Raw genomic sequence first — 164,119 nt, 5'->3', positions numbered from 1 at the left:
CTGGGCGGCCATGGACCAGACGGTGCCCTTCGGCGGCGTCAAGCAGTCGGGCAACGGCCGCGACAAGTCCCACCACTCCCTGGAGGAGTATTCCGACCTCAAGAGCGTGTGGATGTCGCTCGCCCCCTGAGCCCGCCACGACCGGGATCGCGCCACGCGGTCCCGGCCGGCCTGTCGCCCGGCGCCCCCTCATGTGAACTAACCGTCCAACGATTGTGGGTCAGTTCACATGGGCGCCGGGCGTCGTTGGGGGCCCGTCAGGCGGCGTCTTCGGCGGCGGCGGGCGGGATGTTGAGGTTCACGCGGAACAGGTTGTCCGGGTCATAGCGGCGTTTCACCGCCTGCAGGCGCTCGTAGTTGACGCCATAGGCGCTGGCGATGCGATCGCCCTCGTCCTCGGTCAGGAAGTTGACGTAGCCGCCGCCCGTGGCGAAGGGGGCGAGCGCGCGGAAGACGTCGCGTGCCCAGTCGCGGCAGCGATCATCCTCGGCGGCGTCCTGCCAGCGGGCGTGCACGTTCATCACATAGTGGGCATTGCGGCCGGCATAGGCGGTAGCGGTCGGGTCGACCCGTGACATGGCGCCTCCCAGCTGGGCCAGGAAGATCTCGCACTCCGTCCCCGGCAGCATCTCGGCCGCGGTGATCGCCTCTTCCAGGGCCGCGTCGCTGAGGTCCTGGAAGTCATGGGACTTCCAGTAGTTGCGGGCCCCCGGGGCGAGCAGGGGGTCGAAGGCCGCCTGGAAGCCGGCGTATGGCTGGGTGCCCAGCATCTGGCCGACCGGTTCGCCGAACGCCAGCACCGGGGCCACGTCGCGCTCGGCGTGGGCCGGGTCGCCGCAATGCATCAGGGCGAACACCACCACCCGTTGCCCGTGTACGGCCTCGGGGAGGAAGGGCAGGGGCGGGGCATCGCGAAGGATCGCCCACACGCTGAGCTCGTCGGGCGCCTGGTGGGTGAAGTCGCGCCAGGCCTGCAACACCTGGCGGGCCTGGTCAAAGGGGTAGACCACCAGCCCGGCATGGACCTCCGGGCCCACCGGGTGAAGGCGGAACTCGAAGGATGTCACCACCCCGAAGTTGCCGCCGCCGCCGCGCAGGGCCCAGAACAGCTCGGGCTCGTCCTCGGCCGAGACGCGGTGCCGCTGGCCGTCGGCGGTGATCACGTCGGCCGAGAGCAGGTTGTCGGCGGTCATGCCGAACTTGCGGGTCAGCCAGCCGAAGCCACCGCCCAGGGTGAGGCCGGCCACGCCGGTGGTGGAGTTGACGCCCAGGGGGGTCGCCAGGCCGAAGGCCTGGGTCTCGGCATCGACGTCGCCGAGCAGGGCGCCGGGCGCCACCCGGGCGGTGCCTTGCCGGGGATCCACGTGGACCGAGCGCATGGCCGAGAGGTCGATCACCAGTCCGCCCTCGGCGATGGCGTTGCCGGCGATATGGTGGCCACCGCCCCGCACGCTCAACCACATGCGTCGGGTGCTGGCGAAGTCGATGGCCTGCACGATGTCCTGGTTGCCCTGGCAGCAGGCGATCAATGCCGGGTGACGGTCGACCATGCCGTTCCAGACGTGTCGCAGCGGCGGGTAATCCTCGTCGGCCGGGGTGATCAGGCGCCCCCTGAGGCTGGCCGCGAAGTCGTCGACGGCCTCGGCCGGCAGGGCGGCCTGGTCGCCATCCAGGGTGCGATAGGTGAGCGCTGTCATGGTGGTGTCCCTCATCTGCCTCGGGATCACCGGAGGTGCGCGGCTCCGGCATGAGCCCGTTGGATCGTTTCGGTGCCTTGCCTGCTTAGTCTGGATGGTGGCAGCCTGCACAGCGGCTCAATTTCCCTAGGGGAAAAGTAGCGACGGGTGTGTCATGAGGGCTCCCCCGGCGGCGGTCACCTTCTCGATCAGGGCTTCCTTCTGGGCGTCGCTGCGCCCCTCGAGCAGTTGGATGTTGACGATCGGCATGTGCCGCTCCTTCATATGGAAATATTTTTTGAAATATTCCCGGGGTGGGCGTCGGTGGTCAAAGAGCGCGCGGTCGGAGTTTCTTGTACAAAAGCTATGCAGTTGTTGTACGATGAAGACCTTGCCGACACCGGAGAAACGTCATGCTGAGCTGGCTGAAACGCGATCCCGCCAAGCGCCTGCAGCGAGACTATGAGCGCAAGCTGGAACAGGCCATGGAAGCCGCCCGCAACGGCGACATGCGCGCCAACGCCTCCCTGACCGAGGAGGCGGAGGCCCTGCGCGAAGCGATCGACAGGCAGAAGGGAGTCTGAGCCGGGGGCGGGATGGCCACCGGGCCGGCAGCGGCCCGCCAACCCGGTGACGCCCCGTCAGTCGCGGCCGGGGCCGCCGCCGTTGCCGCCAGGCCCACCGTTGCCACCGGGGCCGTTGCCATTGCCACCGCCGGGGCCGCCGCTATTGCCGCCACCGGGGCCATCGCCTCCGGCGTCCGCGTCCCGGCCGCCGATGCCGCGCCCCCCGAGGTCGCTGCGGTCCTCGGTCGCCGCCCGGGCCTCGCTGCGCTGGTCGTCGCTGGCGATGTCGCTGACCGCAGCGCCATCGACGCCGCCGTTCTCGACCGCCTGCTGGGCGGTGCCGAGACCAAAGTCGGCGGCCTCGGGGGCAGTCTCCCTCACGCCTTCCAGGGTGATCGAGGGTTCGCTCTCCTCGACGACGATGACGTCAGGATCATCGAGGTCGACATCATCGACCGGGTCGTCGTCGGGTTCCTCCACATCGTCGACCACGACGACATCGACGTCGTCCGGGTCGTCCACCGGGTCCTGCGCCAGGGCGGCCGGCGCCAGCAGGGCCAGCATCAGGACCAGCAGGACGCGTTGGGGCATATCCATGGGCTCCCTCCTCGTGAAGATCGACAGGCTGTCACGGCCCGCTCGCCCCCCGGCGGGAGCGGTGGCCGCCATGGTGTCAGCATGGGCGTCGGGCAGGCATCCGGCAACGTGTCCGCCGGGGGCGACACCTCCTGCCGGCTTGGTGTCGGGAAGCGGCGACAGTGTCGAGGGGGCTCAAAAGGTCCTGGCCGGGGTGGCGCAGCTGACCAGCCGGCAGGAGGCGTCGCCCACGTTGCGGAAGCGGTGCGGCACGTTGGTGTCGAAGTAGTAGGCCTCGCCGGCCTGCAGCACCCGGGTTTCGGCGCCGATGGTGATCTCGATCTCGCCCTCCAGCACCACGCCGGCTTCCTCACCCTGGTGAGCGATCATCTCGCGGCCGGTGTCGGCGCCGGCGGGATAGGTCTCGATCATGAAGTTGAGGGCACGGCTCGCGCGGTTACCGCCGACCAGCTTGTAGATGACGTCCCCGGTGCCCACATCGGCCAGTTCGTCGGCCGAGTAGAACACCTGGTCGCGGCTCTCCAGGTCCATGGTGAAGAAGTCGCCGACGCTCATGGGAATGGCATCGAGGATCTTCTTCAGCGAGCTGACCGAGGGGGAGACCTTGCCCTGCTCGATCAGCGACAGGCTGGAATGGGTCACCCCGCAGCGCTTGGCCAGCTCGCGCTGGGAAATGCCCCTCAGGTTACGCAGTGCACGCAGGCGCGCGCCGACATCGTCTGCCATGGGTCGTCCTCTGAAATCGAGGGGGCGGGTGCATGGCGCACCCGCTCCCGGTGCTCAGCACAGGGCGTCGAGCTTTTCCTTGAGCAGGGCGTTGACCTGCTGGGGATTCGCGGTCCCCCGCGAGGCCTTCATCACCTGGCCGACGAAGTAGCCGATCATCTTGCCACGCTTGTCGGGTTCGGCATCGCGATACTGGGCCACCTGGGCGGGGCTGTCGGCGATGACCTGATCGATCATTGCCTCGATGGCCCCGGTGTCGGTGACCTGCTTGAGGCCCTTGGCCTCGATGATGGCATCGGCGGAGTCACCCTCGTGATGCCACAGGGCCTGGAAGACCTGCTTGGCCGCCTTGCCATTGATGGTCTCGTCCTTCACCCGGGCGACCAGCTCGCCCAGCTGGACGGCCGAGACGGGGCTGTCGTCGATGGCCAGTCCCTCCCGGTTGAGGGCGCCGGAGAGCTCGCCCTGGACCCAGTTGGCGGCCAGCTTGGCATCGCCGCAGACGTCCTTGACTCCCTCGAAGTACTCGGCCATGGCACGGCTCGCCGAGAGCACGCCGGCGTCGTAGGCGGACAGCCCGAGCTCGCCCTCGAAGCGGGCGCGCTTCTCGGCGGGGAGCTCCGGCAGGTTGTCGCGCAGGTGATCGACGTAGGCCTGGTCGAGTACCACCGGCAGCAGGTCGGGGCAGGGGAAGTACCGGTAGTCGTTGGCCTCCTCCTTGGTCCGCATGCTGCGGGTCTCGTCGGCCTCGGGATCGTAGAGGCGGGTCTCCTGGACCACCTCGCCGCCATCCTCGATCAGCTCGATCTGGCGCTCGACCTCGAAGGCGATGGCGCGCTCGACGAAACGGAAGGAGTTGACGTTCTTGATCTCGGCGCGGGTGCCGAAGGCCTCCTGGCCGGCGGGGCGTACCGAGACGTTGACGTCGCAGCGCATCGAGCCCTCGGCCATGTTGCCGTCGCTGATGCCGAGATAGGTCACGATCGAGTGGATCGCCTTGAGGTAGGCCGCCGCCTCCTTGGCGCTACGCATGTCCGGCTCGGAGACGATCTCCAGCAGCGGCGTGCCGGCGCGGTTGAGGTCGATGCCGGTCATGCCGTGGAAGTCCTCGTGGAGCGACTTGCCGGCGTCCTCCTCCAGGTGCGCGTGGTGCACGCGGATGCGCTTGGTGCTGCCGTCCTCCAGGGTGATCTCCACTTCGCCGGGCCCGACGATGGGCTGGTACATCTGGCTGGTCTGGTAGCCCTTGGGCAGGTCCGGGTAGAAGTAGTTCTTGCGGTCGAATACCGAGACCTCGGGGATCTCCGCGTGGATGCCCAGGCCGAACTGCACGGCCATGGCCACCGCGGCCTCGTTGAGCACCGGCAGCACCCCGGGCAGCCCCAGGTCCACGGCGCAGGCCTGGGTGTTGGGCTCGGCGCCGAAGGCGGTGGAGGCGCCGGAGAAGATCTTGGAACGGGTGGCGAGCTGGACGTGGACTTCCAGGCCGATCACGGTTTCCCATTGCATCAGGCGGACTCCTCGGCGAGAGCGGGACGGCGCAGGTGCCAGTCGGTGGCCTGCTGGAACTGGTGGGCGACGTTGAGCAGTCGAGCCTCGGCGAAGTGGGTGCCGAGGATCTGCAGGCCCACCGGGCGGCCGCCGGCGAAGCCGGCCGGCACGCTGATGCCGGGGATGCCGGCCAGGTTGACGGCGATGGTGTAGATGTCCTGCAGGTACATCGACACCGGATCCTTGTTGGCGCCCAGGTCGAAGGCCGGCGTCGGCGAGGCCGGGCCCATCAGCACGTCGACCTCCTCGAAGGCATCCAGGAAGTCCTGGCGGATCAGCCGGCGGACCTGCTGAGCCTTCTTGTAGTAGGCATCGAAGAAGCCCTCGGAGAGGGTGTGGGTGCCGATCAGGATGCGCCGCTTGACCTCTTCGCCGAAGCCCTCGGCGCGGGAGCGCTTGTAGAGGTCGATCAGGTCGGCGGGCGCCTCGCAGCGATGGCCGAAGCGCACGCCATCGAAGCGCGACAGGTTGGAGGAGGCCTCTGCCGGGGCGATCACGTAGTAGGCCGGGATGGCGTAGTGGGTGTGCGGCAGGCTGACCTCGCGCACCGTGGCGCCCAGCGACTCGTAGACCTTGATCGCCTCGCGCACCGCGCCTTCCACCTCGGGGGACAGGCCGTCGCCGAAGTATTCCCGGGGCAGGCCGATCTTGAGCCCGGACAGCGGCGCGTCGAGGTCGGCGGCATAGTCCGGCACGCCGCGGGCCACCGAGGTGGAGTCGCGCAGGTCGTGGCCGGCGATGGCGCCGAGCAGCTGGGCACAGTCGGCGGCCGAGCGCGCCATGGGCCCCGCCTGGTCGAGGCTCGAGGCATAGGCGATCATGCCGTACCGGGACACTCGGCCATAGGTGGGCTTGAGGCCGGTGATGCCGCAGAAGGCGGCGGGCTGGCGGATGGAGCCGCCGGTGTCGGTGCCCATGGCCGCCGGCACCAGGCCCGCGGCGACCGCGGCGGCGCTGCCCCCGGAGGAGCCGCCGGGCACCGCGGCGAGGTCCCAGGGGTTCTTCACCGGACCATAGAAGCTGTTCTCGTTGGACGAGCCCATGGCGAACTCGTCCATGTTGGTCTTGCCGAGGCTGACGATGCCGGCAGCCGCGAGCTTCTCCACCACGCTGGCGTCATAGGGAGCGGTGAAGGTGTCGAGCATCCGCGAGCCGCAGCTGGTCTTCACCCCGCGGGTGCAGAAGATGTCCTTCAGGGCCAGCGGCAGGCCGGTGAGCGGGCCGGCCTCGCCCTTGCCGCGGGCCGCATCGGCGCGGTCCGCGGCCTCGAGGGCCTGCTCGCCGGTGACGGTGATAAAGCTGTTGAGCGACCCGTCGAGGCGCTCGATGCGTGCCAGCAGGCTCTGGGTGAGCTCGCGGCTGGAGTACTCGCCGGCGGCCAGGCCGGCGGCGAGCTCGGTCAGTGTCTTGTCGTGCATGGGCCCGTGGCTCCGTGAAGACTTGCCGTTGACGTAGGAGGGCGAGGAGGTCATTCGACGACCCGCGGCACCAGGTAGAGGCCGTTTTCCACCGCCGGCGCGCAGCGCTGGAAGGTGTCGCGCTGGTCGGTCTCGGTGACCTCGTCGGCGCGCAGGCGCTGGGTGGCGTCGAGGGGGTGGGCCAGCGGGGCGACGCCCTCGGTGTCGAGCCCCTGCAGCTGGTCGACCATCTCCAGGATGCGCCCCAGGTCGTCGAGGTAGTGGGCGGCCTCACTCTCGTCCAGGCCGAGTCGGGCCAGGTGGGCGGCCCTGAGAACGTCTGCGTGTTCAAGCGCCATGATCGGGTGTCCTCGAAGGGGGTGGCGAAAAGACCGCAAAAGGTACCACATTCGCGCCCGCGCTGGCAGGCCCGCTGCATCCCGCCGACGGGCGTTTCGCTTGCCGCTCGGGGGGTGCAGTGATACCGTTTGCCCCCGCACAGGGTTCCCGGTCTGCACTAGGTAACGACTTCATGTTCAAACGTTTGAGGGGGCTGTTCTCCAGCGATCTATCGATCGACCTGGGGACCGCCAATACGCTGATCTACGTCCGCGGGCGCGGCATCGTGCTCGACGAACCGTCGGTCGTGGCGATCCGTCAGTCCGGCAACATGCGCAGCGTGGCTGCCGTGGGTGCCGACGCCAAGCGCATGCTGGGGCGCACGCCCGGCAACATCACCGCCATTCGGCCGATGAAGGACGGTGTCATCGCCGACTTCACCGTTACCGAGCAGATGCTCCAGTACTTCATCCGCAAGGTCCATCAGAGCACCTTCCTGACGCCGAGCCCGCGGGTGCTGGTGTGCGTGCCCTGCATGTCGACCCAGGTGGAGCGCCGGGCCATCAAGGAGTCGGCCGAGGGCGCCGGCGCCCGTGAAGTGTTCCTGATCGAGGAGCCCATGGCCGCGGCCATCGGCGCCGGCCTGCCGGTCGAGGAGGCCCAGGGCTCCATGGTCGTCGACATCGGCGGCGGCACCAGCGAGATTGCCATCATCTCGCTCAACGGCGTGGTCTACTCGGAATCCATTCGCGTCGGCGGCGACCGTTTCGACGAGGCGATCATCGCCTACGTGCGTCGCCACTATGGCAGCCTGATCGGCGAGTCCACCGCCGAGCGCATCAAGGAAGAGATCGGCTGCGCCTACCCCGGCGGCGAGCTGCGCGAGATCGACGTGCGCGGCCGCAACCTCGCCGAGGGCATCCCGCGCAGCTTCACCCTGAATTCCCACGAGATCCTCGACGCCCTGCAGGAGACCCTGGGCTCCATCGTCGCCGCGGTGAAGAGTGCCCTGGAGCAGTCGCCGCCCGAGCTGGCGTCCGACATCGCCGAACGTGGCCTGGTGCTGACCGGCGGCGGCGCCCTGCTGCGCGACCTGGACAAGCTGATCGCCGAGGAGACCGGCCTGCCGGTGGTGGTCGCCGAGGACCCGCTGACCTGCGTGGCACGCGGCGGCGGCAAGGCCCTGGAGATGATCGACCAGCATACCTTCGAACTGCTGTCCAGCGACTGATCGACGACCAGGGATTGCGCAGGGGGGGACACTATCAAGCCGCTGTTCTCGCACGGATCGGTGCCGGGCTATCGCATGCTGTTGTGTGCGGTCCTTGCCGCTGCACTGATGTTCGTCGACCTGCGCTTCACGCGCATGGAGCCGGTGCGGGCCCAGCTCTCCACCCTGGTGGCGCCGATCCAGTGGGTCGTCAGCCTGCCCAGCGACGTGCTCAACTGGGGAGCCCTGGCGCTGTCGGACCAGCGGGCGCTGGTGGAGGAGAACCGGCGCCTGCGGGAGCAGATCCTGACCCTGTCCCACCGGGTGCAGCGCATGGCCAGTCTCACCGCCGAGAACGTGCGCCTGCGCGAGCTGCTTGACGCCACCCGGGAGCACGACATTCCCTTCATCACCGCCGAGCTGCTCTCGCTGGACCCGGATCCCTTCACCCATCGCATGGTGATTGATCGCGGTCGCCGCGACGGCGTCTTCGTCGGCCAGCCGGTGATGGATGCCTCGGGGCTGGTGGGGCAGGTCACGGCCGTGTCGGCCTATTCCAGCCGGGTGCTGCTGGTGGCCGACGCCAGCCATGCGTTGCCGATCCAGGTCAATCGCAACGGCCTGCGCTTCATCATCCAGGGGACCGGCCAGTACGAGGCGTTGAGCGTGCTGCATGTGCCCGATACCGCCGATATCCGCGAGGGGGACCTGCTGGTGACCTCGGGACTGGCGGGGCGTTTCCCCTCCGGCTATCCGGTCGCCCGGGTCACCCAGGTGGTCCACGACCCCGGCGAGCCCTTCGCGCGGGTCGACGCGCGCCCCGTGGCCCAGCTGCAGCGCTCGCGCCACTTCCTGTTGCTGTTTCCCCCGGAGCCCCCCGAGGCTCCCGGACGGGGCGGCTGGACGGTGCGGCTCGACCCCGTCGCCATCCGCGCCGCGCTGGGAGCCGCCGGTCCTCTCGAGGAGGTGCCCTGATGGCCGCCCCGTCTCCCGCCAGTCTGCCGTGGATCTGGCTGACGCTGCTGCTGGCGCTGTGCCTGCAGGTGATGCCCCTGGCCGATGGCTGGCAGATCTGGCGGCCCGACTGGCTGGGACTGATGCTGATCTACTGGTGCATGAAGGCGCCACAGCGGGTCGGGGTCTTCCATGGCTTCGTGCTGGGGATCCTGCTCGACCTGATCGAGGGAGCGCCGCTGGGCCAGAACGCCCTGCTGCTGTCGCTGCTGGCCTTCCTCTGCGCCCTGGTCTATCCCCGCTTCCGGGCCTATTCCCTGCTCCAGCAGGCGGTGCTGATCCTGGTGTTGCTCGGCACGGTACAGCTCGTCGAGCAATGGCTGCGGACTCTGCTCGGGCCCTTCTCGATCCACCTTTCCTTCCTCTTGCCCTCGCTGATCGGGGCGGTGCTCTGGCCCTGGCTGACCACGCTGTTTCGGGTCTTCCGCCGCCGCCCCGCCGGCGATTGACCCTGGAGACGCCATGCCTGCCGCTTCCCCGCTGATCTGTCTGGCCTCGGCCTCGCCGAGGCGTCGCGAGTTGCTGGCGTCCATCGGCGTGCCCGTCGAGGTGCGCCCGGTGGGTATCGACGAGACGCCGCTGCCCGGCGAGGCCGCCGAGGCCTATGTGCTGCGCCTGGCCGAGGAGAAGGCCCGGGCGGGAGCCGCCCTGGGCGCCTTGCCGACCCTGGGGGCCGACACTGCCGTGGTCTGCGACGAGACCATCTTCGGCAAGCCCCGCGACCGTGACGAGGCGGCGCGCATGCTCCGCGCCTTGTCGGGTCGCTCCCACGAGGTGCTGACGGCCGTGGCGTTGACCGGCCCGGCGGGGCGGCTCTCGACCTGCGTGGCCACGCGAGTGGCGATGCGCGAGATCGCCGAGGAGGAGATCGCCGCCTACTGGGCCACCGGCGAGCCCGCCGACAAGGCCGGCGGCTATGCCATCCAGGGGCGAGGCGCGGTGTTCGTCGCGCGTCTGGAGGGCAGTCACTCGGCGGTGGTCGGGTTGCCGCTGTTCGAGACGGCCGAGCTGCTGTCGCGCCAGGGCGTGCCGCTGTGGAACCGGTCGCGGCCGTCGCCGGCTATGTCATAATGGCCCGAGTTTCCTCTGGACAAGGATTTCCGCATGAGCGGTGAAGTACTCATCAACCTGACGCCGATGGAGACCCGCGTCGCCGTGGTGGAGAACGGCGTGCTGCAGGAGGCCTTCATCGAGCGGGCCCGCCGGCGGGGCATCGTCGGCAATATCTACAAGGGGCGGGTCGTCCGCGTCCTGCCGGGCATGCAGGCCGCCTTCGTCGACATCGGCCTCGACCGCGCGGCCTTCATCCATGCCCATGAGGTGATGCCGCCGGGCACCCCCGCCGACGAGCAGGTCTCGATCGCTCAGCTGCTCCACGAGGGCCAGGCCCTGGTCATCCAGGTCACCAAGGACCCGATCGGCTCCAAGGGCGCCCGCCTGACCACCCACCTCTCGGTGCCGTCCCGTTACCTGGTCTACATGCCCGACTCGCCTCACCACGGCGTCTCCCAGCGCATCGAGGACGACGGCGAGCGCGAGCGGCTGCGGGAGCTGGTCGAGGCGGCCACCGCGGAGCAGAGTCTCGAGGTCACCGGAGGCTTCATCGTGCGGACTGCCGCCGAGGGCGTCACTCTGGAGGAGCTGGCCGGCGACATGCACTTCCTGCTGCGGCTTTGGCGCAAGGTCAGCGAGCGCAAGGTTACCGCCCCGGCACCCAGCGTCATCTATGATGATCTGCCGCTGTTCATGCGCACCCTGCGCGACGTGATGCGCGACGATATCGAGAAGGTGCGCATCGACTCCCGGGAGAACCACGTCAAGCTGCTGGAATTCGCCGAGGAGTTCATGCCCTCGGCGGTGGAGCGCATCGAGCACTATGCCGGCGAGCGCCCGATCTTCGACCTGTTCAGCGTCGAGGACGAAATCCAGAAGGCGCTGGGCCGCAAGGTGCAGCTGAAGTCGGGGGGCTATCTGGTCATCGATCCCACCGAGGCGATGACCACCATCGACGTCAACACCGGCGGCTATGTGGGGCATCGCAACCTCGAGGAGACGATCTTCAAGACCAACCTCGAGGCCGCCACCGCCATCGCCCGCCAGCTGCGGCTGCGCAACCTGGGGGGCATCATCATCATCGACTTCATCGACATGGAAGATCCGGAGCACCAGCGTCAGGTACTGCGGGTGCTGGAGAAGTCGCTGGAACGCGACCATGCCAAGACCAAGTGCACCGGCGTCACCGAGCTCGGCCTGGTCCAGGTGACCCGCAAGCGCACCCGGGAGAGCCTGGAGCAGACACTATGCGAGGCCTGCCCCTCCTGCCACGGTCGCGGCACGCTCAAGACCCCCGAGTCGGTGTGCTACGAGATCTTCCGCGAGATCCTGCGCGAGGAGCGCGCCTACAGCGCCGAGACCTATACGGTGCTGGCCTCGCAGTCGGTGGTCGACCGGCTGCTCGACGAGGAGTCGGCGGCGGTGGCGGACCTGGAGGAGTTCATCGGCAAGACCATTCGTTTCCAGGTGGAGTCCCACTATTCCCAGGAGCAGTACGACATCGTGCTGATGTGAGCCATGTCGCCGACCCGTCTGGTCATTCGCTGGTCGCTGACGCTGCTGGCCCTGCTACTGACGCTGGCGGCGATGCTGGTGCTCGTGGTGCAACTGCTGCTCGGCCAGACCGATCGGCTGACGCCGCGTCTCGAGGCCCTGCTCGCCAGCCGCTTCGAGGCGGCGGTCGTGCTGGGCGGCATCGAGGGCGACCTGGCCGGCCTGGACCCCCGGCTCCAGGTGGCCGACCTGGATATCAAGGCCCGCCCGGACCTGGGCGACCTGCCGCTGCTGGAGATGGAGTCCGCGCACCTGCGCCTGGACACCGCGGCGAGCCTGCGCCAGGGCATGCCGGTGGTGGCGGACGCGCGCCTCAGCGGGATCACCCTGCACCTCTACCAGGCCGCGGACCGGAGCTGGCAGTGGCCGGCACCGGCCGAACTGCCCCCCGAACTGATTCCCGAGAGCGAGTTCGATCTCTCGCGCCTGGACTTCTGGGTCGGCGTGCTGCTGCGGCAGCGTGCCTGGGTCGAGGATGTCCGGGTGGTGCTGCATGGGCGCAAGGGCGAGGCGGTCCTCGAGGCGCCCCGGCTGCTGATGGTCGGCGACGCGCGCAGCGCCCATCTGGAAGGCGAGGTCCACCGCCGTGATCGCCCGGGGCAGGCCTTCCAGGTGGTGATGGAAGTGGTGCCGGGAGACCAGGGACTGGATGACTTCGGCGCCGCCCTGCAGGCGGACATGCCGCTGGCCAGCCTGATCGGGCTGTCCTCGCTGCTGGGCTACGAGGACCTGGTGAGTGTCGACGAGGCCGAAGGTCAGGCACGCCTCTGGGGGCGCTGGACCCGCGGTCGCCTTGCCGACGTTCGCCTGGAGGTCGAGGCCTCGCGCCTGGTGCTGAACCAGCAGGCGCCGCCGCCCGAGGCGGGCGCCGAGCGCGGGATCGTGCTCGAGGAAACGGTGCTGCAGGGGCAGTGGCTGCGCGACGAGGCCGGTGAGGGCTGGCAGGCCTGGCTGGAGGGCGACGCCCGCAATGCCACCGGCAGCGTCGACCCGACGGCCGGCCCCCCCGTGCCCCGCTACTGGCACCTGCAGAGCCGGCCGGACGGCTGGTGGCTCAATGCCAGCGCCTTCGACCTGGGGGCGCTGGCCGCCTGGCGGGAGCGGCTGCCGTTGCCCGAGGGGCTGTCCCGTGCCGTCGCCAGCCTTGCCCCCCGGGGCCGGGTGACGGCGCTCGGCCTGGGCCGGCGCGATGACCAGTGGCGGGCCCGGGTGAGTGCCACCGATGTCGCCGTCGATCCCTGGCAACAGGCCCCGGGGGGCGGGCCGCTGGATATCTGGGTGGAGGCCGACGGTACCCGCGGGCGGGTGCGCTTCGTCGACAGCGCCGACGCCGAGCTGGTGTTCCCCGAGATCTTCACCGCGCCGCTGGCCCTCGAGCATGCCAGCGGCCGGGTCGACTGGGTGTACGACGGGCCCCGCAGCTTCGTCAGCGGCCGTCAGCTGGCGGTCGGCTGGCAGGGGGCCGAGATCGAGGGCGGCTTCGGTCTGTCCATCGGCGGTCCGGGGCGCGGGGGCTTCGGCCTGCAGCTGGACTTCCACGACGTGGACGCCGTGTCGCGGCCCCTCACGGACTGGCTGCCCATGCCGCTGCTGCGCGAGCGGGTCGACTCCGAGCTCGCCGAGTGGCTGGCCGGAGGGCTGGCCGGTCGGGTCCCGGAGGGAGCGCTGCGCCTGCATGTGCCCGTGTCGCGATCCCCCCAGGCCGTGGCCGCCAGGATCGCCCCGGCGCTACGCCTGGCGCTCGAGGTTCGCGACGGTCACCTGCCCTTCGCTCCCGGCTGGCCGGCCGTGGACGCCGTCGACGGTCGCCTCGAGCTGGAGGGGGAGCGTCTCACGGCCCGAGTGACGCGTGCCGAGAGCCTGGGGGTCCAGGCCCGGGATGCCGTGGTGCGGATGGCCGACGAGACCCTCGAGGTCGAGTCCCCGTTGACCGCCGATGTCCCGGCATTGATCCGCTACCTCGCCGCGATGCCCGTCGACGGCACCTCGATGGCCGCCGACTGGCAAGGCGATGGCCAGGTGACCGGTCGCCTGGCCCTGGCCCTGCCGCTGGCCGAGGCCGAGGCTTTGTCACTGGACATCAGCGGCGAGGCGACGCTGCCGCGCCTGGTGCATGCGCCCACTGGCCTGGTCATCGAGTCCCTGGAGGGGCCTCTGGCCTGGCATCAGCAAGGCGAGACCGGGGGCCTCGAGGGACGGCTCGCCGGGCGCCTGCTGGGCGGCCCCCTGGAGGCCGACATCGACACCGGCGGCGAGGGCATCGCGATGTCCGGGACCGCCGACGTCGCGACGTTGCTCGACCTGGGCGCGCCGGCCGGGGTGAAGCAGGTCGTTTCGGGGCGGCTGCCCTGGCAGGCACGCCTGGCGCTCGGCGAGGGCCCGCCGAGCCTGACACTGGAGAGCGCCCTCAAGGGCACCGCCATCGCCCTGCCGGCCCCGCTTGGCAAGGCGGCCGACGAGATCCGGCCGCTGCGGCTGTCCGCCGAGCTGGGCGAGACGCTGCGCGTATCCGGGCGTCTCGGGGCGCAACTCGGGCTGCGCTGGCGGGAGCAGGGCGGTGGCCAGGGCCAGGTGTGGCTGGGCGGGGGCGGGCCCACGGCCTGGCCGGTCGAGCCGGGCTGGTCGGTGCAGGCCTACCTGCCGCGGCTGGCGCTCGGCGACTGGGTGCGGCAGCTCTCGCCCCTGGCCGGGGACCTCGGGGCGCCGGGCGGCGGCCAGGGCCTGGCCCGGGTGACCCTGGACACCGACTGCCTGAGTGTCCAGGCACGCTGTCTCGGCTCGCTGATCATTGATGGCCGGCCGGTCTCCGGGGGCTGGGACCTGGCCCTCGACGGCACCCTGCTGGCCGGCCAGGTCGCCTATCGCGAGCGCCAGGCCATCCCGCTGGATGTGTCCTTGAGCAGCCTGTCGCTGGATGGCTGGCTGCCCGGCGAGGCCACGGGCAGCGGCGAGCTCCTCGACGAGCTCGAGACGGCGCCGGAGCCGGTGCCCATGCCGGCGTGGCTCGGCGAGCTGCCGTCGGGGCGCCTGCGGGTGGCCGACATCCACTGGCGGGCCCGGCGCCTCGGCCCCTTCACCGCCTACTGGCGGGCCTCCCCCGAGCAGCTGGTGGTGGACCCGGTGGGCCTGACCCTGGGGCAGATCTCGGCCCACGGCAACCTGACCTGGGAGGCCACCGGCCACGGGGCCAGCCTGACCCGCGCGCGGCTGGCCCTGGATGGGCGCGACCTGGGTTCCGCCCTGGAGGCCCTCGGCCAGCCGGTGGCGGTACGCAGCGAGGAGACCCGGGTCGACAGCCAGCTGGCCTGGCCCGGGGCTCCCTGGCAGTTCGCCCTGGCCCGGTCGCGGGGCAGCCTCGAGGTCGAGCTGCGCGACGGACGCTTCGTCAACCTCGAGTCGCCCTCCGCCCGGGTGATCGGCCTGCTCAACGTCGACAACCTGCTGCGTCGCCTGACCCTGGACTTCTCCGACATTACCGGCCGGGGCACCGCCTTCGATCGTGTCAGCGGGGCGGCTACCCTGTATGGTGGCGTGCTGGAGACTCGCGGGCCGGTGACCATCGACGGGCCGGCGACCCGCTTCACCCTCGAGGGCAGCGTCGACCTGGCCCGACGGGAACTCGATCAGCGGCTTGGCGTCACAGTCCCGGTGAGCAACAACCTGCCATTGGCGGCAGTGATCGCCGGCGCCCCTGTGGTGGGCGGCGCGCTGTTCATCGCCGACAAGATCTTCGGCGATGCCATCGACCGGGTGACACGAATTCACTATCGCGTGCAGGGGCCCTGGACCTCGCCGCGCATCTCACTGGAAAGTGCCGAATGACATCACAGACCCACTCCCTGCTCGACCAGGCCGCCGAGGTGCTGCTGGCTCCCGGTGGGCTCGACCTCGCGGCCATGGACGCCGGCCTTGGCCATGCCCTGGGGCCCGGCATCGACTACGCCGATCTCTACTTCCAGCGCAGCTGGCACGAGGGCTGGGTGCTGGAGGACGGCGAGGTCAAGGAGGCCAGCTACAACATCGACGGCGGCGTCGGGGTGCGGGCCATGGCCGGCGAGAAGACCGGCTTCGCCTATTCCAACCAGATCACCGCCGATGCCCTGGCCGAGACCGGGCGCACCGCTGCCGGCATCGTCCGCAGCGGCGCCCGGCTGGCGGCGGCCCCGCAGGTGCTGGCCGGCCCTGCGAGTCGCTATGCCGGCATCGACCCGCTATCCGGGCTGTCCGCCGACGACAAGATCGCCATGCTCAAGCTGGCCGACCGGGTGGCCCGCTCGGCGGACCCGGCGGTGAGCCAGGTCAGCGCCTCCCTGACCGGGGTCTACGAGGTGGTGCTGGTGCGGGCCAGCGACGGTACCCTGGCCGCGGACATCCGCCCACTGGTGCGCCTCAACGTCAGCGTCATCGCGGTGCGCGACGGCCGCCGGGAGCGCGGCAGCGCCGGCGGCGGCGGCCGCTATCCCATGGCGCGGCTGCGTGACGAGAACGTCGCCGAGCGCTATGCCCGGGAGGCGGTGCGCCAGGCCCTGGTCAACCTCGACGCCGTGGACGCCCCGGCCGGCCAGATGCCGGTGGTGCTGGGGGCCGGCTGGCCGGGCATCCTGCTCCACGAGGCCGTGGGCCACGGCCTGGAAGGGGACTTCAACCGCAAGGGCAGCTCGGCCTTCGCCGGTCGCATGGGCCAGCGGGTGGCGGCGCCCGGTGTCACCGTGGTCGATGACGCGACCCTGGCCGACCGTCGCGGCTCGATGACCGTCGACGACGAGGGCACGCCGGGGCAGTGCACGACCCTGATCGAGGACGGCATCCTCACCGGCTACATGCAGGACAAGCTCAACGCCCGGCTGATGGGCATGGCGCCCACCGGCAATGCCCGTCGCGAGTCCTTCGCCCACCTGCCCATGCCGCGCATGACCAACACCTACATGCGGGCCGGCAATGACGATCCCGCCGATATCATCAAGAGCGTCTCGCGGGGGCTCTATGCGGTCAGCTTCGGTGGCGGCCAGGTGGACATCACCTCGGGCAAGTTCGTGTTCTCGGCGAGCGAGGCCTACCTGATCGAGGACGGCCGGATCACTGCGCCGGTGAAGGGGGCGACCCTGATCGGCAATGGTCCCGAGGCCATGGGGCGGGTCTCGATGATCGGCCACGACCTGGAGCTGGATACCGGGATCGGCGTGTGCGGCAAGGAAGGCCAGGGCGTGCCGGTGGGCGTGGGCCAGCCGACGCTGAAGCTGGACGAGCTGACCGTGGGCGGCACGCAATCCTGAGGGGAAGCCGCTGCGCTCGACGAGGCGGTGTTGGCGGCGAACTCGCCATGCTCATTTAGAAGCGACTAAACTCCGCTGGCTCGTTCGCCGCCGCCTTGCCTCGTCTTCGCTCGCTGGCTTCTCGAGCCATGGGAAGACAGGAGACGAGGTTCAGAGGTTGGCCGTGTCGCGGATCAGCCGGAACAGCCGGCGGGCATTGGTGGGCGGCTTGCCCTGCTCGCGCTCGCGGCGGGCGTTGCGGATCAGCTGGCGCAGCGCCTGGCGGTCGACGTCGGGGAACTCGGCGATGAAGGTCTCGACGGCGTCGTCGTCCTCGTCGATCAGCCGGTCGCGCCACTTCTCCAGGCGGTGGAAAGCGTGGTCGCGGCGCAGCTGCTCCTGGTCGATCTCGTCGAACACCGCCTGGATGCCGGCGAGGTCCTCGCGGCGCATCAGCTTGCCGACGTACTGCATGTGGCGCCGGCGGGCCTCCCGGGCGCGAATCCGCCCGGTCTCCTCGATGGCCGCCAGCAGGTCGTCGGAGAGGGGGAAGCGGGCCCGCTCGGCCTCGCTCATGGCGATCAATCGCTCGCCGAGGGCCTGCAGCGCGTGCATCTCGCGCTTGAGCTGGGACTTGCTGGGCCGCTCATCGGCCGGGGAAAGATCATCCTGGGTCATGCTGCGTCCTGGGTCGTGAAGATCGGGTCGGGGCTACCGGCCCAGTATACCAGCCCGTCGCGTCGGGCTGGACGAATGCCATATTCTGGAGCATCGGCCCGCGGGCCGGTCGAGTAAGGAGAGAGACCATGACACAGGCTTTCGATGCCGCCGCCCAGCAGTCGCTGCTGGAAACCCGCGCCGAGGCGGCCCTGGCGCTGGCACGCCGGTTGGGCGCCGACGCCTGCGAGGTGGGGGCCAGCGTCGACCAGGGGGTCGGCGTCAACGTGCGCGAGGGCGAGGTGGAGACCGTCGAGCTGTCCCGGGACCAGGGCATCGCGGTGACCGTCTACGTGGGAAGCCGCAAGGGCAGTGCCTCGTCCACGGACGCCGGTGAGGCCTCGATCCGCGACGTGGTGGAAAAGGCCCTGGCCATCGCTCGCCACACCGGCGAGGACTCGGCCGCGGGGCTGGCCGATGCCGCGCTGATGGCCGAACACCTGCCGGACCTCGACGTCCACCACCCCTGGCCGTTGACCACCGAGCAGGCCATCGACCTGGCCCTGGCCTGCGAGGGGGCCGGCCGCCGCATGGCCGGGATCAAGAGTTCCGACGGCGCCGGCCTCTCCAGCGGCGAGGGCGTGCGCGTCTACGCCAACAGTCACGGCTTCCTGGGCAGCCAGCGCGGCAGCCGCCATTCGCTGTCCTGCATGCTGATCGCCGAGGACGAGGGGGGCATGCAGCGCGACTACGACTACACCAGCGCGCGCGATCCGCGCACCCTGCTGGCCCCGGAAATGGTGGGCGAGAGCGCAGCGCGGCGGACCCTGCGACGGCTGGGGGCGCGCCGCCCGGCCACCGGTCGCCTGCCGGTACTCTTCGATCCGACCCTGGCCGCGGGCCTGGTCGGTCACCTGATGGGGGCGATCGCCGGCGGGGCCCTCTACCGCCAGTCCTCCTTCCTCTGCGAGCGGCTCGGCGCGAGTCTCTTCCCGGAGTGGTTCTCGCTGTACGAGCGGCCCATGGAGGTCGGCGCCATGGCCAGCAGCCCCTTCGACAACGACGGCGTCCAGACCCGCGACAATGTCTTCATCGAGCGCGGCCGGCTGGCCAGCTACATGCTCTCCGCCTACAGTGCCCGGCGCCTGGGCATGGCGACCACCGGCAACGCCGGCGGGGCCCGCAACCTGCGCATCGACGCGCCGCTCGCCTCTCGGGATGCCCTGCTCGAGCGGATGGGGCGTGGTGTACTGGTCACCGAGCTGATGGGCCAGGGGGTCAACGGCGTCACCGGCGACTACTCGCGGGGCGCGGCGGGCTTCTGGGTCGAGGACGGCGAGATCCAGTACCCGGTGGAGGAGTTCACCATCGCCGGCAATCTGGAGGCGATGTTCAAGGGGCTGGTCGGCGTCGGCGAGGATATCGACACCCGCGGCAGCATCCATTCCGGCAGCTGGCTGATCGACGAAATGACGGTCGCGGGCGCGTAGCGCCCGAGACGCGGCTCCGCCGCTTGAAGAGGGAAGAGCGGCGCTTCGCGCCTGGAAGCTTGAAGAAAAACCGCCCCCGTGGCTTGCCACGGGGGCGGTTCCATTTATGTTGCCTTCCAGCTTCCAGCTTCCAGCTTCCAGCTTCCAGCTTCCAGCTTCCAGCTGTCAGGCCTCTTCTTCGAAACGGGCATGGAAGAGCGCCTCGAGGGCGTCCAGCACCGCTTCGCCATCCTCGCCCTCGGCCTCCAGGGTGAGCTCGCTGCCGCAGGGCGCGGCCAGCATCAAGAGGGCCATGATGTTGGCCGCATCGGCCTGCTGCTCCCCATGGTAGACGGTGACCCGCGAGGCATAGGGCTGACAGCACTGCACCAGGCGGGTCGCCGCGCGGGCGTGCAGGCCGCGCTTGTTGGTCAGGGTGAGCTTGCGTCTCGGCACGTCTCAACGGTCCTCGTCGGTGTCGGGGGCGGGCAGGTTGCGCTGGAGGCCGAGCTCGCGGTGGCGGAGCCGGACCCCGGGGTAGGCTGCGGCCAGGCGGTGGGCCAGCCGTTCGGCGAGGTACACCGAACGGTGCTGGCCGCCGGTGCAGCCAATGGCGACGGTGAGGTAGCTGCGCTGGCTGGCCTGGTAGCGAGGCAGCCAGCGCTCGACCCAGGCCAGGATATCCGCGGCCATCTCGGCGACCATCGGATAGCTGTCGAGAAAGGCGATCACGCTGTCGTCGCGGCCGGTGGCGTCACGCAGCTGGGGATCCCAGTAGGGGTTGGGCAGGCAGCGGGCGTCGAAGACGATATCGGCATCCAGGGGCACACCGCGCTTGAAGCCGAAGGACTCCACGGTGAGGGTCAGCCCCTCGCGGCGATGACCGGCCACCTGGTCGGTGATGCGGCCCCGGAGATCGTGCACCGAGAGCCGCGAGGTATCGATCACCAGGTCGGCGAGGTCGCGGATTTCCGCCAGGGCGGCCTCCTCGCAGTCGATGGCCTCCGCCAGGGTCATCTGGCTGTCACGGGTCAGCGGATGGCGGCGGCGGGTCGCCGAGTAGCGCTCCAGCAGGATGCGGGCGTCGGTGGTCAGATAGACCACCTGACAGTGGATGTTGCGGGCCCGAACATCCTCGAGCAGCGCGGGGAAGCGCTTCAGGGCGTGGGGCAGGTTGCGGGCATCGATGCTCACGGCGATGGAACTGCGCAACGACTGACCGCTGCGCAGTTCGTCTACCAGGGGGCCCAGCAGCATGGCCGGGAGATTGTCGATGGCGTAGTAGCCGAGGTCCTCCAGGGCCTGCAGCGCGATCGACTTGCCCGAGCCGGAGCGGCCACTGATGATCACGAGCTGCATGAGAGATCTCCTGGTCGGGACCGGCTGGTCCGGGGCTAGCCGTTGTGGTCGGCCGGTGCCTGTCGTCGGATGGCCTCGGTAAGGCGTTCGTGAAGCTCCTGCTGGCTCTCGGCATGGCGCAGGGCGCTGCGAGTTTCGGTATCGTTCATCACCCCGGCCACCTGGCCGAGCAGCGCGAGGTGGGCGTCGTCGGCCTCCTCGGGCACCAGCAGCACGAACACCAGGTCGACGGGATCACCGTCAACGGCATCGAAGTCCACTGGCTCGGCGAGCTTGAGGAAGCCGGCGATGGGCGCCTTGCAATGAGGGTTGCGGGCATGCGGGATGGCGACCCCGTGACCGATGCCGGTGCTGCCGAGGCGCTCGCGGCCGATCAGCCGGCTGAAGACCTCCTGGCTGTCGAGACTCGGGGTATTCTGGGCGATGAAGGTGCTGAAGAATTCCAGCACCCGCTTCTTGCTCCCCCCGGGCACCGCGAAGAGCGTGCGCTCGGGGGGCAGGATGGTTTCCAGTGACATGGGGCGGCTCAACGGACGCCGGCAGCGCCCTGAGCGCGAGCCTGGGTCTTTTCCTTGTGCTTGACCAGCTGGCGGTCCAGCTTGTCGGCGAGGGCATCGATGGCGGCGTACATGTCGCCGTCCATGGCTTCGGCATGAAGGTCGGCACCGGCGGCATGCAGGGTGCAAGCGGCCTGCTGGCGTTCTTTCTCGACGGAGAGCGTGACCTGCACGGTGGTGATGTTGTCGTAATGGCGTTCCAGGCGCGTGAGCTTTTCCTGAACATAGTCACGCAGGGGGTCGGTCAGTTCCACGTGGTGGCCGGTGAGGTTGACTTGCATGACACGCTCCTTGCTCCTTGAGTGGTGCCTCGATTGTAACCCTTTTTGGTGTCGTGCAAACCCCCCGTCGGCGGCCCGCGGCAGGCTGCCCTCCACCTGGCCTCGCCGGGTCAGGCGAGGCGCTTGCGCTGGCTCGACGAGGGGATGTGCATGGCCTCGCGGTACTTGGCCACGGTACGCCTGGCCACCTCGATGCCTTCCTCGGCGAGCAGGTCGACGAGCCGGCTGTCCGACAGCGGCTTGCGTGGTGGTTCCTCCTGGATCAGCTTGCGGATGCGGGCGCGGATCGCGGTGCTGGAATGGGCGTCGTCACCACCGCCCACCTGGCTGGAGAAGAAGAACTTGAGCTCGAACACGCCCCGCGGGGTGTGGATGAACTTCTGGGTGGTGACCCGGGAGATGGTGGATTCGTGCATCTCCACGGCCTGGGCGATATCGGCGAGGATCAGTGGCTTCATGGCCTCCTCGCCGCGCTCCAGGAAGTCCAGCTGGCGGGCCATCACCTCGCGGCCGACGCGCAGCAGGGTGTCGTTGCGGCTGGTCAGGCTCTTGAGCAGCCAGCGTGCCTCCTGGAGGTGGTCCTTGAGGAACTGGTTGTCCTGGCTCTTGTCGGCGCGCTTGATCAGGGCCGCATAGTCGGGCTGGATGCGCAGTCGCGGCAGCGCCTCCGGATTGAGTTCGATCCGCCAGCCCTGCTCACTGTGGCGGGCGATCAGGTCGGGGATCACGTAGTCGCTGTCGCCGGCGGCGAAGGCACTGCCCGGGCGCGGATCGAGACCCCGTATCAGGGCGATCACCTCGTCGAGCACGGCATCGTCGAGCCCCAGCCGGCGCTTGAGCAGGCGTTGGTCGTTGCCGGCCAGGGCCTCGAGGAACTGGCGAACCAGGCGCCGGGCCTGGGGCAGCAGAGGGGTGTCCTGGGGCAGGGCGGCGAGCTGCAGCAGCAGGCACTCGCGAAGGTCCCGGGCGAAGACCCCGGTGGGCTCGAACTGCTGCAGACGCAGCAGCACGCCCTCCACCTCGCGGGTGGCCAGGCCCTCCAGGCCCTGGGTGCGCAGCCCGTCGCGCAGCTCGTCGAGGGACTGCTCCAGGTAGCCGTCGCCATTCACGGCATCGATCAGGCTCTCGGCGATGCGCGTCTCGCGCTCGTCCAGGCCGCTCATGGCCAGCTGCCAGGCCAGGTGGCCCTGCAGGCTCTGGCCGGCAGCCTGGCGCTCGAAGTCCGGGGCTTCGCCGCCGCTGCCCGAGCCTGCGTCCTGGAAGGTGTCGGTCCAGTCGCTGTCCACGGCCAGCTCGTCGGGAATATCGCTGGCCCAGTCGTCGTCCGCGGCCTCGCTGACGGCCTGCTCGCCGAATTCATCCTCCATCTCCAGCATCGGGTTGGCCTCCAGGGCCTGCTGGATCTCCTGGCGCAGGTCCAGGGTGGAGAGCTGCAGCAGGGCGATGGCCTGCTGCAGCTGGGGGGGCATGGTCAGCTGGGTGCCGACGCGGAGTTGCAGGGAAGCCTTCATGGCCATGGGGCGGATCCGTTCGACTGGCGATGAAGCCCTCACCCTAGTGTGCCGGAGGGAGGCATGCAAGCCCTCAAGCTAGCAATTAGCGTGCCAACGGCAATTGGCGTGCCTGTCGCCGCACGGCGACCTTATATCAGTAACTTACCAATAAAGACCGAGTCACAGGCGGAAGTCCTGGCCGAGGTAGACGTCGCGGACCTTCTGGTTGGCGAGGATCGCTTCGGCATCGCCCTCGGCGATGATCTGGCCGTCGCCGACGATGTAGGCGCCATCGCAGATGTCGAGGGTCTCGCGCACGTTGTGGTCGGTGATCAGCACGCCGATCTCGCGGGCCTTCAGCTGGCGAATGATGCCCTTGATCTCGCCTACCGAGATCGGGTCGACCCCGGCGAAGGGCTCGTCGAGCAGGATGAAGTCGGGTTCGGTGGCCAGGGCGCGGGCGATCTCCACCCGCCGGCGCTCGCCGCCGGACAAGCTCATGCCCGGGTTGTCGCGAATATGGGTGACATGGAAGTCCTCCAGCAGCTGCTCCAGGCGGGCCTGGCGGCCGGCCCGGTCGAGGTCCCGGCGGGTCTCGAGGATGGCCATGATGTTGTCGGCCACGGAGAGTTTGCGGAAGATCGACGCCTCCTGGGGCAGGTAGCCGATGCCGGCCCGGGCGCGCTCGTGCATGGCGGTGCCGGAGAGGTCGCGATCGTCGATGGCCACCGAGCCCGCATCGGCCCGCACCAGGCCGACGATCATGTAGAAGGAGGTGGTCTTGCCGGCGCCATTGGGGCCGAGCAGACCGACGATGCGCCCCTGCTCGATCTCCAGGCTGATGTCATGGACGACGCGGCGACGCTTGTAGCTCTTGGCGAGGTGGCGGGCGCTGAGGGTCTTCATGGGGCGTCCTGCTGTTCCGGCTCCAGGGTCATGCGTACCCGCTGGCGGTCCTCGACCCCCTCGGCCGCGGAGCGAGCCTGGACCACACGGCGGTCGAGGAAGTATTCCAGGTAGCCGCCGTCGAAGGTATCGCCCCCCTGGTGCAGCTCGGCCTGGTCGATCAGCTCGATGCGGCGCTCGGCCACGTGGTAGACCACGGTGCGTCCCCAGCCGCGAACCAACGGCTCGTCGGGGGCCGGTTTCTGCTCGATGTAGGCCCGCTCCCCGATGGCGGTAGCCTGGGTCAGCTGGCCGGCCGTGTTGCGACGGATCTCGACGCGCTCGCCGGTCAGCTGCATGCTGCCCTGGGTGATCATCACGGCGCCGCGGTAGACGGCGGTGCCGGCACGGTCGTCGAGGTCGAGGCGATCCGCCTCGACCTGAATGGGGGCGCTGGCATCGCCCTCCAGGGCCAGCACCGGGCCGCTGGCCAGGGGCAGGGCGGCGAGGCTCAGGGCCAGCAGGGGCGCGAGGGGCGGTCGCATCATGGCTCGGGGTCCTCCGGGGTGGTCGGCGGGTGATGGCCGCGCACATTGTCGGTCAGCCGGGCCCGATTGTCATGGAGCCAGGCATCGAACCGCTCGCCCCGCATCTGCTGGGGGGGCTGGCGCAGCAGGGCTGGCGTCTCGCTCCAGGCGTGCCCGGTGTCGGCGTCGTAGTGAAGGGTCTCGGTTTCCAGGTGCCAGCGCTCCCGGGGCGCCGTGAGCCGGGCGTCCCCCTCCAGCAACAGGGGATTGCCGCCGGCGCCCAGGCGCCCGCGGTCGGCGCTGGCCAGCCAGCGCCGACCGCTGTCGTCGCGCAGCCGAACCTCGGGGGTCGTGAGGCGGGTGACGTCATCGTCGGGGGTATGCACCAGGCGCGGCGTCTCCAGGCGCTGGTGGGGGCGGCCCTGGGCATCGAAGCGGGTCAGCCGTGCGTCCTCGAGGAAGTAGTCCGGCTCGCCGGCGGCATCTCGGGGCACCGCGCCCGGCGGAGAGGCGTCGCGCTGGTCGAGCAGCGCCAGGCCGCCGCCCAGGGCGAGCAGCAGCAGCAACAGCCAGGTCCGGAAACCGGGGCGCGGCAGGCGCATGGGCTCAGGCCTTGCCGTGCAGGTAGGTGTCGAGGACGGCGTCCCAGTGCCCCTGGGCCTGCAGCAGGGTGTCGCAGATCTCGCGTACCGCGCCATGACCGCCCTCGCGCTCGGTCACCCAGTCGGCGTGCTGGCGGATATAGCTTGGTGCACCGGGCACGCTGATGCCGACGCCGGCCTGGCGGATGGCGGCCACATCGGGCATGTCGTCGCCGCAGTAGGCGACCTGCTCGAGGCCGATGCCCAGGCGGGTACACAGCTGGCGCAGTGTCGGCAGCTTCTTCTCGATGCCCTGGTAGAGGTGCTGGATGCCCAGGGCCGCGGCGCGGCGGCTGACCATGGGCGAGTCGCGCCCGGTGATCAGAGCGACCTCGATGCCGGCGCGGTGCAGCAGCTTGATGCCATGGCCGTCCAGGGTATGGAAGGCCTTGGTCTCGCCGCCGTCGGACTGGAAGTAGAGGCGACCATCGGTCAGCACACCGTCCACGTCCATGGCCAGCAGGCGGATGCGCCGCAGGCGGTCGACGAGGCCGGGGTCCATCAGGGGGGCGTCGAGGGTCATGGGGTCTCCTTGGGGGTCAGATCACGCCACTGGCGAGCAGGTCATGCATGTGCAGGGCGCCGACCGGGCGTCCCTCGTCGTCCACCACGGCCAGGGCCGTGATGCGGTTGTCGTCCATGATGCGTACCGCCTCGGCGGCCAACATGTCGGGGGCCACGCGCTTGCCGGGCACGGTCATCACCGCATCCACCGCGAGCCCGGTCAGGTCGCTGTGCTGGTCGAGCGTGCGGCGCAGGTCGCCGTCGGTGTAGACACCGGCCAGCCGGCCGTTGTCGTCCACCACGCAGGTGAAGCCCAGGCCCTGGCGGGTGATCTCCAGCAGCGCATCGCGCAGCGGACTGCCGAGGGTCACCCGGGGCAGGCGGCTGCCCTGGTGCATCAGGTCAGAGACCCTGAGCAGCAGCCGCTTGCCGAGGCTGCCGCCGGGGTGAGAAAGGGCGAAGTCCTCGGCCGTGAAGCCCCGACACTCGAGCAGCGCCACGGCCAGGGCATCCCCCAGCGCCAGTGAGGCGGTGGTCGAGGAGGTGGGCGCCAGGTCCAGCGGGCAGGCCTCACGCTCGACCCCGGCGTCGAGGTGGGCGTCGGCATGCCGGGCCAGGGTCGAGTCGGGCCGGCCGGTCATGCTGATCAGCGGCGTGCCCAGGCGCTTGAGCAGTGGCAGCAGGGCGGTGACCTCGGCGGTCTCGCCGGAGTTGGACAGCGCCAGGACCACGTCGCCCGGGGTGATCATGCCCAGGTCGCCATGGCTGGCCTCGCCGGGATGCACGAAGAAGGCCGGCGTACCGGTGCTCGCCAGGGTGGCAGCGATCTTGCCGGCGATGTGACCGGACTTGCCCATGCCGGTGACCACCACCCGGCCGCGACAGGCCAGGATCAGTTCACAGGCCCGCTCGAAGTCGCCATCCAGCCGCTCGATGAGGGCGGCGATGGCCTGCTGTTCCAGGGTCAGGGTGCGTACGGCGCTGTTGCGCAGGCCGCCGGCGGGGAGGGAAGTGTCGTCAGTCATGGCGGTGATTGTTGCCCGTTGCAGGTAGAGTCTCAAGGGGTCAGGTGGCGACAAGCGTCTGTGCGCCACCCAGCCACGCCAGGTAGGCGAGGTAGGTGAGGGTCAGCAGGGCGCCCGGCAGGCGGGTGACCCGGCCGCGCCGCTGCCATAGCAGCAGCATGCCGAGTGCCAGGGTCAGCAGTAGCATCACCGGGTAGTCGCGGCCGGCGGCGGCCGGGTCGGTGATGCCCGGCTGCAGCAGGGCCGGCACCGGCAGCACCGCCAGCATGTTGAAGAGGTTCGAGCCGATGACGTTACCGATGGCCAGGTCGTGGTGACGCTTGAGGGCGCTGGCCACGCAGGCGGCGAGCTCGGGCAGGCTGGTGCCGATGGCTACCACGGTGAGGCCGATGACCAGTTCGCTGATGCCGAGCCCCCGGGCCAGTTCGCTGGCGCCCCATACCAGGGCGCGGGAGCTGGCCACCATGATCGCCAGGGTGGCTACCAGCCACAGCAGGGCGCGCGCCAGGCGCATGTCGGGGATCTCGCCCTCGCCGTCGGCGGGATCCGGGGCATCGGCGCGGAACAGCCACCACAGGCTGAACACCAGCAGCACCACCAGCAGCAGGCCATCCCACCGGTCGAGGTGGCCGTTGGCCAGGGCGTAGCCGGCCAGGCCCGTGGCGCCGAGCAGCAGCGGCAGTTCCTTGCGCACAATGGAGAAGTGCACCGGGATCGGCACGACCAGGGCGGTGATGCCCAGCACCAGGCCGATATTGGCGATGTTGGAGCCCAGGGCGTTGCCGGTGGCCAGGTCCGGCACGCCGTCCAGCGACGCCATGATCGAGACCACGATCTCCGGCGCCGAGGTGCCGATGGAGACGATGGTCATGCCCACCAGCAGGGTGCTCATGCCGGCGCGCCAGGCGGTGGCGGCGGCGGCACCGACGAAACGGTCGGCGCTCCACAGCAGGCCGAGGAAGCCGAGAAGCACGGTGAGAGAGGGAACCAGCATGGAGGGAGGGGGCGTCCGGTGGCTGAAAGGGGCGCCCATTGAACCTGTTGCGTCCGGTCGGCGCAAGCCGCGGCACTGCGGCGCTGGCGCCCCGGGACCCCGTTAAGATACGATGTTCGATAATTTTACAGGGAAGGCTAGTGGATGACCGATTCCCCTCTCGTCGAAGTGGAGGGCCTGCGCTTCTCCCGCGGAGAAACGGAAATCTTTCGCGGCATCGACATGGCCGTGCCCAGGGGCAAGATCACGGCGATCATGGGCCCCAGCGGCACCGGCAAGACCACCCTGCTCAAGCTGATCGGCGGCCAGTTGACCCCCGACGCCGGGCGGGTGCGCATCGATGGCCAGGAGGTGCACGCCCTGTCGCGCAAGGCGCTGTTCGGGCTGCGGCGGCGCATGGGCATGCTGTTCCAGAGCGGAGCCCTGTTCTCGGATCTCGACGTCTTCGAGAACGTGGCTTTTCCCCTGCGTGTCCACACCGACCTGCCCGAAACGATGATCCGTGACCTGGTGCTGATGAAGCTCCAGGCGGTCGGGCTGCGGGGGGCCCGTGAGCTGATGCCTTCCGAGCTGTCCGGGGGCATGGCGCGCCGCGTGGCGCTGGCCCGCGCCATCGCCCTGGATCCCGAGTTGATCCTCTACGACGAGCCCTTCGTCGGCCAGGATCCCATCTCCATGGGGGTGCTGGTCCAGCTGATCCGGCGTCTCAACGATGCCCTGGGGCTGACCGCCGTGGTGGTCTCCCACGACATCAAGGAGACCCTGTCCATCGCCGATTATGTGTACGTCATCTCCGATGGCGAGGTCATGGCTCATGGCACCCCGCAGAGCCTCGACGTGGACCGCGACCCGCGGGTCAGCCAGTTCATCCACGGCGAGCCCGACGGCCCGGTGCCCTTCCATTACCCGGCCATGGACTTCCATGCCGACCTGCTGGGCACGGGAGGGCCGCGATGATCGAGCGTATCCGCCATCTCGGTCGGCTGGGTTGCGAAGTCCTCGAGGGCCTCGGCCGGGCCGCGATCTTCCTGGGGCTGTCGGTCGCCGGCCTGCCCTCGGCCGAGGGCATCCGGCTGTGGCTGCGCCAGATGCACTTCGTCGGGGTGATGTCGCTGGCCATTATCCTGGTCTCGGGGCTGTTCATCGGCATGGTGCTGGCGCTGCAGGGCTACACCATCCTGGTGGATTTCGGCGCCGAGGATGCCCTTGGCCAGATGGTCGCCCTGTCGCTGCTGCGCGAGCTGGCGCCGGTGGTGGCCGCACTGCTGTTCGCGGGCCGGGCGGGGTCGGCCCTGACCGCCGAGATCGGCCTGATGAAGGCCACCGAGCAGCTCACCAGCATGGAGATGATCGGCGTCGATCCCCTGCGGCGTGTCGTGGCGCCCCGGCTGTGGGCCGGCTTCGTGGCCCTGCCGTTGCTGACCATCGGCTTCAGCGTGATCGGTATCTGGGGCGGGCAGCTCGTGGGGGTGCAGTGGCTGGGCGTGTTCGAGGGTTCCTACTGGGGCAACATGCAGGCCAGCGTCGACTTCCTCGACGACGTCGCCAATGGCTTGATCAAGAGCCTGGTGTTTGCCCTGGTGGTGACCTGGATCGCGGTGTATCAGGGCTATGCCCTGATCCCCACCTCGGAAGGCATCTCGCGGGCCACCACCCGCACGGTGGTCTATGCCTCCCTGGCGGTGCTGGGGCTGGATTTCGTGCTGACCGCGCTGATGTTCGGGGAGCTGTCCTGATGGCGGGCGGCTGTCGAGGCCCGAGGCTCGCCACCATGGCGCATCGTCCCGGCGGGGCGGGGGCGTCCGGTGCGTTGCGACTTTTTGGAGACATGGAATGAAACGCAGCAAGACGATGGAGCTGGGAGTCGGCCTGTTCATGCTGGCCGGAATCCTCGGCCTGATATTCCTCGGCCTGCGCGTCAGCGGCCTGAGCCTGGAGGCACCCGGTGACAGCTTTCGTCTGGAGGCCAGTTTTGCCAATGTCGGCGGCCTCAAGCCGCGGGCCCGGGTGACCATGGCCGGGGTCACCGTGGGTCGTGTCGAGACCATCGAGCTCGACACCGAGTGGTATGACGCCCGGGTGGTCATGGAGCTCGATGCCGAGCTCGAGGGTGCGCTGCCCGAGGACAGCACGGCAGCGATTCTCACCTCGGGGCTGCTCGGCGAGCAGTACGTGGGCCTCTCCGTCGGCGGCGCCCCCGAAACGCTGGACGACGGGGATCGCATCCGCGACACCCAGTCGGCCCTGGTGCTGGAAGAACTCATCCAGCAGTTCGTGTCCAATATGGTCAAGGAGTGATGACGATGACCCTCCCATCCCCGTTCGCCCGGTGTCGTACCGGGCTCCTTGTCCTGGTGCTGATGCTGGCCGCGCTGCCGGCGCTGGCCCAGGAGGCGACCTCGCCGGAACAGTTGATCCGTGACAGCGTCAATCAGCTGATGTCGCGCATCGAGGGGCGCGAGAGCTATTTCGCCGAGCACACCGAGGAGCTCGAGGCCATCGTCGACGACAGCCTCGCCGACATCGCCGACTTCCGCTACATCGGGGCCAGCGTGATGGGGCGCTACTTCCGTAACGCCACCCCCGAGCAGCGCTCGCGCTTCGTCGAGACCTTCCGCCAGACCCTCATCGACACCTACGCCAAGGGCCTGGTGACCTTCGACTACCGCGAGGTACGGGTCCTCGACAATCAGGACGCCAGCCGCTATGAGGACCAGGCCAGCGTGGCCATGGAGGTCGTCGCCAACGATGGCGCCGTCTACCCGGTCAGCTACACCCTGCGCCTGGACGACGATCAGTGGCAGGTCGTCAACGTGATCGTCAATGGCATCAACCTCGGCCTGACATTCCGCAACCAGTTCGACGAGGCCATGCGCGCCCAGAACCGCGATTATGATGCCGTGATCCAGGGCTGGGCCCCGGAGCTGGAAGTCGAGGAGCTGGAGCAGGGCGGCCAGGGATGAACGTGCTGCTCGAGAATGGCGACAACCGTCTCGAGGCCAGCGCGACCAGCCTGGCGGTGACCGGTCAGGTGGACTTCGATGGGGCGGCGGCCCTGGCTGCGGCCGGTCGCGCCTGGCTCGCCGACCGGCCCCGGGGCGCGTCGGTGACCTTCGACCTGTGCGGTGTCGACCGGGTCAGCAGTGCGGCGATCAGCGTGCTGCTCGAATGGACCCGACAGGTTCGGGCCCGGGGGCTCGAGCTCGAGGTGGTACGCCTGTCACGCCCCCTGGCGCGACTCACCCAGGTGGCCGGGCTCGACACCCTGTTGCCCGTGGAGGCGCCCGCCGATACTGCCGAGGTGTGAGGGGGCTTATGCTCTCTTGCCTCTCCCCCTTGGCCACGCGCCCGTCGCCAAGCGCGCCGCTTTTCTTTACCATGGCGTCTCCAGTTGTCCCGCCAGCGGCGGCAGCCGTCGTCTGGCGCATTCACCGGTCCAACACACAAGCGAGGGTTCGATGCATCCCAGTGAGGTCAAGGCGCTGCTCGAGAGCCGACTCGACGGCTGCGAATTTCATATCCAGGGCGAGGGCTGTGACTTCCAGGTGGTCGCCGTGGGCGAGGTGTTCGAAGGGCTGTCCCGGGTCAAGCGGCAGCAGCTGATTTACGGCGCCCTGTCCGGGGAGATCGCCTCCGGCGCCCTGCATGCCGTGACCATCCGTACCTATACCCCCGAGCAGTGGCAGTCCGCCGCCGAGAACAAGGGGGCCTGAGGCTCTAGCCACCATGGACAAGCTGATCATTACCGGCAGCGGCCCCGTCGACGGCGAGGTCTGGGCCAGCGGCGCCAAGAACGCCGCCCTGCCCATCCTCTGCGCCACCCTGCTGGCCGACGAGCCGGTGACCATCGGGAACCTGCCGCACCTGCAGGACATCACCACCACCCTCGAGCTGCTCGGGCATATGGGGGTGGAGCCGGTGATGGGCGAGCGCATGAGCATCCAGCTCGATGGCTCCCAGGTGAGCGACTGTCACGCGCCCTACGAGCTGGTCAAGAAGATGCGGGCCTCCATCCTGGTGCTGGGCCCGCTGCTGGCGCATTTCGGCCATGCCGACGTCTCCCTGCCCGGCGGCTGTGCCATCGGCTCCCGTCCGGTCGATCTGCATATTCGCGGCCTCGAGGCCATGGGGGCGGAGATCCGTGTCGAGGGTGGCTATATCCGCGCCCGTGTCGATGGGCGGCTCAGGGGCGCCACCATCTTCTTCGACACCGTCACCGTCACCGGCACCGAGAACCTGCTGATGGCTGCGGTGCTGGCCGAGGGCACCACGGTGCTCGAGAACGCCGCCCGGGAGCCGGAGGTGGTCGACCTGGCCGAGTGCCTGATCAAGATGGGCGCCAGGGTCCGTGGCCATGGCAGCGACACCATCGTCGTCGAGGGCGTCGAGCGGCTGCACGGCGCCGAGCACGATGTCATGCCCGACCGCATCGAGACCGGCACCTTCCTGGTGGCCGCCGCCCTGTCCCGTGGGCGGGTCCGGGTGCGCAACACCCGCGCCGACATCCTCGAGGCGGTGCTCGCCAAGCTGGAGGAGGCCGGGGCCACCGTGACCACCGGCGACGGCTGGATCGCGCTCGACATGCAGGGCCGGCGGCCGAGGGCGGTCAACGTGCGCACCGCCCCCTATCCGGCCTTTCCCACCGACATGCAGGCCCAGTTCGTGGCGCTGAACGCGGTCGCCGAGGGGACCGCCCGGGTGGTCGAGACGATCTTCGAGAACCGCTTCATGCATGTCCAGGAGCTCAACCGCATGGGGGCGAGCATTGCCCTGGAGGGCAATACCGCCGTCGTCACCGGCGTCGAGAGCCTCTCCGGTGCCCCGGTGATGGCCACCGACCTGCGGGCCTCGGCCTCGCTGGTGATCGCGGCGATGATGGCCGAGGGCGAGACCCTGGTCGACCGCATCTACCACATCGACCGTGGCTACGAGTGCATCGAGGAAAAGCTGCAGCTGCTGGGTGCCAAGATACGGCGTATTCCGGGCTGAGCCGACAACAGGCGAGACCATGAGCAAGCAACTGATTCTGGCCCTCTCCAAGGGCCGTATTCTCGACGAGACCCTGCCGCTGCTGGCCGAGGCGGGCATCACGCCCGCCGAGGACCTGGGTGCCAGCCGCAAGCTGCTGTTCGACACCAACCTGCCGGACGTCAAGCTGGTGGTCATCCGCGCCACGGATGTGCCCACCTATGTTCAGCTCGGCGCCGCCGACGTCGGCGTGGCCGGCAAGGACGTGCTGCTGGAGCATGGCGCGGAGGGGCTCTACGAGCCGCTGGACCTGGAGATCGCCCGCTGCAAGCTGATGACCGCGGGCATCACCGGCGCCGAGCCGGCCCGGGCGCGGCGCCGGGTGGCCACCAAGTTCGTCAACGTGGCCAAGCGCTACTATGCCGAGCAGGGCATCCAGGCCGAAGTGATCAAGCTCTACGGCGCCATGGAGCTGGCCCCGTTGATGAACCTGGCCGACGAGATCGTCGATATCGTCGACACCGGCAACACCCTGCGGGCCAACGGCATGGAGCCCCGCGAGTTGATCGCCCCGATCAGTACCCGGCTGGTGGTCAACAAGGCTGCGATGACCATGAAGCACGCGCGCCTCAAGCCGCTCCTGCATCGCCTGCGCGAGGCCGTGGAAGGCCGCCGCAGCGAGGCCACCGCCTAGCGGCGGGCGGGCCCGCCCCGATTCCATCCCTTGCGAGAGGATCCTATGGCCATGACTGACTCTTCCGGCGTCGAGCTCGCCAGGCTGTCCACCGCGGACGCTGACTTCACCGCCCGCCTCGATGCCCTGCTGGCCTGGGAGGGCGTCTCCAGCGGCGAGGTGCAGGGACGCGTCGACGAGATCCTGACGGCGGTGAAGGCTCGCGGCGACGCCGCCCTGGTCGAGTACAGCAACCGCTTCGACCGCCTCGCGGTGGCGAGCATGGCGGAGCTGACCCTGGGGCCGGCGCGCCTGCGCGAGGCCTTCGAGGGCCTGCCCGAGGCCCAGCGCCAGGCGCTGTCCACCGCCGCCGAGCGGGTGCGCCGCTACCACGAGCACCAGAAGCCCGAGTCCTGGCAGTACACCGAGGCCGACGGCACCGTGCTCGGCCAGCAGGTCACGCCCCTGGACCGGGCCGGCATCTATGTGCCCGGCGGCAAGGCCGCCTATCCGTCCTCGGTGCTGATGAACGCGCTGCCGGCCCACGTGGCCGGGGTGCGCGAGATCGTCATGGTCGTGCCGACCCCCGATGGCGTACTCAACGAGCTGGTGCTGGCCGCCGCCCACCTGGCCGGCGTCGATCATGTCTTCACCATCGGCGGGGCCCAGGCGGTGGCCGCCCTGGCCTACGGTACCGAGACGGTGCCGCGGGTCGACAAGATCGTCGGGCCCGGCAACATCTATGTGGCCACCGCCAAGCGGGCAGTGTTCGGCCAGGTGGGGATCGACATGATCGCCGGTCCCTCGGAGATCCTGGTGGTATCCGACGGCGGCACCGATCCCGACTGGCTGGCCATGGACCTGTTCTCCCAGGCCGAGCATGACGAGGACGCCCAGTCGATCCTGGTGAGCTGGGACGCCGACCACCTGGAGGCCGTCGCCGAGGCGATGGCCCGGGCGCTGCCGACCATGGAGCGCGAGGGCATCATTCATGCTTCGCTGGCTGCACGCGGCGCACTGATTCACTGTCGCGACCGTGGCGAGGCGGTCGAGCTGCTCAACCGCATCGCTCCCGAGCACCTGGAGCTCTCGGTAGCGGATCCCGAGGCCTGGCTGCCCGAGGTGCGCCATGCCGGCGCCGTCTTCATGGGACGCTATACCGCCGAGGCCCTGGGCGACTACTGTGCCGGTCCCAACCATGTGCTGCCGACCTCCGGCACGGCCCGCTTCTCCTCGCCGCTCGGCGTCTACGACTTCCAGAAGCGTTCCTCGCTGATCCAGTGCTCGGCCGAGGGTGCCTCCGCCTTGGGGGGCACTGCCTCGGTGCTGGCCCGGGGCGAGTCGTTGACCGCCCATGCGCGCAGCGCGGAGTACCGCATCCGCGACTGAGCGTCGTGTCGCGATGCCATGACCACGGCCCCGTCAGCGACGGGGCCGTGGTCGTTGTGGGCGGGGGGTCAGGGCGTCTCGGCAGGGGCTGGGGCGGGCCGCCGCGGGGTGGGGCGCTCGGCGACCTCCAGGGTCACCCGCATGGTCTCGCCGCCGCGCACCACCGTCACCGGCAGCTGGCTGCCCGGCGTCACCGCGGCGATCTCGCTCATGGTCTGGCGGGGATCGAGAATCGGCTGGCCGTTCACCTCGAGCAGCACATCCCCGGCCTGCAGGCCCGCCTGGTCGGCGGGGCCTTCCGGCACCACCCCGGCGATGATCACCCCGGTGGGGGCCTCGAGGCCGAAGGAGGCGGCGAGTTCGGGGTTGAGCTCCTGGGCCTCGATGCCCAGCCAGCCGCGGATCACCCGTCCCTGGGTCACCAGTTCCTCGAGGATGTTGCGGGCCAGGTTGGTGGGGATGGCGAAGCCGATGCCCTGGGAACCGCCGGAGCGGGAGAAGATGGCGGTGTTGATGCCGACCATGGCGCCCTCGGGGTTGATCAGGGCGCCGCCGGAGTTGCCCGGGTTGATCGCCGCATCGGTCTGGATGAAGTCCTCGTAGGCATTGAGCCCCAGGTGGCTGCGGCCGGTGGCACTGATGATGCCCATGGTCACGGTCTGGCCCACGCCGAACGGGTTGCCGATGGCCAGGGAGACATCGCCCACCGCCACCTGGGTGGAGTCGGTGAGCTCGATGACCGGCAGGTCATCCAGGTCGATGCGCAGCACCGCCAGGTCGCTCTCCGGGTCGGTGCCGATCACCTCGGCGAGGGTCTCGCGTCCGTCGCGCAGGGCCACCTGGATCTGGTCGGCGCCGCTGATCACGTGATGGTTGGTCAGGACATAGCCGTCCTCGCTGACGATGACCCCGGAGCCGAGGCTCGACAGCATCCGCTGTCGGCGGGGCATGTCGTCGCCATAGAACTGGCGGAAGAAGGGGTCCGACATCAGCGGGTGCCCCTCCCGCTCGACGACCCGCGACGAATAGATGTTGACCACCGCCGGGGCGGCCCGCTCCACGGCCTCGGCATAGCTCACCGGCCCCTGGTCCCGGGTCATCGGGGCAGCCTCGCGCAACTCGGGGGAGGGTCGCGATACCGGTTCCGGGGGCCGGGCCTGCTGCTCGGGGGCCGGGGGCGGCGGCTGGACGGCCCGGCGCCCCAGCAGCTGCGGAAAGGCATTGAGCAGCACGATGGCCACCAGCAGGCCGATCAGAGCGGGCCAGAGGTAGGGGAGGGCGCGTCGCATGCGGCGGTGTTCCTTGTCGGTGGTGCGTGGTCGCGGGGCGGGAGGGCGCCGGGTAGAATGAGCGAATTGTAACATTGCATCCCCGAGCACGCCCGGAGGCGACATGACGACTTGCGACGAACTGCTGGCGGCCTGTGACCGGCTGCTGGTCCCCGAACGCTTCAAGGATTACACCGTCAACGGCCTGCAGGTCGGCGGTCGCGAGCGCATCGGTCGGGTGATGACCGGTGTCACCGCCTGCCAGGCCCTGCTCGACGAGGCGGTGGCCTGGCAGGCCGACCTGCTGCTGGTCCATCATGGCTACTTCTGGAAGAACGAACCGGTCAACATCACCGGCATGAAGCGGCGCCGGCTGACCACCCTGCTGACCCATGACATCGGCCTGCTGGCCTACCATCTGCCGCTGGATGCCCACGCGACCCTGGGCAACAATGCCGCCCTGGCGCGTCGGCTGGACTTCGAGGTCCAGGGCTGTGCCGACGGCGAGCTGGGCGAGGGGCTGGTCTGGCTGGGCGCGCCATCGGCGCCGATGGGCGCCGGCGAACTGGCTGCTCACGTCGGTGCGCGCCTGGAGCGTGCGCCACTGCTGGTGGAGGCCCCGGGCGTCGGCGAGGTGCGGCGCGTCGCCTGGTGCACCGGGGGCGCCCAGGACATGATCATCCCGGCTGCCGAGGCGGGGGCCGACGCCTTCATTTCCGGCGAGATCTCCGAACGGACCACCCACCTGGCCCGCGAGATGGGGATTCATTACCTTGCCGCGGGGCACCATGCCACCGAGCGTTACGGGGTCCAGGCGCTGGGGAGCTGGCTCGCCGAGACCTTCGCGGTCGAGCATCGCTTCGTGGATATCGACAACCCGGCCTGAGGTCGGCACGCAACGGCGCCTCGTCGGCGCCGTCGGCATTCAGTAGCGGGGCGGCTGGGGGGCGCTGTCCTCCCCGGGTTTCAGGCCGAAGTCCTCGGAGAGGGTGCCGCGATTGCCGTCGGCGTAGTCGCGGGGGGCCGCCGGGGTGTCCTCGCCGCCCTCCGCCTGTGCTGGCGCGGTGGGCGAGAAGTCCGGCTTGCGTGGCGGGTTGGCGCCCAGGGTCGCGCTGGCTTCCGCCATCTCCCGATGTAGCGCCTGGCCGTCGCGGTTCAGCGCCTCGGCGAGCGCGCCGACGCGCTCCAGGTGCTCGCCGAGGCCTTCGCGCAGCTCGGCGAGCTGGCGGTCGCGTTCGGCGAGGCGCTGGCGGAGCCGCTGGACGTTGCCGGCGCCGGCGTTGAGCAGGTGATAGCCCAAGGCGCCGATGCCCACGCCGGCCAGCAGGCAGGCGATGGCCAGCACCCAGTTGATATTGCTTTCTTCCACGTCTGTCTCCCTGAGCTGTCGGTCGGCCCGGCCGTCGGTCCGGTGCCGGTGGCCGGGCGGGGCCGGCGGCCCATTATAGGGCCGAGGCCGTCGGCGCGGTCAACGGCCGGCCGGCGATGCCAAGCGGCCTCACGGTGCGTATAATGCCGGTTCCGATGGAAGCCGAGGACAGGTCGCCAGGTATGCCGAAGACCGAACGCCACAGGATGCCGAATGCCCCAGACGAGCGCCGGCCGGCCCCGCCGCTGGCGCGCTACCGTGCCGACCTCGAGCGCGATGACTTCCACTATGACCCGGCTCAGGAGCGGGCCGTGGAGCATCTTCAGCGACTCTACGATGAGCTGGTGGCCAGACCTCGCGAGCCGCGAGCCGCGAGTCCTGGCAAGGGGCTGAAATCGCGGGTCGCCGGCCTGTTCGGTCGGCGCGAGGTGCCGACCGAGCCGGCGATGCCGCCGGTGGCCGGGCTCTACTTCTGGGGTGGCGTGGGGCGCGGCAAGACCTATCTGGTCGACACCTTCTTCGAGGCACTGCCCTTTGCCGAGAAGATGCGCACCCACTTCCACCGCTTCATGCAGCGGGTGCACAACGAGCTCGAGCACTACAAGGGGGAGCGCAATCCTCTGACGCTGGTCGCCGACAAGTTCGCCGACGAGGCTCGGGTGATCTGCTTCGACGAGTTCTTCGTCAAGGACATCACCGACGCGATGATCCTGGCCAACCTCCTCGAGGCGCTCTTCGCCCGCGGCGTGGTGCTGGTGGCGACCTCCAACATCGTGCCCGGCGAACTCTACAAGGACGGCCTGCAGCGGGCCCGCTTCCTGCCCGCCATCGACCTGCTCGAGCGTCACTGCGAGGTGGTCAATGTGGATTCGGGCATCGACTACCGGCTGCGCGCCCTGGAGCGCGCCGAGATCTTCCACTCGCCCCTGGACGCCGAGGCCGAGGCGGAACTGGCGCGCAGCTTCCGCGAGATTGCCGGCAGCGAGGGCGAGGCAGGGGCGCCCATCGAGATCAACCGCCGGGTGCTGCATACCCGTCGGCTCCACGACGATGTGGTGTGGTTCGACTTCACCGAGCTCTGCGACGGGCCGCGCAGCCAGAACGACTACATCGAGCTGGCCCGCGAGTATCACAGTGTGCTGGTCTCCAATGTGACCCGCATGAGCGGCGCCACCGACGACCAGGCACGGCGCTTCATCAACATGGTCGACGAGTTTTATGACCGCGGCGTCAAGCTGCTGATGTCTGCCGAGGCGCCGGCCGAGGCGCTGTACCAGGACGGCCGGCTGGCGTTCGAGTTCCAGCGGACCCTGTCGCGCCTGCAGGAGATGCAGTCCCACGAGTATCTGGCCCTGCCGCACAAGCCTTGACCCGGCCAGCGCGGCCGGCCGGGCCAGCAGCTTGAAGAGCGGCGCTTTGCGCCTGGAAGCTGGAAGAAAACCCTTGACCCCGCAGTCATCGGGTTCCAGCTTCCAGCTGGTGCGCCGGCATTGCCTTGCCGGTGGCGGGTCGTGTAGAATGCGCGCTCGCTCGACCGTTGTCGCCCCCGTGGCGGCAACCAAGAAGAATAGGGATGGTCCCCACCGGCTTGCCGGCGGCAGGACCCAACACATCGATTTGGTGATTCACCCATGAAGACGTTCACTGCCAAACCGCAGTCCGTCCAGCGCGACTGGTACGTCGTCGACGCTGCGGACAAGACGCTCGGCCGTCTGGCCACCGAGATCGCTCGCCGCCTGCGTGGCAAGCACAAGCCGGAATACACCCCGCATGTCGACACCGGCGACTACATCGTCGTGATCAACGCCGAGAAGGTGAAGGTTACCGGCAACAAGGCCAGCGCCAAGAACTACTATCGCCACACCGGCTACCCGGGTGGTCTGCGTTCCATGAACTTCGAGAAGATGATCGCTCACGCCCCCGAGCGCGTCATCGAGTCCGCGGTCAAGGGCATGCTCCCGAAGGGCCCGCTGGGTCGTGCCATGTACTCCAAGCTCAAGGTCTACGCCGGCACCGAGCATCCGCACGCCGCCCAGCAGCCGCAAGAACTGAACATCTGAGGGAGTCTTCGCCATGACACAGCAGTATTACGGTACCGGGCGCCGCAAGACCTCTACCGCGCGCGTCTTCCTGAAGCCGGGCACCGGCAAGATCACCGTCAACAGCCGTGATCTCAACGAGTATTTCGGTCGCGTCACCGGTCGCATGGTGGTCCGTCAGCCCCTCGAGCTGACCGAGACCCTCGGCCAGTTCGACGTCTACGTCACCGTCAAGGGTGGCGGCGGCAGCGCCCAGGCCGGCGCCATCCGTCACGGCATCACTCGTGCTTTGATGGAGTACAACGAGGACTTCCGCAAGCCGCTGCGTGAAGCCGGGTACGTCACCCGTGACGCCCGTGAGGTCGAGCGCAAGAAGATCGGCCTGCGCAAGGCGCGCCGTCGCCCGCAGTTCTCCAAGCGTTAAGACGGACGTCTATACGACGAAAAAACGCCCGGGTCCCAGACCTGGGCGTTTTTTTGTTCTGGGTCAATTATTTGCCGCCAAGTTTCGCCCCCAGGCGAGGGGGTTGTCCTTGTGCGGGACGATCCGTTTTTTTACCATATAACGCATTTCAAAATCCGTGGTCGCGGGCCATGCGGAGCTCGTGATGGAACAGCGGGTAAGCTGATGGGAGAAACCTGAAGATGGCAGATAACGGCGTGAACAAAGGGCGGCGCCGTTTCCTCGTGGGCGCGACCACCGTCGTAGGTGCGGCGGGCGCTGTCGGGGTAGCGGTTCCCTTTGTGGCTTCCTGGCAGCCCAGTGCCAGGGCAAGGGCGGCGGGCGCACCCGTCAAGGCGGACGTGTCCAAGCTCGAACCCGGGCAGCGCATGACCGTCGAGTGGCGCGGACGTCCCATCTGGATCCTCAATCGTACGCCGGACATGATCGAGCGCACCGAGGCGCTCGGCGCCGACCGGCTGCTCGATCCTGAATCCGAGAAGCCGCAGCAGCCGAGCTACGCCAACGGCCCCCTGCGTTCCATCAAGCCCGAGATCGGCGTGATCATCGGCATTTGTACCCATCTGGGCTGCTCGCCGCTGTTCAAGCCGGAGCCCAATGCCGAGGGGGTCGGGGTCGACGACTGGCCGGGCGGCTTCTTCTGCCCCTGCCACGGGTCGCGATTCGACCTGGCGGGCCGCGTGTTCGTCAATGTTCCGGCTCCGCTGAACCTCGAAGTTCCCCCGTATTTCTTCGAGAGCGACGACGTCATCGTCGTCGGCGAAGATGAGGAGACTGCCTGATGGGTAATCCGAACAAGGCCAAGGCGGAGCGCGGTTTCATGCGCTGGGTCGATGACCGTTTCCCCGCCACCCAGATGTGGCAGGAGCACCTGTCCAAGTACTACGCGCCGAAGAACTTCAACTTCTGGTATTTCTTCGGCTCGCTGGCCCTGCTGATGCTGGTCAACCAGATCCTCACCGGCGTCTGGCTGACCATGAGCTTCAATCCCTCCGCGGAAGGCGCCTTCGCCTCGGTGGAGTACATCATGCGTGACGTGGAGTGGGGGTGGTTGATCCGCTACATGCACTCCACCGGGGCCTCGGCCTTCTTCCTGGTCGTCTACCTGCACATGTTCCGTGGCCTGCTCTACGGCTCCTACAAGGCGCCCCGCGAGCTGGTGTGGATCTTCGGCATGGCCATCTACCTGGCGTTGATGGCCGAGGCCTTCATGGGCTACCTGCTGCCGTGGGGCCAGATGTCCTACTGGGGCGCCCAGGTGATCATCTCGCTGTTCTCCGCCATTCCGGCCATCGGCCCGGACCTGGCCCAGTGGGTGCGCGGCGACTTCCTGATCTCCGGCATTACCCTGAACCGCTTCTTCGCCCTGCACGTCGTCGCATTGCCGATCGTGATCCTGGCGCTGGTGGTGCTGCACATCATCGCCCTGCACGAGGTTGGCTCCAACAACCCCGATGGCATCGACATCAAGAAGAAGAAGGACGAGACCGGCAAGCCGCTGGACGGCATCCCGTTCCATCCCTACTACACGGTCAAGGACATCGTCGGCGTCGCCGTCTTCCTGTTCGTGTTCGCGGTGGTGATCTTCTACTTCCCCGAGGGCGGCGGCTACTTCATCGAGAAGCCCAACTTCGAGCCCGCCAACCCGCTGAAGACGCCGGATCACATCGCCCCGGTATGGTACTTCACGCCCTTCTACGCGATGCTGCGCGCGATCACCTTCACGCTGTTCGGCCTCGACGCCAAGTTCCTGGGCGTCATCGTGATGGGGGCGGCGATTGCCATCCTCTTCGTGCTGCCCTGGCTCGATCGTAGCCCGGTGCGCTCCATGCGCTACAAGGGCTGGATCTCCAAGGTGATGCTGGTCCTGTTCGCCATCAGCTTCGTCATCCTGGGCGTGCTGGGCGTGCTGCCGGCCACCGAGGCGCGCACCGTCGTTGCCCAGGTGTGCACCGCCATCTATTTCGCCTTCTTCCTGCTGATGCCGTTCTACACCCGGCTGGAGAAGACCAAACCCGTTCCGGAAAGGGTGACTGGCTAATGAAAAAGCAACTGTTCGCACTGCTCTTCGCGCTGGTGCCGATGGTCGGGTTCGCCGCCGGCGGCGGTGGCGTGCACCTGCAGGAGATGAACCCGGATCTCCATGACAAGGCGTCGCTGCAGAACGGGATGAAGCTCTTCGTCAACTACTGCATGGGCTGTCACTCCCTCGAGCATCAGCGCTTCTCGCGGGCCGCCGAGGACCTGGGGATCCCCCAGGACCTGGTCGAGGACAACCTGATCTTCGCCGAGGAACTCGGCTTCAATGACCAGATGCACAACGCCATGCGCGGCGGGGATGGCGAGAACTGGTTCGGCGCGGCGCCGCCCGACCTGACCCTCGAGGCCCGCCTGCGCGGTACCGACTGGGTCTACTCCTACCTGCTCAGCTTCTACAAGGACCCGTCGCGGCCCACTGGCGTGAACAACAAGGTCTTCCCGCTGGTGGCCATGCCCAACGTGCTGGAGCCGCTGCAGGGGGTGCAGGAGAAGGTCTGCGCGGCCTCCGACCAGCCGATCGAGGGGGCCGAGCTTGACCCGCTGACCGGCAAGTACCAGTCCTGCGAGACCCTTCAGGTCACCCAGCCGGGGCAAATGGAGCCCGAGGAGTTCGAGGATGCGGTCTATGACCTGACCAACTTCCTCGCCTACGTCGGCGAGCCCTCCAAGCTCCAGGCCCAGGCGCTGGGCCCCAAGGTGCTGATCTTCATCTTTATCTTCGGGGTCATCGCCTACCTGCTCAAGCGCGAATACTGGCGCGATATCCACTGATCCGTCCTCGACGGAGAGTGCGGGGGCGCATGGCTCGAGCCATGCGCCCCCTATGGTCTGTGCCCGGTCACGGGCAAGCTTGCGGCGCCCCCGGGAGGGGGGTGTCGTGTTATCATCTCGGCACGAATTGATGCGAGGATTGTTTCATGGGTGTAGTGGCCAAGCGGTCGTCGATGATCTTCTACTCCGGGGGCGATGATCATTACAGTCATCGGGTGCGTATCGTGCTCGCCGAGAAGGGCGTGGCCGTAGACATCGTCGAGGTCACCGAGGAGAGCCACCCCGAGGAGCTCGCCGATCTCAACCCCTACAACAGCGTGCCCACGCTGCTGGATCGCGACCTGGTGCTCTACGAGTCCAAGGTAATGATGGAGTACCTGGACGAGCGGTTCCCGCATCCCCCGCTATTGCCGGTGTACCCCGTGGCCCGTGCCCAGAGCCGGCTGTGGATGCATCGCATCGAGCGTGAGTGGTGCCCGCTGGTCGAGCAGATCCAGCAGGGGCCCAAGAAGGAAGCCGACAAGGCGCGCAAGGAGCTCCGCGAGAGCCTGATCGGCATCTCGCCGATCTTCGAAGACATGCCGTTCTTCATGAGCGATGAGTTCACCCTGGTCGATTGCTGCCTGGCGCCGATCCTGTGGCGCCTGCCGGTGCTGGGCATCGAGTTGCCCGAGAAGCAGGTCAAGCCGCTGATGGGCTACATGGAGCGGGTCTTCGATCGCGAGGGCTTCAAGGCCGCGCTGAGCGAGGGCGAGCGCGAGATGCGCCCCTGATCATCCCTTAATGCCAAGCCCCGGTCTCGCCGGGGCGCCAACCCAGGAGGGCCAACCAATGCAGTCGAGCCGTCCCTATATCGCTCGGGCCCTGTACCAGTGGTTGCTGGACAACGAGCTGACGCCCTATATCGTGGTCGACGCCGAGCAAGAGGGCGTCGAAGTGCCGCGGCAGTTCGTGCAGAACGGCCAGATCGTACTCAACCTCGGCGTGACCGCCGTGCGCGACCTGTCCATGGAGAACGAGGCCGTCGTCTTCTCCGCCCGTTTCGGCGGGCAGCCGATGCAGGTGATGGTGCCCATGGAAGCGCTGATCGCGATCTATGCTCGCGAGAACGGCGTGGGCATGGTCTTCGGCCACGAGCCGGTCATGCCGGCTGCGGCCGAGTCCGACGAGTCCGACGAGTCCGAGGCGCCGGCCGGTCCGTCGCTGTCCGGCGTCGAGAGCCCCGGCGGCGATGCCGAGGAGGGCGAGCGCAGTGAGGCGTCCCGGAAGGGGCGTCCCTCTCTGCGCGTCGTCAAGTGACATCCGCAGCCGGGTGATCGGCGTGTCCGGTGCCTTGCACCTCGCGCCAAGGGAAACGGCAGGCCATTCGGCCTGCCGTTTGCTTTACGTCGCGAGCGCGGTCGGCCCGGGATCAGTCCAGGTAGTCGAAGACCTTGACGATGCGCTGCATGCCGCCGGCGTTGGATACCGCCGAGACGATGCGCTCGGCCTCCGCGCGACTGACGATGCCCATCAGGTAGACGCTGGCGTTTTCCGTCACGATGTGCAGCCGGCTGGCGTCGATGGCCTCGTTGGTGGCCAGCGCGGTACGCACCTTGGCGGTGATCCAGGTGTCGCTGAGCCGCTGGCCAGCGGGCAGGTTGGCGGCGACGGTCAGTTCGTTGTGGACCCGGCGCACGTTGCGTACCTGGCCCGCCACCTGTTCGGCCATGTTCTTGAGCTCCTGGCTGGGCACCTGGCCGGTCAGCAGCACCACGCCATTGAAGCTGTCGACGTTGATGCGGGCATCGCTGAGTCGCGCATCGGTGCGGCCGAGGTTGTGGCCGATCTTGGTCTCGATGCTCTGGTCCTCGACCCGGGTGCCCAGGGTGCGCTCGCCGTAGTTCTCCTGGATGGTGCCGGGGGTCGTGGCCGCGGTCATCGAGGTGCAGCCGGTCAGGGCCAGCAGCAGGCCGAGGGACAGGGTGAACAGCAGGGACTTGTAGGTCATGAAATCACTCGCTTGCGCCGAAGAGTTGTTCGTCGATCAGGTCACACAGGCAGTGGATCACCAGCAGGTGAACCTCCTGGATGCGGGCGGTGGAGGTCGCCGGGACGCGGATCTCGCAGTCATCCTGGCCCAGTAGCGAGGCCATGTTGCCGCCGTCGCGGCCGGTCAGCGCGACCACCGTCATCTCGCGGTCATGGGCGGCCTGGATGGCCTGGATGACATTGCCCGAGTTGCCGCTGGTGGAAATCGCCAGCAGGACGTCGCCGGGCTGGCCCAGGGCGCGTACCTGCTTCGAATAGACCTCGTTGTAGCTGTAGTCGTTGGCAATGGAGGTCAGCGTCGAGGTGTCGGTGGTCAGTGCCAGGGCGGGCAGGCTGGGACGTTCGCGCTCGAAGCGATTGAGCAGCTCGGACGAGAAGTGCTGGCTGTCGCCGGCGCTGCCGCCGTTGCCGCAGGCCAGGATCTTCCCCTCGTTGACCAGGCTCTGCACCATCATCTGGCTGGCCACCTCGATGAAGGGCGGCAGCACCTCGCTGGCGTAGGTCTTGGTATCGATGCTGGCGTTGAAGTGTCCGAGAATGCGGGTCTGGAAATCCATCTTGGCTTCCTGGTCCTTGGGCGGTCAGAACGCTTCGAAGGCGCCCGCCACCCACTCGAACTCGAGGCGGGGCGGCGTGCCGGTGACGGCCAGCACATCGAAGCGGCAGGCACATGATAGCCGGTTGCGCTGGAGATAAAAACGCGCCGCCCGGATCAGGCGGCGCTGCTTGGCCGGCGTGATGGTCTCGAGGGGATGGCCATGGCGGCTGTCGGTGCGGTGGCGTACCTCGACAAAGACCAGGGTCTCGCCATCGCGCATCACCAGGTCGAGTTCGCCACCGTGGGCGTGCTGGTTGCGGGCCTCGAGGATGAGGCCACGAGCGGCCAGCCAGTCGGCGGCGAGGCGCTCGACCTGCGCCCCGCGGGCGTGGGCGTCAACGGGGCTCTTCATCGTCCAGCAACCGCGAGCCGAGCACCGGCTGGGGAACGCCGTCGACGAAGCGGGCCCAGGGCAGGCTGCGATGGATGCGGCCGTCCTCCCCCGCACTCAGCGTGCCGGTGGCGCCAAACAGCTCGCTGCCCGGGATCGCCTGGAATTGCGGCAGACGGCGGGCCAGCTCGTAGGCATCGACGCCCATGGCCATCAGCCGGAACATGGTCGGATCGGACTCCTCGCGCAGCTGACGGTAGCTCGCCAGGAAGGGCAGGGCGTCCTCCCCGCCCACGGCGGCATCGGGGATCTGCCAGGGAATGTCGACGAACATCACGCCATTGAGGTCCTGGTCCAGGCGCGGCTGCGGGCGTCCCTCGTAGAGATGGGAAGTGGCGTACACCGGCAGGCCCTGCTCGTAGGCATAGTAATCGATGGTCGGCGGGACCTGGCGGGCGTAGTCGGGCAGGGCGAGCAGGAAGAGCAGGTCGGCCCGGTTCTCGCCCAGGGCGCGGCGGGTGCTCTCGGTGGCCGGAATGCCCGGGTTGTAGCGTACGGCGTTGGCGATGTCGCCGTCGCGGTCCTGCCAGGCGGTCGCGAAGGCCTCGCCGACCCGCCGGCCCCAGGCGTTGTCCGGCACCAGCAGCGAGGCCGTTCGATGCCCGTCGAGGCGGGCGCGGGCCGCCACCTGGCGGGCCTCGTCCTCGGCGGAGAGGCCGTACTGGAAGAGCCCTTCGGCGCCGTTGCGCTCGGCCTCGCCATAGTTGAGCGCGAGCGTCGGCATCGGTACCCGGTCGCGGCGCTCGAGGGCGCTGACGGCTTCCTTGTCCAGCGGCCCGACCACCACCTGGGCGCCCCGGTTCCGAGCCTCCTGGTAGAGGGCGTCGAGGCCCCCCTGGGCGGAGTCGAGGAAGGTCAGCTGGGTGCCGCTGGCGCCGCTGTTCACGGCATTCAGGTGGTGGGCGCGCAGGCCTTCCTCGATGGCGTCGGCGACGCCGGCCAGGGGGCCGGACTCGGGCAGGAAGACCGCGATATGGCGGACCTCCTGTCCGCGCAGTTCACGCAGGGCCAGGATGTCCGCGGGCAGGCGGCGGGCGGCCGGGTGCTCCGGGTGGCGGTTGCGCCAGACATCGAGACGCGTGAAGAGACGCTCGATATCGCCGCTGCTGGTGCGCACCAGGTCGGCTAGGTCGAGCCAGGCGAGGGTCGCCTCGTCGGCGCCGTCGCGCAGCTCGGCGATGCTGCCGGGGGCGAGTCGCGAGAGCTGCTCCCAGATGGGGTCGTTGAGGTCCCGGCGGTCGGTGTCGGCCTGGAGGCGCATCAGCACTCCCGCCGCCGCCTGGGGTTCGTCGACCTGGCCGAGGGCGCGGCCCTGGCGCTCGCGTAGCCGGTTGGCTGCCTCGCGGGGCAGCTCGACCTCGTCGAGGAGCTGGGTGGCCTGGATCACCGCCCAGGGGTCGTCCTCGGTCTCGCCGAGGTCGGACAGCAACAGGGCCCAGCGGCGGCGGGCCTCGGTCGGCAGGCGCGCGTCGTCGATCTCCTTGGCGACGTCCAGCGCCTGGGGGCGACGTCCCTGGCGTGCTAGGATGTCCGCCGCCTCGAGCCGGGACAGGGCGGCCTGCTCGGGGGCCTGCTGTTCGGCCTGCTGGAGCAGCTGGTCCGGGTCGCCGACGGGCGCACGCTGGGTGATGCCGGGCTGCAGGCCGCAGCCGGCGAGAAGCAGCGCCATAAGCGCAGCGGCCAGGGGGCCGCGTGACGAGATCTTCATGAATCCTTCCTTGTCCTCATGTCCGGAATGCATCCCAGGGAGCCGAAATGTCAGACGCCGATGAAGGGATATTGTACGTGGTCGCCACGCCGATTGGGAATCTGGATGACCTGAGCCCCCGGGCCGCCCGGGTGCTGGCCGAGGTTGCCCTGGTGGCCGCCGAGGACACCCGCCACACGGCCCGGCTGCTGCGCCACCTGGGCATCGCGCCGGCCATGCTGTCGCTGCATGAGCACAACGAGGCCGCCCGGGTCGACCAGCTCGATGCCCGGCTGGTGGCCGGGGAGGCCGTCGCCCTGGTCAGCGATGCCGGCACCCCGCTGATCAGCGACCCCGGCTTCGTGCTGGTGCGCGAGCTGCGCGCCCGGGGGCGGCGGATCGTGCCGGTGCCCGGGGCCTGCGCCCTGGTGGCGGCGCTGTCCGCAGCCGGGCTGCCCACGGACCGCTTCCTGTTCAGCGGCTTCCTGCCCGCCAAGGGCGGGGCGCGCCGGGCCCGCCTCGAGGCCCTGGCCGAGCGTGACGAGACCCTGGTGTTCTACGAGTCCCCGCACCGCATCCGCGACACCCTCTCCGATCTGGCCGCCACCCTGGGGGCGCGTCGGGTAGTGCTGGCCCGGGAGCTGACCAAGACCTTCGAGACCTTTCTGGAGGGCAGTGCCGAGGCCTTGCTGGAGCGCCTGGCCGAAGACCCGGACCAGGCCCGTGGCGAGTTCGTGATCATGGTGGCCGGGGCCGCACCGCGGGAGGCCGGCGAGGCCGCGGCCATCGAGGCCGACGCGCTGCTCGCGGCCCTGCTGGCCGAGGGCGTCGGGGTCAAGCAGGCCGCCGCGGTGGCGGCACGTACCCTGGGCGGCGCCAAGAAGGCCTGGTATGCCCGGGCCCAGGCGCTCAAGGACGGGGATTGAGAGGGGGTCGAGGCGCTGGTATGCTTGCCGCGGGAGTTGGCCAGACAGTCGCCGCTGCCTCGATTCTCGGATCGGGCAGGGGAGGAAAGTCCGGGCTCCACAGGGCAGAGTGCCAGGTAACGCCTGGGCGGCGTGAGCCGACGGAAAGTGCAGCAGAGAGCAGACCGCCTACGTCTCCCCCGGGAGGCCGGTAAGGGTGAAAGGGTGCGGTAAGAGCGCACCGCGCGCCTGGCAACAGTGCGTGGCACGGTAAACCCCACTCGGAGCAAGACCAAATAGGAACCCCATGGCGTGGCCCGCGTTGGGTTCGGGTAGGTTGCTTGAGGACGACGGTGACGTCGTCCCTAGAGGAATGACTGTCCTCGACAGAACCCGGCTTATCGGCCGACTCCCCCATCTTTGTTTCGCCGTCGCGCACGGTCCCTGCCAGCCGCCAACGAGAAGTGCATGCCGTCATCCGCTCCCGAACACCCCGCCCGCGGTTTTCGCCATGCCAGCGTGCTCCTCGACGGCGCGGTCGATGCCCTGGTCCATGAGCCGACCGGCGCCTACCTCGACGGCACCTTCGGGCGCGGCGGTCACTCCCGGGCGATCCTCGAGCGCCTGGCGCCGGAGGGGCGCCTGCTGGCCATCGATCGCGATCCTCAGGCCATCGCCGAGGCGGCGGCCATCGCTGATCCCCGCTTCGCCATCGAGCGCGGCGATTTCGCCCGCCTGGGAGACTTCGCCCGCCAGCATGACCTCCACGGCCGGCTCGCCGGCATCCTGCTCGATGTCGGGGTGTCCTCGCCCCAGCTGGATGACCCGGAGCGCGGGTTCAGCTTCCTGCGCGATGGTCCCCTCGACATGCGCATGGACCCGACCCGAGGCGAGAGCGCTGCGGACTGGCTCGCCCGGGCCGACGAGGGCGAGATCGCCCGGGTCTTCAAGACCTACGGCGAGGAGCGCTTCGCCCGCCGGCTGGCACGGGCCATCGTCACGCGCCGCGGCGAGCGGCCCTTCACCCGCACCGCGGACCTCGCCGAGGTGATCAAGGCCGCCCATCCCGCCTGGGAGAAGGGCAAGCACCCGGCGACCCGGGCCTTCCAGGCGTTGCGTATCCAGGTCAACGGCGAGCTGGACCAGCTCGACGCCGCCCTGACAGCGGCCCTGGAGGCCCTGGCCCCGGGGGGGCACCTGGTGGTGATCAGCTTCCATTCCCTGGAGGATCGCCGCGTCAAGCGCTTCATCCGCGACCATGTGCGTGGCGATACCCACCTGCCACGTGGCGTGCCCCTGCGCGATGACCAGATCCAGCGCCGCCTCGAGGCCCTGGGCAAGGCGCGCCGTCCCGGCGCGGCGGAGGTCGAGGCCAATCCCCGCGCCCGTAGCGCGGTGATGCGCGCGGCGCGCAAACGCTACTGAGGCTCGCCATGGCTCAGGGACGACACGCCTCCGCCTTCGCCTGGCCGCTGCGCCTGCGTCCCAGCCTGGCGCTGATCGGCAACGGCGTGCTGCTGCTTGCGTGCCTGGGCTCGGCGCTGACGGTGATTGCCACCAGCCACCTGACCCGCGACCAGTACGCACGCCTCCAGCACCTCGAACGCGAGCACCAGCAGCTGCAGACCGAATGGGGGCAGCTGTTGCTCGAGGAGGGTGCCTGGTCGTCCCCGGCGCGCATCGAGCGCCTGGCCACCCAGCGCCTGGAGATGCGCCTGCCGGAGATCGACGAAGTGGAGGTGATCCGGCCATGAGCCAGTCCCCGCGCCCGGCCGTGTCACCGCGCAAGCCGCCGCCCATGGCGCCCATGGGCAAGGCCCGCTACCGGGTGATGATGACCCTGGTGCTGGTCGGCCTGGCCCTGCTGGCCGGGCGCATCGTCGACCTGCATGTCTTCGACCGTTCCTTCCTGCAGGGCCAGGGCGATGCCCGGACCCTGCGCGTCGACGCGATCCCGGCCCACCGGGGCATGATCACCGACCGCCATGGCGATCCCCTGGCCATCTCCACGCCGGTGGTAACCCTCTGGGCCAACCCCCAGGACCTGCCCGAGGACGGCATTCAGCGCCTGCAGCTGGCTCGCGCCCTGGGGCAGGACCTGGACGCCCTCAACGCACGCATCGAGCGCTATCGGGATCGCGAGTTCATGTACCTGCGGCGGCGCATGACGCCCGAGGCCGCCCAGCGCGTGCTCGACCTGCGCGTGCCCGGTGTCCACAAGCGCGAGGAATACAAGCGCTACTATCCGACCGGCGAGGTGATCGCCCAGCTGATCGGCGTGACCAACGTCGATGACCAGGGCCAGGAGGGCCTCGAGCTGGCCTATCAGCCCTACCTGGCCGGTGTGCCCGGCCGGCGACGCGTGGTCAAGGACCGCCGGGGCCGGCTGGTCCGCGACCTCGAAGTGCTCCGCGAGGCCGAGCCCGGCGGTGACCTGACGCTCGCCATCGACCAGCGGCTCCAGTACATGGCCTACCGCGAGCTCAAGGCGGCAGTGGACGAGAACGACGCCGACGGCGGCGTGCTGGTGATGATGGATGCCAAGACCGGCGAGGTGCTGGCCATGGCCAACCAGCCATCCTACAACCCCAACAACCGTGCCGGCATCGACCCCCAGGGCCTGCGCAACCGGGCCATCGTCGATGTCTTCGAGCCCGGGTCGGTGATGAAGCCCCTGGCGATGTCGGCCCTGCTGGAGACCGGCCAGTTTCCGCCCGACACCGTGGTCGACACCTCGCCGGGCTGGATGCGTATCGACCGCTTCACCATCAAGGACGTCTCCAACAATGGCGAGCTGAGCCTGGCCGGGATCCTGCGCAAGTCGTCCAACATCGGCATGGCCAAGCTGACCCTGCAGCTCGACGACCCGGTGGTCCCGGAGCGCTACCGGGCGCTGGGCTTCGACCAGGCCCCCGGGACCGGTTTCCCGGGGGAGGCCACCGGCAGCCTGCCGGCGCCGGTGCGCTGGTCCAGCAGCCAGTGGGCGGCGCTCTCCTACGGCTATGGCCTGTCGGTCTCGGCCCTGCAGCTGGCCAGTGCCTACACGGCGATCGCCAACCACGGCGAGCGGCTGCCGCCCTCCCTGCTGCGCCTGGCCCAGCCGCCCCGCGGCGAGCCAGTGATCCGGCCCGACGTCGCCGACCGCGTGCTCGGCATGATGGATGAGGTGGTGGCTCCCGGCACCGGCGCCCGGCGGGGCCTGGTGCCCGGCTACAGCGTGGCGGGCAAGACCGGGACGGTGCGCAAGACCGGCGGCAGCGGCTATCAGGAGGACGCCTACCGTTCGCTGTTCGTCGGCATCGCCCCGGTCTCCGATCCCCGCCTGATCGCCGTGGTGATGATCGACCACCCCCGCGGCGACGCCTACTACGGCGGCGCGATCGCGGCCCCGGTGTTCTCCCGGGTGGCCGGCAACGCCCTGCGGATCCTCGATGTGCCGCCCGACCGGGTGGCCGGTGACCGGGAGCCGGTCGACGATGCCACCTGATTCCTTCCTTTCTTCCCGTGACGAGAGACGCCCATGGATCTGACTGCCTCCCGCCTGATCGCCGAGCTGGCCCGGTTCTGGCCGGACCACCGGGCGGTGCTGGCCGACCTCGAGCTGCCTGCGCGGCTGTCGCTGTGCCTGGATAGCCGGGCACTGGCCCCGGGCGATGTCTTCCTGGCAGTACCGGGGGTGACGGCCGACGGCCGTGACTTCGTGCCCGCCGCCCTGGCGGCGGGGGCCGCCCTGGTGCTGGCCCATGACGACGGTGCCGCCCGCGGCGCGGCGGCCGGCGATCCCCGGGTGCTGTGGCTGCCGCACCTGCGCCAGCGACTCGGCGAGCTTGGCGGGGCCCTCTTCGCCGTCCCCGAGGCCCTGGAGCTGATCGGCGTCACCGGCACCAACGGCAAGAGTTCGGTGACTCACTATATCGCCGCCCTTAGCCGGGCCCTGGGCCGCGATGCCGGCATGGTCGGCACCCTCGGCCACGGTCGCCCGGGGGCGCTGCACCAGGGGGCGCTGACCACGCCGGGTCCCCTGGCGCTGCAGGCCGCCCTCGGCGAGCTGGCCGGCGAGGGCGTCACGCGGGTAGCCATGGAGGTGTCGTCCCATGCGCTGGAGCAGGGGCGCCTCGACGGCTGCCGTCTGCAGGCCGCGGTCTTCACCAACCTGACCCGCGACCATCTCGACTATCACGGCAGCATGACCGCCTACGCCGCGGCCAAGGCGCGGCTCTTCCGCCGCCCGGAGCTGGAGCTGGCGGTGGTCAACGCCGACGATCCCCTGGCACGGCTGATGCTGGCCGGCCTGTCCGGGGGCGTGCGCGTCCTGGCGGTGGGCGAGGACGAGGCCGTCACCCTGCGAGTGGTGGATACCGATCCCTACCCCGGCGGGCAGCGGGCCATCGTGGCCACCCCCGATGGCGAGCGGGTGCTCGAGCTGCCGCTGATGGGGCGCTTCAACCTCACCAATGTCCTGCTGGCCATGGCCACCCTCTATGGTCTCGGTGCCGACCTCGAGGCGCTCTTCGCCGCCGCCGCCGAGCTGGGCCCGGTACCCGGCCGCATGCAGGCCGTACCCACCGAGGCGGGGCCCGTGGTGGTCATCGATTATGCCCATTCGCCCGACGCCCTGGAGAACGCCCTGGCGGCGCTGCGCGCCCACCTGCCCGGCAGCGGGCGCCTATGGTGCCTGTTCGGCTGTGGCGGGGATCGCGACAGCGGCAAGCGGCCGCTGATGGCCGCCGCCGCCGAGCGCCATGCCGACCGCCTGGTGGTCACCGACGACAATCCCCGCGGTGAGTCGCCGGCGGCGATTCGCGAACAGATCCTCGACGGCCTCTCGGCCGAGGCGCGCCATGCCGCCTGGACGCGCGACGGGCGCGCGGCGGCGATCCGCGAGACGATTCGCGAGGCCGCCGACGAGGACGTCATCCTGATCGCCGGCAAGGGGCACGAGACCTATCAGGAGATCGCCGGCGTGCGCCATGCCTTCTCGGACCTCGCCGAGGCCGAGGCCGCCCTGGCGACCCGTGCGGCGAAGGGGACCCCATGAGCGGCGTCGGCCTGGACTCGCTGGGCGAGGTGGCGCGGGCGCTCGGCCTGGCACCGCCCGCGGAGGATGCCCCGGTGAGCGAGATCGTCACCGATACCCGCCGCCTGGTCCCGGGGGCACTGTTCGTGGCCCTGCGCGGCGCGCGTTTCGACGCCCATGACTTCCTCGCCCAGGCCCGCGAAGCCGGCGCCGTGGCGGCGCTGGTCGAGCGGCGCGTCGACGACACCCTGCCGCAGCTCGAGGTGGCCGACACGCGGCTGGCACTGGGCCTGCTGGGGCGTGCGCGGCGCCGTGCCTGGGGCGGTCCCCTGGTGGCCGTCACCGGTAACAGCGGCAAGACCACGGTCAAGCAGATGCTGGCCACGCTGCTCGCCCGCCGCGGCGAGACCCTGGCCACCCGCGGCAACCTGAACAATGACATCGGCGCACCCCTGACGCTGCTCGAGCTGTCGTTACGCCATCGCCAGGCGGTGGTCGAGCTCGGCGCCAACCACCTCGGCGAGATCGCCTGGACGACCGGCCTCGCCGAGCCCCGTGTGGCAGTGATCACCAACGTCACCGGGGCCCATGTCGGCGAGTTCGGCGGGCCGGGGCAGATCGCGCAGGCCAAGGGCGAGATCCTGCTGTCGCTGCCTGGCGACGGGGTGGCAGTGCTCAACCGGGACGACCGCTACTTTGCCACCTGGGCGAGTCTCGCCGCGCCCCGGGAGGTGCTGGACTTCGGCTTCGCCCGGGAGGCGCGTCTGCGCGCCGAGACACTGGCCTGCGATGCCCTCGGGCGCTATGCTTTCACGCTGTCCTTGGACGGCCGCGAACTCGGCCGGGTCCAGCTGGCCCTGCTGGGGCGCCACAACGTGGCCAACGCCCTGGCCGCTGCCGGCGCGGCGCTGGCCATGGGACTGGACGAGGCGGATGTCCTGGCCGGGCTCGCGGCCGTGGCCCCGATGCCGGGGCGGCTCAGCGCCGTGGCGGGAATCCGGGCGTCGCGCCTGCTTGACGACACCTACAACGCCAACCCCGGGGCGGTAAAGGCCGCCCTCGACCTGCTGGTCACCCTGCCGGGGCCGCGCTGGTGCCTGCTGGGAGCCATGGGAGAGCTGGGCGAAGCCTCTGACCGGCTGCATGCCGAGGTCGGGCGTTACGCAAGAGAACAGGGAATCGACTTCCTCGGCACCCTCGGCGAGGCGGCGCGGCCTGCCAGCCACGCCTTCGGCGACGCGGGGTGCCATTTCGACGATCGGGAGGCGCTGACGCGCCACGTCCTCCACCATCTGCCGCCGGGGGCCAGCGTGCTGGTCAAGGGGTCGCGCAGTGTCGGCATGGAAACCGTGGTGGCCGCACTGCGCTCGGATGCATCAAGGTAACGCACTACAATGCTGCTTTTTCTGGCTGAACTGCTGGCGCAATTCCAGAGCGCCTTCAACGTCTTCAATTATCTGACCCTGCGCATGATCCTGGGGACCCTGACCGCCCTGGTGCTGTGCCTGTGGCTGGGACCGGTGGTCATCCGCCGGCTGGTGGAACGCCAGATTGGCCAGGCCGTGCGCGACGATGGTCCCCAGTCGCACCTCTCCAAGGCGGGGACCCCGACCATGGGCGGGGCCATGATCCTGATGGCCATCGCCGTCAGCACCCTGCTGTGGGGGGACCTGACCAACCACTACGTCTGGGTGGTGCTGGCCGTGACCCTGGGCTTCGGTGCCATCGGCTGGGTCGACGACTATCGCAAGGTGGTGGAGAAGAATCCCCGGGGGCTGCCCGCCCGCTGGAAGTACTTCTGGCAGTCAGTGATCGGCCTGGCGGCCGCCGGCATCCTCTATGCCACCGCGGCGTCGCCGGTGGAGACCAGCCTGATCGTGCCGCTGTTCAAGGAGTTCGTGCTGCCGCTGGGGGTGTTCTACATCGTGCTCACTTACCTGGTGATCGTCGGCAGCTCCAACGCCGTGAACCTCACCGACGGTCTCGATGGCCTGGCCATCATGCCCACCGTGCTGGTGGCCATGGGCCTGGCGGTGTTCGCCTACGCCAGCGGCAACGTGGTGTTTGCCGAGTACCTGCAGATCCCGATGATCCCGGGCGCCGGCGAACTGGCCGTGTTCTGTGCGACGATCGCCGGGGCCGGGCTCGGCTTCCTGTGGTTCAACACCTATCCGGCCCAGGTCTTCATGGGCGACGTGGGGGCCCTGGCGCTGGGGGCCGCCCTCGGGGTGGTGGCGGTGATCGTGCGCCAGGAGATCGTGCTGTTCATCATGGGCGGCATCTTCGTCATGGAGACCGTCTCGGTGATCCTGCAGGTGGGCTCCTACAAGCTTACCGGGCGTCGCATCTTCCGCATGGCCCCGCTGCATCACCACTACGAGCTCAAGGGCTGGCCGGAACCGCGGGTCATCGTGCGCTTCTGGATCATCACCGTGGTACTGGTGCTGCTGGGACTCGCCACTCTCAAGATCCGTTGACGCTCCCCCAGGAGCCCGACATTCGCCGTCCACGCGAGGAGCCGCTGATGGTCAAGGTGCCCAAGGGAATGACGCTGGTGGTCGGGCTCGGCGTGTCCGGCCGGGCCATCTGTCGTCACCTGCAGCGCTGTCGGCGCCCCTTCATGGTCGCCGACACCCGGGCCGAGCCGCCCGGCCTCGAGGCCTTCCGCGCCGCTCATCCGGGGGTCGAGGTGCATTGCGGGCCGCTTACCGAGCTCGACATGGACGCGGCGCGGGAGGTGGTGGTGAGCCCGGGGGTCGATCCCCGTGCGCCGGGCCTTGACGCCCTGGCCGGCCGCCGCGGGATGCAGGGCGAGCCCCTGGTGGTGGGCGAGATGGCGCTCTTCGTGCGGGCCTGCCGGGCTCCCATCGCCGCCATTACCGGGGCCAACGCCAAGTCCACGGTGACCACCCTGCTCGGCGAGATGGCGGCCGAGGCGGGGGTGCGCGTGGCGGTGGGCGGCAACCTGGGCACGCCGGCCCTGGACCTGCTTGCCGAGCGGCCCGACAGCGAACTCTTCGTCCTCGAGCTGTCGAGCTTCCAGCTCGAGACCACGCCTTGTCTCGGTGCCGAGACCGCCGCCTTCCTCAACCTCTCCGAGGACCACCTCGACCGCCACGGCGACCTGGCCGGCTACCGCGCCGCCAAGCTGGGGATCTTTCGCGGGGCGCGCCATGGGGTGGTCAACGCCGAGGATCCCGCCACTTGGCCGGCCGCGCCGTTGCCGGCGCTGGACCGCTTCTCCACGCGTCCGCCCGAGGCGGGGGAATGGGGCATCGGCGAGCATGATGAGGGCTTGGGCCCCCGGCCCTGGCTGCTGCATGGCGCCTCACCGCTGATGCCCGCCGAGGCGGTGCGCCTGCCCGGGCGGCACAACCAGGCCAATGCCCTGGCGGCCCTGGCCATGGGGCATCACCTGGGGCTTCCGCTGCCGGCCATGCGCCGGGTGCTGGAACGCTTCCCGGGCCTGCCCCATCGCGGCGAGCTGGTGGCCGAGATCGGCGGTGTGCGCTGGATCAACGACTCCAAGGGCACCAACGTGGGGGCCACCCTCGCTGCCATCGCCGGCCTGGGCTCGACCCTGGCGGGGCGCCTGATCCTGCTGGCCGGCGGGGTCGGCAAGGGGGCCGATTTCACCCCCCTGGCCGCGCCGCTGGCCCGCCATGGTCGCGAGGCGATCCTCTTCGGCCGGGATGCCGAGCGCCTGGCGACCGCGCTGGGCGATGCCGTGCCGCTGCGGCGGGTAACGGACCTGGCGGCGGCCATGGCCCGGGCCGCGGAGATCGCCGAGCCGGGGGACTGCGTGCTGCTGTCGCCGGCCTGTGCCAGCCTCGACCAGTTCCGCGACTATCAGGCGCGGGGCGAGGCATTCCGCCAGGCCGTCGAGCGGCGCCGTGGGGAGAGGGCATCATGAGCCGGCTGTCGCGCCTGAGGCAGCGCCTGTCCACCGCCGAACAGCCCTTCGATGGCTGGCTGCTGCTCGCGGCGCTGGCGCTGTTGCTGATCGGCTGGGTGATGGTCACCTCGGCCTCCACCGAGGTCGCCTCCAGCCTCACCGGCAATGCCTGGTACTTCAGCCTGCGCCACGGCACCTTCCTGCTGGTATCGTTGGCCCTGGCGGCCCTGGCGTTGCGGGTGCCCCTGGGCTGGTGGAAGGCCAACGGGCCCTTTCTGTTGCTGGTGGGCATGGTGCTGCTGGCTCTGGTGCTGGTGGTTGGCCGCGAGGTCAACGGCAGCCGGCGCTGGCTGTCGCTGCCCGGCGTGCCCTTCAACCTGCAGGCCTCGGAAGTCGCCAAGCTATGCCTGATCACTTACCTGGCCGGCTACCTCGAGCGCTTCCTGCCCCAGGTGCGCCGGGAGTGGGGCGCCTTCCTCCGGCCGCTGGCAGTGATGGCGGTCATGGGCGGGCTGTTGATCCTGGAGCCCGACTACGGGGCGGTGGTGGTGATGACCGGCTGCGTGATGGGCATGCTGCTGATGGCGGGGGCGCCCTGGGGGCGCTTTCTGTTGCTGATGCTGCTGGTGGCGGCCCTTGGCACGGTCGCCGCCATCGCCGAGCCCTATCGCATGGCGCGCCTGACCAGCTTCGCCGACCCCTGGGCCGATCAGTTCGCCAGCGGCTACCAGCTAACCCAGGCCCTGATCGCCTTCGGCCGGGGGCACTGGCTGGGCATGGGGCTCGGCAACAGCGTGCAAAAGCTGTTCTACCTGCCCGAGGCCCATACCGACTTCGTCTTCGCCGTGCTGGCCGAGGAGCTGGGCCTGGTTGGCGCCGTCGCCGTGGTGGGGCTGTTCGCCCTGCTGGTCTGGCGGGCCATGGCAGTGGGGCGGCGCGCCGAGCTGGCCAAGCTGCCGTTTGCCGCCTATGTCAGCTACGGTATCGCCCTGGTGATCGGCGCCCAGGCCTTCATCAACATCGCCGTCAGCACCGGCATGCTGCCCACCAAGGGGCTGACGCTGCCGCTGCTCAGCTATGGCGGCTCGAGCCTGGTGATCAGCTGCGTGATGATGGCGATCCTGCTGCGGGCCGATATCGAGACCCGCCAGGCGGTGCGTCGTGCCCGGCCCACGGCCCCCCGGGCGGCCCCGTCAGGCAAGACACAAGGAAGCGGATCATGAGTCGATGCAAGGGCCGCCGCGCCCTGATCATGGCCGGTGGCACCGGCGGCCACGTCATCCCCGCCCTGTCCCTGGCCCGTGGGCTGACAGCCGCCGGGGTCGAGGTCGAGTGGCTGGGCAGCCCCCAGGGCATCGAGAATCGCCTGGTGCCGGCCGCCGGCATCCCCCTGCACCATATCGCGGTGAGCGGCCTGCGCGGCAACGGCCTGGCCGGCTGGTTGCTGGCGCCCTGGCGGCTGGCCCGCGCCGTGGCGCAGGCCGCTCGGGTGATCCGTGACGTCGATCCGCAGCTGGTGGTGGGGCTGGGCGGCTTCGCCAGCGGCCCGGGTGGCCTGGCCGCCTGGCTCAAGCGACGCCCGCTGGTGATCCACGAGCAGAACGCCGTGGCCGGCCTCACCAACCGCGCCCTGGCCCGCCTGGCGCGTCGCGTCTATGCGGCGTTTCCCCAGGCCTTCCCGGGCCGGGCCGAGGTGGTCGGCAACCCGGTGCGCGGCGACATCGCCGCCCTGGGCGAGTCACCGCGGCCGGCCGCCGCCATGCGCGAGCGCCCCCTGCGCCTGCTGGTGGTGGGGGGCTCCCTCGGGGCCCTGGCCCTCAACCAGCGCCTGCCCGAGGCCCTGGCGCGACTGCCGGCAGCGAGCCGTCCCGAGGTGCGCCACCAGGCCGGCCGCGACAAGGACGCGGCGACCCGTGAGGCCTACGCGCAGCAAGGCGTCGCAGCGGATGTCACCGCCTTTATCGACGACATGGCGGCGGCCTACGACTGGGCCGACCTGGTGGTCTGCCGAGCCGGAGCGTTGACCGTGGCCGAGCTGGCGGCGGCGGCCAAGCCGGCGCTCTTCGTCCCCTTCCCGCATGCGGTGGACGACCACCAGACCGCCAACGCCGCGGCCCTGGTGGGGGAGGGCGCCGCCGACCTGATACCGCAGAACGAGATGACCGCAGCGGCGCTGGCCGATCGCCTGACGCCGCTGCTCGACCCCGAAGCCCTTGCCACCATGGCGGCGCAGGCACGACGCTGTGCGCACCTCGATGCCGTCGAGCGCCTGGTGGCCGGATGCATGGAGACAGCTTTTGAGTGACGAGACCCTCGGGCCGGTTCCCGGCCAAGCCACGCCCCCGCGTCCCGGCCTCGGGCTGGGCATGCGCCGGATCCGGCGCATTCACTTCGTCGGCATCGGCGGAGCCGGCATGTGCGGCATCGCCGAGGTGTTGGCCAACCAGGGCTACAGCGTCAGCGGCAGCGACCTGAAGGCCTCGCCGGTGGTGGCCCGGCTGGAGAAGTGCGGCATCGCTGTGGCCATCGGCCATGCACAGGAGAACGCCCGCGACGCCGACGTGGTGGTGGTCTCCACCGCGGTGGACGAGACCAACCCCGAGATCCGCTGGGCCCACGAGCATCGCCTGCCGGTGGTGCGTCGCGCCGAGATGCTCGCCGAGCTGATGCGCTTCCGCCACGGCATCGCCGTGGCCGGCACCCATGGCAAGACCACCACCACCAGCCTGACCGCCACCCTGCTCGGTGAGGGCGGCCTGGATCCCACCTTCGTGATCGGTGGCCGGCTGACCAGTGCCGGCACCAATGCCCGCCTGGGAGAGGGGGATTACCTGGTGGCGGAGGCCGACGAGTCGGATGCCTCCTTCCTGCACCTGCAGCCGATGGTAGCCATCGTCACCAATATCGATGCCGACCACATGGCCACCTACGGCGGTGACTTCGAGCGCCTCAAGGGCACCTTCATCGAGTTCCTGCACAACCTGCCGTTCTACGGCCTGGCGGTGCTGTGCATCGATGACGCCAATGTTCGCGGGCTGATCGAGCGGGTCAACCGCCAGTTTGTCACCTATGGCTTCAGCGCCGATGCCGACTATCGGCTCGAGGACTTCGTCCAGGAGGCCGGTGAGGTGCGCTTCACTGTCCGGCGTCCCGACGGTCTGGCGCCGTTGGCGGTGCGTCTGGCGATGCCGGGGCGTCACAACGCCCTCAATGCCCTGGCCGCCATCGCCGTGGCCAGTGATGCCGGGGTCGACGACGCGGCCATCCTGCGCGGCCTGGCCGGCTTTGCCGGGGTCGGCCGCCGCTTCCAGGTGCATGGCCATTTCCCGGCTCCCGCCGAGGCGGGGGAGGTCATGCTGGTCGACGACTACGGCCACCATCCCCGGGAAGTCGAGATGGTGATCAAGGCCGTACGTGACGGCTGGCCCGAGCGCCGCCTGGTGATGGTCTACCAGCCCCATCGCTACTCGCGTACCCGCGACCTCTACGAGGACTTCGTGCGGGTGCTGGCGGGGGTCGACACCCTGCTGCTGCTGGATGTCTACAGCGCCGGCGAGGCCCCGCTGCCCGGCGCCGACGGCCGGACCCTGGCCGGCTCGATCCGCCAGCGTGGCGAGGTCGACCCGATCTTCGTGCAGGACAAGGCCGAGTTGCCGGGGCTGCTGGCCAAGGTGCTGCGTCCCGGTGATATCCTGATCACTCAGGGTGCCGGCGATGTGGGAGGGATCGCCCAGCGACTGGCCGATGCTCGACTGGATCTCGACGAGGTGGCGCTATGACGGCGGACAGGACCGGCCATGGCCGGGTGGTGGTGCTCTACGGCGGCGAGTCCGCCGAGCGGGACGTCTCGCTGAAGAGTGGGGCGGCGGTCATCGCCGCGCTGGAACGTGGCGGGGTGGCTCCCATCGGTTTCGATCCGGCCGAGCAGGGCGGCCTGGCCGGCCTGGAAGCCCTCAGGCCGGACCGGGTCTTTATCGCCCTGCATGGCCGGGGCGGCGAGGACGGGACCCTCCAGGGGGCGCTGGAGCTGCTGGGCATCCCCTATACCGGCAGCGGCGTGCTGGCCTCGGCGCTGGGCATGGACAAGCAACGCACCAAGCTGGTGTGGCAGGCGCTGGGCCTGCCGACGCCGGAAAGCGTGATGCTCGGTCCGGATGCCGACTGGGCGTCGGTCGTGGAGCGGCTCGGCCTGCCGTTGATCGTCAAGCCGGTCCACGAGGGCTCGACGCTGGGCATCACCATCGTCGACAGTCCAGAGGCCCTGGAGGCGGCCTACCGCGATGCCGTGCGCTTCGATGCCCGGGTGATGGCCGAGCGTTTCATCCGCGGCGAGGAGTACACGGTGTCGTTGCTCGGTGACAGGGTGCTGCCGGCGATTCGCGTGGAGGTGCCCAGTGGCTTCTACGATTACGAGGCCAAGTACCTCTCCGACGAGACCCTCTACCACCTGCCCTGTGGACTGGCCGAGGCCGAGGAGCAATGCCTGGCATCGCTGTGCCGGGAGGCCTTCGAGGCCATCGGCTGCAGCGGCTGGGGGCGGGTCGATGTGATGCGCGACGCCCAGGGGCGTTTCTGGCTGCTCGAGGTCAACACCGTGCCGGGCATGACCGACCATAGCCTGGTCCCCCAGGCGGCGGCCCATGCCGGCATCGATTTCGATGCGCTGGTGATGCGCATCCTCGACACCGCCGGGCGAGACTAGGCCATGGCGCGTCGCGGAACCCTGCTCGGTGTGCTGCTGCTGGCGCTGCTGGTCGGCGCCGGTGGCCGTGCCCTGTGGTTGTGGTTGGATCGCCCGATCGAGCGGGTATCGATTCGCGGCGAGTTGCATCATGCCGGGGCCGACTACCTGCGCAGCCGGCTCGCGCCCCTCGTCCGGGGCCGGACCTGGCTGTCGGTGGACCTGGGCGAGTTGCGCGAGCGGGCCCGGGATATCGGCTGGTTGAGCGAGGTCCGCATCCGCCGCGAGTGGCCCGATGCACTGGTGTTCGAGCTGGTCGAGCAGGTGCCCGTGGCACGCTGGAACGACGATCGGCTGCTCAACCCGGCCGGCGAGCCCTTCGACTATGCGCCCCTCGCGGTGCCCGACGAGCTGCCCATGCTCTCGGGGCCGGCGGACAGCGGCGCCGAGGTGTTGGCCTATCACGACGCCCTGTCGGCGCTGCTCGCGCCCCAGGGGCTGTTCCTGCGCCAGGTGCGCCTCGAGGCTCGCGGCGCCTGGCGGTTCCAGCTGGAGGGCGGGCTCTGGGTGATGCTCGGGCGCAATCATCGGGACGAGCGGCTGGCGCGTTTCCTGGCGGCCTGGGAGCGTGAGCTCGGCGAGACGGCGTCGCATATCCGCTACATTGATCTACGTTACCCCAATGGCGTGGCCGTGGCCTGGCATGGACAAACCGAGCCGGTGGACGATGTCACCAGTGGTCAGGGATGAACGGCACTTCATGGTGAATTGCCCGGCGCCCGGGGCACCGAGGTGTTCCTTTCGGAAGAAAATCGCCGTATCGTGACGGATGTTTCTTCCCATGGGCTGGTGGATCACGGTGAGTTGTTCCTATAATTGGCCCAGGTTTTTTTCGTTTCAAACATGCATTTCCCCTAGCGGGTCAGGCTCGAGGAGATTTCCCGGCTCATGTCAGGTCCATCCAATGCGTCCAATATGGTAGTCGGGCTGGATATCGGAACGTCCAAGGTCGTGGCGATCGTGGGGCAACCCACCGACGATGGTGGTATTGAAATTGCCGGAATCGGCTCTCATCCCTCCCGCGGGATGAAGAAAGGCGTGGTAATCAATATCGAGTCCACAGTGCAATCGATCCAGCGCGCCGTGGAGGAAGCGGAACTCATGGCCGGCTGCGATATCCACTCCGTCTATGTGGGCATCGCCGGCAGCCATATCAGCTCGATGAACTCCGATGGTGTGGTCGCCATCAAGGAGCGCGAGGTCGCCCCTTCCGATATCGACCGTGTCATCGACTCTGCCCGTGCGCGGGCCATCTCCGAGGGGCAGCGGGTCCTGCACGTGCTGCCCCAGGAGTTCGCCATCGATACCCAGGGCGGCATCCGCGAGCCGCTGGGCATGTCCGGGGTGCGCCTGGAGGCCAGGGTCCACCTGGTGACGGCCGCCCTCAATGCCGTGCAGAACATCGAGAAGTGCGTGCGGCGCTGTGGCCTGGAGGTGGATGCGATCATCCTCGAGCAGCTGGCTTCCAGCCATGCCGTACTCACCGAGGACGAGCGGGAGCTGGGTGTCTGCATGGTCGACATCGGCGGCGGTACCACCGATATCGCGGTTTTCACCGAGGGCGCCATTCGCCACACCGCGGTGATTCCCATCGCCGGTGACCAGGTCACCAACGACATCGCCATGGCGCTGCGTACGCCCACGCAGCACGCCGAGGAGATCAAGGTCAAGTATGCCTGTGCGCTGACCCAACTCGCCGCCAGCGACGAGATGATCAAGGTGCCGAGCGTCGGTGACCGGCCGGCCCGGGACCTGTCCCGCCAGTCCCTTGCCGAGGTGGTCGAGCCCCGCTACGAGGAACTCTTCACCCTGGTACGTGACGAGTTGCGTCGCAGTGGCTACGAGGATCTAGTCGCTGCAGGTGTTGTCCTCACGGGGGGCACGTCGCGCATGGAAGGGGTAGTCGAGTTGGCCGAGGAGATCTTCCACATGCCGGTGCGAATCGCCTGCCCACAGAGCGTGCGAGGACTCGCCGATGTGGTGCGCAACCCGATTTATTCGACGGGAGTCGGTTTGCTACATTACGCTCTACAGGAGGCCCGTCAGGGGCATGGCCATCAAGGCTCTCAGGGGCAGGGTAGCAGCATCTCGGCGCAACCGAGGCGTGGTGACGTCTCCCGGCGCGGACCAGAGGAAGGGATTCCGGCGCTGGTAAGGCTTAAAGGCTGGTTCAAAGGAAATTTCTGACAGGGCCGCGCACGCGGTCCAGGAGACGGGGCTAATGTTCGAACTTGTAGATAGCGCACCCTCTAGCAGTGCGGTCATCAAGGTCATCGGTGTCGGTGGTGGCGGCGGGAATGCCGTCAATCACATGGTCGAGAGCAGCATCGAAGGCGTGGAATTCATCTGTGCCAACACCGATGCCCAGGCGCTGAAGCGGGTGGCGGCCAAGACCGTTCTCCAGCTCGGCAGCGAGATTACCAAGGGGCTTGGCGCCGGTGCCAACCCCGATGTGGGACGCCAGGCGGCCATGGAGGACCGCGAGCGTATCGCCGAACTGCTCGGCGGTGCCGACATGGTGTTCATCACCGCCGGCATGGGCGGCGGCACAGGCACCGGCGGTGCCCCGGTGGTCGCCCAGGTTGCCAAGGAGCTCGGCATCCTGACCGTGGCGGTGGTCACGCGTCCCTTCCCCTTCGAGGGGCCCAAGCGGATGCGCGCCGCCGAGGAGGGCATGAAGGAGCTCTCCGAACATGTCGACTCCCTGATCACCATCCCCAACGAGAAGCTGCTGTCGGTGCTCGGCAAGAGCGCCAGCCTGCTGACGGCCTTCAGCGCCGCCAACGACGTGCTGCTGGGTGCCGTCCAAGGCATCGCCGAGCTGATCACCAGCCCCGGCATCATCAACGTCGACTTCGCCGACGTGCGCACCGTGATGTCCGAGATGGGCATGGCGATGATGGGGACCGGTGGTGCCACCGGCGAGAACCGTGCCCGCGAGGCCGCCGAGAAGGCGATTCGCAGCCCGCTGCTCGAGGACATCGACCTGCACGGCGCCCGTGGCATCCTGGTCAACATCACGGCCGGCCCGGACCTGTCCATCGGCGAGTTCAACGATGTGGGGGCCACGGTGCAGGAGTTTGCCTCCCAGGACGCCACCATCGTCGTCGGTACCTCCATCGACATGGAGATGACCGACGAACTGCGCGTCACCGTGGTGGCGGCCGGTCTCGAGGGGCAGCGTCAGGCCAAGGCGGCCAGCCAGACCGCGCGCCGTGCCGATGCCGCCGGCGGGGAGTACCGCCAGCGCCAGCCGGCCGCCGCCCGGCCGCAGGCCTCGGTCAACCGCGCCGCCGCGGCCGCGCCCAAGGCGGAATCCCAGGACGCTCCGCGTCCCCAGGCGGAGTCGCGCAGGTCCCAGGACCTGGACGACTACCTGGATATTCCGGCGTTTCTGCGGCGTCAGGCCGATTGAGTGGCGCTATCGCCAGCATAGGCAGCCTTAGGAGATGGAAGTTTTGTTGAAACACCCGTTCGGTGTTATAGTGAACGGTGTTTGATAACCAACGACTGCCTGGCGACTGCCCATGATCAGACAACGCACCCTCAAGAACGTCATTCGCGCCACCGGCGTCGGCCTGCACTCCGGCAAGAAGGTCTACCTGACCTTGCGGCCGGCCCCGGTCGACACCGGCATCATCTTCGTGCGCACCGACCTGGACCCCGAGGTGCAGATCCCGGCCCGCGCCGCGAATGTCGCCGACACCACCCTGTGCACGGCCCTGTCCCAGGATGGCGTCAAGGTGGCCACCGTCGAGCACCTGATGTCGGCGCTGGCCGGCCTGGGCATCGACAACGCCTATGTGGACGTGAGCGCCCCCGAGGTGCCGATCATGGATGGCAGTGCCGGGCCTTTCGTGTTCCTGATCCAGTCCGCGGGCATCGCCGAGCAGAGCGCCGCCAAGAAGTTCATCCGCATCAAGCGCGAGGTGATGGTGCGCGAGGACGACAAGGAGGCCATCTTCCTGCCCCATCAGGGCTTCAAGGTGTCCTTTTCCATCGACTTCGACCACCCTGTGTTCGAGGATCAGAAGCAGACCGCGGTGGTCGATTTCTCCACCACTTCCTTCGTCAAGGAAGTGTCCCGTGCCCGCACCTTCGGCTTCATGCGCGATCTCGAGCATCTGCGCTCGAACAACCTGGCCCTCGGCGGCAGTCTCGACAACGCCATCGTGGTCGATGACTATCGCATCGTGAACGAAGGTGGCCTGCGCTACGACGACGAGTTCGTCAAGCACAAGGTGCTGGACGCCATCGGCGATCTCTACCAGCTGGGCTACAGTCTGATCGGCGAGTTCCGCGGCGTGAAGTCGGGGCATGCCCTCAACAATCAGCTGTGCCGTGCGCTGATGGAACAGCCGGAATGCTGGGAAATCGTCACCTTCGAGGACGACGCCCAGAAGGCGCCCATCTCCTACGCCGCCCCGGCCATGGCCTGATTCGCCACTCCCCGTCCGTCACTGCAGTCGTCGACCGCCGCACCTCCACGAGGTGCGGCGGTTGTGGTTGTGCTTCGGGGTCAGGTTTCGGCGTGGGAGGCGAGGCGCTCCAGGGCTCGCCTGAGCCGGGGGTCTTCCACGTCCGCGGCGCAGCTGGACAGCTCGTCGGCAGCCCTGGCGGGCAGTCGGCGAGTCTGGCGAAGCGGTGCCTTGGGAGGGCGGACCGGTCGCACCTTGAAGTCGAAACCGTTCACGGCCTCGAAACCGGGGAGTTCGTGGAGCAGCGACAGCAGGCGAGCCTGCTCGTAGCGCAGGCGGGTCAGCCACACCGCCCGGTCGGTAATGATCGTCAGGCGTCCGTCGTGGAAGCCCCCGACGAAGAGGTGGTCCGCGAGTTCGGTGGGCAGGTGGTCGCGCAGGTGTTGCTGGGCCCGCTCGATGAGTCGGGCCATGCGCATCAGCGTCCCCAGCTCCCCACGGCCTTCCAGTAGCCGGGACATGGGCTGTGCTCGGAACCGCTTAACCTTTATACTCATCAGCTTGATTCTCGGGGACGAACCCCTGACATTGGCCGTCGGCCGCCGGCGCCGGCGACCCCTGATCGCAAGCCTAGCACACGCAAGGGAGTCCCTCGACAGCATGGCCAGCCTCACCGCGGACATTCGCGCCACGGAGCGTCGCCCGATCGAGCGCCGCCCGACCCGTTGGTGGTTGGCGGGCCTGCTGGTCGGTTGCCTGTTGCCGGCCGGTCTCGCCCAGCTGGAGGCGTCGCGCCCCGTCGAGCGTGTCATCCAGATCTGCATCCTGGCCCCCGCGCTGATTCGGGCCAGTTCGCGCCTGCAGGCCCGGCGTCGGGCCCGCCGCCGCTGGCCGGGACCCCGGCGCTGCAGCATGCCGGTCCGCCCGGCCCGGCCCGCCATTGGCCGGTGCCCGTTGCGGCGGGCCGTGGCCGCCCACGATGTCCTGACACGACGTGGCCCGCCATCCGCTCGTCGAGGTTGAACGACGAGAGGCCGGGGATTCCCCGGCAGGATGCCACACGCAAATTCGGGACCCTTCATGATCAATAACCTGTTGCGCAAGGTCGTCGGCTCCAAGAACGACCGCGAAGTCAAACGCATGGGCCGCGCCGTGGGACGGATCACCGCCCTGGAAGCCGATTTCGAGAGCCTCGACGATGCGGCCCTCAAGGCCCGCACGGCGGCCTTTCGTGAACGTCTCGAGGGCGGCGAGTCCCTGGATGCCCTGCTGCCGGAGGCCTTCGCCACGGTGCGCGAGGCCGGCAAGCGGGTCATGGGCATGCGCCATTTCGATGTGCAGATGATCGGCGGCATTACCCTCCACGACGGGCGCATCGCCGAGATGAAGACCGGCGAGGGCAAGACCCTGGTGGCGACGCTGGCGGTCTACCTCAACGCCCTGCCGGCCAAGGGTGTGCATGTGGTCACGGTCAACGATTACCTGGCCTGCCGTGACGCCGAGTGGATGCGCCCCCTCTACGAATTCCTCGGCCTCTCGGTGGGCACCATCTATGCCGGCCAGACCCCCGAGGAGAAGCGGGCGGCCTACGGCTGCGACATCACCTACGGTACCAACAACGAGTTCGGCTTCGACTACCTGCGCGACAACATGGCCTTCTCCCTCGAGGACAAGGTCCAGCGCGGGCTGCACTTCGCCATCGTCGACGAGGTGGACTCCATCCTCATCGACGAGGCGCGCACGCCGCTGATCATCTCCGGGGCCGTGGACGAGAACACCGAGCTCTACCGGGTCATCGACCGCCTGGCGGTGAACCTGAGCCAGTGCACCGACGAGGAGGACCCGGAGAGCGGTGACTTCACCCTCGACGAAAAGCAGAAGCAGGTGGAGCTCACCGAGGGTGGCCATCACAGGGTCGAGGAGCTGCTGCGTGCCGAGGGGCAACTCGGCGAAGAGGACTCCCTCTATGCGGCCCAGAACCTCAATCTGCTGCAGCACATGCACTCGGCGCTGCGCGCCCGGCACCTCTACCATCGTGACGTGGACTACATCGTCAACGACGGCCAGGTGGTGATCGTCGACGAGCATACCGGCCGTACCATGCCCGGCCGTCGCTGGTCCGAGGGGCTGCACCAGGCGGTGGAGGCCAAGGAAGGGGTGACCGTCCAGCGCGAGAGCCAGACGCTGGCCTCGACGACCTTCCAGAACTACTTCCGTCTCTACGACAAGCTGTCCGGGATGACCGGCACGGCGGATACCGAGGCCTTCGAGTTCCGCCAGATCTACGGCCTCGACGTGGTGGTCATCCCCACCAACAAGCCGCTGATCCGTGCCGATCTCAACGACCTCGTCTACCTCACCGCCGAGGAGAAGTTCGAGGCCATCATCGAGGACGTCAAGACGCAGACCGAGGCCGGGCGTCCCGTGCTGGTGGGTACGGCCTCCATCGAGACGTCCGAGTACCTGGCCAATCTGATGAAGCGCGCCGGTCTGAGCTTCAACGTGCTCAATGCCAAGCAGCACCAGAGCGAGGCCGAAATCATTGCCCAGGCCGGGCAGCCCGGGGCCATCACCATCGCCACCAACATGGCCGGCCGCGGCACCGACATCGTGCTGGGCGGCAACTGGGAGGCCGAGGCCGCCAAGCTCGAGGCCCCCAGCGAGGCCCAGGTCGAACGGCTCAAGGCCGAGTGGCAGGAGCGCCATAGCGCCGTGCTCGAGGCCGGCGGCCTGCACGTGGTCGGTTCCGAGCGCCACGAGTCGCGGCGCATCGACAATCAGTTGCGTGGCCGCGCCGGCCGCCAGGGCGACCCGGGGTCGACCCGCTTCTTCCTGTCCCTGGAAGACAACCTGATGCGCCTGTTCGGCTCCGACCGGGTGCAGCGCCTGATGCAGGCGCTGGGGCTCGAGCGTGGCGAGGCCATCGAGCACAAGATGGTTTCCAATGCCGTGGAGCGGGCCCAGAAGAAGGTCGAGGGCCGCAACTTCGATATCCGCAAGCAGCTGCTCGAGTACGATGACGTGGCCAACGACCAGCGCCGGGTGATCTACGAGCAGCGCAACGAGATCCTCGCCGCCGAGGATGTCTCCGAGAACGTCGCGGGCATCCGCGCCGAGGTGCTCGACGAGGCGATCAGCGAGTTCGTGCCGCCCCAGAGCCTGCCCGAGCAGTGGGACCTGGCTGGCCTGGAGGCCCATCTCAAGACCGAGTTCAACCTCGAGGCGCCGGTGGTGGAGTGGTCCGAACAGGACGAGCGCTTCCACGAGGAGCAGCTGCGCGAGCGCCTGCAGGAGATGCATCGCCGGGTCTACGAGGAGAAGGCCGAGGTCGCCGGCCCCGAGCTGATGCGTCGCTTCGAGAAGCAGGTCATGCTGCAGGTGCTGGATACCCGCTGGAAGGAACACCTGCAGTCCATGGACCATCTGCGTCGCGGCATCCACCTGCGCGGCTATGCCCAGAAGAACCCCAAGCAGGAATACAAGCGCGAGTCCTTCGAGCTGTTCCAGATGCTGCTTACCAACATCAAGGCCGACGTGACCCGTATCCTCAGCCATGTGAAGGTCCGTCGCCCCGAGGAGGTCGAGGCCCTGGAGCGCCAGCGCCGCGAGTCGCTGGAACGCGAGAAGGCCGCGGCCGCCAGCCGCCACGATGCGCCGGAGGCCGCTGCCGAGGAGGCTGGTCAGCAGCCGGCGGCGGCCGCCCCGGCCCCGGGCAGCGACGGCCGGCCCCTGCGCCGTGAGGGGCCCAAGGTGGGGCGCAACGATCCGTGCCCCTGTGGCTCGGGCAAGAAGTTCAAGCAGTGCTGCGGCAAGCTCAGTTAACCGGCTGCGAGCAGAGGCGAGGTGCGAGGAGCAAGGGGTAGGGTGGCGGAGAATACCGGCGCCGAGGTGACAGGGGAGTCTCTGTTCGAACCTCGAACCTCGAACCTCGTACCGCAACGCGATTCGATACAGGAGACCAGCGATGGCTGTGGGTCAAGCAAGCTTTCCGGACATGCCGAGGATCGAGGGGCTGCGCCTGGGCACGGCCCGTGCCGGCATCAAGACCGCCGAACGCCGGGACCTGGTGGTGATCGAGGTGCCCGAGGGAGCCGTCGTAGCGGGCAGCTTCACCCGCAACGCCTTCTGTGCGGCTCCGGTGACGGTGGCCCGGGAGCACCTGGCCGCCTGCACCGCCCGTGGCCAGCCCCCCCGCTACCTGGTGATCAATACCGGCAATGCCAATGCCGGCACCGGCGAGACCGGCCTGCGCGATGCCCGGGCCACCTGCGCCGAGCTGGCGCGCCTGGCCGGGGTGCCGGCGAACGCGGTGCTGCCGTTCTCCACCGGGGTGATCGGCGAGGCCCTGCCCATGGAGCGGCTTCTCGGCGGGCTGCCCGAGGCGCTGCGGTCCCTGGACGAGGGGGGCGCCGGCTGGGCCGCGGCCGGTGAGGGCATCCTCACCACCGATACCCGACCCAAGGGGGCCAGCGTAACCGTGCCGCTGGGCGACGAGACGGTGACCATCAACGGCATCAGCAAGGGGTCGGGCATGATCAAGCCCAACATGGCCACCATGCTGGCCTTCGTGGCCACCGATGCGGCCATCGAGCCTCGGGTGCTGGAGGCCTTGCTGCAGGAAACCGTGGAGCGTTCCTTCAACTGCATCACGGTGGACGGTGATACCTCCACCAACGATGCCTGCATGCTGATCAGTACCGGGCGCGGGGCCGCGGTGGCCGACGAGGAACGCCTGGCGGTGTTCCGCAACGCCCTGCAGCGGGTGATGACCGAGCTGGCCCAGGCCATCGTCCGCGATGGCGAAGGCGCCACCAAGTTCGTCAGCCTGCAGGTGGAGGGGGCGGTGACCCGCCAGGAGGCGCTGGACGTGGCCTTCACCGTGGCGCACTCGCCGCTGGTCAAGACCGCCCTGGCCGCCAGCGATGCCAACTGGGGGCGCATCCTCGCCGCCGTGGGCCGCGCGCCGCTGGAAGGCTTCGACGTGTCCCGGGTGACCATCGATCTTGGCGACGTGCGCCTGGTCGAGCAGGGCGGCAGGGCCGCCGGCTATACCGAGGAAGCCGGCAGCGAGGTGATGGCCCGGGAAGAGATCGCCATTCGCATCGGCCTGGGACGCGGCGAGGAGAGCGCCACCGTGTGGACCACGGACCTGACCCGGGACTATGTCGCCATCAATGCCGACTATCGCAGCTGACCCCGCCAGGGGGCGGCACCAGGCCGGTCGGAGTCAGTAGAGAACCCCCCGCACCGCCGAGTGCGTGGACAAGTTGGAAAGGTGAATGAACGCAATGGTGAAGAGAAGGGTGCACGTGGCGGCTGCCGCCATCATCAGTGCCGACGGTCGTGAGGTGCTGCTCGCCCGGCGTCCGTCCAACGTGGATCACGGCGGCCTGTGGGAATTCCCCGGCGGCAAGCTGGCACCCTACGAGACCGGGCTCGAGGCCCTGAAGCGTGAACTCCACGAGGAACTGGGCGTGGAGATCCGGCGCGCCCAGCCGCTCATCCGCATCCATCACGAGTACTCCGACAAGCACATCCTGCTCGATGTCTGGCAAGTGCACGACTTCGCCGGCGAGCCTTTCGGCCGCGAGGGGCAGGCGGTGCGCTGGGTGCCCATGGAGGAGCTGGTCAACTACCCGTTCCCGGCGGCCAACCTGCCGATCCTGCGGGCAGTGATGCTCCCCACCGAGTACCTGATCACCGGCGAGGAGGGCGAGGAGGGCGGCTTTCAGGCCCGCCTGGAGCGGGCCCTGACCGAGGATGGCGTCCGCCTGGTGCAGCTGCGTGCCAAGGACCTGGACCGGGGCGATTTCCTGGCGCGTGCCGAACAGGCCCTGGCGCTGTGCCGTCGCCACGAAGCGCGGCTGATACTGAACGGCGAGCCGGAGCTGCTGGACGGCCTGGATGCCGACGGCATCCACCTGACCAGCGAGCGGCTGATGAGCCTCGATCGGCGTCCCGTGCCCGAGGGCAAGTGGCTGTCCGCTTCCACCCACGACCGCGCCCAGCTGATCCAGGCCCAGCGCATCGGCTGCGACTTCGTCACCCTCTCGCCGCTGCGCACCACGCCCTCGCACCCGGAAGTGGCGCCGATCGGCTGGCACGACTTCCAGCAGCTGGTCGAGCATGCCGGGATGCCGGTCTTCGCGCTGGGCGGCATGACTCGCTTCGACGCCAACCATGCGCGGGCCGTGGGCGCCCAGGGGATCGCCTCGATCCGCGATTTCTGGAAGTAGCCGAGTAAGCTGGAAGCCGTAAGAAAACCCTCCGAGGTGTGGCCTCGGAGGGTTTGCTGTTTCTGGGGATGATCCTGGGTTCGAGGTTCGAGGTTCGAGGTTCGAGGTTCGAGGTTCGCACCTCCCTCCTCGCCCCTAGTCCCGGTAGCGCCGGGTCAGGTCGCCATAGGCATCGATGCGACGATCCCTGAGGTAGGGCCAGATGCGCCGCACGTCCTCGCCACGGTCCATGTCCAGGGTCACCAGCAGGCGCTCGGCCTCGTCGCCGGCGTGGGCCAGCATCTCGCCCTGGGGGCCGCAGATGAAGCTGCCGCCCCAGAAGTCGATGCCGGGGCTGACCCCGGAATGGTCGGGCTCGTGGCCGACCCGGTTGGCCACCACCACCGGCAGGCCGTTGGCCACCGCATGGCTGCGCTGGATCAGCGTCCAGGCCTCCTTCTGGCGGGCCTTCTCGTCATCGTCATCGGGCGGGTGCCAGCCGATGGCGGTGGGGTAGAGCAGCAGCTCGGCGCCGGCCATGGCCATCAGCCGCGCGGCCTCCGGGTACCACTGGTCCCAGCAGACCAGCACGCCCAGCCGGCCCACCGAGGTGTCGATGGGCTCGAAGCCCTGGCCCCGGGCGGCGTCGTGGTCGCCGGGCGTGAAGTAGAACTTCTCATAGAAGCCCGGGTCGTCGGGGATATGCATCTTGCGGTAGTGGCCGACCCGGCCCCGCTCGCGATCGTAGACCACGGCGGTGTTGTGGTAGACGCCGGCGGCGCGACGCTCGAACAGCGAGCCCATCAGCACGATGCCGAGCTCCGCCGCCAGCCCCGCCAGGTGGCGTCCGGTGGGGCCGTCCAGGGGTTCGGCCAGGTCGAAGAGCTCGACGGCCTCGTGCTGGCAGAAGTAGTGGGTGGCGTGCAGCTCCTGCAGCACCACCAGCTCGGCGCCGGCGGCGGCGAGCTCGCGAATGCCGGCCTCGCTCTCGGCCAGGCTCCGGGCCTTGTCGGGCCAGGCCGACTGCTGGACCAGACCGACCTTGAGGGTGCGGGTCATGGGCTTTCTCCTTCGGCGGGAACGGGGGCCGGGGCCAGGGTGCCCCGGGGCAGCTGCATGGTCAGGCAGTGCAGGCTGCCGTGCTGGCGGATGACGGTCGAGCAGTCGATGGGCACGATGTCACGGTCCGGAAAGGCGCCGGCCAGGGCGTCGAGGGCCCGGCGGTCGGCGGGGTCGCCGTAGACCGGCACCAGCACGGCAGCGTTGATGATCAGGAAGTTGGCGTAAGTGGCCGGCAGCCGGTGGCCATCCTCGGGGTCGCGGCAGGCGGCCGGCCAGGGCAACGCGACCAGCCGGTAGGGCGCGCCGTCGGCGCGGCGCAGGGCCCTCAGCTCGGCCTCCATGGCGGCCAGCGCCGGGTAGTGGGGGTCGGCCGGGTCGTCGCAGTGCACGTAGGCGATGGTGGACGGGTCGCAGAAGCGGGCCAGGGTGTCCACATGGCTGTCGGTGTCGTCACCCTCCAGGTAGCCGTGGCGCAGCCACAGCACCCGGGAGACGCCGAGGTCGGCGGCGAGTCGGGCCTCGATCGCGGCGCGGTCGAGGCCGGGGTTGCGATTGTCGTTGAGCAGGCAGGCCTCGGTGGTGAGCAGGGTGCCCTCGCCATCGGTGTCGATGGCCCCGCCTTCCAGCACCAGGTCGCGGGAGACCAGCGGGCAGGCGAAGGCGCCGGCCTCGGCCAGGCGGCGGGTCAGGCTGTCGTCGCGCGCGGCGGCGAACTTGCCGCCCCAGCCGGTGAAGACATAGTCCAGCAGCCGGAGCGCGCCGTCCTGCATCACGGTGAGCGGGCCATGGTCCCGGGCCCAGGTATCGTCGGCCTCGGCGACCACCAGCCGCAGGCGCCCGGCGGGCAAGCCGCGTCGGGCGAACCGCTCGGCCAGGCGGGCGCGGGTCGCCGCATCGGGCACGGCGACCAGCACCGCCTGGTAGCGGCCGATGGCCATGACCAGGCTCTCGAGGGTGGCCTCGATGCACGCCAGCAGGGGGGCCCAGTCGCTGTCGGGGCCGGGCCAGGTGAGTTGCACGGCGTCCTGGGGGGCCCATTCGGGCAGCAGGCGTTTGGCCATCGGCAGGGTCTCGTCGCGTGTCATGAAAGCCGCGAATTTAGGCCGGCGGGACGGATGATGCAAGGATCACGCAAATCCCTCCCGACGGCGATGCAGTGCCTGGCAAAAAACCGTACCATGAGCGCCCGCCGACAAGGAACGATCATATGCTGGACCGTCTGCCTTTCCTGATCGGGTTGCGCTACGTGCGCGCCAAGCGTCGCAACCACTTCATCTCCTTCATCTCCCTGACCTCGATGCTGGGACTGACCCTGGGCGTGGCCGTGCTGATCCTGGTGCTGTCCGTGATGAACGGCTTCGACCGCGAGCTGCGCACCCGGGTGCTGGGCATGGTCCCCCATACCCGCATCGAGGTGCCGTCCGGCCTGACCGACTGGCAACCCCTGGCCGAGCGGCTGACCCAGCGCGAGCACGTCATCGGCGCCGCGCCCTATATCCAGCAGCAAGGCATGTTCTCGGTGGGCGGTCGCAACCAGGGGGCGATGGTCAACGGCATCGAGCCCGAGTGGGAGAGCCGGGTGTCGATCGTCGACGAGCACATGCAGCGAGGCAGCCTCGATGACCTGGCGCCCGGGGAGTGGAACGTCGTGCTCGGCTCGCTGCTGGCACGCCAGCTCGGGGTCGGCGTGGGCGACCGCGTGACCCTGCTGGTGCCCGAGGCCTCGATCACCCCCGCCGGGGTCTTTCCCCGCCTCAAGCGCTTTACCGTGAGCGGCATCTTCAGCGTCGGCGCGGACCTGGATGCGAGCCTGGCCTACGCCAACATCGAGGACATGCAGACCCTGGCGCGCATGGGTGACGCCGTGGGTGGCCTGCGCCTCGAGCTGGACGACCTCTTCCAGGCCGGTGGCGTGACCCGGGCGATCATCGACGACCTGGGGCCGGGGTACCGCGGCCTGGACTGGACCTACACCCGGGGCAACCTCTTCCAGGCCATCCAGATGGAGAAGCGCATGATCGCGCTGCTGCTCACCGTGATCATCGCCGTGGCGGCCTTCAATATCGTCTCGACCCTGGTGATGGTGGTCACCGACAAGCACGCCGACATCGCCATCCTGCGCACCATCGGCGCCACGCCTCGCTCGATCATGGGGATCTTCATGGTCCAGGGGCTGGCCATCGGCGTGATCGGCATCCTGGTAGGCGTGGGCCTCGGGGTGCTGCTGGCGCTGACCATCGCCGACATCATCGGCTTCCTCGAGTCCACGCTGGGCATCAGCTTCCTCGACGCCGGGGTCTACTTCATCAGCGAGCTGCCGTCCCAGCTGCTGTGGTCGGATGTGGGCAACATCATCGCCGCGGCCTTCGTGCTGACCTTCCTGTCGACCCTCTACCCGGCCTGGCGTGCGGCCCGGGTCCAGCCCGCCGAGGTGCTGCGCTATGAATGATACCGCCATGACCCCGACCCTCGATCGCCAGCCGCTGCAGGGTGAGGTGATGCTGGAGTGTCGCGGGCTGACCCGCATCTACCGGGAAGGGCCCCGGGACCTCACCGTGCTCGACGAGCTCGAGCTGAGCGTGCGGGCCGGCGAACGCGTGGCCGTGGTCGGCAGTTCGGGCTCCGGCAAGACCACCCTGCTCAATCTGCTGGGGGGGCTCGACCGGCCCAGCCATGGCGAGGTGCGCATCGCCGACCAGTCGCTGCTGGCCATGGGCGATGCCGACCTGGGACGCTTCCGCAATCGCCATATCGGCTTCGTCTACCAGTTTCACCACCTGCTCGCGGAATTCACCGCCCTGGAGAATGCCGCCCTGCCGCTGATCGTGCGCGGGCAGCGCAAGAAGACCGCCGAAGCCCGGGCCCTGGAACTGCTGGCCCGGGTGGGCATGGAAGGGCGGGCCGATCACAAGCCCGGCGAACTCTCCGGCGGCGAGCGCCAGCGGGTGGCCATCGCCCGGGCGCTGGTCACCGACCCCAGCCTGGTGCTGATGGACGAGCCCACCGGCAACCTCGACCAGACCACGGCCGCCAGCATCCTGGCGTTGATGGACGAGCTGGCCGACAGTGCCGCCTGTGCCTTCGTCATCGTCACCCACGACCCTGCCCTGGCGGCTCACCAGGACCGCGTATTGCGCCTGGACGGCGGTCGTCTCTCTCCCCAGTCCGCCCAGGGCTGATCCTTCCCCCCGCTGCCGGCGGGCCCGGCGCTCAGGCGCGCTCGCCGGCCTGGCAGCGGCGGCGACGCAGGGCGCGTCGTTTCCAGCTGCGCGCCACCTGCCAGCGCCAGATCAGCCGGATCACCAAGCTGCCTGCGAGACCCGCCAGCACTGCGGCCATCAGCGACCCCAGCGCCAGGGCCGGGAGGATGTCGAGCATCTGCTCGGCGATCCAGTGAGTGGACAGGCGCTCGGGGACCTCGCGCACGGGAAGGTCCAGCAGCCAGGCGCCGAGGCGGTAATTGCCATAGAAAATCAGGGGCATGGTCAGGGGGTTGGTGATCCACACCAGGCCCACCGAGAGCGGCAGGTTGCAGCGCAGCCCCCAGGCGCCCAGGGCGGCCACCGCCATCTGGAAGGGGATCGGCAGCAGGGCGCTGAACAGGCCCACGAAGAAGGCATTGGCCACGCTTCGCCGGGAGAGCATCCATAGCGAGGGGTTGCCGATCAGGTGCCGGAGAAAGCGCAGGGAGCGCTGGCGCCTGAGGGTCTCGGGGTGGGGCAGGTAGCGCTGCAGGACTCGGCGCGGCATGGGATCGGGCTCGCGGCTTCGATACCCGCGCTATTATCCATACAAGCCGACTGCCTCGCCATGCCGTGCGTCAACGAGGACGTGCCATGGTGCCGATCAGGGACGATGCCATGCGATGCGGACTGGCCATGCCCCTGGCCCTCGCCGCCCTGGGGGGCGTGTTCACGGGCCACCTGGCCGCGACGGTGCTGCTTCAGGCGCTGGGCCTGTTGCTACTGGGACTGGCGGCCGCCCGGCGCGGCCGGGAGGCGCTGCTGGTGCTGGTCATGCTGGCGGTGGCCGTCCAGCTCCTGGAGGTACGTGGCGGCGAGCTGCCCCCCGGGCTGAGCCGCCAGGACCTGCGGCTCGAGGGGCGCCTGCTGGCTGCCACGCGGGAGGGACGCCTTTGGCGCCTGGACCTGGCGGTCAGTGACTGCCGGCCCCTGGCGGCCGACTTGCCGAGCTGCAGCGGACTGTCGCGAGTCCGGCTCAGTGCCTTCGCGGGAACCATTCCGCCGGCTCGCGCTTTCCGGGCCGGAGCGACCTGGCAGTTGGGCGTGCGCCTGCGACCGCCCAGCGGCTTTGCCAATCCCGGCGCCTTCGATTATCGGGCCTGGCTGTGGCGCGAAGGCATCCAGGCGACCGGCTATGTGCGCCGCGCCCCCTCGCCTCGACGACTCTTGCCGGCCTCACCCTCCTGGCGGCAGCGGGCGCTGGTCTGGCTCGACGGCCGCGACCTGCCGCCGCGCCCGGCCCGCTGGCTGGCGGCCCTCACGCTGGGTGCCAGCCAGCGCCTGGCGGCGGCGGACTGGGAGCTGCTCAATGCCAGTGGCACCACCCACCTGATGGTGATCTCGGGGCTCCACGTGGGGCTCGTGGCGGGCTTCGCGTTGTGGCTGAGCCGTGCCCTGGCGTGGTGCCTGACGCCGGCGAGCTGGCGCATGGCCGTATGGCCCTGGTGGATCGCCGCGGCCATGGCGGTGGGCTATGCCGCACTCGCCGGGCTCGAGCCCCCCGCGCTGCGCGCCATGATCATGACCCTGGTGGGACTCTGGGTGGCCAGCGGGCGCCATGCGCCGGGCCCCTGGCAGGCCTGGTGGCTGGCGCTCGGCCTGGTGGTGGTGGCCGATCCGCTGTCGGCCTGGCGACCGGGACTCTGGTTGTCGTTCGTGGCGGTGGCACTGCTGATTATCGCCTGGCAGGGGCGAGCGCGCCCCCGCGGCTGGCGAGGCTGGGTATGGGCCCTGGGGCGCACCCAGCTGCTGCTGGCGCCGTTGATGGCGGCGGCGGTGCTGCTGGCCTTCGGTCGCCTCGCCCCGGCCGGCCCCCTGGTCAACCTGTTCGCCGTGCCGCTGGTCGGCAGCCTGATGGTGCCGCTGGGCCTCGCCGGCTGGCTGCTGGCCTGGGTGCCGCTCCTGGGCGACGCCTGCTGGTGGCTGTTCGCTAAGCTGGCGTCGGGCCTGGCCGTGGTCCTGTCCCGGATCGTGGAACTCCTGCCCCTGTGGCATCCGCCGGCCGCCTGGGGCCTGCCCCTGGCCCTCGGCCTGGGACTGCTCAGCCTGCTGTGGGCCCTGCCCGGCCTGGAGCGTCGCCTGCGCCTGGTCGGCAGCGGCCTGCTGGCGACCCTGCCGCTGTGGCTGGCGGCGCCGGTTCCGGCGCCCGGCACGCTGTGGGTGCGCGTCCACGATGTCGGCCAGGGCCAGCTGGTGAGCCTGCGCACCACCGGCTATCGGGCGCTGGTCGACACTGGGCCGCGCTTCGGCTCGGGCTTCATGCCGCTGACCTCGCTGTGGCCGTCGGGCCAGCACTTCGACGACGTCATTATCGGCCATGCCGACCGGGACCATGCCGGCGGCCTCCCCGGCCTGGTCGCTAACCACCGGGTCGACCGCTACCTGGCGCCCCCGGGCGGCTCCCTGCCGGTGGCCACGACGCCCTGCATCGCGGGGCGCCGTTGGCGACGCGACGGCGTAGAGTTCCGGGTGCTGTGGCCGCCCGAGAAGGTCGCGGGCCTGTCGGACAACGACCGCTCCTGCGTACTGCTGGTCACGGCCGGCGCCCACCGCCTGCTGGTCACCGGCGATGCCGGGCGACGGGTGGAGCGCAGCCTGCTGCCCGGCCTGGACGGCCCCGTGACGGTGCTGGTGGCTGGCCACCACGGCAGCCGCACCAGCTCCGGGGCCGGTTTCGTGCGTCGGGTATCGCCACGCCAGGTGATCTTCAGCGCCGCCCGGGACAACCCCTTCGGCCATCCCGACCCGGAGGTGGTCCGCCGTTTCCGCCGGGCGGGCAGCTGCCTGTGGAGCACGGCCCGGGACGGGGCGGTGACCCTGCGCCTGGGCCACCGGGAGGGGGTGATGGTGGGGGCCGAGAGGCCACCGGCCGGGCGGCACGGCGGTGTCGGAGGCGGCTGCCTTGCGGTAGAATCGCCCCCATCGATACCGGGTATTCGCCGGTGAGGGCGCGAGGGAGGTGACCGCCATATGAACATGATGGAGGCCCTGATCGCCGGGGGCTGGCTGATGGTGCCGTTGCTGGGGTGTTCGGTCGTGGCGATGGTGATCGTCATCGAGCGACTGTGGACCCTGAGGGCCGCGCGCATCGCTCCACAGGGGCTCGGCCAGGAGGTCTGCGCGCTGGTCGACCGGGGGCAGGTGAACCTCTACTGGCTGGAGAGCCATTCGCCCCTCGGCGGCGTGCTGGCGGCCGGCCTGCGCAATGCCCGCTTGGGACACGAGCAGGTGAGGGCGCGCTTCCAGGAGTCGGCCACTGCGGTGGTGCACGACATGGAGCGCTTCCTGAGCCCGCTCGGCACCATCGCCTCGATCACCCCCCTGATCGGCCTGCTGGGCACGGTGGTGGGCATGATCGAGGTGTTCGCGGTGATCGTCGCCAGCGACGGCGTCGAGCGGACCGCCGACCTGGCCGGCGGCATCTCCCAGGCCCTGGTGACCACCGCCGCCGGCCTGACCGTGGCGATTCCCGCCTTGATGTTCCATCGCTATTTCCAGCGCCGTGTGGAGGATATCACCGTGCGGATCGAGGAGCAGGCCGGGCAGGTGGTGGAGTTCCTGGCGCATTACCCGGGGGACCTGACCCTGGCGGAGCGCCACGAGCCCCAGGAGGACGAGCGGCAGGAAGCCGACGGACGCCGTGCGCCGCGGGTGAAGCCCTCATGAGGGTCCCTCGCACGCGACGCGAGCCGGTGGAGGTGAACCTCACCCCGTTGATCGACGTGGTCTTCCTGCTGCTGATCTTCTTCATGGTCTCGACCACCTTCGAGACCCGCCAGGCCCTGGAGCTCGAGTTGCCCAAGAGCGAGACCGGGGTGGCCGCGGAGGTCTCGCCGGTCACCGTGGTGGTCACCGCCAGCGGCGACTACCGGCTGGGCGAGCGGGACCTGGCGCCTGACGAGCTGGCTCAGGTGCTGGCCGGCGAGGCCGAGCGCGCCCGGGAGCAGGGCTTGGTGGTGGAAGCCGATGGCCGTGCCGCCCATGCCGCGGTGGTGCACGTCCTCGACCGAGCCGGTGCCCTGGGCATTCGACAGGTCCGCATTGCCACCGCCGAGGCGACACCCACTGAAGCGGAGACACCGTGATCGAACACTCCGGCTGGACCCTCTACAAGCGCCTGCTGGGCTACGTCAGGCCCCACTGGAAGGCGTTCGCCCTGGCCATCCTCGGCTACGTCATCTATGCCGCCTCGAGCACGGCTCTGGCCGAGATGATGAAGCGCCTGATTGACGGCATCCAGAACCCCGACGCCAGCTTCCGGATGATGCTGCCGCTGTTCGTGGTCGGCATGTTCGCCGCCCGGGGCCTGGGCACCTTCCTCGGTACCTACTTCATGAGCAACGTGGCCCGCAACCTGGTCCACGCCCTGCGCTGCGATGTCTTCAACCACATGCTGCACCTGCCGGGGCGCTTCTTCGACGCACATTCGTCGGGACACCTGATTTCCCGGGTCACCTATCACGTCGAGCAGGTCACCGGCGCGGCGACCAAGGCCATCACCATCCTCCTGCGCGAGGGGCTCTTCGTGATCGGCCTGGTCGCCTACCTGCTGTGGACCAACTGGATGCTGACGCTGCTGTTCCTGGCGGTCACCCCGCTGATCGGGGGGGTGGTCAGCTATGCCAGCAAGCGTTTCCGGCGGATCTCCCGGCGCATCCAGCGCTCCATGGGCGAGGTGACCCATGTGGCCTCCGAGGCGCTGTCCGGCTACCGGGTGGTGCGTACCCACGGCGCCGAGGCCTTCGAGAAGGCCCGCTTCGCCCGGGCCAGCGAGATCAATCGTCGCCAGAGCATGAAAGAGGCCCTGACCAAGGCCACCAGCACGCCGGTGATCCAGCTGCTGGTGGCGTTGTCGCTGGCGGTGCTGGTGTGGCTGGCCATGTCGCCCGCACTGATGGCGGACATGACTCCCGGGGAGTTCGTCGCCTTCATCACTGCGGCATCGCTGATGGCCAAGCCGGTCCGCCAGCTCACCGAGATCAACGCCACCATCCAGAAGGGCATCGCCGCCGCCGGCGAACTCTTCGGTCTGCTGGAGCAGCCGCCGGAGGAGGATCGGGGCACCGTGGAACCGGGGCGCCTCGAGGGACGGGTGCGCTTCGAGGGTGTGCGCTTCGCCTACGGCGAGGACCAGCCGGAAGTGCTCAAGGGCATCGACCTCGAGGTGGCACCCGGCGAGATGGTCGCCATCGTCGGCCGCTCCGGCAGCGGCAAGTCGACCCTGATGGGCCTGCTGCCGCGGTTCTACCGGCCGACCGCCGGCCGTATCCTGATCGATGGCGTGTCCCTCGAGGACTATCGCCTGCTGCCGCTGCGCCGGCAGATCGCCCTGGTGTCCCAGCAGGTGACCCTGTTCAATGCCAGCATCGCCGCCAACATCGCCTATGGAGTGGACGACGCCTCGCCGGGAGCCATCGAGGCCGCGGCACGGGCCGCCCACGCCCACGAGTTCATCGAACGGCTGCCCAATGGCTACGACACCGTGGTGGGCGAGAACGGCGTGATGCTCTCCGGCGGCCAGCGGCAGCGACTGGCCATCGCCCGGGCGATTTTCAAGGACGCGCCGCTGCTGGTCCTCGACGAGGCCACCTCGGCCCTGGATACCGAGTCCGAGCGGCATATCCAGGCGGCCCTCGAGCAAGTCTGCCGGGACCGCACCACCTTCGTCATCGCGCACCGGCTCTCCACCATCGAGCGCGCCGACCGCATCCTGGTGATGGAGCAGGGCGAGATCGTCGAGCAGGGCCCCCATGCCGAGCTGCTGGCCCGTGACGGCGCCTATGCGGCCCTGCACCGCCTGCAGTTCCAGGATCCCCAGCCGGCATGAGCGTGGGAATCGGCGAGCGCTGGCTCCGGGCAGCCTATGCCGGTGCGCCCTGGCTACGGACCCTGCGGCCGCTGGAGGCGCTCTATCGCCTCGCCGTGGCCCGTCGGGCCCGGGCCTACGCCGAGGGCCGCCGCGACGTCTGGCGGGCCCCGGTGCCGGTGGTGGTGGTCGGCAACATCACCCTCGGCGGCACCGGCAAGTCGCCGCTGGTGGCCTGGCTGGCCCGCCACCTGCAGGAGCGGGGCTGGTCGCCCGGCATCCTGTCGCGGGGCTATGGCGGTCGCTCGGCGCACTACCCGCTGTGCCTGACCGACGAGACCCCGGCCGCGGCCAGTGGCGACGAGCCGCGCATGCTGGCCGACCAGACCGGCGTGCCGGTTGTGGTGGACCCGGATCGTCCCCGGGGGGCGCGGCGGTTGCTGGAGAAGGGCTGCGATATGCTGCTCAGTGACGATGGCCTGCAGCATATCGGTCTGGGGCGCGACCTGGAGATCCTGGTGGTGGATGGCCATTGGGGGCTGGGCAACGGCCGCTGCCTGCCGGCCGGGCCGCTCCGCGAGCCGGCGGGGCGCCTCGCCTCGGTGGATGCGGTGGTGATCAACGGCGAACTGCGTCGCCCGCTGCCCACTGCCGGGCATGCCATGACCCTGGAGCCGACCGCCTGGCGGCCGCTGGCCGGCGGCGCGCGGCGCCCGGTTTCGCCGCCGCCGTTTGACGGCGAGGTGCATGCCGTGGCCGGTATCGGCCGTCCGGCGCGCTTCTTCGCCACCCTGCGCGAGTTGGGGCTCGAGGTGCATCCCCATCCCTTCGGCGACCACCATCGCTTCACGGCCGCTGACCTGGCATTCGGCGATGACCTGCCGGTGGTGATGACGGCCAAGGACGCGGTCAAGTGCCGCGACCTGGCCGGTCCCGGAATCTGGGTCCTCGAGGTCGAGGCAGCCCCCGAGCCGGGCTTCGTCGACTGGCTCGACATGCGCCTGGCGGCGCTATGAACATTCGGGCGCACGTCGTACCGGCGGCGCCGACTCTGATCACGGAGGCGTGACACATGGACAAGGAACTGCTGGCGATGCTGGTCTGCCCGTTGTGCAAGGGCAAGCTGAAATACAATCGCGAGGCCCAGGAGCTGATCTGTCGCTTCGACGGTCTGGCCTACCCGGTGCGTGACGGTATCCCGGTCATGCTGCCGGAAGAGGCCCGGGCGCTGGACGTGGACGAGAAACTGCCGCCGTCGGCCGGCCGCGACGGCGAGGCCTGAGGAGGACTCATGCAGGATTTCATCGTCGTGATCCCGGCGCGCTTCGCCTCCACGCGCCTGCCCGGCAAGCCGCTGCTCGAGATCGCCGGGGAGCCGATGGTCGCCCATGTCTGGCGCCAGGCCCAGGCCAGTGCTGCCGCTCGGGTGGTGGTGGCCACCGACGACGAGCGCATCCGTGAGGCGGTGGTCGAGGTTGGTGCCGAGGTGGTGATGACCCGCGACGACCATCCGTCGGGGACCGATCGCCTGGCCGAGGTGGCCGAGCGGCTGGGGCTGGCGGACGAGGCGGTACTGGTCAACGTGCAGGGTGATGAGCCTCTGCTGCCGCCGGCCTTGATCGACCAGGTGGCGAGTCGGCTGTTCGAGGATCCCGGCGCCTCGATCGCCACCCTGGCCGAGCCCATCAGCGATGTCGAGACGCTTTTCAACCCCAATGCGGTGAAGGTGGTCCGCGCCTTGTCGGGACGCGCACTCTACTTCTCCCGGGCACCCATCCCCTGGGACCGTGATGCCTTCGCCGCCCGGCCCGAGCTGCTCGAGACCGATGCCTGGCTGCGCCATATCGGCCTCTATGCCTATCGCGCGGGCTTTCTCGCCGAGTATCGGGACTGGTCGCCGTCGCCCCTGGAGCAGCTCGAGCAGCTCGAGCAGCTGCGCGCCCTGCACCATGGCCATGCCATCCAGGTCGCCCTGGCGAGCCAGCCGCATCCGGCGGGCGTCGATACCAAGGAGGACCTGGAGCGGGTCCGCGAGGCGGTCCGGGCCGCCGGGGGAGGTCGGTGATGCGCGTGCTTTTCGTCTGCCTCGGCAACATCTGCCGGTCGCCCACCGCCGAGGGCATGTTCCGTCGCCACCTCGCCGAGGCGGGCCTCTCCGCGCGCGTCGAGGTCGACTCCTGCGGCATCGGTCCCTGGCACGTAGGCAAGGCGCCGGACTCCCGCGCCCAGCTGGCGGCCGCCGAGCGCGGCCTCGACCTCTCCACCCAGCGAGCCCGCCAGCTGGAGGCGGCCGACTTTGCCCGCTTCGACTACCTGCTGGCCATGGACCAGGACAACCTTGGTGAACTCCGGGCCCGGCGGCCGGCGGATTGTGGCGCCCATATCGGCCTCTTCCTGGACTTCGCCGGCCTGCTGGGCCGGGCGGTCCCCGACCCCTACTATGGTGGCGACCAGGGCTTCGAGGAGGTGCTCGACCTGGTGGAGGCGGCGTCCCTGGGCCTGGTGGAGGCGGTGCGCCGGCGCCTGGAGGCGGACTCTTGAGCCTCGCGCTGCAGCGCGAGGTCGATCTCGCCGGGGCCAACACCCTGGGGTTGCCCTGTATCGCCGAGCGCGTCGCGGCGCCGCGGACCCTGCCCCAGCTGCGGGAGGCGCTGGACCTGGCCAAGGCCCGGGACTGGCCAACCCTGCTGCTCGGCGGCGGCAGCAACCTGATCCTCCCCGAGCGCCTCCCAGGCCTGGTGCTGCGCCCCGCCATGGCCGACTGGTGGCTCGAGGATGACGGCGCCGGGGGGGGCAGGGTGCATGCCGGGGCCGGCGTGGTCTGGCACGAGCTGGTCATGGCCCTGGCCAGGCGCGGCCTCTGGGGCCTCGAGAACCTGGCGCTGATTCCCGGGCATTGCGGCGCAGCGCCGATCCAGAACATCGGCGCCTATGGCGTGGAGCTGTGCGACGTGCTCGAGGCCGTGCACCTGGTGCACCTGGACGATGGCCGCGAGGCCGTCCTGGGCCCCGAGGACTGTGCCTTCGGTTATCGTGACAGCGTCTTCAAGCAGGCCCTGGCGGGGCGGGTGGTGATCACCCGGCTGATCATGCGCCTCTCGCACCGGGCGGCCCCCCGCCTGGCATACGGCGATCTGGCGAGTCGGGTCGGGGCCGCGCCGACGCCCCTCGAGGTGGCCGAGGCGGTCTGCGCCGTGCGCCGCGACAAGCTGCCCGACCCCGCCTCGCTGGGCAACGCCGGCAGCTTCTTCAAGAACCCAGTGGTGTCGTCGGCCGAGGCCGAGCGCCTGCTGCAGGCCCACCCCGACCTGCCGCACTTTCCCCAGCCGAGAGGCCGGGTCAAGCTCGCCGCCGGCTGGCTGATCGACCGCTGCGGGCTCAAGGGCTGGCGCCGCGGGCACTTCGGGGTCCACGATCGTCAGGCGCTGGTCCTGGTCCATCACGGCGGGGGGAGTGCCGAGGAACTGCTGCGCTTCGCCGACGCCGTGGCCGCGGAGGTGCGGGCGCGCTTCGGCATCGCGCTCGAGCGCGAGCCGCGCCTGGCCGAGGCTCGCGCCGGCTAGCCAGGCGCGGCTCGACGCGACAGCGCTCCCTGTAACGACAAACGCCCGTGGCCTTGGCCACGGGCGCTTGTCATCGCCGGACAGGGCCGCGATCAGCCCTTGTTGCCCTCCTGGCGTTTCGCCTCCTGCTCGCGCCGGCGGATCTCCCGCGGGTCATTATGGGCACGGCGGCGACGGCGACGCTCGGCCGGCTTTTCCTCGCTCTTGGCCGCTGCCTCTTGCGACTCGGCCTTGGCTTCTGCCTTGGGCTCAGGCTTGGCCTCTACCTTGGCTTCTGGCTCAGGCTTGGCCTTGGGCTGTTCCGGCTTGGCCTCGGCCTTGGGCTCCGGCTTGGGCTGTTCCGGCTTGGCCTCGGCCTTGGGCTCCGGCTTGGGCTGTTCCGGCTTGGCCTCGGCCTTGGGCTCCGGCTTGGGCTGTTCCGGCTTTGCCTCGACCTTGGCTTCTGCCTTGGGCTCAGGCTTGGCCTCTACCTTGGCTTCTGGCTCAGGCTTGGCCTTGGGCTGTTCCGGCTTGGCCTCTACCTTCGCCTCCGGCTTGGCCTCCGGCTTGGGCTCAGGCTTGGCCTTGGGCTGTTCCGGCTTGGCCTCTACCTTGGCCTCCGGCTTGGCCTCGGCCTTGGGCTCCGGCTTGGGCTGTTCCGGCTTTGCCTCGGCCTTGGGCTCCGGCTTGGCCTCGACCTTGGCTTCCGGCTTGGCCTCGGCCTTGGCCTCGACCTTGGCGTCCGGCTTGGCCTCGGGCTTGGCTTCCGGCTTTGCCTCGACCTTGGCGTCCGGCTTGGCTTCCGCCTTGGGCTCGGGCTTGGCTTCTGCCTTGGGCTCGGGCTTGGCTTCTGCCTTGGGCTCGGGCTTGGCTTCTGCCTTGGGCTCGGCCTGCTGCCCGGTCTTCGCCGGGGCCTCGGCCTCGCCGGTGGCGGCCTGGTCAGCCTCGGCCTGCAGGCGCTGTTGCTCGGCTTCGGCCTGGGGGTTCAGCGCATGCTGGCGGCTCCGCCGACGCGGGTTGTTGCGCGTGCGCCTGGGCTTGGCATCGGCGCTGGCGGCTTCTGTCGGTGCCTCGGCCTTCTGGGGGGCCGAAGTGGCCGCGGTGTCGGCCTTGGCGCGTTCCCCGGCGGTGTCCTGGGGCTTGCGGGCCTCCTGGGGCTTGCCCCGGCCATCCTGGCCCTTGCGGGCCTCCTGGGACTTGCGGGCGTCCTGGGGCTTGCGGCTGTCATCCTGACGACGACCGCGACCGCCGCGGTTGCCGCGGCCCTGGCTCTCCGCCTGCTCCGGCTTTTCCTCGGCGACCTGACGCCCCTTGGGCGACCGGCTGTCGTCGCGGCCACCTTCGCCGCGCTCGGGGCGCTGGCCACGGCGCTGCCGCTGGCGGCCATTGCCGCCGGGGGCCTTGTCGTCACGCTCCCGGGCGCCGCCGGCGGGGCGGGAATCCCGGGCCTTGCGCTCCTCGCCCTGGCGCGGCGTGGCCGGCTGGGCCGCCGCCGACCCACTGGGCTCCTCGCCGCCGAGCAGGCGGGTGAAGCCCTTCACCAGACGGCCCAGTACCCCTTCCCGGCTGGCCGGGGCAGGTTGGGGCGCCGGGGCTGGCCTGGCGGCCGCGGCCGGTTTCTCGTCGGCCCCCTTGGCGGGGGGCTCCTGCTGCAGCGAGGCGGGTGCCGGTTCGTGGTGAACCACGGTCTTGACCGCCGCCTCGTCCCGCTTGACCGGCTTGCCGAAGGCCGCCTCGGGCTCCTTGCCGATCTCGGTCTCGGTGGGCAGTTCGAAGCTGGACGCACCTGTCGTGCCTTCCTCGTCGACATGGTCGTCACGCAGGCGCTGCACGTCGAAATGGGGGGTGTCCATGTCCGGGTTGGGAAGCAGCACCACGCGCACGCCCTGGCGGCGTTCGATCTCGGCCAGCACGGCGCGCTTCTCGTTGAGCAGGTAGGTGGCCACCGGCACCGGCAGGATGGCGCGGATCTGGGCGCTGCGCTCCTTCATGGCCTCCTCCTCGATGAGGCGCATGACCGACAGCGAGAGGGAGCGCACGTCGCGGATGGTACCCTGGCCGTCGCAGCGGGGGCAGACCACGCCGCTGGTCTCGCCGAGCGACGGGCGCAGGCGCTGGCGGGACATCTCCATCAGGCCGAAGCGCGAGATGCGGCCGATCTGCACCCGGGCGCGGTCGAGCTTGAGGGCGTCGCGCATGCGGTTCTCGACCTCGCGCTGGTTGCGCGCCGGGCTCATGTCGATGAAGTCGATGACCACCAGGCCGCCGATGTCGCGCAGGCGCAGCTGGCGAGCGATCTCGTCGGCGGCCTCGCTGTTGGTCTGCAGGGCCGTCTCCTCGATATCACTGCCGCGGGTCGCCCGGGCGGAGTTGATGTCGATGGAGACCAGTGCCTCGGTGTGGTCGATGACGATGGAGCCGCCAGAGGGCAGCTTGACCTCGCGCTCGTAGGCGGTCTCGATCTGGGACTCGATCTGGAAACGCGAGAACAGCGGCACCTCGTCGGCGTAGCGCTTGATCTTCTGCTGGTAGGAGGGCATCACCTGGCGGATGAAGGCCAGGGCTTCCTGGTGCACCTGCTCGCTGTCGATCAGCACCTCGCCGATGTCCTGGCGCAGGTAGTCGCGCATGGCGCGGATGATGACGTTGGATTCCCGATAGATCAGGAAGGGGGCGGGGCGCTTGCCGGCCTCCTCGGTGACCGACTCCCACACCTGCACCAGGTAGTCGAGGTCCCACTGCAGCTCCTCGGTGGAACGGCCGATGCCGGCGGTGCGCACGATCAGGCCCATCTTGTCGGGCACGGTCAGCTGGCTCATGGCTTCCTTGAGCTGGCTGCGCTCCTCGCCCTCGATGCGCCGGGAGATGCCGCCGGCCCGGGCGTTGTTCGGCATCAGCACCAGGAAGCGGCCGGCCAGGCTGATGAAGGTGGTCAGGGCCGCCCCCTTGTTGCCACGCTCCTCCTTGTCGACCTGGACGATGACTTCCTGGCCTTCCTTGAGCACTTCCTTGATGCTGGGGCGGCCCGAGGGCTCCTTGACGAAGTACTCGCGTGAGATTTCCTTGAGGGGGAGGAAGCCGTGGCGCTCGGCGCCGAAATCGACGAAGGCGGCTTCGAGGGAGGGCTCCACGCGGGTGATCTTGCCGCGATAGATGTTGGCTTTCTTCTGCTCCCGGGCACCGGATTCGATGTCCAGGTCGTAGAGGCGTTGTCCATCGACCAGGGCGACGCGCAGCTCTTCGGGCTGGGTCGCGTTGATGAGCATCCGTTTCATGTCGTCTCGCAAAATGGACGCGCCGGTGGGCGCCCAGGGAGCCTCTCTCACCTGATACCGACCGGTGGCGAGGCCCGGTTTCCGGCCAATGTCGTGCGATCCCGATTATTCGATAGCGTGCTATTCGTCTCGGGGACCACCAAACTTGTCTCGAAATCCAGGCCTCTCACGGCAATCGGTCAAGCCCGAGAGGCTTCCGTGCATCGGCGAAGGCGAACCGCTGGGTGCTGCGTGCTTGTGCTCAGCGCATGTCGCGGATGCGTATCTGCGCCCGGCCGTGTCGAGGCTCCGGAGGAGGCCGCCCGGCACGGCGTGATCATGTTGAGTACGGGGCGGAGGCAGGACGTGTCTCGGCGGGTCTTCGCCCATCCGGCCCTGCGGTCACCGCCAACACCTGGCAGTCATCGATTCGCCAACGCCGGCCTCCGGCACGATGTTGTACGTATCCCGTGACGCCGCCCGTTCATCGGGGCGGGGCGGGCGTGGCGTTGTATCGCTTGCTTGTCGGCGGCGGGACCTCGAGTCGTTGAGTGTCGTCGCGGCCTGATCTTTTCGCCCCGGCCTGCGTGTCTGTCGTGCAGGCGCTCGAACGGGCCAGAGTCGGCCCACTGGAGCGAGCTGGCAATATAACAGTAAAGGGGGTAGCCAGCAATTGGGCGGCAGGATGGCGTGTACTGCGATAGAATGCGGCTTTTACGCAGGTTGCCAGTGGAGTGTCGGCATGGCCGAGGGCCGCGAAGTACAGTGGGTGGAAGTGACCGAGGGCCAAGTAGGTCAGCGGGTCGACAACTTCCTGATAACGCGCATGAAGGGAGCGCCCCGGGCGCTGATCTATCGTGTCGTGCGCAAGGGCGAAGTGCGCGTGAACAAGAAGCGCGTCAAGGCTGACACCCGCCTCGCGCTGGGCGACGTGGTGCGCATTCCGCCGCTCAAGCTGGCCCCTCGGGAAGCGGTGCGCGAAGTCAGCGACAATTTGCGCAACCTGCTGGCCGGCAGCGTGCTGCTGGAAGGCCGTGACTGGCTGGTGATCAACAAGCCATCGGGGCTCGCCGTGCACGGCGGCAGCGGGGTCAAGATCGGCCTGATCGAGGCCCTGCGCCAGGTTCGCGAGGACCTGGACTTTCTCGAGCTGGTCCATCGACTCGATCGCGATACCTCGGGCTGCCTGTTGCTGGCGAAGTCGCGCCCCGCTCTGCTGACCCTGAACACTGCGCTCAAGGGGCACGAGATGACCAAGCAGTACCTGGCGCTGGTGGCCGGGCGCTGGCCGGCGCGGCGTGACTTCGTCAGCGCGCGGCTGGATCGCTTCGACGCCGGCAACGGTGAGCGGCGGGTGCGGGTGGAGCCGGCCGGCAAGGTGGCCCGTACCCGCTTCGCCGTGCGCGAGGCCTTCGCCGGCGCGACCTTGGTCGAGGCGGAGCCGATCACCGGCCGTACCCACCAGATCCGGGTGCATGCCGCCCATGCCGGCCACCCCCTGCTCGGCGACGACAAGTACGGCAGCCGGGAAGGTGGGCGTCTCGCCGCCCGGCTGGGGCTGTCGCGGCTCTTCCTGCATGCCGCCGCGCTGACCTTTCCCGAACCCACCAGCGGCAAGCCCGTGAAGATTCGCGCCCCCCTGGGTGAGGAACTCGATGCGGTGCTCGCTCGCGCCCGCCAGACTCGCTGAGGGAGTGCCCATGCGCTATCGACTGATGATCTTCGACTGGGACGGCACCCTGATGGATTCGGTGGCTCGCATCGTCACCTGCATGCAGGCCGCGGGCCGTGATATCGGCTGGGGGGAGTTCGGCGAGGACAGCGTGCGAGACATCATCGGCCTGGGCCTCCCGGAGGCCATCGAGCGGCTCTGCCCGGGCATCGACCCCGAGCGTGCCGAGGCCTTGCGGCGGCGTTATGCCTACCACTTCGTCGAGGGCGATGTCACCCCGACACCTTTCTATCCCGGGGTCGCCGAGGGACTGGCCCGGCTGCGTGCCCATGACGCGTCCCGCCTGGCGGTGGCGACCGGCAAGAGCCGCCGCGGGCTGGACCGGATCTTCCGTGAGAGCGATTGCGGCCACTGGTTCCATGCCAGCCGCACCGCCGACGAGACCCGCTCCAAGCCTCATCCCCGGATGCTGGAAGAGCTGCTGGAGGAGCTCGGCGTGGCGGTGGAGGAGGCGGTAATGATCGGCGACACCGAATATGACCTGGAGATGGCCCGGGCCCTGGGCATGGATCGTGTGGCCGTGACCTATGGCGTTCACGCGCCGCAGCGCCTGGCGGCGAGCCGGCCGGTGTTCACCGCCGAGGCCTTTCCCGAACTCATCGACTGGCTGCACGCCTGAACGGCGGCAGGGAGGCAAGCATTTCATGGCCGACGACCGACGTGACGACAAGTGGACTCAGGGGCCCGAGCTCACCGCCGAGCAGGCTCGCCAGGCCGGGGATGCTCAGCCGGCGCCGGGCGAGGCGGCGGAGGATGCCGAGACACTGCGCGAGCGCCGACGCCTCGCCCAGCAGGCGATGCTCGATCGCTGGATCGAGGGGGTGCTCACCGAGCAGCGGCGTTCGCGGCGCTGGAAGCTGTTCTTTCGCTTCTTCTTCGCCCTGCTGATCCTGTCCTCGCTGGCCACTACCTTCTATGGGCTCTTCCTGGTGCCGGGGCCGGTGGGGGCGGAGGGCCCGCACCTGGGGGTGGTGCGCGTGGAGGGTGTCATCGACCGCGAGTCTCCGGCCAGCGCCGAGCGGATCCTCGACGGGGTCGAGCGGGCCTGGAAGGCTCCCGGGGCCGAGGCCGTGGTACTGCACATCGACAGTCCCGGCGGCAGTCCGGTCCAGTCCCAGCGCATCTATGACGAGCTGATGCGTCTTCGCGCCTCGGGCGACAAACCGATCATTGCGGTGATCGAGGATATCGGCGCCAGTGGCGCCTACTATATCGCCGCCGCGGCGGACGAGATCATCGCCGCCCCGGCCAGCCTGGTCGGTTCCATTGGGGTGATCCACGCCGGCTTCGGCTTCGGGGAGGCCATCGACCGGCTCGGCGTGGAGCGACGGGTCTTCACGGCCGGCGACAACAAGGCCTTCCTCGATCCCTTCTCGGACATCTCGGCCGACCAGCGGGCATTCTGGCAGGAGGTGCTCGCCACCACCCATCGGCAGTTCATCGAGGACGTCAAGGCTGGCCGGGGGCAGCGGCTGGCCGATGACGAGCGGCTATTCAGCGGCCTGATCTGGACCGGCGAGCAGGCTCGCACGCTGGGGCTGGTGGATGACCTCGATAGCCTCGACGGCATCGCCCGGGCCCGCCTGGGGACGCCGCGGGTCAAGGACTACACTCCGCGGCTCGACCCCCTCGAGCGGCTGTCACGGCGTTTCGGGCGCGTCGTCGCCGAGTGGGTCGGGGTGCCACGGGCCGATTCGCCGCTGCGTTATCAGCTCGCCCCCTAGGGGGCTTGAAGATCGTCCGCTTCGCGGACGCAAGCTCGAAGCTGGAAGAACTCCCTTGGCCCGGTTCTGGATGTGGCATGCTGCCTTCCAGCTTCCAGCTTCCAGCTTCCAGCTTCCAGCTTCCAGCTTCCAGCTTCCAGCTTACCGCTCGCCCAGAGGGTCGAGCCCGGCCTCGCGCAGCAGCGCACAGAGCCGGATCAGCGGCAGGCCGACCAGGGTGTTGGGGTCGTCCCCCTCGAGTCGCTCGAACAGGCTGATGCCGAGCCCTTCCATATGGAAGCTGCCGGCGGCGTCCAGGGGGCGCTCCCGGGCCACGTAGCGGGCGATCTCGTCGTCGCCGAGGCGACGGAAGACCACGTCGTAGCGCTCGTGGCAGACCCGGTGGCTGGCGTGACGCGTGTCGATCAGCGCCAGCCCGGTCAAGAAGCTGACCCGGCGCCCCGAGAAGCGGGCCAGCTGGGTGCGGGCGGCGGCCTCGTCGGCGGGCTTGCCGAGCGTCTCGCCGTCGAAGACCGCCACCTGGTCGGAGCCGATGATCAGGTGGTCCGGCCAGCTGTCGGCCAGTCGCTCGGCCTTGGCCAGGGACAGGCGATGCACCAGGGCCTGGGGGGATTCCCCGGGGCGCGACGTCTCGTCGATGTCGGGGCTGTCCCAGGCATAGGGAATCGCCAGCCGGTCGAGCAGCTGGCGGCGGAAGCGGGAGCTCGAAGCGAGCACCAGGCGTGGCATGGGAGGTCCTCCTGGGGATGGTCGAACGCTGCTGTGGCGAGGGCGCAACCCTGCGCCCCGCGGGCATTGTAACCTCGAATCAAGGTGGCTTTGACAGGGGCAGGGGGAGTGCCTATCATTGCGCGCCTATGTTGACCTCACGACTCCCTGGCAGGGTCGAGCCTTACAAGCTCGCCGCGCATGCCGAACATCTCGAAGGCCTGGTTGCGCTGGCCGACCTGCCGCGGCTCGCCGAGGAGGTCGGGGCGCAGCAGGGTGATGCCCGGGTATGGCTGGACTTCACCATCGATGCCCAGGGGCGTCGAGTGATCAGCGGTCATCTCGAGGCCGAGCTGCAGCTGCCCTGTCGCCGCTGCCTCTCGCCCATGGCTCAGGATGTCGCCAGCGACTTCCTGTTGGGCATGGTCACCAGCGATGCCTTGGCGGCCGATCTGCCGAGCACCCACGAGCCGGTGCTGGTGGAACACGACCAGCTGAACCTGCTGGGAGTGGTGGAGGATGAGCTCATCCTCAGCCTGCCCCAGGTGGTTTACCACGACGAGGCCGATTGCGCGGTCTCGCGCGACCAGCTGAGCAGTGGGGCGGGCTCCGACGCGTCGGACGCGCCCTCCAAGAGTCCCTTCGATGTGCTCAAGCACCTCAAGGGCAAAACCTGATACTCATCGATTCACTCTGGAGTGATTTCTCATGGCAGTTCAACAGAACCGCAAGACCCGTTCCAAGCGTGGCATGCGTCGCAGCCACGACGCCCTGACCGGCCCGGCGCTGTCCCAGGACAAGGAGACTGGCACCACTCACCTGCGTCACCATGTCTCTCCGGACGGCTTCTATCGCGGTCGCAAGGTCGTCGACGCCTGAGGCGACGGCGCCCCCTTTGCCGTGACGCCTGCCGCTGATATGCGGATAGCCGTGGATGCCATGGGCGGGGATCTGGGTCCCCGCGCCACCGTGGTAGGTGCTGCCAGTGCCGTCATGGCCGACCCCGATCTCGAGATCCGGCTGTTCGGCCCTGCCCGCCAGCTGGACGAGGAGATCTCCCGGCTGCCGCGGCCACTGGCCGCGGCGTCGTCGCATCTGTGGATCGAGGATGCCCCAGCCGTGGTGCGCGAGGACCAGCGTCCCGCCCAGGCCCTGCGCCATGGCCGAGACACCAGCATGGCTGCCATGCTCGACTGCCTCGCCGCAGGCGGGGCCGAGGCCGGGGTCAGCGCCGGCAATACCGGTGCCCTCATGGCCCTGGCCCGGCGCGCGCTGGGGACGGTCGGCGGCGTGCCGCGTCCGGCGATCAGCACGGCCATCCCGACCCGCGAGGAGGGGCGTTGCTATCTGCTCGACCTCGGCGCCAACGTCGACGTCGAAGCGGCCCGTCTGGTCGACTTCGCCCTGATGGGCGAGGTCATGGCGCGTCATGTCGACGGCCTCGCCCGACCGCGGGTTGCCCTGCTCAACGTCGGGGTGGAGGGCACCAAGGGGACCGCCAGCGTGCAGCGCGCGGACGAGGTGCTGCGGCGGCTCCCCGGCATGCATTACGTCGGCTTCATCGAGGGTGACGGTATCTTCTCCGGCGAGGTCGACGTCGTGGTCTGCGACGGCTTCGTCGGCAACGCCGTGCTCAAGGCCAGCGAGGGGCTGGCGCGGATGCTGGTGCGTCGGGTGCAGGCGACCTTCGAGGCCCACTGGTCCAGCCGGCTGGTCGGCCTGCTGGCCAGGCCCGCCCTGGCGCGCCTGCGCCGGGAGCTGGACCCGGTGCGCTATAACGGCGCCAGCCTGCTGGGGCTGGCGGGTATCGTCGTCAAGAGCCACGGCAGTGCCGATGCGGCAGGGTTCCACTTTGCGGTGGCGCGAGCGGTGCAGGAGGTACGCCATGGCCTGCCGGACCGGCTCGCCATGGAGCTCGACCACCGGCGGTCCGCCGTCGACTCGGCCGTCGTCGATGACCGAGTCGACAGCGGATCCAGGATCATTGCCCCGAGCGTCACGGACGTGGCCGGGGACGATGCAAGCCAACAAGAGTAAAGGTGATCGACATGACACAACCCCTTGCCCTCATCTTCCCCGGGCAGGGCTCCCAGCAGGTCGGCATGCTGCGCGAGCTGGCGGAACGCTACAGCGTGGTGGGCGCGACCTTCGAGGAGGCCGCCGATGCGCTGGGCTATGACCTCTGGCAGGTGGTCCAGGAAGGTCCCGCCGAGTCGCTCAATGCCACGGCCTGTACCCAGCCGGCGTTGCTGACGGCCAGCGTGGCGATATGGCGCGTCTGGCAGGAGCTCGAGGGGCCGCGCCCCGGGGCCATGGCCGGGCACAGTCTGGGCGAATATAGCGCCATGGTCTGTGCTGGTGCCTTGACCTTCGCCGACGGGGTACGGCTGGTCAAGCTGCGCGGCGAGGCGATGCAGGCGGCCGTGCCCATGGGCGAGGGCGCCATGGCCGCCATCCTCGGCCTCGACGATGCCGCCGTGGAGCAGGCCTGCGCCCAGGCCGCCCAAGGCGACGTGGTGGCCGCGGTCAACTACAATGCCCCCGGGCAGGTGGTCATCGCCGGCAGCAAGGCTGCCGTGGAGCGCGCCATCGGCGCCTGCCAGGAGGCCGGGGCCAAGCGCGCCATGCCGCTGCCGGTGTCGGTGCCATCCCATTGCGATCTGATGCGCCCGGCGGCCGAACGCCTGGCCGAGGCCATGGACCGTATCGAGCTGCGCGCGCCACGCTACACCGTGTTTCAGAATGTCGACGCCGAGGCTCATGCCGACGTCGAGACGCTGCGCACGCGCCTGATCGAGCAGCTCTACCAGCCGGTGCGCTGGACCTCGTGCATCGAGGCGATGTCTGCCCAGGGGGCCGAGGTATTCATCGAGTGTGGGCCGGGCAAGGTGCTCACCGGGCTCAACAAGCGTATTGCCCGGGGCAGCCGGGGGCTGGCGGTCAACGACCCCGACAGCCTCTCGGCGGCTCTGGAGCTGGCCCGTGAAGCGGCCGGCCAGTCACCGTCGGCCAACGGCTGACCCATCTCCTGGACGAGAACGGAAGAGATCATGACAACCGAGCGTAGAGTCGCCCTGATCACCGGGGCCAGTCGCGGCATCGGCCGCGCCATCGCCCATGAGCTGGGGCGCCAGGGGCGCATCGTGATCGGCACGGCCACCAGCGATGCCGGCGCCGAGCGCATCGATGCCGACCTCAAGGCCCAGGGAATCGAGGGAGCGGGGCGCCGCCTGGACGTCACCGACCAGGCCAGCGTGGACGCGCTGGTCAAGGCCATCGGCGAGGAGTTCGGTGCGCCGACCATCGTGGTCAACAATGCCGGTATCACCCGCGACAACCTGCTCATGCGCATGAAGGAAGACGAGTGGGATGCGGTCATGGACGCCAACCTGAAATCGGTCTACCGGGTCAGCAAGGCCTGCCTGCGGGGCATGACCAGGGCCCGTTTCGGCCGGGTCGTGTCGATCAGCTCGGTGGTGGCGACCATGGGTAACCTGGGCCAGACCAACTACGCGGCGGCCAAGGCCGGCATGGAAGGCTTCACTCGGGCGCTGGCCCGCGAGGTGGCGTCCCGCGCCATCACCGTCAATGCGGTGGCGCCGGGGTTCATCGCCACCGACATGACCGAGTCCCTGCCGGAGGATCAGCGCCAGGCCCTGCTCGGCCAGATCCCGCTGTCGCGGCTTGGTCAGCCCGAGGAGATCGCCGCTGCCGTGGGCTTCCTGACGAGCGAGGCAGCCGGCTATATCACCGGCGAAACACTGCACGTCAATGGCGGCATGAACATGCGGTAATGCCGCGTCATGCGGCGGTTGCGTCGACCCTGAGCGGTCTATAAACTACCCCGCAGCTTATGGCTTGCGGATTTGAAACGGCTGGTCATCAGAACGGCTAACGTGAACGACTGGAGTACGTCATAATGAGCACCATCGAAGAGCGCGTGAAGAAGGTTGTGGCCGAGCGCCTGAACGTCAAGGAAGAAGACATCCAGAACTCTTCTTCATTCACCGAAGACCTCGGCGCCGATTCCCTGGATACCGTCGAGCTGGTGATGGCGCTCGAGGAGGAATTCGACACCGAAATTCCCGACGAGGAAGCCGAGAAGATCACCACCGTTCAGGAAGCCATCGACTACGTCAACACCCACCAGTAAGGGTGCCTGACACCGCTTGCTGAGGTGTATCCGGGGCAGCGAGCCCCGGTGAGAGCCGTCCTGCCGCGCAGGGCGGCTCTCGTGCTATGGGGCTGTCCTTCGTCGGTCACAGCGAGGGTAGACTCGGGTATAATGCGCGCAACGAAGGCCCTGAGAGGGTCGTGTCACTACGGATGTCTGGAGGAAAGCTGATGGCTCGTAGAAGGGTTGTAGTGACCGGGCTGGGCCTGGTCACGCCAGTGGGGAACACCGTCGATGAGTGCTGGGGCAACATTCTGGCCGGCAAGAGCGGTATCGCCCCCATCGAGCACTTCGATGCCAGTGGCTTCAATACCCGTTTCGGTGGCTCGGTGAAGGATTTCGACATCAGCCCCTACCTGAACCCCAAGGATGCCAGGAAGATGGACCTGTTCATCCAATACGGGGTAGCGGCCGGTGCCCAGGCCATCAGCGATGCCGGCATCGAGTGCACCCAGGACAACGCCCATCGCATCGGCGTGGCCATCGGTTCCGGCATCGGTGGCCTGCCGATGATCGAGCACAACCACAATGCCCTGCAGAAGGGCGGCGCGCGGCGCATCTCGCCGTTCTTCGTGCCGGGCTCGATCATCAACATGATCTCGGGCAACCTGGCCATCCAGCATGGCTTTTGCGGGCCCAACATCGCCATCACCACGGCCTGCACCACGGGCACCCACAATATCGGCTACAGCGCCCGGACCATCGCCTACGGTGACGCCGACGTCATGGTCTGCGGTGGCGCCGAGATGGCCACCACCCCGCTGGGTCTGGGCGGCTTCTCCGCGGCGCGGGCGCTGTCCACGCGCAACGACGATCCCGCGGCGGCCAGCCGTCCCTGGGACCGTGACCGCGACGGCTTCGTGCTCTCCGACGGGGCCGGCGTGATGGTCCTGGAGGAACTCGAGCACGCCCGGGCGCGGGGCGCGACCATCTACGCCGAGCTCACCGGCTTCGGCATGAGTGACGACGCCTACCACATGACCGCACCGCCGGAAGACGGCCGGGGCGCCGCCATGTCCATGAGCAATGCCATCCGCGATGCCGGTCTCGATCCGTCGGCCGTGGACTACATCAATGCCCACGGCACTTCCACGCCGGCCGGCGACCTCGCCGAGAGCCGCGCGGTCGAGCGGGTCCTGGGCGACGCTGCCCGGGACGTGGCGGTGAGTTCCACCAAGTCGATGATCGGCCACCTGCTGGGGGCGGCCGGGGCCGTCGAGGCGGTCTTCAGCGTGCTGGCCATCCGTGACCAGGTGGCGCCGCCGACCATCAACCTCGACAACCCCCAGGAAGGCTGCGTGCTGGACTACGTGCCCCACACCGCCCGGGAGATGAAGATCGACGTCAGCCTGTCGAACTCCTTCGGCTTCGGTGGCACCAACGGCACCCTGGTCTTCTCCAGGGTGTGAGCGGGACGCCGGCACAGCCCGTGCCCGGCGAGGGCGTCCCCCTCGACGACCGGGGACTGGCCTACGGTGACGGCCTCTTCGAGACCGTGCTGGTGCGCGACGGCGTGCCGCTGCTGTGGGAGCAGCACCTTGCCCGGCTGGCGCGGGGCGGCGAGGCGCTGGGCATTCCCTTGCCGGCCCGGGCGACCCTCGAGGCCCTGCCGGCCCGCGCCGGCGAGGGCCTTGCCGTGCTCAAGCTGGTATTGACCCGCGGCAGCGGCGGGCGGGGCTACCTGCCCCCCGAGGCGCCGACGCCCCGTCTGCGCTGGCAGGCTGCACCCTTCTCGCCCTCGTTGTCCCGCTGGCGGGGCGTGGCGATCCGCCACTGCCATCTCTCCCTGGCGATCCAGCCGCGCCTCGCGGGCCTGAAGCATCTCAATCGCCTGGAAAACGTGCTGGCCCGGGCCGAGTGGTCCGATCCCCGGATCGCCGAGGGGCTGCTCTGCGATGCCGAGGGAAGACTGGTGGAGGCCACCTGCATGAACCTCTTCTGGTGGCGCGAGGGGCGCTGGGAAACCCCCCGCCTGCACCGCTGCGGGGTGGCCGGGACCCTGCGCGAGGCGCTGCTGACCCGCCTGGACATCCGCGAGGTGGACGCTTCCCCCGAGGTGCTGGCGAGCAGCGAGGCCGTGTGCCTGGGCAACTCCGTACAGGGGGTCTGGCCGCTGACCCGCCTCGAGGATGCCGAGGGGCGCCCGCTGGCCCGCTGGTCGCCGGGCGTCCGCCACCGGGCCTTCCAGGCCGAGGCCCACGGGCTGCTGGGCTACCCGCGCCATGCGGGCGATTCAACCGAGTGAACGAGGACAACGCATGCCCCGTGTGATCAAGCTCCTGCCGCTGCTGGTGATCCTGCTGGCACTGGCCCTGGGCGGGGGATACCGCTACTGGGAGACCCGGCTCGAGGCTCCGCTGGACATCGCCTCGCCGACCCTCTACGAGGTGCCGGCCGGGGCGGGCTTCCACCGGGTGATCGCCGATCTCGCTGCGCAAGGCATCATCGCCGACGACTGGGCCTATCGCCTGCTGATCCGGCTCGAGCCCGGGGCGGTGCCCGACCTGCATCCGGGGGAGTACCGCCTGACCCCGGGGATGACCGGCCGGGAGATGCTCGGGCTGCTGGACCGCCACGAGGTGGTCACTTACCCGTTGACGGTGCCCGAGGGCTGGACCTTCGCTCAGATGCGCGCGGCACTCGACGAGGCGGTGAAGCTCGAGCACCGCACCCGCGGGCTGAGCGACGCCGAGGTGATGGCGATGCTGGGCCGCGAGGGCAAGCACCCCGAGGGGCGCTTCTTCCCGGATACCTATCGTTACCGCAAGGGCGTCAGTGACCTCGAGATCCTGGACCAGGCGATGAGGCGCATGGACGCCATGCTCGAGGAGGCCTGGGCCGGGCGCGACGAGGGGTTGCCCATCGAGACCCCCTATGAGGCGTTGATCCTGGCATCCCTGGTGGAGCGCGAGACCGGGGTGCCCGAGGAGCGCCGGCGCATCGCCGGAGTCTTCGTGCGGCGTCTCGAGCGAGGCATGCGGCTGCAGACCGATCCCACCGTGATCTACGGCATGGGGGACGACTACGACGGCAATATCACTCGCGCCGACCTGCGGGCGGCCACGCCCTACAACACCTACGTGATCGACGGCCTGCCCCCCACGCCCATCGCCCTGCCGGGGCGGGCCGCCCTGGAGGCGGCCGTGTCGCCGGCCGAGGGCAAGGCGCTCTACTTCGTGGCCCGGGGCGACGGCTCCCACCACTTCTCCCGCTCGCTGCGCGAGCACAACAACGCCGTCAATCGCTACATTCGAAATCGTTAAGACATTCATCCAGCATCGGGAAGCCAGCATGTCGAGCCGCGGACGTTTCATCACCCTGGAAGGGGGCGAAGGGGTGGGCAAGTCCACCAACCTGGCCTGGGTCGCCGACCATCTGATGGATCGCGGCCTCGAGGTAGTACGCACTCGGGAGCCGGGCGGCACGCCCCGGGCCGAGGCCATCCGCCAGCTGCTGCTCGACCCCGCCGATGACGAGCCGCTGGACGTTGACGCCGAGCTGCTGCTGGTATTCGCCGCCCGGGCCCAGCACCTGGCCCGGGTAGTGTGCCCGGCGCTGGCCCGCGGCGCCTGGGTGGTCTGCGACCGTTTCACCGATGCCACCTTCGCCTACCAGGGAGGTGGCCGGGGCATCCCGGCCAGGCGCATCGCCGAACTCGAGTCCTTCGTCCAGCAGGGACTCCAGCCGGACCTGACGCTGTTGCTGGACATGCCCATGGAGGCCGCCCAGCGGCGCCTGGAGGGCCGTCTCGGCCGCGACGGCGGCGCCCGGGATCGTTTCGAGCGCGAACGGGGCGAGTTCTTCCAAGCCGTGCGCCGGGCCTACCTGGCGCGGGCCGCCGAGGATCCCCATCGCATCGCCGTGGTCGATGCCGACCGCCCCCTGGGGCAGGTGCAGGCCGAGCTGTCACGGCTACTCGATAACTGCCTGGAGAGCTGGCGATGAGCGAGGCGCGCCCGCTGCCCTGGCTGGCGCCACGCTGGCGCAAGCTGGTGCGCCTGGCCGATGCCGGGCGCCTGCCCCATGCCCTGCTGTTCTCGGGTCCCCATGGCGTCGGCAAGCCCTCGCTGGCCGAGGCACTGATCGCCCGCACCCTGTGTGCCGCGCCCGGCGAGTTCGCCTGCGGCCGCTGCCATGCCTGCCAGATGCTGGCCTCCGGCTACCATCCCGACCTGCTGCGGGTCGCCCCGGAGGAGGGCAAGCGGCAGATCCGCATCGCCCCGATCCGCGAGGTCAACGGCTTCGTCGCCCAGACCGCCCAGCAGGGCGGCTATCGGGTGATTGTCATCAGCCCTGCGGAGGCCATGAACGTGGCCGCCTCCAACGCCCTGCTGAAGAGCCTGGAGGAGCCCGGCGGGCGGACCCTCTTCCTGCTGCTCTCGGATATTCCCTCGCACCTGCTGCCGACCATCCGCTCTCGCTGCCAGCACTGGAGCCTGGCGCCCCCCGCCGAGGCCGACTGCCTGGACTGGCTTGCCGAACGCCTCGGCGGCGAGGAGGAGGCGCGCTTCTGGCTCCAGGCCGCCGGCGGTCTGCCGCTGCGTGCACTGGAGCTCGCCGAGCCGGATGCCCGGGGGCTGCGCCAGCAGCTGCACGAGACCTTCGACGCCCTGGTCCGTGGGGCCGAGCCGGTGGCCGAGGCCGCCCGCCTGGATCGCCAGTCCATCGATGCGATCCTGTGGTACGGTATCGCCTGGCTCGAGGACCTGATTCGCCTGGGCCTGTCCGGGGCTGCCGAGGAGTTGCGCAATCCCGACCTGCTGCCGCTGTATCGCCAGGCGGTCAAGAATGGCCGGGTCCGCGACTGGTTCCGGCTCTTGGACTATGCTCGCGAACAACGACGCCTGCTGGCCGAGGGCGGCAACCCCAACCCTCAGCTGGTTCTCGAGGCTTGGCTGGTCCGCTGGTCCGCGTTGCTGCGTTCTTGACGAAGGAGGCCACATGGCCGCACAGAAAGCCCTGTCCCTGACCATCCAGGATATCCCGACCCTGCTCTCGGCCTATATGCCGGCACTGGAGCGTGGTGGCATCTTCGTGCCCACCCGGGAGCGCTACGAGCTCGGCCAGGAGGTCTTCCTGCTGCTGACCCTGCCCGACGAGACCGAGCGGGTCCCGGTGACCGGCCGCGTCGTGTGGGTCTCTCCGGAGGGCGTCTCGGGTCGCCGGGTGCCGGGCATCGGTATCCATTTCAGTGCCGAGGACCAGGGCGTGCGCGACCATATCGAGAACCTGCTGGCCGGCCAGCTGGACAAGGGCACCGCGACCTACACCCTCTGAAGAGGGAAGAGGGAAGAGGGAAGAGGGAAGAGGGAAGAGGGAAGAGGGAAGGAGACAGGCTGTATGCTTGTCTTCCCTCTTACTAGCGGCGTAGCCGCGTTCTTCCCTCTGTCTTCTTGTATCGTGATCCAACCCACAGCCGAAGATTCGCATGTTCATCGATTCCCATTGCCATCTCGATCGCCTCGATCCCCGCACCCATGGCGGCGATGTCGCCGCAGCCCTGGACGCCGCCCGGGCCCGCGACGTGCGCCAGTTCCTGGCTATCGCCGTTACCCTGGAGGAGGTGCCGGGGCTCGCCGACCTGGCCCGAGGTCACGACGACGTGGTGATCTCGGCCGGGGTCCACCCCCTCCATCAGGTCCCCGAGGAGCCCAGCGTGGCGGCCATCAAGGACTGCGCCGAGCGCTTCGGGGCGGTGGCCATCGGTGAGACCGGCCTCGACTACCACTACACGGGCGTGTCCCGGGAGGTCCAGCACGAGCGCTTCCGCCGTCACCTGATCGCGGCCACCGAACTCGAGCTGCCGGTGATCATCCATACCCGGGAGGCTCGGGAGGATACCCTGGCACTGATCCGCAAGCATGTGGATCCCCGCGTGGGAGGGGTGCTGCACTGCTTCACCGAGGACCTGGACATGGCCCGCGAAGCGGTCGCCCACGGCTTCTACATCTCGCTGTCGGGCATCGTCACCTTCCGCAACGCCAGCGCGATCCGTGCACTGGCCCGGCGCCTGCCGCTGGATCGCCTGCTGATCGAGACCGACAGCCCCTACCTGGCTCCGGTGCCGCACCGTGGCAAGCCCAATGAGCCGGCCTGGGTGGTCGAGGTGGCCGAGTGCATCGCCGCCGAACGGGCCATCAGCGTCGAGGAGGTGGCCATGCAGACCACCGCCAACTTCTACCACCTGTTCCGGGCCGCCGCCCCGGAGGCGCCGGCCGAGATCCGCGAGACCCTGGCCAAGGCCGGCCTGGTGGGCTAGCGGCGTGCGTCACACGCGAGGAGGGCAGCATGAACCTGGAGACCCTGCTGGCCGGCATCGAGCCGGAGGGCGAGATTCCCCCGCTGGAGCGCTGGGCGCCCGAGGGGGTCGGCGAGATGGACCTCCTGATTGCCGCTGACGGGCGCTGGATCCACGAGGGCGGCGTGATCAGCCGGCCACGCCTGGTGCGCCTGCTCTCCACCATCCTGCGCCGCGAAGCCGATGGTGACTACTACCTGGTGACTCCCGTGGAGAAGCAGCGCATTCGCGTCGAGGATCATCCGTTCGTCATCGTCGATGCCGAACCGGACACTCACGGCGACTGGTGGCTCACCACCAATGTCGGCGACAGGCTGCGCCTCGACGAGGCCCGTTGCCTGACCGTCACGACCACGCCGCGTGGCGAAGCGGTGCCCGAGGTGCCGGTCCGCTTCGGTCTCGCCGCGCGCCTGGGACGCAACGTCTTCTACCGCCTGGCCGACCTCGCCGAACGGCGCGGCGAGACGCTCGGGCTGACCAGCGGCGGCGCCTGGCAACCGCTGGGGCGGCTGGATGACGCGGCGTCATGAGGCTGACGCCGGAACAGCGGGCCGTGGTCGGCCATCGGGGCGGCCATGCCCGGGTGGCGGCCGTGGCCGGGGCGGGCAAGACCACCACCATGGTGTCCCGGGTCCTGGACCTGCTCGAGCAGGGCGTGTCACCGAGCCGGATCCTGGTGCTGATGTTCAACCGCTCCGCCCGGGAGGACTTCCAGGCCCGGCTGACGACCATGGCCCCGGCCGGCCAGCCGCTGCCGGACGTGCGTACCTTCCACTCCCTCGGGCATCGCCTGTCCGGGAGCCTGACCCGTTGGGGGGCGCTCGCCCCGCGGCAGCTGCTGACCGCCGACTGGCAGTTGGAGCGCCTGCTGCGTCATGCCACCCAGCGGGCCCTGCAGGACCTGCCCGAGCCCGGCGAGGCGGCACTGGAGGCCGAGAAGCTGGAGGCCCTGGCCCACTTCTGCGGGCTGGTAAAGGCGGAGATGGCGAGTCCCGCCGAGCTCTACGCCCGGCTCGACTTCGGCGAGGATACCGAGCACTTCGTCGCCGCCTTCGAGCACGCCGAGATCCTGCTGGCCGAGCAGGGCCTGATGACCTACTCGGATCTGCTGTACCGGCCGCTGCTGGCGCTGGAGGCCGATCCGGCGCTGCGGGGCCGGGTCCAGGGCTTCCTGGACCACGTCATCATCGACGAGTACCAGGACATCAACCAGGCCCAGCAGCGCCTGCTGGCCGTGCTCGCCGGCGGGCAGGCGGCGGTGATGGCGGTGGGCGACGCCAACCAGTGCATCTACGAGTGGCGTGGGGCGCATCCCGACACCATGCTCGAGAACTTCACCGCCACCTTCGGCGAGGCGCGGGACTATCCATTGTCCACCACCTTCCGCCACGGTCATGCCCTGGCGCTGGCCGCCAACCACGCCATCGCCGCCAACCGGCGGCGCCCCGACCAGCTCTGCCTGGCAGCGCCCGACAACCCGGCCACCCGGCTGGCGGTGGGGCAGGGGACCCAGGGGCTGCTTGGCGAGCTCGCCGACTGGCAGCGCCAGGGCCGGCAACTCGACGAGGCCTGCCTGCTGGTACGCAGCTGGGCCCTGTCGGTGCCACTGCAGCTGGCCCTGCTTCGCGAGGGGGTGCCCTTCCGGCTTTCCCGGGAGGACCGCTTCGTGTTTCGCCTGCCTCTGGTGGAGGCCCTGGCGGGTTACCTGATGCTGGCACTGGATGCCGGCCTGCTGCAGGATCCCGGCCACCTGCTGACCCTGCTCGCCCAGCCCACCCCCTTCGTCGCCCGGGAGCGGTTGGCGGCGCTGGCCACCCGCCTGGCCGAGACCCAGCGCTGGCCGGAGCGTCACGACCCCCTGCTGAGCAGCCTGAAGCCACACCAGCGGCGGACCCTGAAGCGTCGCTGGGCGCTGCTCTGCGAATTGCCACGGCATGCCGGCTGGGCGCCCGCCCGCCTGCTCGAGCACGTGATCGAGAGCGTGGAGGCGGAGAAGGTCCTCAAGCGCGCCGCCGCACGACGCGACAAGGGCGAGGAAGACGTGCGCCTGCTCGATGTGCTGGTCGAGCAGGCCGAAGAGGCACCGGACCTGGCGGCCTTCATCGAGCTGCTGCGCCGGCCGGTGCAGAACCGCGATGACGGGGTGCTGATCACCACGGTGCATGGCGCCAAGGGCCTGGAGTGGCCGCTGGTGGTGCTGGCGGGCCTCAACGAGGAGGACTTCCCCCACTACACCCGGGACAATCCCCTGACGCTCGCGCGCCTCGAGGAGGAGCGGCGACTGTTCTACGTGGCCATCACGCGGGCCCGGGAGCGGCTGGCCATGCTGCATGACGGCGGCGACCACCGTCCCAGCCGCTTTCTCGACGAGACCGCCTGGCAGGATGGCCTGCGTGTCGCCGAGCACCTGGCGGGGGAGGGCGAGGCCCCGCTGGCCGTCGCGCATCCGACCCTGGTGCACCGCTATGTCGTGGCCCTGGGGCGGCCGCTGCCCATCGAGGCCGCGGCGCCGACGCCCCGGGTCGCTGAGGCGGCCGACTATCGGGTCGGCCAGCGCCTGACCCATGCCGTGTTCGGCGAGGGCGAGATCAGCGTGGTGGAGGGCGACCCGGACAACCCCGTGATCGAGGTGCGGTTCCGCCAGGCCGGCCGACGCCGGCTGATCGCCCGGCGGGCGCCCATCGAACTGCTGGAAGGAGTACGTGCATGAGCAGGGTACTGATCGAGGCCAGCGAGCTGGCCAGGGCCCTCCAGGGAGCCACCCCGCCCGTGGTACTGGACTGCCGGGCGCGGCTGGGCGACCCTGATGCCGGCGACAGGCTGTGGCGCGAGGGCCATGTGCCCGGCAGCCTGCACCTGGACCTCGACCGGGACCTGGCCGCGCCGGCCGGGGCGGGTGGTCGTCACCCGCTGCCCGAGCCGGCGGCCTTTACCGCGATCCTTCAGCGGCTGGGTATCGTCCCCGGGCGTGTGGTGGTGGTCTACGACGACCAGGGTGGCCAGCTGGCCGCGGCCCGGGCCTGGTGGATGCTGGCCTGCTGGGCCGGCCATCCCGGGGTGCGCGTGCTCGACGGTGGCCTGCGGGCCTGGCAGGACGTCGGCGGCGAGCTGCCGCTGGGTCGCGAACCAGCGCCGCGTCCGAGCGACTGGACGCCGGCCTACCGCGACGCCGTCCGGGTCGAGGCCGACGAGGTGTTCTCCGGTCGCGCCCTGAAGATGGATGCCCGCTCCCGGGAGCGCTTCCGCGGCGAGGCCGAGCCCGTGGACCCGGTGGCAGGGCATATCCCCGGGGCCGTGTGTCGTCCCAGTGCCGACAACCTCGACGAGAGGGGCCGCTTCAAGGCGCCCGACGTGCTCGAGGCCGAGCTGCCCCAAGGCGAGGCCGTCATCGCCTACTGCGGCTCCGGGGTCACCGCCTGTCACGACATTCTCGCCTATGCTGTCGCCGGCCGGCCCCTGCCGCGCCTGTATGCCGGTTCCTGGAGCGAATGGATCCGCGACCCCGCCCGGCCCGTCGCCACCGGCGATTGAGCCCGGAAGCCATAAGCTGGAAGAGCGCCGCTTCGCGGCTGGAAGCTTGAAGCTGGAAGAAAAAACCGCCCCAGGCGCTTGCCGTGGGGCGGTTTCATTTATGTTGCGAGCTTCGAGCTTCGAGCTTCGAGCTTCGAGCTTCGAGCTTCGAGCTTCGAGCTTCGAGCTTCGAGCTTCGAGCTTCGAGCTTCCGCGTCGGGCGACGCCCGACGCGGGCCGTTTACATATTCGGGTAGTTGGGTCCACCCCCGCCTTCCGGCGCCACCCAGGTGATGTTCTGGGCCGGGTCCTTGATGTCGCAGGTCTTGCAGTGGATGCAGTTCTGGAAGTTGATCTGGAACCTGGGATTGCCGGCGTCGTCCTCGATCACCTCATACACGCCCACCGGGCAGTAACGCTGGGCTGGCTCGTCGTAGTCCGGCAGGTTGTCACGGATCGGCAGGTCCGGGTCGGTCAGCCTGAGGTGGCAGGGCTGGTCCTCCTCGTGGTTGGTGTTGGACAGGAACACCGAGGAGGGCTTGTCGAAGGACAGCTTGCCGTCGGGTTTGGGGTAGTCGATCTTCTCGCACTCGGCCGCCTTCTTGAGGGTCGCGTGGTCCGGCACGGTATCGTGCAGGGTCGGCAGCTTGCCGCCGACGAGCTGGTCGAGGAAATTGTAGGCGCCGCCGCCCATGGTGCCGTACTTGTGGATCGCCGGGCCGAAGCTGCGGCTCTCGTCGAGCTCCTGGTAGGCCCAGCTGGCCTGCCACTTGCCCTCGAAGGCGGTGAGCTCCGCGCCGCCCTCGTCGCCGGCCGCGATGGCCTCGAAGACGCTCTCGGCGGCCACCATGCCGGACTTCATGGCGGTGTGCAGGCCCTTGATCTTGGCGAAGTTGAGGGTGCCGGCGTCGCAGCCGATCAACAGGCCGCCGGGGAAGGTCATCTTCGGCAGGCAGTTGAGGCCGCCCTTGGCGATGGCCCGGGCGCCGTAGGCGACTCGCGAGCCGCCCTCCAGGTGCTGCTTGAGCACCGGATGGTGCTTCATGCGCTGGAACTCGTCGAAGGGCGACAGCCAGGGATTCTGGTAGGAGAGGTCCATGATCAGGCCGACCACCACCTGCGAGTTCTCCGCATGGTAGAGGAACCAGCCGCCGTGGGTGGCCTTGTCCAGGGGCCAGCCGGAGCCGTGCAGCACCAGGCCGGGTTCGTGCTTGTCGGCGGGGATGTCCCACAGCTCCTTGAGGCCGATGCCGTAGTGCTGCGGGTCCTTGCCGGCCGCCAGGTCGAAGCGCTCGATCAGCCGCTTGCCCAGGTGGCCCCGGGCGCCCTCGGCGAACAGGGTGTACTTGGCGCGCAGTTCCATGCCCGGCATGTAGCCATCCTTGGGTTGGCCATCGGCGCCCACGCCCATGTCGCCCACGATGATCCCCCGAACCACCTCATCCTCGATGATCACCTCCTGGGCGGCGAAGCCGGGGAAGACCTCCACGCCGAGCGCCTCGGCCTGCTCGGCCAGCCAGCGGCACAGGTTGCCGGCGCTGATCACGTAGCGCGTGATGTCCCCGCCGGTGTTGTGCATGGTCCTGGGCACCAGCGCATTGGGCAGCTTCTGGGCCTTCTCGGCATCCTTGAGCAGGTAGAGCTCGTCGCGCACGGCCGGTGTGGTCAGGGGCGCGCCGCGCTCCTGCCAGTCGGGGAAGAGTTCCTGGAGGGCGCGAGGCTCGAAGACCGCCCCGGAGAGGATATGGGCGCCCACCTCGGAGCCCTTCTCGACCACGCACACGGTCAGCTCCCGCTCGGCCTCGCTCGCCTGCTGCATCAGGCGACAGGCTGCCGAGAGGCCGGCGGGCCCGGCGCCGACGATGACCACGTCGAAGTCCATGGAGTCGCGCTCTACTTGTTCAGTCATCGGATGTGTCTCCTCCCACGGCGACGACGCCCGGGTCCCGGGGGTACCACTAACGTCGATAGGTTTTAAAACGGTCGTTTGCTTCTAGCCATGACCCATGATAGGCATAATATCGTCAAAGGGTCACCCCTTACGATGGGCGGAGGCGCCGAGGGAGCCGTTTTCCCGGCATGGCGAGGATTGTTGTGATTGCCCGGGCTGTGGCACATTAGAGGGGTTTTTCGGTGCGGCGCCTATCAAACGCTTGCATGAAACAAATAAGAGCATGTCGGTAGGTTCTAAGAGGGCCGGGAATCGCGCCGCGGTGCCGTGATACCCGTTTCCGTCACCCAAGGTTCCGAAACTGAACCAAGCGAGGACAACATGAAGGTACTCGTCGCGGTCAAACGCGTCATCGACTACAACGTCAAGATCCGGGTCAAGCCGGATAACTCCGATGTCGATCTCACCAACGTCAAGATGGCCATGAATCCCTTCTGCGAGATCGCCGTGGAGGAAGCGGTGCGGCTCAAGGAGCGAGGCGTGGCGACCGAGGTGGTCGCGGTCACCGTGGGGCCCAAGGCCGCCCAGGAGCAGTTGCGCACCGCCCTGGCATTGGGCGCCGACCGCGCCATTCACGTCCAGACCGACGAGCGCGTCGAGTCCCTGGGCGCCGCCAAGGCGCTGGCCAAGGTGGTCGAGGAGGAGCAGCCGGAGCTGGTGATCCTCGGCAAGCAGGCCATCGACAGCGACAACAACCAGACCGGCCAGATGCTCGCCGCCCTGACCGGTCGCGCCCAGGGGACCTTCGCCTCCGCGGTCGAGGTCGAGGGCGACGCCCTCAAGGTCACTCGCGAGATCGACGGCGGCCTGCAGACCGTGTCCCTGGCGCTGCCGGCCATCGTCACCACCGACCTGCGCCTGAACGAGCCGCGCTATGCCAAGCTGCCCGACATCATGAAGGCCAAGAAGAAGCCGCTGGACGTCAAGACCCCGGAGGAGCTGGGCGTCGAGGTGGCGTCGAGGCTCAAGCTGGTCAGGGTCGAGCCGCCGGCCGAGCGCCAGGGTGGCGTCAAGGTGGGCTCCGTGGACGAGCTCGTGGACAAACTCAAGAACGAAGCCAAGGTGATCTCATGAGCATTCTGGTCCTTGCCGAACATCACGACGGTCAACTGGCCGGTGCCACCGCCCACGTGGTCGCGGCGGCCCAGCAGATCGGCGGCGACATCGATGTCCTGGTGGCGGGCGAGAACGTCGGCGCCATCGCCGAGGCGGCCGCCAAGCTTGACGGCGTGAGCCGGGTGCGCGTCGCCGACGCCGCCGTCTACGCCCACCAGCTGGCCGAGCCCATGGGCGAGCTGCTGGCCGGGCTGGCCGACGACTACAGCCACGTGCTGGCGGTGGCCTCCACCACCGGCAAGAACGTCATGCCGCGGCTGGCGGCGCTCAAGGACGTGGCGCAGCTCTCCGAGATCATCGCGGTGGAGAGCGCCGACACCTTCAAGCGGCCGATCTATGCCGGCAACGCCATCGCCACCGTGCAGAGCGAGGATGCCCTGAAGGTGGTCACCGTGCGCGCCACCGCCTTCGACGCCGTGGGCGAGACCGGCAGTGCCGGCGTCGAGGCGGTGGAGGCCGTGGTCGACAACGCCCTGTCGAGCTTCGTCGGCGAGGAGCTGGCCGAGAGCGACCGGCCCGAGCTGGGCGCCGCCAAGGTGGTGGTCTCCGGCGGCCGTGGCATGGGCAGCGGCGACAACTTCAAGCTGCTGGAGGGCATCGCCGACAAGCTGGGGGCGGCCATCGGTGCCTCGCGCGCCGCGGTGGACGCCGGCTTCGTGCCCAACGACATGCAGGTCGGCCAGACCGGCAAGATCGTCGCCCCGGAACTCTACATCGCCGTGGGCATCAGCGGGGCCATCCAGCACCTGGCGGGCATGAAGGACTCCAAGGTGATCGTGGCGATCAACAAGGACGAAGAGGCCCCGATCTTCCAGGTCGCGGACTATGGCCTGGTGGGCGACCTGTTCGAGATCCTGCCGGAGCTCGAGAGCAAGCTCTAGACGCTCGAGGGCAGAAGGGCTGGTCGCCCCGCTGGCGTTCCCGAGGAGCGATGGTCTCCTCGGCGAGTCGTTCGCGTCCCAGCCAGGGCTCGAAATCAAGCACAAGCCAGCCTCACGTTCGGCCGACAGACAGGGCCGGCCTCCCTCGCGGAGGCCGGCCCTGTGCCGTTTGGGCCGCCTTGAGCCGCGGTAGCGTACGCGTGCCGGCACTCCCCCCGGGCGAAGGATGGTCAAGATATTGATAATTATTCTTGTTCAGGGTAGGGTGCCCGTCACTTCGTGCACCATTTCGGGAGATCAGTGTGCCCTGTCCTCATCCATGGATTCGACGCAGCCTGGCCGGAGTCGCCCTGGTCATGGCCACTGCCGCGGCGGCCGAGCCGACGCTGCGTGAGGAGACCCTCGACGCACAGCGCGCCCAGGCCGAGTTGCAGGCGCGCATCGATGCCGCCGACGAGGCGGTGCGCGACAAGCTCCTGGCCCTGCGCCAGGCCCGGGAAGAGATCCGGCGCCTGAGCCGCTATAACGCCGAGCTGGCGCCCCTGGTCGAGCGCCAGGCCGCGACGTTGACCTCCCGCCGCGAGGCCCTCGACACCCTGTCCCAGACCCGCGAGGCCTTGCCGGGGCTGATGCGCGGCATGGTCGTGCGCTTGCGCACCTGGGTGGAGGACGATATGCCCTTTCTGCGCGACGAGCGCCTGGCCCGGGTGGACAGCCTCGAGACCCTGCTGGCCGACCCCGAGCTCGATACCGCCGAGAAACTGGAGCGGGTGCTGGCCGCCTGGCATGCCGAACTCGATTACGGCCGCGAGCTCGATACCTGGCGCGGCGAGCTGCCCGGAGAGCCCCCGCGGGAAGTGGACTTCCTGCGCCTGGGCCGAGTGGGCTGGTACTACCTGACCCCCGACGGCCGTCAGGGCGGTGTCTGGCAGGCCGCGCCAGGCGAGTGGCGCCCCCTGGGCGAGACCGCCCTGGCCGAGGTCCGCAAGGGGATGGCCATTGCCCGGGAGCAGCGCGCCCCGGCCCTGCTGGACCTGCCCGTCTCGCAACCCCGGGAGGACGCCTGATGATCCGGAATCTTGCCCTGCGTGCCGCGCTGGCCGGCCTGCTGCTGACGGGAATGCCATTGCTGGTCCAGGCCCAGGAAGATGCCGCGGCGACGGACGCTCCTCTCGAGACCCTGCGCGCCGAGCGAGAGGCCGCCGAGGATCGGGATCGGGCACGGTTGGCCGAGCTGGTCGACGATGAGCAGGCCCTCGATGCCGCCCTCGAACAGGCGCGTGCCGAATTGGCCGAGGTTCGAGAGCGTCGTGCGACCCTGGACAGCCGACAGCAGGCCCAGGCTGCCGAACTCGAGGCCCTCCAGGCCCGCCGTCAGGAGCAGGGCGGTGACCTCGAGGCAGTCTTCGACGAGGTGGCCGGCGTCAGCGGCGAGCTGCGCGACGACTTGCGCGCCGGCTGGCTGACCCTGGGCGCCGAGGCCGGCTTGCCGCCGCGCCTGGACACCGACGGCATCCTGCGCGCCGAGCAGCTTGCCACCCTGGCCGACAGCGTAATGGGCCTGACCCGGGAGACCGCCCGCGTGGTCAGCCTGCAGGCGCCGGTAGCCGGGGCCGACGGAGAGGTGGCGGAGCGCACCGTGATCCGCCTCGGCGACCTGCTGGCGGCCAGCGACGGCCAGTTGCTGGAGCGCGCCGGCGAGGATGGCCGCCTGACGGTGCTGTCGCATACCCCGGCCGGTGTGGCCGAGCGCCTGCAGGCCTTCCAGGCCGGCGAGGGCGAGGTGGTGTCCTTCGATCCGGCCGACGGCCGGGTCCTCGAGGCCCTGGCGCGGCAGCCGACGCTCTGGGAGCGCTTCCGGCAGGGCGGTGCGGTGGGCTATGTGGTGGTGGCCCTGGGGGTCGGTGGCCTGCTGGTGGCGCTCGGCCAGTATCTTTACCTGCTGCGGGTCACCGTGACCCTGCGCCGCCAGTTGGGCGACCTCGAGCGGCTGCGCGGCGACAACCCGCTGGGCCGGGCGCTTCAGCGTTTCCAGGCCCTCGGTACCGGCCACGCCCCCGAGGCCCTGGAGGCCCGCCTCGACGAGGCGCTGCTCGCCGAGCAGCCGCGCCTCGAGCGCGGCCAGGGCCTGGTCAAGATGCTCGCCGCGGTGGCGCCGCTGCTGGGCCTGCTGGGGACGGTTACCGGCATGATCGTGACCTTCCAGTCGATCACCGTGTTCGGCACCGGTGACCCCCAGCTGATGGCCGGCGGCATCAGCCAGGCGCTGGTCACCACGGTGCTCGGCCTGATCACCGCCGTGCCGCTGCTGTTCGCCCACACGGCGCTGTCCAGCCGCAGCCGCGCGCTGATCGGCACCCTGGAGGGGCGGGCCAGCGCCGTGCTCGCCGACACTCTGGAGGCCGGCCGGCCCGCCTCCCCGACCGTGGCGCCGCACCATGCCGATGCCCTGGCTTGAGCCCCTGGCGCGGCTGGTCGAGGCCGGTGGCCCCGTTCTGGTGGTCATTGTCGGCGTGGCCGTGCTGCTGTTCTCGCTGGCCCTGGAGCGCTGGTGGTTCTTCCGCCTCCACTACCGCCCGGCGCGCCGGGCGCTGGTGGCGCGCTGGGTGGCGCGGGCCGACCACGTCAGCTGGAGCGCCCTGACCCTGCGTGAGGTCTGGGCCCGGGAGCTGATCGCCCGGCTTCGCGGCCCGCTGCCCTGGCTGAAGCTGCTGGTGGTGGTCTGCCCGCTGCTCGGCCTGCTGGGCACCGTCACCGGCATGATCACGGTGTTCGACAGCCTGGCCGTCAGCGAGGTCAACCAGGCCCGGGCCATGGCCGACGGCGTGGCCCGCGCCACCCTGCCCACGCTGAGCGGCATGGCGGTCTCGGTGGTGGGGCTGCTGTTCATCACTCGTCTCGAACACATCATCCGGCGCGAGGACCAGCGGCTGCATGACCGCCTGGCACGTGCCGCGGAGGACGCCCATGCGTAGACGCCGACTGGCCACCGCCGGCGAGGAGAGCAGCGAGGTCAACCTGACTCCGATGCTGGACGTGGTCTTCATCATGCTGATCTTCTTCATCGTCACCACCAGCTTCATCAAGGAGAGCGGGGTGGAGATCGAGCGCCCGGAGTCCAGCGCCGCGACCCCGCGCCCGGACGTCCAGGTGCTGGTGGCCATCACCCCGGAAGGGGCGGTCTGGGTCGACGGCGAGCCGGTGGACCTGCACCGGGTGGGGCCCAGGGTGGCCGGCCTGGTCAGCGACGACGGCTCGGTGGTCATCCAGGCCGATCGCGAGGCGGCCACCGGCGTGCTGATCGAGGTGATGGACCGATTGCGCGAGGCCGACGTCGAGCAGGTGGCCGTGGCCGCCCAGCGAGGCGGCGCCTGATGCGGCTGCCGGTCTCGCTGCTCGCCGGCACGGCGCTGACGCTGGCGCTGTTCCTGCTGCTGGCGCTACTGGTGGTGCCGCCCCAGGCCGAGCCCGAGCCGCGTCAGGAGCTGACCCTGGCGCTCGCCGAGGTGCCGGCCGAGCCGGCGCCGGAGCCAGTCCCGGCTTCCGCCGCGCCGCCCCCGCCGCCCAGCGCCCCGACCCCGCCTCCGGAGCCGGCCCCGGCGCCTGCCGTGGACAGCGCCATCGCCCTGCCCGAGCCCGAGCTGCCGCCCATGGAGGTGCCCGAGGTGCCCCTTGACGAGTCCCTGCCGGAGCTCACCGAGACGCCGCCCGAGCCCAGGCCCGAGCCGTCGCCCGAACCCGAACCGGCGCCGGACCCCGCGCCGAGCCCGGCACCGGCCAGTGAGGCCGCCGCCGCATCGCCGGCTGCACCACAGGCCGCCTCCCGGGAGCCGGTGGACGTGGGGACCTCGGCCCAGGCGACCCGTCGGGTGCCCCCGGAGTATCCGTCCCGGGCCCGTCGCCGCGGCCTTCAGGGCCATGTGGTGGTGCAGTTCATCATCGCTCCCGATGGCCGGGTCGAGGCCGGCAGCATCACGGTCGTCGAGGCCGACCCCCGCGGAGTCTTCGACCGCGCGGCCCGCCGCGCCATCGCCGACTGGCGCTTCGCCGAGGCCGACGGGCGGCGCCGGGCGCGGCAGCGCCTGGAATTCCAGTTGAGGTGAGGTCATGACCCGAACGTTCACCCTGGCCGGGCTGATCGCCGGCGCCTGGCTGGCGCTGGCTGCCCCCGCCCAGGCCGCCCCCTCGCTGCCGGGCGGCATCATCCGCGACCTTAAGAGCCTGGAGCAGCGGCTCCAGGGCGACGCCGCCGAGGTGCGCGGCCAGGCCCTGGCCCAGGCCGAGCGCCTGGCCGGCGGCAATGCCGCCGACCGCTGGGCGCAGGCCCTCTACCTGCAGCTTGCCGCCGTTGCCGAGGCGCGCCTCGGCAACGCCAGGGCCGCCGCCGGGCACCTGGCCGAGGCCCGCACCATCGAGGGCATCGAGCCTGGCCAGGCCGACCGTTGGCTGCACCAGGAGGCCGGCCTGCGTCTCCAGGCCAGCCAGTCCGGCCAGGCCCGCCCGCTGCTTGCCGACTGGCTGTCCCGGCATGCCGGGACGACCGATGACCACTGGCGGATGGCCCGGCTGCTGGCCGCCGAGGCGGACTGGGAGGCCGCGGCGCGCTGGGTCAGGCGGGCCCTGGAGGCCGGCGGGCCGCCGGCCGGGGCGCGGGCGACGCTGGCCGCCAGCGTCCTGCAGCGCGCTGGCGACGACGCGGCGGCGCTCGCCGTGCTCGAGCGCCGGCTGGAGGGCGCCGAGCAGGACCCCGAGGCCTGGCGCCGGGCGGCGGCCCTGGCCCAACGGCTGGGCGAGCCCGGCCGGGCGGCGGCGCTATGGGAGGCGGGCTGGCGCCGTGGCGTGCTGGCCGGCCGCGAGGACCTGCTGCGACGCATCCGCCTGCACCTGGCCGGCGGTACCCCGGCGCGGGCCGCCGAGCTGCTGCGCTCGGCCCTGCAGGCGGGGACCCTCGAGGATAGCCTGGCGCACCGGCGCCTGCTGGCCCGGGCCTGGCAGGCGGCCCGTGATCGCGGCCGGGCGCTGGACGCCTGGCGGAGCGTGGCCGAGCGCAGCCAGGACGGCGAGGACTGGCTGCGGCTGGGCCAGCTGGCCCATGGCTGGGGGCGCTGGGCGCTCGCCGACCGGGCCCTGACGCGCGCCGCGTCGCTGGGCATGTCCCAGGCGGATGCCTGGCTGGCAAGCCTGCCCGGCAGGCGCGACGAAGGGCAGGGGGGGGCAGGGCGGTCCGTCGACCGCGGTCAGTCGTCGAGCTCGGTCCACACCGGGGCGTGATCCGAGGGCTTCTCCATGCCGCGCAGCGCGTAGTCGATCCCGGCCTCCCGGACCTTCCCGGCCAGCGGCTCGGTCACCAGGATGTAGTCGATGCGCAGGCCGCGCTTGGGCTCGCGCTCGAAGCCCCGGGAGCGGTAGTCGAACCAGCTGAAGCGGTCGTCCGCCTCGGGGTGGCAGAGCCGATAGCTGTCGGCGAGTCCCCAGGCCTTGATGCCCTCGAGCCATTCTCGCTCCACCGGCTGGAAGCTGGTCTTGCCCTCGCGCAGCCAGCGCTTGCGGTTGGCCTCGCCGATGCCGATGTCGATGTCCTCGGGGGAGATGTTGAAGTCGCCCATGATCGCCAGGCGCTCCTCGGGGGAGTGCTGCTCGGCGAGCAGGCGGCTCAGCTGGGCGTAGAACGCCCGCTTGTGAGGGAACTTCACCGGGTGGTCGATGTTCTCGCCCTGCGGAAAGTAGCCGTTCCACACGGTCAGCGGCTCACCATCCCCGCCGCGCAGGCGCACGCCGATCAGTCGGCGCTGGGCGTCCTCGCCGTCGTCGGGGAAGCCGCGATAGACCGCCTCGGGCTTGTCCCGGCACAGCAGGGCCACGCCGTAGTGGCCCTTCTGGCCATGGAAGAAGACGTGGTAGCCCATCGCCTCGACCGCGGCCACCGGGAACTCGCTGTCCTGAACCTTGGTTTCCTGCAGGCCGATCACCGCCGGGCGGTGCGCCTCGATCAGCGCCTCGAGCTGGTGGAGGCGGGCACGAATGCCGTTGATGTTGAATGACACCAGGCGCATCGGTCAGTCGTCCTTGTTCTCGGGCTGGTCGGGGTGGATGTCGATCGACTGGCCGTCTTCCTGGCGGGCCAGCTTGCGGGCCGCCTGCAGTTTGCGCTGCTGGCGTTTCTTCTGGGTGAAGCGCCGCGACGAGGTGACCTCGTCGGGGTTCTCGTGGCGCCATTTCTTGTAGTCCTTGCGCCGGCCGGTGCGAATCGTCACCTTGTCGGCCAGCGATCGGGTCTTCTTTCTGCGTGTCATGACGCATGCTCCTTGGATAATGGCTGCCATTCTACCAGCCGCGGCCACCGCTTCGACAGCGGGCGGGCCCTGGCCGCCAGAGGCTGGTACAATGGTCGTTTGCGTCACACCACCTCCCGAGACGCTTCCATCCACTACATGGACGAGACAGCACAGCCTATGAGCGAGTCGGAACAGACCACAGCACCGGCCAAGACCGAGAACCGCAAGCCCAAGCGTCGCCGTCGCAAGCCGCGCCGCCGCCAGTCGAACTGGGACCTGCGCCAGTTCCAGGTTCCCGCCGTCGCGGGCAAGTGGCGCTTCCATGACTTCGATCTGCCGCTGCCGCTGATGCGTGCCATCCACGCCCAGGGCTTCGAGTACTGCACCCCGATCCAGGCCGAGGCGTTGCGCCACGCGCTGCTCGGCGGCGACGTGGTCGGCAAGGCCCAGACCGGAACCGGCAAGACCGCCGCCTTCCTGATCTCGATCCTCGCCTACTTCCTCGAGGAGGAGGCGCCGGACGGCCAGAAGCCCGGCGCGCCCCGGGCGCTGATCGTGGCCCCGACCCGCGAGCTGGCCTTGCAGATCGAGAAGGACGCCAAGGCCCTGGCGCGCTTCACCCAGCTCAACGTCGCCAGCGTCGTGGGCGGCATGGATTACCAGAAGCAGCTGGAGGGTCTGGGCAAGCGGCTCGATATCCTCGTCGCCACGCCGGGTCGGCTGCTGGACTTCCACCAGAAGCGCGACGTCGACCTGACCCAGGTCGAGGTGCTGGTGCTCGACGAGGCGGATCGCATGCTCTCCATGGGGTTCATCCCCGACGTCAAGCGGATCATTCGCCATACGCCCAAGAAGGAAGAGCGCCAGACCTTCCTGTTCTCGGCGACCTTCACCGAGGACATCCTCAACCTGGCCAGCCAGTGGACCCATGAGCCGGCCCACGTGGAGATCGCGGTCACCGTCGACAACGCCGCCGACATCGACCAGCGGGTCTACCTGGTCAGCGACGAGGACAAGCAGCGCCTGCTGGTCAAGCTGCTGCAGCAGGAGAGCTTTGACCGGGTGATGGTCTTCGGCAACCGCCGCGACCTGGTGCGCAAGCTCGACGAGCAGCTCAAGCAGGCCGGCATCAACGCCGCCATGCTCTCCGGTGACGTGCCCCAGAACCAGCGCATCCGCACCCTCGAGCAGTTCCGCGAGGGCGAGATCCAGGTGCTGGTGGCCACCGACGTGGCCGGCCGCGGCATCCATATCGAGGATGTCAGCCACGTGATCAACTACACCCTGCCGGAGGATCCCGAGGACTACGTCCATCGCATCGGCCGCACCGGCCGCGCCGGCGCCAAGGGCGTGTCGATCAGCTTCGTGGGCGAGGAAGATGCCTTCTCCCTGCCGGAGATCGAGCGCTTCATCAACGACAAGCTGCCCTGCGAGCATCCGCCCGAGGGGCTGCTGTAAGCTTGCAGAGCGGCGCTTCGCGCCTGGAAGCGGGAAGACGCGGCTACGCCGCTTGAAGATAGACCGCTTCGTCCCGTGGACGCGTGAGTCGCGTCGCTCAGGGGCGCGGGGGGCAGGGCGCGGCGAGGGTCTTTTGCCAGGGGTGAGGCGATGCTCGCCGAACGGAGCGGCCATGGACGGCCGACACCGGTCCTGCAAGCGAAGCAGGATGCGAGAGTGCCGCAGGGCAAAAGTAGCGTCCAGGGAGGGATTCACAGCGCCCTCGCGGAGGCCTGCCGCCGGGATAGCCCCGGTCTCTAAAGAAGTGGCCCGGGTAATGCCGGCAGGGTTGGCCCCGCGGCCTTAGATGATGGATAGCAGCATGCTTGACGAGGCCCTGAAGGGCGAGATCCAGAACGCCTATCGGCGTGTGCTCGACGGCCTCCAGCTGACGCCGCGCTACGGCCAGCGGCTGATGATCGCCGAGATCGCCCGCACCCTTGCGGGCATCGAGGTCGACGACGCCGGACGGCGCGTCAGCGACGAGCACGTCTGCGTGCTCGAGGCCGGCACCGGGACCGGCAAGACCCTGGCCTACCTGCTGGCCGCGCTGCCGGTGGCCAAGGCCCGCGGCAAGCGACTGGTGGTGGCCACCGCCACCGTGGCCCTGCAGGAGCAGGTGCTGCACCAGGACCTGCCGGCCCTCAAGGCCCACAGCGGCCTGGCCTTCGACTATGCCCTGGCCAAGGGGCGGGGACGCTACGTCTGCGTGGCACGCCTCGACCAGGCCATGGACGGGGGCGAGGACAACCCCACCCTGTCGCTCTTCGAGCAGGCACTGGACAGCGGCGGCGACGACTTCCAGACCCTGGTGCAGTCCCTCGGCGAGGCCTACGGCAACGGCCGCTGGGCCGGCGATCGCGACAGCTGGCCGGAGGCCATCGACGATGCCCACTGGCGCAAGCTCACCGTCGACCACCGCCAGTGCACCAATCGCCGCTGCGGCCATTTCGGGGCCTGTGCCTTCTTCCGTGCCCGTCGCGACCTCGACAGTGCCGACGTCATCGTCGCCAACCACGACCTGGTGCTGGCCGACCTGGCCCTGGGGGGCGGGGTGGTGCTGCCGGACCCGGCCGATTGCCTGTACATCTTCGACGAGGGGCACCACCTGCCCGACAAGGCCCTCAGCCATTTCACCCACCGCTTCGCGGTGGGGGGCGCCCTGCGCTGGCTGCGCACCCTGAAGAAGTCGCTTACCGAGCTCAATCAGGCCCTGGCCGTGCAGCCGACCCTGGCCCGGCTGCTGGCCGGGCTGCCCCAGGCGATCGAGGCCCTGGAGCCGCGCCTCGGCGAGGCCTTTGCCCTCGGTCACCAGCTCGCGGGGCGGCCCGAGGGGCTTGGCGATGGCGAGGAGGGGGGGCAGCATCGCTTCGAGATGGGCCGAGTGCCGTCGGCCCTGCGCGAACAGGCCGACGGCCTGGTGACGATCTTCGCCGAGCTGTCGCGCACCCTGGAATCGATGAGCGATATCCTCCGCGAGAGCCTCGATCCCGAGAAGTCCACCGGCTTGCCCCGGGAGCAGGCCGAGCCCTGGCTGCCGCTGGTGGCGCTGCTCCATGGCCGTGCCCTGGAGGCCCATGCCCTGTGGCAGGCCTTCGCCGAGCCCGATCCTCAGGGCGAGCCGCCCCGGGCCCGCTGGCTGACCCTCGAGCGCTTTGGCGGCGAGCCGGAGCTGACCTTCTCGGCGAGCCCGGTCTCCGCCGCCCATACCCTGGCCAGGTCGCTGTGGGGGCGCTGCTTCGGGGCGGTGGTGACCTCGGCGACCCTGACGGCCCTGGGCCGCTTCGAGCGCCTGCAGGAGCGTGCCGGGCTGGCCAACCGCTATCGCTACCAGCGCCTGCCGAGTCCCTTCGACTATTCCCGGGCGGTGCTCAGCGTGCCCCGCGAGGCGGTGGACCCCGCCGACCGCGAGGGCCACGAGCGGGCCATCGTCGACTTCGTCGAGGCCCTGGGCGATGACGAGGCGGTACTGATGCTGTTCTCCTCGCGGGCACAGCTGCGCGCCGTGGAGAAGGGCCTGACGCCGGCGTGCCGCGCGCGGGTGCTGGCCCAGGACCGGCTGCCCAAGCGCGAGCTGGTGGAGCGTCACCGGGCCCGGGTCGACAGTGGCGCGGGCAGCATCCTGTTCGGCCTGGCGAGCTTTGCCGAGGGCATCGACCTGCCCGGCGACTACCTGACCCATGTGGTGATCACGCGACTGCCCTTCGCCGTGCCCGACGACCCGGTCGGGGCGACGCTGGCCGAGTGGATCGAGAGCCAGGGCGGCAACCCCTTCATGCGCATCAGCGTCCCCGACGCCTCCATCAAGCTGGTCCAGGCCTGCGGGCGGCTGATCCGCAAGGAAGCCGACGCCGGCCGCATTACCCTGCTCGATCGGCGGGTGCTCACCCGCCGCTATGGCCGCGCGCTGCTCGATGCCCTGCCGCCCTTCGCCCGCGAGATCGACGGAGTGGGGCAGGGCGGCTGAGTCGCCCCGGGGACCATCGGCACGCGAATGCCCGGCGGCGCCGGGCATGCGGATGCGCTCGAGGGTGTGCCAGTCTCGGCAGGTCCGGCCGGCGCGGGCGACGATCAAATGGATCGGGGTAACTCCAGCCAGGCAATTAGCCGAGCAACCGAGCCGTGATCTTCTGGGACAGCGGGCCGAAGAAGAAGGCGATGACGGCGGCCGCCGGCCAGGCGAGGGTGAAGGCGCGCCCCCACTGGCTCAGCAAGATCTCGCTCAGGCCCAGGTTGAGGAAGGAGACCCAGAGGCTCATCAGCGACGACAGGAAGAAGGACATGATGAGCGTGGAGACGATGCGATGCTTCATGGTGACACCTTGATCGGCGTGGTTTCAGGATCGAGCTCCACGATAGGAGGTGACGAAACTGGAATCCATAGCGCAAAATGAAAGCGTAATTTCCATTTATGGAATCCAGGATGTTCGATGACACTGCCCTCTTCGTGCATATCGTCAAGGCCGGCAGCCTGAAGGAGGCGGCCCGGGTGCTGGGCCTGCCTCAGGCGACGGTGAGTCGGCGCCTCAAGCAGCTCGAGCAGGCGCTGTCGTGTCGCTTGATCCATCGCAGCAGCCACCAGTTCACCCTGACTCACGAGGGAGAGGAGCTCTATGGGCAGAGTGCCTACTTCGTGGAGTCCCTGGAGGCGCGTCTGGCCGTCTTCCAGGATGAGGTCTCCGGCTCCCGCGGCAAGATCCGGGTGCTGGCGCCTCTGAGCCTCACCATCAGCACCCTGCAGTCCATGTTCACCCGCTTTCTCGAGGCCAACCCCGGCATCGAGCTGCAGCTGGAACTGAGCAATGAGCTGACGCGCTTCCTGGCCTCGGGGGCCGATTTCGCCCTGCGGGTCGGGCCCCAGGAGGATTCCGAGCTCAGCCAGGTCAAGCTGGGGGACATCCCGCTGAGGGTGGTGGCCACGCCGGGCTACCTGGCCGGCCTCTCGAGCCCGCCCGGCACGCCCGAGGACCTGCGGGCGTGCCGGTCGATCGTTGTCACGCCCATCGCCCGCTGGAGGCTCCAGCATCGCACGACGGGAGAGCGGGTCGAGTTCGTGCCCGACGGGGCCAGGGTCGCCACCAATGAGTTACGGGTGGCCAGGAACTTCGTCCTGGATGGCCTGGGGGTGGCGCTGCTGCCCCTCACCGAGATCCGGGACGAGCTCGAGAGTGGCGAGCTGGTGCCGGTGCTGGCCGACTGGCAGGGTGTCAGCCGCGAGCTGTTCGCGGTCTGGTATCGTCGCCAGCTGCTGACCCATCGGGCCTCCCGGCTCATCGACCATGTTCGGGAGGAATGCCGGGACCTGCCTTGTCTGACGGCTGCCGGGGCCCCGAAGCGGGAAACCGCCTCCCGACACTGACGGGACGAGGGCCGGGAGAAGCGCTCGGACGATGAGGAGAGCGAATGAAACTGATCCTCAGCCGCAAGGGCTTCGATACCGCCGCCGGCGGCGTGCCCAACCCGATCCTGCCCGATGGCCGGCTGATCGCGCTGCCGATCCCGGATGGCCGCTCGGTGATTCCCTACACGGCGATCACCCATCAGGGCGAGCCGTTGGGGCCGCTGGTGTCCGATCTCACCCGGGGGCGGATCGCCCCGGAGGCCGGCGCGCATCTGGATCCCGACCTCGTGGCGGACCAGCTGCCGCGCCGGCCGGGCTGGCGGCCGCTGTTCGGCCAGATGGGGCAGGCCCAGAGCCACCTGTACAACCAGGGCGTCGGACCGGGAGACCTGTTCCTGTTCTTCGGACTGTTTCGTCGCGTCGAACGCCTTGATGGCGCCTGCCGCTTCGTGCGGGACGCCCGGCCCTGCCATGTGCTCTGGGGCTGGATGCAGGTGGGAGACACCTTGCTGCTGGGCGAGGCCATGCCCGAGGGCGTTGCGTGGGCACACGACCACCCGCACTGCCAGCGCCTCGACACGCGTCACAACATGCTCTACATCGCCTCTCCCCGGCTGACGCTCGCGGGGCGGGACACCGGGCTGCCGGGCGCCGGCATCTTCCCGCGTGCCTCGCCGCGCCAGCGTCTGACGGCCTCCGGTGCCGGGAAGGTCTCCGCCTGGGAGCTCCCGGCCTGGTTCCATCCGGGAGCGGGGCGGCCGCCGCTGTCCTATCATGCCGACCCACGGCGCTGGCAGCGGCATGCCGACCGCGTCGAGCTACAGGCCGTCGCCCGGGGGCAGGAGTTCGTGCTGGACGCTGAGGCCTATCCCGAGGCGATCAGCTGGGCTTGCGAGCTGATTCACGGGGCGCATCGCTGATACCGTCAGGCGGTTGCGGCGACTGACGCAGCGGGCCCGCCAATCGGCGGGCCCGTTCGCGAGAGAGCTGGTGAGATGAAGGCGCTCAGGCGGCCTGGCGGCGCTTGGCCAGCACCGGGGCCAGTTTCTCGTTCATGCCCTTGAAGGCGCTCTCGGTGGTGGCCCAGTCGATGCAGGCGTCGGTGACGGACACCCCGTAGATCAGCTGGCTGTGATCCTCGGGGATCTTCTGGTTGCCCCAGCCGAGGTTGGATTCGACCATCAGCCCGATGATCGAGTGGTTGCCCTCGAGGATCTGGTTGGTGACGTTCTCCAGTACCAGCGGTTGCAGCCCCGGGTCCTTGTTGGAGTTGGCATGCGAGCAGTCGATCATGATGTTCGGCGTGACACCGGCCTTGTTCAGCTCCTGCTCGGCCAGCGCCACGCTCACGCTGTCGTAGTTCGGCTTGCCGTTGCCGCCGCGCAGCACCACGTGGCCATAGGCGTTGCCGCGGGTGCGGATGATCGCCACCTTGCCGGCCTGGTCGATACCCAGGAAGTTGTGTGGATGGGCCACCGACTGCAGGGCATTGACCGCCACGTCGAGGCTGCCGTCGGTGCCGTTCTTGAAGCCCACGGGGCAGGACAGGCCGGAGGCCATCTCGCGGTGGGTCTGGGACTCGGTGGTCCGGGCGCCGATGGCCGACCAGCTGATGCAGTCCTGCAGGTACTGCGGCGAGATCGGGTCCAGGGCCTCGGTGGCGAGCGGCAGCCCCATCTCGGTCAGTTCGACGAGCAGGCGGCGGGCGATGTGCAGGCCTTCCTCGATCTCGAAGGAACCGTTCAGGTGGGGATCGTTGATCAGGCCCTTCCAGCCCACCGTGGTGCGCGGCTTCTCGAAATAGACGCGCATCACGATATACAGGCTATCCTTCACCTCATCCGCCAGGCGCCGCAGCTGGCGGGCATAGTCCAGGGCGGCGTCCACGTCGTGGATCGAGCAGGGGCCGACCACCATCAGCAGGCGGGGATCGCGACCATCGAGGATGGCCTGGATGGTGTTGCGCCCCTCGATCACCGTCCGCTCGGCCTCGTCGGAGAGGGGGATCTCCTGCTTGAGGGCTGCCGGGGTGATGAGGACGTCCTCGGAAAGGACGTTGAGGTTGTTGACCTGTTGCTCGGACATTTTGCTTTGCTACCTGTGTCGTGTCAGCGCTGATTCGGCGTGAGACGTCTACTATCGCCCGCGTGCCAGGCAAATTCAATCGCAGACGGAACCCTCGGGCGGTGGTGCTTGTCACACCGCCGGCGTTGACGGCGCGTGCTCGGGGAGACGCCCTCGTGGGCGCGTCCGGGCCATGACCAGCGCTTGATGCCTGCCCGAGAAACAGGAACACTTGGGCACCTGCCGACATCGGCGCACGCTCACCCCAGGGTCTAGGTTGATACATATGGAAGCGACACCAGTCTCATCGCGACGTTCCGCCGCAACGCCGCGTCCAGCTCGCGCCGCGGGGAGGCGTTGAATGGGCACTCGGGAGACCGACCAGCAACTCGTCGAGCGCGCCCAGAAAGGGGATACCCGCGCTTTCGACCTGCTGGTCAAGAAGTACCAGCACAAGATCATCGGCCTGATCGGCCGTTACGTCCACGACCATGCCGAGGTGCAGGACGTGGCCCAGGAGGCGTTCATCAAGGCCTACCGGGCGCTGGGCAAGTTCCGCGCCGAGAGTGCCTTCTATACCTGGATGTACCGCATCGCCATCAATACCGCCAAGAACCACCTGGTGTCCAAGGGGCGCCGCCCGCCGGGCAGTGACCTGGATATCGTCGATGCCGAGATCGTCGACCACAGCGGCCGGCTGGCCGATATCGAGACTCCCGAGGCCGCCATCGCCCGTGACCAGCTGCAGGATGCCGTCTTCGAGGCCATCGAGGCTCTCCCCGATGACCTGCGCACGGCCATCACCCTGCGTGAGCTCGATGGGCTCTCCTACGAGGACATCGCCAACATCATGGACTGCCCGGTGGGCACGGTGCGATCGCGCATCTTCCGTGCCCGCGAGGCGGTGGATCAGCATATTCGTCCCCTGGTGACCACGTCGCGGAACCAGGAAGCGCTGACCGAATGAGCCGAATTTTCATCGTTTTTGTCGATTGGCTGAACTGTCGGGCGCCGCTGACGTCATATGCGGTGACCGGCTTGCCAGCTGCGTGTCAGCTGCGTGCCGACAGCGCCGAGGGCGTGGGCATCGAGGTCGGGATACCGGGCTTCCTATGGATGCAAGGCGGATAAGTCTTGACGAGTGTGAGGGTGTGAAGAATGAGTCAGAACGCACGGGAATCGCTTTCTGCGCTGATGGACAACGAAGGTGACGAGCTCGAGTTGCGACGCCTGCTGAAGTCGCTGGACGACGAGCCCGATGCGGCGGAAGCCTGGCGCCGTTACCACCTGATGAGATCCCTGCTGCGTCGCGAGACGGAGGTCGATGTGTCCACCGACCTCTCCGCGGGCGTGATGGCCCGGCTGCAGGACGAGCCGGCCCCGGCGGCCTCGGACGAGGGGCCCGCCACGCGCCGTTCCCTGCCGCTGGTGCGCAGCGCCGGCATCGCCGCGGCGGTCTCGCTGATGGTGATCACCGGGGTGCAGTTCTACAACGGTGCCTCGCCGCTGGGCACGCCCTCGGGCAGCGACCCCGTGGCGTCCACCGCCGACGTTTCCGGCCAGGGGGCCGGCCCGAGCGTGCAGGCGCCGTCGCTGGTCGACCTGCCAATGTTCCAGTCGCAGCCGGCCAGGAACCCGCAGGGCCTGATGACCGTGGGGACCGGGGAAAGCACGCCGATGTTCATGTCGCCGACCCCGCGACAGTCCCTGCGCATGGATCGCCAGCAGGCGCTGCTGCTGCAGTCCTATCTCGACCGCCACGCCGAGGGCGCCGCCGCCACTGGCGGGGACGTCTGGATGCCGCTGCTGCGGGCCTCCGGAAGCGAGCCGCTGGGTCAGCACTGATGGCTGGCTGGCGGAGACGCTCATGCCAGCTGATGGCCCTGGTGCTGACCGGCACCGCGATGATGTCGGTCGCCGTGGCCCAGGACGCCCCGATGGCAGCCAGCGAGGAGCAGTTCGACTGCACCACCCTGGCCGACGAGCCCGATCCCGAGTCGGCCAGGGGCTGGTTCGAACGCAGCCTGTGGGCAGGTCACTGCTATGTCTTCCAGGCCCGGGCGGTGCGCATCGGGGTGGACGGCGTGCGCACCCTGGCGCTGTCCCACGAGATTCGCGACGGCGTCGAGCGCGAGGTGGCCCGTTTCCTCGATGGTCCCCCCGTGGTCTTCGAACGTCAGGGGCGCATCGCCCGGCTGAACGGCATGGCCGCCGGTTCCAGCCTGGCCTCGCCGGCTGCCATCGTCCAGCACCTCGACGGCCTCTATCGCCTGCAGCTCTCCGGGGAGGATCGCATCGCCGGCCGCCGGACCCTGCGCCTCGAGATCGAGCCGCTGGACGAGATGCGTTACGGTCATCGCCTCTGGCTGGATGCCCGCTCCGCCTTGCCACTCAAGCAGATGCTGCTCGACGAGCAGGGGCGGGTGGTGGAAACCTTCCAGGTCACCGAGCTGCGCGACCCGCAGCTCCACCATGGCCAGGTCGGCCTTGCCCCCGGGCAGGCATCCCGCGAGTATCGCTGGCGGCCCGGCTGGCTGCCGAAAGGCTTCGTGGCCCAGCCGGTCAAGACCCGCAGCACGCGGCGCCCGGGGGTCGACCATCGTGTCTATGGTGACGGCCTGGCCACGCTCAGTATTTTCGTCGAGCCCCTCGAAGGGCAGGATCTGCTGATCCCCGGCGTGCACCGGCTGGGTGTTTCCCATGCGGCAGTACAGCACCGTGAGCTGGGCGGACGGCCCCGCCAGGTGGTGGCCATGGGCGAGCTGCCGCCACGGGTGCTGCGCCGGGTGATCGAGGCCGTGGAGTGGCGGGACGTGGTCGGCGACGGGGCCTCGGCTACGGCGGAGGCCGCGAGCCAATGAGTGCCATCACTGCCGGGACGGCCTCGCTGCTCGTCGAGCAGGGCCGTGTCGTCGAGCCCTTCGCGGGGGGCGCCTGGGTCGAGGTCGGCCGCCAGTCGGCCTGCGGTGCCTGCCACGCCCGCCAGGGATGCGGGACCCGGGCCATGGCTCGCTGGCAGGCCTCGCGTCCCATGCGAGTGGCCATCGATGCGGCCCAGCCGCTGGCCGTCGGCGATATCGTGTCCCTCGGGCTGCCCGCCGAGGCAGTGGCCCGTGCCAGTCTCTGGGCCTACGGGCTGCCGCTGGGGCTGGCACTTGGCGGTGCTCTGCTCGCCGACCGCCTGACCCTGTCCGAACCTCTGGTGGCGCTGGCCTTCGTCGGCGGGCTGGTGGCCGGTGGCGGCTTGCTGCGCCGGCACATCAAGCGTCATGCCCGGCGCTACCGGCCGCAACTGCTCGCCGTGAACTGGCCCCCGGGCTGAACCTTTTGCTGTTAGCGCGGTAATAAAACTGCATTGCCTTTAATCACACCCTCGTCACAGGAGTCTTTCATGACACGCATGACGCGACAGTTCTCCCTGTGGATGCTTCTGACCCTGGCGGTCCTTGCCTGCCAGTCCGCCCTGGCTCGGGAGTTGCCGGACTTCACCGGGCTGGTCAAGGAGGCGGCCCCCGGGGTGGTCAATATCTCCACCTCCCGGGTGGTCGAGCGTCCCGGCTCGCCCTTCGGCGAGTTCGGTGGCCAGGATATCCCCGAGATCTTCCGCCACTTCTTCGGTGACCGCATGCCGGTGCCCCCGGGAGGCGGTGGACGCAGCGAGGAGCGTCAGTCGCTCGGCTCCGGCTTCATCATCGACGCTGATGGCTACATCATGACCAACGCCCATGTGGTCGACGCCGCCGACCAGATCCTGGTGCGTCTCAACGACCGTCGCGAGCTCGAGGCCGAGCTGGTGGGGGCCGACGAGAAGACCGACGTGGCGCTGCTCAAGGTCGATGCCGACGACCTGCCGACACTCGAACTGGGCGACTCCGACCGGCTCGAGGTGGGCGAGTGGGTGGCAGCCATCGGCTCGCCCTTCGGCTTCGATCACTCGGTGACCGCCGGTATCGTCAGCGCCATCAATCGTACCCTGCCGCGGGATGTCTATGTGCCCTTCATCCAGACGGACGTGGCCATCAACCCGGGTAACTCCGGCGGCCCGCTGTTCAACCTGGACGGCGAGGTGGTCGGCATCAACTCCCAGATCTTCACCCGCAGCGGTGGCTTCATGGGACTGTCGTTCGCCATTCCCATCAACGTGGCCATGGACGTCGCCGACCAGCTGCAGGCCGACGGCTCGGTGAGCCGCGGATGGCTCGGGGTGATGATCCAGCCGGTCTCCCGCGAACTGGCGGAATCCTTCGGCATGGACAATCCCCGCGGGGCGCTGATCGCCGATCTGGACCCCGAGGGCCCGGCGGCCGAGGGTGGCCTGCAGGCCGGTGACATCATCCTCGAGGTCAACGGCCAGGAGGTCGAGCGCTCGAGCACCCTGCCGCGGCTGATCGGCCGCGTCGCGCCGGGCGACGACGTGGAGCTGAGCGTGCTGCGCGACGGTGAGCTCCGGACGATCCGCCTGGCCGTGGGCGCCTGGCCCGATAAGCCCGTCCTGGCCGGCGGCAACGGTGACAATGCGGCGCCGGCCCGCCTGGGCGTGGTCGTCCAGTCCCTGGAGGAGGGCGAGCGGCGCAAGCTGGGGCTCGAGCACGGCGTGCGCGTCACCGAGCTGGCCCCCGACGGCATCGCCGCCTCCGCGGGGATCCGCCCCGGCGACATCCTGGTCAGCATCGGCCAGCGGACGGTGGAGAGCCCGGCCCAGCTCGGCGAGCTGGTCGCCGCGCTCCCCGAGGGCAGCGTGGTGCCGGTCCGGCTCTATCGTGATGGCCGTTCCTACTATGTGGCGCTGCGGCTCGCCTCCGACTGAGGCCGTCCAGGAGCGCCGCGACCCGACGGCCGAGGCCGTCGGGTCGCTGTATCTGGCCGGCGCATCTCGCTACAATGCCGCCATCTCACACGACGCCCCGGTCCGGACAGTCCATCGATCTCGGCTCCCCGGCGCGCTCATGAAACGGATTACCCTGAATGGCAGAAAGCGACAACCGTAAAGTTATCAACGGGATACGGAACTTCTCGATCATCGCCCACATCGATCACGGCAAGTCGACCCTGGCCGATCGCCTGATCCAGACCTGTGGTGGCCTCACCGAGCGCGAATTGAAGGAGCAGGTCCTCGACTCCATGGACCTCGAGCGCGAGCGCGGCATCACCATCAAGGCCCAGTCGGTGACGCTGGACTACCATGCGCAGGACGGCAACGTCTACCAGCTCAACTTCATCGACACCCCGGGGCACGTCGACTTCTCCTACGAGGTCTCCCGCTCGCTGTATGCCTGCGAGGGGGCTCTGCTGGTGGTGGACGCCGCCCAGGGCGTCGAGGCCCAGTCGGTGGCCAACTGCTACACCGCCATCGAGCAGGGCCTCGAGGTGCTGCCGGTGCTCAACAAGATGGATCTGCCCCAGGCCGACCCCGACAAGGTGGCCCACGAGGTCGAGGAAATCATTGGCCTGGACGCCACCGACGCCTGCCAGGTCTCGGCCAAGAGCGGCCTGGGCATCGATCAACTGCTCGAGCGCCTGGTGCGCGACATCCCGCCGCCCAAGGGCGACCGCGAGGCGCCGCTCCAGGCGCTGATCATCGACTCCTGGTTCGACAACTACCTGGGCGTGGTCTCGCTGGTGCGGATCTTCGACGGCACCCTGAAGAAGGGCGACAAGATCCGCATCACCTCCACCGGCCGCGACTGGCAGGCCAACGAGGTGGGTATCTTCACCCCGCAGCGCCGCCAGACCGATGTCCTGCGGGCCGGCGAGGTGGGCTTCGTGGTGGCCGGCATCAAGGACATCCACGGCGCGCCGGTGGGCGACACCATCACCCACGCCAAGACCCCTGACGTCAAGCGGTTGCCGGGCTTCCAGAAGGTCAAGCCCCAGGTCTATGCGGGCATGTTCCCGGTCAGCGCCGACGACTACGAGGACTTTCGCGACGCCCTCGAGAAGCTGGCGCTCAATGACGCCTCCCTGGACTACGAGCCGGAGAACTCCGACGCCCTGGGCTTCGGCTTCCGGGTCGGCTTCCTCGGCACCCTGCACATGGAGATCGTCCAGGAGCGGCTCGAGCGCGAGTACGACCTGGACCTGCTGACCACCGCGCCGACCGTGGTCTACGAGCTGCTGATGAAGGACGGCGAGCTGCGCTACGTCTCCAATCCCTCCAAGCTGCCGGACATGGCCGACGTGGAGGAGATGCGCGAGCCGGTGGTCCGGGCCAGTATCCTGGTGCCCCAGGACTTCGTCGGCAACGTCATCGCCGAGTGCGAGCAGCGCCGGGGGACCCAGCTCGACATGCTGTTCCTGGGCAGTCAGATCCAGCTCACCTACGAGCTGCCCATGAGCGAGGTGGTGATGGACTTCTTCGACCGCCTGAAGTCGATCTCCAAGGGCTATGCCTCCCTGGAGTACAACTTCGAGCGCTTCGAGGCGGCCAAGCTGGTCCGCCTCGACGTGCTGATCAACGGCGATCGGGTCGATGCCCTGGCCGTGATCATCCACCGTGACCATGCCCACTCCCGTGGCCGCGTGCTGGTCGAGAAGATGAAGGAACTGATCCCGCGGCAGATGTTCGATGTGGCCATCCAGGCGGCCATCGGCGGGCAGGTGGTGGCCCGTTCCACCGTCAAGGCGCTGCGCAAGAACGTCACGGCCAAGTGTTACGGCGGTGACATGACCCGCAAGAAGAAGTTGCTGGAAAAGCAGAAGGCGGGCAAGAAGCGCATGAAGCAGGTCGGCCGGGTGGAGATTCCCCAGGATGCCTTCCTCGCCGTGCTCAAGGTGAACGACTAGGGAAGGACGACGACAATGGATTTTGCACTCCTCTTGGTGGTGGCGGTCGCTGTTACCGGCGCGGTCTGGCTGCTGGATATCGTCTGGTGGCGTCCTGCCCGGCGACAGCGGCTGCTGGCCAACACCGAGGCGGGGACCACCGAAGGGCTCGATCCGGTGGCCCGGGAAAAGGCCCTCAAGGATCCCTGGCCGGTGGACTACGCGCGCTCCTTCTTCCCGGTGCTGCTGGTGGTGCTGGTGCTGCGCAGCTTCGTGGTGGAGCCCTTCCAGATTCCTTCCGGGTCCATGCGACCGACCCTGGAAGTGGGCGACTTCATCCTGGTCAACAAGTTCGCCTACGGGCTACGCCTGCCAGTGGCCAACAGCAAGGTCGTCGAGCTGGGCGAGCCCGAGCGCGGCGACGTCATGGTGTTTCGCTTCCCCAGCGAGCCGTCGGTGAACTTCATCAAGCGGGTGATCGGGCTGCCCGGCGATCATATTCGCTACGAAGACAAGCAGCTCTATGTCAACGGCGAGCCGGTGCCCAAGCGCCTGGTCGAGGCGGGCCCGCCGACCCAGCCCGACGAGTTGCTGTTGCAGGAGCAGCTGGGCGACGTCGCCCACGCTATCTACACTAACCCTCGCGACCCCGGTCCGCAGATGCGGGAACTGGTGGTGCCCGAGGGGCATTACTTCACCATGGGCGACAATCGCGACCACTCCAACGACAGCCGCTACTGGGGCTTCGTGCCGGAGGAGAACATCGTGGGCAAGGCCTTCGCCGTCTGGATGCACTGGGACGGTGGGCTGCCGAGCTTCACCAGCGTGCGTCGTATCCAATGACTGCCAGGAACGGCATCGTCTGTCATGACATAGCAGGAGCTTCGTGAGCAATTCCCTGACACTTTTCAGCCGTCGCATCGGCCATGACTTCGCGCAGCCCGATCTGCTCGAGCTGGCCATGACCCACCGCAGTTACGGCGGCCGCAACAACGAACGCCTCGAGTTCCTCGGTGACTCCATCGTCAACTTCGTCATCGCCGAGGACCTCTTCCAGCGCTTCCCCCAGGCCCGGGAGGGCCAGCTGTCGCGCCTGCGCGCCCGCCTGGTCAAGGGGCAGACCCTGGCCGAGCTGGCCCGGGAGATGGCGTTCGGCGAGTGCCTGCGCCTGGGCTCGGGCGAGATGAAGAGCGGCGGCCATCGCCGCGACTCGATCCTCGCCGACGCGGTCGAGGCGGTGATCGGCGCCATCTACCTGGACGCCGGCATGGATACCGCCCGGTCCCGGGTGCTGGCCTGGTACGCCGAACGCCTGGAGGCCATCAACCTGCAGGATACCCAGAAGGACCCCAAGACACGCCTGCAGGAGTTCCTGCAGTCGCGCCAGGTGGCGCTGCCGCGCTACGAGGTGGTCTCGGTGGAAGGGGAGGCCCATGCCCAGACCTTCACCGTCGAATGCCATGTCGAAATGCTCGAGGAACACACCCTCGGCATCGGCTCCAGTCGCCGGCATGCCGAGCAGCAGGCCGCCCAGCAGGCGCTGGCGCGGCTCGAATCCCAGGGAGCCCGCTCATGACCCAGACCTGTGGCTTCGTGGCCATCGTCGGTCGCCCCAACGTCGGCAAATCAACGCTGATGAACCGTATCCTCGGCCAGAAGATCTCCATCACCTCCCGCCGGCCGCAGACCACGCGCCACCAGGTGATGGGCATCAAGACCGAAGGCGACAGCCAGTTCATCTACGTCGACACCCCGGGTATCCATATCCTCGAGAAGGATCGCAACAAGGCCATCAACCGCTTCATGAACCAGGCGGCCACCCAGGCCCTGCGTGACGTGGACTGTGTGGTCTTCATCATCGACCGAACCCGCTGGACCCCCGAGGACCAGGTGGTGCTGGAGCGCCTCGCCAACGTCGAGGCGCCGGTGATCCTGGCGGTCAACAAGGTCGATCGCCTCAAGGACAAGGCGGAGCTGCTGCCCTGGCTGGAGTCGGTGGGCGCCCGGCGCGAGTTCGCCGCCATCGTGCCGATTGCCGCCAAGCACGGCACCAACGTGGCCGAACTCGAGGCCGAGGTCGCCAAGCACCTGCCGAAGAGCGTCCATTATTTCCCCGAGGACCAGGTCACCGACAAGAGTCAGCGCTTCCTGGCCGCCGAGCTGGTGCGCGAGAAGGTCATGCGTCAGCTCGGGGACGAGCTGCCCTACCAGATGACCGTCGAGATCGAGGAGTTCCGTGACGAGGGCCGGGTGATCCACATCAGTGCCCTGATCATGGTCGAGCGCCAGGGACAGAAGAAGATCCTGATCGGCGACAGCGGCGAGCGGATCAAGAAGATCGGCCGCGAGGCGCGGCTCGACATGGAACGGGCGCTCGGCGCCAAGGTCATGCTCAACCTCTGGGTCAAGGTCAAGCGCGGCTGGTCCGACGATGAGCGGGCCTTGAAGAGCCTGGGCTACGATCTGGACTGACAGGGTCGAGGGGCGAGGGAAAAGGAGTGAGGGGTTAGGAGTAAGGAAGCTCATGGCACCTCACACCAGCCTCACACGGTTTCCTCGCACCTCGCATCTCGAACCTCTTCCCGCTAGCCTGAAGGGCCTAACGCTCATGACGCCTCAACCGGCGTACCTGCTGCACAAGCGTCCCTACCGCGAGACCAGTGCGCTGGTCGAGCTGCTGACCCTGGACCACGGCCGGGTGAGGGCCGTGGCGCGCGGCGTGCAGCGGCCCAAGAGCCGGACGCGAGCCTCGCTGCAGCCCTTCGCTCCCCTGCATGTCACCTGGAGCGGGGGCGGCGAGCTCAAGCGCCTGAGCCTGATCGAATCCCGTGGCCCGGCGGCGATGCTGGCCGGAGAGGGCTTGCTCTGTGGCCTCTATGCCAACGAGCTGCTGACCCGGCTGTTGCCGGTGGAGCTGCCGGTGTCCGAGGTCTTCGCCTTCTATACCGCCACCCTCGAGGCCCTGCCACGCCCCGCAGCCCGGGCCGGCGTGCTGCGCCGCCTGGAGCTTTCGCTGCTCGAGGCACTGGATGCCGAGCCGCGTTTCTGCGGCCCCGACGGCCAAGCCCTGGACCCCCAGGGCCGCTATGTCTTCGAGCCGGCCTCCCGAGCCTTCGTGCCCGATGAGCGCGGCATCGATGGCCGCACCCTCAAGCTGCTCGCCGCGGGCGACTGGCGTGCGCCGGGCCTTGCCGGCCCGGCCAAGGCCGTCACCCGGGCGGCCATGGCCCCGCTGCTGGGTAGCCGCCCTCTGCGTTCCCGCGAATGGATGCACCGACTTGCCGAGCGTCGCCGGGCCGGCCAGACGTCGTAATCACCGGGCATCGGGCAAAGTCACCTGCTCACACCTCGCACCTCGCACCTCGTATCTCGGCTTGGCCGCTCGGTCGCTTACGCTTACCCTTGATGCCCTTATTCCCCGCATTCCGGACCTGGAGAGTTCCCATGTATCCCCCCCGCATCCTGCTCGGCGTCAACATCGATCATATCGCCACCCTGCGCCAGGCCCGTGGCACCCGCTATCCCGATCCCGTCCAGGCCGCCCTGCTGGCCGAGGAGGCCGGCGCCGACGGCATCACCGTGCACCTGCGCGAGGATCGCCGCCACATCCAGGAGCGCGACGTGCGCCTGCTGGCCGAGGTGCTGAACACTCGCATGAACCTCGAGATGGCGGTCACCGAGCCGATGCTGGCGCTTGCTGAAGAGATTCATCCGGCCCATGTCTGCCTGGTGCCCGAGAAACGCGAGGAGCTGACCACCGAAGGGGGGCTGGACGTGGCCGGGGGATATGACGTCGTCGCCTCGGCCTGTCATCGGCTGGCCGAGGCGGGTTGCGAGGTCTCGCTGTTCATCGACCCCGAGCCCAGCCAGATCGAGGCGGCGGCCCGGGCCGGCGCGCCGGTGATCGAGCTGCATACCGGGGCCTATGCCGAAGCGTGTGGCGCCGAGGCTGCCCGGGAGCATGCGCGACTGGTGGCGGCGGCAGAGATGGCCGGCGAGCTGGGCCTGACCGTCAATGCCGGTCATGGCCTGCACTATCATAATGTCGAGGCCATCGCCGCGATTCCCGGGCTGCACGAGCTCAACATCGGCCATGCGATCATCGCCCGGGCGCTGTTCGTCGGCCTCAAGGAGGCGGTGGCCGAGATGAAGCGCCTGGCGATCGCCGGCCAGGAGGCCGGTCTGCTGGCAGCGCTCGACGAGCATGACCACGCGCACGACGACGAGGGTGATTGCTGCGGATGATCATCGGGGTGGGGACCGACATCGCCCGGGTGGCACGCTTCGAGCGCGCCATGGGGCGCCATGGCGAGCGCTTCGCCCATCGCTTGCTCGGTGACGACGAGCTGGCCCTGTTCCAGGCGCGGGGCCGGCCGGTGGCCTACCTGGCCAAGCGATTCGCCGCCAAGGAGGCCTTCGTCAAGGCGCTGGGTACCGGCCTGCGGCGCGGCATGCGCTGGACCGAGATCCAGGTGGTCAACGATGCCATGGGCCGCCCCTCCCTGCTGCTGTCCGGCCAGGCCCATGACCTGGCCGAGGCGGCCGGCGTCAAGGCCCTTCATCTCTCGCTGTCGGACGAGGAGGCGTTCGCCGTGGCCTTCGTGGTGCTGGAGGGCTGAGCCGCCTGCCAGGTTCTCAGGCCAGCCATGGCGGCATAGAGATCCGGCAGCAGCGGGCTGACCGCATCGAGGCCCCGGGAACGCAGGCGGGTCTCCAGGGTCTCTGCCAGCAGCCCCAGGCGGGGTACCCCGCAATAGCGGCAGGCGCCGTTGAGCGCATGCAGGGCATCGAGCAGCGCCTCTGCGTCGCGATGCCCGCTGGCCTGGCGGATAGCGGCCTCGCTGTCGTCCAGGGAGGCGATCAGCTGGCCCAGCAACTGGCGCGCGAGCGCCTCGCGTCCGCCGGCCAGCTGGGTGCCGAGGGCCAGGTCCACTTCTGCCAGTTCCGCGTCGTTGCCGGCCGGTTCGCTAGCGGCAGCCGGCGCCTCCTCCATCGCCAACCCCACGCCCAGGTGCTGGCGCAACAGGCTCGACAGCTCGGTGACATCCAGGGGTTTCTCCAGGACGCCATCCAGTCCGCTCTCGAGCAGCTCGAGGCGCTGTTCGCTCTGGATATGGGCGGTAACCGCGATGATCGGCAGCCTGCGCCAGTGGCCACCCAGGGCGCGTAGCGCTCGGGTCGTCTCGACCCCATCCATGCCCTGCATGCGGATGTCCATCAGCACCACATCGAAGGGCGTCTCCTGCGCCATCGCCAGGGCCTCCTCGCCGCTGGCGGCGAGGGTCACCTCGAGGGCCGGGCCCTGGACGAGCTCCTTCAGCAGCAGCCGGTTGGACTCGGTGTCATCGACCACCATCAGCCGCAGCCGGGTGCTCGCCGGCCGGGCGGGGCGAAGGACCGCACCCTCCTGCCGGGCACCGTCGAGGGTGCGTCTCACCGCTGCGACCATGCCCTTGCGGGAGAGCGGCTTGCCGAGGACTTCGCCGCCATGGGGCAGCGGCAGGTCGGGCAGGTCCGGCGGACTGGCATTGACCAGCAGCAGGGTCGGGCAGCCCAGGGCGTCGAGCCGTTGCTGCCAGCGCGACAGGCCCGCCGGATCGAGGTCCTCGGCGGCCAGGCCGATCACGGCCAGGGCCGGGGTAGCCCCCGGGCGTCCCGTCAGACCGCTGACACGGGCGCCCCAGCGGGTCATCAGATGCTGCAGCGCACGCCGGGTGGGCAGGTGCGGCTCGTCGAGAACGACCAGGGTGTCGTCCAGGTGCATTTCCGGGGGGCGTACCGCCTCGGCCTGGCAGGCCAGGGGCAGGGTAAAGGCGAAGGTCGAACCCTCCCCGGGGGTGCTGTCGACGCTGATCTCGCCGCCCATCTGCTCGACCAGCTGGCGACTGATGGTCAGGCCCAGCCCGGTGCCCCCGAACTCCCGCTGGTGGCTGGCGTCGGCCTGGTGGAAGGCCTGGAACAGGCGGCGCTGCGCCTCCTCGGACAGGCCGATGCCCGTATCGGTGACCAGTACGCGCAGCATCACGTGCCCCGGCGCCTGCTGTTCCACCATCACCCTGACGATGACCTCGCCCGCGTCGGTGAACTTGACGGCATTGCCCACCAGGTTGGTCAGCACTTGGCGGATGCGCAGCGGGTCGCCGCTGAGCGCCTCCGGGACGTCGTCATAGACCAGGCCGAGCAGCTGGATATCCTTCTGCTGGGCCTGGGGGGCTTGCAGGCCGAGGACTTCGTCGACCAGTGCCAGCATGTCCAGGGCCGTATGCTCGAGCTCGAGGCAGCCGGCCTCGATCTTCGAGAAGTCGAGCACGTCGTTGACCAGCATCAGCAGGTTGTCGCAGGCCCGCTGCACATGGTCGAGCCACTCGCGTTGGCGAGGTGCCAGCTCCGTGCGGTGCAGCAGCCGGCAGAAACCAATGATGCCATTGAGCGGCGTGCGAATCTCGTGGCTCATGTTGGCCAGGAACTCCGACTTGGCGCGGTTGGCCTCCAGGGCCCGGCGGTGGGCCAGGTCCAGCTCGATGTTCTGGACCTCGATGGTTTCCATGGATTCCTGCAGCTCGCCGGTGGCCTGCTCGATCTGGATCTGCAGGTCGTCCCGGGCCGACGCCAAGTGCTCGTTGAGGTCGTTGAGGCGCCGGGCCAGCCTGGCCATCTCGGCCTCGGACGGGACCGGCAGGGGAGCCGGGGAGTGTCCGGCCATCAACTGCTCGAGGGTCTGGCTGGCCTCGTCGAGGGGCTGGGCCACGCGGCGGGTGGTGGAATAGGCCACCAGGAACAGCAGAAGGCCGGCCATCAGCAGCACCAGGCCACCGGTGGCGAGCTGGCGGTAGTAGGCCAGCGGGAGGGCGGAGGCGTCGATGTCCAGCAGCAGCCGAGCCCCCGGCGTGCCCGGCAGGGGTACGGCCAGCAGCCACTGGCGACCCTGGGTGGCCAGCCCGAGGCCCTGCGTGGCCTCGGGCGCCGCGTCAAGGGGGCGCAGGCGCCCGAGTTCCAGGCGCCGTGTCCCCTCGGCGTCTTGCACGCCGAGGGCGCGCACCTCCTCGAGATCGAGCAGCCGGCCGGCGGTGGCCTCGAGGGCCTGTCGGTCGCCGTCGGCCAGGGCCTCGCCCAGGGTCGGGGCCAGCAGCTCCGCCGCCCGGGTCAGGTGATCGCGCATCATCTGGTGATGGCGGCGGTCCTCCAGCTCGATCACCACGGCCGCCGCCAGGGTCAGCAGGAACAGCGGCAGGGCGAGGGTGGCCAGCATCAGGCGGGTCTTGAGTGACATCGGCGAGGCTCGTCGGGTGGCGGCGTGTCGGAGCCAGTATGCCACAGCCGAGGGGCATGCCTGTCCAGTGCGGTCGGCCAAGGATATAATGGCGAAAAGACGTTTCCACTAGGACGGTTGCATGCATTTCCCCACCCTGGAGGAAACCATCGGCCACACGCCGCTGGTTCGCCTCAAGCGTATCACCGCCGGGCGCAACAACACCCTGCTGGCCAAGCTCGAGGGCCACAACCCGGCCGGTTCGGTGAAGGACCGCCCGGCGCTGTCCATGCTCCAGGAGGCCGAACGCCGTGGCAGCATCGCCCCGGGGGACACCCTCATCGAGGCCACGTCCGGCAACACCGGCATCGCCCTGGCCATGGCGGCTGCCATCAAGGGCTATCAGATGGTGTTGATCATGCCCGAGAGCGCCTCCGACGAACGCAAGCAGGCCATGGCCGCCTATGGCGCGGAGCTCATCGGCGTCAGCAAGGAAGGGGGCATGGAGGCCGCACGGGACCTGGCCGAAACCATGATTGCCCGGGGCCAGGGCAAGCCACTCGACCAGTTCGCCAACCCCGACAACCCCCTGGCCCATTACCGGGGCACGGGACCCGAGCTGTGGGAGCAGACGGGCGGGACCATCACCCACTTCGTCAGCTCGATGGGCACCACCGGCACCATCATGGGGGTCTCCCGCTATCTCAAGGAGCGCGACCCCGAGGTGCAGATCATCGGCCTGCAGCCCGAGGATGGTGCCAGCATCGCCGGGATCCGCCGTTGGCCCGAGGCCTACCTGCCGCGCATCTTCGAGCCGGACCGGGTCGACCGGGTGCTGGATATCGGCCAGCAGGAGGCCGAGGTCCATATGCGGCGCCTGGCCCGGGAGGAGGGCATCCTCGCCGGGGTCTCGTCGGGCGGTGCCCTGGCGGGCGCGCTGCGTGTGGCCGAGGAAGTCGAGAACGCGGTGATCGCCTTCATCGTCTGCGATCGCGGCGACCGCTACCTGTCCACCGGCCTGTTTGCTCCGGAGTCCTGAGGTGGCGGCGCTCGGCAAGCGACGCCCCCCCCGGCCCCGCACCGGCGTGTCCGGTCTCCAGGAGCGGCGGCGCGAGGCGCCCGTGTCGCCTCCGGACAACGGCGAGGGGGCGATCCTGACCATCCAGGGCCTCGCCCATGACGGCCGCGGGGTGGCGCGCACCGCGGCCGGCAAGACCGTGTTCGTCGAGGGCGCGCTGCCCGGGGAGCGGGTCGAGTTCGCGGTGCATCGCACCCGGCAGCGCTATGACGAGGCTCATGTACGCACCCTGGTCGAGGCCTCGCCGGAGCGGGTCTCGCCGCCCTGCGCCCATTTCGCCCAGTGCGGCGGCTGTGACCTCCAGCACCTGAGTCTCGACGGCCAGCGGCGCCACAAGCAGGCGGTGCTGTGTGAGCAGCTGGCGCGGCAGGGTATCGCCCCGGCGGGGACGCCCGAACTGCTCGCTGATGCCGGGGAGGGCTATCGGCGCCGTGCCCGGCTCGGCGTCAAGGTCGATGCCGACGGCGGTGTCCATCTGGGGTTCCGGGCCCGGCACAGCCACCGGCTGGTGGATATCGCGGCCTGCCCGGTGCTGGTGCCGTCGCTGTCGGCCCTGCTGGTTCCGCTGCGCCGCCTCGTCGAGGGGCTCCAGGCCCCGCGCCAGGTGGGACACCTGGAGCTTTCGGCCAGCGATGCAGGCGTGACCCTGGTGGTGCGCCAACTGCGCGACAATCCAGCCGATACCGCCCGCTGGCGGTCCTTCGCCGAGGCTCGCGGCCTGCACCTGGCGCGCTGGATCGGGCGCGAGGCGCCGGCGCTCGAGTGGCTGACCCCGCACCCGGCGCTCTCCAGTCGCTTGCAGGTCGCGTCGCAAGAGATCACCCTGTCCTTCTCCCCCGGGGACTTCCTGCAGGCCAACGAGGCCGTCAACCAGCGCATGGTGGCTACCGCCCTGGCCTGGCTGTCGCCGCTCGCCGCCGGGGAGCGGGTCCTGGACCTGTTCGCCGGGGTCGGCAACTTCAGCCTGCCGCTGGCCGCGCAGGGGGCGCGAGTGCGGGCCGTGGAGGGCAGCCCGGCCATGGTCGAGCGTCTTGCCGAGAATGCCCGGTGCAACGGCCTGGTGGTAGAGGCCCGCCAGGCGGACCTCAACGACATCGTTGCCTGCCGGTCGCTGCTCGAGGCTGCCGTCCCCGGGACGGTCGTCCTCGACCCGCCCCGGGACGGTGCGGAGTCGGTCTGCCGCCTGCTGGCAGAACATGCGGTGCCCCGGGTGCTCTACATCTCCTGCGATCCGGCCACCCTGGCTCGGGATGCGGTGCATCTCGTACAGGCCGGCTATGTCGTCAGCCGGTGGGCGGTGGCCGACATGTTCGCCCATACCGCCCACCTGGAATCCATGCTGCTGCTCGAGAGTCCCCACGCCGGGCAGTCGCGCCAAGGAGCGTCAACCGATGGTTAAAGTGCGGGAAGACCAGCCGCTGGCCGAGGATGGCCGGGTCGACATCGAGCTGTGGGTCGAGCGCCTGCGGGAAGACGTCAAGCTGCCCGCGCCGGACGAGATGCGCACCGCCTGTGAGCTGGCCCAGCGCCTGGAGCGGGAGTCCGACAGGCCCCACAAGGCCTGGCTCAAGGACGGCTCGAGCTTTCGCATGGGCCTGGAGATGGCGGACATCCTCGGCGAACTGCGCCTCGATCAGCCGGCCCTCGAGGCCGCCGTGCTGTATCGCGCGGTCCGCGAGGGGCTGATCGACCTGCAGGAAGTCGGCAAGCGCTTCGGTGCGGAAGTCGCCGGCCTGATCGACGGGGTGCTGCAGATGGCCGCCATCAGCACCTCCCAGACGCCGAGCCAGGGCCTGATCCAGCACGACCAGCAGGACAACCTGCGCAAGATGCTGGTCAACATGATCGACGACGTGCGCGTGGCCCTGATAAAGATCGCCGAGCGGACCTGTGCGTTGCGCCAGGTCCGCGACGCCCCCCGCGAGAAGCGCCTCCAGGTGGCCCGCGAGGTGTTCGACATCTATGCACCGCTGGCCCACCGGCTGGGCATCGGCCACCTCAAGTGGGAGCTGGAGGACCTGTCCTTCCGCTATCTCCACGAGGACGACTACAAGGCCATCGCGCGCCAGCTGGCCGAGAAGCGTCTCGACCGCGACCGCTACATCCACGACGTGGTGGATACCCTGAAGTCGCTGATGGACGCCCAGGGCATCCATCGCTACCAGGTGGATGGCCGGGCCAAGCACATCTATTCGATCTGGCGGAAGATGAAGCGCAAGCGCATCGACTTCTCCCAGGTCCACGATATCCGGGCAGTGCGTATCCTGGTCCCGGAAGTCAGCGACTGCTATACGGTGCTCGGCCTCGTGCATTCCCGCTGGCATCACGTGCCCAACGAGTTCGACGACTACATCGCCAACCCCAAGAAGAATGGCTACCAGTCGCTGCACACCGCGGTCTTCGGCCCGGAGAGCAAGGTGCTGGAGATCCAGATCCGCACCTTCGCCATGCACGAGGAGGCCGAGCTCGGGGTCTGTGCCCACTGGCGCTACAAGGGACATGACACCAGTGCCCGCAGCGCCAGCTACGAGGAAAAGATCGCCTGGCTGCGGCAGGTGCTGGAATGGCAGGAAGAGGTCGGCGACTTTGGCAACATCCGCGAAGGGCTGTCCAGCGACGTGGCCCCCGACCGCATCTACGTGTTCACCCCGGACGGTCATGTCATCGATCTGCCGCGGGTGGCCACGCCCATCGACTTCGCCTATCGGGTGCACACCGAGGTGGGCCACCGCTGCCGCGGTGCCAAGGTCAATGGTCGCATCGTGCCGTTGACCTATCGCCTCAAGACCGGGCAGCAGGTGGAGATCCTCACCGCCAGCAAGGGGGGGCCCAGCCGCGACTGGCTCAACCCGAGTCTCGGCTACGTCTGCACCTCGCGAGCCCGGGCCAAGATCCAGGCCTGGTTCAAGCACCAGGCCCGGGATCGCAACCTCGAGGAGGGGCGAGCCCTGTTCGAGCGCGAGATGAAGCGCCTCGATGTCGAGGACATGGACCTCACCCGGCTCGCCAACAAGGTCAACTACACCAGCCCCGATGACATGTATGCGGCGCTCGGGGCCGGCGATCTGCGCATTGGCCAGGTGCTGCACCAGGCCCAGCAGCTGTTCGGCGAAACCGACGACCAGGAGCAGCTCGACAAGCTGCTGGCCAAGCCGCGCAGGGCCCCCGACAAGGGCGGCAGCGGCGACATCACCGTGCTCGGGGTCGGCAACCTCAAGACCAGCATGGCCAACTGCTGCCATCCGGTGCCCGGTGAGGCCATCGTCGGCTTCATCACCCAGGGGCGCGGTGTCACCGTGCACCGTGAGGATTGCCCCAATATCCTGCAGCTGCGCCTCGACGAGCCCCAGCGGGTCATCGAGGTGGAGTGGGGGGAGCGGGCCCGCACCCAGTACCCGGTGGATATCGAGATCCAGGCCTGGGACCGCTCGGGCCTGCTGCGCGATGTCACCGGCGTGCTCAGCCACGAGCGGGTCAACGTGCTGTCGGTGAACACCCTGACCGATACCGACGACGGCATCGCCCGCATGGCGATCACCCTCGAGGTGGATGGCCTGGAAAGCCTGGGGCGGCTGTTCTCGCGCATCCAGCAGCTACCCAACGTGATCGAGGTGCGTCGCCTGCGGGCCGGCGCCAAGGGCAAGAAGAAGCGCGGGAGCAAGCGGGCATGAATGAGCGACAATACGGCCTCGATGACCTGCTGACCCTGATGGCGGTGCTGCGTGATCCCGATCAGGGCTGTCCCTGGGACGTCAAGCAGGACTGGGACACGATCGTCCCGCATACTCTGGAGGAGGCCTACGAGGTGGCGGACGCCATCGAGCGGCGGGCCTATGACGAGCTCCCCGGCGAGCTCGGCGACCTGCTCTTCCAGGTGGTCTACTACAGCCAGTTCGCCGCCGAGGAGCGGCGCTTCGACTTCCATGACGTGGTGCACACCCTCACCGCCAAGATGCTGCACCGCCACCCCCATGTCTTTCCCGATGGCACCCTGGCCTCGCGACGCCAGGGCGTGAGCGCCACCCAGGTCGAGACCCGCCAGGTGCATTCCCGCTGGGAGGCGCTCAAGGCCGAGGAGCGCGACGCGCGAGCGGCCCGCGCGGTCCACGACAGCCCCGCGGCCTCGGTGCTGGATGACGTTCCGCGCACCCTGCCGGCCCTGTCCCGCGCCGCCAAGCTGTCCAAGCGGGCCGCCCGGGTGGGCTTCGACTGGCCCGACAGCCGCGGCGTCATCGCCAAGCTGCGCGAGGAGCTCGACGAGGTCGAGGCGGCGTTGGCCGAGGGTGACCAGGAGCATGCCGCCGAGGAGGTCGGGGACCTGCTGTTCGCCACCGTCAACCTGGCCCGCACTCTCGGCGCCGACCCCGAGCGCTGCCTGCGCGCCACCAACGGCAAGTTCGAGCGTCGCTTCCGTCACGTGGAAGCCGCCCTGGCCGCGGAGGATACCCCCCTGGCCGAGGCCGGACTCGCGCGCATGGAACACCACTGGCAGGCGGCCAAGCGTCAGGAATCCACATCCACAACAAGCACGGAAGGAGAATCCCGGCCATGAGTCACGACCTGCACGAGTCACTCCGCGACAACGTCCGCATCCTGGGTGACAGCCTGGGACGCACCATCGCCGATGACCTGGGCGAGGGGTTTGTCGACCGCATCGAGACCATCCGCGGGATTGCCAAGCGCGGTCGTCAGGGCGAGGCCGACAGTCGTCGCCAGCTGATCGAGTACCTGCGCGGGCTGCCCGACAGCGACCTGTTGCCGGTGACTCGGGCCTTCAACCAGTTCCTCAACCTGGCCAATATCGCCGAGCAGCACTATCGGGCCCGCTTCCGCCGGGTCGAGGACTACAAGCCCGGGGCCCAGCCGGTGCTCGGGGAATTGCTGACGCGTGCCCAGCGCGAGGGCCATACACCGCGCCAGCTGGTCGAGGCGCTGGCCAACATGCGGGTCGAGCTGGTGCTGACGGCGCATCCCACCGAGGTCATACGCCGCACCCTGATCCAGAAGTACGACGCCATCGATGACTGCCTGACCGCCATCGAGTCTTCCACCGACTACCCCGAGCGCGGTGCCCGGGCCCAGGGGCGCCTCGAGGAACTGATCAGCCAGGCCTGGCACACCGACGAGATTCGCCATGAGCGTCCGACGCCGGTGGACGAGGCCAAGTGGGGCTTCGCGGTGATCGAGAACTCGTTGTGGCAGGCGGTGCCCGATTTCCATCGCGACCTGGACAACCTGTTGCTGGAGACCGCCGGTGAGCGGCTGCCACTGGATGCCGCCCCGTTGCGTTTCGCCTCCTGGATGGGCGGGGACCGTGACGGCAACCCCAATGTCACCGCCAAGGTGACTCGGGAGGTGTTGTTGCTGGGCCGCTGGATGGCCGCGGATCTCTATCACCGGGATCTCGAGCAGCTCAAGACCGAGCTGTCGATGTGGAAGGCCAACAGCGCCCTCAAGGCGGAGGTGGGGGATGTCGCCGAACCCTACCGGGAGCTGCTCAAGCGGCTGCTGGTCAAGGTCGAGGCCACCCGGGACTGGGCCAAGGCCCAGCTCGACGGCAAGAGCTTCGATGGCGGCCCGATCATCGAGACCCGCGACCAGCTCTATGCGCCCCTGCTGGCCTGCTACCGCTCGTTGTGCGACGCGGGCCTCGACACCATTGCCAATGGCGTGCTGCTCGACACCCTGCGTCGGGTGGCGGTGTTCGGCGTCACCCTGACCAAGCTGGACCTTCGCCAGGAGGCCAGTCGTCATGAGCAGGCCCTGGAAGAGCTCACCGAGGGGCTCGGCCTCGGCCATTATCGTGACTGGAGCGAGGAGCAACGTCAGGCCTTCCTGCTCGACGAACTCGGCTCGCGGCGCCCGCTGATTCCGCGCCGCTGGGAATGCTCGGCGGAGACCCGCGAGGTCCTGGATACCTTCCGGGTCATCGCCTCCGAACATGCCGAGGCGCTCGGCACCTATATCATCTCGATGGCTGCCCAGCCCTCCGACGTGCTGGCCGTGGCGCTGCTGATGAAGGAGGTCGGCGGCAACGTCAGCCTGCCCATCGCCCCGCTGTTCGAGACCCTGGACGATCTCAACCGTGCCGGCGACGTCATCGACCGCCTGCTGGCGCTGCCCGGCTATCGCGCCCTGGCCGGCGACCGCCAGGAGGTGATGATCGGCTACTCGGACTCCGCCAAGGATGCCGGCCAGCTGGCCGCGGCCTGGGCGCAGTACCGGGCGCAGGAAGCGCTGGTCGAGGTATGCCGGCAGCATGGCGCCGACCTGACACTGTTCCACGGACGGGGGGGCACCGTGGGCCGTGGCGGGGGCCCGGCCCACGCGGCCATCCTGTCCCAGCCACCGGGCTCGGTGAACGGCAGCCTGCGGGTGACCGAGCAGGGGGAGATGATCCGTTTCAAGTTCGGCCAGCCCGAGATCGCCCTGCGTTCCATGGAGATCTATGCCTGTGCGGTACTCGAGGCCTCGCTGCTGCCGCCGCCGACCCCCGAGCCGGCCTGGCGGGAGGAGATGGATCGGCTGGCCGGGATCGCCCACACTGCCTATGTGGGCGTGGTGCGCGAGGATCCCGATTTCGTGCCCTACTTCCGCTCGGTGACCCCGGAAGGGGCGCTGGGGCGCCTGCCCCTGGGGTCCCGGCCGGCCAAGCGGCGCCAGGACGGTGGCGTGGAGACCCTGCGCGCCATCCCCTGGATCTTCGCCTGGACCCAGACCCGCCTGATGCTGCCGGCCTGGCTGGGCAGTGGCGAGGCCTTCGCCACGCGGCTGGAGGAAGAGGGCGGCCTCGAAGTACTGCGCGAGATGCGCGACCGCTGGCCCTTTTTCGGCACCTATCTGGACATGCTGGAAATGCTGCTGGCCAAGGCCGACGTGGGTATCGCCACCTACTACGAGAACCGCCTGGTGGACGAGCCGGCCCTCGAGGCCCTGGGGGCCCGCCTGAGGGAGCGCTTCGGTCGATTGCACGAGGTGGTGCTGCAGATCCTCGACCAGCAGGAGTTGCTCGAGAGCACGCCGCTGATCCGGCAGGCGGTGGAGGTGCGCAATCCCTATATCGATCCCCTGCACGGTCTCCAGGCGGAGCTGCTGCAGCGTAACCGCGATGCCGACGGGGCGATCAGCGCCGATCTGTCCCGGGCTCTGATGGTGACCATGGCAGGCATCGCCGCCGGCCTGCGCAATACCGGCTAGGCCCGGGCTTCGCCCGGGAGCTTGAAGCTGTAAGAGCGCCGCTTCGCGCCTGGAAGCTGGAAAAAACACCGCCTCCGTGGCCTTGCCACGGAGGCGGGTTCATTTGAGCTGCCTTCCAGCTTCCAGCTTCCAGCTTCCAGCTTCCAGCTTATCGCTCAGAAGGGAATATGCACCGTGGCGGTGAGCAGGTTGAGGTGCGAGAGCATCGGATCATCGAAGCTCTCGTACTCCAGCTGGCTGACCACCCGGCTCATGCGCAGCCGGGCGCCGAAGCCGTTGACCCGCGCCGTGCCTCCGTCGGCAGTGGCGGCGTCGACGCCCGTCACGGCCTCGCCCTGCCAGCCCGCCAGCCCCGACTTGGCATACAGGCCGAGCCGGCCCAGGCGGACGCCGGCCATCAGGCTGCCGCCCAGGCTGGTAGTGTCGAGGATCTGTTGTTGGCCATCCGCCGAGACGGGGACGTCGTCGCTCTCGCGATAGCTGACCTCGGCGCCGAGATCGAGCCGGGGCAGCCCGGGGGGAGAGAAGCCGGCGGTCAGGCGAAAGCCCGAGGTGACTCCGTCGGGTGAGACGACGTCGTCGCCCTGCAGGCTCAGGCCGTTGTCGAGTCGGGCGAGGTCGGTGGCCTGACCGGAAAAGGCCGGGAGTTCGGTGCCGGCCAGGCCTGGCATGGCGATGACCATTGCCATGGCAGCCACCAGGGGGCGCCATACCGCTTGGTTATTCATGGGTACCCTGACCTTGGACCGGCCCCCCACGGGAGACCCGTCCGCTTTTCATCCCTTTTGAGGCTAGCAGGCGACACTGCCGGCTGCCAGGTCGTGGTCAGCTCTCGGCGAAGTGGCGATAGAGGGCGGCGAGCTGCGGGGTGGCCAGGCCATGGCGGCGTCCGGCGGTCAGCAGCGGACCGAGGATCGCCTCGTGCTCGGTGGGCCGGCCGAGCAGCACGTCCTGCAGCATCGAGGCGCGGTTGTTGGCGGTGCCCGACACCACCGACCACACCAGGCCCGGCAATCCCTCCGCGGGCAGTGGCAGGTCCTCGGCGGCCATCACGGCGGCGAGCTCGTCGAGCACGGCGTCCACCATGGGCCGGAAGGGACGGTCGCGCAGCTGGCCGTTGCGGATGCGAAAACGTGCCACCACGGGGTTGATGGCCGCATTCACTGCCAGCTTGTGCCAGAGGCGCACGCGGATGTCGGACACGGCGGCGGCCGGCAGGCCGGCCGCGGCGAGCCGGGTCGCGACCTCGCTGGCGAGCGCGCCGTGGCCGCCGTGGAGATGCCCGACCAGGGTGCGGCCCCGGCCGGCATGCACCACGCCCTCGTCACCCTGCAGGAAGGCACCCTCGGTGGTGGTGGCACACAGCACCGGCCCCGTCCAGCGTTCGGTCAGGGTTGCCTGGACACCATAGCCGTTCTGCCAGAGCACCAGGGGCGTGTCCGGCCGCAGCCAGGGGGCGACGGCGGCGCAGGCCGCCTCGGCGGCGTAGGCCTTGGTGGTAAGGTGGACGATGGCGACGTCGGTGCCCACCGCATGGTCGAGGGCGTCGAGGGTCAGGCAGGGGATCTCGCGGGTGCATGTCTCGCCCGTCGGCGTGGTCAGCGTCTGGCGGGCCGGGAGCGGCCGGCGACCGAGCAGCATCACCCCTTCGCGGGCGGCCAGGTGCAGCGCCACCAGGCGTCCCAGGGCCCCGGGGCCGACGATCAGCTGGCGGCTCACGGGCGCTTGCCCCGCTGACGGCCGGCGCCACCGCGTCGCTTGCCGGCCTGGCCCTGGCGCCGGCCGGCCGGCTTGCGCTGCGCCTTGCCGCGCCGGGGAACGCGGGCATCCACGCCCCGGGCCTCGGCCAGGGCACGCTGCATGCGATCGGCATCGGCGCGTCCCAGCAGCTCGCGCAGGTCCGCGACCAGGCCATCCAGAAAAGGTGTGGGCGCAGCGCCGTCCTCGGCGATGGCCGACAGGCGCTGCTCCCATTGGGCGGTGCGCTCGGGACGCCCCACCGCCTCGGGCAGCGAGGCGATCAGGGCGCTGCCCAGGCGGGTGGCCTTGAGCGCCTTGCCCTCCCGGGCCAGGTAGCCGCGCTCCAGCAGCGTCTCGATGATGCCGGCTCGGGTGGCCTCGGTGCCCAGGCCGTCCGAGTCGCGCAGGGTCCGCCGGATTGCCGGGTCATCCACGTAGCGGGCGATGTTCATCATCGCCTTGATCAGGCTGGCGTCGGTGAAGGGCTCGGGGGGACGCGTCTCGCGATCCTCCACACCGACGTCCTCGACGCGGCAGCTCTCGCCCTCGTCCAGGGGCGGCAGGGGCGGGACCTCCTCCCGGGTGGTGAACAGCGGCTTCCAGCCGGCCTCCAGTACCTCCTGGCCCCGAGCGCGGAAGCATTCCCCGAGGATGGTGAACTCGGCCTTGACCTCGCGGGTCGACAGGGCGGGATAGAACTGGGCGAGGACATTGCGGGCGATCAGGCGAAAGACGTCCGCCTCCTGGCCGGACAGCCGGTCCGGATCGGCGGTCTTGCCAGTGGGCGCCAGGGCGTGGTGGGCGCCGACATGCTTGTCGTTCCAGGCCCTGGAGCGGCGGGAGAAATCCGCGCCGGCCAGCCAGCGGCTCAGGGTCTGGTCGCCGCCGCAGGCGCCTTCCAGGGTGGCCCGGGCGCCCGCCCAGTGCTCTTCCGGCAGGTAGCGGCAGTCCGAGCGGGGATAGGTGATCAGCTGGTGGCGCTCGTAGAGGCGCTGGCAGATGTCCAGGACCGCCTTGGCGGAGAGCCCGTGCCGGCGGGCGGCATCCACCTGCAGCGCCGAGAGGGAGTAGGGCAGCGGGGCGGCCTGGCGCTTGTCGCGGCGCTCCAGCTGGGTCAACCGTCCCTCGGCCCCGGGCAGTCGCGCGGCCAGGGCGTCGGCGGGGGCCCGCGCGAGCAGCCGGCCCTGGTCGTCCAGGGGATGGGCCTCCCCCGGCACCCACCAGGCCCGCAGGCCGCCCCGGGCCACCGCCAGGTCGGCCCACAGCACATGGAAGGGGCGAGGCGCGAAGTCGCGGATCTCGGCATCACGGCGGACCACCAGGCCGAGCACCGGCGTCTGGACCCGGCCCACCGAGAGCACGCCGTCGTGACCGGCCTGGCGGCCGATCAGCGTCCAGGCCCGGGTCAGGTTGATGCCGTAGAGCCAGTCCGCGCGGGCCCGCGCCTGGGCGGCCCGGAAGAGCGGCGCGTAGCGGGCGTTGTCCTCCAGGCGGGACAGGGCACGCTTGACCGCGGGGGCGTTGAGGTCGCTGATCAGCAGCCGGGCGACGGGTCCCGTCCAGCCCAGGTGCTCGATGACTTCCTGCACCAGCAGCTGGCCTTCCCGGTCGGGGTCGCCGGCGTGCACCACCTCGCCGGCCTGTTTCAGCAGCCTGCGGATCACCGCCAGCTGACTGCGGGCCTTGGGGCGAGGGGTGAGCTTCCAGCGCCCGGGCAGGATCGGCAGCCGGTCGAGTCGCCAGGGCTTGTAGGCCGGGTCGTAGGCATCGGGCGGGGCCTGTTCCAGCAGGTGCCCCAGGCACCAGGTGACCACGGTCTCGCCGGCCACCAGGGCGCCGTCCTCGCGGCGGCTGGGCGCGGGCAGGGCGTCGGCGATGGCCCGGGCCAGGCTGGGTTTCTCGGCGATGATCAGGCGCATGGGACCTCGTGCGGCCGTTGGAGTCATGAGGATTCTTACAGTATTCCACGGCGCTCGCCAGGTGTAACATGGCTCTATTGATGTACAAGTCCTGTAACGTTTATCGGCGGAGACGACGTCATGCGTGAACGCGGCCGGACACGGCGCCTGCTGGGGCTCGGCACCCGCACCGGCGGGGCGGTGCTGAAGATGCGCCTGGGCGGGCAGAGCGACTGGCGGGCCCTGGGCGAGGCGCTGTTCGAGGGCCTCTCCGAGCTCAAGGGGCCGGCCATGAAGCTGGCCCAGATCATGGCCCAGTGGGACGACCTGCTGCCCCCTGAACTGGTCGAGGAGCTCGCGCGCCTGCAGCGCCAGGCCGAGCCAATGCCCTGGACGGAGATCCGTCGCACCCTGGATGCCCAGTACGACGACCTGGACGGGGTCTTCGCCAGCGTCGAGCCCCGGCCCTTTGCCAGCGCCTCCATGGGCCAGGTGCACCGGGCCGTCACCCGGGAGGGCGACACCGTGGTGCTCAAGGTGCAGTATCCCGGGCTCGACCAGGTGCTGGAGGACGACCTCGTCCAGCTGCGCCGTCTGATGCGGCTGGGTCGCTGGCTGCGGGTTCCCCAGGCACGCCTCGATGCGCTGTTCGAGGAGCTGGCGGCCAGCCTGCGTGGCGAGCTCGACTACCGCGCCGAGGCCAAGGCCCTGGTGCGCTACCGGGCGCGCTATGCCCACCTCGCGTCGCTGGTGATTCCCGAGCCCTTGCCGGCGTTGTGCGGGCCGCGGGTACTGGCCATGCGCTACGTGCCGGGCACGCCGCTTCGCGAGCTGGAGACCAGCGACGACGCCACCCGCCAGCGCATCGCCACGACCCTGGCCGACTGGCTCACCGAGGAACTCTTCACCTTCGGGGAACTGCATGCCGATCCCCATGCCGGCAACTTCGCCGCCGACGACCAGGGGCGGCTGGTGATCTACGATCTGGGGGCGGTGATCCCGGTCCCCCCCGAGCGTCTCGCGGCCATGCTGCGGCTGCTCGAGGCGACCCTGGCGGCCGATCCCATGGCCATGGACTCGGCCATGCGGGCCCTGGGTGGCCGCCAGGGGGAGGGAGCCCCCCTGGCGCTCTACCAGGAGGCGGCGGCCGCCGTGGCACCGCTGTTCGCCCCCGGTCCTCGGGACTTCGGCGACGTGCGCGTGCACCGTCGCCTGCGTGAGCTCAGCCCCCGGGTCTGGGCGGCCATGGACCGGCTGCAGCCGCCGGCGGAGACCCTGCTGCTGTCGCGGACCCTCAACGGCCACTACTGGAACCTGGTGCGCCTCGGCGCCCGCCTCGACATGGCCGCGCGGGCGAGGCCCCTGATGGCGCGGGCCCTGGCCTGAAAGCGGCTGCCCACATGCCCGGCGGCTGGTAGACTGTACGGTTTTCCGGTAGTGGAGACGGCAATGCTGGCGGTATGGGTGGAACAGCTGCTGGGGTTCGCCTCGGGAGCCCTCACGGCCATTCGTGAAGATGAACGCTATCCAACGCTGATGGCCTGGGCGCGCAGCGAAGGTCCCGCCCTGGTCGGCGGCGACCTGGCGCTGGCCCAGGCGCTGGCCCCGGAACTCTGGTCGCAGACGCCCCTGGCGCGTCTCGGCTTCGCCTGCGAGGCGCTGGCCCGGCCGGGACGCAACGAACCCTGCTGGTGCGACTCCGGGCGCAAGACCAAGCAGTGCTGCGGCGCCGTGACGCTGCCCGGCCATGTCCCCTCGCACCTGATGTGGATGCTGTCGCTGCGCGACTGGAAGGGCGACACGCTCAAGGCGGCATTGGCCAGTGGCCGGGCGCCGGCCCAGGCGCTGCTCGAGGCGGGCCTGATCGCTGCCGAGTCGGGGCAGCGCGGCCGGGCCCAGCAGATCCTCGAGTCGTTGTTCGAGAACGCCGACTGGTCACGGCTGCCGGAGCAGGCCGAGCCGGCCTTCGAGATCCTCGTCGATCTGTACCAGGAGCGCGGCTTCCATCGCAAGCGCGAGGCGCTCCTCGACGAGGTGCTCGACCGGGGCCCGTTGTTCCTGCGCGGCGTGGCCCTCGAGCGCCTCTGCCTGCTGCACCTCGACAACGACGACCTCGACAGTGCCCGGGCAGCCTTCGTGCGCGCCCAGCAGGCGCTGCCCGACTCGCCCACCCTGGCCTACATCGAGGCCATGCTGCTGCTCCACGAGGGCCACGAGGCGGAGGCGGCCGAGCGCTCGCGGTTCTGGTTCCGGCGGCTGTCCCGGCAGGGCGACCTGGAACCCGAGCAGCTACAGTTCCTCGCCGACCTGGCGGAGAACCCCGGGGCCACCCTCGCCGAACAGCTGCTCAACGCCGAGGAGGACCTGGCGGAGCCACTGGTCTCCCTGCAGGCGCTGCTCGAGGCGCTGCCCACCGCCCCGCCGCTCGACCTGCGGGCCGAGGACGGGGCCCTGGCCTATCACCGCAGCGCCCGGGAGGACACCCTCTTCGCGGCCTTCCAGGCAGTCTTCCAGGCCCAGGTCGAGGGCGAGGCGCCCATGGGCTTCGACAGCGATCCCTGGGCCCAGGCCGGGGAGTGGCTGCCGGCCCTGTGTGCCCACCCGGAATGGCTGGACGCCCCCGCCGTGGTGCAGTCCCTGGCCCTGGCGCTGACCAGCCGCTTCGGCAGCCTGCCGTGGATGGCGCCGAGCCTCTTCGAGCCCCTGGCCGACCGCCTCGAACGCTGGCTGGACCAGGCCCGCCACACCGGCGAGGCGACCCTGGGCTGGGAGGTGGCGGACAACGCCGTGCTGCTGCGCACGGGCCTGGCCCTGGTGGTGGGCATGGAGCGCGGCGCCCGCCAGCATTCGCGAGAGCTCGCCGAGACCCTGTTGACCCTCGACGACGAGGACAGCCTGGGGCTGCGCGAGCTGGTGCTCGACCAGCTGCTGCGCGAGGGGCGCGACCGCGAGGCCCTGGCCCTGAGCGAGCGTGCCGTGGCGGCGCCGGAAGAACAGGAGGCCCTGCTGGGCATGCTGATGGGACGGGTGCTGGCACTGTTCCGTCTCGGCCGGCGCGACGAGGCCGCCGAGGCCCTGGCCCAGGCCCGTCGCCACAACCCCCATGCCCTGGCCATGCTGTGTGCCGACAATCCGCGGCCGGCGAGTCCCGGCAACCAGGGGACCGCCTCGCCCGGCTCCCGGGCCGAGGCCTGGCAGTACCGTACCCTGATGCGCGACCAGTGGCGCGCCACCCCGGGCGCCCTGGGATGGCTCGGCGAGCAGCTGGAGTGAGCCCCGTGGCTCTCAGGCGGCCTCGGCGGCCGGTACCAGCGAACGATCGCGGCTGATCCAGATCGCCAGGGCGATGGCCGGCAGCCCCAGCGCCGAGGCCAGCAGGAAGAAGCCGGCATAGCCCTGGCCGGCCACCATCAGGCCGCCGAAGCCGCTGAGGAACTTGCCCGGCAGGGTCATCAGCGACGAGAACAGTGCGTACTGGGTGGCGGTGTAGGCCCGCGAGGTCAGGCTCGACAGGAAGGCGATAAATACCGCGCTGGCCAGGCCGTTGGAGAGGTTGTCGCCGACGATGGTGGTCACCAGCATCGCCAGGTTGTCCCCGGTCATCGACAGGGCGACGAACAGCAGGTTGGTCAGGGCGGTGGCCGCCGCCCCCAGGACCAGGATCGGCCCGATGCCGTAGCGCGCCACCAGCAGCCCGCCGAGCATCCCCCCGCCGATGCTCATGGCGATGCCGAAAACGTTGGTCACATTGGCGATGGTCGCCAGGCTGAAGCCCAGGTCGATGTAGAGGGGGTTGGCCATGGAGGCCATGGCCAGGTCGCTGATCCGGAAGACCGCCACGAAGACCAGCAGCCACAGCGCCTTGCGCCGGTGGCGGGTGAAGAAGTCGGTGAACGGGCAGACCACCGCGCCGATGACCCAGGCGCCGAGGCGCCGCTGCCAGGTGGCGCGACCGCGGCTGGCGCGCAGGAAGGCGCGGACCCGGGGCTCGTGGATCAGCTGGGTGGTGAGGGCGAGGCGGGCCGGTTCCGGGCGCACCAGCACCGTGACGACCCCCACGCCCACCAGGGCGGCCATGCTCAGGTAGGCGGCCTGCCAGGAGACCAGCGAGGCGAGGTAGAGCGCACCGGCGCCGGCGGCGATCAACCCGCCGCGATAGCCGATGATGTAGGTAGAGGCCATGGCCGCCTGCATGTCGTCGGGGGCCGACTCGATGCGGAAGGCGTCGATGGCGATGTCCTGGGTGGCCGAACCGAAGGCCACCAGCAGGGCGCAGGCGGCAACCAGCGGCAGCTGGCTCATCGGGTCGAGGCCTGCCAAGTAGGCCAGGTCGGCGGCGACCGGTGGTAGGGGGCTCATCGGGTCTAGGCTGGCGAGCCCCACCAGGCCGGCGGCGATCGTCAGCTGGGCCAGCAGCATCCAGCCGCGTCGCTGGCCGAAGGCGCGGGTCAGTCCGGGCAGCGCCAGGCGGTCGACCACCGGCGCCCAGAAGAACTTGATCGAGTAGAGGATGCCGATCCAGGCGAAGAAGCCGATGGCCGCCACCTCCACGCCGTCGCTGCGCAGCCAGGCCGAGAGGGTGGAGAATACCAGCAGGAAGGGCAGACCCGCCGAGAAGCCCAGGAACAGCATGGTCAGGACCGGCGCCCGCAGGTAGATCGACAGGGCGTCACGCCAACTGCGCTGCACGGAAGGGGTCGGCATGGCGTAAGCTCTCCTTGCGGCACGCGCCTCGGCCGGGGCCACGGGCCGAGGCCATCGGTGGTAAGATTGCCCCCGCGGTCGGGCGACTCGCGACACGGGCGGCACGCGTGCCGATTGTTGCAGAGCCCCGGCAGTGATACCAGCCAGAACCTCGAGCAGGAACGCCATGAGTGACGACGATATCCGCCTGGACAATTCCGACGATGCCGTGCCTCGCTGGTACGTGATCCAGTGCAAGGGCGGCGAGTCCTTCCGCGCCGCCGAGCAGTTGGGCAATCAGGACTACGAGGTCTTTCACCCGGTGCTGCAGGTCCAGAAGAAGCGGCGCGGCAAGCTCGAGTGGGTCAGCGAGCCGCTGTTCCCCTACTACCTGTTCATCCGCCTCGACCGCCTGGTCAGCAACTGGCGGCCGATCCGCTCGACCCGGGGCGTGCTCAAGCTCGTCACCTTCGGCGTCGATCTGCCGGTGCCGGTGAGCGACGCCCTGGTGGAGACGCTGCGCCAGCATGGCAGCCCGGACACCGAGGACGCGGTCAACGTCTACTTCCGTGCCGGCGAGACGGTGGAGATCACCGAGGGGCCCTTCAAGGACCTCCAGGCGGTCTTCTCCAGCCACAAGGGCGAGGAGCGCGCCATCGTGCTGCTCAACATGCTGCACAAGCAGCAGCGCCTCGAGATGCCCGTCGCCCAGCTGCGCCGGCGCGACTGACTGCTTTCCCCGTTTTTGGAGATTCCCATGACTATCGCCCCGCAGCGGGTCGTGAGCCTGCACTACGTGCTCAGTGATCAGGACGGCAACGTCCTCGACGACTCGCGTGCTCGCCAGACGCCGCTCGAGTACCTGCATGGCCACGGCAATATCATGGCCGGGCTGGAGTGCGCCCTCGAGGGCCAGGCCAGCGGCGCCGAGCTCAGCGTCACCCTGATGCCGGCGGAGGCCTATGGCCTGCGCGACGAGGCCCTGGTGCGCGAGGTCGGCCGCAGCGCCTTCCCGGTGCCCGACCTGGCCCCGGGCATGCGCTTCCAGACCCCCGGCGACGCTGGCCCGGAGATCGTCACCGTGGTCGAGGTGCGCGAGGACAGCGTGCTGATCGACACCAACCACCCGCTCGCCGGCCACACCCTGCGCTATCGCCTCGAGGTGCTCGAGGTCCGCGAGGCCACCCGCGCGGAGCTGGCCAAGGGCCATCCGCTGCCGCCCGGCACTGCCGCCAGCGAGGTGGAAGACAAGAAGCTGCCCTGAGACGCGGCGTCGTCGTCGGGCGACAACGGGGCCAGCAATTTGCAGCCTCTGGGGAAACGGCTGCAGGGGCGGGGGCGTCGAGGCGAAGGCGCGATAGGCTAGGGGCATCGTTCAGCCACACAGGGATGCCCGACGATGAGCGAGACCACCACCACCTGCCCGCGCCGTCGCAAGCTGCTGGCGGCCCTCGGCCTGGTCGGGGTCGCCGCCTATGCCGCCCCGACGCTCTCCAGCCAGGGCCAGGCCCAGGCCGGTGACTGGGACGACGGCCGCTGGCGGATCGTCTACGAGACCCACCCGGATGCCCGGGACCGGCGCTATGTGGACGATTACCGCGAGCATCGCCGCCGTCGCCACCACCAGCATCACCATCACGGCCAGCGGCACTCGAAGCACAGTCGCCACAGCCATAGCCGGCACAGCCACAGCCATCCCAGCCGCTGGTAATGGGACGGCGCATCGAGGTCCTGCAGCCCTCGGGGCTCGGGGTGACCCTGCGACTGGAGAATGCCCCGCGACTCGCCGAAGCGCTGCGCACGGCCATGCCTGGTTGGCCACTGGCCCGCTGGCCGGCGCCGGCGGCGCTGTCCCGGCAACTGGCGGCATGGCGGGAAGCCGACTGCTACTACCAGGCCGTGCCGGGGCGGTCCCGGCCCCGACGGCTGCCCGGTCCGGCCACGGCGGCCTGCAGCCTGGTCGCCGACCTCATCCCCCTGTTCCTCGTGGCCCGGCCCCGGATGGTTGGCCTGCACTGTGCCGCCGTGGAAGTCGGGGGGCGGCTGGTGCTGTTCCCCGCCACCCATCGGGCGGGCAAGAGCCTGCTCAGTGCGGCCTTCGCCTCCGCCGGCTACCGGGTCTTCGGCGACGACGTGCTGATGCTGACCGACGACGGCCGGGGCCGGGCGCTGGGCATCGCGCCGCGGCTGCGGCTACCACTGCCGCCCGGCCTGCCGCCGGGGCTGGCGCGCTTCATCGCCGACCATGATGGTGTCTCGGATGCCCGCTACCGCTACCTGGCCCTGGACGGCGACCACCTCGCCGGCCATGGCGAGACGCGCCCCATCGGCGCCATCGTCATGCTGGATCGGCTGCCCGGCACGCCGGGGGCGAGCCTGACCCGGCTCCCCCCCGGTGACGGCCTGCTGCACCTGCTGGGGCAGAGCCTCGCCGGGGAGGACCATGAGCCCGCGGGCCTGCTCGAGCGGCTGATGCCGATGATGCACGACCTGCCCTGCGGCTTGCTGCGCTACGACGATCCCATGGCGGCCGTGGAGGCGGTGGCGGCGGGGCTGGACCAGGCGATCGTGGATGCCCCCAGCCCCGCGCCGAGTGCCCCGATGGGAGACGCTTGGTCGGCCGCCGGCCCGGACGCGGCCTGGCGTCGCTTGCCGGTGCAGGCGGAGTATGCGTTGGGCGAGGAACACTTCCTGGTCGACACCCATGGCGGGGTTCACCGGCTCAGCGCCGTGGCCGGCGGCATCTGGCGCCTGCTGGGGCTCGAGCCGCTGGCGAGCGCCGAGGTGGCGACGCTGCTGGCCGAGCGCTTCCCTGACATCGGGCGCGCTCGCCTCGGCCGCGATGTGGCGTGCCTCTTCGCCACCCTGGCGGCGACGGGGCTGATTGCCCCCGACGCTCCCTAGCGGGCTCCTGGCCTCCGGGACGCCCGAATCTGACCTGTGTCAAGTCACGCCGGCCTCCAGGTGCGAGGCCGGCGGCAAACTTGATTCAGGTCAGCTCCCGTTCCCCCCTGCCACGCTAGAGTGCACTCAACACATCGAGACGGGGGGACCACACCATGTACTGGGATGACGCCGTAATCTTCGGACTGGCCACCGTCGGCATGATGATCGCTTTCATGGGGGGCTGGATCGCGTTCATCGTTCGCGACCACCATCGCAAGGGCAAGCACAAGCACTGAGCCAGCCGCTCCACCAGTCGTCAGGGGAGGGGGGAATATCCCCCCACTAGGCCGATCCACTTGGATCGGCTTTTTTTTGGTTGGCGCCGCCCTGCTCGGCGTCCCCGGTCTTGCCCAGGCCCCGTTGCTTGGCCGGGACGAGCGTCAGCGCTGGGCGGTGGCCCGCTCCACGGCGTCGCCGCCGGTGGGCGTCCAGCGCCGCGACAGGGCGTGCATCACCCGCTCGGGATACCAGGTCTTGCCCAGGCTGCCATTGTAGCGGGCCAGTGCCCGGGTCAGGTCGCCGTCCTCCACCGCCAGGTAATGGGCGAGGATCGTGCAGCCATAGCGCAGGTTGCGCCAGGGGTCCTTGAGGTCGTCGGCGGGCAGGCCCAACTCGCGGATCCAGAACGGCATGATCTGCATCAGGCCGGTGGCCCCGGCCGAGGACACGGCGTCGGCGCGGAAGGCGCTCTCCACCTGGATGACCGCCAGCACCAGCTCCGGGGCCAGTCCCGCGAGACGCGCCTCCTGGTGGATGCGGGCCAGCAGGGCCTGGCGGTAATCGCCGTCGGCCACATAGCGCGCCAGGCGTGGCGTCATGTCCCGGACCCATTGGCGGGTCGCCCAGATCTCGGCGGGGGAGCGCGGCGTCTGGCGCACATCGGCCAGGGTGGTGCGCAGCGAGGCCGGCATCTCGGGCAGGGCCCGGACACTGGCGGGCACCTCGCGCGGCGGCGTGGCGGAGAGCGCCGCGAGAAAGCCCGCCTCGTCCTGGCCCAGGGCGGGCGGGCTCGCGAGCCAGGCCGTCACCAGCAGGGCGGCGGCCAGTCGACGTCCCTCAGGCGTCGATCTTCTCACGCAGGAAGTCGAGGATTTCCTCGGCGGGTACCATGGTGGCGTCGGTATCACGGCGTCCCTTGTACTCCAGTTCACCCTTGTCCAGTCCCCGGTCGCCCACCACCAGGCGATGGGGAATGCCCATCAGTTCCTGGTCGGCGAAGCGCACGCCCGGGCGCAGGTCGCGATCGTCGAGCAGCACATCGAAGCCGGCGGCACGCAGTGCCCCATAGAGGCGCTCGCTCTCCTCGCGGACCCGCTGCGACTTGTGGGCATTCATCGGCACCACCGTCACATGGAAGGGGGCGATGGCGTCCGGCCAGATGATGCCACTGTCGTCGTTGTTCTGTTCGATGGCGGCGGCCACGACCCGGGTCACACCGATACCATAGCAGCCCATCCAGGGATGCGCGGCCTTGCCGTTGGCGTCGAGGACAGTGGCGTTCATCACCTCGGAGTACTTCTGGCCGAGCTGGAAGACATGGCCGACCTCGATGCCGCGCTTGATCGCCAGGGTGCCCTTGCCGTCCGGCGAGGGGTCGCCCTCGACCACGTTGCGCAGGTCGGCGACCTTCGGCAGGGCCACGTCACGCTCCCAGTTGATGCCGAAGTAGTGCTTGCCGTCGACGTTGGCGCCGGCGCCGAAGTCGCTCATCATCGCCACGCTGCGGTCGATGACCACCGGCATGTCCAGGTTCACCGGGCCCAGCGAGCCGGGGCCGGCGCCCACCACCGCGCGGATCTCCCCCTCGGTGGCCATGGTCAGCGGGCTGGCGACCTCGGGCAGGTTCTCGGCCTTGACCTCGTTGAGCTCGTGGTCACCGCGCACCAGCAGGGCGATCAGCCCGCCCTCGGCCGCCTGGACCATCAGCGTCTTGATGGTCTTCTCGATGGGCAGGCCATGCTGCTCCACCAGGGCGGCGATGGTGCGGGCATCCGGGGTGTCGACCAGGCGCAGCTCCTCGCTCGGGGCCGCGCGCTCGCCCTGGGGCGCCAGCGCCTCGGCCTTCTCCATGTTGGCGGCATAGTCGGACTCGGTGGAGAAGACGATGTCGTCCTCGCCGGACTCGGCCAGCACGTGGAACTCGTGGGAACCGGTCCCGCCGATGGCGCCGTTGTCGGCGATCACCGGACGGAAGTCGAGGCCCAGGCGGGTGAAGATGCGCACGTAGGCGTCGTACATTGCCTGGTAGGTCTCCATCAGCGAGGCCTCATCGATATGGAAGGAGTAGGCGTCCTTCATGAGGAACTCGCGGGACCGCATCACCCCGAAGCGCGGGCGGATCTCGTCGCGGAACTTGGTCTGGATCTGGTAGAAGTTCGACGGCAGCTGCTTGTAGCTGGAGATCTCCTTGCGTACCAGGTCGGTGATGACCTCCTCGTGAGTCGGGCCGACGCAGTAGTCGCGCTCGTGGCGGTCCTTGAGGCGCAGCAACTCGGGGCCATACTGCTCCCAGCGGCCGGATTCCTGCCACAGTTCCGCCGGCTGGACGGCGGGCATCAGCACCTCCTGGGCACCGGCGCGGTCCATCTCCTCGCGGACGATGCGCTCCACCTTGCGCAGTGTCCTGAGGCCCAGCGGCAGCCAGGTGTAGAGCCCCGAGGTCAGGCGGCGGATCATGCCCGCACGCAGCATCAGCTGGTGGCTGACCACCTCGGCATCGGCGGGGGTTTCCTTCAGGGTGGAGATCAACAGTTGCGTGGCGCGCATGGGTCCGGGGTGTCCTCGAGCAAGAGTCTTGGGAAACGGGTCGGGTCGCCGGGGGCTTGTCGAGTGTGACCGATCGACGCGAGACATCGGGGGAGTCGCAGAAGATCGCTGGTACGTCCGACAGGCGCCTGGTGGCGGGATATGTCCGGCATTGTACGGCAAGCGCCAGTGGCGGCAAAACGCCGGGGCCGGCTCAGCCCAGTGCCACGGCGGCGATGCCCGGTGCCAGGCGGTCGGCCTGGTGCGACCAGTCGGCATGGTTGTTGACCTGGCCATGGGCCCGCAGGGCGTTGATCCGCGAGAGGTCCAGGCGGGCCAGCTGCCAGCCCGGGGTGGCATCCCCGGCGATGGTCAGCACCCCGTCCGGCGGGAAGCCATGGTCGCAGGGCGTGTAGATGCCAGCCCGGCCGATGTTGATGTCCACCGCCGGCGACCACCGCGCCTCGCCCACCGTGGGAGAGTGCACCACCGCTACCTGCTGCTCGATGGCCCGGGCCTGGGCACTCAGCCGCACGCGCTGGTAGCCGGCCTGGGTATCCGTGCAGCTGGGTACCAGCAGCAGCTCGGCCCCGGCCTCGACCAGCGCCCGGGCCAGCAGCGGGAACTCGCTGTCGTAGCAGACCAGCACGCCCAGCCGGCCCACCGGGGTGTCGAAGACCTTCAGCCCGTGGCCGGCGACCACGCCCCAGTCGTCGTTCTCGAAGCGGGTCATCACCTGCTTGTCCTGGTGGCCTGCGCGACCCTCGGGGCCGAACAGCCAGGCCCGGTTGACGAAGCGACCGTCGCCCCGGCGCCAGGGCAGCGAAGGGGCCAGCAGGGTCACCCCATGCTCGACGGCCAGCGAGCGCCAGGTCGCGACGAAGGCCTCGCGCAGCGGCTGCAGGCCGTGCAGCTGGGTCGCCAGGTCGCCGCGCTCGCCCTCGGGCAGCAGCGACGCCAGCTCCATGGCTCCGTACTCGGGAAAGACCAGCAGCTCGGCGCCGCGGCTCGCGGCGTCCTGGACCCAGCGCGACGCCTTGGCGCGGAAGCCGTCGAGATCGTCGAAGGCCTCGATGGGATACTGGGCGGTGGCCACCGTCACCGGGCGTTCGCGGGCCGGACTCATGCGTCCAGCGCCTTGAGCCAGAAGACCATCGGCTTGGCAGTCTCCTCGGCCTCGTCCAGGTCCTTCCAGGCGAAGGTGGTGGACAGCGAGGGCGTGCGGCGATAGCCCCGGGCGTTCCAGAAACCGTGCAGCGGCCGATAGTCGGCCGGCCGGCGGGGATGGTCGTCGGGGCGCTCGACGGCGCAGAAGGCCGCGACCCCGAATCCCTCCGCCGCGGCGTGGGTCTCGCGGGTTTCCATGAAGGCCTTGCCGATGCCCTGGCCGCGGTACTTGGGCAGCAGCACCGACTCGCCGTAGTAGAAGACGCTCGCCGGGCGATAGCCGGCGGCTGCGAAGGGGGCGCGGAACTCGTCCACCTCGTCGACCAGCGGCTGGCCGGTGGCGGCGCCCACCAGGGTATCGCCGTCGAAGGCCAGCACGAAGAGGCTGCGCGGGTTGCGGGCGTAGCGGTCCAGGTACTCGGCCTCGTAGGCCAGGTCGCCGTCGTAGAGGTAGGGGTAGTCGCGGAAGACTTCGATGCGCAGCCGCGCCAGGGCTTCGAGGTACGGGGCGATGGCCCGCCCCTGCAGGGTGGTGAGGGTGATGGCCGTCATGGGCATGTCTCCTGGATCGGGGCGCTCGCCGGGGACCCTAGCAGCTGGCGGGCATGACGCCAATCGCCTCGGCGACGGCCAGCATGCCGAGGGCGACCTCGCCGTCAGGGACGGCGGCCCGCCAGCATGACCGCCAGGCCGGCGACTGTCCGCCCCCCCCCCCTGCCTATCGCAATCCCGCTGAGCCCCCCCCTGCACTGCCACGACGTGATCCACTCCCCCGCGGGGCAGGCGGTTAGCGCTCGCTGTCGCGGTCGTCGAGCGCTGCCAGCGCCTCGGGCCGGTACTGTTCGAGCAGCGCCCAGAGCCGCGCGGCGGTGTCGAGATCCGCTTCGCCGTCATGGTCGGCGGGCCGGTAGCGCATCTGGAAGGCGCGCAGCGCCCCGCGGGTCTCGGCATCGAGGCGGCCGCTGGGTGTGACCGCGTAGCCCCAGGCCGCCAGCGCCCGCTGCAGGGTGGCCAGGGACGGGGGCCGGTCGGCCAGCGCCTGGCGATGGCGGGCGATGCGGGCCACATCCGGCCAGGTGCCGATGCCGGCGGCGAAGAGCCGGCGCCAGGGAAAGGCGGGACCCGGGTCGATCTTGCGGGTGGGGGCGACCTCGGCGTGGGACAGGATATCGGTGGCGGCGATGTCGTGGCGGGCGATCAGGTCACGCAGCAGCGCGATCAGGGCCGCGATCTGGGCGTCGGGGAAGGGCGCCCAGCGGACCGCTTCGCCGGCCTCGAGCGCGGCGAAGGAGCGGTCGGGGCCCGGGTTGACGATCTCGATGCCGATCGAGGTGTCGTTGAGATGACGGCGGCCCGCCCAGGCGCTGTCGCCGGCATGCCAGGCGCGCCGCGACTCCTCCACCAGCCGGTAGACCAGCGGCTGCCCACGGTGGTGGCGTGCCGGCCGGGGCAGCAGGTAATGGGCACTGACCCGCGGGCCGGTCAGGATGGTCAGGGACTCGGCCTCGTCGGCGTCGGTGTAGTGGAGGACCAGGTGGTGCACGCGGCTGGAGTGCGACGGGGCCGGGTGGCGGGTGTCGACGGCATAGCCGGCCTGGGAGGTGATGCCCGCCTGGCGGGCGCAGCCGCTCATCGCCAGGCCCAGCAGCAGCACGACCAGCAGGCGCGCGGGCATGGCGTCAGCCTCCCCAGGGCGCGGAGCGCACCAGCAGGCCGAGGGCCAGGGTGGCCGACACACTGAGCAGGGTGCCCAGCAGCACGTACTCGGTGAG

General features: G+C 69.6%; 161 protein-coding genes and 1 other RNA gene (1 of these 162 running past the window's edge). 115 read left to right on the top strand and 47 right to left on the bottom strand.

Annotation, left to right across the window (positions count from 1 at the left end):
• On the top strand, positions 1 to 130 hold a 130-nt coding region (locus tag EKG36_RS05035), incomplete at its 5' end, for an aldehyde dehydrogenase family protein (RefSeq protein WP_126481644.1).
• 127 nt (positions 131 to 257) lie between these two features.
• Here the strand turns inward: EKG36_RS05035 and EKG36_RS05030 are convergent.
• Together EKG36_RS05030 and EKG36_RS05025 are read right to left on the bottom strand one after the other, a co-directional pair.
• Positions 258 to 1,697 (bottom strand): FAD-binding oxidoreductase, encoded by a 1,440-nt coding sequence (locus EKG36_RS05030; RefSeq protein ID WP_126481642.1) that lies wholly within the window; start codon positions 1,695 to 1,697, stop codon positions 258 to 260.
• A 126-nt stretch (positions 1,698 to 1,823) separates the two neighbouring features.
• Complete coding sequence (locus tag EKG36_RS05025) at positions 1,824 to 1,946, bottom strand: tautomerase family protein (protein WP_126481640.1); 123 nt, start codon at positions 1,944 to 1,946, stop codon at positions 1,824 to 1,826.
• Positions 1,947 to 2,089: 143 nt separating this feature from the next.
• Here EKG36_RS05025 and EKG36_RS05020 point away from each other — a divergent pair, with 143 nt between their 5' ends.
• Positions 2,090 to 2,260, top strand: a complete 171-nt coding sequence (locus EKG36_RS05020) for a DUF6435 family protein (protein WP_126481638.1) — start codon at positions 2,090 to 2,092, stop codon at positions 2,258 to 2,260.
• 57 nt (positions 2,261 to 2,317) lie between these two features.
• Here EKG36_RS05020 and EKG36_RS05015 read toward each other — a convergent pair whose 3' ends face one another.
• From EKG36_RS05015 to gatC, 5 genes are all read right to left on the bottom strand, one after another.
• Positions 2,318 to 2,839, bottom strand: a complete 522-nt coding sequence (locus EKG36_RS05015) for a hypothetical protein (RefSeq protein ID WP_126481636.1) — start codon at positions 2,837 to 2,839, stop codon at positions 2,318 to 2,320.
• Positions 2,840 to 3,013: 174 nt separating this feature from the next.
• Positions 3,014 to 3,565, bottom strand: coding sequence for a cupin domain-containing protein (locus EKG36_RS05010; RefSeq protein ID WP_126481634.1), 552 nt, complete (start codon positions 3,563 to 3,565; stop codon positions 3,014 to 3,016).
• A gap of 54 nt (positions 3,566 to 3,619) precedes the next feature.
• Positions 3,620 to 5,074, bottom strand: coding sequence for an Asp-tRNA(Asn)/Glu-tRNA(Gln) amidotransferase subunit GatB (gene gatB / locus EKG36_RS05005; protein WP_126481632.1), 1,455 nt, complete (start codon positions 5,072 to 5,074; stop codon positions 3,620 to 3,622).
• Entirely contained in the window at positions 5,074 to 6,534 is a 1,461-nt protein-coding gene (gene gatA / locus EKG36_RS05000) for an Asp-tRNA(Asn)/Glu-tRNA(Gln) amidotransferase subunit GatA (RefSeq protein WP_126481630.1), read from the bottom strand. Before gatA ends, gatB begins: the two co-directional genes overlap by 1 nt.
• Before the next feature lie 50 nt (positions 6,535 to 6,584).
• Positions 6,585 to 6,872 carry an Asp-tRNA(Asn)/Glu-tRNA(Gln) amidotransferase subunit GatC gene (gatC, locus tag EKG36_RS04995; RefSeq protein WP_126481628.1) on the bottom strand — a complete coding sequence of 96 codons (288 nt, stop codon included), beginning with the start codon at positions 6,870 to 6,872 and terminating at the stop codon, positions 6,585 to 6,587.
• 173 nt (positions 6,873 to 7,045) lie between these two features.
• Here gatC and EKG36_RS04990 point away from each other — a divergent pair, with 173 nt between their 5' ends.
• The 7 genes from EKG36_RS04990 to tldD all read left to right on the top strand — a co-directional run bounded on the left by EKG36_RS04990 (position 7,046) and on the right by tldD (position 16,956).
• Entirely contained in the window at positions 7,046 to 8,083 is a 1,038-nt protein-coding gene (locus EKG36_RS04990) for a rod shape-determining protein (protein WP_016854442.1), read from the top strand.
• A 75-nt stretch (positions 8,084 to 8,158) separates the two neighbouring features.
• Complete coding sequence (mreC, locus tag EKG36_RS04985; RefSeq protein ID WP_126481626.1) at positions 8,159 to 9,037, top strand: rod shape-determining protein MreC; 879 nt, start codon at positions 8,159 to 8,161, stop codon at positions 9,035 to 9,037.
• Entirely contained in the window at positions 9,037 to 9,525 is a 489-nt protein-coding gene (mreD, locus tag EKG36_RS04980; RefSeq protein ID WP_126481624.1) for a rod shape-determining protein MreD, read from the top strand. Before mreC ends, mreD begins: the two co-directional genes overlap by 1 nt.
• A 13-nt stretch (positions 9,526 to 9,538) precedes the next feature.
• Entirely contained in the window at positions 9,539 to 10,147 is a 609-nt protein-coding gene (locus tag EKG36_RS04975; protein WP_126481622.1) for a Maf family protein, read from the top strand.
• A gap of 33 nt (positions 10,148 to 10,180) precedes the next feature.
• Positions 10,181 to 11,644, top strand: a complete 1,464-nt coding sequence (rng, locus tag EKG36_RS04970; RefSeq protein WP_126481620.1) for a ribonuclease G — start codon at positions 10,181 to 10,183, stop codon at positions 11,642 to 11,644.
• A 3-nt stretch (positions 11,645 to 11,647) separates the two neighbouring features.
• On the top strand, positions 11,648 to 15,505 hold the full coding sequence (locus tag EKG36_RS04965) for a YhdP family phospholipid transporter (RefSeq protein ID WP_126481618.1): 3,858 nt from the start codon (positions 11,648 to 11,650) through the stop codon (positions 15,503 to 15,505).
• Positions 15,502 to 16,956, top strand: a complete 1,455-nt coding sequence (gene tldD / locus EKG36_RS04960; protein ID WP_126481616.1) for a metalloprotease TldD — start codon at positions 15,502 to 15,504, stop codon at positions 16,954 to 16,956. The genes EKG36_RS04965 and tldD overlap by 4 nt, the downstream gene beginning before the upstream one ends.
• Positions 16,957 to 17,106: 150 nt before the next feature.
• Here the strand turns inward: tldD and yjgA are convergent, their stop codons facing one another.
• Positions 17,107 to 17,613, bottom strand: a complete 507-nt coding sequence (gene yjgA, locus EKG36_RS04955; protein WP_126481614.1) for a ribosome biogenesis factor YjgA — start codon at positions 17,611 to 17,613, stop codon at positions 17,107 to 17,109.
• Between the two features lie 128 nt (positions 17,614 to 17,741).
• On the opposite strand from yjgA, the gene pmbA reads away from it, so the two are divergent.
• Positions 17,742 to 19,082, top strand: coding sequence for a metalloprotease PmbA (gene pmbA, locus EKG36_RS04950; RefSeq protein ID WP_126481612.1), 1,341 nt, complete (start codon positions 17,742 to 17,744; stop codon positions 19,080 to 19,082).
• Between the two features lie 165 nt (positions 19,083 to 19,247).
• Here the strand turns inward: pmbA and EKG36_RS04945 are convergent, their stop codons facing one another.
• From EKG36_RS04945 to EKG36_RS04895, 11 genes are all read right to left on the bottom strand, one after another.
• On the bottom strand, positions 19,248 to 19,517 hold the full coding sequence (locus tag EKG36_RS04945) for an HPr family phosphocarrier protein (protein ID WP_126481610.1): 270 nt from the start codon (positions 19,515 to 19,517) through the stop codon (positions 19,248 to 19,250).
• Between the two features lie 3 nt (positions 19,518 to 19,520).
• Complete coding sequence (rapZ, locus tag EKG36_RS04940) at positions 19,521 to 20,420, bottom strand: RNase adapter RapZ (protein WP_126481608.1); 900 nt, start codon at positions 20,418 to 20,420, stop codon at positions 19,521 to 19,523.
• A 35-nt stretch (positions 20,421 to 20,455) separates the two neighbouring features.
• Positions 20,456 to 20,938 (bottom strand): PTS sugar transporter subunit IIA, encoded by a 483-nt coding sequence (locus EKG36_RS04935; RefSeq protein WP_126481606.1) that lies wholly within the window; start codon positions 20,936 to 20,938, stop codon positions 20,456 to 20,458.
• Positions 20,939 to 20,946: 8 nt separating this feature from the next.
• Complete coding sequence (gene hpf / locus EKG36_RS04930) at positions 20,947 to 21,258, bottom strand: ribosome hibernation-promoting factor, HPF/YfiA family (RefSeq protein ID WP_126481604.1); 312 nt, start codon at positions 21,256 to 21,258, stop codon at positions 20,947 to 20,949.
• Positions 21,259 to 21,368: 110 nt separating this feature from the next.
• Positions 21,369 to 22,775 (bottom strand): RNA polymerase factor sigma-54, encoded by a 1,407-nt coding sequence (locus EKG36_RS04925; protein ID WP_126481602.1) that lies wholly within the window; start codon positions 22,773 to 22,775, stop codon positions 21,369 to 21,371.
• Between the two features lie 156 nt (positions 22,776 to 22,931).
• Positions 22,932 to 23,657, bottom strand: a complete 726-nt coding sequence (gene lptB, locus EKG36_RS04920; protein WP_126481600.1) for an LPS export ABC transporter ATP-binding protein — start codon at positions 23,655 to 23,657, stop codon at positions 22,932 to 22,934.
• Positions 23,654 to 24,184, bottom strand: coding sequence for a lipopolysaccharide transport periplasmic protein LptA (lptA, locus tag EKG36_RS04915; protein WP_126481598.1), 531 nt, complete (start codon positions 24,182 to 24,184; stop codon positions 23,654 to 23,656). The genes lptB and lptA overlap by 4 nt, the downstream gene beginning before the upstream one ends.
• Positions 24,181 to 24,765 carry an LPS export ABC transporter periplasmic protein LptC gene (gene lptC / locus EKG36_RS04910; protein ID WP_126481596.1) on the bottom strand — a complete coding sequence of 195 codons (585 nt, stop codon included), beginning with the start codon at positions 24,763 to 24,765 and terminating at the stop codon, positions 24,181 to 24,183. Before lptC ends, lptA begins: the two co-directional genes overlap by 4 nt.
• Before the next feature lie 4 nt (positions 24,766 to 24,769).
• Entirely contained in the window at positions 24,770 to 25,327 is a 558-nt protein-coding gene (locus EKG36_RS04905; RefSeq protein WP_126481594.1) for a KdsC family phosphatase, read from the bottom strand.
• Between the two features lie 16 nt (positions 25,328 to 25,343).
• A complete protein-coding gene (locus tag EKG36_RS04900; RefSeq protein WP_126481592.1) occupies positions 25,344 to 26,333 on the bottom strand; it encodes a KpsF/GutQ family sugar-phosphate isomerase in 990 nt (329 codons plus the stop codon).
• Between the two features lie 40 nt (positions 26,334 to 26,373).
• The gene (locus tag EKG36_RS04895) at positions 26,374 to 27,327 is read right to left on the bottom strand and encodes a calcium/sodium antiporter (RefSeq protein ID WP_126481590.1); all 954 of its coding nucleotides are present in this window, start codon (positions 27,325 to 27,327) and stop codon (positions 26,374 to 26,376) included.
• Between the two features lie 144 nt (positions 27,328 to 27,471).
• On the opposite strand from EKG36_RS04895, the gene EKG36_RS04890 reads away from it, so the two are divergent.
• From EKG36_RS04890 to hisD, 9 genes are all read left to right on the top strand, one after another.
• Positions 27,472 to 28,284, top strand: coding sequence for an ATP-binding cassette domain-containing protein (locus EKG36_RS04890; protein WP_126481588.1), 813 nt, complete (start codon positions 27,472 to 27,474; stop codon positions 28,282 to 28,284).
• Positions 28,281 to 29,063 carry a lipid asymmetry maintenance ABC transporter permease subunit MlaE gene (gene mlaE, locus EKG36_RS04885; RefSeq protein WP_126481586.1) on the top strand — a complete coding sequence of 261 codons (783 nt, stop codon included), beginning with the start codon at positions 28,281 to 28,283 and terminating at the stop codon, positions 29,061 to 29,063. Before EKG36_RS04890 ends, mlaE begins: the two co-directional genes overlap by 4 nt.
• Positions 29,064 to 29,160: 97 nt before the next feature.
• Positions 29,161 to 29,625 (top strand): outer membrane lipid asymmetry maintenance protein MlaD, encoded by a 465-nt coding sequence (gene mlaD, locus EKG36_RS04880; protein WP_126481584.1) that lies wholly within the window; start codon positions 29,161 to 29,163, stop codon positions 29,623 to 29,625.
• Between the two features lie 5 nt (positions 29,626 to 29,630).
• Complete coding sequence (locus EKG36_RS04875) at positions 29,631 to 30,290, top strand: MlaC/ttg2D family ABC transporter substrate-binding protein (RefSeq protein ID WP_126481582.1); 660 nt, start codon at positions 29,631 to 29,633, stop codon at positions 30,288 to 30,290.
• Positions 30,287 to 30,634, top strand: a complete 348-nt coding sequence (locus tag EKG36_RS04870; RefSeq protein WP_126481580.1) for an STAS domain-containing protein — start codon at positions 30,287 to 30,289, stop codon at positions 30,632 to 30,634. The genes EKG36_RS04875 and EKG36_RS04870 overlap by 4 nt, the downstream gene beginning before the upstream one ends.
• 151 nt (positions 30,635 to 30,785) lie before the next feature.
• Complete coding sequence (locus EKG36_RS04865) at positions 30,786 to 31,040, top strand: BolA family protein (protein ID WP_126481578.1); 255 nt, start codon at positions 30,786 to 30,788, stop codon at positions 31,038 to 31,040.
• A gap of 13 nt (positions 31,041 to 31,053) precedes the next feature.
• Entirely contained in the window at positions 31,054 to 32,316 is a 1,263-nt protein-coding gene (gene murA, locus EKG36_RS04860) for a UDP-N-acetylglucosamine 1-carboxyvinyltransferase (RefSeq protein WP_126481577.1), read from the top strand.
• Positions 32,317 to 32,335: 19 nt separating this feature from the next.
• Positions 32,336 to 32,989, top strand: coding sequence for an ATP phosphoribosyltransferase (hisG, locus tag EKG36_RS04855; RefSeq protein ID WP_126481576.1), 654 nt, complete (start codon positions 32,336 to 32,338; stop codon positions 32,987 to 32,989).
• A 51-nt stretch (positions 32,990 to 33,040) separates the two neighbouring features.
• Complete coding sequence (gene hisD, locus EKG36_RS04850; protein WP_425459574.1) at positions 33,041 to 34,357, top strand: histidinol dehydrogenase; 1,317 nt, start codon at positions 33,041 to 33,043, stop codon at positions 34,355 to 34,357.
• A 68-nt stretch (positions 34,358 to 34,425) separates the two neighbouring features.
• Here the strand turns inward: hisD and EKG36_RS04845 are convergent, their stop codons facing one another.
• Positions 34,426 to 35,646 carry a Do family serine endopeptidase gene (locus EKG36_RS04845; RefSeq protein WP_126481574.1) on the bottom strand — a complete coding sequence of 407 codons (1,221 nt, stop codon included), beginning with the start codon at positions 35,644 to 35,646 and terminating at the stop codon, positions 34,426 to 34,428.
• A gap of 103 nt (positions 35,647 to 35,749) precedes the next feature.
• Between EKG36_RS04845 and EKG36_RS04840 the strand changes: the two genes are divergently transcribed.
• On the top strand, positions 35,750 to 36,511 hold the full coding sequence (locus EKG36_RS04840; protein ID WP_126481573.1) for a Nif3-like dinuclear metal center hexameric protein: 762 nt from the start codon (positions 35,750 to 35,752) through the stop codon (positions 36,509 to 36,511).
• Positions 36,512 to 36,550: 39 nt separating this feature from the next.
• Here the strand turns inward: EKG36_RS04840 and EKG36_RS04835 are convergent, their stop codons facing one another.
• On the bottom strand, positions 36,551 to 36,994 hold the full coding sequence (locus tag EKG36_RS04835; protein ID WP_126481572.1) for a Z-ring associated ZapG family protein: 444 nt from the start codon (positions 36,992 to 36,994) through the stop codon (positions 36,551 to 36,553).
• Between the two features lie 182 nt (positions 36,995 to 37,176).
• Here EKG36_RS04835 and zapE point away from each other — a divergent pair, with 182 nt between their 5' ends.
• The 8 genes from zapE (at position 37,177) to EKG36_RS04795 (ending at position 43,606) form a co-directional block, all read left to right on the top strand.
• Positions 37,177 to 38,364 (top strand): cell division protein ZapE, encoded by a 1,188-nt coding sequence (zapE, locus tag EKG36_RS04830; protein WP_425459573.1) that lies wholly within the window; start codon positions 37,177 to 37,179, stop codon positions 38,362 to 38,364.
• 261 nt (positions 38,365 to 38,625) lie between these two features.
• Complete coding sequence (gene rplM / locus EKG36_RS04825; protein WP_097788653.1) at positions 38,626 to 39,054, top strand: 50S ribosomal protein L13; 429 nt, start codon at positions 38,626 to 38,628, stop codon at positions 39,052 to 39,054.
• A gap of 13 nt (positions 39,055 to 39,067) precedes the next feature.
• The gene (gene rpsI / locus EKG36_RS04820) at positions 39,068 to 39,457 is read left to right on the top strand and encodes a 30S ribosomal protein S9 (RefSeq protein WP_126481568.1); all 390 of its coding nucleotides are present in this window, start codon (positions 39,068 to 39,070) and stop codon (positions 39,455 to 39,457) included.
• A 221-nt stretch (positions 39,458 to 39,678) separates the two neighbouring features.
• On the top strand, positions 39,679 to 40,278 hold the full coding sequence (gene petA, locus EKG36_RS04815) for a ubiquinol-cytochrome c reductase iron-sulfur subunit (RefSeq protein ID WP_126481566.1): 600 nt from the start codon (positions 39,679 to 39,681) through the stop codon (positions 40,276 to 40,278).
• Positions 40,278 to 41,537, top strand: coding sequence for a cytochrome b (locus EKG36_RS04810; RefSeq protein WP_126481564.1), 1,260 nt, complete (start codon positions 40,278 to 40,280; stop codon positions 41,535 to 41,537). The genes petA and EKG36_RS04810 overlap by 1 nt, the downstream gene beginning before the upstream one ends.
• On the top strand, positions 41,537 to 42,307 hold the full coding sequence (locus tag EKG36_RS04805; protein WP_126481562.1) for a cytochrome c1: 771 nt from the start codon (positions 41,537 to 41,539) through the stop codon (positions 42,305 to 42,307). The genes EKG36_RS04810 and EKG36_RS04805 overlap by 1 nt, the downstream gene beginning before the upstream one ends.
• A gap of 146 nt (positions 42,308 to 42,453) precedes the next feature.
• Complete coding sequence (gene sspA / locus EKG36_RS04800; RefSeq protein ID WP_126481559.1) at positions 42,454 to 43,080, top strand: stringent starvation protein SspA; 627 nt, start codon at positions 42,454 to 42,456, stop codon at positions 43,078 to 43,080.
• 58 nt (positions 43,081 to 43,138) lie between these two features.
• Entirely contained in the window at positions 43,139 to 43,606 is a 468-nt protein-coding gene (locus EKG36_RS04795) for a ClpXP protease specificity-enhancing factor (protein WP_126481558.1), read from the top strand.
• 112 nt (positions 43,607 to 43,718) lie between these two features.
• Here EKG36_RS04795 and EKG36_RS04790 read toward each other — a convergent pair whose 3' ends face one another.
• Genes EKG36_RS04790 through EKG36_RS04775 form a run of 4 tightly spaced genes read right to left on the bottom strand, consistent with a single transcriptional unit; the run spans position 43,719 to position 47,035 of the window.
• Positions 43,719 to 44,297, bottom strand: coding sequence for a BON domain-containing protein (locus EKG36_RS04790; RefSeq protein ID WP_126481556.1), 579 nt, complete (start codon positions 44,295 to 44,297; stop codon positions 43,719 to 43,721).
• 4 nt (positions 44,298 to 44,301) lie between these two features.
• Positions 44,302 to 44,895, bottom strand: a complete 594-nt coding sequence (locus tag EKG36_RS04785) for a phosphoheptose isomerase (protein WP_126481554.1) — start codon at positions 44,893 to 44,895, stop codon at positions 44,302 to 44,304.
• 24 nt (positions 44,896 to 44,919) lie between these two features.
• Complete coding sequence (locus tag EKG36_RS04780) at positions 44,920 to 45,288, bottom strand: YraN family protein (protein ID WP_126481552.1); 369 nt, start codon at positions 45,286 to 45,288, stop codon at positions 44,920 to 44,922.
• Positions 45,272 to 47,035 carry a penicillin-binding protein activator gene (locus EKG36_RS04775; RefSeq protein ID WP_126481550.1) on the bottom strand — a complete coding sequence of 588 codons (1,764 nt, stop codon included), beginning with the start codon at positions 47,033 to 47,035 and terminating at the stop codon, positions 45,272 to 45,274. The genes EKG36_RS04780 and EKG36_RS04775 overlap by 17 nt, the downstream gene beginning before the upstream one ends.
• A gap of 47 nt (positions 47,036 to 47,082) precedes the next feature.
• On the opposite strand from EKG36_RS04775, the gene rsmI reads away from it, so the two are divergent.
• The 17 genes from rsmI (at position 47,083) to lpxC (ending at position 66,011) form a co-directional block, all read left to right on the top strand.
• The gene (gene rsmI, locus EKG36_RS04770; protein WP_126481548.1) at positions 47,083 to 47,940 is read left to right on the top strand and encodes a 16S rRNA (cytidine(1402)-2'-O)-methyltransferase; all 858 of its coding nucleotides are present in this window, start codon (positions 47,083 to 47,085) and stop codon (positions 47,938 to 47,940) included.
• A gap of 32 nt (positions 47,941 to 47,972) precedes the next feature.
• An RNA gene (gene rnpB, locus EKG36_RS04765) (RNase P RNA component class A) lies at positions 47,973 to 48,336 on the top strand.
• Positions 48,337 to 48,387: 51 nt separating this feature from the next.
• Positions 48,388 to 49,344 carry a 16S rRNA (cytosine(1402)-N(4))-methyltransferase RsmH gene (gene rsmH / locus EKG36_RS04760; RefSeq protein WP_126481546.1) on the top strand — a complete coding sequence of 319 codons (957 nt, stop codon included), beginning with the start codon at positions 48,388 to 48,390 and terminating at the stop codon, positions 49,342 to 49,344.
• Positions 49,345 to 49,352: 8 nt separating this feature from the next.
• Positions 49,353 to 49,673 carry a cell division protein FtsL gene (gene ftsL, locus EKG36_RS04755; RefSeq protein WP_126481544.1) on the top strand — a complete coding sequence of 107 codons (321 nt, stop codon included), beginning with the start codon at positions 49,353 to 49,355 and terminating at the stop codon, positions 49,671 to 49,673.
• A gap of 53 nt (positions 49,674 to 49,726) precedes the next feature.
• Entirely contained in the window at positions 49,727 to 51,406 is a 1,680-nt protein-coding gene (locus tag EKG36_RS04750) for a peptidoglycan D,D-transpeptidase FtsI family protein (RefSeq protein WP_246007436.1), read from the top strand.
• A 33-nt stretch (positions 51,407 to 51,439) separates the two neighbouring features.
• On the top strand, positions 51,440 to 52,957 hold the full coding sequence (locus tag EKG36_RS04745; RefSeq protein ID WP_126481540.1) for a UDP-N-acetylmuramoyl-L-alanyl-D-glutamate--2,6-diaminopimelate ligase: 1,518 nt from the start codon (positions 51,440 to 51,442) through the stop codon (positions 52,955 to 52,957).
• Positions 52,954 to 54,321 carry a UDP-N-acetylmuramoyl-tripeptide--D-alanyl-D-alanine ligase gene (locus EKG36_RS04740; protein ID WP_126481538.1) on the top strand — a complete coding sequence of 456 codons (1,368 nt, stop codon included), beginning with the start codon at positions 52,954 to 52,956 and terminating at the stop codon, positions 54,319 to 54,321. Before EKG36_RS04745 ends, EKG36_RS04740 begins: the two co-directional genes overlap by 4 nt.
• A 9-nt stretch (positions 54,322 to 54,330) precedes the next feature.
• The gene (gene mraY / locus EKG36_RS04735; protein ID WP_126481536.1) at positions 54,331 to 55,413 is read left to right on the top strand and encodes a phospho-N-acetylmuramoyl-pentapeptide-transferase; all 1,083 of its coding nucleotides are present in this window, start codon (positions 54,331 to 54,333) and stop codon (positions 55,411 to 55,413) included.
• Positions 55,414 to 55,460: 47 nt separating this feature from the next.
• Entirely contained in the window at positions 55,461 to 56,849 is a 1,389-nt protein-coding gene (gene murD / locus EKG36_RS04730; protein WP_126481534.1) for a UDP-N-acetylmuramoyl-L-alanine--D-glutamate ligase, read from the top strand.
• On the top strand, positions 56,846 to 58,054 hold the full coding sequence (gene ftsW, locus EKG36_RS04725; RefSeq protein ID WP_126481532.1) for a putative lipid II flippase FtsW: 1,209 nt from the start codon (positions 56,846 to 56,848) through the stop codon (positions 58,052 to 58,054). Before murD ends, ftsW begins: the two co-directional genes overlap by 4 nt.
• The gene (murG, locus tag EKG36_RS04720) at positions 58,051 to 59,136 is read left to right on the top strand and encodes an undecaprenyldiphospho-muramoylpentapeptide beta-N-acetylglucosaminyltransferase (protein WP_126481530.1); all 1,086 of its coding nucleotides are present in this window, start codon (positions 58,051 to 58,053) and stop codon (positions 59,134 to 59,136) included. The genes ftsW and murG overlap by 4 nt, the downstream gene beginning before the upstream one ends.
• 61 nt (positions 59,137 to 59,197) lie before the next feature.
• Positions 59,198 to 60,610, top strand: a complete 1,413-nt coding sequence (gene murC, locus EKG36_RS04715) for a UDP-N-acetylmuramate--L-alanine ligase (protein ID WP_126481684.1) — start codon at positions 59,198 to 59,200, stop codon at positions 60,608 to 60,610.
• Positions 60,607 to 61,533: a D-alanine--D-alanine ligase gene (locus EKG36_RS04710; RefSeq protein WP_126481528.1), complete on the top strand. Its 927-nt coding sequence runs from the start codon at positions 60,607 to 60,609 to the stop codon at positions 61,531 to 61,533. Before murC ends, EKG36_RS04710 begins: the two co-directional genes overlap by 4 nt.
• Before the next feature lie 3 nt (positions 61,534 to 61,536).
• On the top strand, positions 61,537 to 62,262 hold the full coding sequence (locus EKG36_RS04705; RefSeq protein ID WP_126481526.1) for a cell division protein FtsQ/DivIB: 726 nt from the start codon (positions 61,537 to 61,539) through the stop codon (positions 62,260 to 62,262).
• Between the two features lie 198 nt (positions 62,263 to 62,460).
• Positions 62,461 to 63,759: a cell division protein FtsA gene (ftsA, locus tag EKG36_RS04700; protein ID WP_126481524.1), complete on the top strand. Its 1,299-nt coding sequence runs from the start codon at positions 62,461 to 62,463 to the stop codon at positions 63,757 to 63,759.
• Positions 63,760 to 63,793: 34 nt separating this feature from the next.
• Positions 63,794 to 64,987, top strand: coding sequence for a cell division protein FtsZ (gene ftsZ / locus EKG36_RS04695; protein ID WP_126481522.1), 1,194 nt, complete (start codon positions 63,794 to 63,796; stop codon positions 64,985 to 64,987).
• Positions 64,988 to 65,099: 112 nt separating this feature from the next.
• Complete coding sequence (gene lpxC / locus EKG36_RS04690) at positions 65,100 to 66,011, top strand: UDP-3-O-acyl-N-acetylglucosamine deacetylase (RefSeq protein ID WP_126481520.1); 912 nt, start codon at positions 65,100 to 65,102, stop codon at positions 66,009 to 66,011.
• A gap of 80 nt (positions 66,012 to 66,091) precedes the next feature.
• Here the strand turns inward: lpxC and EKG36_RS04685 are convergent, their stop codons facing one another.
• On the bottom strand, positions 66,092 to 66,511 hold the full coding sequence (locus tag EKG36_RS04685; protein WP_126481518.1) for a DUF721 domain-containing protein: 420 nt from the start codon (positions 66,509 to 66,511) through the stop codon (positions 66,092 to 66,094).
• Between the two features lie 139 nt (positions 66,512 to 66,650).
• Here EKG36_RS04685 and EKG36_RS04680 point away from each other — a divergent pair, with 139 nt between their 5' ends.
• The 4 genes from EKG36_RS04680 to EKG36_RS04665 all read left to right on the top strand — a co-directional run bounded on the left by EKG36_RS04680 (position 66,651) and on the right by EKG36_RS04665 (position 72,226).
• The gene (locus tag EKG36_RS04680; RefSeq protein ID WP_185827485.1) at positions 66,651 to 67,013 is read left to right on the top strand and encodes a hypothetical protein; all 363 of its coding nucleotides are present in this window, start codon (positions 66,651 to 66,653) and stop codon (positions 67,011 to 67,013) included.
• A gap of 57 nt (positions 67,014 to 67,070) precedes the next feature.
• A complete protein-coding gene (gene secA / locus EKG36_RS04675; protein WP_126481516.1) occupies positions 67,071 to 69,812 on the top strand; it encodes a preprotein translocase subunit SecA in 2,742 nt (913 codons plus the stop codon).
• Between the two features lie 142 nt (positions 69,813 to 69,954).
• Positions 69,955 to 71,184, top strand: coding sequence for a bifunctional glutamate N-acetyltransferase/amino-acid acetyltransferase ArgJ (gene argJ, locus EKG36_RS04670; RefSeq protein ID WP_126481514.1), 1,230 nt, complete (start codon positions 69,955 to 69,957; stop codon positions 71,182 to 71,184).
• Between the two features lie 94 nt (positions 71,185 to 71,278).
• On the top strand, positions 71,279 to 72,226 hold the full coding sequence (locus EKG36_RS04665; RefSeq protein ID WP_126481681.1) for a Nudix family hydrolase: 948 nt from the start codon (positions 71,279 to 71,281) through the stop codon (positions 72,224 to 72,226).
• A 135-nt stretch (positions 72,227 to 72,361) separates the two neighbouring features.
• Here EKG36_RS04665 and EKG36_RS04660 read toward each other — a convergent pair whose 3' ends face one another.
• Both EKG36_RS04660 and EKG36_RS04655 read right to left on the bottom strand, forming a co-directional pair.
• On the bottom strand, positions 72,362 to 73,264 hold the full coding sequence (locus EKG36_RS04660) for a carbon-nitrogen hydrolase (RefSeq protein WP_126481512.1): 903 nt from the start codon (positions 73,262 to 73,264) through the stop codon (positions 72,362 to 72,364).
• Positions 73,261 to 74,328 (bottom strand): agmatine deiminase family protein, encoded by a 1,068-nt coding sequence (locus EKG36_RS04655; protein WP_126481510.1) that lies wholly within the window; start codon positions 74,326 to 74,328, stop codon positions 73,261 to 73,263. The genes EKG36_RS04660 and EKG36_RS04655 overlap by 4 nt, the downstream gene beginning before the upstream one ends.
• Before the next feature lie 146 nt (positions 74,329 to 74,474).
• On the opposite strand from EKG36_RS04655, the gene EKG36_RS04650 reads away from it, so the two are divergent.
• Positions 74,475 to 75,716, top strand: coding sequence for a lipoprotein-releasing ABC transporter permease subunit (locus tag EKG36_RS04650; RefSeq protein WP_126481508.1), 1,242 nt, complete (start codon positions 74,475 to 74,477; stop codon positions 75,714 to 75,716).
• Positions 75,709 to 76,446 (top strand): ABC transporter ATP-binding protein, encoded by a 738-nt coding sequence (locus EKG36_RS04645; RefSeq protein ID WP_126481506.1) that lies wholly within the window; start codon positions 75,709 to 75,711, stop codon positions 76,444 to 76,446. Before EKG36_RS04650 ends, EKG36_RS04645 begins: the two co-directional genes overlap by 8 nt.
• A 31-nt stretch (positions 76,447 to 76,477) precedes the next feature.
• Here the strand turns inward: EKG36_RS04645 and EKG36_RS04640 are convergent, their stop codons facing one another.
• Complete coding sequence (locus EKG36_RS04640) at positions 76,478 to 77,017, bottom strand: DUF2062 domain-containing protein (RefSeq protein ID WP_126481504.1); 540 nt, start codon at positions 77,015 to 77,017, stop codon at positions 76,478 to 76,480.
• An 86-nt stretch (positions 77,018 to 77,103) separates the two neighbouring features.
• Here EKG36_RS04640 and EKG36_RS04635 point away from each other — a divergent pair, with 86 nt between their 5' ends.
• From EKG36_RS04635 to murB, 9 genes are read left to right on the top strand one after another with little or no spacing between them, the layout of a single operon-like run.
• A complete protein-coding gene (locus tag EKG36_RS04635; RefSeq protein ID WP_246007433.1) occupies positions 77,104 to 79,455 on the top strand; it encodes a DNA internalization-related competence protein ComEC/Rec2 in 2,352 nt (783 codons plus the stop codon).
• Between the two features lie 24 nt (positions 79,456 to 79,479).
• Complete coding sequence (locus EKG36_RS04630; RefSeq protein ID WP_185827484.1) at positions 79,480 to 80,175, top strand: MotA/TolQ/ExbB proton channel family protein; 696 nt, start codon at positions 79,480 to 79,482, stop codon at positions 80,173 to 80,175.
• On the top strand, positions 80,172 to 80,594 hold the full coding sequence (locus EKG36_RS04625; protein ID WP_126481502.1) for an ExbD/TolR family protein: 423 nt from the start codon (positions 80,172 to 80,174) through the stop codon (positions 80,592 to 80,594). Before EKG36_RS04630 ends, EKG36_RS04625 begins: the two co-directional genes overlap by 4 nt.
• Positions 80,594 to 82,336: a lipid A export permease/ATP-binding protein MsbA gene (gene msbA, locus EKG36_RS04620; RefSeq protein ID WP_126481676.1), complete on the top strand. Its 1,743-nt coding sequence runs from the start codon at positions 80,594 to 80,596 to the stop codon at positions 82,334 to 82,336. The genes EKG36_RS04625 and msbA overlap by 1 nt, the downstream gene beginning before the upstream one ends.
• Positions 82,333 to 83,331 (top strand): tetraacyldisaccharide 4'-kinase, encoded by a 999-nt coding sequence (gene lpxK / locus EKG36_RS04615; RefSeq protein ID WP_126481500.1) that lies wholly within the window; start codon positions 82,333 to 82,335, stop codon positions 83,329 to 83,331. Before msbA ends, lpxK begins: the two co-directional genes overlap by 4 nt.
• A 56-nt stretch (positions 83,332 to 83,387) precedes the next feature.
• On the top strand, positions 83,388 to 83,597 hold the full coding sequence (locus EKG36_RS04610) for a Trm112 family protein (RefSeq protein ID WP_126481498.1): 210 nt from the start codon (positions 83,388 to 83,390) through the stop codon (positions 83,595 to 83,597).
• 9 nt (positions 83,598 to 83,606) lie between these two features.
• Entirely contained in the window at positions 83,607 to 84,380 is a 774-nt protein-coding gene (gene kdsB, locus EKG36_RS04605) for a 3-deoxy-manno-octulosonate cytidylyltransferase (protein ID WP_126481496.1), read from the top strand.
• Positions 84,380 to 84,856: a low molecular weight protein-tyrosine-phosphatase gene (locus EKG36_RS04600; RefSeq protein WP_126481494.1), complete on the top strand. Its 477-nt coding sequence runs from the start codon at positions 84,380 to 84,382 to the stop codon at positions 84,854 to 84,856. Before kdsB ends, EKG36_RS04600 begins: the two co-directional genes overlap by 1 nt.
• Positions 84,853 to 85,878, top strand: a complete 1,026-nt coding sequence (gene murB / locus EKG36_RS04595) for a UDP-N-acetylmuramate dehydrogenase (RefSeq protein WP_126481492.1) — start codon at positions 84,853 to 84,855, stop codon at positions 85,876 to 85,878. Before EKG36_RS04600 ends, murB begins: the two co-directional genes overlap by 4 nt.
• A gap of 92 nt (positions 85,879 to 85,970) precedes the next feature.
• Here the strand turns inward: murB and rne are convergent, their stop codons facing one another.
• Positions 85,971 to 89,132, bottom strand: coding sequence for a ribonuclease E (rne, locus tag EKG36_RS04590; RefSeq protein ID WP_126481490.1), 3,162 nt, complete (start codon positions 89,130 to 89,132; stop codon positions 85,971 to 85,973).
• Between the two features lie 721 nt (positions 89,133 to 89,853).
• On the opposite strand from rne, the gene EKG36_RS04585 reads away from it, so the two are divergent.
• The 3 genes from EKG36_RS04585 to EKG36_RS04575 are packed head-to-tail and all read left to right on the top strand — an operon-like array spanning position 89,854 to position 92,567.
• Positions 89,854 to 90,801 carry an RluA family pseudouridine synthase gene (locus tag EKG36_RS04585; protein WP_126481488.1) on the top strand — a complete coding sequence of 316 codons (948 nt, stop codon included), beginning with the start codon at positions 89,854 to 89,856 and terminating at the stop codon, positions 90,799 to 90,801.
• A gap of 10 nt (positions 90,802 to 90,811) precedes the next feature.
• Positions 90,812 to 91,462, top strand: a complete 651-nt coding sequence (locus EKG36_RS04580) for an HAD family hydrolase (protein WP_126481486.1) — start codon at positions 90,812 to 90,814, stop codon at positions 91,460 to 91,462.
• A gap of 25 nt (positions 91,463 to 91,487) precedes the next feature.
• Positions 91,488 to 92,567 carry a S49 family peptidase gene (locus EKG36_RS04575; protein WP_126481484.1) on the top strand — a complete coding sequence of 360 codons (1,080 nt, stop codon included), beginning with the start codon at positions 91,488 to 91,490 and terminating at the stop codon, positions 92,565 to 92,567.
• A 141-nt stretch (positions 92,568 to 92,708) separates the two neighbouring features.
• Here the strand turns inward: EKG36_RS04575 and EKG36_RS04570 are convergent, their stop codons facing one another.
• Entirely contained in the window at positions 92,709 to 93,296 is a 588-nt protein-coding gene (locus EKG36_RS04570; protein WP_126481482.1) for a Maf family protein, read from the bottom strand.
• A 128-nt stretch (positions 93,297 to 93,424) separates the two neighbouring features.
• On the opposite strand from EKG36_RS04570, the gene EKG36_RS04565 reads away from it, so the two are divergent.
• From EKG36_RS04565 to EKG36_RS04490, 16 genes are all read left to right on the top strand, one after another.
• Entirely contained in the window at positions 93,425 to 93,952 is a 528-nt protein-coding gene (locus EKG36_RS04565) for a YceD family protein (RefSeq protein ID WP_126481480.1), read from the top strand.
• Between the two features lie 31 nt (positions 93,953 to 93,983).
• A complete protein-coding gene (gene rpmF / locus EKG36_RS04560) occupies positions 93,984 to 94,154 on the top strand; it encodes a 50S ribosomal protein L32 (protein WP_126481478.1) in 171 nt (56 codons plus the stop codon).
• Between the two features lie 39 nt (positions 94,155 to 94,193).
• Positions 94,194 to 95,312: a phosphate acyltransferase PlsX gene (plsX, locus tag EKG36_RS04555; RefSeq protein WP_126481476.1), complete on the top strand. Its 1,119-nt coding sequence runs from the start codon at positions 94,194 to 94,196 to the stop codon at positions 95,310 to 95,312.
• Between the two features lie 11 nt (positions 95,313 to 95,323).
• Complete coding sequence (fabD, locus tag EKG36_RS04550; protein WP_126481474.1) at positions 95,324 to 96,295, top strand: ACP S-malonyltransferase; 972 nt, start codon at positions 95,324 to 95,326, stop codon at positions 96,293 to 96,295.
• A gap of 30 nt (positions 96,296 to 96,325) precedes the next feature.
• On the top strand, positions 96,326 to 97,069 hold the full coding sequence (gene fabG, locus EKG36_RS04545) for a 3-oxoacyl-ACP reductase FabG (RefSeq protein WP_126481472.1): 744 nt from the start codon (positions 96,326 to 96,328) through the stop codon (positions 97,067 to 97,069).
• Positions 97,070 to 97,194: 125 nt separating this feature from the next.
• Positions 97,195 to 97,428, top strand: a complete 234-nt coding sequence (gene acpP, locus EKG36_RS04540; protein WP_083005609.1) for an acyl carrier protein — start codon at positions 97,195 to 97,197, stop codon at positions 97,426 to 97,428.
• A gap of 191 nt (positions 97,429 to 97,619) precedes the next feature.
• Positions 97,620 to 98,858 (top strand): beta-ketoacyl-ACP synthase II, encoded by a 1,239-nt coding sequence (gene fabF, locus EKG36_RS04535; protein ID WP_126481471.1) that lies wholly within the window; start codon positions 97,620 to 97,622, stop codon positions 98,856 to 98,858.
• 20 nt (positions 98,859 to 98,878) lie between these two features.
• Positions 98,879 to 99,694, top strand: coding sequence for an aminodeoxychorismate lyase (gene pabC / locus EKG36_RS04530; RefSeq protein WP_126481468.1), 816 nt, complete (start codon positions 98,879 to 98,881; stop codon positions 99,692 to 99,694).
• Positions 99,695 to 99,707: 13 nt separating this feature from the next.
• Positions 99,708 to 100,712, top strand: a complete 1,005-nt coding sequence (gene mltG / locus EKG36_RS04525) for an endolytic transglycosylase MltG (protein WP_126481466.1) — start codon at positions 99,708 to 99,710, stop codon at positions 100,710 to 100,712.
• A gap of 28 nt (positions 100,713 to 100,740) precedes the next feature.
• A complete protein-coding gene (gene tmk, locus EKG36_RS04520) occupies positions 100,741 to 101,394 on the top strand; it encodes a dTMP kinase (RefSeq protein WP_126481465.1) in 654 nt (217 codons plus the stop codon).
• A complete protein-coding gene (locus EKG36_RS04515; protein WP_126481463.1) occupies positions 101,391 to 102,377 on the top strand; it encodes a DNA polymerase III subunit delta' in 987 nt (328 codons plus the stop codon). The genes tmk and EKG36_RS04515 overlap by 4 nt, the downstream gene beginning before the upstream one ends.
• A gap of 13 nt (positions 102,378 to 102,390) precedes the next feature.
• The gene (locus EKG36_RS04510) at positions 102,391 to 102,726 is read left to right on the top strand and encodes a PilZ domain-containing protein (RefSeq protein WP_126481461.1); all 336 of its coding nucleotides are present in this window, start codon (positions 102,391 to 102,393) and stop codon (positions 102,724 to 102,726) included.
• A gap of 151 nt (positions 102,727 to 102,877) precedes the next feature.
• On the top strand, positions 102,878 to 103,708 hold the full coding sequence (locus EKG36_RS04505; protein WP_126481459.1) for a TatD family hydrolase: 831 nt from the start codon (positions 102,878 to 102,880) through the stop codon (positions 103,706 to 103,708).
• A 29-nt stretch (positions 103,709 to 103,737) separates the two neighbouring features.
• The gene (locus EKG36_RS04500) at positions 103,738 to 104,277 is read left to right on the top strand and encodes a DUF1285 domain-containing protein (protein WP_126481457.1); all 540 of its coding nucleotides are present in this window, start codon (positions 103,738 to 103,740) and stop codon (positions 104,275 to 104,277) included.
• Positions 104,274 to 106,457 carry an ATP-dependent helicase gene (locus EKG36_RS04495; protein WP_126481455.1) on the top strand — a complete coding sequence of 728 codons (2,184 nt, stop codon included), beginning with the start codon at positions 104,274 to 104,276 and terminating at the stop codon, positions 106,455 to 106,457. The genes EKG36_RS04500 and EKG36_RS04495 overlap by 4 nt, the downstream gene beginning before the upstream one ends.
• Entirely contained in the window at positions 106,454 to 107,278 is an 825-nt protein-coding gene (locus EKG36_RS04490) for a sulfurtransferase (protein WP_126481453.1), read from the top strand. Before EKG36_RS04495 ends, EKG36_RS04490 begins: the two co-directional genes overlap by 4 nt.
• 220 nt (positions 107,279 to 107,498) lie before the next feature.
• Here EKG36_RS04490 and EKG36_RS04485 read toward each other — a convergent pair whose 3' ends face one another.
• The gene (locus EKG36_RS04485; RefSeq protein WP_126481451.1) at positions 107,499 to 109,166 is read right to left on the bottom strand and encodes an electron transfer flavoprotein-ubiquinone oxidoreductase; all 1,668 of its coding nucleotides are present in this window, start codon (positions 109,164 to 109,166) and stop codon (positions 107,499 to 107,501) included.
• 363 nt (positions 109,167 to 109,529) lie between these two features.
• Between EKG36_RS04485 and EKG36_RS04480 the strand changes: the two genes are divergently transcribed.
• The 8 genes from EKG36_RS04480 to EKG36_RS04445 all read left to right on the top strand — a co-directional run bounded on the left by EKG36_RS04480 (position 109,530) and on the right by EKG36_RS04445 (position 116,476).
• Entirely contained in the window at positions 109,530 to 110,282 is a 753-nt protein-coding gene (locus EKG36_RS04480) for an electron transfer flavoprotein subunit beta/FixA family protein (protein WP_126481449.1), read from the top strand.
• Positions 110,279 to 111,205: an electron transfer flavoprotein subunit alpha/FixB family protein gene (locus tag EKG36_RS04475; protein ID WP_126481447.1), complete on the top strand. Its 927-nt coding sequence runs from the start codon at positions 110,279 to 110,281 to the stop codon at positions 111,203 to 111,205. Before EKG36_RS04480 ends, EKG36_RS04475 begins: the two co-directional genes overlap by 4 nt.
• A gap of 302 nt (positions 111,206 to 111,507) precedes the next feature.
• A complete protein-coding gene (locus tag EKG36_RS04470; protein WP_126481445.1) occupies positions 111,508 to 112,272 on the top strand; it encodes a DUF3450 domain-containing protein in 765 nt (254 codons plus the stop codon).
• Positions 112,272 to 113,663, top strand: coding sequence for a MotA/TolQ/ExbB proton channel family protein (locus tag EKG36_RS04465; protein ID WP_126481443.1), 1,392 nt, complete (start codon positions 112,272 to 112,274; stop codon positions 113,661 to 113,663). The genes EKG36_RS04470 and EKG36_RS04465 overlap by 1 nt, the downstream gene beginning before the upstream one ends.
• The gene (locus tag EKG36_RS04460) at positions 113,644 to 114,180 is read left to right on the top strand and encodes a MotA/TolQ/ExbB proton channel family protein (protein ID WP_126481441.1); all 537 of its coding nucleotides are present in this window, start codon (positions 113,644 to 113,646) and stop codon (positions 114,178 to 114,180) included. The genes EKG36_RS04465 and EKG36_RS04460 overlap by 20 nt, the downstream gene beginning before the upstream one ends.
• On the top strand, positions 114,173 to 114,580 hold the full coding sequence (locus EKG36_RS04455) for an ExbD/TolR family protein (protein WP_126481439.1): 408 nt from the start codon (positions 114,173 to 114,175) through the stop codon (positions 114,578 to 114,580). Before EKG36_RS04460 ends, EKG36_RS04455 begins: the two co-directional genes overlap by 8 nt.
• Positions 114,580 to 115,308, top strand: coding sequence for an energy transducer TonB (locus EKG36_RS04450; protein WP_126481437.1), 729 nt, complete (start codon positions 114,580 to 114,582; stop codon positions 115,306 to 115,308). Before EKG36_RS04455 ends, EKG36_RS04450 begins: the two co-directional genes overlap by 1 nt.
• A gap of 4 nt (positions 115,309 to 115,312) precedes the next feature.
• A complete protein-coding gene (locus EKG36_RS04445) occupies positions 115,313 to 116,476 on the top strand; it encodes a hypothetical protein (RefSeq protein WP_185827482.1) in 1,164 nt (387 codons plus the stop codon).
• On the opposite strand, the gene xthA is transcribed toward EKG36_RS04445, so the two are convergent.
• Both xthA and EKG36_RS04435 read right to left on the bottom strand, forming a co-directional pair.
• A complete protein-coding gene (gene xthA, locus EKG36_RS04440) occupies positions 116,443 to 117,258 on the bottom strand; it encodes an exodeoxyribonuclease III (RefSeq protein WP_126481435.1) in 816 nt (271 codons plus the stop codon). The two genes, EKG36_RS04445 and xthA, sit on opposite strands and share 34 nt — an antisense overlap.
• A 3-nt stretch (positions 117,259 to 117,261) precedes the next feature.
• Positions 117,262 to 117,498 (bottom strand): hypothetical protein, encoded by a 237-nt coding sequence (locus EKG36_RS04435; RefSeq protein ID WP_126481433.1) that lies wholly within the window; start codon positions 117,496 to 117,498, stop codon positions 117,262 to 117,264.
• A gap of 159 nt (positions 117,499 to 117,657) precedes the next feature.
• On the opposite strand from EKG36_RS04435, the gene rhlB reads away from it, so the two are divergent.
• A complete protein-coding gene (gene rhlB / locus EKG36_RS04430; protein WP_126481431.1) occupies positions 117,658 to 118,938 on the top strand; it encodes an ATP-dependent RNA helicase RhlB in 1,281 nt (426 codons plus the stop codon).
• Positions 118,939 to 119,299: 361 nt separating this feature from the next.
• On the top strand, positions 119,300 to 121,444 hold the full coding sequence (gene dinG / locus EKG36_RS04425; RefSeq protein ID WP_126481429.1) for an ATP-dependent DNA helicase DinG: 2,145 nt from the start codon (positions 119,300 to 119,302) through the stop codon (positions 121,442 to 121,444).
• A 136-nt stretch (positions 121,445 to 121,580) separates the two neighbouring features.
• Here the strand turns inward: dinG and EKG36_RS04420 are convergent, their stop codons facing one another.
• Entirely contained in the window at positions 121,581 to 121,790 is a 210-nt protein-coding gene (locus EKG36_RS04420; RefSeq protein WP_126481427.1) for a DUF2798 domain-containing protein, read from the bottom strand.
• Between the two features lie 110 nt (positions 121,791 to 121,900).
• On the opposite strand from EKG36_RS04420, the gene EKG36_RS04415 reads away from it, so the two are divergent.
• Together EKG36_RS04415 and EKG36_RS04410 are read left to right on the top strand one after the other, a co-directional pair.
• A complete protein-coding gene (locus EKG36_RS04415) occupies positions 121,901 to 122,836 on the top strand; it encodes a LysR family transcriptional regulator (RefSeq protein WP_185827481.1) in 936 nt (311 codons plus the stop codon).
• Between the two features lie 44 nt (positions 122,837 to 122,880).
• The gene (locus tag EKG36_RS04410; protein ID WP_126481423.1) at positions 122,881 to 123,738 is read left to right on the top strand and encodes an Nmad3 family putative nucleotide modification protein; all 858 of its coding nucleotides are present in this window, start codon (positions 122,881 to 122,883) and stop codon (positions 123,736 to 123,738) included.
• An 85-nt stretch (positions 123,739 to 123,823) separates the two neighbouring features.
• Here EKG36_RS04410 and EKG36_RS04405 read toward each other — a convergent pair whose 3' ends face one another.
• Entirely contained in the window at positions 123,824 to 124,903 is a 1,080-nt protein-coding gene (locus tag EKG36_RS04405) for a 3-deoxy-7-phosphoheptulonate synthase (RefSeq protein WP_126481421.1), read from the bottom strand.
• A gap of 340 nt (positions 124,904 to 125,243) precedes the next feature.
• Between EKG36_RS04405 and rpoE the strand changes: the two genes are divergently transcribed.
• From rpoE to acpS, 12 genes are all read left to right on the top strand, one after another.
• Positions 125,244 to 125,849, top strand: coding sequence for an RNA polymerase sigma factor RpoE (rpoE, locus tag EKG36_RS04400; protein WP_126481419.1), 606 nt, complete (start codon positions 125,244 to 125,246; stop codon positions 125,847 to 125,849).
• 191 nt (positions 125,850 to 126,040) lie between these two features.
• The gene (locus EKG36_RS04395; RefSeq protein WP_126481417.1) at positions 126,041 to 126,727 is read left to right on the top strand and encodes a sigma-E factor negative regulatory protein; all 687 of its coding nucleotides are present in this window, start codon (positions 126,041 to 126,043) and stop codon (positions 126,725 to 126,727) included.
• Positions 126,727 to 127,743 (top strand): MucB/RseB C-terminal domain-containing protein, encoded by a 1,017-nt coding sequence (locus tag EKG36_RS04390; RefSeq protein ID WP_126481415.1) that lies wholly within the window; start codon positions 126,727 to 126,729, stop codon positions 127,741 to 127,743. The genes EKG36_RS04395 and EKG36_RS04390 overlap by 1 nt, the downstream gene beginning before the upstream one ends.
• Positions 127,740 to 128,204: a SoxR reducing system RseC family protein gene (locus tag EKG36_RS04385; RefSeq protein WP_126481413.1), complete on the top strand. Its 465-nt coding sequence runs from the start codon at positions 127,740 to 127,742 to the stop codon at positions 128,202 to 128,204. Before EKG36_RS04390 ends, EKG36_RS04385 begins: the two co-directional genes overlap by 4 nt.
• Positions 128,205 to 128,273: 69 nt before the next feature.
• On the top strand, positions 128,274 to 129,689 hold the full coding sequence (locus tag EKG36_RS04380; protein ID WP_126481411.1) for a DegQ family serine endoprotease: 1,416 nt from the start codon (positions 128,274 to 128,276) through the stop codon (positions 129,687 to 129,689).
• A 158-nt stretch (positions 129,690 to 129,847) separates the two neighbouring features.
• Positions 129,848 to 131,665, top strand: a complete 1,818-nt coding sequence (gene lepA, locus EKG36_RS04375) for a translation elongation factor 4 (RefSeq protein WP_126481409.1) — start codon at positions 129,848 to 129,850, stop codon at positions 131,663 to 131,665.
• Between the two features lie 15 nt (positions 131,666 to 131,680).
• Complete coding sequence (gene lepB / locus EKG36_RS04370; protein WP_126481407.1) at positions 131,681 to 132,487, top strand: signal peptidase I; 807 nt, start codon at positions 131,681 to 131,683, stop codon at positions 132,485 to 132,487.
• Positions 132,488 to 132,530: 43 nt separating this feature from the next.
• The gene (gene rnc, locus EKG36_RS04365) at positions 132,531 to 133,220 is read left to right on the top strand and encodes a ribonuclease III (protein ID WP_126481405.1); all 690 of its coding nucleotides are present in this window, start codon (positions 132,531 to 132,533) and stop codon (positions 133,218 to 133,220) included.
• Positions 133,217 to 134,116: a GTPase Era gene (era, locus tag EKG36_RS04360; protein ID WP_126481403.1), complete on the top strand. Its 900-nt coding sequence runs from the start codon at positions 133,217 to 133,219 to the stop codon at positions 134,114 to 134,116. The genes rnc and era overlap by 4 nt, the downstream gene beginning before the upstream one ends.
• A gap of 136 nt (positions 134,117 to 134,252) precedes the next feature.
• Positions 134,253 to 134,957, top strand: coding sequence for a DNA repair protein RecO (gene recO, locus EKG36_RS04355; protein WP_126481401.1), 705 nt, complete (start codon positions 134,253 to 134,255; stop codon positions 134,955 to 134,957).
• Positions 134,958 to 135,088: 131 nt separating this feature from the next.
• Positions 135,089 to 135,889 carry a pyridoxine 5'-phosphate synthase gene (gene pdxJ, locus EKG36_RS04350; RefSeq protein WP_126481399.1) on the top strand — a complete coding sequence of 267 codons (801 nt, stop codon included), beginning with the start codon at positions 135,089 to 135,091 and terminating at the stop codon, positions 135,887 to 135,889.
• Positions 135,886 to 136,263 (top strand): holo-ACP synthase, encoded by a 378-nt coding sequence (acpS, locus tag EKG36_RS04345; RefSeq protein WP_126481674.1) that lies wholly within the window; start codon positions 135,886 to 135,888, stop codon positions 136,261 to 136,263. The genes pdxJ and acpS overlap by 4 nt, the downstream gene beginning before the upstream one ends.
• On the opposite strand, the gene EKG36_RS04340 is transcribed toward acpS, so the two are convergent.
• Positions 136,203 to 138,914, bottom strand: coding sequence for an ATP-binding protein (locus EKG36_RS04340; protein ID WP_126481397.1), 2,712 nt, complete (start codon positions 138,912 to 138,914; stop codon positions 136,203 to 136,205). The genes acpS and EKG36_RS04340 overlap by 61 nt on opposite strands.
• A 121-nt stretch (positions 138,915 to 139,035) precedes the next feature.
• Here EKG36_RS04340 and cysM point away from each other — a divergent pair, with 121 nt between their 5' ends.
• Genes cysM through ppc form a run of 5 tightly spaced genes read left to right on the top strand, consistent with a single transcriptional unit; the run spans position 139,036 to position 147,168 of the window.
• Complete coding sequence (gene cysM, locus EKG36_RS04335; protein WP_126481395.1) at positions 139,036 to 139,932, top strand: cysteine synthase CysM; 897 nt, start codon at positions 139,036 to 139,038, stop codon at positions 139,930 to 139,932.
• Position 139,933: 1 nt separating this feature from the next.
• Complete coding sequence (locus tag EKG36_RS04330) at positions 139,934 to 141,370, top strand: TRAM domain-containing protein (RefSeq protein WP_126481393.1); 1,437 nt, start codon at positions 139,934 to 139,936, stop codon at positions 141,368 to 141,370.
• Positions 141,363 to 143,642, top strand: coding sequence for a GTP diphosphokinase (gene relA, locus EKG36_RS04325; protein ID WP_126481391.1), 2,280 nt, complete (start codon positions 141,363 to 141,365; stop codon positions 143,640 to 143,642). Before EKG36_RS04330 ends, relA begins: the two co-directional genes overlap by 8 nt.
• On the top strand, positions 143,639 to 144,523 hold the full coding sequence (gene mazG, locus EKG36_RS04320; protein ID WP_126481389.1) for a nucleoside triphosphate pyrophosphohydrolase: 885 nt from the start codon (positions 143,639 to 143,641) through the stop codon (positions 144,521 to 144,523). Before relA ends, mazG begins: the two co-directional genes overlap by 4 nt.
• A complete protein-coding gene (gene ppc, locus EKG36_RS04315; protein WP_126481387.1) occupies positions 144,520 to 147,168 on the top strand; it encodes a phosphoenolpyruvate carboxylase in 2,649 nt (882 codons plus the stop codon). The genes mazG and ppc overlap by 4 nt, the downstream gene beginning before the upstream one ends.
• Before the next feature lie 155 nt (positions 147,169 to 147,323).
• Here ppc and EKG36_RS04310 read toward each other — a convergent pair whose 3' ends face one another.
• The 3 genes from EKG36_RS04310 to EKG36_RS04300 form a co-directional block, all read right to left on the bottom strand.
• Positions 147,324 to 147,896 carry a hypothetical protein gene (locus EKG36_RS04310; RefSeq protein WP_185827480.1) on the bottom strand — a complete coding sequence of 191 codons (573 nt, stop codon included), beginning with the start codon at positions 147,894 to 147,896 and terminating at the stop codon, positions 147,324 to 147,326.
• A 97-nt stretch (positions 147,897 to 147,993) separates the two neighbouring features.
• The gene (locus tag EKG36_RS04305) at positions 147,994 to 148,887 is read right to left on the bottom strand and encodes a ketopantoate reductase family protein (protein WP_126481385.1); all 894 of its coding nucleotides are present in this window, start codon (positions 148,885 to 148,887) and stop codon (positions 147,994 to 147,996) included.
• Entirely contained in the window at positions 148,884 to 150,827 is a 1,944-nt protein-coding gene (locus EKG36_RS04300; RefSeq protein ID WP_126481383.1) for a DNA topoisomerase III, read from the bottom strand. Before EKG36_RS04300 ends, EKG36_RS04305 begins: the two co-directional genes overlap by 4 nt.
• Positions 150,828 to 150,947: 120 nt before the next feature.
• On the opposite strand from EKG36_RS04300, the gene EKG36_RS04295 reads away from it, so the two are divergent.
• Both EKG36_RS04295 and EKG36_RS04290 read left to right on the top strand, forming a co-directional pair.
• Positions 150,948 to 152,192, top strand: coding sequence for an ABC1 kinase family protein (locus EKG36_RS04295; RefSeq protein ID WP_126481382.1), 1,245 nt, complete (start codon positions 150,948 to 150,950; stop codon positions 152,190 to 152,192).
• Positions 152,193 to 152,255: 63 nt separating this feature from the next.
• Positions 152,256 to 154,079, top strand: a complete 1,824-nt coding sequence (locus EKG36_RS04290; RefSeq protein WP_126481380.1) for an SEC-C metal-binding domain-containing protein — start codon at positions 152,256 to 152,258, stop codon at positions 154,077 to 154,079.
• 12 nt (positions 154,080 to 154,091) lie between these two features.
• On the opposite strand, the gene EKG36_RS04285 is transcribed toward EKG36_RS04290, so the two are convergent.
• Positions 154,092 to 155,510, bottom strand: a complete 1,419-nt coding sequence (locus EKG36_RS04285) for an AmpG family muropeptide MFS transporter (RefSeq protein WP_126481378.1) — start codon at positions 155,508 to 155,510, stop codon at positions 154,092 to 154,094.
• Between the two features lie 166 nt (positions 155,511 to 155,676).
• Between EKG36_RS04285 and rfaH the strand changes: the two genes are divergently transcribed.
• From rfaH to ccoM, 5 genes are all read left to right on the top strand, one after another.
• A complete protein-coding gene (rfaH, locus tag EKG36_RS04280; protein WP_126481376.1) occupies positions 155,677 to 156,219 on the top strand; it encodes a transcription/translation regulatory transformer protein RfaH in 543 nt (180 codons plus the stop codon).
• A 27-nt stretch (positions 156,220 to 156,246) separates the two neighbouring features.
• Positions 156,247 to 156,753: an FKBP-type peptidyl-prolyl cis-trans isomerase gene (locus EKG36_RS04275; protein WP_126481374.1), complete on the top strand. Its 507-nt coding sequence runs from the start codon at positions 156,247 to 156,249 to the stop codon at positions 156,751 to 156,753.
• Between the two features lie 135 nt (positions 156,754 to 156,888).
• Complete coding sequence (locus tag EKG36_RS04270; protein ID WP_126481372.1) at positions 156,889 to 157,200, top strand: hypothetical protein; 312 nt, start codon at positions 156,889 to 156,891, stop codon at positions 157,198 to 157,200.
• On the top strand, positions 157,200 to 158,393 hold the full coding sequence (locus EKG36_RS04265; RefSeq protein ID WP_126481370.1) for a PqqD family protein: 1,194 nt from the start codon (positions 157,200 to 157,202) through the stop codon (positions 158,391 to 158,393). The genes EKG36_RS04270 and EKG36_RS04265 overlap by 1 nt, the downstream gene beginning before the upstream one ends.
• A 155-nt stretch (positions 158,394 to 158,548) precedes the next feature.
• A complete protein-coding gene (ccoM, locus tag EKG36_RS20890; protein WP_281274418.1) occupies positions 158,549 to 158,671 on the top strand; it encodes a cytochrome c oxidase subunit CcoM in 123 nt (40 codons plus the stop codon).
• Positions 158,672 to 158,815: 144 nt separating this feature from the next.
• Here the strand turns inward: ccoM and EKG36_RS04260 are convergent, their stop codons facing one another.
• From EKG36_RS04260 to EKG36_RS04235, 6 genes are all read right to left on the bottom strand, one after another.
• Complete coding sequence (locus tag EKG36_RS04260; protein WP_342774432.1) at positions 158,816 to 159,511, bottom strand: lytic transglycosylase domain-containing protein; 696 nt, start codon at positions 159,509 to 159,511, stop codon at positions 158,816 to 158,818.
• Positions 159,492 to 161,201, bottom strand: a complete 1,710-nt coding sequence (locus tag EKG36_RS04255; protein ID WP_126481368.1) for a proline--tRNA ligase — start codon at positions 161,199 to 161,201, stop codon at positions 159,492 to 159,494. The genes EKG36_RS04260 and EKG36_RS04255 overlap by 20 nt, the downstream gene beginning before the upstream one ends.
• Positions 161,202 to 161,394: 193 nt before the next feature.
• Entirely contained in the window at positions 161,395 to 162,306 is a 912-nt protein-coding gene (locus tag EKG36_RS04250; protein ID WP_126481366.1) for a carbon-nitrogen hydrolase family protein, read from the bottom strand.
• The gene (locus tag EKG36_RS04245; protein ID WP_126481364.1) at positions 162,303 to 162,899 is read right to left on the bottom strand and encodes a GNAT family N-acetyltransferase; all 597 of its coding nucleotides are present in this window, start codon (positions 162,897 to 162,899) and stop codon (positions 162,303 to 162,305) included. Before EKG36_RS04245 ends, EKG36_RS04250 begins: the two co-directional genes overlap by 4 nt.
• A gap of 235 nt (positions 162,900 to 163,134) precedes the next feature.
• Positions 163,135 to 164,022, bottom strand: a complete 888-nt coding sequence (locus EKG36_RS04240; protein WP_185827479.1) for an N-acetylmuramoyl-L-alanine amidase — start codon at positions 164,020 to 164,022, stop codon at positions 163,135 to 163,137.
• Between the two features lie 4 nt (positions 164,023 to 164,026).
• Positions 164,027 to 164,119 carry the end of a DUF3307 domain-containing protein gene (locus tag EKG36_RS04235; RefSeq protein WP_126481362.1) on the bottom strand. It continues 651 nt past the right edge of the window, so the window shows 93 of its 744 coding nt (coding positions 652-744); its start codon lies beyond the right edge, outside the window; its stop codon occupies positions 164,027 to 164,029.

This window comes from Halomonas nitroreducens (assembly GCF_003966155.1).
GTDB lineage: Bacteria > Pseudomonadota > Gammaproteobacteria > Pseudomonadales > Halomonadaceae > Halomonas > Halomonas nitroreducens.
This window is presented reverse-complemented; position numbering and strand designations above follow the sequence as displayed.

Bases quoted from the DNA above. Each gene is read 5' to 3' on its own strand.
- EKG36_RS05030 (WP_126481642.1), bottom strand. From the start codon at position 1,697: ATGACAGCGCTCACCTATCGCACCCTGGATGGCGACCAGGCCGCCCTG.
- EKG36_RS05025 (WP_126481640.1), bottom strand. From the start codon at position 1,946: ATGCCGATCGTCAACATCCAACTGCTCGAGGGGCGCAGCGACGCCCAG.
- EKG36_RS05020 (WP_126481638.1), top strand. From the start codon at position 2,090: ATGCTGAGCTGGCTGAAACGCGATCCCGCCAAGCGCCTGCAGCGAGAC.
- EKG36_RS05015 (WP_126481636.1), bottom strand. From the start codon at position 2,839: ATGGATATGCCCCAACGCGTCCTGCTGGTCCTGATGCTGGCCCTGCTG.
- EKG36_RS05010 (WP_126481634.1), bottom strand. From the start codon at position 3,565: ATGGCAGACGATGTCGGCGCGCGCCTGCGTGCACTGCGTAACCTGAGG.
- gatB (WP_126481632.1), bottom strand. From the start codon at position 5,074: ATGCAATGGGAAACCGTGATCGGCCTGGAAGTCCACGTCCAGCTCGCC.
- gatA (WP_126481630.1), bottom strand. From the start codon at position 6,534: ATGCACGACAAGACACTGACCGAGCTCGCCGCCGGCCTGGCCGCCGGC.
- gatC (WP_126481628.1), bottom strand. From the start codon at position 6,872: ATGGCGCTTGAACACGCAGACGTTCTCAGGGCCGCCCACCTGGCCCGA.
- EKG36_RS04990 (WP_016854442.1), top strand. From the start codon at position 7,046: ATGTTCAAACGTTTGAGGGGGCTGTTCTCCAGCGATCTATCGATCGAC.
- mreC (WP_126481626.1), top strand. From the start codon at position 8,159: ATGCTGTTGTGTGCGGTCCTTGCCGCTGCACTGATGTTCGTCGACCTG.
- mreD (WP_126481624.1), top strand. From the start codon at position 9,037: ATGGCCGCCCCGTCTCCCGCCAGTCTGCCGTGGATCTGGCTGACGCTG.
- EKG36_RS04975 (WP_126481622.1), top strand. From the start codon at position 9,539: ATGCCTGCCGCTTCCCCGCTGATCTGTCTGGCCTCGGCCTCGCCGAGG.
- rng (WP_126481620.1), top strand. From the start codon at position 10,181: ATGAGCGGTGAAGTACTCATCAACCTGACGCCGATGGAGACCCGCGTC.
- EKG36_RS04965 (WP_126481618.1), top strand. From the start codon at position 11,648: ATGTCGCCGACCCGTCTGGTCATTCGCTGGTCGCTGACGCTGCTGGCC.
- tldD (WP_126481616.1), top strand. From the start codon at position 15,502: ATGACATCACAGACCCACTCCCTGCTCGACCAGGCCGCCGAGGTGCTG.
- yjgA (WP_126481614.1), bottom strand. From the start codon at position 17,613: ATGACCCAGGATGATCTTTCCCCGGCCGATGAGCGGCCCAGCAAGTCC.
- pmbA (WP_126481612.1), top strand. From the start codon at position 17,742: ATGACACAGGCTTTCGATGCCGCCGCCCAGCAGTCGCTGCTGGAAACC.
- rapZ (WP_126481608.1), bottom strand. From the start codon at position 20,420: ATGCAGCTCGTGATCATCAGTGGCCGCTCCGGCTCGGGCAAGTCGATC.
- EKG36_RS04935 (WP_126481606.1), bottom strand. From the start codon at position 20,938: ATGTCACTGGAAACCATCCTGCCCCCCGAGCGCACGCTCTTCGCGGTG.
- hpf (WP_126481604.1), bottom strand. From the start codon at position 21,258: ATGCAAGTCAACCTCACCGGCCACCACGTGGAACTGACCGACCCCCTG.
- EKG36_RS04925 (WP_126481602.1), bottom strand. From the start codon at position 22,775: ATGGCCATGAAGGCTTCCCTGCAACTCCGCGTCGGCACCCAGCTGACC.
- lptB (WP_126481600.1), bottom strand. From the start codon at position 23,657: ATGAAGACCCTCAGCGCCCGCCACCTCGCCAAGAGCTACAAGCGTCGC.
- lptA (WP_126481598.1), bottom strand. From the start codon at position 24,184: ATGATGCGACCGCCCCTCGCGCCCCTGCTGGCCCTGAGCCTCGCCGCC.
- lptC (WP_126481596.1), bottom strand. From the start codon at position 24,765: ATGCGCCTGCCGCGCCCCGGTTTCCGGACCTGGCTGTTGCTGCTGCTG.
- EKG36_RS04905 (WP_126481594.1), bottom strand. From the start codon at position 25,327: ATGACCCTCGACGCCCCCCTGATGGACCCCGGCCTCGTCGACCGCCTG.
- EKG36_RS04900 (WP_126481592.1), bottom strand. From the start codon at position 26,333: ATGACTGACGACACTTCCCTCCCCGCCGGCGGCCTGCGCAACAGCGCC.
- EKG36_RS04895 (WP_126481590.1), bottom strand. From the start codon at position 27,327: ATGCTGGTTCCCTCTCTCACCGTGCTTCTCGGCTTCCTCGGCCTGCTG.
- EKG36_RS04890 (WP_126481588.1), top strand. From the start codon at position 27,472: ATGACCGATTCCCCTCTCGTCGAAGTGGAGGGCCTGCGCTTCTCCCGC.
- mlaE (WP_126481586.1), top strand. From the start codon at position 28,281: ATGATCGAGCGTATCCGCCATCTCGGTCGGCTGGGTTGCGAAGTCCTC.
- mlaD (WP_126481584.1), top strand. From the start codon at position 29,161: ATGAAACGCAGCAAGACGATGGAGCTGGGAGTCGGCCTGTTCATGCTG.
- EKG36_RS04875 (WP_126481582.1), top strand. From the start codon at position 29,631: ATGACCCTCCCATCCCCGTTCGCCCGGTGTCGTACCGGGCTCCTTGTC.
- EKG36_RS04870 (WP_126481580.1), top strand. From the start codon at position 30,287: ATGAACGTGCTGCTCGAGAATGGCGACAACCGTCTCGAGGCCAGCGCG.
- EKG36_RS04865 (WP_126481578.1), top strand. From the start codon at position 30,786: ATGCATCCCAGTGAGGTCAAGGCGCTGCTCGAGAGCCGACTCGACGGC.
- murA (WP_126481577.1), top strand. From the start codon at position 31,054: ATGGACAAGCTGATCATTACCGGCAGCGGCCCCGTCGACGGCGAGGTC.
- hisG (WP_126481576.1), top strand. From the start codon at position 32,336: ATGAGCAAGCAACTGATTCTGGCCCTCTCCAAGGGCCGTATTCTCGAC.
- hisD (WP_425459574.1), top strand. From the start codon at position 33,041: ATGACTGACTCTTCCGGCGTCGAGCTCGCCAGGCTGTCCACCGCGGAC.
- EKG36_RS04845 (WP_126481574.1), bottom strand. From the start codon at position 35,646: ATGCGACGCGCCCTCCCCTACCTCTGGCCCGCTCTGATCGGCCTGCTG.
- EKG36_RS04840 (WP_126481573.1), top strand. From the start codon at position 35,750: ATGACGACTTGCGACGAACTGCTGGCGGCCTGTGACCGGCTGCTGGTC.
- zapE (WP_425459573.1), top strand. From the start codon at position 37,177: ATGCCGAAGACCGAACGCCACAGGATGCCGAATGCCCCAGACGAGCGC.
- rplM (WP_097788653.1), top strand. From the start codon at position 38,626: ATGAAGACGTTCACTGCCAAACCGCAGTCCGTCCAGCGCGACTGGTAC.
- rpsI (WP_126481568.1), top strand. From the start codon at position 39,068: ATGACACAGCAGTATTACGGTACCGGGCGCCGCAAGACCTCTACCGCG.
- petA (WP_126481566.1), top strand. From the start codon at position 39,679: ATGGCAGATAACGGCGTGAACAAAGGGCGGCGCCGTTTCCTCGTGGGC.
- EKG36_RS04810 (WP_126481564.1), top strand. From the start codon at position 40,278: ATGGGTAATCCGAACAAGGCCAAGGCGGAGCGCGGTTTCATGCGCTGG.
- EKG36_RS04805 (WP_126481562.1), top strand. From the start codon at position 41,537: ATGAAAAAGCAACTGTTCGCACTGCTCTTCGCGCTGGTGCCGATGGTC.
- sspA (WP_126481559.1), top strand. From the start codon at position 42,454: ATGGGTGTAGTGGCCAAGCGGTCGTCGATGATCTTCTACTCCGGGGGC.
- EKG36_RS04795 (WP_126481558.1), top strand. From the start codon at position 43,139: ATGCAGTCGAGCCGTCCCTATATCGCTCGGGCCCTGTACCAGTGGTTG.
- EKG36_RS04790 (WP_126481556.1), bottom strand. From the start codon at position 44,297: ATGACCTACAAGTCCCTGCTGTTCACCCTGTCCCTCGGCCTGCTGCTG.
- EKG36_RS04785 (WP_126481554.1), bottom strand. From the start codon at position 44,895: ATGGATTTCCAGACCCGCATTCTCGGACACTTCAACGCCAGCATCGAT.
- EKG36_RS04780 (WP_126481552.1), bottom strand. From the start codon at position 45,288: ATGAAGAGCCCCGTTGACGCCCACGCCCGCGGGGCGCAGGTCGAGCGC.
- EKG36_RS04775 (WP_126481550.1), bottom strand. From the start codon at position 47,035: ATGAAGATCTCGTCACGCGGCCCCCTGGCCGCTGCGCTTATGGCGCTG.
- rsmI (WP_126481548.1), top strand. From the start codon at position 47,083: ATGTCAGACGCCGATGAAGGGATATTGTACGTGGTCGCCACGCCGATT.
- rsmH (WP_126481546.1), top strand. From the start codon at position 48,388: ATGCCGTCATCCGCTCCCGAACACCCCGCCCGCGGTTTTCGCCATGCC.
- ftsL (WP_126481544.1), top strand. From the start codon at position 49,353: ATGGCTCAGGGACGACACGCCTCCGCCTTCGCCTGGCCGCTGCGCCTG.
- EKG36_RS04750 (WP_246007436.1), top strand. From the start codon at position 49,727: ATGGGCAAGGCCCGCTACCGGGTGATGATGACCCTGGTGCTGGTCGGC.
- EKG36_RS04745 (WP_126481540.1), top strand. From the start codon at position 51,440: ATGGATCTGACTGCCTCCCGCCTGATCGCCGAGCTGGCCCGGTTCTGG.
- EKG36_RS04740 (WP_126481538.1), top strand. From the start codon at position 52,954: ATGAGCGGCGTCGGCCTGGACTCGCTGGGCGAGGTGGCGCGGGCGCTC.
- mraY (WP_126481536.1), top strand. From the start codon at position 54,331: ATGCTGCTTTTTCTGGCTGAACTGCTGGCGCAATTCCAGAGCGCCTTC.
- murD (WP_126481534.1), top strand. From the start codon at position 55,461: ATGGTCAAGGTGCCCAAGGGAATGACGCTGGTGGTCGGGCTCGGCGTG.
- ftsW (WP_126481532.1), top strand. From the start codon at position 56,846: ATGAGCCGGCTGTCGCGCCTGAGGCAGCGCCTGTCCACCGCCGAACAG.
- murG (WP_126481530.1), top strand. From the start codon at position 58,051: ATGAGTCGATGCAAGGGCCGCCGCGCCCTGATCATGGCCGGTGGCACC.
- murC (WP_126481684.1), top strand. From the start codon at position 59,198: ATGCGCCGGATCCGGCGCATTCACTTCGTCGGCATCGGCGGAGCCGGC.
- EKG36_RS04710 (WP_126481528.1), top strand. From the start codon at position 60,607: ATGACGGCGGACAGGACCGGCCATGGCCGGGTGGTGGTGCTCTACGGC.
- EKG36_RS04705 (WP_126481526.1), top strand. From the start codon at position 61,537: ATGGCGCGTCGCGGAACCCTGCTCGGTGTGCTGCTGCTGGCGCTGCTG.
- ftsA (WP_126481524.1), top strand. From the start codon at position 62,461: ATGTCAGGTCCATCCAATGCGTCCAATATGGTAGTCGGGCTGGATATC.
- ftsZ (WP_126481522.1), top strand. From the start codon at position 63,794: ATGTTCGAACTTGTAGATAGCGCACCCTCTAGCAGTGCGGTCATCAAG.
- lpxC (WP_126481520.1), top strand. From the start codon at position 65,100: ATGATCAGACAACGCACCCTCAAGAACGTCATTCGCGCCACCGGCGTC.
- EKG36_RS04685 (WP_126481518.1), bottom strand. From the start codon at position 66,511: ATGTCCCGGCTACTGGAAGGCCGTGGGGAGCTGGGGACGCTGATGCGC.
- EKG36_RS04680 (WP_185827485.1), top strand. From the start codon at position 66,651: ATGGCCAGCCTCACCGCGGACATTCGCGCCACGGAGCGTCGCCCGATC.
- secA (WP_126481516.1), top strand. From the start codon at position 67,071: ATGATCAATAACCTGTTGCGCAAGGTCGTCGGCTCCAAGAACGACCGC.
- argJ (WP_126481514.1), top strand. From the start codon at position 69,955: ATGGCTGTGGGTCAAGCAAGCTTTCCGGACATGCCGAGGATCGAGGGG.
- EKG36_RS04665 (WP_126481681.1), top strand. From the start codon at position 71,279: ATGGTGAAGAGAAGGGTGCACGTGGCGGCTGCCGCCATCATCAGTGCC.
- EKG36_RS04660 (WP_126481512.1), bottom strand. From the start codon at position 73,264: ATGACCCGCACCCTCAAGGTCGGTCTGGTCCAGCAGTCGGCCTGGCCC.
- EKG36_RS04655 (WP_126481510.1), bottom strand. From the start codon at position 74,328: ATGGCCAAACGCCTGCTGCCCGAATGGGCCCCCCAGGACGCCGTGCAA.
- EKG36_RS04650 (WP_126481508.1), top strand. From the start codon at position 74,475: ATGCTGGACCGTCTGCCTTTCCTGATCGGGTTGCGCTACGTGCGCGCC.
- EKG36_RS04645 (WP_126481506.1), top strand. From the start codon at position 75,709: ATGAATGATACCGCCATGACCCCGACCCTCGATCGCCAGCCGCTGCAG.
- EKG36_RS04640 (WP_126481504.1), bottom strand. From the start codon at position 77,017: ATGCCGCGCCGAGTCCTGCAGCGCTACCTGCCCCACCCCGAGACCCTC.
- EKG36_RS04635 (WP_246007433.1), top strand. From the start codon at position 77,104: ATGGTGCCGATCAGGGACGATGCCATGCGATGCGGACTGGCCATGCCC.
- EKG36_RS04630 (WP_185827484.1), top strand. From the start codon at position 79,480: ATGAACATGATGGAGGCCCTGATCGCCGGGGGCTGGCTGATGGTGCCG.
- EKG36_RS04625 (WP_126481502.1), top strand. From the start codon at position 80,172: ATGAGGGTCCCTCGCACGCGACGCGAGCCGGTGGAGGTGAACCTCACC.
- lpxK (WP_126481500.1), top strand. From the start codon at position 82,333: ATGAGCGTGGGAATCGGCGAGCGCTGGCTCCGGGCAGCCTATGCCGGT.
- EKG36_RS04610 (WP_126481498.1), top strand. From the start codon at position 83,388: ATGGACAAGGAACTGCTGGCGATGCTGGTCTGCCCGTTGTGCAAGGGC.
- kdsB (WP_126481496.1), top strand. From the start codon at position 83,607: ATGCAGGATTTCATCGTCGTGATCCCGGCGCGCTTCGCCTCCACGCGC.
- EKG36_RS04600 (WP_126481494.1), top strand. From the start codon at position 84,380: ATGCGCGTGCTTTTCGTCTGCCTCGGCAACATCTGCCGGTCGCCCACC.
- rne (WP_126481490.1), bottom strand. From the start codon at position 89,132: ATGAAACGGATGCTCATCAACGCGACCCAGCCCGAAGAGCTGCGCGTC.
- EKG36_RS04585 (WP_126481488.1), top strand. From the start codon at position 89,854: ATGGCCGAGGGCCGCGAAGTACAGTGGGTGGAAGTGACCGAGGGCCAA.
- EKG36_RS04580 (WP_126481486.1), top strand. From the start codon at position 90,812: ATGCGCTATCGACTGATGATCTTCGACTGGGACGGCACCCTGATGGAT.
- EKG36_RS04575 (WP_126481484.1), top strand. From the start codon at position 91,488: ATGGCCGACGACCGACGTGACGACAAGTGGACTCAGGGGCCCGAGCTC.
- EKG36_RS04570 (WP_126481482.1), bottom strand. From the start codon at position 93,296: ATGCCACGCCTGGTGCTCGCTTCGAGCTCCCGCTTCCGCCGCCAGCTG.
- EKG36_RS04565 (WP_126481480.1), top strand. From the start codon at position 93,425: ATGTTGACCTCACGACTCCCTGGCAGGGTCGAGCCTTACAAGCTCGCC.
- rpmF (WP_126481478.1), top strand. From the start codon at position 93,984: ATGGCAGTTCAACAGAACCGCAAGACCCGTTCCAAGCGTGGCATGCGT.
- plsX (WP_126481476.1), top strand. From the start codon at position 94,194: ATGCGGATAGCCGTGGATGCCATGGGCGGGGATCTGGGTCCCCGCGCC.
- fabD (WP_126481474.1), top strand. From the start codon at position 95,324: ATGACACAACCCCTTGCCCTCATCTTCCCCGGGCAGGGCTCCCAGCAG.
- fabG (WP_126481472.1), top strand. From the start codon at position 96,326: ATGACAACCGAGCGTAGAGTCGCCCTGATCACCGGGGCCAGTCGCGGC.
- acpP (WP_083005609.1), top strand. From the start codon at position 97,195: ATGAGCACCATCGAAGAGCGCGTGAAGAAGGTTGTGGCCGAGCGCCTG.
- fabF (WP_126481471.1), top strand. From the start codon at position 97,620: ATGGCTCGTAGAAGGGTTGTAGTGACCGGGCTGGGCCTGGTCACGCCA.
- mltG (WP_126481466.1), top strand. From the start codon at position 99,708: ATGCCCCGTGTGATCAAGCTCCTGCCGCTGCTGGTGATCCTGCTGGCA.
- tmk (WP_126481465.1), top strand. From the start codon at position 100,741: ATGTCGAGCCGCGGACGTTTCATCACCCTGGAAGGGGGCGAAGGGGTG.
- EKG36_RS04515 (WP_126481463.1), top strand. From the start codon at position 101,391: ATGAGCGAGGCGCGCCCGCTGCCCTGGCTGGCGCCACGCTGGCGCAAG.
- EKG36_RS04510 (WP_126481461.1), top strand. From the start codon at position 102,391: ATGGCCGCACAGAAAGCCCTGTCCCTGACCATCCAGGATATCCCGACC.
- EKG36_RS04505 (WP_126481459.1), top strand. From the start codon at position 102,878: ATGTTCATCGATTCCCATTGCCATCTCGATCGCCTCGATCCCCGCACC.
- EKG36_RS04500 (WP_126481457.1), top strand. From the start codon at position 103,738: ATGAACCTGGAGACCCTGCTGGCCGGCATCGAGCCGGAGGGCGAGATT.
- EKG36_RS04495 (WP_126481455.1), top strand. From the start codon at position 104,274: ATGAGGCTGACGCCGGAACAGCGGGCCGTGGTCGGCCATCGGGGCGGC.
- EKG36_RS04490 (WP_126481453.1), top strand. From the start codon at position 106,454: ATGAGCAGGGTACTGATCGAGGCCAGCGAGCTGGCCAGGGCCCTCCAG.
- EKG36_RS04485 (WP_126481451.1), bottom strand. From the start codon at position 109,166: ATGACTGAACAAGTAGAGCGCGACTCCATGGACTTCGACGTGGTCATC.
- EKG36_RS04480 (WP_126481449.1), top strand. From the start codon at position 109,530: ATGAAGGTACTCGTCGCGGTCAAACGCGTCATCGACTACAACGTCAAG.
- EKG36_RS04475 (WP_126481447.1), top strand. From the start codon at position 110,279: ATGAGCATTCTGGTCCTTGCCGAACATCACGACGGTCAACTGGCCGGT.
- EKG36_RS04465 (WP_126481443.1), top strand. From the start codon at position 112,272: ATGATCCGGAATCTTGCCCTGCGTGCCGCGCTGGCCGGCCTGCTGCTG.
- EKG36_RS04460 (WP_126481441.1), top strand. From the start codon at position 113,644: ATGCCGATGCCCTGGCTTGAGCCCCTGGCGCGGCTGGTCGAGGCCGGT.
- EKG36_RS04455 (WP_126481439.1), top strand. From the start codon at position 114,173: ATGCGTAGACGCCGACTGGCCACCGCCGGCGAGGAGAGCAGCGAGGTC.
- EKG36_RS04450 (WP_126481437.1), top strand. From the start codon at position 114,580: ATGCGGCTGCCGGTCTCGCTGCTCGCCGGCACGGCGCTGACGCTGGCG.
- EKG36_RS04445 (WP_185827482.1), top strand. From the start codon at position 115,313: ATGACCCGAACGTTCACCCTGGCCGGGCTGATCGCCGGCGCCTGGCTG.
- xthA (WP_126481435.1), bottom strand. From the start codon at position 117,258: ATGCGCCTGGTGTCATTCAACATCAACGGCATTCGTGCCCGCCTCCAC.
- EKG36_RS04435 (WP_126481433.1), bottom strand. From the start codon at position 117,498: ATGACACGCAGAAAGAAGACCCGATCGCTGGCCGACAAGGTGACGATT.
- rhlB (WP_126481431.1), top strand. From the start codon at position 117,658: ATGAGCGAGTCGGAACAGACCACAGCACCGGCCAAGACCGAGAACCGC.
- dinG (WP_126481429.1), top strand. From the start codon at position 119,300: ATGCTTGACGAGGCCCTGAAGGGCGAGATCCAGAACGCCTATCGGCGT.
- EKG36_RS04420 (WP_126481427.1), bottom strand. From the start codon at position 121,790: ATGAAGCATCGCATCGTCTCCACGCTCATCATGTCCTTCTTCCTGTCG.
- EKG36_RS04415 (WP_185827481.1), top strand. From the start codon at position 121,901: ATGTTCGATGACACTGCCCTCTTCGTGCATATCGTCAAGGCCGGCAGC.
- EKG36_RS04410 (WP_126481423.1), top strand. From the start codon at position 122,881: ATGAAACTGATCCTCAGCCGCAAGGGCTTCGATACCGCCGCCGGCGGC.
- EKG36_RS04405 (WP_126481421.1), bottom strand. From the start codon at position 124,903: ATGTCCGAGCAACAGGTCAACAACCTCAACGTCCTTTCCGAGGACGTC.
- rpoE (WP_126481419.1), top strand. From the start codon at position 125,244: ATGGGCACTCGGGAGACCGACCAGCAACTCGTCGAGCGCGCCCAGAAA.
- EKG36_RS04395 (WP_126481417.1), top strand. From the start codon at position 126,041: ATGAGTCAGAACGCACGGGAATCGCTTTCTGCGCTGATGGACAACGAA.
- EKG36_RS04390 (WP_126481415.1), top strand. From the start codon at position 126,727: ATGGCTGGCTGGCGGAGACGCTCATGCCAGCTGATGGCCCTGGTGCTG.
- EKG36_RS04385 (WP_126481413.1), top strand. From the start codon at position 127,740: ATGAGTGCCATCACTGCCGGGACGGCCTCGCTGCTCGTCGAGCAGGGC.
- EKG36_RS04380 (WP_126481411.1), top strand. From the start codon at position 128,274: ATGACACGCATGACGCGACAGTTCTCCCTGTGGATGCTTCTGACCCTG.
- lepA (WP_126481409.1), top strand. From the start codon at position 129,848: ATGGCAGAAAGCGACAACCGTAAAGTTATCAACGGGATACGGAACTTC.
- lepB (WP_126481407.1), top strand. From the start codon at position 131,681: ATGGATTTTGCACTCCTCTTGGTGGTGGCGGTCGCTGTTACCGGCGCG.
- era (WP_126481403.1), top strand. From the start codon at position 133,217: ATGACCCAGACCTGTGGCTTCGTGGCCATCGTCGGTCGCCCCAACGTC.
- recO (WP_126481401.1), top strand. From the start codon at position 134,253: ATGACGCCTCAACCGGCGTACCTGCTGCACAAGCGTCCCTACCGCGAG.
- pdxJ (WP_126481399.1), top strand. From the start codon at position 135,089: ATGTATCCCCCCCGCATCCTGCTCGGCGTCAACATCGATCATATCGCC.
- acpS (WP_126481674.1), top strand. From the start codon at position 135,886: ATGATCATCGGGGTGGGGACCGACATCGCCCGGGTGGCACGCTTCGAG.
- EKG36_RS04340 (WP_126481397.1), bottom strand. From the start codon at position 138,914: ATGTCACTCAAGACCCGCCTGATGCTGGCCACCCTCGCCCTGCCGCTG.
- cysM (WP_126481395.1), top strand. From the start codon at position 139,036: ATGCATTTCCCCACCCTGGAGGAAACCATCGGCCACACGCCGCTGGTT.
- relA (WP_126481391.1), top strand. From the start codon at position 141,363: ATGGTTAAAGTGCGGGAAGACCAGCCGCTGGCCGAGGATGGCCGGGTC.
- mazG (WP_126481389.1), top strand. From the start codon at position 143,639: ATGAATGAGCGACAATACGGCCTCGATGACCTGCTGACCCTGATGGCG.
- ppc (WP_126481387.1), top strand. From the start codon at position 144,520: ATGAGTCACGACCTGCACGAGTCACTCCGCGACAACGTCCGCATCCTG.
- EKG36_RS04310 (WP_185827480.1), bottom strand. From the start codon at position 147,896: ATGAATAACCAAGCGGTATGGCGCCCCCTGGTGGCTGCCATGGCAATG.
- EKG36_RS04300 (WP_126481383.1), bottom strand. From the start codon at position 150,827: ATGCGCCTGATCATCGCCGAGAAACCCAGCCTGGCCCGGGCCATCGCC.
- EKG36_RS04295 (WP_126481382.1), top strand. From the start codon at position 150,948: ATGCGTGAACGCGGCCGGACACGGCGCCTGCTGGGGCTCGGCACCCGC.
- EKG36_RS04290 (WP_126481380.1), top strand. From the start codon at position 152,256: ATGCTGGCGGTATGGGTGGAACAGCTGCTGGGGTTCGCCTCGGGAGCC.
- EKG36_RS04285 (WP_126481378.1), bottom strand. From the start codon at position 155,510: ATGCCGACCCCTTCCGTGCAGCGCAGTTGGCGTGACGCCCTGTCGATC.
- rfaH (WP_126481376.1), top strand. From the start codon at position 155,677: ATGAGTGACGACGATATCCGCCTGGACAATTCCGACGATGCCGTGCCT.
- EKG36_RS04275 (WP_126481374.1), top strand. From the start codon at position 156,247: ATGACTATCGCCCCGCAGCGGGTCGTGAGCCTGCACTACGTGCTCAGT.
- EKG36_RS04270 (WP_126481372.1), top strand. From the start codon at position 156,889: ATGAGCGAGACCACCACCACCTGCCCGCGCCGTCGCAAGCTGCTGGCG.
- EKG36_RS04265 (WP_126481370.1), top strand. From the start codon at position 157,200: ATGGGACGGCGCATCGAGGTCCTGCAGCCCTCGGGGCTCGGGGTGACC.
- ccoM (WP_281274418.1), top strand. From the start codon at position 158,549: ATGTACTGGGATGACGCCGTAATCTTCGGACTGGCCACCGTCGGCATG.
- EKG36_RS04255 (WP_126481368.1), bottom strand. From the start codon at position 161,201: ATGCGCGCCACGCAACTGTTGATCTCCACCCTGAAGGAAACCCCCGCC.
- EKG36_RS04250 (WP_126481366.1), bottom strand. From the start codon at position 162,306: ATGAGTCCGGCCCGCGAACGCCCGGTGACGGTGGCCACCGCCCAGTAT.
- EKG36_RS04245 (WP_126481364.1), bottom strand. From the start codon at position 162,899: ATGACGGCCATCACCCTCACCACCCTGCAGGGGCGGGCCATCGCCCCG.
- EKG36_RS04240 (WP_185827479.1), bottom strand. From the start codon at position 164,022: ATGCCCGCGCGCCTGCTGGTCGTGCTGCTGCTGGGCCTGGCGATGAGC.